Raw genomic sequence first — 196,993 nt, forward strand, 5'->3', positions numbered from 1 at the left:
GGGGGGGGCGCCTAGACATTTTTTTTGCTGTTGGGGCTGAACCGTGTGGGGGTTGTCCCCCGAGACGGGGCGTACGGGTGCGGCGTGATCAGCCGACCGGGAGGGTGCCGACGGGCAGGCCGCCGAGGAGGCCGGTGACCGGGCCGAGCGGGGTGTTGCCGAGGGCGCCGGTGGCGTTGTCGAGCGGGGCGTGCTTCAGCGCCTGGCCGGCGGCGGCCGGGACGGCCTTGGCGCCCTGGTCGACGGCGGCCTGGCCGCCGAGGAGCGACTCGGTGGCGCCCTGGGGGAGCTCGGTGAGGTCCGAACCCACCGGCGCGAGCGAGGTGACCGCGCCGAGCGCGTCGGGGGCGGCGGGCAGCGCCGGGGCGGCGGCGGCCGTGCCCGCGGCGGCGGCGGCGAAAGCGGCACCGAGGGCGGCGACACCGAGCGTCTTGGCGGCAGACTGCTTCATCAGAGAATCATCCTTGAGGATTTCGGGGAGGAAATTCGGGGAATGCAGAGCGGCTCTGCAACTTAGCCACCGGATGACACTCCCGCAAACACCGAAAGGCGACCGGTCAGCTGTTCCCCGGCCGCCCCGGCCCACTCCCGAAGCCCTAGCTCAGCCCGCCTTTCCGGCAGACTCGCTGGTCGTGGCGGTCTGCTGGAACAGCCATTCGGACTTCAGCTCGGCATATCCAGGCTTGATGACGTCATTGATCATGGCGAGACGTTCATCGAAAGGAATGAACGCTGATTTCATCGCATTGACGGTGAACCACGCCATGTCGTCGAGCGTGTAGTCGAATGCCTCGATCAGCAGCTCGAATTCCCGGCTCATGCTCGTGCCGCTCATCAACCGGTTGTCGGTATTCACGGTGGCGCGGAAGTGCAGCCGGCGGAGCAGGCCGATCGGGTGCTCGGCGATGGAGTCCGCCGCGCCCGTCTGGAGGTTGGAGGTCGGGCACATCTCCAGCGGGATGCGCTTGTCCCGTACGTACGCGGCGAGCCGGCCGAGCTTCACCGAGCCGTCGTCGGCGACCTCGATGTCGTCGATGATGCGGACGCCGTGGCCGAGGCGGTCGGCGCCGCACCACTGGAGGGCCTGCCAGATCGACGGCAGGCCGAAGGCCTCGCCGGCGTGGATCGTGAAGTGGTTGTTCTCCCGCTTGAGGTACTCGAAGGCGTCGAGGTGGCGGGTGGGCGGGTAACCGGCCTCGGCGCCCGCGATGTCGAAGCCGACGACGCCGGAGTCGCGGTAGCGGTTGGCCAGTTCGGCGATCTCCAGGGCGCGGGCGGCGTGCCGCATGGCGGTCAGCAGGGCGCCCACGCGGATGCGGTGGCCGCCCGCCCGCGCCTGCCGCTCGCCCTCGCGGAAGCCCTCGTTGACGGCCTCGACGACCTCCTCCAGGGTGAGCCCGGCCTCCAGATGCTGCTCGGGGGCGTAGCGCACCTCGGCGTAGACGACGCCGTCCTCGGCGAGGTCCACCGCGCACTCGGCGGCGACGCGGACGAGGGCCTCGCGGGTCTGCATGACGGCGCAGGTGTGCGCGAAGGTCTCCAGATACCGTTCCAGGGAGCCCGAGTCGGCGGCCTCGCGGAACCAGATGCCGAGCTTGTCGGGCTCGGTCTCGGGGAGGTTGTCGTAGCCCTGGGCCAGGGCTAGTTCGATGATCGTGCCGGGGCGCAGGCCGCCGTCGAGGTGGTCGTGGAGGAGCACCTTCGGGGCACGGCGGATCTGGTCCGCGGTGGGGAGGCTGTGGGTAGGGCTCGTCATTGCGGCACTCTAGCCCCTACGCGCGTAGAGCACCCCTCCTCAACTCGCTTGTCGATACGTAACAGTGACCGCGCGTACGGATGGCGTACACCTCGCCTTCTGAGACTGTTCTGCCATGGCGCACTCCGCACTCGTAGGGACCGCAGGAAGCCGGACACCCCGGCTCGGACGGCCCGTCGGCGCATCGCACCCCGGTACGGCGGTGGGCGGTGTCGTCCTGCTCCTCCCGGACGGGGAGGTCGCGTCCGCTCGGGGCGCCTCGGTCCGGGCGCACGCGGCGCTGCTGCCGCTGGGCCGACAGCTCGTCAGGGCGGGGCGCGGGGAGGGCCTGGTGGCGCACGTGGTGCGGTACCGGGGGCGCGGCTGGAACGGTACGGACGCGGCGTTGGCGGCGGACGCGTCGTGGGCGGTGGCGGAGGCGGTACGGCGGTACGGCGACGTCCCGGTCTGCCTGGCCGGCCACGGGATGGGCGCGCGGGCGGCGTTGCGGGCGGCGGGGCACCCGGCGGTCGACGCGGTGCTCGGGCTCGCGCCGTGGCTGCCGGAGGACGACGTGGCGGCGGAGCCGGAGCCGGTACGGCAGTTGGTGGGGCGCCGGATCCTGCTCGTACACGGCACCAACGACGCGCGCACGGACCCGGAGTTGTCGTACCGCCTTGCGGTACGGGCGAAGAAGGCGAACCGCGACACGTGCCGCTTCGAGGTCCACTCGGACGGGCACGCGCTGCGCCAGTACCACGAGGAGGTCCGTGCCCTGGCGACGGACTTCGTCCTCGGCACCCTCTTCGCCCGCCCGTACTCCCGCCCCCTCGCCGACGCCCTGGCGGCGCCGCCGCCGCTGGGCCTGCGCATGCCGCTGGCGGCGGGCTTCGGCGGGACGGGGCGCAGGTAGGGGGCGGAGTCCCGGACGGTCAGTCCGGGAGGAGGTGGCCGCGCTTGCTGAGAAGGAACTTCTTGAAGGCGGCCACCGGAGGGGTGTCCGGGTGGCCGTCGAGCCAGGCGACGCCGATCTCGCGGATCGCCCGGGGGGCCGTGACCGTGAGTTCCACGACGCCGGGGCGGGGGACCGCCGGGGGCGGGAGGAGGGCTACGCCCAGGCCCGCCGCGACCAGGCCGCGCAGGGTCTCCGCCTCCTCGCCCTCGAAGGCGACGCGCGGGGTGAAGCCGGCCTCGGCGCACAGGTCGTCCGTGATGCGGCGGAGCCCGTAGCCGGGTTCCAGGGTCACGAAGGTCTCGTCGGCCGCCTCCGCCAGGCGGACCCGCTTGCGGGAGGCGAGGCGGTGGTCGTCCGGGACGACCAGGCGCAGGCGCTGCTCGTCCAGGCGGCGGGCCACCAGGTCCGGGGCGTCCGGGACCGGGGACGTCAGGCACAGGTCGAGGTCACCGGCCCGGAGCCGCTCGATCATCGCCTCGCCGTAGTTCTGGACCAGCGTGAAGCGGATCCGGGGGTGGTCCGCCCGGAAGGCCCGGAGCAGGGCCGGGACCGTCTCCGAGCCCATCGTGTGCAGGAAGCCGAAGGCGACCCGGCCCGCCGACGGGTCCGCGTCCGCCCGTACGGAGTCGGCCGCCCGCTCCACCTCCGCGAGCGCCCGCTCGGCCGAGCCGAGGAACGTCCGGCCCGCCGGGGTCAGCGAGACCGTCCGGCCCCTGCGGGCGAAGAGGGCGACCCCCAGGTCCTGTTCGAGGCGGACCATCGCCCGGGAGAGGGTCGATTGGGGGACGCCCATCTCCGCCGCCGCGCGCGTCACGTGCTCGTGCCGCGCCACCGCCGCGAAGTACGCGAGCCGTGGCGCGAGCAGCAGCCCCATGTCTTCTTCGTAACTACTCGGTGACAGTCGACCCTGTGACCTGTACTCATGCACCATGGGAACGATTACAGCAGTTCCGTGCATTGGACGCATGAAACCGATCGTCCTACGTTCGTTGTATGCCTTCTGCCAGTACCGAGGCGGTCGCCACCAGCACGGCCGCCCTCGACACCCGTCTCGCCCCCGGAGCGCCCGGCCACCGCCGGATGAGCTTCGCGCTCTTCGCCGCAGGTCTCGCCGCCTTCGCGCTCCTCTACTCCACCCAGGCCCTCCTCCCCGCGATCTCCGCCGAGTTCGGCGCGAGCGCCTCCGCGGCCTCCTGGACGGTCTCCGCCGCGACCGGCGCCCTCGCCCTCCTGGTCCTCCCGATGAGCGCCCTGTCCGAGCGCTTCGGGCGCCGCCGGATGATGACCGTCTCGCTCGCCGTCGCGGTCGCCCTCGGGCTGCTCGTGCCCTTCGCCCCGAACCTGGAGTGGCTGGTCGCCCTGCGCGCCGTCCAGGGCGCGGCGCTCGCGGGCCTGCCGGCCTCCGCGATGGCGTTCCTCGCCGAGGAGGTGCGGCCGAAGGCACTGATCGCCGCGATCGGGCTCTTCGTCGCGGGCAACTCGATCGGCGGCATGAGCGGCCGCATCGTCACCGGCTGGGTGGCCCAGATGTGGGGCTGGCGCGCAGGGCTCCTCGCGGTCGGCCTGATGGCCGTGGCCTGCGCGGTCGTGTTCCGGGTGCTGATTCCCAAGGCCCGGCACTTCACCCCGGGTTCGCTCAACCCCAAGCTGCTCGCCGCTGCCGTCCGTACCCACCTCTCCGACCCGCTCCTCGTGCGGCTGTACGCGATCGGCGCGCTCTTCATGACCGTGTTCGGCGCGGTCTACACCGTGATCGGCTACCGGCTCGTCGAGGCCCCGTTCTCGCTCCCCCAGGGCGTGATCGGCTCGATCTTCCTGGTGTACCTCGTCGGTACGGTCTCCTCGGCCGCGGCCGGAAAGCTGGTCGGACGGCTCGGCCGGCGCGGGGCGCTCTACCTGGCCGTCGGCACGACCACGGCCGGGCTGCTGCTCTCGCTCGCCGACAGCCTCACCGCCGTCCTGGCGGGCCTGGTCCTGATCACGGCCGGCTTCTTCGCCGGGCACGCGGTCGCCTCCTCCTCGGTGAGCCGGACCGCGAAGACCGGCCGGGCGCAGGCCTCGGCGCTCTACCAGTCCGCGTACTACATCGGCAGCAGCGTCGGCGGCACGCTCGGCGCGATCGCCTTCCACTCCGGCGGCTGGGCCGGCACGGTCCTCCTGGGCCTGGTCGCGGTCCTCGGCGTCGTGTCGATCACCCTGTACGGCAGCCACAGCGCCCGGGTCACGGCCAGGGCCGAGGCGCGCGGCCCCCGCCTCCGTACGGCGCACTGAATACGCCCCGGATCCGTACAACCGGAACGCTCCCCCGATCGTCCTAAATCTTAGGACCCTAGGGGGAGTTGGTGATCATGAACGGAATACGGAAGCGCGCCGGGATCGTCCTCGGCATCACCTCGATGGTGGTGCCGCTGACGGTCGCCCTCGGCGCCGGGACGGCTCAGGCCGCGTCGTGCAACGTGACGACCGGGCCGTACCAGAAGCAGGTGGAGAAGTTCCTGGGCCGGACGGCGGACGGGAAGCAGTCGCTCGCCGACTGCAAGGCGATCCAGTCCTTCCAGCGCACGCACGGCATCACCCCGACCATGGGGTACGCCGGTCCGCTGACCTGGCGGACGATGGACACGATGATCCAGCAGAAGGCCGCAGGGAAGAACCCGAACAAGGCCGGGAAGTGTCCGACCAACAAGGGCCGGATCGCCTGCGTCGACCTGACGCGGCAGCTGACCTGGATCCAGGACGGCAAGAAGCTCAAGTACGGGCCGGTGCCGGTGCGTACGGGCAAGGACGGGACCGAGACCCGTACCGGCGCCAAGAAGATCTACTGGCGCAGCATCAACCACTGGTCGACGATCTACCACGTCTCCATGCCGTACTCGCAGTTCTTCGACGGCGGCCAGGCCTTCCACTCCACGACCAAGTCCATGTGGAACCCTCCGGGCTCGGGCGGCTGCGTCAACATGCGCCCGGCCGACGCCAAGGCGTACTGGGGCCTGCTCAAGAACGGCGACGACGTGTTCGTCTACGGGCGGAAGCCGGGAACCTGACCCCGGTTGTCAGTGGGCTGCGGTAGCTTCCCCTCATCGGCACAGCACCGGTGCCGGTGAGGGGCGAGTGGGGTGGACCTGCAATGAGTGACCTGGCGATCGAGGACCGCGATTCCCAGCTGGAGAAGTACCGCACGGAGCTGACCGGTTACTGCTACCGGATGCTCGGTTCGTCCTTCGAGGCCGAGGACGCCGTGCAGGACACGATGGTCCGCGCCTGGCGGTCCCTCGACTCCTTCGAGGGGCGCTCCAGCCTGCGCTCCTGGCTCTACCGCATCGCGACGAACGTGTGCCTGGACTCACTGAACGCGGGGAACAGGCGGGCCAGGCCGATGGACCTGACGGCCGCGACGCCGGTCGCCCAGGCCCAGTTGAACGCCCGGCCGGAGATCACCTGGCTGGAGCCCGTCCCGGACGGGCGGGTGCTGCCGTCGGTGGCCGACCCGGCGGAGACGGCGGTGTCCCGGGAGACCGTGCGGCTGGCGTTCGTCGCGGCCCTGCAGCACCTGCCGCCGAAGCAGCGGGCGGTGCTGATCCTGCGCGAGGTGCTCGCCTGGAAGGCGAGCGAGGTCGCCGAGCTGCTCGACACCACGGTCGCCTCGGTCAACAGCGCGCTCCAGCGGGCGCGCGCGACGATCGCCGAGAACGAACCGGCGGCCTCGGACACGGCGGACCCGCTGGACGAGGAGCAGAAGGAGCTCCTGGAGCGCTATGTCGCGGCCTTCGAGGGGTACGACATGAAGGCGCTGACCGCGCTCCTCCACGAGGACGCGACGATGTCCATGCCGCCGTACGACCTGTGGCTGCGCGGCCACGACGACATCGTGGGCTGGATGCTCGGCGTCGGCGACGTCTGCCGGGGCTCGAAGCTGGTCCCGACCGTGGCGAACGGCTCCCCCGCGTTCGCGCACTACCACCCGGACCCGGAGGGCGGATACAGCCCGTGGGCGCTGATCGTCCTGGAGCTGCGGGACGGCAAGGTCGGCGGGATGGACTTCTTCCTCGACACCAAGCGCTGGTTCCCGCTCTTCGACCTGCCGGAGCGCCTGGAGGGCTGACCTCAGAGGACGGTGTCGGCCAGTCCGACGAGGTCCAGGAGGAGACGCAGCTCGCTCCCGGTGCCCCGGAACCGCAGCCGGTGCCCGAGCCGCCCGGCGGTGAGCCGGAGCCGGGCGAGCGCGTCGACGGCGGCGAGGTCGGCGTGCACGAGCCCACCGACGTCACAGATGACGTCGGTGGGCGGGACCCCTTCGAGCAGGGCGCACACCCGCGCCACCTCCTCGGGGGTGGCGCGGGCCGCCAGGGTCAGTTCGAGCGGTTGACTGGTGTCCACACCAGTCAGACCCGTCCGACGCCCGGAACTCATCGGAGCGGGGAGCCGGTGGCTCAGGGGATCGGCTCAGGCGATGCGGTCCAGGACGATCGGGTTCGGGGTGAACGCCGTGCCCTCGGGGGCGATGTCCCAGGAGCCGGTCAGGGACTTGAGGGCGTAGTCGAACTTCTCCGGGGTGTCCGTGTGGAGGGTGAGCAGGGGCTGGCCCGCCGTGACCGTGTCACCCGGCTTGGCGTGCAGCTCGACGCCCGCGCCCGCCTGCACCGGGTCCTCCTTGCGGGCACGGCCCGCGCCGAGGCGCCAGGCGGCGATGCCGATGTCGTACGCGTCCAGGCGGGTCAGGACGCCCGAGGACGGGGCCGTGACGACGTGCTGCTCGCGGGCGACCGGGAGGGTCGCGTCCGGGTCGCCGCCCTGGGCCGCGATCATCCGGCGCCAGACGTCCATCGCCGAGCCGTCCGCGAGCGCCTTCGCCGGGTCCGCGTCCTTGATACCGGCCGCGTCGAGCATCTCGCGCGCGAGCGCGATCGTCAGCTCGACCACGTCCGCGGGGCCGCCGCCCGCGAGGACCTCGACGGACTCGCGGACCTCCAGGGCGTTGCCGGCGGTCAGACCGAGCGGGGTCGACATGTCGGTGAGCAGCGCCACCGTCTTCACGCCGCTGTCCGTGCCCAGGCCCACCATGGTCGAGGCCAGCTCGCGGGCGTCCTCGATGGTCTTCATGAACGCGCCCGAGCCGACCTTCACGTCCAGGACCAGCGAGCCCGTGCCCTCGGCGATCTTCTTCGACATGATCGAGCTCGCGATCAGCGGGATCGCCTCGACGGTGCCCGTGACGTCGCGCAGCGCGTAGAGCTTCTTGTCGGCCGGCGCCAGGCCGTCGCCCGCCGCGCAGATCACCGCGCCGGTGGTGTCCAGGACGTTCAGCATCTCCGCGTTGCTGAGCAGCGCGCGCCAGCCCGGGATCGACTCCAGCTTGTCCAGCGTGCCGCCGGTGTGGCCGAGGCCCCGGCCGGAGAGCTGCGGCACGGCCGCGCCGCAGGCGGCGACGAGCGGGGCGAGCGGCAGGGTGATCTTGTCGCCGACGCCGCCGGTGGAGTGCTTGTCCGAGGTGGGGCGGGAGAGCGAGGAGAAGTCCATGCGCTCGCCGCTCGCGATCATCGCGGCGGTCCAGCGGGCGATCTCCGCGCGGTTCATGCCGTTGAGCAGGATCGCCATCGCCAGGGCGGACATCTGCTCGTCGGCGACCACGCCGCGGGTGTAGGCGTCGATGACCCAGTCGATCTGCTCCGGGCTCAGCTCGCCCTTGTCCCGCTTGGTGCGGATGACGGAGATGACGTCCATGGTGGTGCCTCTTTCTACGCGCATAGAGGGGGAAGAGGAGAGAGCGGCCCTCCCATGGTGCCGGAAGGGCCGCTCCTAGGTACTACTTGGCCAGGTGGTCCGGGCCGAAGGCCTGCGGGAGCATCTCCGCCAGCGTGACGAAGCCCGCCGGGGTCTCCAGTACGAGGTCGGGGCCGCCGAACTCGTACAGCAGTTGCCTGCACCGTCCGCACGGCACCAGGGGCGCGCCCTCGCCGTCCACGCAGACGAAGTGGGTCAGCCGGCCGCCGCCGGTGGCCTGGAGCCGCGAGACGAGGCCGCACTCCGCGCACAGCCCGAGGCCGTACGAGGCGTTCTCCACGTTGCAGCCGGAGACCGTGCGGCCGTCGTCGACCCGGGCCGCCGCGCCGACCGGGTAGCCCGAGTACGGGGCGTAGGCGCGGGACATGGCGTCCCTCGCCTCCTCCCGCAGGGCCTCCCAGTCGGCTTCGGTGACGGGCGTGGTCACTTGCCCTCGCCCTTGCGGTACCGCATGCCGTCCGCCTTGGGCATCCGCAGGCGCTGCGCGGAGAGCGCGAGCACCAGCAGGGTGACGACGTACGGCGTGGCGCCGACGAACTCGACCGGGACGGTGTCGGTACCGAGGTACCAGATGAAGACGCCGACGCCGATGACGATCGCGATGGACGAGGTGATCCAGCGCTTCTTGTACGCCTTCCACGCGGCGATCGCCACGAGGACCGCGAACAGCAGCAGGAGCAGCGCGTGCACCGACTCGCCGCCGCTGCGCAGCTGGAGCGCGTCGGCGAAGCCGAACAGGCCCGCGCCCATGGCGAGGCCGCCCGGCCGCCAGTTGCCGAAGATCATCGCCGCGAGGCCGATGTAGCCGCGGCCACCGGTCTGGCCCTCGTTGTAGATGTGCGAGGTGACCAGCGACAGGAAGGCGCCGCCGAGACCGGCGAGACCGCCGGAGACGATCACCGCGATGTACTTGTACTTGTAGACGTTGACGCCCAGGGACTCGGCGGCGATCGGGTTCTCGCCGCAGGAGCGCAGGCGCAGACCGAACGAGGTCTTCCACAGCACGAAGAACGTGGCGATGACGAGAAGCACGGCGAGGATCGTGACCAGCGAGAGGTTGGTGACCAGACCGCCGAGGATGCCGGCGATGTCCGAGATCAGGAACCAGTGGTGCTTCTCGATGTCGGCCAGCCAGTCGGACAGGCCCGGGATCGTGATCGAGGTGATGTCCTCGGCCGGCGGGGACTGCTTGGGGCTGCCGCCCTTGGCCGCGGCTTCGCCGGAGTTGAACCAGAGCTTGGCGAAGTACGTGGTGATGCCGACCGCGAGGATGTTGATCGCGATGCCGGAGATGATGTGGTCGACACCGAAGGTGACGGTGGCGACCGCGTGCAGCAGACCGCCGAACATGCCGCCCAGGATGCCGGCGAGGATGCCGATCCAGGGGCTGGTCTGCCAGCCGGCCCAGGCACCGAAGAAGGTGCCGAGGATCATCATGCCTTCGAGGCCGATGTTGACCACGCCCGCGCGCTCGGACCACAGGCCGCCGAGACCGGCGAGGCCGATCGGCACGGCGAGGGAGAGCGCGGCGCTGATCTGGCCGGCCGAGGTGAGGTCCTGCGCGCCGGTGATGACCCGGACGGCGGAGAGGGCGATGAGCCCGCCCGCCACGATCAGCAGGATCCAGGGCAGGGAGAGGCGGGTGCGGCCGCCCTTGCCACCGGCCGCCTTGGGCGCGGCGGGCGGCGGGGTGGAAGTCGCCGTGGCGCTCACGCCGACACCTCCGTCGAGTTGTTGGAACGGGCCTGGGCCGCGAGCTTCTCGCCGACCTGACGCTGCTGGCGCTTCTGGCCGTAGCGGCGGACGACTTCGTAGGCGATGACGACGCAGAGAACGATGACGCCCTGCATGACGCCGACGATCTCCCTGTCGTAGTCCTCGAACTCCAGCTGCTGGCCGCCACGCTCCAGGAAGGCCCAGAGGATCGCGGCGAGCGCGATGCCGATCGGGTGGTTGCGGCCGAGCAGGGCGATGGCGATACCGGTGAAGCCGATGCCGACGGGGAAGTCGCCGCCGAACTCGTAACTGTCGTTGAGCAGCGTCGGCATACCGATCAGACCGGCCATCGCGCCGGAGATCAGCATGGAGGTGACGACCATCTTCTTGACGTTCACACCGCTGGCCGCGGCGGCCGTGTCGGACTGGCCGACCGTGCGCAGGTCGAAGCCGAACCGGGTGCGGGAGAGCGTGAACCAGTACCCGATGCCCGCGATGACCGCGACGACGACGAAGCCGTAGATCGGGGTCGGCGTGGTCGGGAACTCGAAGAAGTGCGAGGACTCCGGCAGCGGGGTGGTGGCGACCTTGGTGCCGGCCGCGTCCAGGTGGCCGAGGCGGCCGGGCTGGAGGAGGTAGGCGATGATCGAGGTCGCGATGAAGTTCAGCATGATCGTCGAGACGACCTCGCTGACACCCCGGGTGGTCTTCAGGACACCGGCGATGCCCGCCCACATGGCGCCGACGATCATCGCGGTGATGATGATCAGCGGGATCTGGACGATGCCCGGCAGGGTCAGCGCGCCACCGACGGCGGCGGCGAAGAAGGCGGCGAGACGGTACTGGCCGTCGACACCGATGTTGAACAGGTTCATGCGGAAGCCGATGGCCACCGCGATGCCCGCCAGGTAGTACGTCGTCGCCTTGTTGATGATGTAGACCTGACTGTCCGACTTGATGCCGTAGTCGAACATGATCCCGAAGGCGCTGAACGGCTCCTTGCCGGTGGCCGCGAGCACCAGGGCGGTGATCAGGAAGGCGGCGACGATCGCGAGCAGCGGTGCCGCGATGCCGAGGAGCACCCGCTCCTTGTCGAACTTCTTCATCGGGCCTCGTCCTCCGGGCCGTCGGTGCCCTCAGGGCTCTCATCGTGCTCAAGGTGACCGGCGGCGGCGCCGGTCATGGCCGAGCCGAGCTCCTCCGGGGTGATGGTCGCCGGATCGGCGTCGGCGACCAGACGCCCGCGGTACATGACGCGCAGGGTGTCGGAGAGGCCGATCAGCTCGTCCAGGTCGGCGGAGATCAGCAGCACCGCCAGGCCGTCGCGGCGCGCCTCGCGGATCTGGTCCCAGATCTGCGCCTGCGCGCCGACGTCCACGCCCCGGGTGGGGTGCGCGGCGATCAGCAGCTTGGGGTTGTGGCTCATCTCGCGGCCGACGATCAGCTTCTGCTGGTTGCCGCCGGAGAGGGAGGCCGCGGTGACGTCGATACCGGGGGTACGGACGTCGTACTCGCGCACGATCCGCTCGGTGTCCTTGCGGGCGGCCTTGAGGTCGAGGATGGGGCCCTTGGAGTTGGGCCTCTCGGTGACGTGGCCGAGGATGCGGTTCTCCCAGAGGGGGGCCTCCAGGAGCAGACCGTGCCGGTGGCGGTCCTCGGGGATGCAGCCGATGCCGTCCTCGCGCCGCTTGCGCGTGGGCGCGGAGGAGATGTCGGCGCCGTCCAGGGTCACGACGCCGCGGTCGGCGTTGCGCATGCCCATGATCGTGTCGACGAGCTCGGACTGACCGTTGCCCTCGACGCCGGCGATGCCGAGCACCTCACCCTTGTGGATGGTCAGGGTGATCCCGCCGAGGACCGCGCGGACCACGCCGTCGGGGTCGACGGCGCTCAGCGACAGGTCCTTGACCGTCAGCATGGGCACGTCGGTGACCGTCGACTCGCGGGTCTCCGGCGAGGGCAGCTCCGCGCCGACCATCAGCTCGGCGAGCTGCTTGGTCGTGGTGTGCTTCGGGTCGGTGGTGCCGACCGTCGTGCCGCGCCGGATGACGGTGATGTCGTCGGCGACCGAGAGGACCTCGCCCAGCTTGTGCGAGATGAAGATGACCGTCAGGCCCTCGGCCTTGAGCTCGCGCAGGTTGTCGAAGAGCGCGTCGACCTCCTGCGGGACGAGCACGGCGGTCGGCTCGTCGAGGATCAGGGTGCGGGCGCCGCGGTAGAGGACCTTGAGGATCTCCACGCGCTGGCGGTCGGCGACGCCGAGGTCCTCGACGAGGACGTCGGGGCGGACGCCGAGGCCGTACGCGTCGGAGAGCTCCTTGATCTTGGCGCGGGCCCTGTCACCGATGCCGTAGAGCTTCTCGGAGCCGAGGGCGACGTTCTCGAGGACGGTGAGGTTGTCCGCGAGCATGAAGTGCTGGTGCACCATGCCGACGCCGCGCGCGATGGCGTCGCCGGGGCTGTGGAACGTCACCTGCTCGCCGTCGACCGTGATGGTGCCCTCGTCCGGCTTCTGCATGCCGTACAGGATCTTCATCAGGGTCGACTTGCCCGCGCCGTTCTCGCCCACGAGGGCGTGCACGGTGCCGCGGCGCACGGTGATGTCGATGTCGTGGTTGGCCACGACTCCGGGGAAACGCTTGGTGATGCCGCGGAGTTCTACGGCGTTCGGACTGCTGGGGCTGGAGGCTTTGATGACGCACTCTCCTAGGCAGGGAGCGTGAGGAGGACGAGACGGGAACGCAGGCGCTGTCGGTGGCGAAAAATACCCTGTGGGCCGCGCGCTACGCGCGTAGCATCAGGAAAATCGTTCAACTGCCCACGGGGGTACGTGTGAAGGGGGCCCGGAGTGTCGGCCGAAGCCGCTCTCCGGGCCCCCCTCCGACGGATGTCAGAGGGTCGTGGCGACCTTGATCTGGCCGTCGACGATCTTCTTCTTCGCCTCGTCGATCTGGGCCTGGATGTCCGTGAGGTGGCCACCCGTGGTGGTCAGCGAGACACCGTCCTCGGCCAGCGAGTAGACGTGCGTGCCGGTGATCGGCTTGCCGTCCTGGACCGACTTGATGAGCTCGAAGACACCGGTGTCGACGTTCTTGACGACCGAGGTCAGGATCGAGCCGGCGTACTTCGACAGGGCCGGGTCCTTGGCCTGGTCCGAGTCGACGCCGATCGCCCAGGTGCCCGGCTTCGCGGCGACGGCCTCGATGGCGCCGGCGCCCGAGCCGCCCGCGGCGGCGTAGATGACGTCGATGCCCTTGTCGAGCATGCCCTTGGCGGCGGCCTTGCCCTTGTCGGGAGCGCCGAAGCCGGACATGTCCGTGCCGGTGGACAGGTACTGGATCTGGACCGAGGCGTCCGGCTTGGTGTCCTTGACGCCCTGCTGGAAGCCGGCGGCGAACTTCTTGATCAGCGGAATGTCGACGCCGCCGATGAAGCCGATCTTGCCGTCCTTGGACTTGAGCGCCGCCGCGACACCGGCGAGGTACGAGCCCTGCTCCTCGGTGAAGACGATCGAGTCGACGTTCTTCGCCTCGGAGACCGAGTCGACCAGGCCGAAGGTGGTCTTCGGGTACTTGGCCGCGACCTTGTCGATCGCGTCCTTGTAGGCGAAGCCGACACCGATGACCGGGTTGAAGCCGCCCTCGGCCAGGGAGGCCAGGCGCTGCTCGCGGTCGGCCGGGGTCTCACCGGTCTTGGCGGTGAGCTCCTTGGTCTCGACGCCGAGGTCGGCCTTGGCCTTGTCGAGCCCGCGCGCGGCGGAGTCGTTGAAGGAGTTGTCGCCACGGCCGCCGACGTCGTAGGCCATGCCGACCTTGATGGTGCCCGAGTCGGAGTTCGACTCGGTGGACGACTCACCGCAAGCGGTGGCGGTGAGAGCGAGGGCCGCAGTCGCGATGGACGCGGAAACGATCTTGGATACCCGGCGCAAGAGGAGGGTCCCTTCGAGACTGACCGAAAGCGCCTCTTCCGGCGCTGGTTTCGCGTGGATCGTAACGCGCGTAGATGTCAGTTAAAGACCCGTTCATGAGTCGTTATCGGATCGTCGCGAACCGGCCAGGAAGACCGTTAAGAAGGGCCACCTGGGGCGACCGACCCAGCACCGCCGGTTATACACGCCCTTGACGGGATTCGGACCCGGCCCGCGCACCGACGCGCGGGCCGTTGGGCCGAATGGATGAACGGCGTTTCGGCCGTCCGGGTCCGGCCCGGCAGGCCCGGACGTCAGCGCTTCGGAGCCGCGTCGATCAGGGCGGCGGCGGTGAAGAGCTCGACGCCGACCTCGATCGCCTCCTCGTCCACGTCGAAGTCGCCCGCGTGCAGATCCCGGCGTGTCGTGTCACCGGGGGTGCGGACGCCGAGGCGGGCCATGGCGCCCGGGACGTGCTCCAGGTACCAGGAGAAGTCCTCGCCGCCGAGGCTCTGCTCGGTGTCCTCGATCGCGTACAGGCCGCGCCGGGCGGTCATCGCGTTTCCGAGCAGCTCGGTGATGACCGGGTCGTTGACGACCGGGGGGACTCCGCGCACGTAGTTGATGGTCGACTTGGCGCGGTGCAGGGTGGCGATCTCGTCGATCGCCGCGTGCACCAGGTCCGGGGCCTCGCGCCAGCCGGGCAGGTCGAGGCAGCGGACGGTGCCGGACAGCTCGGCGTGCTGCGGGATGACGTTGCAGGCATGGCCGGCCGCGATCCGGCCCCAGGTGACCGCGAGTCCGGAGCGGGCGTCGACGCGGCGGGCGAGCAGCGCCGGCACGTCGATGGCGATCCGGGCGGCGGCGGTGACAAGGTCGGTGGTGAGGTGCGGGCGGGCCGTGTGGCCGCCGGGACCGTCGAGGGTGACTTCGAGACGGTCGCAGGCGGAGGTGATGGGGCCGGGGCGCAGCCCGATGCGGCCCGCGTCCACCTTCGGGTCGCAGTGCACGGCGATGATCCGGCCGACCCCGTCCAGGACCCCGGACTCGATGGCGTCGGCGGCGCCGCCGGGCAGCACTTCCTCGGCGGGCTGGAAGATCAGCCGTACGGCGTTGGGGAGCAGCCCCTGCCGGTCGAGCTCGGCGAGGACCAGACCGGCGCCCAGGACGGTGGTGGTGTGGACGTCGTGTCCACATGCGTGGGCCCGGTTGGGCACGGTGGAGCGGTACGCGACGGTCTTGACGTCCGGGATGGGCAGCGCGTCGATGTCGGCGCGGATCGCCAGCATGGGACGGGCCCGGTCCCAGGTGCCGATGTCACAGACGAGTCCCGTGCCCGTCGCGAGGACCTTCGGCGCCAGTCCGGCGGCCTCCAGGCGCGCCTTCAGCGCCGCGGTCGTACGGAACTCCTGGTTGCCGAGCTCGGGGTGCATGTGCAAGTCGCGACGGAAGGCGATCAGTTCGCCGCGCAGCGAGGGGGACAGCGTTCCGGGCAGAGCGACGGAGCCGGGCTCACGGGACTTCAACTGGTTCACCTTTTGAAGGGTAGGCCCCTTCGGAGACCAACTGCCCGTTGATCACGAAAAGTTCAGCCCGATAGGGTAAAAAATCTCGGTTCGGCAGGCTTGACCGCCATCCCTTCTGGGTAAGCTCACCCGAATTCGAGCCGTTGTGCGGGCTGGGCGGGCTGGGCGGCCTGTGTGGACTGGGCGGCCTGGCTCGACTGGGCGGTCAGCCGGTCCACCTCGTGCGCCGCCGTGCCCGTGACCCCGGCGAGGAAGCCCTGGGCCCGCGGGGAAGCGGTCTCCCGGAGCCACTCGGGCGCGATCTCGCAGACGGCGACCTTGACCCCGGTGCCGACCAGCGCGAGCGGCAGGGTGTGCACGACGGTCGAGGGGAAGCTGACGACGGTACGGCCGATCGGGCCGCGCCGGGCGATCAGCTCCAGCGGCAGGTCGGGCCGGACGATCTCCAGACCGGTCTCCACCGCGATCCGGTGCAGCTTCTCGGTGGACTCCCTGCGGTGCGCGAAGTAGCGGGTCGCGCCGTGGACGCGGGCCAGCTCGGCGACGGCGAGGGCGTACTGGTCGGCGTCGACCACGCCCGTCTCGACCAGCGAGGTACCGACCAGGTCGGCGCCCTTGGTGATGCGGGGCGGGCCGAAGCGGGACCGGGTCCAGGCGAAGGTGTTCCGGGTGACCGTGGTCCCGGGCGGCGCCTCGACCGGGAGCGAGGTGAAGATCTCGACCGTACGGCGCCCGTTGGGGGCGAGCTTGCGGCGCGCGGCCGCGGTGACCGGGGCGAGCACGAGTTCGCGCGGCCCCCGGCTGCCGCCGCGCCGGTGCCAGCGCACGAGGCGCTCGCCCCGGGCCAGTTGGGCGGCGTACTCCATGGTCGCGGTGCCGTCGTCGACGACGGTGAGGTGCTTGGGCGCGAAGAGCGTCAGGAGCAGCTGGACGTAACGGGAGAACGGGTCCCCGACGATGATCCGCTCCGCGGACCGCAGCAGGGGCGCGAGCTCCCGCAGGGTCCGCGTGAGCGAGCCGCGCCCGCCGCGGGCCTCCTGCCAGCGGACGGTGAACCCGTCGTCGCGGGCCAGCTGCGCCATCCGGCGCAGCTGGCCGCGCGACATCGGGTCGGTCGGCGAGAGCACGACGAGCGTGAACTCGGACGCGACTTCGTGGCCCTGGGGGCCGAAAGGGCCCTGCGGGCCCTGGGAGCTGGCGGGAGTGGAGCCCAGCGCGGTGGAGCCCGTGGGCACCTGGCCGTCGGCCGGGAGACCGGCCTGGTCGCCGACGCGGGCGGTGCGCGCGTCGGCGGCGGGGGCCGTCGGGCCCCCGGGCTGCTCGGCCGCGTGTATCGCGGCCCCTCGGCCGTCGGGGGCGGTCGTGCCCCCGACGGTGAGGGTCTGGGCGTGCGCCCACTCCAGGACGTTCAGGAGCTGGACAGGGCTCTCGACGAACGCCAGCCGGCCGGTCATGCGGCGACAGACCCCTGGACCCGGCGGAGCTTCTTCATCGGGCCGAGCTCCGACTCGTAGACCTTCTTGACGCCGTCACCGAGCGCGGTCTCGATCGTGCGGATGTCGCGGACCAGGCGCTGCAGGCCCTGCGGCTCGACGGACGCGGCCTGGTCGGAGCCCCACATGGCGCGGTCGAGGGTGATGTGACGCTCGACGAACGTGGCGCCGAGGGCGACGGCGGCCAGCGTGGTCTGCAGGCCCGTCTCGTGGCCGGAGTAGCCGATCGGGACGTTCGGGTACTCCTCCTTCAGCGTGTTGATCACGCGGAGGTTGAGCTCCTCGGCCTTCGCCGGGTACGTGGACGTCGCGTGGCAGAGCAGGATGTTGTCCGAGCCGAGGACCTCGACCGCGTGACGGATCTGCTTCGGCGTCGACATGCCGGTGGAGAGGATGACCGTGCGGCCGGTGTCGCGCAGGGCGCGCAGCAGCTCGTCGTCCGTGAGGGAGGCGGAGGCGACCTTGTGGGCCGGGACGTCGAACTTCTCCAGGAAGGCGACGGCCTCGGTGTCCCACGGGGAGGCGAACCAGTCGATGCCGCGCTTCTGGCAGTGCTCGTCGATGGCGCGGTACTCGTCCTCACCGAACTCCACGCGGTGGCGGTAGTCGATGTAGGTCATCCGGCCCCAGGGGGTGTCGCGCTCGATGTCCCACTGGTCGCGCGGGGTGCAGATCTCCGGCGTGCGCTTCTGGAACTTCACGGCGTCACAGCCGGCCTCGGCGGCCACGTCGATGAGCGCGAGCGCGTTCTCCAGGTCACCGTTGTGGTTGATGCCGATCTCACCGGTCACGTAGACGGGGTGGCCGGGGCCCGCGGTCTTGCTGCCGAAGGTGCGGAGGCGAGAGGTCATGGTTCTGGTGTTCCTTAGCGGTTGGGGGAGAGGAGCTCGGGCCCGAGGAGCCACGCCGCGATCTCGCGGACGGCGCCTGAGCCACCGGGGGTGAGGGTCACCGCACGGGCGGCAGCCCGTACGGAGTCGTGCGCGCTCGCCACCGCGACGGGCCAGCCGACGAGGTGGAAGCACGGGAGGTCGTTGACGTCGTTGCCGGCGTAGAGGACGCGCTGCGGGTCGATGCCCTGTTCCTCGCACCACTGCTTGAGGGCGAGGTCCTTGCGGTCGATGCCGTGCAGGACGGGGATCTGGAGCTTGCGGGCGCGGGCGGCGACCACCGCGTTCTGCTCGGTCGAGAGGATCAGGACCGGCACGCCGGCCCGGCGCAGGGCCGCGATGCCGAGGCCGTCGCCGCGGTGCGCGGAGACGAACTCGTGGCCCTCGGAGTCGAGGTGGACGCGGTCGTCGGTCTGCGTGCCGTCGAAGTCGAGGACCACGGCGTCGATGTCCTCGAAGCCGGGGACGACCGGGGTGTCGAGCAGCGGTGCGAGGGCGCGGGCGCGGGCCAGGTCGTGCGGGTCGTCGATCTCCAGGACCCGCAGGGGGTCGGTGACGACGATCTCCGTACGGCCGAAGAAGCGGTGGTTGTGGGTACGGAAGCCCTCGGCGGCCATCGCGTAGACGGCGCCGGTCTCCAGGTACTCGGGCTCGCGGTCCTGCCGGCGGGGGCGGAAGGCCTTGTCGTGGTTGACGCCTGTGCCGCCCTCGCGGGTCTCCCGCCACAGGAAGCCGTGGCTCGGGGCGGCCGTGAAGGCCGTGTCGGCGCCGCCCTCGGTGATCCGCTCGACGGTGCCGTTGACCTCCTCCGCCGTGATGAAGGGGCTCGTGCACTGGACGAGGAGGACCACGTCCACGCGGCGGCCGCTGGTCGCCTCGAAGGCGTCCATGGCGTGCAGGACGGCCGACTCGCTGGTCGCGGTGTCGCCCGCGATGGCCGCCGGGCGGTGGACCGCTTCGGCGCCGGCCGCGCGGGCCGCGGAGGCGATCGCCGCGTCGTCCGTGGAGACGACGACGTCGGTGACCAGGCGGGCGTCCAGGCAGGCCCGGACGGCGCGGGAGACCAGTGGGACGCCCGCGACCGGGGCGAGGTTCTTGGCGGGGACGCCCTTGGAACCGCCCCGCGCCGGGATGACGGCAAGCACGGTCGTGGTCATCAGAGTTCTCCAAGACGGCGGATGACGGGTGCCACGCGCTGGACGCCGTGGCGGTACGCGCCCCGCGCCGCCTCCCGGACGATCCGGCGCAGCCCGCTGTCGCGGGTCGGGGTCGCGGTCACGTCCAGGCGGTGGCGGGCGAGGATCCCGGGCAGGTAGCCGGGGGCCGTCTCCGCTGTGTAGTAGGGGTCGATCGGGGGGAGCGCGGGTCCGGCGAGCAGCTCGGCGACCCGCTCGCGGGCCGCGTCGAAGGCCTTCTCGTACGAACCGTCGGCGGCCACGCCCTGGCGGGAGAGCCACTCCTCGTCCGGCTTCGGGCGGATGTCCGCGTCGAGCCGGTCGAAGGAGGTCAGCAGCCCCGAGCCGATGAAGTGGTGGTTGCCGAGGACCTCGCGGACGCCCATGTCGCTGAGGATCGCCGTGGGGATCCGCCGGTGCAGCGCTTCGAGCGCGGCCGTGGAGGAGACCGTGACCATCAGGTCGGTGCGGTCCAGGACCTCGCCCATGTGCCCGTACACCAGGCGGAAGTTGGGCGGGACGTCCAGGTCGCGCACCAGCTTCTGGTACGGCAGTTCCTCCAGGTGGGTGGTGTGCTCGCCCGGCTTGGAGCGGAGCTTGAGCAGCACCTCACGGCCCGGGTGCTTTCGTGCGTGGTCGACGAGCCTGCGGAGCAGGTACGCGCGGTCGGCGCGGGTGACCGGCACGGACGGCTGGGCGGCGAAGACGAGGGTGTCCCGGCCGGCCTCGGGGGCGTAGGGCGCGCCGCCGAGGAACGGCAGCGCGGCCTCCACCACCGAGGAGGCGTCGGCGCCCACTCCTTCGTACACGGCGCGGAAACGCTCCGCGTCGTGGCGGGAGTTGGCGAGGACGACGTCGGCGCCGTGGCGCAGCAGGAGGCCGTCGGCGAGCTTCTCGTAGACGACTCCGACATAGCCGGTGACGATCACCGGGCGGCGTTCCAGGCCGAGGTCGGCGATCCCCTGGAGGACCGCGCGGACCGTGCCGCCGACGAGGGCGAGGACGACGAGGTCGTACGCTCCGTCCCGTACCTCACGAAGGAACTCCGCGCCCGTCACCTCGCGCGGGGGTGTGTCGGACACCCCGGTCTCGGCGAGCTGGCGTGCGGTGGGAGTGGCCCGACCTCGCAGGACGAATCCGGTGGGCTCGGAAGCCGCTATACGGCGCGCGGTGAGCGCGCCCCATTTCCACCGGGTGTCCGAGTCGGCGAGTACGGCAATGCGTACTCGTTCATGTGTACTTGCTGGCACGTCGAGGACGCTAGATAGGCAATTCGTTCGGTGGCCCAACTGAGCCACAACAAACGGTGAACAGAGCCTTCCCGCACGTTGAAAACGGACAGGATCGGGGGCGGTTAAGGCGCCCGCCTCTTCGTGTTCACCGAACATCCCTCTGTCGTCCAGAACGAAGGCCGGACCGGCGCCTAGCGTCGGCCGGGTGGTCAAGCTCTCCGTCGTCGTGCCGTTCTACAACGTGCAGACATACGCCCCCGACACCCTGACAAGCCTGCGCGCGAATGCCCGCGAGGACTTCGAATTCCTGCTCGTCGACGACTGCTCGACGGACGGAACGCCGGAGATCCTCGAGCGGGCCGCGCGCGAGATCCCGGGGGCCGTCCTGCTCCGACACGAGGAGAACCAGGGTCTCGCCACGGCGCGCAACACCGGTCTCGACGCCGCCAGGGGCGAGTACCTCGCCTTCCTCGACGGCGACGACTGGCTGGCCCCCGGCCACCTGACCCGCCTGGTGACGGCCATGGACGGGCTCGGCTGCGACTTCGTCCGCACCGACCACGTGGTGAACACGGGCCGCGTCCGGTCGGTGAAGCGCGCTCCGATCGGGCTGCGGAACGAGGTGCTGCGCCCCCGGGACGCGATCCTGCCGGCCCACCGGACGACCTCCGTCGACTACCCGTACGCCTGGGCGGGGATGTACCACCGGCGGCTGCTCGACCGCGGGCTGCTGCACTTCACCCCCGGTCTGCGGACGGCGGAGGACCGGCCGTGGATCTGGAAGCTGCACCGGGAGGCGGAGTCCTTCGCGGCGGTGAGCACGCTCGGGATCTTCTACCGTCGGGGCGTCTCCACTTCTCTCACGCAGATCGGCGATATCCGACAACTCGATTTCATCCGGGCTTTCGATCAGGTGATCGAAGAAACGGCGAACGACGTGGACGCGGAGCGGCTTCTCCCGAAAGCCGTCCGTACGTATTGCGCCCTCATTTCGCACCACGTCTCCTCCATTGAACGATTCGAACCGGCGGTGGCGAAGAAATTGCGCTCGATGAGTGCGGCGGCGCTGAAGCGCATGCCCCAGGACGTGCTCGGCGAGGCGCTGTCCTCGATGGACGAGGAGCGGGCGGGCGGGCTGCGCAAGCTGCGCCGGCGCCGCGCGGGCTCCCTCGCCCGGACCACGGGCTCGGGGGTCGCCGCGTGAGGACCACTCAGATCTTCTACGCCTCCACGCTGTACGGCGCGGCGACGCTGGCCGCCGCCCTGGACAGCGGCTGCTTCGGCCCGGCCGACCGGCGGCTGCTGCTCGTCGGCAACAACGCGGCGGTACCGGAGACCACGCCCGCCCTCGACGAGATGCCCGGCTTCGAGAAGCTGCGCGGGCGCTTCGACACCGTACTGTCCTGGAACGAGGCCATCGAGCCGCTGCACCCGGCGGGCTGGTCGCCGCGGAACGACGACGTACCGCTGCTCGAACGCCATCTGCGGAAGATCTGGGACCTCGGCGACGACCGGATCGAGATCGCCCTGGAGTCCGTGCAGGTGGCGCCCGCGCTGACGATCGCGCGGCTGTTCCCCGAGGCGGTCCTCGACGTGTACGCCGACGGCCTGATGAGCTACGGCCCCACCCGTAACAAGATCGACCCGCTGGTCGGCGAGCGGGTCCGGCGGCTGCTCCACCTCGACCTGGTGCCGGGGCTCGCGCCGCTGCTGCTCGGCGAGTTCGGGCCCGAGGCGGAGGTGGTGCCGGCGGAGGCGTTCACCAAGGTGGTGGCGGAGCTCGCGGGTTCGGCCGCTCCCTCGGATTCCGGTGAGGACGGCCCGGCGCTGCTGCTCGGCCAGTACCTGGCGGCGCTCTCGCTGCTCAGCCCGGCCGAGGAGGAGGAGCTGCACGTACGGATGGTCCGGGGCGCGATCGCGCGCGGGCACCGGCGGCTCGTCTTCAAGCCGCACCCCACGGCGCCGGACGCCTGGACCCGGCGGCTCGCCCAGGAGGCGGAGGCGCTCGGCGCCGAACTGACCGTCCTGGACCGGCCGGTGCTCGCCGAGGTGGTGTACCGGGAGCAGCGCCCCGCCCTGGTGGTGGGCTGCTTCTCGACGGCGCTGATGACGGCGCACGCCTTCTACGGGATCCCGGTGGCCCGGGTCGGCACCCGGATGCTCCTGGAACGGCTGACCCCGTACCAGAACAGCAACCGCGTCCCGGCGACCCTCGTCGACGCGCTCGTCCCGGACCTGGAGGCGGACGTCGCGCAGGCTGCGCAGGCCCCGGACGCGGACTGGGACGCGGAGGCCCTGGCGGGCCTGGTCGCGGCGGTCGGCTTCGCGATGCAGCCCAAGATCCGCCCGGACCTGCGCGACGCGGCGGTCCGCCACCTCTCGGGCCCCTTCGCCGAGCGGACCCGGCACTACTTCAAGCTCCGCCGCCTCACGGTCCTCGGCCTCCCCGGCGGCATCCCGGTCCCCCGCCACCCGAAGGTCCGCAGGCTGGCCCGGCGGGCCCTGAAGCTGAAGCGGGTGCTGGCGAGGTAGGAGGGCTCCCTTCCCCACCCAGCCCCTTCCCGTAACCGGGGCTCCGCCCCGGACCCCGCGCCTCAAGCGCCGGCGGGGCTGGATTTTGCCCTGGCGGGCGAAAATCAGCCCGTCCGGCGCTTGAGGACACGGCCGCAGGCCGTACGGGGCCTGAGGGCTTGCCCCCAGTTCGGGAAGGGGCGGGGTGGGGAAGGAGCCCCGCGCAGCGGAGGCAGCCTCACAACAGTGTCGGGATCAAGCGGTGCTGCTGAGCGAGAGCTTCGCGGCGAAGCCGAGGAAGAGGGCGCCCGCGGCGGTGGTCGCGCCGGCCGAGAGGCGCCTGCGGCGCCGGAACGCGGTGGCGAGCCTGGTGCCGCCGAATATGAGCATCGTGAGGTAGAGGAAGCTGCTGATCTGGAGCAGCGTGCCGAGGACGAGGAACGACAGCGCCGGGTAGGCGTACCCGGGGTCAACGAACTGCACGAAGAACGAGATCAGGAAGAGGATCGCCTTCGGGTTGAAGAGGCTGATGATCAGCGCCCTGCGGTACGGGTTCTCCCCCGCGTCGGCCGCGACCCCCGCGCCCTCCTCGTCGGCGGCGTCGTGCCGGGAGCGCCACATCGACCAGGCCGACCGGATCATCCCGTACGCCATCCACGCCAGATAGCCCGCGCCCGCGTACTTCACGATCATGAAGAGCAGGGGCGTGGTCTGGAGCAGCGAGGCCGCGCCGAGCGCGGCCAGCGTCATCAGCACCGCGTCGCCGGTGAAGACGCCCGCGGCGGCCTTGTACCCGGTCCGCGTGCCCTTGCGGGCGGCGACGGACAGCACGTACAGCGAGTTCGGCCCCGGCAGCAGGATGATGAGGACGAGGCCCACGAGATAGGTCGGAAGATCGGTGACACCCAGCATGTAGGCGAGTCTCGCACGGGGGTACGACAACTCGCTTCCCCGTTTCGTATCGCGGAAGATCGTTCGGAATGCGCAGCTCAGGAGGGCGCCGTTCAGACGGGCGCCGGTCAGAAGGGCGCAGTTCAGAAGAGGCGCCGTTCAGAACGTGTCGCTCGGGACGTACGTCCCCCAGACCTCCCGCAGCGCGTCACAGACCTCGCCGACCGTCGCCCGCGCCCTGAGCGCGTCCTTCATCGGGTACAGGACGTTCTCCGTGCCCCGCGCCGCCCGCTGGAGCCCGGCGAGGGCGGCGGCCACCGCCGCCCCGTCGCGCTCGGCGCGCAGCCGCGCCAACCGCTCCGCCTGCTGGGCCTCGATCGCCGGGTCGACGCGCAGCGGCTCGTACGGCTCCTCGACGTCGATCGTGTACCGGTTGACGCCGACGACGACCCGCTCGCCGCTGTCGGTCTGCTGCGCGATCCGGTAGGCGGAGCGCTCGATCTCGCCCTTCTGGAAGCCCCGTTCGATCGCCTCGACCGCGCCGCCAAGATCCTCGACCTTCCGCATCAGATCGAGCGTGGCGGCCTCGACCTCGTCCGTCAGGCTCTCCACCACGTACGAGCCGGCGAACGGGTCGACGGTGGCGGTCACGTCCGTCTCGTACGCGAGGACCTGCTGCGTCCGCAGCGCGAGGCGCGCGGACTTGTCCGTCGGCAGGGCGATGGCCTCGTCGAAGGAGTTGGTGTGCAGCGACTGCGTACCGCCGAGGACGGCGGCGAGGCCCTGGACGGCCACCCGGACGAGGTTGACCTCGGGCTGCTGCGCGGTGAGCTGCACCCCGGCGGTCTGGGTGTGGAAGCGGAGCATCAGCGACTTGGGGTTCTCCGCGCCGAACTCCTCCCGCATCACCCGCGCCCAGATCCGGCGGGCCGCCCGGAACTTGGCGACCTCCTCCAGGATCGTCGTCCGGGCCACGAAGAAGAACGAGAGCCGGGGCGCGAAGTCGTCCACGTCCATCCCGGCGGCGACGGCGGTACGGACGTACTCGATGCCGTCGGCGAGGGTGAACGCGATCTCCTGCGCGGGCGAGGCACCGGCCTCCGCCATGTGGTAGCCGGAGATCGAGATCGTGTTCCACTTCGGGATCTCCGCGCCGCAGTACTTGAAGATGTCCGCGATCAGCCGCAGCGAGGGCTTGGGCGGGAAGATGTACGTGCCGCGCGCGATGTACTCCTTGAGCACGTCGTTCTGGATCGTGCCCGTCAGCCGCTCGGCGGGGACGCCCTGTTCCTCACCGACGAGCTGGTAGAGGAGCAGGAGGAGGGCGGCGGGCGCGTTGATGGTCATCGACGTGGAGACCTCGCCCAGCGGGATCCCGTCGAACAGCACCCGCATGTCGTCGATCGAGTCGATGGCGACCCCGACCTTGCCGACCTCGCCGTGCGCGATCGGGGCGTCCGAGTCGTGCCCCATCTGGGTCGGCAGGTCGAAGGCGACGGAGAGGCCCGTCGTGCCGTTCGCGATCAGCTGCCGGTAGCGGGCGTTGGACTCGACGGCGGTGCCGAAACCCGCGTACTGCCGCATCGTCCAGGGCCGGCCGGTGTACATGGTCGGGTACACCCCGCGCGTGAACGGGTACGTGCCCGGCTCGCCCAGTCTCTCGGCGGGATCCCACCCGGCCAGGGCCTGCGGTCCGTAGACCGGCTCGATGGGCAGTCCCGACTCCGACTCGCGCACCATGCGTCGCGCCTCTCGTTGAGATCTCGCTTGTGTCACAGCATGGTCCGGGCTGCCGCCCGGTGCGCAACCAAGGGCGCGCGGGAAGCATCCAAGAGGTACACAAGCTGATTCCCGGGGGGCTACAGATGCGCCGTTCTTCCTTCATACGCAGAGCAGTCGTGGGCAGGGCACTCATGGCCACGGTGGCCGTCGCGATCGCCACGGGCTGTACGGCCCAGGCGGCCGGAGGCTCGGGGGGTTCGAGCGCCTCGCCGTCGACCGGCGGGAAGCCGTCGACCTCCGCTTCCGCCCCTGCCACGGAGGAGCCGTCGACGTCCCCCAGTGGTACGCCCACCACGGACGACAAGCCGTCCTCCGCCACGCCCAGCGCCTCCGCCACCACCCCGCAGCCGGTCGGCAAGGTCCTGATGAAGGACGGGGACGAGACGGAGAAGGTGCGCGAGCTGCAGGCGCGGCTGCGCCAGATCGGCTACTTCGACCGGGCGCCCACCGGCTTCTACGGCTCGATCACGGGCAAGGCCGTCATGGCCTTCCAGAAGAAGCGGGAGCTGCCGGAGACCGGCTCGGTGGACGAGGTCACCTGGCAGAAGCTGACGGCGATGACCCGTAAGCCGACGTCCGCCGAGCTGAAGCCGGCCACCAGCAACACCCTGGACACGCCGGACCCGCGCTGCATGACCGGCCGGGTGCTGTGCATCAGCAAGGAGACCCGCACGCTGGCGTGGATGATCGACGGCGAGGTCGTCTCGTCGATGGACGTCCGCTTCGGTTCGGAGAACACCCCGACCCGCGAGGGCATCTTCCAGGTCGACCGCAAGGTCCGTAACGACTGGTCGAAGCTGTACCACACGCCGATGCCGCTCTCGATGTACTTCAGCCGCGGCCAGGCCGTGCACTACTCGGCGGACTTCGCGGCCCGCGGCTACAACGGTGCCTCGCACGGCTGCGTCAACGTACGGGACCGGACGAAGCTCACCGCGCTCTTCGACCAGGTGAAGGTCGGCGACAAGGTCGTCGTGCACTGGTAGTCACCGGGCACGGGAGGTAAGGGGCGCGGGTGGGACCGGGGGAACGTGTCCCACCCGCGCCGGTGCGCGGAGCCGAAGGTACGGGGGGAACCCCGGCTCACGCGCGGCCGATGACCAGTCGGCTCACTCTGTACTGCGCCGACAGGCCGAAAAGTGTCACACCGTGTTCATCGAAGGGACTCCGAGCAGGTCCGCGAGACGGGTGGGGGCGGGGTCGGAGGCCCGGTTCTGGGCCAGAACCCGCCCGGGAGTCGCGGAGGGAGCGGAGGCGCGGTCCTTGGTACGGCTGTCGCCCCACCCGCCCCTGCCGTCACCGCTCTCGCCCTTGCCCGAGCCGTCGTCGCCGTCCGAGCGGTTGGGGTCGGCCAGGACCCGGTCGCAGAAGCGGCGCAGGGTCTCGCCGGTGCGGGCCGACTGCGCGAGCCGGCGCTTGGCGGTCTCGTCGATGCGGCCCGCGCGGAAGTCCTGGCAGGCCTTGGTGAGCTTGGCGCCGGTGGTCTCGCCGTCCTTGCCCGCCGGAGTGCTCTTCTCCGGTTCCGGGGTGCCGTCGCCCGTGCCGCCGGCCCCGCCCTTGCCGCCCGAACCGTCGGGCGCACCCGTGCCGTCGCCGGAGCCGGTCGTGCCCGAGGGCGTGGGGGTGAGCGGCGCCGAGGGGGACGCGCCGGGCGGGCTCTGGTCGCCGGTGCCGGGCACGGAGGGCGTGACCGTGTCGACGCGCGGCCCCGGCGACTCCGAGGAGTCCGGGGAGTGCGAGGAGACCGGTCCCGGGGTGTCCGCCGCCGAAACGGAGCCGGCCGGAGCCGGGCCGTCCGTGGTGAACGGCAGCATGCCGGAGCCCGAGGCGACGGCGACCCCGCCGACCGCCACGGCGGCGACGGCGGCCGCGAGTCCGTACCGCAGCGAGCGGCCCCAGCGCCGGGCGGCCCGCGCCTGGGTGATCCGTACCGCGTCGAGTTCGGCGACGGCCTGTGGGGCGGGCGGGGCGTGCGAGGCATGGGGGCCGGAACGCAGGGTCAGGCCCCGCTCGGCGGCGGCCGCGCGGAAGGCGGCGAGGGCGTCCGCCTCACCGGGGAGTTCGACGTCTACCGCGTGGGCCAGGGGCGCCGGGCGGACCTCCGCGAGGGCGCCGGCCAGCCGGTCCGCCTCGGTACGGGTGTGATCGTCGACGGCGTCGACCGGTTCGCCGCGCAGCAGGTTCTCCGCGGCTTCCTGGTCGAGCCACTGGTACCGCTCGTCGGCCATCACATGTCCTTCTGCGTCCGCGCGCGCGATTGCGTCACACCACCGGGGGCCTGGACCCCCGGCCTGCGACCGCGCTGCGGCGGTACTCCCCCGAGGGAAGCCGCGCCGCCGTCGCCCTCGTCGCCGAGGAGTTCGGCGAGCCGCTTCAGGCCGCGGTGGGCCGCGGTCCGTACCGCGCCGGGGCGCTTCCCGAGGGTGTCGGCGGCGCTCTTGGCGTCCAGGCCGACCACGACCCGGAGGACCACGGCCTCGGCCTGGTCCTGCGGAAGTTGGGCTATCAGGTGCATGGTGTCGCCGGTGGCGAGTGCTTCCAGTGCCTCGTCCGCGGTGTCGGACTCGGCGGGTTTGTCGGTGAGTTCGGTCTCGTCGCCACCGGTCGCGGGGCGTCGGCCGCGCATCCGGATGTGGTCGAGCGCCCGGTTGCGGGCGATCCTGGCGGCCCAGCCGCGGAACCGGTCGGCGTCGCCGCTGAAGCGGTCGAGGTCGCGGGCTATCTGGAGCCAGGACTCGGAGGCGACGTCCTCGGCGTCGGCGTCACCGACGAGCGAACGCAGATAGCCCAGCAGCCGGGGATGCACGGCGCGGTACACAGTACGGAAGGCGTCCTCGTTCCCGTCCTGCGCAGCGAGCACCGCGGCTGTCAGCTCCGCGTCCTCCCCCAGCACTCCCCACCCTTGTTCGTCATCACGGCTGGTCACCACCGCCGTACCGGTCGGCACCCAGCAGACGCTACGTGCTTCTCGGCCACAGCGTCCACGTACGTCCGCTCTTTGTGCAACTTGCAACCAACTTGGGACATGGGCAGGGGGTCGGCCGCGGTGTGACAGAAAACGCTTGTATGGCGCTGAAGGGAGTACGGGGCCGTGCTGCGGCTCCGCGGACGACGACCGGGGCCTCTCCTGTGGGGGGTGGCGGCCCCGGTCGTCCTCCTTTTCCGCGGGACTTCGCCCGCCTTCCGCCCGAATTCCGCCCAGTTCAGGGCCACTCCTCTCGCCGCGATCGCCCTTCCGTGCCCTCGCACACCCCGCCGACTGTCAACCGACGGTTGACACCTCGAGACTGTCAACCTAGGGTTGCACTCATGACGAACCCAGTCGGTATGACCATCCCCGTCCGGCTCGACGACCTCATCGAAGCGATCAAGAAGACCAACACCGACGCGCTCGACCAGCTGTCGAACGCGGTGATCGCGGCAGACCACCTCGGCGACGTGGCCGACCACCTGATCGGACACTTCGTCGACCAGGCCCGGCGCTCCGGCGCCTCCTGGACCGACATCGGCAAGAGCATGGGCGTCACCCGCCAGGCGGCCCAGAAGCGCTTCGTCCCCAAGGACCCCGACACGGAGAAGATGGACCCGAACGCCGGGTTCAGCCGCTTCACCCCCCGGGCCAGGAACGTCGTCGTGGCCTCCCAGAACGAGGCGACGGCCGCCCGGAACGCCGAGATCGCCCCCGGGCACGTGGCCCTCGGCCTGCTCGCCGAGCCCGAGGGGCTCGCGGTGCTCTGGCTGGCCTCGCAGGGCGTGACGCCCGAGGGGCTGCGCGAGGCGATCACTCCGACGCTGCCGCCCGCGGCCGACGAAGTGCCCGCGCTCGTCCCGTACGACGCGGCGGCGAAGAAGGTGCTCGAACTGACCTTCCGCGAGGCGCTCCGGCTCGGCCACAACTACGTCGGCACCGAGCACGTCCTGCTCGCGCTGCTCGAGTTCGAGGACGGCGAGGGGGTCCTGACGGGCCTCGGCCTCGACAAGGCGCGGGCGGAGGCGGACATCGCGGCGACCATCGAGCAGCTCGCGGTGAAGCCGGCGGAGTAGCGGGTAGGCGGAGGAGGCCGGGCGACCGGCCTCCTCCGTACGCGTACGTCTCAGGCCGTACGGGCCCGGCGGGAGACGACCGCGCGGAGCACCCGGCCGCCCTCCGTGGAGAGTTCGCGGGCCCGGCGCAGACCGGTCGGCCCGTGGGCGACGGACTCCAGGACCGACTGCTGCCTGCGCAGCTCGCCCGCGAGGAGCGGCCCCGCCCCGGTCGGGTCACCGGCGCGGCACCGCTCGATCAGCTCGTCCGTGACCTCGGCGGCCTCGTACCGGCCGTGCAGGGCGAGCGCGCTGACGGAACATCCGGCGGCCCAGACCCGCAGCGCGCCCTCGGCCCACTCGGCGGGCGCCGTTCCCAGCATCTCGCGTACGAGCCCGGCCGCCGGGCCCGCCGTACCGGTACCGTCCAGCTCGATCCGGGCCTTGGCGACCGCCTCGCCCCACGCCTCGCCGTCCCCCCGGGCCACCGCGGCCCAGACAGGTCGAAGCACGTCCTCGCCCTCGGGGGCGAGCAGCGGCAGACAGCGGTCCAGACAAGCGAGCCCGGCAGCCGCCAGACTCCGCTCGTCGGCCCGGTCGATCAGTTCCAGCAGGCTCATCGAGGCCTCCCGTCGCGGTCGCGGCACTGCCTCTTACTGCGCCACCTGGCGTGATTACGTCACTACGCGGCCGAAATCATGCCAGTGGCCTTGCTGTGCTGCATAGAGGTCAGGCGGCGGACGAAGAGGATCGCGAGGACGGCGGCGACGATGTCCAGGACGGCCGCCCCCATGAGGAAGCCGGACCCCGCCGCGAACTCCTCGACCGTGTCCGCGTCGTCGTACACCCAGGTCGCGAAGGTGCTCATGGCATCCGTCAGGATCCAGAACGTCCACCACCAGTTGAGCACGGCGAACGACTCCCCTTCGCCCTTGGCGTCGCCGTACGGGTCCCGGCGGCTGGCCCGCCAGGTGCCCGCCGCGACACTCCGCGGCCACCAGAGGTTGGCGATCGGGACGAACCAGGCGCCGATGGCCCAGCCGGGCCCGCCCCTGTGCACATCGGGCGCGAAGACCCCGGCGTTCTTGCGGACCCGGAAGAACCAGACGAGGAAGACGACGGTGAGCGCCAGCTGGATCAGCACCTGGAGCACCGCCACGACGTCGACGCCCATGTGCCCGAACCCCGCGGGATCCGGGTGGTCCTCCGGGCTGCCGGTCATCAGGAGCCGCACGTCGAGGGCCGAGACGAAGAGCGCGGCGTCGGCCACGGAGAGCGCCGCGAGCAGCGCCACCACGGCGTAGGACAGGCCGACGGGATTGCGGAGCATGGTCGAGCGAACCCCCCACGGGTGATCGGCGCCCCTCCCCGAGGCGCCGGCGCGGCCGCGCGGCCGTCGCGAACGGGACCGTACGCCAACGGAACCGCCCCGTCCATGGGGAAACCGCTGGTCAGCCGCCCGTCAGTCGCGCACCTTCACCGCGAGCGCCCGGAACTGGTCCCAACTCGCCGTCGGCGTCCGGGCGTCCCACAGCTTCTGCGCCGTCGCCGTCAGCGGCATCCGGATCCCGTCGGCGACCTGCGCCGGCGTCTGCGCCTGGGACAGGTCGCACCAGACCGCGAACCGGCCGCCCAGGATCTGGGGCCCGTACCGCGCCGGAACGGGCGTCGTGCCGCGCAGGACCAGCGGGGTCCACTGCTCGTAGATCCGGCGGCCCGTGGGGTACGTGAACTGGTTCGGCTCGCCGAGGACGTAGTAGAGGAACTCGTCGTTCAGGTTGACGACCTTCCGGCCCTCCTGGAGGTACTCGATCGGCGGCCGGGCCCCGATCTCCTTGCCGGTCCAGTACTCGACCTCGATGCGCTTGTCGGCGGTGACGACACCGCCCCGGAAGAACCCGTCGTTCCAGGCCTTCGCCACCTTGCCCGTACCGCGCACCACCGCCGCGCGGTCGTTCAGCCAGCCCTCCGCGAGGTCCTGGACACCGGCCTGCGGGCCGTACTTCTCGCGCGCCGCCGTGGCCAGCTGCGGGTAGGAGGCAGCAGGGTTGCGGACGGTCAGCGCCTGGTACTCGTCGGCGCCGACGTGGAACCAGCCGCCGGGGAAGAGGCCCGCGTACTCGCGCAGCAGCTCGTCGATGAGCTTCGCCGAGGCGGGCTTGGATATGTCGATGGCGCCCTGGCGCGGCACGCCCTGGACGTTGAGCAGCCGCAGGTCCGGGTAGGCGCGCAGGACCGCGCCGAGGTGTCCGGGCGAGTCGATCTCGGGCACGACCGTGATGTGCAGGGTCTGCGCGAGGGCGAGGATGCGGCGCACCTCGGCCTTGGTGAGGTGCTGGGCCGAGACGATCTCGGGGTGCGTGTCCGACTCGATGCGGAAGCCCTGGTCGTCGGAGAAGTGCAGGCCGAACTGGTTGAGCTTGAGGTCGGCCATCTCGCGCAGCCGGGCCTCGATCCATTCCGCCGTGAAGAACTTGCGGGCGATGTCGAGGTTGAGCCCGCGCTGCGGCTTGGCGGGCGCGTCGGTGACCGTGCCCTCGGGCATGGCGCCGGAGCCGTTCACCGACTGCTTGAGCGTGCGGGTCCCGTAGAAGACGCCCGCCTGGTCGGGGCCGGTGATCCGGACCCGGTCGTCGCGGGTGGTGAGCGTGTACGACTCGGGGGCGCCCGCGCCGCCGAGGGCCAGCTCGACGTCGCCCGCGCGGGCCGCCACGGCGCCCCGGTACGCGATCTTGAGCTCCCCCGCGAGCAGCCTGCCCTCGTCGGCGAGGCCCTCGCTGCCCGCCGCGACGACGACCCCGGCCTCGGGCGTGGGGCGCCAGCCCGGCCCGCGCGCCGCCTCGTGGGCGCGGACGGCGGGGACGGTGAGCGGGGCGGACGAGAGGGGGTACGTCCGGGTGGGCGTGGGGCTCGGCGGGGGCGTGCTCGCCGCCGCGCTGGTCACGGGGGACGGCGTACCGACGCCGGAGGTCGGTCCTGCCGGACCCTCGGACGTGCCGCTGGAGCAGGCCGTCACGGTGGCCAGTGCCACCACGGCCGCGAGGAGTGTGGGGCCCGCGTGGGCCCTTCGTATGGCGTAGCGCATCACTCGGAATCCTCCCTCAGGGGGCGGGGTGGGGCCATTCGAGGCACGTTCGAGGACCGTATGGATCCGGGGATGGATCCGGGGATGGGTCCGGAGCCGGGTCCGGAGCTGGGTCCGGAGCTGGGTCCGGAGCTGGGTCCGGAGCTGGGTCCGAAACGGGTGCGAAACGGGTCCCGAACGGGTCGGGAATGGATCCCGAACAGGTCCCGAATGGATCCGGAACGGGTCCGGAATGGGCCCGAAACCGGTGCCCGAACGTCACGCACACGTTCCGAAACTCTCCCTTCCGGGTGAAATTCGCGCATCCTTCGGACAGTTCTCCCTCCCCATCGATAACGTTGAGTCACACCCACCCCACCTTTCCCGGAGCCCACGCTGACCAGCGACACCCGCGCCCCTTCCCGGAACCGGAACCTGGGCTCCGCCGCGGCCCCTGCCACCACTCCCGCGATACCCGCACCCGCCACGCACGGCGATCACGATCCCCTCGCGCGCTTCAACGCCCTCCCGGCCGCCGCCGCCCAGGAGCTGCTGCTCACCTGCTGCCACAGCCACCGCTGGGCCGAACGGGTGACCGCGCACCGGCCGTACCCGACGCTCGACGCGCTGCTCGCCGCCGCCGACGAGGCCGGGTACGACCTGTCCGTCGCCGACCGCGACGGGGCGCTCGCCGCCGAGTCCTCGGCCACGCCCCACCCCGACGCCCCGCCCGCCGCCCACACCGCCCTGCGGGCCGCCCACGCCGCGTACGAGAGCCGCTTCGGGCACGCCTTCGTGATCAGCCTCGACGGCGTACGCCCCGGTGAGCGCCTCGACCAGGTCCTCGCGGGCATCCGCTCCCGGCTCGCCAACGAACCGGACGAGGAGCGCGTGGTCGCCGCCGACGAACTGCGCCGGCTGGCCCGCGGGCGGCTCGCCCACCACCTCGGCGCGGCCGCGAACCGAGCGCAGACGGCCGTACGGGCGTCCGGAATGCGGTGATACGGGGCCGAGGTGATAGCCCGTCCGTAGTCCTTCCGTGCCTCTTTGATCACACCTATCGACCCCGCGCGAGCGAACCGACAAGTCGTCGCTACGATGACCAGGGCCGGTGGACCGTACCCGGCCGGGTCAGACCGACACTGAAGCCGGCCGACCCTGATCCCCGCTCCCGGAGGGTTTTTCCGTGCCGGCTGGAACGCTGTACCGCGGCCGGGAAGGAATGTGGTCCTGGGTGGCTCATCGAGTCACCGGCGTCCTCATCTTCTTCTTCCTGTTCGTACACGTGCTGGACACCGCTCTCGTCCGCGTCTCCCCCGAGGCCTACGACGAAGTGGTCGCCACGTACAAGACGCCGATCGTCGCACTCCTCGAGTACGGCCTCGTCGCCGCAATCCTCTTCCACGCGCTGAACGGCCTCAGGGTCATCGCCGTGGACTTCTGGTCCAAGGGCCCGCGCTACCAGAAGCAGATGCTCTGGACCGTCGTGGGCATCTGGGTCGTGCTGATGGCGGGTTCGATCTACCCCGTCCTCGGCCACGCCGCACGTGAACTGTTCGGGAGCTGACGCCAGACATGTCTGCTGACACCACTTCCGCGATCGGTCCCGTCGAGGGCGGCGCCCACTACGACGTGGACAACCCGGCCCCGTACATCGAGGCCCCCCGCAAGCGCACCGGCAAGACGCCGCGGGCGACCCGAGGCAACTTCGAGATGGCCGCGTGGCTCTTCATGCGCCTCTCCGGCATCGTCCTCGTCGTCCTGGTCCTCGGCCACCTGCTGATCCAGCTCTTCCTCGACGGCGGCGTCTCCAAGATCGGCTTCGCCTTCGTGGCCGGCCGCTGGGCCTCGCCGTTCTGGCAGGTCTGGGACCTCCTGATGCTCTGGCTCGCCATGCTGCACGGCGCCAACGGCCTCCGCACGGTCATCAACGACTACGCGGAGCGGGCCAACACGCGCCTGTGGCTCAAGGGCCTGCTGTACACCGCCACGGTGTTCACCATCCTTCTGGGCACGCTGGTGATCTTCACCTTCGACCCGAACATCCGCTAGGCACGGGGCTGAGGTAATCCACGTCATGAAGATCCACAAGTACGACACCGTCATCGTCGGAGCCGGCGGCGCCGGCATGCGCGCCGCCATCGAGTCGACGAAGCGCAGCCGCACCGCAGTCCTGACGAAGCTCTACCCCACCCGCTCCCACACGGGCGCCGCGCAGGGCGGCATGGCCGCCGCGCTCGCCAACGTGGAGGAGGACAACTGGGAGTGGCACACCTTCGACACGGTCAAGGGCGGTGACTACCTGGTCGACCAGGACGCCGCCGAGATCCTGGCGAAGGAGGCCATCGACGCCGTCCTCGACCTGGAGAAGATGGGCCTGCCGTTCAACCGGACCCCGAACGGCACCATCGACCAGCGCCGCTTCGGCGGTCACTCCCGCAACCACGGCGAGGCCCCGGTCCGCCGGTCCTGCTACGCCGCGGACCGCACCGGCCACATGATCCTCCAGACGCTGTACCAGAACTGCGTCAAGGAGGGCGTGGAGTTCTTCAACGAGTTCTACGTCCTGGACCAGCTCCTCGTCGAGGTCGACGGGGTCAAGAAGTCCGCCGGCGTCGTCGCGTACGAGCTGGCCACCGGCGAGATCCACATCTTCCAGGCCAAGGCCGTGATCTACGCCTCCGGCGGCACGGGCAAGTTCTTCAAGGTGACCTCCAACGCGCACACGCTGACGGGTGACGGCCAGGCGGCCTGCTACCGGCGCGGCCTGCCGCTGGAGGACATGGAGTTCTTCCAGTTCCACCCGACGGGCATCTGGCGCATGGGCATCCTGCTGACGGAGGGCGCCCGCGGTGAGGGCGGCATCCTCCGCAACAAGGACGGCGAGCGCTTCATGGAGAAGTACGCGCCGGTCATGAAGGACCTCGCGTCCCGTGACGTCGTCTCGCGCTCCATCTACACGGAGATCCGCGAGGGCCGCGGCTGCGGTCCCGAGGGCGACCACGTCTACCTGGACCTGACGCACCTCCCGCCGGAGCAGCTCGACGCCAAGCTCCCGGACATCACCGAGTTCGCCCGTACGTACCTCGGCATCGAGCCGTACACGGACCCGATCCCGATCCAGCCCACCGCGCACTACGCCATGGGCGGCATCCCGACCAACGTCGAGGGTGAGGTCCTCGCGGACAACACCACCGTCGTCCCGGGCCTGTACGCGGCCGGCGAGGTCGCCTGCGTGTCGGTGCACGGCGCCAACCGCCTGGGCACCAACTCGCTGCTCGACATCAACGTCTTCGGCAAGCGCTCCGGCATCGCCGCCGCCGAGTACTCCGCCAAGCACGACTACGTCGAGCTGCCGGAGAACCCGGAGTCCCTCGTCGTCGCGCAGATCGAGAAGCTGCGCAACTCCACGGGCAGCGAGCGGGTGGCCGACATCCGCCGCGAGCTCCAGGAGACGATGGACGCCAACGTGATGGTGTTCCGTACGGAGCAGACCATCAAGACGGCCGTCGAGAAGATCGCCGAACTGCGCGAGCGCTACGAGAACGTGTCCGTCCAGGACAAGGGCAAGCGCTTCAACACGGACCTCCTCGAGGCGATCGAGCTGGGCAACCTGCTCGAACTGGCCGAGGTCATGGCCGTCTCGGCCCTGGCGCGCAAGGAGTCCCGCGGTGGTCACTACCGCGAGGACTACCCGAACCGCGACGACGTCAACTTCATGCGCCACACGATGGCGTACCGCGAGGTCGGCGAGGACGGCTCCGAGACCGTGCGTCTCGACTACAAGCCGGTCGTCCAGACCCGCTACCAGCCGATGGAGCGTAAGTACTGATGGCTACCCCCGTACTGGACAAGGTCGAGGCGGAGTCCGCCGCCTCCCCGTACATCACGGTCACGATGCGCGTCCGGCGCTTCAACCCCGAGGTGTCGGACGCGTCGGTCTGGGAGGACTTCCAGATCGAGATCGACCCGAAGGAGCGTGTGCTCGACGCCCTTCACAAGATCAAGTGGGACGTCGACGGCACGCTGACCTTCCGCCGCTCGTGCGCGCACGGCATCTGCGGCTCGGACGCGATGCGGATCAACGGCAAGAACAGGCTCGCCTGCAAGACGCTGATCAAGGACCTCAACCCCGAGAAGCCGATCACCGTGGAGGCCATCAAGGGCCTCACGGTGCTGAAGGACCTCGTGGTCGACATGGAGCCCTTCTTCCAGGCGTACCGGGACGTCATGCCGTTCCTGGTCACCAAGGGCAACGAGCCGACGCGTGAGCGTCTGCAGTCGGCCGAGGACCGCGAGCGCTTCGACGACACCACCAAGTGCATCCTGTGCGCCGCGTGCACGTCGTCCTGCCCGGTGTTCTGGAACGACGGGCAGTACTTCGGCCCGGCCGCGATCGTCAACGCGCACCGCTTCATCTTCGACTCGCGCGACGAGGCCGGCGAGCAGCGCCTGGAGATCCTGAACGACAAGGACGGCGTGTGGCGTTGCCGCACGACGTTCAACTGCACGGACGCGTGCCCGCGTGGCATCGAGGTCACGAAGGCCATTCAGGAAGTGAAGCGCGCGCTGATCACGCGTCGCTTCTGACACCTGGCCGCTTCTGACACCTGGTCGTCTCTGACACCTGGTCAGTGTGGCGAGCCCGCTTCTGTACGCTCAGGCGTGCAGGAGCGGGCTTTGTCGTTGGTGGCCGCAGGCAGCTGTCGCTGGAGAGAGCGGGGAGAGATGAGCGAGCCGAATCCTTACGCGGACGGTGAGTACAAGTGGGGGCCCGGGCAGCAGCCGGGGAGCCCGGGCTACGGCTATCCGCAGGCGGGGACGCCCGGTTACGGGTATCCGCAGGCGGGGACGCCGGGCGGCTACGAGCCGACCCTCGCGGGCGGCTTGCCGGTACCGCCGCAGTACCCGCCGGCGGGGATGGCCGGGGGCGCGCCGCTGCTGAGCCTGGGTGACATCACGGTCGTCGGGGACCAGATCATCACCCCGGCCGGTCAGATGCCGCTCAGGGGCGCGGTGTGGAACGTGATGGACATGTCGCGGACGGAGGAGAAGATCCCGACGGTCGCGATCGTGCTGGCCATCATCTTCTTCGTGCTGTGCCTGCTGGGTCTGCTGTTCCTGCTGATGAAGGAGAAGCAGACGACCGGCTTCATCCAGGTCACGGTGACGAGCGGCGGCCGCCACCACGCCACGATGATCCCGGCGAGGGGGCCGGAGACCATCCACTGGGTGATGGGGCAGCTGAACTACGCGCGGTCGCTGAGCATCTGAGGGTCCGAGGATGAGGGCCTGAGGGTTCCTTAGGGGGCTGGCTCAGCGGTACGTCGGGGTGGCTTCCGGGTTCGGCGAGGGGTGTCCCCGATGGCTCGCGCGGGCCGGCGGCGGGAGCCTTGATCCATGACGAACGCATGGACGGGCAAAGCGCGTTGGACGGCAACGGTCGCGGCGGGGGCCGCCTTGGTGAGCGTGGTGGCGCTCGGGGCGGCGAGCGCGCCGGCCGCGGCTGCGGCGCCGACGTGGAAACGGGCTGCCGCCCCGCTCGACGCCCAGGCGCACGGCTCGATCGACACCGCCGCGCTACGGGCCGCTCTCGCGGGGCTGCCCGAGCCGTCCGTGCGCGGGGCGATGGTCCGGATCAGCGGGCTGCAGAAGCCGCAGTGCGTCCGGCCCGGGACGCCGGTCGAAGTCGTGAGATCGGCGGTCTCCTGCGGGACGCCGACGACGCCAGGCACGACCGTGCAGTACAACGGGATCAACTACTTCCTCGCCGGCCTGGTCATCGAGAAGGCGACGGGCCGGTCGTACGGAGCGGAGCTGCGCGACCGGATCGTGCGGCCGCTCGGACTGCGCCACACCCGTCTGCCCGCCGACGACTGGGCGTGGGCCGAGGGCGGTCTCGTCTCCACCGCCGGCGATCTGACGCGCTTCATGAACGTGCTGATGCGCGGCGGCCTGCACCGCCCGGCCGAGCGGGCGTCGTTGTTCACGATGCCGCCGATACCGGACGCGCGCTTCAGCTACGGCGGCCTGATGCGCACCCCGGCGCCCGGTGGCGGTCCGGTGGTCTGGGGCAAGACGGGGACCAACCGGGGGTACACGAGCGGGGTGTTCGCCACCCCGGACCTGAGCCGCGTCGTCGTCTACTCCACGCTCACGACAGGACAGGACACCGCGCGGGAGACGGAACGGGTCATGGGGATCGTCGGGGCGGCGTTCAAGGAGTAGCGGGCCTCGGCCGTGCCAGTCTCGTCGCCCAGGGGGACGCGGGGGGAGGCGTTGTCGGTGGCGTCCCCTACCGTCGTACACATGGTGGGGACCACGAGCCTGGGGCTCAGGCTGAACGCGGCGTTGGAGTCGGACAAGCACGGGGAGGCCGGAGAGGACAAGGGCGGGGCGGTTCAGGCGCTGGTGGACGGGCTGGACCCGGTGGAGCGGCGGGAGTGCGCGCTGCTGATGCACCTGCGGGCGTGCCGGGGCCGGGATCCGCTCCTGGAGCGCGCGCTGGAGCGGCTGGCGGGGCAGGAGCTCGGCTGGTCGACGGCGGAGTCGGACCTGCTGCTCGGGCGGCTCGCGGGGCCGGAGGCCAAGGTCGCGCCGCACGAACTTCGAAACCAGTTCGGGTCGTTGGTGCCGATCGCGCTCGCGGCGGCCGAGGAGGTCGAGGAGTACGACCGGCCGCGCCTGCGGGCGCTGCGGCGGACGCTGGAGAGTCTGCGGGTCCATGCCGGTGAGGAGTTCGCGGGGCCACGGGACCGGATCGACGCCCTGCTGCGGCGCGAGACGCCCCTGGTCGAGGGCCGGCTGCCGCGCCATCTGCTCGACGGCCTGGACGCGTACGGTCCGGCGATGCGGGCCGCGCACGCCGAACTGCTGGCGGGGAGGGGCGTGGTCGCCTTCCTGGCGCACTGCGTGCTCCTGGACAAGGTCCGGGCGACCCGGACCTGGCGCAGGCGGGCCGCGGCGCTCCTGGCGGAGGCGGAGTCCGGTGCCGAGCTGGTGCGGCGGCTGCTGGAGGGGATCGCCGCACAGCACGAGCACACGGTGGCCGACCTCAACCCCTGGGGCGTGATCGTCCGGGGCATCGCGGGCGACACCAACACCTGCCTGGTACGGGGGCTGTTGTGGACCGCGCTCGACCTGGACGCGGCGTGGGCGGCTCCGGTGACCGGGACCGTCGCCCTGCACGCGGGGACCGGGCTCGGCGGGTCCGGTGGCGAGTGCCGCAGCCAACCGCTGGCCTCGACGGCCGTGGCGGTGCTCGGCGAGTTCGAGGGCGTACGGGCCGAGGAGGCCGTCCAGTGGCTCGGGCGGGTCCGGGGAATCGTTCGTAACCGGACGATACTGAAGGCGAGCACCAAGGCCCTGGAGACCGTCGCGGGGCGGGCCGGGCTTACGCCGTCGATGCTGCGCGAGCGTGGCGTCCCGGCGCACGGGCTCGACGCGCGCGGGGTGCGCGAGGAGGAGTTCGGGGAGTACACGGCGGTCCTCTCGGCGAGCGAGCCGGGCGTGGCCGCGCTGTCGTTCCGGGGCCCCCAGGGCCGGGTCCTGAAGTCCGCGCCGAAGCCGGTCCGGGAGGCGCACGGAGAGCGGCTGACGCCGCTGCGGGCCGGGTTCAAGGAGCTGCGGACCCTGTTGGCCGTGGAGCGGTCCCGCCTGGAGGAGCATCTGGCGGCGGGGACGACGTGGCCGACGGAGGACTGGGAGCGGTACTACATCGACCATCCGGTGACCGGGGCCGTCGCCCGGGCGCTGCTCTGGGAGGCCGACCCGGACGGCGACGGGCACTGGACGGCGGGGCTGCCCGAGCGGACCGGCGGCGGCTGGGCCCTGGCCGGTGCGGACGGCACCGCGCTCCCGGTCGCCCCGGGGGCCCGGCTGCGGTTGTGGCACCCGGTCCGGGCCGACGACGAGGAGATCGCCGAGTGGCGGGCCGAGTTCGCGGGGCGGGAGCAGGCCCAGCCGTTCAAGCAGGTCTTCCGCGAGGTGTATGTGCTCGCCCCGGCCGAGGTGGCCGCCGGAGCGCGCTCCGACCGCTTCGCCGGCCGGGTCCTGCACTACGACCGGGCCAGGGCGCTGATGGCCGAGCGCGGCTGGACCGGCGACCATCTGGGGTTCTTCAGCGAGGGCGACTCCGCCGAGATGGTGCGGGAGCTGCCGCGCCCGGGTGAACTGCCCTTCGGCGAGGGCGCGTTCTGGCGGGCGCGGCTCTTCGTCGAGCTGGTCGACCCACTGTCCCGGGAGACCGGGCTCGCCTCGCACTGCTCCACCGGCCCGGTCCGCTTCGAGCGGCGTAGGGCCACGGCGGGGGCGCGCGGCGCCTGGGAGGAGGCCGCGCTGACCGACGTACCGGCACTCGCGCTGTCGGAGGCGCTGCGGGACGTCGACCTGTTCGCGGGCGTGGCGTCCACAGGCGTGGACCCGGAGTAAGCACCACCCCAGGACCCCCACTTGAACATGTTCAAGTGGGGGTCTACAGTCATGCCCAGAAAGCATTTGAACGCGTTCAAGGGAGGGTGGGGCATGGACCTCACTGTTGTCGCGTACATCGTCTACCTGCTGATCAGCGTGGCTCTGACCATCTGGGTCGCCCGCACACTCAGCCGCAACGGAAGGATCTTCCTCTCCGACGTCCTGCACGGGAACGAGAAGCTCGCCGATGCCGTGAACCACCTCCTGGTGGTCGGCTTCTACCTCGTCAACTTCGGCTTCGTCGCCCTCTATCTCAGCCAGGACAAGGCCGTCCTCGACGCCCGGGCCCTCTTCGAGGCCCTGTCCGTCAAGCTCGGCGTGGTCCTCCTCGTCCTGGGCGTGATGCACCTGGGCAACGTCTACGTCCTCAACAAGATCCGCCGGCGGGGCGTCATGGAACGCGAACAGGTCCCGCCGGTACCCCCGCAGGGCTGGACAGGACCCGCCGCCAAGGGCCCCTGGGCACCGCCCGTCACCGAAGCGTGAGGGGGGACGCATGAGCCGGACCGGCACCCCCGTACACAGCCTCACCGTGCTCTACGACGCCGACTGCCCGCTCTGCGTCCATCTGCGGCACTGGCTCCTGCGGCAGCGTCAGCTCGTGCCGCTCGACTTCGTCCCGGCCGCCTCGCAGGAGGCCAGGCGCCGCTTCCCCGGCCTCGACCACGCGGCCACCCTCAGGGAGATCACCGTGATCGGGGACCGGGGACAGATCTACACCTCCACCTCCGCCTGGATCGTCTGCCTCTGGGCGCTGGCCGAGCACCGGCCCAAGGCCGCCTGGCTGGCCACCCCCGCCGGGCAGCCCTTCGCCCGGGTGACCGTCCTCGCCGCCGCCAAGTGGCGCGAGGCGATCAAGGCCGGCGGACCGGCCTGCGAGGACGGGCGCTGCGAAGCACCCGGCGCGCCCGGCTAGGCTCGGGGACTGTGAAGGACGTGAAGGAAGAGAAGCCCGCCGAGCCCGCGGAGCCCGTCGAGACCGCGGCGCCCGTCGAGCAAGCGGAGTCCGCCGAGCCCGCCGCGCAGCCCAAGGTCGCGAAGAGCGAGCAGACCCGCACGCTGATCCTCGAAACCGCCCTCCGGCTCTTCAAGGAGCGCGGCTACGACAAGACGACGATGCGGGCCATCGCCCAGGAGGCCGGGGTCTCCGTCGGCAACGCGTATTACTACTTCGCGTCCAAGGAACACCTCGTCCAGGGCTTCTACGACCGGATCGCCCAGGAACACCAGTCGGCCGTCGAAGCCATCCTGGACAGCGACGAGAAGGACCTCACGGCCCGCATCCGCGGGGTCCTCCTCGGCTGGCTCGACATCGCCGAGCCGTACCACGAGTTCGCGTCCCAGTTCTTCAAGAACGCCGCCGACCCGGACAGCCCGCTCAGCCCCTTCTCCCCCGAGTCGGAGGGCCCGCGCGAGGCCGCGATCGATGTCCACCGCCGGGTCATCGCCGGGGCGAACGTCAAGATCGACCCCGAACTGGCCGAGCCGCTCCCCCAGTTGCTCTGGCTCCAGCAGATGGGCCTGGTGCTGTTCTGGGTGTACGACCGCTCCGAGGGCTGCGCCAACAGCCGCCGGCTCGTCGAGCGCCTCGCGCCCGTCACCGCCCGCGCGATCCACCTCTCCCGCTTCCGGCTGCTGCGCCCGCTGGTGCGCGAGACCCACGACCTGCTCGCCGACTTCATGCCGACGGCGGCGGGCATGGCGGCCTCGGGCAAGCCGAAGCGCGCGAAGACCGCCAAGGAGTCCTGAGGAACGGCCGGGGACGGCCGAGGAACGACAGAGGCCCCGAGCCGTTGCACGGCTCGGGGCCCCTCCGGACGCAGGGCGGACCGGCGTCCGCCTTCCGTCAGATCCAGCTCAGCTCCCAGAGCCGCCAGACCCCGGTGCCGTCGGTGAGGTACTGCGAGCCGGCGACCTCCGTGGTCGCGAGCACGTAGTCCTTCTTCTGCCAGAGCGGGACCAGCGGCACGTCCTTCGCGACCTCCGTCTGGATGTCCTCGAAGTCGTTCGCGGCCGCCGCACGGTCGCTGTACTGCTGCGTCGCCGAGATCAGCGAGTCGATCTTGCTGCTGGAGAAGCCGTTGTGCATGGCGTTGCCCGCGCCCACCAGCGGGGCGGTGAAGCTGTCGGAGTCCGGGAAGTCGGGGAGCCAGCCGACCGGGTACGCGTCGTACTCGCCCTTCGCGTACGCCTTCTGGAAGTCCTGCCACTCCGCCTCGACCAGCTCCACCTTGAACAGGCCGGTCGACTCCAGCTGCCGCTGCAGCTCCTTCGCCTCGGCCGCGTACGTGGCGTCCTTGCGGTAGCCGAGCTTGAAGCTCACCGGCGTCTCGATGTCCGCGTCCTTGAGGAGGCTCTTGGCCTTCTTCTTGGACGGCTCGGGGTAGGCGTCGTAGAACGCGGTGTTGTGGCCGTTGAACCCCTGCGGGATGAGGGAGTACAGCGGCTCGACCGTGCCGTGGTACGCGCCGGTGACGATGGCCGGACGGTCGATGACGGCGGCGACGGCCTTCCGGACCTCCTTCTTGGCCATCGGCGAGCCGGGCTTCACGTTGAAGTAGAGATTGCGGACCTCGGCGGTCTGCGCCTCCGTGATCCGGGCGGAGTCCTTGCCGTTGCCCGCCTCGGAGAGGAACTCCGGCGGCATCTGGCGGTGCGCGATGTCGACCTGCTTGGTCTTCCAGGCGGTCGCGAGCTGCTCGGACTCCTTGTAGTACTTCACGACGACCGTGCTGCCGGCCTTGGCCGCGCCCCTGTACTTCGGGTTGGGCTCAAGGCGCGCGCTCTCGCCGGGCTTGAAGTCCTTCAGGACGTACGGCCCGGAACCGTCGGCCGTGACGCCCTCGCGGACCTTCTTGGCCGGGTACTGGCTGCTGTCGACGATGGAGCCGGCGCCCGTGGCGAGCTTGAACGGGAAGGTCGCGTCCCGGCTGTTCAGGTTGAAGGTGACCTTCTGCCCGTCGGCCACGACGTTCTTGAGCGTCGGGAAGAGCGGCGCGGGACCCGTGTCCGACTTGATGCCCAGGATCCGCTCGAAGGAGTGCTTGACGTCCTCGCCGGTCACCTTGCGACCGTTGGAGAACGTGAGGTCGTCCCGGAGCTCGCACTGGTACGTGGTGAGCTTCGCGCCGACGAACTTGCAGTTCTCGGCGGCGTCCGGGACCGGCGTGATGACGCCCGGCTTGAAGCTCAGCAGCGTCTGGTAGATGTTGCTGTACATCGCCCAGGAACCGGCGTCCCACGCACCGGCCGGATCGAGCGAGGTCACCTCGTCCGTGGTGCCGATGGTGATCGGATCGGTCCTGACGTCGTCCGAGGGGAGCAGCTGCCAGCCGCCCACTCCGGCGACCACCAGAACTCCACAAGTGATGAGGATCCGAAGACGGACCGTCGACCGCATCGCCGTGCTTCCTTTTTTCGAGCCCGCCCCTGCCGCGACGGCGCCGAGCCATGCCGCGATGGCGTCACCCAATCACACGGGCTTCACAAGTGGAAGAGGAAACCTTCACGATGCAGGTATATGTCCGGGATGAGAATCCGGAGGTCGAACGGTACGTATCACCCTCGGCGCGATGAGTGACACCTTCCGCTCACGCCTTCAGCACATTTCTTCCGCTCACGCCTGCCGGGAGGCGAGCTGGACGACGGTGATGTCGGAGGGCGCGCCGACCCGGACCGGCGGGCCCCAGGCGCCCGCGCCGCGCGAGACGTACAGCTGGGTGTCGCCGTACCGCTCGAGCCCGGCGACGGTCGGATTGGCCAGCTCGGCGAGGTAGTTGCCGGGCCAGAGCTGGCCGCCGTGGGTGTGTCCCGAGAGCTGGAGGTCGACGCCGTGGCGGACGGCGTCGTCGATCACGATCGGCTGGTGCGCGAGGAGCACGGCGGCCTTCGCGAGGTCGCGGTCGCCGAGCGCGGCGGCGAAGTCGGGGCCCTGGCCCTCGCTCTCGCCGGCGATGTCGTCGACCCCGGCGAGGTCGAAGCCGGCCGCGATCTCCAGGCGCTTGTTACGGAGCGGGCGCAGGCCGAGCTCGCGGACGTGGTCGACCCAGGCGTCGGCGCCGGAGAAGTACTCGTGGTTGCCGGTCACGAAGAACGAGCCGTGCCGGGCCCGGAGCCGCGCGAGGGGCTCGGCGGCGGAGCCGAGGTTCTCGACGGTGCCGTCAACGAGGTCGCCGACGACGGCGATCAGATCGGGCTGGGTGGAATTGATGGTCTCCACGATGCGCTGGGTGTGCGCGCGGCCGAGGATGGGCCCGATGTGGATGTCGGAGACGACGGCGATCCGGTACCCGTGCAGCGCGCGCGGGATCTTGGCCAGCGGCACGGTCACCCGCTTGACGCTGGGCCCTCGCAGCACGCCGTACGTCCCGTACCCGACGGTCCCCACGGCGGCGGCGGCCGCGGCCCCGCCGACGACCCGCGACACGAACAGCCGCCGGGACACGGCGGTGGCACCGGTGGCAACCGGCTCGGGAGCTTCCGGCACCTCCGGCACCTCCGGCGCCGGGGCGGGCGCGGAAGCGGGCACGGTCGCGGGCGCTTCTACGACGCTCGGGGCCTGCGCGGGAGCCGGGGCGGCGGCGGAGGCCCGACGCTCCAGAACACGCCGCAACACGGGCCGGACGGCCTCACCCACGACGAGGGCAAGGGTCAGGTACAGCAGCAGGGCCAGCCAGAGATACCCGGGCCAGGCCACGACCTGCTGGAGCCAGAACGGCGCACCCGCCCGCGAAGAGACCAGGGCCGCGACTGCCAGCGCGGGCAGCACGAACGCGGCCCCCGTCCCCAGCCGCCGAGCCACGCTCCCCCGGGCTGAGACATCGCGCACAAGGCGCCGCCACACGTACCAGTGAACCCCGCCCAGCAGACCGAGCACCACGACAGCCACCAGCAAGAACCCGAGCACGCGCCCCACCCCTATCCGCGCTCGCGCCGCAATACGCGCACGCCACGCAACCCGATCACACCGACCACCGTCCCCAGGACAAAGGACGTGATGGCGAGCACCAGATGAACCCAGAAGTAGGCCGTCGGATCGCCCGCGTCATCGAAGGCGAGACCGCTCCCGTCGTTCCATAGATTCTTGACGAAAGTGATCCAGATGAACCAGCTCCACACTCCGAAGGCGAGCAGGAACCAGGAGACCGGCCGGCTGAGCTTCATAGCCCCAGTATCACCACCCGCCGCACAGGCCCCGGCGCCGGGGCGGCCGGGGCAGGCGGGGGTGTGGGGGCGTGTGGAGCGGGTGCGTGTGCGTGTGGGTGGTCGGGGTCGGGTGAAGCGGCGGGCGGGGTTTGGTTCGCTGTGTGGTGCCTGTACGTTTTCGATCGTGTCTGCTTCGAAGAAGACCGCTCGCACGGTCCTTGCTGCCGCGCTGCTCCCCCTCCTCGCCGCCGCCCCCGCCCACGCGGACCCGGTGGACAACAAGGAGGACCAGCAGCCCAAGCCGCCCGCCCTCATGTCCTCCGTCGGCGGGTCGCTGCTCAGCAGGCCCGGGACGCAGGTGAACCTCGGGCCCGGGGCGCCGGTGCTGCCGAAGGAGCTGAGCGCGCGGTCGTGGATCGTCGCGGACGCCGAGAGCGGGCAGGTACTCGCCTCGCACAACTCCCACTGGCCGCTCGCCCCAGCCTCCACGCTGAAGATGCTCTTCGCGGACACGGTCCTGCCCAAGTTCCCGAGGACGGCGACCCACACCGTCACGGCGCAGGACCTGGCCGGGCTCGGCTCGGGGTCCAGCCTGGTCGGGATCAAGGAGAAGCAGACCTACACCGTCCACGACCTCTGGCTCGGCGTCTTCCTTCGTTCCGGCAACGACGCGGTGCGGGTGCTCTCCTCGATGAACCAGGGCATCCCGCAGACCGTGGCGGACATGAACGCCCGCGCCGACGAGCTCCAGGCCCTCGACACGCATGTCGTCTCGCCCGACGGTTACGACGCCCCGGGCCAGATCTCCTCCGCGTACGACCTCACGCTGATCGCCCGCAGCGGCATGCAGAAGGCGGACTTCCGGGAGTACGCCGCGACCGCCCGCGCCGCCTTCCCCGGCGAGCAGAAGCCGGGCAAGAAGCGCGAGACCTTCGAGATCCAGAACACCAACCGGCTGCTGACCGGAGACCTCGGCGTCCCGGCGTACCAGGGCATCGCCGGCGTCAAGAACGGCAACACGACGCACGCCGGCTCCACGTTCACCGGCGTTGCGGAGCGCAACGGCAAGGTCCTGCTCGTGACCGTGCTGAACCCGTCCTCCAAGGAGCAGCACGCCGTCTACAAGGAGACCGCCCGGCTCCTCGACTGGGGCTTCGCGGCGACCGGCAAGGTGAAGCCGGTGGGCGAGCTGGTCGCGCCGAAGTCGGCGCGGACGACCCCGGACGCCGACAGCGGCGGTTCGACGCCCGCGCCCGGCAAGAACGCGCCGGACACCGCCTCGAACGTCGCCTCGGGGAAGTCCGGGGGCGTCGGGACCGCCCTCGCCGTCATCGGCGGTGTGCTGGTGCTGCTCGCGGGGGCCGTGTTCCTCGTCAACCGTCGCTGGCCGCTGCGCCGCCCTCGGCCGGACGCTGCGGACGCCCCGGACGCTCCGGACTCTCCGAAGCCGGAGTCCGAGGGCGTGGAGCCGAGCGTGACCCCGTAGCCGTCCAGGAGGCGCAGAACAGCAGCAGCTTCGCGGAGAAGTTGATCCAGAGCAGCAGCGCGATCGGCACGCCGAACGCGCCGTACATCGACTTCCCCGCGACCTCCCGCATGTAGCCGCCGATCAGCAGCTTCAGCAGCTCGAAGCCGATCGCGCCGATCACCGCCGCCACCAACAGGCGGCGGCGCGGCGGCTGGACGCCCGGGAGCAGTGTCAGCAGGTACAGCAGGACGAGGAAGCCCGCGACGGCGGCAACGGCGACCGAAGCCACCTGGAGCAGGATCCCGGTGGCCCCTTCGCCGGAGATCCCCACCCGGTCGGCGCTCCAGCCGACCGCGGTGGAGCCGAGCCAGGACGCGGCGAGCGAGCAGAGCCCGACCGCGCCGAGCCCGAGCAGGACGAGCGCGTCCTTGCCCTTGCGTACGAAAGGGTTGCCCTCGTCCTTGTCGTCGAGCCCCCACACCGCGCGCAGACAGTCCCGCATCGAGCCGATCCACCCGATGCCGGTGAAGAGCAGCAGTGCGCCGGCGACGAGACCGATCGTCCCCGCGTTGTCCACGAGCCCGCCGATGTTGAGCTGGTCGGAGATGCCGGGGACCTGGTCGGAGATCTTGTCCTCGATCTTGTCGAGCTGCTCCTTGCTGAGCAGCGCGGCGCCGACCGCCGCGGCGACGGCGATCAGCGGGAACAGGGCGAGGAAGCTGATGAAGGTGATGGCGGCGGCGAGCCGGGTCCAGTGGGCGGCGTCGAGGGTCTCGTACGAATGCCAGGCGTGTGTCTTCATGAACCTGGTGACCCAGGGTCCGATGACGGGGAGCTTGGTCAGCCAGTCCATGTCGTACGCGTACCCCTTGTTCTCGTACCGATACCGCGTGCGGCCGGCGGCCTCACACGTCCGCGACCGCCATGCCGTACATGGCCGCCCAGACCAGGCCGATGAACGCGAGCGGGCGGTCGCGCAGGACGACGTCCTCGGGGGCTCCCGCGGCGCCACGGTCGGCGAAGACGGCGTAGCGCAGGACGGCGAGGATGAACGCGATCATGGAGAGCTGGCGCCAGGGCAGCAGTGAGCCGGTGGCGACGCCGCCGCTCTCCAGCGCCCACAGGCAGTAGCCGAGGACGGCGACGCCGGCCGCCAACTGCCAGACGAAGCGCAGGTATCCGGTCGTGTACTGGGTGAGCAACGCGCGCGTGGCGCCCCGCGCGGCCTCCAGCTGGACAGCCTCGGAGTAGCGCTTGGCGGCGACCATGAAGAGGGCGCCGAAGCCGGTGGTGATCAGGAACCAGCGGGAGAGCGGGATCGAGAGCGCGACCCCGCCGATCATCGCGCGCATGAGGAAGCCGGTGGTGACGACGGCGAGGTCGACGACGAGGACGTGCTTGAGGCGCAGGCAGTACGCGAACTGCATGACGAGGTACGCGATGAGGAGCGCGGCGGTCATGGGGTTGCACAGGACCGCGCTCGCGACGGCCGCCCCGAGGGCGAGGAGCGCGCCGGTGGCGTACGCGAGGGGTACGGGGACGAGGCCCGCGGCGACGGGTCGGCGGCACTTGACGGGGTGGGCGCGGTCGGCGGCGGCGTCGCGTGCGTCGTTGACGAGGTAGACGGCGGCGGCCGCGGCCGTGAACAGGGCGAAGACGAGGGCGAGTCGGGCGGCCGTGTGCCAGGAGACGAGCTGGCCCGCGGCGACGGGCGCGGCGAGGACGAGCACGTTCTTGACCCACTGCCGGGGCCGCGCGGTCCTGACGAGCCCGGCTGCCGTCGCGGCCGCCTGCCGGCCGGCGCGCCCGCGTCGTCGTTCCCGTACGGGGACGGGTGTGTCGAGGACGGCGGCGAGGCCGGTGGTCGCGCGGTCAGTCACGGCGGCCGCCGGGGAGGGAGGGGGCGGCCTTCACGGCGGCCTTCGCGATGGCCCTCACGGTGACCGGCGGCACGGGCACCACGCGCGCGTGGGGCGGGGTGCAGGCGGGTCCCGGCGCCCGGAGCCAGGCGCGGCCCAGGGTGGCCGTCACGGCGCCCAGGAGGGCGCCCGCCGCCACGTCCGTCGGGTAGTGGACGCCGACGACCAGCCGGGAGGCGCACATGGCGGCCGCCATGGGGGCGGCGAGGCGGCGGGCCGTCGGGTGGAGGGCGCCGAAGGCGACGGCGGCCGCGACGGCGGAGGTCGCGTGGGAGCTGGGGAAGGAGTGCCGGCCCGCCGTGCGGACCAGGGGCGCGTACTCCGCCGTGGTCGGCCGTGGCCGCCGTACCACCCGCTTGACGCCCATGCTGGCCAGATGCGCCCCGGCGATCAGGGCCGTGCCGCGCAGCCAGCCGGCGCGCCGTTCCGGGTCCACCGCGGCGCCGGTGAGCCCGGCGGCGAGCCAGAGGGCGCCGTGCTCGCCGCCGAAGGACAGCGCGCGGGCCGCCGTCGCCACCGGCGCGCGGTGCCCGCAGCCGCGCAGGACTGCCAGCAGCCGCCTCTCGGCCCCGGCCACGGTCGCGTATCGCATCGGCTCCGCCTCCCCGGATGCCGGGCGACTCCGCCGTCGACCCGGTCGAGCTGTGGTCGCTCTGGTGGTCGACCAGAGGTGACTCTGGCCCGGCGGTACGCCGACCGCACGGCAATCTTTCCTGACACTCCTTTAATCACCCATTTCGACGAACCGCCGGGCATACCCGGCATAACGCATAGACCGGGCGATACGGTCGCCTTCATGGCTGCCCACACCGACGACGAGCCCCTCACCGGCTGGGGCCGCACCGCCCCCACCCTCGCGCGCGTGCACCGCCCCCGCACCTACGAGGAGGCCTCCGAAGCCGTCCGCGCCTGCGGCGCCCGAGGCTCCATCGCGCGCGGTCTCGGCCGCGCCTACGGCGACGCCGCGCAGAACGCCGGCGGCTCCGTCCTCGACATGACCGGCCTCGACCGCATCCGCTCCGTCGACGCCCTCGCGGGCACCGTCGACTGCGAGGCGGGCGTCAGCCTGCACCGCCTGATGGAGGTCCTGCTCCCGCTCGGCTGGTTCGTCCCGGTCACCCCCGGGACCAGGTACGTCACCGTCGGCGGGGCGATCGGCGCCGACATCCACGGCAAGAACCACCACGTCTCCGGCTCCTTCGGCCGCCATGTGACCTCCCTCGAACTCCTCACCGCCGACGGGGAGATCCACACCGTCGTCCCCGGCACGGACCTCTTCGACGCCACCACCGGCGGCATGGGCCTGACCGGCGTCATCCTCGCCGCGACCCTCCGGCTGCTGCCCGTCGAGACCTCCCTCATGTCCGTCGACACCGAACGCGCCACGGACCTCGACGACCTGATGGCCCGGCTCACCGCCACCGACGACGACCGGTACCGCTACTCGGTCGCCTGGATCGATCTCCTCGCGCGCGGCGCCGCCACCGGCCGGGCCGTCCTCACGCGCGGCGACCACGCCCCGTACGACGCGATCCCGGTCCGGGACCGCCGCGCGCGCCGCGCGCCCCTCGCGTTCCGCCCGGGGCAGCTGCCCGCCGCGCCCGCGCTCGTCCCCGAGGGGCTGCTCGGCCGCACGACCGTGGGCCTGTTCAACGAGCTCTGGTACCGCAGGGCGCCCCGCCGCCGCACCGGCCAACTCCAGCGGATGTCCACGTTCTTCCACCCCCTGGACGGCGTCCCGCACTGGAACCGGATCTACGGGCGCGGCGGCTTCGTCCAGTACCAGTTCGTCGTCGGCCACGGACACGAGGAGACCCTGCGCCGGATCGTGAGGCGGATCGCGCGGCGCGGCTGTCCGTCGTTCCTCGCCGTCCTGAAGCGCTTCGGCGCCGGCGACCCGGGCTGGCTGTCGTTCCCGGTGCCCGGCTGGACGCTGGCGCTCGACATCCCGACGCGACTCTCCGGTCTCGGCGCGTTCCTCGACGAGCTGGACGAGGAGGTCGCGGACGCGGGCGGCCGGGTCTACCTCGCGAAGGACTCGCGGCTTCGGCCCGAGCTGCTCGACGCGATGTACCCGAGGCTCGCCGACTTCCGCGCGCTGCGCGCCGCGCTCGACCCGCGGTCCGTCTTCACGTCCGACCTGTCCCGTCGCCTCGCCCTGTGAACCGCCCTGTGAATCGCCTTGTGAATCGCCTTGTGAATCGCCTTGTGAATCGCGCTGTGAATCGCTCTCTCCGAGGAGTTTGATCGTCATGAAGGACGCCTTCGGCACCCCGCAGTCCCTGCTCCTGCTCGGCGGCACGTCCGAGATCGGGCTCGCCACGGCCCGCCGGCTGATCGCCCGCCGTACCCGTACGGTCTGGCTCGCCGGACGCCCGACCCCCGCCCTGACGGCCGCCGCCGAGTCGCTGCGCGCGCTGGGCGCGGAGGTGCGCACGGTGTCGTTCGACGCGCTCGACACCGAGTCGCACGCCGAGCGGCTGGGCAAGATCTTCACCGAGGGCGACATCGACATGGTGCTGCTCGCCTTCGGGATCCTCGGCGACCAGGCGCACGACGAGGCCGATCCGCTCGCCGCCGTCCGGGTCGCCCAGACCAACTACACGGGCGCGGTCTCGGCGGGCCTGATCTGCGCGGCGGCGCTCCAGGCGCAGGGGCACGGGTCCCTGGTGGTGCTGTCGTCGGTGGCCGGCGAGCGCGCCCGCCGCGCGAACTTCATCTACGGCTCGTCCAAGGCGGGCCTCGACGCGTTCGCCCAGGGGCTCGGGGACGCGCTGCACGGGACGGGGGTGCACGTGATGGTCGTACGCCCCGGATTCGTACGGTCGCGGATGACGGCGGGCCTGGAGGAGACGCCGCTGGCGACGACTCCGGAGGAGGTCGCCCTGGCCGTCGAGCTGGGGCTGCGGCGGCGCTCGGAGACGGTGTGGGTGCCGGGCGCGCTGCGGATGGTGATGGCGGCCCTGCGGCACGTGCCGAGGCCGCTGTTCCGCCGCCTGCCGGTCTGAGTGCCGGTCTGAGAGGGCGCGGGGGGTCAGCCCGCCGTCGGGGTGGGTTCGTCGACGGGCGCGCAGCCCTGGGCCGGGACCCCGGAGGCGTTGCGGGCGTCGCCGAACTCGAAGACGCGGAGCTTGCGCCACACGCCGTCCTCGCCCTGCTCGTACAGGGCGAAGGATGCGCAGGTCCAGGCGGCCTCGAAGTCGGCCAGCTCCGCGTACGCCCGGTCCATCGCCTCCTCGGCGATGCCGTGGGCGACGGTGACGTGCGGGTGGTACGGGAACTGCAGCTCGCGCACGAGCGGCCCGGACTCGTCGCGGACGCGTTCCTGGAGCCAGCCGCAGGAGGAGACGCCCTCGGCGAGCGTCACGTACACGACCGGGGAGAGCGGGCGAAACGTTCCGGTGCCGCTCAGCCGGACCGGGAAGGAGCGGACGCCCGCGGCGACCTCGGCGAGGTGCGCCTGGACCGCGGGGAGCCGCTCGGCGTCCACCTCGGTGGGCGGGACGAGCGTGACGTGCGTGGGGATGCCGTGCGCGGCGGGATCCCCGAAGCCGGCGCGCAGCTCCTGGAGCAGGCTGCCATAGGGCTCCGGGACCGCGATCGAAACGCCGAGCGTTACGGTCCCCACGTCGTTCTCCTCCGTTGTCGTGTCGATTCGGGACGGTGGTGGTGCAGCCGCCAGTGTGCGGCCTGCACCACCCCTTGTGCCAGGGTCCTTGGACTCAGTGCTTGGCGGGCAGGAAGCCCACCCGCTCGTACGTCTGCGCCAGGGTCTCGGCGGCGACCGCCCGCGCCTTCTCCGCGCCCTTGGCCAGGAGTGAGTCCAGCGTCTCCGGGTCGTCCAGGTATTCCTGCGTACGGGTCCGGAACGGCGTGACGAAGTCCACCATGACCTCGGCCAGGTCGGTCTTCAGGGCGCCGTACATCTTGCCCTCGTAGCTCTTCTCCAGGTCGGCGACGCTCGTCCCGGTGAGCGTGGACATGATCGAGAGCAGGTTGGAGACGCCGGCCTTGTTCTCCGGGTCGAAGCGGATCACCGTGTCGGTGTCGGTGACCGCGCTCTTGACCTTCTTCGCCGTCACCTTCGGCTCGTCGAGCAGGTTGATCAGACCCTTCGGCGTGGACGCCGACTTGCTCATCTTGATCGTCGGGTCCTGCAGGTCGTAGATCTTCCCGGTCTCCTTGAGGATGTACGGCGCCGGGATCGTGAACGTCTCGCCGAAGCGGCCGTTGAACCGCTCCGCGAGGTCGCGGGTCAGCTCGATGTGCTGGCGCTGGTCCTCGCCGACCGGGACCTGGTCTGCCTGGTAGAGCAGGATGTCGGCGACCTGGAGGATCGGGTACGTGAAGAGGCCGACGGTGGCCCGGTCGGCGCCCTGCTTGGACGACTTGTCCTTGAACTGGGTCATGCGGGAGGCCTCGCCGAAGCCGGTGAGGCAGTTCATGACCCAGCCGAGCTGCGCGTGCTCGGGCACGTGGCTCTGGACGAAGAGGGTGCAGCGCTCCGGGTCGAGACCGGCGGCGAGCAGCTGCGCGGCGGCGAGCCGGGTGTTCGCGCGGAGCTCGGCCGGGTCCTGCGGGACCGTGATCGCGTGCAGGTCCACCACCATGTAGAAGGCGTCGTGGGACTCCTGCAGCGCGACCCACTGACGGACGGCACCGAGGTAGTTGCCGAGGTGGAACGAGCCTGCGGTGGGCTGGATTCCGGAGAGCACGCGCGGAAGACGCTGCATGGCGAAGCCATTCCCCTGAGGGTGGTGGTGGGCGACGGGCGGGCGATCAGAGGCCATGCTCCACATTCTCTCAGGTGCGGGAGGCGATCCCGGACTTCCCTGGAGCTGGGAACCGATCGGGTTCGGCCGGTGTATTCAAGGTGTGAGGACGCTGGAGGGGGGCCGGGTCGTCGTAGACGAGGCAGAGGCCGCGGTGATCGCACGGGTACGCGCCGGGGAGGCGGAGGCGTACGCGTCGCTGGTCCGCGCGCACACGACGGTCGCGCTGCGGGCGGCGGTGGCGTACGGCGCGGGCGGGGAGGCCGAGGACGTGGTGCAGCAGGCCTTCTTCAAGGCGTACCAGTCGCTGGGGCGCTTCAAGGAGGGGGCCGCGTTCCGTCCCTGGCTGCTGCGGATCGTGGTCAATGAGACGAGGAACACAGTGCGCGCGGCGGGCCGGCAGCGGGCGGTCGCGGGGCGGGAGGCGGAGCTGCTCGCGGCCGAGCCGCTGATACCGGAAGGGGCGGACCCGGCGGTCGCGGCCGAGGAGCGGGAGAGACGCCGTCAGCTGCTCGGGGCCCTGGACGGCCTGAGCGAGGACCACCGCCAGGTGGTGATCCACCGCTATCTGCTGGAGCTGGACGAGACGGAGACCGCGGCCGCGCTCGGCTGGCCGCGCGGGACGGTGAAGTCCCGGCTGAGCCGGGCGCTGAAGAAGCTCGGACTGGTGCTGGAGGGAGGTGAGGAGCATGACGGACGAGAGGGATGAGAGGGCCGGGACGGACGAGAGGGCCGGTGGCGGGTCTGCGGGCAAGCGCGGGGCGGAGTCTCCGGAGGACCTGCCGGAGGAGCTGCGGGAGCTGGGGCGGCGGCTGAAGGTGCCGGACGTCGGCGGGGAGACCATGGCCGAGCGGGTGCTCGCTCAGCTCCTGGCGGAGCGGGTGGAGACACCGGTGCGGCGGCCCGGCCGCTTCGAGTCGCTGCGCGGATCCGTGCGCAGGCGCTGGAGGGCGCTGCTCGCGGCGGTCTCCGGGGTCCTGATGGTCCTGGTGCTCACGCCTCCGGTGCGGGCGGCGGTGGCGGAGTGGTTCGGCTTCGGCGGGGTCGAGGTCCGGTACGACCCGTGGGCGTACCCCCGCGCGGACCCGCCGGTGCCGGGCTGCCCCGACCCGGTGCCGTTGGAGGAGGCCGCGCGCCGGGCGGGGTTCGAGCCGCTGTTGCCGAGTGCGCTCCGTCCGCCCGACGCGGTCTCGGTGACCGGCTCGGCCGAGCGGGGGCGGGCGGTGATCAGCCTGTGCTGGCGCGGGGACGGCACGCACACGGTCCGGCTCGACCAGTTCCCGGCGCGGCTCGGCGTGGGCTTCGCCAAGGAGGTCCGGACCCAGCCCGAGTGGGTCGCCATGCCGGACGGCGGGGAGGGCTACTGGTTCGCGGAGCCGCATCTGCTGCGGTTCCCGATGACGGACGCGAGCGGGCAGGAGTGGACGCACTCCATACGCACGGCGGGCCCCACGCTCCTCTGGACGAGGAACGCGGGAGCCCTGACCCTGCGCCTCGAGGGCGAGCCGACCCTGAAGGAGTCCCGGCGCATCGCCGAGTCGGCGGGCTGAGCGCCCCCGCCTGGCGGGCGCCCGCGGCGGCCGCCAGGGCGTGCTGTCGGGGTGGGCTGTCGGTCAGACGGGGAGGCCTGGGGCCCGTCAGCCGTCGGGGCGGCCGTCGGTCAGACCGGGAGGCCCGGGGCCGGGAAGGCGGCCATCAGGTCGGCGACCTCGGCGCGGATCGTGCGGAGCGCGTCCTCGTCGCCCGAGCCGGCGGCGGTGACGCCCCGGTCGATCCAGTCGGCGACCTGGGCCATGTGCGTGGTGTCGAGGCCCCGGGAGGTGAGGGAGGGGGTGCCGATGCGGATGCCGGAGGGGTCGAAGGGCTTCCGGGGGTCGTAGGGGACGGTGTTGTAGTTGACGACGATCCCGGCGCGGTCGAGGGCCTTGGCGGCGACCTTGCCGGGGACTTCCTTGGGGGTGAGGTCCATCAGGATCAGGTGGTTGTCGGTGCCGCCGGAGACCAGGTCGAAGCCGCGGACGAGGAGCGCCTCGGCGAGGGCCTTGGCGTTGGCGACGACCGCGTGGGCGTAGTCGCGGAAGGAGGGCTGGGACGCCTCGCGCAGGGCGACGGCGATGGCGGCGGTGGTCTGGTTGTGCGGGCCGCCCTGGAGGCCGGGGAAGACGGCCTTGTCGAGGGCCTTGGCGTGCTCCTCGCGGGACATCAGCATGGCGCCGCGCGGGCCGCGCAGGGTCTTGTGGGTGGTCGTCGAGATGACGTCGGCGTACGGGACCGGGGAGGGGTGGGCGCCGCCCGCGATCAGGCCGGCGATGTGGGCGATGTCGGCGACGAGGACGGCCCCGGCCTCGCGGGCGATCTCGGCGAAGGCGGCGAAGTCGATCGTGCGGGGCAGCGCGGTGCCGCCGCAGAAGATCAGCTTCGGGCGCTCCTTGAGGGCGAGCTCGCGGACCTGGTCGAAGTCGACGAGCCCGTTGTCCTGGCGCACGCCGTACTGCACGCCGCGGAACCACTTGCCGGTGGCGGAGACGCCCCAGCCGTGCGTGAGGTGGCCGCCCATCGGCAGGGCCATGCCCATCACGGTGTCGCCCGGCTCGGCGAAGGCGAGGTAGACGGCGAGGTTGGCGGGGGACCCTGAGTAGGGCTGGACGTTGGCGTGGTCGACGCCGAAGACGGCCTTGGCGCGTTCGACGGCGAGGGTCTCGACCTGGTCGATGTTCTGCTGGCCCTCGTAGTACCGGCGGCCGGGGTAGCCCTCGCTGTACTTGTTCTGCAGGACCGTGCCGGAGGCCTCCAGGACGGCGGCGGAGGCGTAGTTCTCGCTGGGGATCAGGCGCAGGGTCTCGGCCTGCAGCCGCTCCTCGGCGCCGACGAGCGCGGCGAGTTCGGGGTCGGCGGCGGCGAGGGCGGGGTGCTGGACAGGGGCGGTGCTCACGGTGTCGCTCATGGCGTTCCTCCGGGCGTTGCGGCGGCGGGTCCCGGAGCGGTGCGGCTCGGCGCGGCACCACACGGGACGGGGTCCTTGTGGTGCCCAGGCGGGCGGCACCGCGTGTGGTCTGCCGCGCACGGCTCCCCCAGGGTCGATTCCCCGTACGCCAGTCGCCGTGCGTGTTTCCACATTAGCGGGCGCGCCGTCGCTCAAGGTTTCTTCGTCCGGTATCCGAGCGACGATAGGAAAGGGAGCCACACCCGCCCCTGGCCGCAGGACGAACGGAGATCCCGTGTCGAGTACGCAAGACGCGATCGCTTCCGCGGAGGCGCACAGCGCGCACAACTACCACCCCCTGCCCCTCGTCGTCGCCTCGGCCGACGGGGCCTGGATGACCGATATCGAGGGGCGCCGCTATCTCGACATGCTCGCCGGGTACTCGGCGCTCAACTTCGGCCACGGCCATCGCCGGCTGATCGACGCGGCGCGGGCGCAGCTGGAGCGGGTGACGCTCACGTCGAGGGCGTTCCACCACGACCGCTTCGCGGAGTTCTGCACACGGCTCGCGGAGCTGTGCGGCAAGGACATGGTCCTGCCGATGAACACGGGCGCGGAGGCGATCGAGACGGCGGTGAAGACCGCCCGGAAGTGGGGGTACGAGGTCAAGGGCGTGCCGGACGGGCACGCGAAGATCGTGGTCGCGGCGAACAACTTCCACGGCCGGACGACGACGATCGTCAGCTTCTCCACGGACCACGAGGCCCGCGACCACTACGGCCCGTACACGCCGGGCTTCGAGATCGTCCCGTACGGCGACCTGACGGCGATGGAGGCCGCGGTCACCGCGCACACGGTGGCGGTGTTGATCGAGCCGATCCAGGGCGAGGCGGGGGTTCTCGTCCCGCCACCCGGATATCTGCGCGGGGTGCGGGAGTTGACCCGTGAGCGGAACGTGCTGTTCATCGCGGACGAGATCCAGTCGGGCCTCGGCCGGACCGGGCGGACGTTCGCGTGCGAGCACGAGGGCGTGGTGCCGGACGTGTACGTGCTGGGCAAGGCGCTGGGCGGCGGGGTCGTCCCGGTCTCGGCGGTGGTCGCGGACCGGGACGTGCTGGGGGTGTTCCGGCCGGGTGAGCACGGGTCGACGTTCGGCGGGAACCCGCTGGCGTGCGCGGTGGGCCTGGAGGTGGTCGCGATGCTGCGGACCGGCGAGTACCAGCAGCGGGCGGCGGAGCTGGGCGAGCACCTGCACGCGGAGCTGGGGCTGCTCGTGGGCGGGGGCGCGGTGGAGGCGGTGCGGGGCCGCGGCCTGTGGGCCGGGGTGGACATCGCGCCGGCGCGGGGCACGGGCCGGGAGATCTCGGAGAAGCTGATGGAGCGGGGCGTGCTGGTGAAGGACACGCACGGCTCGACGATCCGGATCGCCCCACCGCTTGTGATCAGCAAGGAGGACCTGGACTGGGGCCTGGAGCAACTGCGAGCGGTACTGGCGGGCTGAGGCGGGGGCCGCCGGGGCCGGGGCCGGACGCCGGGGCCTTCGGCTTGGTCGGCCGGAGGGCCGGACATCAGCCGGACCGGACGGGTCTGTTCGGGCCGTTGGTCCGCGGCCTCCGGACCCGGCCGGTCCGTTTCACGGGGTGGTGGGCGGGGTAACTCGGGGCATTGACAACGCAGTTGGTCTAGGCCAATGATGCCGCCATGCCGAGACCCCGCCCCCGCCGCGCGCTGCGTGGCGCACTCGCCGTTCTCGTCCCGCTCGCGCTGCTGGGCGCGTTCGCGGGCCCCGCGCAGGCCGCCCCGACGGCGGCCTGGCCCGCGCCCGTCCCTGTCGTCTCCCATGTCGAGACCACCGACCCGGTCGTCTTCATCACCATCGACGACGGCTGGTTCCACGACCCCGCCGCCGCCAAGATCCTCATCGACCGCCGGGTGCCCGCCTCGCTGTTCCTGCTCCCTGGCGCCTACTCGTACGACTCCGGCTACTTCCACACACTCCTCGACCACGGCCGCTCCCGGGTCGAGAACCACACCGTCAGCCACCCGGACCTGACCGGGCTCGACGCGGCCGGCCAGAAGGCGGAGGTCTGCGGCGCGCGCGACCAGCACCTCGCCGAGTTCGGCGACGGCCCGCGCCTGCTCCGCCCGCCCTACGGCACGTACGACGAGACCACCCGCACCACCGCCCGCGCGTGCGGGGCGAAGGCCGTGGTGACCTGGACGTACGACCTGACGACCTGGGGCCAGTGGACCCCGCCGACCCCCACCCTCAAGGCCGGCGACATCATCCTGCTGCACTTCAACGAGACGCTGGAGCAGGATCTGACGCGCGCCCTGGCCGCCGCAGAGGCGGCCGGCCTGAAGCCCGCGCCGCTCAGGGAGTACATACCCGAGTAGCCGTCACCAGGACTCAGAGGATGACGTGCGGCAGGAAGCGGGCGTACTCGTCCGTTATCAGGCCCGCCGACTCCCGGATGCCGAGCCCCGCCGCCTCGTCCTCGACGACCCACGCGCCGAGCACCACCCGGTTGCCGTCGAAGTCGGGCAGCGGGGCCAACCCCTGGTAGCAGCAGGGCTCGTCGCGCATGACGGGCGCCGAACCGGGTTCGTGGACGGTGACGCCCGCGCCCTCGCGGCCGAGGAGGGGCTTGGCGACGTAGCCGCCGCGCGTGGCGAGTTCGCGCGGACCGTCGAGGTAGGCCGGCAGCAGGTTCGGGTGGTCCGGGTACAGCTCCCAGAGGATCGCGAGCAGCGCCTTGTTGGAGAGCAGCATCTTCCAGGCGGGCTCGATCCAGCAGGTCGTGCCCGTACCGCCGCCGTTGTCGAGGGTGTCCAGTACGTACGGCCCGAAGCGGTCGGTGGCCAGCCACTCCCACGGATAGAGCTTGAAGCAGCTGCGGATGAACCGCAGCCGGTCGTCCACGAACCGGCCCGAGAGCCGGTCCCAGCCGATCTGTTCGACCGACAGCGCCTCCGTGTCGAGCCCGGCCTGCTGGGCGGTCTCACGCAGATACGCGACCGTCATCAGGTCCTCGCCGAGCTCGTCCCCCTCGGAGTGGACGAAGTGCACCGGGCTGCCCGGCGGCAGCAGCGGGGCCTGGCGCTTCCAGGCGTCAACGAGCCGCTCGTGCAGGGAGTTCCACTGGTCGGCGCCGGGGAACCGATCCTCCATCCAGAACCACTGCGGGCTCGCGGCCTCGACCAGCGAGGTCGGCGTGTCGGCGTTGTACTCCAGCATCTTGGCCGGGCCCGTGCCGTCGTAACGGAGGTCGAACCGGCCGTAGAGCGAGGGCAGTTCGGCGCGGCGGCGCCAGGACTCGGCGACGAGCGAGGCGAGCCGGGGGTCGGTGAGCCCGAGGTCGGCGAACCGGTCCCGCTCGACGATGTGGGCGGCCGCCGCCAGGCACATCGCGTGCAGTTCCTCGACGACCTCCTCCAGTGCCTCGATCTCGGGCAGCGTGAAGGAGTAGTACGCGCTCTCGTCCCAGTACGGGCGCAGGGAGTCGTCGGGGTAGCGCGTCAGGGGGTAGACGAGCCCCTGCTCCTCCACCGTCTGCTGCCACCCCGGCCGGGGTTCGATCGTGTGCCGCCGCATGGTCCGTCCGCCGCTCAGCCGCCGCTGGAACCGGAGCAGCCGAAGCCTCCGGTGTCGACGGCCTTCTTGTCGAAGCTGCCGCCGCTGACCTTGTTGTCGCTGACGCTGCCGCCGTAGTAGTACGAGCCGCGGGCCGTGCCGCTGCTCCCACTGCCACTGCTGCCGCTGCCGTTGCCGCTCTCGCACTCGTAGCTCGGGAGCTTCTCGCTCGTCAGCGGGTCGACACACCGCTTGTCGGGCTCGGATCCGCAGGACGTGATCGTCGCCGCGAGCACCCCCATACCGCCGAGCACGACCGTGCTCGACCTCAGCCTGCGCATGAATCTGCCTCCCCATCCCGTGGTCGCGACCGCACAGTTTAGGCCGCTGTTCGAGCGGCCCCGCACTAGAGTCCTTTCGTGCTCTTTGGGATGATCTGCGCTCTGGCTTCCTCGGTCTGCTTCGGTACGGCGTCGGTTCTGCAGGCGCTCGGCGCCCGGGCGGCGACGCCCGGGACGGGCGCGGGCGTCGACGTCGCCCTGTTTCTGCGCGCGGTGCGGCAGTGGCGATATCTGGCCGGGCTCTCGCTGGACGGGATCGGCTTCGGCCTCCAGATCGTCGCCCTGCTCACCCTGCCCATCTACACCGTGGGCGCGGCGCTCGCGGCGAGCCTCGCGGTGACCGCGGTGGTCGCCTCGTGGCTCCTGAAGGTCCGGCTGAGCCGAGTGGAGTGGAGCGCGGTGGCCGTCGTCTGCGGGGGCCTCGCGATGCTGGCCGTCGCGTCGGGGACGGAGGGCGAAGGGACCGGTTCGGACGCGCTGCGGTGGGCGATGCTGGCGACGGCCTTCGGGGTCCTCGGGATCGGCATGCTGGCCGGGCGGCTGCCGGAGGGGCCGCGGGCGCTCGCGCTCGGCCTCGGGGCCGGGTTCGGCTTCGGGGTGGTGGAGGTGGCGGTCCGGCTCATCGACGGGATCGACCTGACCAACCCCGCGTTCTACGCGCTGCTGGTCGGCGGCGGCGCCGCCTTCCTGCTGCTGACGTCCGCGCTGCAGCGGGGCTCGGTGACGACGGCGACGGCGGGCGCGGTCCTCGGAGAGACGATCGGCCCGGCGGTGGTGGGGGTGGTGTGGCTGGGCGACCGGACGCGGGAGGGCCTGGCGTGGCTGGCGATCCTCGGCTTCACGATCGCGGTCGCGGGAGCGCTGGTCCTGGCGCGGTTCGGCGAGGCACCGGTGCCGGAGCCGGTGCCGGTGCCGGTGCCGGAGCCCGAGCCCGAGCCCGAGGATGCCGGGACGGAGGACCCGGCGCCCTGACGGCGCCTTACCGGCGCAGCCGGACCCGCACCGCGTGGTGCACGGGCTCGCCACGTCGCTGGGGCCCCGCGTGGCGTTCTTTCCACCCGCACCGCCGTCAGCTTCGTCCTCGTCACGTAGCCGGGGACCGGCACGTGACGCTCGCGCCCGGTCACGTAGCCGGGCAACCCGAACGTGACGCTCGCGCGCGTCACGTAGCCGGGCAACCCGAGCGTGACACTCGCGCGCGTCACGTAGCCGGGCAACCCGAACGTGACACTCGCGCGCGTCACGTAGCCGGGCAACCCGAACGTGACACTCGCGCGCGTCACGTAGCCGGGAACCCGAACGTGGCGCTCGCGCGCCTCACACCGCCGGCAGGACCCGGCACAGGGCGGCGAGGGCGCCCGTCCAGGCGCTGTCCGGGGGTGTGGCGTAGCCGACCACCAGGCCGTCCTGGGTCGGGGCGGTGTCCGGGTGGCGGAAGCGGTTGAGGCCGAGGACCGCGAGGCCCTGCCAGGCGGCGGAGCGCAGGGCCTCCGGCTCCTGGCCCGCCGGGAGTTCCAGGACCGCGTGGAGGCCGGCGGCGATGCCGCTCACCTGGGTCTGCGGCGAGTGCGCGGCCACGGCCGCCACCAGCTCGTCGCGGCGCCGCCGGTAGCGCAGCCTCATCGCCCGTACATGACGGTCGTACGCCCCCGATTCGAGGAACTCCGCGAACGTCAGCTGGTCCAGGGCGCTGCCCGTCCAGTCCATGGGGCCCTTCAGCGCGACCACGTCGTCCACGAGGCTCTCCGGCAGCACCATCCACCCCAACCGCAGCCCGGGCGCGAGGGACTTGCTGGAGGTGCCCAGGTAGACGACCCGCTCAGGGTCGAGGCCCTGGAGGGCGCCGACGGGCTGGCGGTCGTAGCGGAACTCCCCGTCGTAGTCGTCCTCCAGGACGAGCCCGCCCGAGGCCCGCGCCCAGTCGATCGCCGCGACCCGCCGGTCGGGGTGGAGGGCCCCGCCGAGCGGGAACTGGTGGGCGGCCGTCATCAGCACCGCGCCGACGCCCTTCATCCCGGCAAGGCCCTCGGTCCTCGTGCCGAGTTCGTCGTACGGCAGGGCGGGCAGCCGCAGTCCCGACCGGGTCAGCAGCCGCCAGTGCTCGTCGAGTCCGTACGACTCGACCGCCACCTCCCGGACCCGCCGCGCCCGCAGCACCTCCCCCATGAGCGAGAGCCCGTGCACGAACCCGGAGCAGATCACGATCCGTTCCGGCCGCGCATACACGCCCCGCGCCCGCGCGAGGTACTCGGCGAGCACCGTACGCAGCTCGATCCGGCCACGCGGATCGCCGTACCCGAAGGCCTCGTTGGGCGCCGCCGTCAGCGCCCGCCGGGAGGCCTTGAGCCACTCGGCGCGCGGGAAGGAGGCGAGGTCGGGCGCGCCCGGCTTGAGGTCGTACGTCGGCCTGGCGCGGGCCCTGCGGGCGGCCGCCGCCCCTTGCCGCCCGCCGCCCGGCCGGCCCGGCGCTCCCGGCCTGCCCTGCCCGCCCGGCCCGCCCGAACCGGTCCGCCGGCGCGGCACCGAGCGCCGCGCGACCCGCGTCCCCGAACCCTGCCGGGCGGTCAGCCAGCCCTCGGCGACCAGCTCGGCGTACGCGTCGGCGACCGTGTTGCGGGCGATCCCCAGGTCCGCGGCGAGCGTCCGGGAGGACGGCAGTCGTACGCCCGCCGACAGGCGCCCGCTGCGCACCGCCTCCCTCAGCGCGTCCATCAGCGCCGCGCGCAGCCCCGTACTCTGCCCCGCTCCCCGCAGGTCGAGGTGCAGGTCCGCTCCAAAAGTGGCCCACTCTTCTGCCATGGGAATGGACCATACTCCTGCGCCATCCAGCTCGTACGGTGAGAAGCATGACGACGACGACCACTGAATCCGTGAAGCCCGAGTACGCCCACGAGCACGCTCCCCGCCTCAACTTCGGCGAGCGCGTCCCCGAGTTCTACCGGGCCATGCTGCGGCTCGAACAGGCCGCGGCCAAGGACATCGACCCCACCCTCTTCCACCTGATCAAGATCAGGGCCTCGCAGGTCAACCACTGCGCGTTCTGCATCGACATGCACACCAAGGACGCCCTCGCCGAGGGCGAGTCCGTGGAGCGGATCGTCCAGCTCAACGCCTGGGCCGAGTCGCGGCACTTCTACACCGAACGCGAGCTCGCCGCGTTCGAGCTGACCGAGGCCGTCACCGTCCTCACCGACGGCTTCGTCCCGGACGAGGTGTACGCGCGGGCCGCCGCCCACTTCGACGAGACGGAGCTGGCGCGGGTCATCAGCGCCATCACCGTCATCAACGCCTGGAACCGCATCGCCGTGACCACGCGCATGACGCCGGGCCACTACACGCCGGGCCAGTTCAAGAAGTAAGCCGACGACCGAAAGCCGGCGACCGAAAAGCGCACCGCCCCCGGCCGAAGTGGCCGGGGGCGGTGCGTACGTTTCTCTCAGGTTCAGATGAGGCCGAGCTCGCGGACGGCGTCGCGCTCCTCCGCCAGCTCGCGCACGGAGGCGTCGATGCGGGCGCGGGAGAACTCGTTGATGTCCAGGCCCTGGACGATCTCGTACTTGCCGTCCTTGCAGGTGACGGGGAACGAGGAGATGAGGCCCTCGGCGACACCGTAGGAGCCGTCCGACGGGATGCCCATGGAGGCCCAGTCGCCCTCGGCGGTGCCGTTGACCCAGGTGTGGACGTGGTCGATGGCGGCGTTGGCGGCGGAGGCGGCCGAGGACGCGCCACGGGCCTCGATGATCGCGGCGCCGCGCTTGGCGACGGTCGGGATGAAGGTGTCGGCCAGCCACGCCTCGTCGCTGACGACCTCGGCGGCGTTCTTGCCGGCGATCTCCGCGTGGAAGATGTCCGGGTACTGGGTCGCCGAGTGATTGCCCCAGATGGTGAGGCGCTTGATGTCCTCGACCGACGCGCCGGTCTTCGCGGCCAGCTGCGACAGCGCGCGGTTGTGGTCCAGACGGGTCATCGCGGTGAAGCGCTCCGCCGGCACGTCCGGGGCGGCGGCCTGGGCGATCAGGGCGTTGGTGTTGGCCGGGTTGCCGACGACGAGGACCTTGATGTCGTCCGCGGCGTGGTCGTTGATGGCCTTGCCCTGCGGCTTGAAGATGCCGCCGTTGGCGGCGAGCAGGTCACCGCGCTCCATGCCCTTGGTGCGCGGGCGGGCGCCGACGAGCAGCGCCACGTTCGCACCCTCGAAGCCCTGGTTCGGGTCGTCGAAGATGTCGATGCCCTTGAGCAGCGGGAAGGCGCAGTCGTCGAGCTCCATGGCGGTGCCCTCGGCGGCCTTGACGCCCTGCGGGATCTCGAGGAGGCGCAGCTTGACCGGCACGTCCGCGCCGAGCAGGTGGCCGGAGGCGATGCGGAACAGCAGCGCGTAGCCGATCTGGCCGGCCGCGCCGGTCACGGTGACATTCACGGGAGTGCGGGTCATGGCGATCTCCGTAAGACAGCTGGCGGGTGGGGGTCCCTGCCCCGGGTGCTGGACAACTCTTCTTGATCGATCGGTGTCTCGACGTGAAGAGATATTCCAGCGGTCAGGCTATCCGACCCGGGACGGGTCGAACCCCCACCCCCTTGTGGTCCGGCTCACTGCCGCCCGACTGGGGTCAGCGGCCGTCGGTACACGTCCGGGTGCCGCTCACGAGCGTCGCGCACGCCCTCGCGTCCGCCGCGTCCGTCGTCGCGACCATCGGGGTGTACGCGTCCGGATCCGCGCCCACGGTCACGTCCTGGCTGCTCCCGGCGGCGGTGACGTGCAGGGTGTCACCGGGCGAGGCACCGGTGACGCGTGCCCAGGCGGCGCCGCAGGTCCTGCTGAACCGCACCTCGACCTGCCCGGCGAAGCCGACCGGCGCGCGGGAGACGGTGGTGGCGAACGTGCCTCCGCAGCCCATGACTTCCGGGTCCTGGCCCGTACATCCGGCGCCCGAGCATTTCACTCCGGCGGGGAGCGTCGTCGCGCTCGGCCCTGAACTGGGGGATCCGGGGGCGGTCGTGGGCGTCCGGTTCGCCGCACCGCCGCGGTCGTCGGCGGAGCCGGCCCCGCCGCCGAGGTCGGCGAGGAGGACGGCGGCGGTGACGACGAGCAGGGCGCCGAGGACGCCGGTGAGGAGCAGGAGTACGCGGAGGGCGGGGCGGGGGCGGGGCGGCGAGGGGGCCGGGGGCCGGGTCTCGGGCTGCTGCGCGGGGGCGGCGCTTCCGGGGCTTCCCGGGCGTCCGGAGCTTCCGGTACTGCGGGGGCTTCCCGTACTCCCCATGCTTCCCGTGCTGCCTGTCGCGCTGTGGCTGCTGCTGACGCTGGTCTCCGTCGAGGCGTTCCCGCTGGGAGCAGCGTCAGTGGTACCGGTGGTGTCCGTGGCCTCCCCGGGGCCCTGTCCGGCGCCCTTCCAGGCTCGCTCGGCCTGCTCCCACTCCGCCGTGAGCCGTACGGGATCGGTGCCGGTCACCTCGGCGAGGGCGAGGACGGCGGCCCTGGGGGCGAGGAGGCGGCCGTCGAGAAACCGCTCCCAGGCGGCCCGGCTGTAGCCGGTGCGGTCGGCGACGGCGGCGAGGCTCAGTCCGCTGCGGTCGACGAGGCGTCGTAATCGGCCCGCGAACTCGCGCACGCGCGGGTCGAGTTCGTCAGGCAGCGCCTGCCAACGAGGCATGTGCGGTTCCCCCCTCGCCTCCTCGCGACCCCCGGAGGGATCCTCCTGCTCAGGATGGCAGCTTCCTGGGGCGGGCGGGAGTGACGGAGTTCCGGAATGGTCACTTCCGTGCCACAGCGCACAGACGGACCTTGAACCATCGTTGGCACGTACATGACCCTGATGGAGGACGGCGCCCGTCCTCCCTCGGGGGAGGGGACGGGCGCCGTCCTCAAGGGCCTCGGACCTCATGGCCTCAGGTCCTCAGACCCCTCAGGGCCTAAGTGATCGTCAGATGGAGGATGTCCTCCAGGAACGGGATCTTCAGCCAGGGATCCGGCTGCACCATGAGCGCCAGCAGCACGATGAGCCCGCCCATGACGCCGTACGTGACCATGTCGGTGAACCTCGACCGCACGGCGAGCATGCCGACCGACGGCAGCGTGCGCCGCAGACAGGCACCGACGAGCAGCGCGACCCCGACGAGCATCGTGCCGACCCGGAACGACTGCGCGAAGAGGTCCGTCCCGACGATCAACAGGCCCAGCGCCGCGAGCCCGAGCACCGTCAGGAGCGGCCACTGGCGCGCGGGGGCCGAAGCGTCCCCTGCGGCGGCCCGCCCGCCCCCTTCGGGGCGCGCGGTGTCGGTCGTGAGCGACGGGGGCCGCCGCCTACGCCCGGGCGGGCCGGGGGCCGCGGCACCGGCCGCCGTACCGGAGTCCGTAGTCGAGTCCGCCTCGGCCGACGCCGCACCGGAGTCCCCCTCGGCCGACGCCGTACCGGAGTCCGAACCGGAGTCCGCTTCCGCCGACGCCGTACCTTCGACGCCCTCCACGTCCGCCGTAACCCCCTCGGCGCTCTCCGCGCCCTCCGCGTCCTCGGCGCCCGGTGTGTCGCCCCCCACGACCTTCGACGTCATCGTCAGAGCGCCTCGGCCGCGCGCTCGGCGGCCTCGACGACGTTGACGAGCAGCTGCGCGCGGGTCATCGGGCCGACGCCGCCGGGGTTCGGGGAGATCCAGCCCGCGACCTCGGTCACCCCCGGGTGCACGTCGCCGAGGATCTTGCCCTCGCCGTCGCGCGAGACGCCGACGTCCAGGACGGCCGCGCCCGGCTTCACGTCCTCCGGCTTGATCAGGTGCGGCACGCCGGCCGCCGCGACGATGATGTCCGCCCGCCGCAGGTGCGCGGACAGGTCGCGCGTACCGGTGTGGCACTGCGTCACGGTCGCGTTCTCCGAGCGCCGCGTGAGCAGCAGCGGCATCGGGCGGCCGATCGTGACGCCGCGCCCGACGACCACGACCTCCGCGCCGTTGATCTCCACTCCGTGGCCGCGCAGCAGCGTGATGATGCCGTTGGGGGTGCACGGGAGCGGCGCCGGCTCGTTCAGTACGAGGCGGCCCAGGTTCGTCGGGTGCAGACCGTCGGCGTCCTTGGCCGGGTCCATCAGCTCCAGGACGCGGTTCTCGTCGATCCCCTTGGGGAGCGGGAGCTGGACGATGTACCCGGTGCACGCGGGGTCCTCGTTGAGCTCCCGTACGACCGCCTCGATCTCCTCCTGCGTGGCGGTCGCGGGCAGCTCGCGCTGGATCGAGGCGATGCCGACCTGCGCGCAGTCGCGGTGCTTGCCCGCGACGTACTTCTGGCTGCCCGGGTCGTCTCCGACCAGGATCGTGCCGAGGCCGGGCGTGATGCCCCGCTCCTTCAGGGCCGCCACGCGGACGGCCAGTTCGGTCTTGATCGCGGCTGCGGTGGCCTTGCCATCGAGAATCTGGGCGCTCATGGGTCCATCCTCCCGGATGACCCCTCGCTAGTTCCAATTCGCCTGCACGCGGACCGCCCGGAGGCGGAGGGAACGGTTCTGGGAAGGTTGCACTCGCACAACGCCCCGACTACCGACTGGACAAAAAGTCGACGGTACGACGACGATGTCGGCGAAGTGCCGCGGGCAGTGCCGGGGGGCAAACCGCTCATATGCCGTGAAAGTTCCTCCGCGCGGGCCGCGTCGTCCCCGCACAGACCAACGGAGGAATCCCGCGATGAGCTTCGGCGAACCGAACAACCCCTACGGCCAGCAGCCGCAGCAGCCGCAGGGGCAGCAGCCGGGCTACGGCTACCCCCAGCAGCAGGGCCAGCAGCCGGGCTACGGCTACCCGCAGGCTCCCCCGATCCAGCAGCCGTACGGCGCCGGCGGTTACCCGGGCGTGGCCATGGAGATGCCGGGCGGCGTGAAGTCGGCCCGCGTGATCCTGTGGATCCTGAGCGGCCTCAACGTGATCGGCGCGCTCTTCGCCATCGCCGTCTCGTTCTCGATCGACAGCGAGCTCGAGAAGGCCGGCGCCTCGTCGGCCGACGCCGACGCGTTCGCGGACCTGGGTCAGGGCCTGCTGATCGGTGTCGGCATCTTCTCGATCATCGTCGGCGTCCTGGGCATGGTGCTGGCCGCCAAGTTCAAGTCGGGCGGCAGCGGCGTTCGCGTCTGCACCATCGTCTACGCCTCGTTCATGGTGCTGTTCAGCATCTTCTCGCTTCCCATGGGCGTCATCAGCCTCGTGCTCGGCATCCTGATCATCGTCTTCGTGGCGAAGGCGGACGGCGCGGCCTGGTTCAACCGCCAGAAGCAGCAGTACTGATCGCTACTGATCGCTACTGATCGCTGAACTGGCTCACGCCACACCGAAGGGGCCCGGTTCCGTTCGCGGAACCGGGCCCCTTCGGCATGCGCGCCCTCGATCTCGGCATGCGCGCCCTCGATCAGCTCCGCTTGAGCACCACGAACTGTCCCGCCTGCGCCGACACCTCGTACCGCGCCTCCGGATGCAGCTGGGACGCCAGCTGCACGGGGTCGGTGACCGGCTGGGACCAGCCCGAGGAGAGGTCGAGCGCGAGGTAGTCCGGGCTGACCCCCTTCGCCCCGCCGACCCAGTACACCTTGCGGTCGGCGGTGAGATGCGCCATGAGCGGCACGTTCGTCTCGACGCTCGCCCCCGTCGGCACCGCGTCGACCGCCCGCCGGGCCTCCAGCGTCCGGGCGTCCGTACGGTACGTCTCCGAGCGCAGCAGCTCCCGCAGCGGCAGGTCGAGGGCGAGCACGATCGCGGCGGCCGTGACGACGGGGACGACGACCCTTCCGTACGCCACGAGCCAGGCGCGCGGCGAGGTGCGGACGGCGCGGACCGCGTCGACCAGGGCGAGGAAGACGATCGGCATCAGGATGGCGCTGTAGTGCCAGATCATCCCCCAGTGGTTGGGGTCCTGGGAGAGGAAGCGCCAGCCGAGCGTCGGCAGCACGAGCAGCATCAGCGGGGAGCGCAGCGCCAGGAAGCCGGTGATTCCGACGAGGAAGAAGACCATCTCCCACTTCACGTCGGAGCCGAGCGAGGTGAGCAGCACCTGGGCGAAGGAGACGTCCGCGCCCTCGCCGGTCTTCTCGATCTTGGCCCAGTAGTCGTACTGGCCGACCCGGCTCGCCGCCGGGATCAGGACCAGGACCGTGAGGGCGAAGAACGCGGCGCCGAAGGCGGCCAGGGCCGCTCCGAGCCGCTTCTGCCCCTTGAGGAAGAGGACGGCGCCGACCATGGCGACGGTGAGCCCCATGTCCTCCTTGACCAGGACCAGGGGCACGGACCAGGCGGCGGCCGCCGTCCAGCGCCCGAGGAGCAGGGCACGGCAGGTCAGGGCGAGCAGCGGGACGGCGAAGGCGATCTCGTGGAAGTCGGACTTGACGGCTTCCTGGAGGCCCCAGGACAGGCCGTAGGCGACGGTGAGCCCGAGGCCGGCGGCGCGGCTGCCGAGCACCTGGTGGGCGGTGCGGCCGACGACGACGGCCGAGGCGGCGAAGAGCGCGGCCTGTGCGAAGAGCAGGGCGAGCGGGGAGGACCAGATCCAGTACAGGGGCGCGAGGAACGCCGTCACGGGACTGAAGTGGTCCCCGAGTATGAGGAAGCCGGGGCCCTTGATGTCGACGATCGGGGCGCGGAACTCGGCGTAGGCCCGGACGGACTGGTTGAAGATCCCGAGGTCCCAGGAGGGCGTACGGAAGTGCGCGTACTGGACCCAGGAGTAGAGGAAGTAGAGCGCGCAGAGCACGCCCGCCACCAGGGCGTACGGGAGCAGGGGCGCGGCGGCGAGGTCTCGCTCGACGCGCTCGGCCGGCCCGGCCGCCCTACCGGCGCGCTCGGCCTCCGGGGCGGCGGCCTGGGCCGGCACCCCGTTCTGTACTTCCAACATCGCGCCCCCACCTAGAGCCGCCGACAAAAGAGCAACCCATTAGACCAGAGCGGCGTCGGCAAGGCCGGGGCCCGCCGGTGAGACCGGCGGGCCCTGGGTGTCTCGTAGACCTGATGGCGTCAGTGCGTCATGGCGCCAGCGCGTCAGTGGAAGAAGTGGCGCGTGCCCGTGAGGTACATCGTCACGCCCGCCTTCTTCGCGGCCTCGATCACCTGCTCGTCGCGGACCGAGCCGCCCGGCTGCACGACCGCCTTGATGCCGGCCGACGTGAGGATCTCCAGGCCGTCCGGGAACGGGAAGAACGCGTCCGAGGCCGCGTACGCGCCGCGCACCCGCTCCTCACCGGCGCGCTCGACCGCGAGCTTCGCCGAGTCGACGCGGTTGACCTGGCCCATGCCGACGCCGACCGAGGCGCCGTCCTTCGCGAGCAGGATCGCGTTGGACTTCACGGCCCGGCAGGCCTTCCACGCGAAGGCGAGCTCGGCCAGCTCGTCGGCCGACAGGGCCTCGCCGGTCGCGAGCGTCCAGTTCGCCGGGTCGTCGCCCTCGGCCTGGAAGAGGTCGAGGTGCTGGACGACCGCGCCGCCGGAGATGGGCTTGATGTCGTCGATCATCGCGGCCGGGTAGCCGTCGACCTTCAGGACGCGGATGTTCTTCTTCCGCGCCAGGATCTCGACCGCGCCGTCCTCGAAGTCCGGGGCCGCGATGACCTCGGTGAAGATCTCCGCGACCTGCTCGGCCATCGCGACGGAGACCGGGCGGTTCACGGCGATGACGCCGCCGAACGCCGACAGCGGGTCGCAGGCGTGCGCCTTGCGGTGTGCCTCGGCGACGTCCGCGCCGAGCGCGATGCCGCACGGGTTGGCGTGCTTGATGATCGCGACACAGGGCGCGTCGTGGTCGAAGGCGGCGCGACGGGCCGCCTCGGTGTCCACGTAGTTGTTGAAGGACATCTCCTTGCCGTGCAGCTGCTCGGCGTTGGCGAGTCCGCCGGGCAGACCGTCGGTGTAGAGCGCGGCGCTCTGGTGCGGGTTCTCGCCGTAGCGCAGGGACGACTTGCGCTCCCAGGTCCTGCCGAGGAACTCCGGCAGCTCGGCGTCCTCGTCGGCCGCGTAGCTGTCGGTGAACCAGGAGGCGACCGCCACGTCGTACGCGGCCGTGTGCTGGAAGGCCTCGGCCGCCAGGCGCTTGCGGGCGGTCAGGTCGAAGCCGCCGCCCTGCGCGGCGGCGAGCACGTCGGCGTACCGCTCCGGGGAGGTGACCACGGCCACGGACGGGTGGTTCTTGGCGGCGGCGCGGACCATCGACGGGCCGCCGATGTCGATCTGCTCGACGCACTCGTCGGGGGTGGCGCCGGAGGCGACGGTCTGCTTGAACGGGTACAGGTTCACGACCACCAGGTCGAAGGGCTCGACGCCCAGCTCGGCGAGCTGGTTGCGGTGGTCCTCCAGACGCAGGTCGGCGAGGATTCCGGCGTGCACGCGCGGGTGCAGGGTCTTCACCCGGCCGTCGAGGCACTCGGGGAAGCCGGTGAGCTCCTCGACCTTGGTGACCGGGACGCCGGCCGCGGCGATCTTCGAGGCGGTGGAGCCGGTGGAGACGAGGGCGACACCCGCCTCGTGCAGGCCGCGGGCCAGCTCCTCAAGGCCGGTCTTGTCGTAGACGCTGACGAGTGCGCGGCGGATGGGGCGCTTCGTACCTTCGGCGGTCACGGGATTGTTACCTTTCGTCCCTCAATGCGGTAGCCGTGCCGGGCCAGACGCCCCACGACCTCGACGAGCAGCGAGCGCTCGACTTCCTTGATGCGCTCATGGAGAGCGGCTTCATCGTCCTCGTCCCGGACCTCGACCACGCCCTGGGCGATGATCGGGCCGGTGTCGACGCCGTCGTCGACGAAGTGGACGGTGCATCCGGTGACCTTCGCGCCGTACGCGAGTGCGTCCCGCACTCCATGGGCACCGGGAAAGCTGGGCAGCAGCGCCGGGTGGGTGTTGACGACCCGACCGCCGAAGCGGGCGAGGAACTCCTTGCCGACGATCTTCATGAAGCCGGCCGAGACGACGAGATCGGGCTCGTACGCGGCGGTGGCCTCGGCCAGGGCGCGGTCCCACTCCTCGCGGGTGTCGTGGTCCTTCACCCGGCACACGAAGGTGGGGAGCCCGGCGCGCTCGGCCCGCTCCAGACCGGCGATGCCGTCGCGGTCGGCGCCGACCGCGACGATCTGGGCGCCGTACCCCTCGGGCCCCTGGGGGTCGGCGGCGATCGCGTCGAGCAGGGCCTGGAGATTGGTGCCGGAGCCGGAGACCAGGACGACGAGGCGGGCGGCGGCCACAGGGTCACTCTTTCCGTGGTGTTTGTACGGTCGCACGAACGAATCGTGCCTCTGGATACGGGGAACCCTACGAAGGTCCCGACCGCCAGCAACGATACCGGCACACCGGAAGGCCCCCACGGGACGGGGGCGTGGCCGCGGGGTAGCGTCGGGTTCACGACAGTTGAGCCCGTAACTTGAGACGGCAGTTGAGACAGCAGTTGCGACGACAGAGGGAAGACGTTCAGCAGATGCCGGAACGCCAGTCCACGGACGACAACAACCCGTTCGCGCCGCCGCCCGAGGGGCAGCCGGACCAGCCGTGGCAGCCGCGGCGGCCGGAGGGCTCGGACGACGACGCGTCGTCAGGGCCGTCCGGACCCGCCGACGGCTCCGGCCGCTCCGGAGGCCGCTGGAGCAGCCGCCAGCCCGGCCGCTCCTCCGACGGCTTCGGCCGCCGCCCGGAGCGCCCCTCCGGCCCCGACGGGCAGGGCCAGGGTCCCGGGCCCCGGTGGGACCCGAAGGACCCGATGCAGCGGCGGGCGCGGTACTCGCTGCTCGCCGGCATGTGGGGCTTCTTCTTCGCCCTCTTCGAGATCCCGGAGCTGGCGCTGCTCCTGGGCGCCCTCGGTCTGTACTGGGCGATCAGCGCGCTGCGCGCCAAGCCGAAGGCCCAGACCCCGGCCCAGACCCCGGCGCAGGCGACAGCTTTCGAGCAGCCGAAGAGCCCGTCGGACGCCCAGCAGCCGCCCGTGCAGAAGGGAGCCCCGTCCGGCCTGGCCGCCCGTACGCAGCGCACGGCTGCGGTGAGCGGTCTGATCGCGGCGGCGCTGGCCCTGCTGATCGTCGCGGGAAGCTTCACGCTCCAGCTCGTCTACCGCGACTTCTACACCTGCGCCGACGACGCCCTGACCAAGTCGGGCCAGCTGGCCTGCAACGACCTGCTGCCCAAGCCGCTGCGGGACGTCATCGGCGTGCGGGAGTAGCGGAGCAGTACCGCCGGCTAGTCCTCGCCGTCCTTCGCCGGAGCATCGAAAGCCACCGGCGGAGGCGGAAGGGCCGGTTCCCAGGCCGCCGGGAGGAAGTCGTACGACTCGGATCCGGTGTCGTCGAACGTGTCGTCGTCCTCGTGCTCGCCCTCGGCCACGATGACGGGAATCGGTACGGGGACGGCTTGGACCGCCGGGACGGCCCGGACCGCCTGGACCGCCTGGACCGCCGACAGCGGCTCCGCCCGCCACTGCCCGTCCGCCCGCCACTGACCCGCCGCCCGATCCGGCGCCGGTTCCGTGCCGCGCAGGCCCCAGGCCCGTACGCCCAGCGCCACCGGCACCCCGACCGCCGCGCACCACAGCACCGCCGCCGCCCCGGTCTGCCACCACACCGGGCCGAACGCCGCGAGCCGGCCCGCGCCGAGGGGCCCTCCGGCGGCCCCCGCGAGGAGGGCCGTCGCCGCCCCGCACACCCAGGCGCCGATCAGGGCCGTCAGCGCCGCCTCCCGGGCCGTCCAGGCCCGCGCCGACCGGCCCACGCCCGCGCCGAGGACCACGGAGGCCACGAGCGGGACCGTCACGGCGGCCCAGTGGGCCCAGCCGCCCGGTCCCGCGCCCGGCAGCGCGGCCAGGAGCGGGAAGGGCGGGACGGCCGTCGCGCCGGTGAGCCCCAGCGGGGTCGCCGAGGCTCCCGTACCGAGCGCGAAGCCGGGTCCGAGGCCGTACGAGGCCCCCCACACCGCCGCGTTCGGCACCAGCGCGACGGCCAGGAGCAGCACCGACGCCCGCCCCGACCACTCCCCCGCGAGCCCGGCGAAGGACTCCTGCGCGGCGGCCGCGTGCCAGACCAGCGAGGTCCCGAACACCGCCGCCCCGCCGGCCGGCAGGACCACGAGCGCGGGCGCCACCGAGCGCAGGGCCACGGCCGCGTGTTCCTGGCGCGGGAGGGGCCGTCCGGCCGCCGTCCACGCGCCGAGGCCCGCGAAGGCGGCCACCGTCAAGGGCAGCCACAGGCCGGCGCTGAACAGGTCGGCGGGGAGCGAACCGCTCACCGAGTAGAGCACCACACCGGCCGCGACCAGCAGATACCCGGCGCACACGGCCGTCACGGCCGCCACTCCTGCCGCCCGCTCCTCCGCGTACGGCTCCAGGGTGCCCCGCGCGATCCGGTGCACGAGCCAGGCCGGCAGCGCCATGAGCAGCAGCGGGGTGATCCCGAGCGGCGCCGGCAGGCCCGAGACGGTGTCCGTGCGGATCAGGTCCACGCCGTGGGCGAGCAGCCACAGCCCGGCGGCCGTGTGCAGGGCCTCGCCCGGACCGCTGTCGGGGTACGGCGAGCTGATCCACGCCGCCGTCACCAGGACCGCGAGCGCCCCGAGCCCGAGCCCCGCCGCGACCCCGCCGCGCACGAACGCGGTCGCGAGGGCGGCGGACCGGCCGCCCTGGACCAGTGGTTCGGCCGACAGCGAGGGGGTGTGCTCGGTCAGGTGGGTCACGCGCCCATGCTCCCAACGACACGCGCTTTTCTCGCGTAACAGGCAAAACGCCGTTGTGTCGCTCAAGATACGTTTATGTACTTTTCCGCCCGGAACGCCCTTGCGGGAGGTCGTCGCCGATGAACCGGAGCATGCCCTCCCCCAAGGAGCGGCGCAGACTGCGCGAGGCCAGGGGATTGACCGAGGACCAGGTCGCGGAGGCCATGGGAGTCACGCGGGCCACGGTCCGGTCCTGGGAGACCGGCCGCACCACACCACGGGGGCGGAAGCAGGAGGCGTACGCGAAGCTGATCGGCGCGTACGAGGACCAGGGCGCCCCCGCCCCGACTCCCGCGCCCCCCGCCGAGCCGCCCACACCCTCCGAGCCGCCCACCCGGGTGGCCGAGCCCCCGAAGTACGTGGCCAAGCCCGTCACGGCCGCCACGGCCGGCGCGGCACCCACCGCGAACACCCGCCCGAGGGCCGCGGCCAAGCGCGCCGCGAAGCCGCCCAAGACCCCGGCGGCGGCCGCCCTCGGCCCGAGTGCCGGTCAGAAGGCCCCCCGCGCCGTCCGGGCGGGCTGGGCGGTAGCCCAGCAGCCCCTGGAGAAGCTGAAACCGGTCGAACCCATGCCCCCTGCGGAAACCCCTGCCCCCGCGGCCCCCACCGAGCCCCCGGCCCTCGTGGCCCCCGAAGCCCCCGTCGAGCCTTCGCTCACCCCGGAAGAGGCCTTCGACGCCCTCTACGCGCACGCCGCGCCCGGGCTCGTCCACCAGACGTACCTGCTCACCGGCCGCCGCCGGCTCTCCCGGGAGGCCGTGGAGCACGCCTTCCTGCACGCCTGGCAGCACTGGCCCGAGGTCGCGGTCGACCGGGACCCGGTGGGCTGGGTGCGGGCGGCGGCGTACGAGTACGCGCTCTCCCCCTGGCACCGGCTGCGCCGCGGCCACAAGCACCCGGACGCCCCGCCCACCGAGGCCGGGCGGCGGGACCTGCTCGCGGCGCTGCTCGAACTGCCGCCACCGTACCGCCGTACCGTCCTGCTCTACGACGGGCTCGGCCTCGACCTGCCCGACACGGCCGCCGAGACCGAGGCGAGCACCCCCGCCGCCGCCAACCGCCTGCTGCACGCCCGTACCGTCATCGGGGAGCGCGTGCCCGAGCTGGCCGACCCCGACGCGCTCCACCGGCGCCTCGGCGCGCTGGTCGAGGAGGCGCCGACGACGACGCTCGCGGAGGCCCGGAGCGTACGGACGGGCAGCGAGCGGCAGGCGCGGATGTGGACGCGCGCGGTGCTCGCCGTGACGGCGGCGCTCATCGGCGTCACGGCCTTCACGGCCGCGACCGCGCCGACGCGCTACCTGCCGGTCAACCACCCCGGCGAGACGGTGAACGGCGTTCCGGTGCGCGGTGGCTCGCAGAAGCTCACCCCGGAGGACGTGGAGCTGCGCGACAGCCTCCGCTCCCGGCCCCACCACGGCCCGGAGCGGCTCATCCCCGACACGCAGTAGCGCGGGCGTACGCGTACGCGAGTGGGCCCCGCCCCCGCCCGGTTTCCCGGGAGGGGCGGGGCCCACCTGTGCGGTTCAGACGCTGCTCGGCCGCTTCGGCCGCTCAGTTGCTCAGCCGCTCAGTCGCTGCTCAGCCGATTCAGCCCGCGAGGATGGCGCGCGCCAGCTTGGCGGTCTCGGTCGGCGTCTTGCCGACCTTGACGCCGGCGGCCTCGAGGGCCTCCTTCTTCGCCTGGGCGGTGCCGGAGGAGCCGGAGACGATGGCGCCGGCGTGGCCCATGGTCTTGCCCTCGGGCGCGGTGAAGCCCGCGACGTAGCCGACGACCGGCTTGGTGACGTTCTTCGCGATGAAGTCCGCCGCACGCTCCTCGGCGTCGCCGCCGATCTCGCCGATCATGACGATCAGGTCGGTGTCGGGGTCGGCCTCGAACGCCGCGAGGGCGTCGATGTGCGTGGTGCCGATGACCGGGTCGCCACCGATGCCGACGGCGGACGAGAAGCCGATGTCACGGAGCTCGTACATCATCTGGTACGTCAGCGTGCCGGACTTCGAGACCAGGCCGATGCGGCCCGGCTTCGTGATGTCGCCCGGGATGATGCCGGCGTTGGACTGGCCCGGGGTGATGAGACCGGGGCAGTTCGGGCCGATGATGCGGGTCTTGTTGCCCTTCGACTGCGCGTACGCCCAGAAGGCGGCGGAGTCGTGGACGGCGATGCCCTCGGTGATGACGACGGCCAGCGGGATCTCGGCGTCGATCGCCTCGACCACGGCGGCCTTGGCGAAGGCCGGCGGGACGAAGAGGACGGAGACGTTGGCGCCCGTCTTCTCCATCGCCTCGGCGACGGAGCCGAAGACCGGGACCTCGGTGCCGTCGAAGTCGACGGTCGTGCCGGCCTTGCGGGGGTTCACGCCACCGACGATGTTGGTGCCGTCGGCCAGCATGAGCTTGGTGTGCTTCATGCCCGTGGCACCGGTCATGCCCTGGACGATGACCTTGCTGTCCTTGGTGAGGAAGATAGCCATGGTGTGCTTGACCTCGTCCCTTACTTCGCAGCCGCGAGCTCGGCGGCCTTGTCGGCCGCGCCGTCCATGGTGTCCACGCGCTGCACGAGCGGGTGGTTCGCGTCCGACAGGATCTTGCGACCCAGCTCCGCGTTGTTGCCGTCGAGGCGCACGACCAGCGGCTTGGTGACCTCTTCGCCCTTGGAGGCGAGGAGCTCCAGGGCCTGGACGATGCCGTTGGCGACCTCGTCACAGGCGGTGATGCCACCGAAGACGTTGACGAACACGGACTTGACGTCCGGGTCGCCCAGGATGATCTCCAGGCCGTTCGCCATGACCTCGGCGGAGGCGCCGCCGCCGATGTCGAGGAAGTTGGCCGGCTTCACGCCGCCGTGGTTCTCACCGGCGTACGCGACGACGTCCAGGGTCGACATGACCAGGCCGGCGCCGTTGCCGATGATGCCGACCTCGCCGTCCAGCTTGACGTAGTTGAGGTTCTTGGCCTTGGCAGCAGCCTCGAGCGGGTTGGCTGCGGCCTTGTCCTCGAGCGCCTCGTGCTCGGGCTGACGGAAGTCGGCGTTCTCGTCGAGAGACACCTTGCCGTCCAGGGCCAGGATGCGGCCGTCCTTGGTCTTCACCAGCGGGTTCACCTCGACGAGGAGCGCGTCCTCGGCGACGAAGGTGTCCCACAGGGTCACCAGGGCCTCGGCGACACCCTCGGCCACGTCGGCCGGGAACTTCGCCAGGGCCACGATCTCGCGGGCCTTCTCGATGCTCACGCCGTCGACGGCGTTGACCGGGACCTTCGCGAGGGCCTCGGGGGTCTTCTCCGCGACCTCCTCGATGTCCATGCCGCCCTGCACCGACGCCATCGCGAGGAAGGTGCGGTTGGTGCGGTCGAGGAGGTACGAGACGTAGTACTCCGCCTCGATCTCCGGGGACAGCTCGGCGATCATCACCTTGTGGACCGTGTGGCCCTTGATGTCCATCCCGAGGATGTCCGTCGCGCGGGCGACGGCCTCGTCCGGGTCGGCCGCCAGCTTGACGCCGCCGGCCTTGCCGCGGCCGCCGACCTTCACCTGGGCCTTGACGACGGACTTGCCGCCGAGGCGCTCGGTCGCGGCGCGCGCGGCCTCAGGCGTGTCGATGACTTCACCGGCCAGCACCGGTACTCCGTGCTTGGCGAAGAGGTCCCTCGCCTGGTACTCGAACAGGTCCACGCGCGTCCGTCCCTTTTCTGATGATCGCGGTTCGTTTTCTGCGTGGGCGTGCCGCGAAGGGCAACGTGACTGCGCTGTCACAAGGGAGGCGTACACGGTGTCCGTGGACGCGGCATGTCCGTCCCGCAGGTTATCCCCGCAGGACGTTGGTCCCTAAATCGCAGGTCACACCGGAGCGGTGATACGGGTCACAGATCGTAGGGGTGCCGGGGCGGTCCGTGGACGGGCGGGGCGGTGACCTCGGCGCACTCGACACAGGTGGGAACTGGGCTCTGACTGCCTCACGACCCGCCCGGCCCTGGAGTGAGGGCCCGGACGGCCGTGCTGTGATATGGGCCTCAGTCCGCCCGGACGCGTCCGCCCGGGTGGTGCCGGGGCTACGGATTCCTCACCCACGGGGCTACGGATTCCGCAGCCCCTGGGCCGTGTCCGGCACGGGGAGCGGGCGCTTCTCGATCGCCGCCGCCATCACCTCGGGGAAGAGGTCGGGGGTGCAGGCGAAGGCCGGCGCGCCGAGCGCCGCGAGGGCGGCGGCGTGCTCGCGGTCGTAGGCGGGGGCGCCCTCGTCGGAGAGCGCGAGCAGGGCGACGAACTGCACCCCGGAGGCCTTCATCGCGGCGACCCGCTTCAGCATCTCGTCGCGTATGCCCCCTTCGTAGAGGTCGCTGATGAGGACGACGACGGTGTCGGCCGGGCGGGTGATCTTGGACTGGCAGTAGGCGAGGGCGCGGTTGATGTCGGTGCCGCCGCCGAGCTGGGTGCCGAAGAGGACGTCGACCGGGTCGTCGAGCTGGTCCGTCAGGTCGACGACGGCCGTGTCGAAGACGACGAGCCGGGTCGCGATCGCCCGCATGGAGGCGAGGACCGCGCCGAACACGGAGGCGTAGACGACGGAGGCGGCCATGGAGCCGGACTGGTCGATGCAGAGGACGACGTCCTTCTTGACCGACTGGGCGGCGCGGCCGTAGCCGATGAGGCGCTCGGGGACGACCGTGCGGTACTCGGGCAGGTAGTTCTTGAGGTTGGCGCGGATCGTCCGGTCCCAGTCGATTTCCCGGTGGCGTGGCCGGCTGATCCGGGCGGAGCGGTCGAGCGCGCCGGTGAGCGTGGCCCGGGTGCGGGTGGCGAGGCGCTTCTCCAGGTCGTCGACGACCTTGCGGACGACCGCGCGGGCCGTCTCCTTGGTCGTCTCGGGCATCACCTTGTTGAGGGAGAGGAGGGTGCCGACGAGATGGACGTCGGCCTCGACGGCCTCCAGCATCTCGGGCTCCAGGAGGAGGGTGGAGAGCCCGAGGCGGTCGATGGCGTCGCGCTGCATGACCTGGACGACGGAGCTGGGGAAGTACGTCCTGATGTCGCCGAGCCAGCGGGCGACGGAGGGCGCGGAGGCGCCGAGTCCCGCGGACCTGTCGCGCCCGGCGGTGCGCTTGTCGCCCCGCCCGTCGCTCCGTCCGTAGAGCGCGCTCAGGGCCCCGTCCATGGCGGCGTCCGTGCCGGTGAGGGCGCAGCCGGTGCCGTCGGCATCGCCGCCGCCGAGCACCATGCGCCAGCGGCGCAGCCGTTCGTCGTGCCCGGCTCCGGCCGCGGCCACGGCCGTACTGTCGGTCGTCGCGGTCATCGGTCCACCCCCACGAGGTCGGTCTGTCCCAGGATCAGGTCGAGCACGGGCAGGACTCCGTCGGCCCGCTCCTCGTCGAGCGTGGTGCCGAAGCCGGGTACGACGGCGTCCGTACGGTTCGCGGCGGAGGCGGACGGGCCGCGGGCGACCAGTTCGCCCAGGGTGCGGCGCACCCCTGGTTCGTACGCAGAGAACGTGCGGCGCAGCAGGGGCAGGACGTCGGTGAACGCGTCCGCCGTCACGCCGGTCAGCCAGGAGTCGACGAGGGCGAGCAGCCGTTCGTCGTGAACGAGGAGCATGCCTCCTCCGGAGGCGCCGCCGACGAAGCCCTCGATCCAGGCGGCGGCGTCGGCGGGCGGGGTGCCGGGCGAGAGGGCGAGGCCCATGAGCCGCGCGGCCTCCTCCTCGTCGAGCCCGCCCTCGTCCAGGAGGAGTCGGGCGGCCCGGCCCCGGATGGTGCCGGGCACGCTGTCGCGGGCGGCGAGCCCGCGCAGGACGCCGGTCCACCGGGCGGTGGTCCCTGCGCTGTCGGGGAGCAGGGGGAGCGCGCCGTGGACGGCGTCGAGGTGGCCGCGCATCTCTGCGGCGGCGTCGGTGTCGAGGCCGGTGCAGGCGGGCGGCAGGCCGACGCAGATCCGCTCGGCGAGCCCGGCCGCGACCTCACCGAGCGCGGCGGTGTCGGTGGCCCGGACGTCGCCGTAGCGCAGGGAGCGGGCCAGCGCGGGCAGGGCCTGGGCGAGGTGGGCCACGTCGGTGTCGAGCGCGGCGCGGTCGGCGAGGGCGGTCATGACGACGGGGAGGGCGGCGCCGAGTCCGGCGAGCAGGCACTGCTCGGCGAGCGCGGTGACGTCGGCGAGCGCGGTCGCCTCCTGGGCGCGGGCCTCGGCCTTGGCGACGGCGGCGGAGCCGACGGTGGTGCCCCAGACGCCGGCTTCGGCGACCCGGACGTGGAGTTCGGGCTGCCAGCGCAGCCGCCAGGTCTCACGGAAGGTGCCGGTGCTGCCGCGCCCGGCGACGGGCGTGCCCCACTCGACGGAGAGCAGCCGCAGGCGGTGCAGGAGCCGGCTGCGGGCGGCGTCGTTCTCCTTACGCAGGTCGAGTTCGAGCTCCCGCTCCTGCGCCTCCTGCTTGAGCCGCAGGCTCTTCTGGAGCCGGGCGAGGTCGTGCTGGAGGGGCACGGCGGGGGCGTCGTCGGGGACCTCGCCGAGGACGTCGCCGACGACGAGGCGGTCGCGCACGAGGTCGAGCGGGACGTCGGAGCCGTCGCACATCACGGCGCGGACGGCGTCGGTGGTCTCGCCGAGCCCGGCGAGGGGCCGGCCGCGCATCGCCGCGAGAGTCTCGGCGAGCCGGACGGCCTCGATGACGTGGGCGGAGGAGACGAAGGTGTCCTCGGCCCTGAGGAGGCCGGCGACCTTGGTCATCCAGCGCTCGATCGGGCGGTCGGGGGCGGCGAAGAGGTGTCCGTACCAGCCGGGGGCGTCGATACCGGCGCCGTAGCCGGAGCGGCGGGCGAGGCGGCGGTGGGTCCAGGGCACCCACGTCATCTCGGTCTTCACCTTGGGCAGGCCCTTGAGGAGGGCGCGGTCGGCGGTGGCGGTCGTGGCGAGGGTCAGCGCGGGCACGTGCCAGGCACCGCAGACGACGGCCACCTCGTCACCGAACTCCTTGCGTGCAGTACGGAGTTGGAGCCGCATGTACGCCTCGCGGACCAGGTCGCGGGCGTGGCCGCCGTGGCCGTGCGTCTCGCGCAGGGCGCTCATGGCGTCGGCGAGCGCCTCGAAGGGGGCGAGGGGGTCGGCGGCGCCGCGCAGCTCGACCGCGTCCTCCCACCAGCGCTCGGGGTCGTCGTACCCGGCGGCCCGGGCGAGCTCGGCGATCGGGTCGATGCGCAGGCCCTCGTCGGCCTCGGCCTCGTCCCCCTCGCCGTCGCCCCAGGTGGGGTCGGTGGCGGCGAGGGTGTGGGCGGCGGGCAGGTCGATGAACCGGACGGCGACGCCGTGGGCGAGGGCCCAGCGGATCGCCACCCACTCGGGCGAGAACTCGGCGAAGGGCCAGAACGCGGCGCGCCCGGGGTCGTCCACGGCGTGGCCGAGCAGCGCGACCGGCGGCCGCATCGCGTCGTCCCCGGCGAGCGCGAGGAGGGCGTCGGCCTCCGGTGGCCCCTCGATCAGCACGACCGCCGGCTGCCGCGCCTCAAGCGCCCCCCGCACGGCCCGCGCGGACCCGGGCCCGTGGTGCCGCACGCCGAGGAACAGCGGCCCGGAGGCCCGGCGGGCGGGCGCGGCGGCGCCGGCTGGCGCGGCAGCGGAAGGCGTCGCTCCGGCAGGCGCCACCGCCGTCGTGGGCGCGGGCGCGGGCGCGGGCGTGGTCATGGGGGCGGGCGTGGTCGTGGGTGCGCCGACCTCCTGAGGCGCCACCCCCGTATCGGCCCCTTGAGGTGTCGTCACCCTCACCGACGTGCCCGCCGCCTGAGGCGCCACCGCTGTCATGCGCTCACCTCGCGGCAAGCGCGGTAGAAGTCCTTCCAGCCGTCTCTTTCCCGGACGACCGTCTCCAGGTACTCCTGCCAGATGACGCGGTCCGCCGCCGGGTCGCGGACGACCGCGCCGAGGATGCCGGCGGCGACGTCGGCGGGGCGCAGGATGCCGTCGCCGAAGTGGGCGGAGAGCGCCAGGCCGCCGGTGACGACGGAGATCGCCTCGGCCGTGGAGAGCGTCCCCGAAGGGGACTTGAGCTTCGTGCGGCCGTCCGCGGTCACCCCGTCGCGCAGCTCGCGGAAGACGGTGACGACCCGTCGGATCTCCTCGACCCCCTCCGGCACGGCCGGGAGGTCGAGCGAGCGGCCGATCTGGTCGACGCGGCGCGCGACGATGTCGACCTCCGCCTCCGGGGTCGCGGGCAGCGGCAGCACGACCGTGTTGAAGCGGCGCCGCAGCGCGCTGGAGAGGTCGTTGACCCCCCGGTCGCGGTCGTTGGCGGTGGCGATCAGATTGAAGCCCCGTACCGCCTGGACCTCCTGCCCGAGCTCCGGGATCGGCAGGGTCTTCTCGGACAGGATCGTGATGAGCGTGTCCTGCACGTCGGCCGGGATGCGGGTGAGCTCCTCGACGCGGGCGGTCAGCCCCTCGGACATGGCGCGCATGACGGGGCTGGGCACGAGCGCGTCCCGGCTGGGGCCGTGGGCGAGCAGCTTGGCGTAGTTCCAGCCGTACCGGATCGCCTCCTCCGGTGTCCCGGCCGTGCCCTGCACGAGCAGGGTCGAGTCTCCGCTGACGGCGGCGGCGAGGTGCTCGGACACCCAGGTCTTGGCGGTGCCGGGGACGCCGAGCAGCAGCAGGGCCCGGTCGGTGGCGAGTGTGGTGACGGCGACCTCGACGATCCGGCGCGGCCCGACGTACTTCGGTGTGATCACCGTGCCGTCGGGGAGCGTCCCGCCGAGGAGGTAGGTGGCGACGGCCCACGGCGACAGCCGCCAACGGGCGGGCCGCGGCCGGTCGTCGGCGGCGGCGAGCGCCTTGAGCTCGTCCGCGAAGGCGTGTTCGGCGTGCGGCCGCAGGGCCTCGGAGCCGAGGTCCGGGCCGCTCGGCGCGGCCGGGGCGGGCAGCGTCGCGGCGCCCGTCCCCGCGTCGGTTCCGGTGTCGGTTCCGGCACCGGGGACGGTGCTCGCGATGGTTTCTGACACGGTCATGGATCCCCCTCCAGATCGTTCGACCTGATGTGGGATCCACCGTGCACCATGCCACTGACAGTCGGTCGTCACCGCAGGTCAGCGGCGAACTCCAGTGGCGCGTACGGGTGTCAGCCGGCGGTCTCCTGCCGGCCGACGATCTCCGGGTGTCAGCCGGCGATCGGGGAGACCGCGACGCAGCCGCCGGCCATCGCGTCCTGGCCCTTCGCCTCCTTGATGACCTTGCCGTCGTGGATGACCTTGCAGGTGAGGTCGGCCGGGTCGAGCGCCATCGGCATGACGGCCGGGGGCATGATCCCCTTCAGCGTCACCGTCTTCTTCCACGGCGTGGTCGGCTTCGTCTCCGTCTCCAGCTTCGGCTCCATGGCCGTACCGCTGCCGCCGTGGAACTGGATCGACTCGATGCCCTTGCCGGTGACTTCGTACGTGACCTCGTAGGTCTCGTTCACGGCCTTGTCGACCTGGTCGGCGGCCTTGTCCGCGGCCGCGGAGCAGGCGCCGAGGCCGAACGCCAGGCCGGTGACGGCGAGCGTCGCGACGGCGGTGCGGATGGTGCGCTTCATGGCGGGTCCCCCAGTGGAGTCGGTGATCGGACCCTCGGCAGACAATCGTAAAGAGCAGGCAAAGTCAAATACCCTCGCGCCACTGCCTCCCGGCCCGAAATGAGCCGTGCCAGGCCAGGAAACAGCAGGTCAGCTCCGTTGTCAGTGGCGCCCCCTACCGTCGAGGGCATGGACACACTGGGGGTGCGCTGGACGGCGGATCAGGTGCTGGCACTGGCTCCTGACGACGCCTCGCGCAAGGCGGGAAGCAAGCTCGGCACGGCCGGGCCGTGGTCCGGTACGGGCACCGGCGGCGAGGGGGCCGTCTGGGGGCTGTGCCGGGGCAGCGGCAGCAAGCCGTACCGCACGGTCGTCGACACCACGGGCCCGGCGTACTCATGCAGTTGCCCCAGCCGGAAGTTCCCGTGCAAGCACGCGCTGGGGCTCCTGCTGCTCTGGGCCGGGGACGCGGAGGCCTTCGCCGCCGGCGCCGAGGTCCCCGACTGGGCGGCTACCTGGCTGACCGGCCGACGCGAGCGTGCCGCTGCCCGCACGCGCGGTGCGGAGGGGACGGGACCGGCCGCCACCGCCGATCCCGAGGCCGCCCGGCGCAGGGCGGAGCGGCGCGCGGCCCGGATCACCTCGGGCGCCGAGGAGTTGGAACAGCGCCTGGCCGACCTGCTGCGCGGCGGCCTGGCCTCGGCGGAGCAGGCCGGGTACGCCCTGTGGGAGGAGACGGCGGCCCGGATGGTCGACGCCCAGGCGCCGGGGCTCGCCGGCCGGGTCAGGGAGTTGGGGGCGATACCGGGCTCGGGGCCCGGCTGGCCGGTCCGGCTCCTGGAGGAGTGCGCGCTGACCCATCTCCTCGACCGGGCCTGGCTCTCCGTCGACCGGCTCCCGGACCCGCTGGCGGCGACCGTACGGACCCGGGTGGGTCTGACGGCTCCCGCCGAGGGCCCCTCGGTGCGGGACCACTGGCTGGTTCTCGCCCAGTACGACACGGGGGACGGCAAGTTGACGACCCGCCGCATCTGGCTGCACGGCCGGACGACCGGGCGCACGGCGCTGCTCCTCTCCTTCGGGGCGGCCGGGCGGGCGCCCGAACTGGCCCTGCCGGTGGGTGTGGTCGTCGACGCCGCGCTCGTCCTCCACGCGGGTGCGGGGGCGCTCCGCGCGGAGCTTGGCGAGCAGTTCGGCGCCCCTGCCCCGCTCGAAGCCCCGCCCCGGGGCGGCACGGTCGGCGACGCGCTCACGGCCTACGGGCTCGCGCTGCGCGATGACCCCTGGCTGGACTCCTGGCCGGTGACGCTCACCGACGTCGTCCCCATACCTACGGAGCACGGCTGGCAGCTCGCCGACGCGGCGCCCGGTCCGGACACCCCGGACGCAGCCCCGGGCTCCGCCCCTGGGGAGGCGGTGCCGCTGAGCGGTGCCGCGCTCGGACGGCCCGGCCTGTGGCGGCTCGCCGCGCTCTCCGGGGGCGGCCCGGTGACCGTCTTCGGGGAGTGCGGGCACCGCGGATTCACCCCGCTCGCCGCCTGGTCGGCCGACGCCCCGGGCGAGACGGTCCCGCTCCACTGAACCTCGATCGGCACGACGGCCTGGAGGCCTCCATGGACGCCTGGGAAGAACTCGTCACTTCGGCGCTGCTCGGCACGGACCGTCGTGCGCCGACGCTCCCCGCGCGCGCCGCCACGCGCGCTGCACGCTCCGCGCTCTCCGACGCGGGCGCGGGCAACGCGCCCGTAGCCCTGCTCGACGCCGCCGCGCTGCACACCGTACGGAGAAGGGCGGGCCTGCGGCCCGGGCCCTCGGCCCCGGCGCCCGAGCCAGCTCCGCACGACCACCGCAGACCGCTGCCCGAGGCCGCCCGCCGTCGGCTCGGCCTGCTCCTCGCGGGCCGGGCCGCCCCCGCCCCGTCCGGCGGCCGGCGCGGGGCCGCGCCCGACCTCGCCGAGCTGCTCCCCCAGTGGCTCGCCGCCGCCAACGAACACGGCTACCGGGCACCGGCGTCCACGCTGCCCGCCCTCCTCGACGCCGCCCGCGCCCGGACGGACCTGCGCCCCCAGGCGCTCGCCCTCGCCGGGCCGCGCGGCCTGTGGCTGGCCGGGCTCAACCCGGACTGGAAGTTCGCCCTGCGCGGCGCGGCGAGCGGCGCCACGCTCCCCGACGCCGGGGACGGCGAGGCGGTCAAGACCCTGTGGGACGAGGGCCTGTTCGCCGAGCGGGTCGCGCTGATCACGGCCGTACGGACCGAGGACCCGGCGGCCGCGCTGGCTCTGCTCCGTTCGACCTGGGCGGCGGAGCGCGCCGAGGACCGGCTGATGTTCCTGGACTCGCTGCGGGCCGGACTCTCGGGCGCGGACGAGGAGTTCCTGGAGGAGGCTCTGTCCGACCGGAGCCGTAACGTCCGCTCGACCGCCGCCGAACTGCTCTCCGCCCTGCCCGGATCGGCGCTCGCCGACCGGATGGCGGACCGGGCGACGTCCTGTGTCTCCCTCGACCGTACGGAAGGGGGTGCGACGATCGTGGTCGAGGCGCCGCACGAGTGCGATGCCGGGATGCAGCGGGACGGCGTCGTCGCCACCCCGCCGACGGGCCGGGGCGAGCGGTCCTGGTGGCTGGGCAAGCTCGTCGACTCGGCGCCGCTGTCGTGCTGGCAGGCGCGGTTCGGTGGACGCTCGGCCGACGAGATCGTGGCGCTGCCGGTCGCGGACGACTGGGCGGGCGAGCTGCACGCGGCGTGGTGCCGTGCGGCGGTCCGCCAGCGGGACGGCGACTGGTCACGGGCGCTGCTCGGCTCCCCGGCGACCCCGCCGGCGACCGGCCCGGGCACGTCGTCCCTGGCCGAGCGGGCGCAGCTGCTGTCGACGCTCCCGGACGCGGAGCGGGCCCGCTGGGTCGCCTCGTTCATCGCGGCGCACGGCCTGTCGGAGGCCTTCCAGCTCCTCGGTGTCTGCACGGTGCCCTGGTCGGAGCCGCTGGGCGGGGCGGTGATCGACGCCCTCGACATCGCCCGCGACGCGGGCAGCTACCCCTGGAGCTTCAGCGGCGTGATGGGCCTCGCTGAGCGCTGCCTCTCCCCGGAGGCCGCCCCGCAACTGGAGTCCCTGACCGCACTCACCGCGGAACCGGAGGACGCGTCCCCGGGAGCCGGAGGCTACTGGTCGGAGGCGTTCCAGCGCCTGGTCTCCACGTTGCGCCTGAGGTCCCAGATGCAGACGGAGCTGACACCCCCGCCGGACTGACGGGCCCCAGCCACAAGCGTCGGGGCGGGCGCCATCGCGGCGGCGCCCGGCTCGACACATGTGGAGGCGGCCGGTCGAGAACGGTTACGCGGAGTTACGCCGCGACGCAGCGTTACGCGGCGACGCGGACGTTCTTGTTCACCCAGTCGACGATGGACGTGGTCGTCGCGCCCGGGGTGAAGATCTCCGCCACGCCCTTCTCCTTCAGCGGCGCGATGTCCGCCTCCGGGATGATGCCGCCGCCGAAGACCTTGATGTCCTCCGCGTCGCGCTCCTTCAGCAGCTCCAGGACCTTCACGAACAGCGTGTTGTGCGCGCCCGAGAGGATGGACAGGCCGATCGCGTCGGCGTCCTCCTGGATCGCCGTGTCCACGATCTGCTCGGGCGTCTGGTGCAGCCCCGTGTAGATGACCTCCATACCGGCGTCACGCAGCGCCCGCGCGATCACCTTGGCCCCGCGATCGTGGCCGTCGAGACCCGGCTTGGCCACCACCACGCGGATCGGACCGGTCACACCCATCTCTGCCTCCACATGCGACCCCCGCGCTTCATTGCCGGGGAGGTGAACGAACGTTATCGCCAGCATCCCGCACCCCGCTGTTTCGCGGAGGACTCCGAGGGGGAAATCACACGTGGGACATTGTTCGCTCTGCGCAGGACCCGCCCGGGCCCTCCTCCTGGGCCCACACCAGCCGCAACGGGTCATGCGCAAGGGAGCCGCTACGGGGTAGCCGTACGTCCGGGCCGCAGCCGCCGGTCCGGACGTACGGCTCACCGCACTGCCGTTCGGCCCCGCGTGCCGTTCGGGAGGCCGCCGATGGAGCTCACCAGGCTCACCAAGGTCACCACCGCGCTGAAGGCCAACGCCCTGGAGCTGGCGATCCTCACCGGCCACCTGCTCCTCTACCCCTCCGGGATGGTCGCCGAGCGCCCCGAGGCCGACCCCGCCGGCGAGGACGGCGCGGGCCCGAGGCCCGGTACGGGACGGCCCGTGGTCCTCCTCCACGGCTTCGCCGACAACCGCTCCGTCTTCGTCCTGCTCCGCCGCTCCCTCGTCCGCCACGGCCGCTACCCGGTCGAGTCGTTCAACTACTCTCCGCTCACCTGCGACCTGCGCGCCGCCGCCGAGCTCCTCGGCCGCCACGTCGAGGAGCTGTGCGCCCGGACCGGCCACCACGAGGTCGACATCGTCGGGCACAGCCTGGGCGGCCTCATCGCCCGTCATTACGTACAGCGCCAGGGCGGTGACGCGCGGGTGCGCACGCTCGTCATGCTCGGCACCCCGCACTCCGGCACCACGGCCGCCCCCTGGGCCGGCGCCCACCCCCTGGTGCGCCAGATGCGCCCCGGTTCGGACGTGCTCCGCGAGCTCGCCGAGCCCGCCCCGGGCTGCCGGACACGCTGCGTCAGCTTCTGGAGCGACCTGGACCAGGTGATGGTCCCGGTGGAGACGGCCCGGCTCGACCACCCCGATCTACGGGTGCACAACGTCCGGGTCAGCGGCATCGGCCATCTCGCCCTGCCGGTGCATCCGACCGTGGCGGCAGGGATCCGCGAAGCGCTCGACGCCGACGACGACACGCAAGCCACCGAGTCCGGAGCCGCCTCCGTGGCATGACGCCACTCCCTGACGACCCGCCAGAAGGTGTCTGTTCTTCGAACGTTCCTCGAACACAGGGCCAAGGCTCTCCCCCGAGGCCGCCGAAACACGGCCGATTGCCCGTTTCCTGTGGAACCAAAACCCTCGGAAGATTGTCGCCTGCGTATACCGCCGGGTACAGTCGCGCCACTGCTTTAACCCGGGACACCCTCGTCGGGCCCGCCCCGGACTGGCCCTGCCGCCGAGGCGAGAGAGAAGTTGGTGAACGACCAGCACCCCCACGCCGGGTACGTCGGAGACGACGCCCACAGCACCGGCAGCTTCGCCACCGACCCGCTCTTCGGCGCCCTCCCGGGCGGCTACGACGCCGGTCACAGCGGCCAGTACGACAGCACCCAGTGGACCGGCACCCAGCAGTGGGACACCACTGCCTACGCCACCACCACTCAGTACGACACCACCGGGCAGTACGACACCACCGCCGCCCAGTACGCCACCACCACCGCTCAGTACGACGCCGCGCAGTACGACACCACCGGCCAGTGGGACGCCTCCGCCTGGAACGAGGCCCAGCAGACCGGCCAGTACGAGACCGCACACTTCACCTCGTACGACACCACGGGCCAGTGGACGACCCCCTCCTTCGAGACGGGTACGTACGACGCCACCGCCTGGAACCAGGCCGAGCCCCACGTTCCGCAGCAGTACACCCCCGAGTACGAGTACGTCCCCGAGCAGCCGCAGGCCGAGCAGCCCGCCGCCGCGTACGAGGAGAACGCGTACGAAGAGGTCACCTACGAGGAGAGCACGTACGAGGAAGTCTCGTACGAGTCGACCACGTACGAAGAGACCGCGTACGAGGAGACCGCGTACGAAGCCGACTCCCCGTACGACTCCGGATACGACCAGGACTACGCGTACGAGGACCCCGCCGTCGAGACCCTCACGGAGTCTCCGGCCGTTCCCGCGTCGGCCGCCGCCTCAGCCGCCGGCCGCCCCGTGCGCCGTTCGTCCGGTGGCAGCCGAGGCCGTCGCCGTACGCCCGCCAAGCGCTCCGCGCTGCTGACCGTCGCCGTCCCGTCCGCCTGCGTCATGGGCGTCGCCGGGATCGCCGCCGCCTCGGTCGGCGGCCTGACGGACCCGGGTGCCGGCACGAAGGACGACACGAAGGCACTCGCCGCCGCCGACCCCGCCTCGGTGAAGCCGGTCGCCGCCAACAACAAGCTGGACACCCAGCTCGCCGCGCTGAGCGCCGACGCCCGCGACTTCGGCGACCGCGCCAGCCGCACCCAGGAGCGCATCGACCTGAAGGCGCGCCAGGAGGCGGAGAAGAAGAAGCGCGAGGAGGAGGCGGCCCGCAAGGAGGCGCTGCGCCCCAAGTTCGCGCTGCCGGTGAAACTGCACCAGCTCAGCGCCAGCTACGGCCAGGCGGGCGTCAACTGGATGTCCGTGCACACCGGCATCGACTTCCCGGTCCAGTACGGCACGAAGGTCATGGCCGCGACGGACGGCACGGTCCGCACCCAGTACAACGGCGCCTACGGCAACATGGCGATCGTGACCGCGCCGGACGGCACCGAGACCTGGTACTGCCACCTCAGCAGCACCAAGATCCGCTCGGGCAAGGTCCAGGCCGGCGACGTCATCGCGTACTCGGGCAACTCGGGCAACTCCACCGGTCCGCACCTCCACTTCGAGGTCCGTCCGGGCGGCGGCGCCGCGATCGACCCCGAGGCATGGCTGCGCAGCCACGGCCTCAACCCGACGGGCTGACGCGGGCCCCACGGCACGCACGTACGAGAGGGCCCCGGCCGAAAAGCCGGGGCCCTCTCACATGTCCGCCGTCCTACAGCTTCTCGACCGGCGCGTACCGCAGCAGCAGCCGCTTGGGCTTCTCGTCGCCGAAGTCGATCGTCGCCTGCGCGTCGGAGCCGGCGCCCGTGATCTGCATGACCGTGCCGAGGCCGAACTGGTCGTGCGTGACCCGGTCGCCGACCTGGAGGTTGATGACCGGCTTGTCGCTGGTCCGGCGGGTGGCGAAGCCCGAGGGGCCCGAGCGCGAGCGGGAGGAGGAGAGCGAGGAGGTGATCCCGGAGGTCGGCCCGGCGGGCTTGACCATGGGGCCGGTGCGCTTCCACTCCAGATACGTCGGCGGGATCTCCTCCAGGAAGCGCGACGCCGGGTTGTACGAGGGCTGGCCCCAGGCGCTGCGCATCGAGGAACGCGTCAGATACAGCCGCTCGCGGGCGCGCGTGATGCCCACGTACGCGAGGCGCCGCTCCTCCTCCAGCTCCTTGGCCTGGCCGAGGGCGCGCATGTGCGGGAAGACGCCGTCCTCCATGCCGGTCAGGAACACGACCGGGAACTCGAGGCCCTTGGCGGTGTGCAGGGTCATCAGCGTGATGACCCCCGACCCCTCCTCGTCCTCGTCGGGGATCTGGTCGGAATCGGCGACGAGCGCGACCTTCTCCAGGAACTCGGCCAGGGTGCCGGTCCCCTCCTCGCCGCGCTCCTGCTCGAACTCCAGGGCCACGGCGGCCAGTTCCTGAAGGTTCTCGATGCGGGTCTCGTCCTGCGGGTCGGTGGACGCCTGCAGCTCGGCGAGGTACCCGGTGCGCTCCAGTACGGCTTCGAGGACGACGGCCGGGCCCGCGCCGGAGTCGACGATCGTACGGAGCTCCTCCATGAGGGTGTTGAAGCGCTTGACCGCGTTCGCGGAGCGGGCCGCCATGCCGTACGCCTCGTCGACCCGCTTCAGGGCCTGCGGGAAGGTGATCTTCTCCCGGAGGGAGAGGGCGTCGATCATCGCCTCGGCGCGCTCGCCGATGCCGCGCTTGGGCACGTTCAGAATGCGGCGCAGCGGGACGTTGTCCTCGGGGTTGGCGAGGACGCGCAGGTAGGCGAGGACGTCGCGGACCTCCTTGCGCTCGTAGAAGCGCACGCCGCCGACGACCTTGTAGGGCAGGCCGACGCGGATGAAGATCTCTTCGAAGACACGGGACTGGGCGTTGGTCCGGTAGAAGACGGCGACGTCGCCGGCCTTCGCGTCGCCGGCGTCCGTGAGCCGGTCGATCTCGTCGGCGACGAACTGGGCCTCGTCGTGCTCGGTGTCGGCGACGTAGCCGGTGATCTGCGCGCCCGCGCCCGCGTTCGTCCACAGGTTCTTGGGGCGGCGGGACTCGTTGCGCTCGATGACGGCGTTGGCGGCGGAGAGGATCGTCTGCGTGGAGCGGTAGTTCTGCTCCAGCAGGATCGTCGTCGCGTTCGGGTAGTCCTCCTCGAACTGGAGGATGTTGCGGATCGTCGCGCCGCGGAAGGCGTAGATCGACTGGTCCGCGTCACCGACGACGCACAGCTCGGCCGGGTCCAGGTCGTCGTAGCCCGTGCCGACCAGTTCCCGTACGAGGGTGTACTGCGCGTGGTTGGTGTCCTGGTACTCGTCGACGAGGACGTGGCGGAAACGGCGGCGGTAGTGCTCGGCGACGTCCGGGAACGCCTGGAGCAGGTGGACCGTCGTCATGATGATGTCGTCGAAGTCCAGGGCGTTCGCCTCGCGCAGCCGCGCCTGGTACATCCGGTACGCCTCGGCGAGCGTCTTCTCGAAGCCGTCGACGGCCTGGTCGGCGAAGGTCTCCTCGTCGATCAGCTCGTTCTTGAGGTTCGAGACCTTGGCGTTGAAGGACTTCGGCGGGAACTTCTTCGGGTCGAGGTCCAGGTCGCGGCAGACCAGCGCCATCAGGCGCTTGGAGTCGGCGGCGTCGTAGATCGAGAACGAGGACGTGAAGCCGAGCCGCTTGCTCTCGCGGCGCAGGATGCGGACGCACGCGCTGTGGAAGGTCATGACCCACATGGCGTTGGCGCGCGGGCCGACGAGCTGCTCGACGCGCTCCTTCATCTCGCCTGCGGCCTTGTTGGTGAAGGTGATCGCCAGTATCTGGCCGGGGTGGACGTACCGGGTCCCCAGGAGGTGGGCGATGCGGTGGGTGAGCACCCGGGTCTTGCCGGAGCCGGCGCCCGCGACGATGAGCAGCGGGGAGCCGGTGTGGACGACGGCGGCGCGCTGCTCCCCGTTCAGCCCGTCCAGGAGCGCGGCGGCGTCCACGACGGGGCGGGCGGCTCCGTCGCGGTAGTAGGCGTCCCGGGTCGGCGGCGCGTCGAAGCGCCCCTCGAAGAGGTCGTGCGGGACCTCCTCCGCGGCCTGGGCGCCGTGGGGGTGGTGCACGTCGTCCTCGGGCGGGGGCGGGGGCTCCTCCGAGGAGTGGTTCTGGAGGCTCGCCAGGAAGCTGTCGTCAAAGAGGCTGCTCATCGCCTATCGAGTCTAGGCCGCCGCACTGACAGCCCGCTGCCACCTCCCGAAGTGACCCGAATCTTACGGAGGGTGACAGTCCGCTTCAGGTCACGAAAATGTATCGGGCATATCGAACATCGCCCTTCCCAGCCGACCCACGGGTTGGCTAGCGTGCTCGCCCAGGCAGCCCGTTCCTCTCCGGCGGCGAAACGCGCCGAGCGGGCAGCTCACGCCGAACCCGGCCCTGCCTCCAGGCAGTTGACGCCGGTCGTCACCATCGGCGGCCACGGAAGGAGATGCCGGTCTTGGCGTCCCATCGCAAGCCGCGCCCCACACGCCCGCATTCCCCCGCCGTCGGGGTCACGACGGCCGCACTCGCCGGGGTCACCCTGCTGACCACGCAGAGCGCCCAGGCCGTACCGACCGCGCCCCCGAAGCCCACGGTGGAGGAGGTCCAGAAGAAGGTCGACGACCTCTACCGGCAGGCCGGCACGGCGACGCAGCAGTACAACCGGGCCAAGGAGTCCACCGACGAGCAGCGCCGCAAGGTCGACCGGCTGCTCGACGACGTGGCGAAGCGCACGGAGGAGATCAACGAGTCCCGGCGGGCGCTCGGCTCGTACGCGGCGGCGCAGTACCGGGCGGGGGCCGTCGGCCCGACCGCCGCGCTGATCTTCGCGGACAGCCCGCAGTCGTACTTCGACCAGACCCACCTCATGGACCGGCTCTCCGAGCGCCAGCGCAGCGCGGTGTCGGACTACGAGGGCAAGCGCCTCGCCGCGGCGAAGCAGCGGGCGGAGGCGACGAAGGGCCTGGAGACGCTGACCGAGTCCCAGGCCACCCTGCGTACGACCAAGGAGACCGTCCAGCGGAAGCTGGGCGAGGCGCGGACGCTGCTGACCCGGCTGACGGCCGAGGAGAAGAAGCGGCTCGCGGAGCTGGAGCGCAAGCGGGAGGCCGAGGCGCGCCGCAAGGCGGAGGCGCGGGCCGAGGCGGAGGCCGCGGCCAGGGCCGAGGCGGCGGAGGCCGAGCGGCGCCGCCAGGAGGAGGCCCGGAAGCAGCAGCCGACCACGCCTCCGCCGACCGAAACCCCGGCCGGGTCGACGTACGCGGCGAAGGCGGAGAAGGCGCTGGCCTTCGCCCGGGCACAGATCGGCAAGCCGTACGTGTGGGGCGCGACGGGCCCGAGCTCGTACGACTGCTCGGGCCTGACGCAGGCCGCCTGGAAGGCCGCGGGCGTCGACCTGCCCCGTACCACCTGGGACCAGGTGGAGGTGGGGACCAGGGTCGCGACGGACGATCTCCTCCCGGGCGACCTCGTCTTCTTCTACGACGACATCAGCCACGTGGGCCTGTACATCGGCGGCGGGAAGATGATCCACGCGCCGAAGCCGGGCGCGAACGTGCGCGAGGAGTCGATCTACTACATGCCGATCTACGGCAGCGTGCGCCCGGCGTAGTCACGCGCGGGCCCGGTCACGCGCGGGCCCGGTCACGCGCGCGTGGGCCGGCCCTTGGTTCCGCCGAGGCCGGCCCGCGTGCCCGACTACAGCAGGTTGTAGATCTGGAAGCCCCAGCCGATCTTGACCGGCGCCTCGTACGGGGCCAGGGCGTCGCCCGTGCCCGAGTACCGGAACAGGTCGCCGTTCGGCTTGCGCGCGATCAGGTCCGACCTGCCGTCGGCGTCGAGGTCGCCCACGGACAGCAGCCGGTCGTAGATGTTCCAGCCGCCGCCGATCCTCGTACGCGGCTCGAAGGGGGCCTTCTGGTCGCCGGTGCCCTTGTAGAGCCACAGGCCGCCGGACTTGTCCTGGGCGACGATGTCGGCCTTGCCGTCACCGCTCAGGTCGCCCTGGCCGGCGAGCTGGGTGTACTGGCCCCAGCCCGCGCCGATGCGGAAGCGCGGGGTCAGCGAGCCGTCCGGGTACGCGAGGTACCCCCAGAGGACGCCGGCCTTGTCGAGACCGATGAGGTCGGCCTCCTGGGCGCCGCCGAGGGAGCCGGGGGACAGGACGGCGGTGTAGATGTTCCAGCTGGTGCCGACCTGCTTGCTGTGGTGCTCGAGGTCGTCGTCGATGTAGCTGTATTCCAGCTTGCCGCTCTTGTAGAGGTACCAGGTGCCGTCGCTCCACCCGTCCTTGTCGTTGTCGACGTTGATCGCGTCGGCGAAGCCGTCGAAGGTGACCCCCACGTCGTACCGGGCATCGAACCCACCCTGCCGGTTCGGGTAGTAGTGGAACAGCTCACCGTCCTGCTTCTGGACGGCCGTCATCGTGAACGTCGGCGTCTCCACCGGAGCGTCGGCGGTCGCGGCGGCGCGGGGAGCCTGGCTACGGCCGCCCTCCTGGGCCCGCTGCTCGGCCGTGGCGGCCGCGGCGGACGCCCGCTCGGCCGGGTCGCCGGAGGCGAAGGCGGTACCGGCCGTGGCCGCGAGCGCGGCAGCGACGGCGGTGGCGGCGAGTGCGCCCCGGAGCGCACGCGGACGTCGGTCGAAGATCATGAAGTCCCCCCTGGGATGGTCGTGATGTCGTACGGCTGGCGGCGGGCGGCGGGCAGGGATCGGCGATCAGGTCCAGAGCGTCGCGATGAAGATGTTCGCGACGGTCAGGCCACCGACGGCGGCGAAGAGCCCCTTGTCGACCGTCTCCTCGTCCCGCTTCACGTACACGAGCGCGAGGATGACGACGAGGACGGCCATCTTGATGCCGATCTTCACGTTGTTGACCGTCTGATCGTCCGCCTGGTTGAGGCCGACCAGCGCGATGCCGGTGACCAGCATCGTGAGCGCGCCGTGCAGCATGGCGGGGCTGAAGCGGGCCGTACCCGCGCCCATCGCCTTCATCTGCGTGAGGAATCCACCGAGCAGCGCGGCGATTCCGATGATGTGCAGGGCGACGAAGACATTGATGAGTACGTCCATGGGGCGGAGCCTAACCGGGGCATAGCACCCGCGTTCGGCCGGGTCCAGCTCCTCGGGCCGTTCGGTCAGGCCCGCGCAGGAATGCGGCGTCCTCCCGTCGCAGCGGCCGGACGGGAACGGTCCTCAAGCATCAACTGACGCCAATAGCTGTCAACTCCCCGCCCCCGGGTGAGGGCCAGGTTTAGCGTCCTCCCCCAGGTGGCCGGCTCCCCACCACGTCGGTCCTTCCGGCGGCAGTCGGTCGCCCCCGCCGAGAAAATCCGGCGGTGGGCCGTCTCCCCTGTGCGGCCCACCGCCGGACCCGGTGGGCATCGACCCCCACAGGGAGAGGATGTGACCCGCCCTCGTGGCAGCGCACCGGAAGCCCAAGCACTCCCCCCTCGGTGGCCAGGCGGCGCGGACCGCCGCCACGCTCGCCCTCGCCTCGGCGGCGACGGCGACCGTCTTCGAGGGCTCAGGGCACGCCGAGCCCAGGCTCACGCCCGCTCAGGTCAAGGCGAAGGTGGACCGGCTGTACCAGGAGGCCGAGGTGGCCACCGAGAAGTACAACGGCGCGAAGGAGAAGGCGGACGCGGCCCGGAACGCGCTCGACCGGCTGCGGGACGAGTCGGCCCGCAGGACCGAGCGGCTCAACACCGTGCGCAACGGGCTCGGTTCCATCGCCACCGCGCAGTACCGTTCCGGCGGCCTGGACCCCGCCGTACAGCTCGCGCTCACCTCCGACCCCGCGCAGTACCTGGCGCGCGCCGCGATCGCCGAGAAGGCCGGGGAGCGGCAGGCGGCGGCGATCACCTCGGTACGCCGTGAGCTCACCGGGATCAGGCAGCTGCGGTCCGAGGCGGACGATCGGCTGACCCAACTGCGCGGGCACGAGGCCGATCTGCGGACGCAGAAGGCGGCCGTGCAGACCAAGCTCGCGGAGGCGCGCGCGCTGCTGACCCGGCTGACAGCGGAGGAGCGGGCCCGTTACGAGGCGACGGTGACCGGCTCGGGCCGGAGCGACACCGGCTCCGTGAACCGGGCCGACCGGGATTCGGGCAGCCCACGCGGCCCGATCACGGCACCGAACGCCCGCGCCGCACAGGCGATCTCCTACGCCCGGAACCAGCTCGGCAAGCCGTACGTGTGGGGCGCCACGGGCCCGTCGGCCTACGACTGCTCGGGCCTGACCCAGGCCGCCTGGCGCGCGGCCGGCGTGGCACTGCCCCGGACGACATACACCCAGATCAACGCCGGCCAACGGGTCTCCCGCTCCGAACTCGCCCCGGGCGACCTGGTGTTCTTCTACTCCGGGATCAGCCACGTCGGCCTGTACATCGGCGGCGGCCAAATGATCCACGCCCCCCGCCCGGGCGCGCCGATTCGGGTCGCCCCGATCGACGAGATGCCCTTCGCCGGGGCGACGCGGGTGGGATGACGCGTCTGGGCCGAGACGGCTTGACCTTTGGACTTCCTGGTCGGGGAAGATGACGGGATGACGATGCGCGACCAGGCTGAGGCTGTGCTCACGGCGCGGTTGGACGAGCTGGGTATTGCCTGGACGAGCGAGCGGCACGCTCCCGTGTTCACCGCCGCTCTCCGAGCCTGCGGCCACGAACCCGAGGTCCGCGCCCTCGGCGCCCGAAGCAACTGAGGGCCCCGCGGCCCCTCAGACCAGGCGGCGGGCCGTTGCCCAGCGGGTCAGTTCGTGGCGGTTGGAGAGTTGGAGCTTTCGGAGGACCGCCGAGACGTGGGACTCGACCGTCTTCACCGAGATGTAGAGCTGCTTGGCGATCTCCTTGTACGCGTATCCACGGGCGATCAGCCGCAGTACCTCGCGCTCGCGCTGGGTCAGCCGGTCCAGGTCCTCGTCCACCGGTGGGGCGTCGGTGGAGGCGAAGGCATCCAGTACGAAGCCGGCCAGGCGGGGGGAGAACACCGCGTCGCCCTCCTGGACCCGGAAGATCGAGTCGACCAGATCGGTGCCCGTGATCGTCTTCGTCACGTAGCCTCGGGCGCCGCCCCGGATCACCCCGATCACGTCCTCCGCGGCGTCCGAGACCGACAGGGCCAGGAACCGGACCGGATCCTCGCTCGCCGTCATCAGGCTCGCGCAGCGGCGCAGCACCTCAACCCCGCCGCCGCCCGGCAGGTGCACATCGAGGAGGACGACCTCGGGGCGGGTCGCGGTGATCACCGTGACCGCCTGGTCGACATCGGCGGCCTCGCCGACCACCTCGACGCCGGTGACGTCGGTCCGGCCGATCTCCGCCTGCACGCCCGTACGGAACATCCGGTGGTCGTCGACGAGCACGACCCGCACCCGACGCTCCGTGCTCGGCTCCGCCGTCGTCCCGGTCCCGGTCTCGTCGCTCATCCGTCCGCCCTCTCCATCTCAAGCTCCACTTCGGTGCCCCCGCCCGGCACAGCCCGCAGCCGGGCCGAACCGCCGTTGCGCTGCATCCGGCCGATGATCGATTCTCGTACGCCCATCCGGTCCTCGGGCACCGCGTCGAGGTCGAATCCCGGTCCCCGGTCCCGCACGGAGACGAAGACCGTACGGCCCTCCACCTCCGCGTAGACCTGAACGGCCCCGCCCTCGCCACCGTACTTGGCGGCGTTGACCATCGCCTCGCGCGCGGCCTGCATCTGCGCGGTCAGTTTCTCGTCGAGCGGGCAGTCGCCCACGACCACCACCTCCAGGGGGACGCCGTGCTTGTCCTCCACCTCGGCGGCGGCCCGCTTGACCGCCTCCGCGAGGGTCTCGGGCTCCTCGCCCTCGTCCTTGCCGGTGCCCTCCGGCTTGTACAGCCAGTTCCGCAGCTCCCGCTCCTGAGCGCGGGCCAGCCGGCGCACCTCGCCGGGCTCGTCCGCGTTGCGCTGGATCAGCGTGAGCGTGTGCAGGACGGAGTCGTGGACATGGGCCGCGACTTCGGCGCGCTCCTGCGCGCGGATGCGCATGGTCCGCTCCTCTGAGAGGTCCTGCGACATCCGGACCAGCCACGGTCCTGCGAGCAGGGCTATGCCGGTGAGGACGGCTATCGCGGCGGTCAGCGCCGTGCCCAGCTGGGCCGCCGAGCCCCGGACCACCATGAAGACCGTCAGCCCCATGCCGACGAGGGCGACGCCCGCGAAGCCGCGGACGAGCTGGAGTGTGCGCCGGCGGCGGCCGGCCTCGGTCCAGCTGGCCCGGCGGGCGTTGTCCGCCTGCCGCCAGACGAGGACCACGCCGACGCCGATGAGGAGGGTGGGCCAGACATAGCGGTCGGTCCGGTTGCCCCAGTCGATGTTGCCCGCGAAGACCGCGGCGCCCACGGCCAGCGCGATCAGCGCGAAGATCTGGCCCTGGTCGGGCTTGCGCAGTCGGCGGCGGCCGTCCGGGGTGGTCTCGAAGACCGGGCGGGGCGCGCTGCGACCGCCGACGCCGAGCGGGACGACGATCCAGAACACCGCGTAGAGCAGCGCGCCGAGGCCGTCCGCGAGGAGGAGGCCCACGAACAGCACGCGGACCCAGACCACGGGCAGTCCGAGATGACCCGCGAGGCCGCGCGCGACACCGCCGAGCCACCGTCCGTCGGCGCTCCGGTAGAGCTTGCGCACGGGCGGTTCGTCGGTCTCCGGGACTCGGGCGGCTGCTGGCATGCACCGATCGTCACACGTCCGGCCCGGGCGGCACATCAGGGTCGGTCCCTGAGATCGCCCCTAGGAACCGGCCCCTAGGAGCCTCTCGGGGTGGACGGGCGCCGGAATATCAGGGTCGGGCCAGGGTCGATCCCGGTGCCGCGGCGGGACGGTGGCGGTCACCATGGACGCATGACGAGTTCCACGCCTTCCTCGCACGAGGCCCCGCCGCCGGCGGAGGCCCCACCGTTCGCGTCCTTGCGCCGCTCGCGGCAGCACCGGGTCGTGGCCGGTGTGTGCGGTGGTCTCGGCCGGCACTTCGACCTCGATCCGGTGATCTTCCGTATCGCGATCGGCGTGCTGTCCGTGACCGGCGGCCTCGGGCTGATCTTCTACGGCTTCGCGTGGCTGCTGATCCCGGCCGCGGGCGAGGAGGAGAACGAGGGCCGCAGACTGCTCTCCGGCCGCGTCGACGGGGCCGCGCTCGCGGCGGTGCTGATGGCCCTGGTGGGCTGTGGTGTCTTCCTGTCGATGCTGCGCAACGGCGGGACGCTCGCGTTCGCGATGCTGCTGTCGATAGCGGTGTGCGGCGCGGCGGTCTGGTCCCAGCGGCGCGCGCAGGCCTCCGCCGGCGACACCGAGGGCCGGAAGGACGCGGCGACGGCGGCCACCGTCGCGGACGCCCCGCCGGAGGCGAAGGCTCCGCCGCTGGTGGAGTTCCCGTCCTGGTGGAAGGACCCCATAGTCAAGGACGGCTCGACCGGCAGGATCGCCGTCGGCTATCTCTGGGGCCCGCACGGCGCGGACGCGGACGGCCGGCTCCCGAGCGGCGAGGTCCCGGTGCCCGGCAGCCAGTGGGGCTCGGACGGTTCGGCGGCCGCGCGGCGGCCGCAGGCCGCCACGGTCCGGCGTGGCCCGCGCTCCATCGGCGGCCTGGTCTTCCTCCTCGCGCTGCTCGCGGGCGGGCTCGGTACGGGCCTGTCGTGGGAGGCCCAGCCGTTCGGCACGAGCCTGCAGATCGGCCTGGTCGCCGCCCTCGCGGTGTTCGGCCTGGGGCTGGTGATCAGCAGCTTCCTCGGCCGGACCGGGTTCGGGACGATCTTCCTGACCGTGGTCACGGCGGGCCTGCTCGCGGTGGCGGCGGCGCTGCCCAAGGAGATCTCCACGGAGTGGGTCCGTACTACCTGGAAGCCGGCCTCGGTCGCCGCCGTCCAGCCCCGGTACGAACTGGGCACGGGCGTCGGCACGCTCGACCTGTCCCGCCTCGCCGTCCCCGCGGGCACCACGGTCGAGGCCGAGGCGGAGGTCGGCGCGGGCAAGCTGGAGGTGATCGTGCCGAAGAACGTCACGGTGAAGCTGCGGGCGCAGGTGGGCCTGGGCGATGTGCAGCTGCCGCAGCAGCGCGCCGAGGACATCGACATCGCACCCGACATCGACGAGAGCCGGACGCTGGCCCCGCCGGCGGGCACCACGCCCGGCGGGACGGTGGACCTCTCGCTGGAGATAGGTCTCGGACAGGTGGAGGTCACCCGTGCTGCTTCATGAGTTCCGACCGGGCCGGCTGGTCGCCGGCGGGACGGCCCTCGCCCTCGCCGTGATGTACGCGGGCGACGCCACGAACGCCTGGGCGATCCCCTGGTACGGAGTGATCCCGGTGCTCTGCGGAGGCCTGGGCGTGGCCGCCCTGGTGACCTGGGTCGCCTACCGGGTGCGCCATCGTTCGGCGCGCAGGGCGTCGAGCGAGAAGGAGGAGGCTCCGGCCAGCACGAGCGGGAGCCAGGACATGAGATAGGCGAGGTCGTTGCCGTAGTAGTACGGGTTGACCTGCCAGCTCACGGTCAGCCAGAGGCTCAGGGAGATCAGCGCACCGCCGAGCGCGGCGACCCGGGCGAACAGGCCCACCAGGGTGCCGATGCCGACGGCCAGTTCGCCGAAGGCGATGGCGTAGCCGAGGCCGACGGGGCTCTTGAGCGCCAGGTCGACCAGGGCCGGGATGGCCGAGGTGTCCCGGACGCCGCGCATCATCTCGCCGATCGACCCGCTCCCGGTGTCGGCCATGAAGGCGGAGTCGGTGAGCTTGTCGAGCCCGGCGTAGATGAAGGTGACGCCGAGGAAGACGCGCAGCGGCAGCAGCGCGTACCGCGAGCCGGCTTCCTTCCACGCGGCGAAGCGCCCGCTCGTGCCCGTCGTTCTCGCCCACGCCGGGCCCGCCGGTCCCGCGTTCCGCTGTGACATCGTCGGCCTGCCTCTCCACGCCACTGTGCGCTCCACGCCACTGTCCGCAGAACCGATTGTCCCCGGACCCCCGTCGTGTGGATACGTGGAGAACGCCGCGCGTGTTCAGTCGACGACGTCGATGGTGACCCGATTGGTCTCCACGCCCGAGGCCGTCACCACCCACACCTCCATCCGCCCCGGCTCCACGTCGACCGGGAGCGGGACGGTCAGGGCCGAGTCCGTGGGGTTGGCGAAGCCGCCCGGGACGGGGACCAGCGGAACATGGGCGTGGACGGAGCCGACGCGCACGACCAGTCGGGTCAACGCGTCCGGGCCGGAGGCCCCTGGCGGGACGAACCCGGTGCCCCGGATCTCGATGTCGTCGCCCGTGCGGATCGGCGCGTCCAGGTCACCGGCCTCGCGGGAGCGGACGACGGAGAGGACGACGGGCCGGCCGCCCTGGGTGCAGAGGGCGGCGAGGTAGCCGGCCGCCGCCACGGCGACGAGGAGCACGAGGGCCCAGGGGACCTCGGGCAGCCGGCCGGGATCGCGCGCGAGCCGGACGGCGGCGAGGACGAGGACGGCGCCGGAGGCCAGGACGTAGGCGACGTCGGTGAGGGCGGCACGGCCGTCGTCGTCGCACAGCAGGTCGGCGGCGCGGGGCCGGTCGGCCCGCACCTTCTGCAGCCGCTGCCCGACCACCCGGCCCCACACGATCCGCCGGGCCGCGACGGCGACGCCCGCCGTCAGCGCGAAGACGGTGAGCAGCCCGGCGCCGTGCCGCACCCCGAGGCCGGCCCGGTCGATGTCGCCGGTGACCAGGCGCAGGGCCAGGAAGAGCACGGTGTGGACGGCGAGGAGCAGCCAGCCGGCGGCGACCGCGCGGGAGGTGGAGAGCCGGTTGTCCTCCCCGATCAGCGGGGCGAGGACCCCGCCGCGCGCCCGGTGCGCGTGGGCGGCGAAGGTGAGCGGGACGGCGAGGGCGAGCGCGGCGACCAGGCCGGCCGTGCGCGGCCCGGTCCAGCCCGCGCCGATCGCGGTGAGCGCCTGGGCGAGCAGCAGGGCGACGACCCCGCCCCAGACGACGCCGAGCGTCGCGGACCTGACCCGCCGCAGCCAGGCCTCGTCCGCGCCGCGACCGCCCGCCGTGACCGCGCGCGCCGACTGGGCGAGCGCGTCGGAGACCCACTGCCGCGAGGCGCCCGGCGAATGCGCGACGGCGGCGGGCACGCCCTCGCCGACGGCGAGTTCGTCCCGCCGGGCGAGGAAGGCGGCGACCGCACGCCGGTGACCCGCGCGCCCGCTCTCCGCGCACCCCGCGTGGTCATGGCACTGTCTCGCCTCTTGCACCGCCACGGCGTTCACTTCCCGATCCGTCCGTCCGTACGCCCGTCGACCCTTCGTCAACTGACCCTTGAGTATGGGGAATTGTGCCGTACCGAAACGCCTCCCACGCGCTCCGAGCGCCCCTTGCGGGGGTGATTGAACCGTCATCACATTGACGTAAAGAAAGCTGACGACACCGTGTTACGACAGCAGTTCGGGCTCCGTGCGGCTGATCCCGCGCCACAGCGGCTGGTAGTTGATCCATGCGGCGAGATCGGCGCCGAGCTGGTCCCGGGTGGCGACCGCGTCCTTGTGCCCGATCGGCACCGGCTTGCCCGCCGCCCGCGCGGTCAGCTGCACCTGGGCGCACCGTTCCATGGCGATGAACCACCAGGCCGCCGCGTCGACCGAGGTCCCGACGGTCAGGAGCCCGTGGTTGCGCAGCACGATCCCCTTGTACGGGCCGAGGGCGACGGCGATGCGCCGCCCCTCCTCGCGGTCGACGGCGACGCCGGTGTACGCGTCGTAGAGCGCGTGGTCCTGGTAGAAGGCGCAGGCCTCCTGCGTGATCGGCTCGATCAGCTCGCCGAGCGCGGCCAGCGCCCGCCCATGGAGGGAGTGGCTGTGCGCGACGGCGACGACGTCCGGCCGCGCCCGGTGCACCTCGGCGTGGACGGCGAAGGCGGCCTGGTTGACGTGTTCGCTGCCCCGCACCACCTGCCCGTCCCCGTTGACCAGGACGAGGTCGCTCGCGGTCAGTTCGGCGAAGGGCGCGCCGAAGGGGTTCACCCAGAAGCAGTCGGCGTACTGGGGGTCCCGGGCGGTCACATGACCGGAGACGCCCTCCTCGTACCCGAACCGTCCGAAGAGCCGGAGCGCGCCCGCGAGTCTGCGCTTGCGGTACGTCCGCTCCTCCTCGACGGTCCCGTGGACGGGAGGCATCGTGACGTGGAGCCGATCGACAGGTACGGGTGTCGGTGTCTCGCTCATACGCGGGAAGGTAACGCCGGGCCCCGCAACTGACCAGAGAGATCACACGCCCAACAACGACGAAACCGCCGCCCCCGGATGGTGGAGGCGGCGGTTCACACGCATACGGGAGAGTCCGGAGCGACTACTCCCACTCGATGGTGCCCGGCGGCTTGCTCGTCACGTCGAGCACCACGCGGTTCACGTCGGCGACCTCGTTCGTGATCCGCGTCGAGATCTTCGCGAGCACGTCGTACGGCATCCGCGTCCAGTCCGCCGTCATCGCGTCCTCGGACGAGACGGGGCGAAGGACGATCGGGTGGCCGTACGTCCGGCCGTCGCCCTGGACGCCCACGGAGCGCACATCGGCGAGCAGGACCACCGGGCACTGCCAGATCTCGCGGTCGAGACCGGCGGCCGTCAGCTCCTCGCGGGCGATGGCGTCGGCCTCGCGCAGCAGGTCCAGACGGTCCTTGGTGACCTCGCCGACGATCCGGATACCGAGGCCGGGGCCCGGGAACGGCTGCCGCTGGACGATCTCGTCCGGCAGGCCGAGCTCCTGGCCGACCATGCGGACCTCGTCCTTGAACAGCTGGCGCAGCGGCTCGACGAGCTCGAACTCCAGGTCCTCGGGGAGGCCGCCCACGTTGTGGTGGGACTTGATGTTGGCGGTGCCGGTGCCGCCGCCGGACTCGACGATGTCCGGGTAGAGCGTGCCCTGGACGAGGAAGGCGACGTCCTCGCCGTGGCCCGCCGACTCGGCGACGATCTCGGCCTGCGCCTGCTCGAAGACGCGGATGAACTCGCGGCCGATGATCTTCCGCTTCTCCTCGGGGTCGGAGACCCCGGCGAGCGCGGTGAGGAACCGCTCCTGCGCGTCGACGACCTTGAGCTGGACGCCGGTCGCGGCGACGAAGTCCTTCTCGACCTGCTCGGTCTCGCCCTGGCGCATCAGACCGTGGTCGACGTACACGCAGGTCAGCTGCGAGCCGATGGCCTTCTGCACGAGCGCGGCCGCCACGGCGGAGTCGACGCCGCCGGACAGACCGCAGATGGCGCGCTTGGTGCCGACCTGCTCGCGGATGGCCGCGACCTGCTCGTCGATGACGTTGCCCGTGGTCCAGGACGGCTCGATGCCGGCGCCGCGGTAGAGGAAGTGCTCCAGGATCTGCTGGCCGTGCGTGGAGTGCAGCACCTCGGGGTGGTACTGGACGCCGTACAGCTTCTTCTCGTCGTTCTCGAAGGCGGCGACCGGCACGACGTCCGTGGACGCGGTGACGGCGAAGCCCTCGGGGGCGGCGGAGCAGGCGTCGCCGTGCGACATCCACACGGACTGCTCGGTCGGGGTGCCCTCGAAGAGGGTCGATCCGGCCTTGGAGACGTGCAGCGGGGTACGGCCGTACTCGCGGGCGCCCGTGTTGTCGACGGTGCCACCGAGGGTGGTCGCCATCAGCTGGAAGCCGTAGCACATGCCGAAGACGGGGACGCCGGCCTCGAAGAGCGCGCGGTCGAGGCGCGGGGCGTTCTCCGCGTAGACGGAGGACGGGCCGCCGGAGAGGATGATCGCCTTGGGCTTCTTGGCCAGCATCTCGGCCACCGGCATGGTGGACGGGACGATCTCGCTGTAGACCCGCGCCTCACGGACGCGACGGGCGATGAGCTGGGCGTACTGAGCGCCGAAGTCGACAACGAGGACTACGTCCGGGTTGGTGACGTCGGGCGCGGCAGCGGGAGTCGCTGATGACACTACGGCGGCCTTCCGGCGGTAGGGAGGGGGTCCGAGGGGTCCCCCGAACGGGGGGCTATTTGTCGATTCTACCGGCGCGGCGGTGCCACTTTTCGTCTCACCATCCGAACCCGGGTTGTCCCGGCTCCCGCGCGAGGGTCCATACTGTCCGCATGCGCAAGCTCCCGACCTTCGTCTTTACCTATGGCACCGGCCCGTCCGGCTGCCATGGTCGTGCTGCTTGAGCAACTGACAAGCGACTTCCCAGGCGCCCCGGGCCGACAAGGCCCGGGGCGTTCTGTCATTTCCGGGCCGTGTCGCTCCGGGGCACCCGACACCACCCCGAGGAGCCCCACCATGACCGCCACCATCACCCCCACCGAGAAGACCGGCGCCCGCACCGACGAGGCGGCCGCGCTCATCGGCGACGCGCGCGAGCGCATCGACGCGCTCGACGACCGGATCATCGGCCTGATCCAGGAACGGACGGCCGTCTCGGCCGTGATCCAGGAGTCCCGCATCGGCTCGGGCGGCCGCCGGGTGAACCTGGCCCGCGAGATGGAGGTGCTCGGCCACTACAGGGACGCGCTCGGCAAGCCGGGCACGGCGCTCGCGATGACGATGCTGGAGCTGTGCCGGGGCCGTATCTGAGCACGCAGGCAAGCGCGCACCCTACGGACCTGAGTTCGGGCCCGCTCTCACCCGTACGGCGCGTGACCGGCTCCCGCACCCCTTCGTTGGTCCCGTTGTCCGTGCCACCCAGGGGCGGGCCCGAAAAAACCACGCGTGGCTTCGCTGGGGCGTGTGACGTACCGCAAGTACGTCTTGGGACCTCGCCCCAGCGCGCGTGACCGGACGGCAGGGGACAGCAGCCCGGTCACCCGAAAGGGCGGTCGGCCCCGGGGACGCCCGGGGCCGGCCGCAACCGGTCCAGACGAACGCACCCCCACACCGCCCGTCCCCTCTCCCTCCCCACATGCCTCGCACGGCGCACCCCCCTGCGCCGCGCTCCCCTCGGCACCGCCGCTGCCCTGACACCGGTGCCGACCTCCAAGGGCCCCGCCGCGCGACCGGAATCGCGCCGCGGGGCCCTTGCGCATGCCCACGCGTCGCCCTCGCGCCCACGCGCCCGTATGCCCGCGGACCCACACGCCTGCATGCCCGCGCACAGCCCCGCATGGTCATGTGACAGGCGTCACACGACATTTCCTGTTCCGGCCTACAACCAATCCCCCTGGCCACAGGTCATGCATGCAGCACCACCCAGAAGCTGGAGAGGCGCTGCACTCGGAGGGGGGTGCAGCGCCTCTTCCGTCTTCATGACCTGTGGCTACGCCTTCTTCGGCGGCACAGCCGGAATCCCCAGGAACGGCAGTTTCAGCGCGCCGAACGCGTCCGCCGGGACCGCCGGGGCCTTCGGAGCGACGGCCGCGAGACGGACGTACGTCTCTCCCTGGCCCGGGCGCTGGTCCTCCTCGCCCTTGTTGGGCCAGAAGGACATCGCCCGCTCCGCCTGCGCCGTGATCGTCAGCGACGGATTGACGCCGAGGTTGGCGGAGACCGCCGCTCCGTCGACGACCGAGATGCCCGGGTGGCCGAAGAGCCGGTGGTACGGGTCGATGACACCGGACTCCGCGTCCGCGCCGATCGGGCAGCCGCCCAGGAAGTGCGCGGTGAGCGGGGTGCCCATCAGCTCGCCGATGTTGGAACCGGCGAAGCCGTTGATCTCCTCGGCGAGCAGGGACGCGGCCCTGGTCGCCTCGGGGATCTGGTTCGGGTTCGGCGCACCGTGCCCCTGCCGGGCCGTGAGCAGGCCCTTTCCGATGCCGCCCGGCTTGCGGTACGTCGTCAGGGAGTTGTCCAGGGACTGCATGACGAGCCCGATGATGGTCCGCTCCGACCAGCGGCGGTTGGAGAGGGAGCGGGCGGCGAGGGTGGGGTGCTTGACCAGTTCCAGGAGCCAGTTCCGTACCCGATGGGCCCCGTACGGCACCTGGAGGATCGTCATGCCGCCCATGGCGTTGGAGCCCTTGCCGTAGCGGACCGGCTCGATGTGGGTGTTCGCGTCCGGGTGGATGGACGAGGTGATCGCCACCCCGCGCGTGAAGTCGGCCTTCTCCGCGCCGTGCTTCCTGCGGTAGCGCCGGTCGGTGGTCTGGGAGCCGACCAGCGCCTCCGAGTTGGTACGGGTCAGCTCGCCGAGCCGGGCCGAGATCCGGGGCAGCAGCCCGGTGTCCTTCATCCGGTGCAGCAGGGTCTGCGTGCCGTACGTACCGGCCGCGACGACGACCCGCCGGGCCGTGAACGTACGCCCCTTCCCCTTCTTCCGGTTGTCGGTCGGCAGCGTCTTGACGGCGTAGCCGCCCCGCGAGTCCTCCGTCAGGGCGACGACGGAGGTCATGGGGTGGACGACGGCGCCGGCCTTCTCGGCGAGGTGAAGGTAGTTCTCGTTGAGGGTGTTCTTGGCGCCGTGCCGGCAGCCCGTCATGCACTCGCCGCACTCGGTGCAGGCCTTGCGCGAGGGCCCCGCGCCGCCGAAGTACGGGTCGGCGACCTCCTTGCCCGGTGCGGCCTCAGCGGCTCCCTCGGCGTCCTTGCCGTCACCGAAGAAGACCCCGACCGGCGCCATGTGGAAGGTGTCGCCGATGCCCATGGCCTGCGCGGTCGCCTTGAGGTGGACGTCCGAGGGGGTCATGGTCGGGTTGAGCCGGACGCCCAGCATCCGCTTGGCCTGGTCGTAGTACGGAGCCAGCTCCTCCTGCCAGTCCGTGATGTCCCGCCACTGCGGGTCCTCGAAGAACGGCGTGGGCGGTACGTAGAGGGTGTTGGCGTAGTTCAGCGAGCCGCCGCCCACGCCCGCGCCGGCCAGGACCATGACGTTGCCCAGCAGGTGGATGCGCTGGATGCCGTAGAGGCCGAGGGCCGGGGCCCAGAGGAAGTTCTTCAGGTCCCAGGAGTTCTTGGGCAGCTCGGCCCGGGTGAAGCGGCGCCCCGCCTCCAGGACGCCGACCCGGTAGCCCTTCTCGGTCAGGCGCAGGGCCGTGACCGAGCCGCCGAAGCCGGAGCCGACGACGATGACGTCGTAGTCGTACGCGTCGTCCGCCGAGTCCAGGTCGTCCTCTTCCTGCTCCCGATTTCGGGAAGGGGGTACCGCGGTCATGGCTCTCCTCGTACGAAAAGGTGCGGAATCGGGCGGTGTGCGTCAGCGCAGGCGCAGGGCCTTCATCGCCTTCAGGGACAGGCTCATGAAGGCGGCGTACTTCTCGTCGTCCATCCCGAAGGACGGCGCGAGCGGCAGCAGCCGCTGCTGGGCCACCGTCTGGGCCTCGGTGAACTTGAGGATGCCCTCCGAGCCGTGGCGGCGGCCGAGCCCGGAGTCCTTCATGCCGCCCATCGGCGCCTGGACGCTGCCGTACGCGGGCGCGTACCCCTCGTTGATGTTGACGGTGCCGGTGCGCAGCCGGGCGGCGACGGCGTGGCCGCGCCGGGAGTCCTTGGTCCAGACGGAGGAGTTGAGGCCGTACGGGGTGCCGTTGGCCAGCTCGACGACCTCGTCCTCGTCCTTGAAGCGGTAGATGGAGACGACCGGGCCGAAGGTCTCCTCGGTGCAGACGGCCATCGGGGCCTCGACGCCGTCGAGGATGGTCGGCTCGTAGAAGAGCGGGCCGATGTCGGGGCGTGCGACGCCGCCCGCGACGAGCTTGGCGCCCTTGGCGACGGCCTCCTCGACGTGCTTGGTGACCGTCTCCAGCTGCCGCTCGCCGACGAGGGAGCCCATGTCGGCGCCGTAGGAGAGGGAGTTGCCGAGGCGCATCGCCTTCGTACGGGCGGCGAAGCGGGCGACGAAGTCGTCGGCGACCGACTCGTGGACGTACAGCCGCTCGATGGAGATGCAGAGCTGGCCGGCGGAGGAGAAGCAGGCGCGGACGGCGCCGGCGGCGGCCTTCTCGATGTCGGCGTCCTTGAGGACGAGCATCGCGTTCTTGCCGCCGAGTTCGAGGGTCACGCCGACGAGCCGGGCGGCGGCGCCCTGGGCGACCTGGCGGCCGGTACGGGTGGAGCCGGTGAAGGAGACGTAGTCGGCGTGCTTGACGACCTCGGGGCCGACGACCGGGCCCTCGCCGAGAACGACCTGGAAGACCTCGGCGGGCAGCCCGGCCTCGATGAGCAGGTCACGGGCCCAGAGCGCGGTGAGCGCGGTCTCGGTGTCGGGCTTCATGACGACCGCGTTGCCGGCGACGAAGGCGGGCAGCGCGTCGCCGATGGACAGCTCCAGGGGGTAGTTCCAGGGCGCGATCTGGCCGACGACACCGCGCGGCTGGCGCAGCTCGGTGACCTTGGTGAGGGTCGGTACGACGCCGGTGTGGCGCTTGGGGCGCAGGTACGAGGGGGCCTTGCGGCCGTAGTGGCGGGCGGCGACCGCGACCGACTGGACCTCCTCGTGGGCGTGCAGCCGGGCCTTGCCGGTCTCCAGCTGGATGAGGTCGAGGACCTCGGCCTGGCGCTCCAGGATCAGGTCGTGGAAGCGGAGCAGCACGGCGGCGCGGGCCTTGACGGGGGTCGCGGCCCAGGCACCCTGGGCGGCGCGGGCGCGGGCGAAGGCCTCGGCGACGTCCTCGGGGGTGGACTCGGGCAGGTCGGCCAGCTTGTCCCCGGTGAAGGGGGTGTGGTTCGCGGTGCGGCCGGAACCGGCGACGCCGCGGGTGAGCTGGGCGACCACCTCCGGCGTGACCACGTCGGCGGCGGTGCGGGCACCGGCCGGCGAGGGCGCGAGGGGGTTCGTGCCGGCGGTGGTGGCCGGGGTGGTGAGTGCCTGCGAGTCCGTCATGAGGGCGAGGGTAGGCCGCGGAACGCCCTTTGGGTACCCGTCGGTAATGCGTTTTCACCGGGTGCGCACAATCGCGCCAGCGATCGCTGGCATATAAGCCCTGATCAGGGGCTTACGGTCGGCCGGGAGTGCGAATTCCGCGCGCTTCGCATCCCTGCGGTCCGTTCGTCAGTCCGCCTGCTCGCCCGGGGCCCGCCAGTGCCGGACGACGATGTCGAACTGCTCCCTGGTGGTCTCCCAGCTCGATTCCGGCGAGGCCATGAAGATGGCGTACTCGGTGCCGTCGTCCCCGAAGTACAGCTGGTCGATGGCGTGTCTCGGGCCCGGGAAGTTCTGCTTCTCGAGCCAGGTGAACTCCCACCGGGCGGAGCGGACCTGGTCGCGGTACGTGTTCTGGTTCAGCCAGACGCGCTTGTACTGGGCCCGCTTCTTCAGCGTCTTCTCCAGGTCAAGCACGTGCACGTACGGGTTCTCGAAGTCGGGCGTGGGGTCGATGCTGATCCGGATCCGGTGGCGGCCGTTGTCCGGCGTGTAGTCGACGTTGTCGCCGTCCTCCCGCCGCTTCCAGCCGTCGGGCACCACCAGGCTGAAGCCCTTGCGGTCCTCGACGCGGTGCCAGCCGACCGGAACGGTGTCCTGCTCCTTCGGCGTCGCGACGGGCTGCGTGCTCTGGCCGCTGCCCTGCGCGCCCTTGCCGCCCCCCGAGTAGTTCATTGCGGCGAAGACGGCTCCACCGGCGACAAGGCCTGCGAGGACGGCCGCCAGGACCGCCGTACGCCACCGGCCACGGCCCTTGGCCTCAGGACCGGGACGGTGGCCGGGACCGGCGAGCTGAGGCACGGTGGCGGGCCCGGGGGTGGCCGGGGACGCCGGGTCGTCCTGGGTGGCCGGGAGCGGGGTGGTGGCGGAGGTCAGCTCGTCGCGACCGACCCGCCGCGTCGGTACGTACGCCTGGGCCGCCTCCGGGGTACGGCCCTCCATGGCGTCCAGCAGCATCCGCTCGGCCTCGTCGGCGCCCGGCCGCTCCGCCGGGTCCTTGCGGAGCAGGGCCACGATGACGGAGGCCAGCGCGCCCGCCTTCGCCGGGTGCGGAGGCTCCTCGGTCACGACCGCCTGCATGGTGCTGATCGGCGAGGTCCGCCGGAACGGCGAGGTGCCCTCCACCGCCGTGTACAGCGTCGCGCCCAGCGACCAGAGGTCCGAGGCCGGGCCGGGATCGCCGCCCCGTACCCGTTCGGGCGCCAGATAGTCGATGGAGCCGACGAGTTCACCGGTCCGGGTGATCGTCGAGTCGCCCTCGATCGCCGCGATGCCGAAGTCGGTGAGCAGGACCCGCCCGTCGCGGGCGAGGAGCACGTTGCCGGGCTTGACGTCCCGGTGGAGCACCCCGGCGGCGTGCGCGGCGCGCAGGGCCCCGAGGACGTGCAGTCCGATGCGGGCCGCCTCGCGCGCCTCGATCGTGCCGGTCTCCTTCGCGGCGTCCGCGAGCGAGGGCCCGTCGACGTACTGCATGACGATCCACGGCCGGTCGTCGTGCTCGAGGACGTCGTGGACGGTGACGACGCCGGGGTGGGTGATCCGCGCGGCGGCGCGGGCCTCCTTCTGCGTACGGGCGTGCAGCACGAGGCGGTCGGCCTCGGCGACGAACCGACCCGCCGTCAACTCCTTGACCGCCACCACCCGGTGCAGGACCTCGTCGTGCGCCCGCCAGACCTTGCCCATGCCGCCGCGACCGATGGTCTCGCCCAGCCTGTACCGTCCGGCCAGCAGCAGCCCCGCGCCCGTGTCCGTGCCCTGAGAATGTTCCACAGTCCCCCGCCCGTTCCTTCGGATGACAGGTTACGGAGGGGGAGACGGGGGACGGAACCTCGGGGCTCGCAAAGGAACCGCACTGTGACCGGCGGGGAGCGGTACGACGGACCCGATGGCGGTCCGACCGCGCACCCGACGGCGGTCCGACGACTGTGCGGCGGGGAGCGGTTCAGCGGGTCGCGCGGTAGACCTTCACCGCCTGGTCGTAGATCTCGGAGACCTTGTCGCGCTCGCTCTCCGGGCCGATGACCTGCACGACGTGGTAGCGGCCGGCCTCGATCAGGGCGAGGTTGCGGACGAAGACCTCACGCCCCGTGGTGTCCTGCCAGGTGAACTGGCCCACCGCCATGACCTGCTGCCCCACCTCGATCCGGCGCAGACCGGAGGCGCTCGACCAGGAGGAGTCCCGCCACGGCTGGAGCTCGCGCTCCTTGGTGCGCTGGTACGCCATCGGGTCCGAGCCGTTGGCCTGCACGGTGTCCCGGCCGGGGACGACGATGAGGACGAAATCGCCCCCTGTGTAGCGGATTTGTCCGGCGTCGTTGATCGGGCTGCGCCGCCAGCCCTCGGCGACACCGACCTCGAAGCCCTCCGGGTCCTTGCGGAGGGTGTACCCGGCGGCGAGGCCGGCGGCGCCGGGGTTGGCGGTGGTGGGGTTGGCAGTGGTGGCCGGTGGTGTTGTCTTCGTAGTGCTCGGCTTCGCGCTGGGCGTGGAACTGGGCTTGGAGCTGGGCTTGGGTCCGCCCGTCGGCGTGACGGACTGCCCGGCGGGCAGTTGCCCGTCCGCGCCGTCCTTGCCGCCCTCGGGCAGGAACAGCACGGCGTACGCCATGACGCCGACGAGCAGGAGCAGGATCGCCAGGAGGAGCGTCAGGCCGAGGGAGCGCGGGGAACGGGGAGCCGCACCCGCGCCGCGCGGGGCCCGGGGCGGGCGCGGGGCGCGCGGGGCACGCTGCGGAAGCTCCTCGTGGAAGTGCTCCTGCGGGAACTCCTGCCGGAAGTCCTGCCGGGAGCCCTGCCGGAACTCCCGCCGTTGCTCTTCGCGCAGCTCCTCCCGCTGCACCTCTCGCTGCTCCTCCCGGGTGCCGACGTCCTGCCTGCCACCGCCCTTCCGGTGGCGGTGGCGGCCGCCCGCCGCGCCCCCTCGGCGCCTGCGGACCAGCTCGCCACGGCGCCGTACGATCGGCAGCTTCGTCTCGTCGACGGACGGCAGCGGTATGACGCCGACGCCCGCGTCCGGCTCCGGGGCGGAGCGGACGAGGGAGCGGAGCCAGCCGCTCAGCTCCTCGAAGTCAGGGCGCTCGGTGGGGTCCTGGCGGAGCAGCGACTCGACAACGGGCCGCAGCGGGCCGCACTCCTCGGCGTAGGCCGGGGGCTCGGCGCAGACCAGCTGGACGAGCTCGGCGGCGCTTTCCTCGGGGTACGGGGCGTGGCCCTGGACGGCACGGTAGAGCAGCGCGCCGAGCGCCCAGAGGTCGGTGGAGGGGCCGATGGGCGGGGCCAGGCGCCAGTTCTCGTGGACCGGTCCCGCCTGCTCGGGCGCCCAGCGCTCGGTGACCGCGCCGACGACGGCGATCCGTGCCTGGCGGGCCCGTTCGGCGGCGAGCCGGGTGGCGGGGCCCCGGTAGAGGGCCAGGGGCGCGTCACCCTGCGCTCCCGCCGCGCCGTCCCAGCCGCCGGAGGCCGGTGCGGGTACGGGGGCGGGCTCGGGGTCCGGGAGCTGCGCGGGGGTGTAGCCGGCCGGGAGGGCGGGCAGCGCGGGGCTGCCGCCCGCGGGGATGGGACCGGAGGCGTCGCGCGAGGCGTGCGGGCCGTCGCTCCAGGACCCGGCGAGCATCGCGCGCGTGGGACCGCTGTCTTCGCTCCCGTACCCCTTGCGGTACGGAGCCGGGTACTCGTCCTCGTCGACGTCGTCCTCGTCCTCGTCGTCCCCGGTCTGGGACCACCAGTGCGGCTCGGGCCCGAGGCCCTGGGCTGGTACGGGGGCGGGCGCGGGCGGCATCGGGGGGTACGGGGCCGGGGGTTCGGCGTCGGACGCGGACTCGGGGGCGGGCTCGGGGGTCGGGCGCTGCACCGGGACGACCCCGGTCTCGCCGATGTGCGCGGCGGCGCGGGCTCCCGCCCGGTACGCCGCGATGGCGCCCGCACGGGCGGCCCGGACGTCGACGGCCGGCGGGGCGGCGCCCGCGGGAAGCTCGGGCCGCGCGACGGGCGCACCGGCGCCCGCGTCCGGAACCTCGAACTCGGGGCCCTCTTCCGCCGACTCCTCCCCGGCGACGGGCCACTCCTGGCCCGGACCGCCGTCCTCGCCCTCCCCCTCGTCCTCGTCGGCGAACGGCACCGGTGCGTAGCCGCACAGGGCCTCCTCCGCCGCGCCCGCCGCGAGGCCGGTGAGGACCACGCGTCCGTCGTCGCAGACGAGGACGGTCCTGGGCGTGATGTTCCGGTGGGTCCAGCCGTGGGCGTGCAGCGCGCGCAGGGCGGTGAGGACGTCGGAGCCGATCTCGGCCGCGCGGTACGGGGTCAGCGGCCCCTCGGCGAGGAGCGCGGCGAGCGGCCTGGCCGCGACCAGTTCACTCACTATCCACAGCGAACCGGCCTCCGCGAACACGTCGAAGACCTGGTCCAGCCTGGGGTGGTCCGGGATCTGCGCGGCGGCCTGGGCCGCCTCGACCGCGCGGCGCACCGCCGGGTCGGTGGGCCGCCGGGTCGCCCGGCCGGAACTCGCCCGGTGCGGGGCGTACCCCCGGCCGTCCTCGTCGACCATTTCCGCGTCGATCACCTCGGGCAACGGCACCTGGTGGACCAGGACTTCCTGCCCGCTGTAGGTGTCGAAGGCGCGGGTCTCGACGAGTTCGTACGCGTCCTCGGGCGGTACGGGCAGGCGATAGCGGTCGGCGAGCACCCTTCCCGCGTAGTCGTCCACGACGCCTCCCCACCGAGCGCGCTGTCCCCCGGGTCGCACGGATCCCGCTCAGCTCATGAATCGCGCGGACCGCGCGAAACCGTCAATTCCGATCCGGGACCGCACAGTTGGCGATGGATTTCGGCTGCGTACGGTCCACGGCCTCTCACGATACGTGGCGCCGGTCAGTCCTTGGGGCTGAACGTGGCGAACGCCGTGTCCCGCAGGGTCTTGCACGCGGAGCCGTCCCACTCGTCCGCCTTGCAGGTGATCATGATCGAGTAGCCATGGGTGGCGTCGACCTTGAAGCCCCGGTTCAGTATCCGGACGCGCATGCCCTTCTCGGTGCGCTCGAACTCCCAGTCGGCGACCGTCGGGTACCCCTTGTACGAGACGGTCTTTATGCCGATGTGCTTGTAGCCGTTGCTGCTGGCGGAGACGGTGGCCACGGCCGCGCTCCACGCGGCGGCCGCGTCGTCCTTCGGGCTGCCGTTGTAGTCGACCTGGACGCGCGGGTACCCGCCGTCGGCGTTGAAGATCCCGCCCGAGTTCCGGCCCGCTATGCCGTTGAGCCGGAACGTGGACGGCATCGCCATGGAGAAGTGGAACCGGCTGTTCGTCACCATGGTGTAGCCGGCGGGCAGCTGCGTCCCGGGCGCGCCCGTACTGGGCTTCCCGGACGGCGTACCGGTCTGCCCGCCCGAACCCGAGCCCGAGCCCGATCCTGAGCCCGGGTCGGCCGACTGTTCGCCGCCCTGCTGACCGGGGTCGCTCGGGGTCTGGCCCTTGCCCTGGGTGGAGGAGTCGCCGTTGCCCGCGGTGGCGCCCGCGGTCGCCGTCTTGTCGGAGCCCTTGCCGCCGCCCTTGTTGTCCTTGGCGTCGTCACCGCCGCCGAGGGCGACGGCGAGGATGGTGCCGAGCAGGGCGAGGACCACGATCCCCGCGATGATGACGAGCGTGCGGCGCGGTACGACGTCGGTGAGCGAGGCCCGCGGCTGCGCCGGCCTGTTCGCCCCCTGGATCGGCTCCGGCTTGGGCCGCGGCTCGGAACGCGCCGTCGCGGCCGCGTTCCGTACGGACTTCAGCGCGCCGCGCATCCGCTCGGCGCCCGTGTCCGTGGCCTTCTCCCGCGCGGCGGACGGCGCCTGCCTCGGCGGCTCCGGGGGAACCGGCGGCAGCGGTACGACCCTGGTGGCCTCGACCGACGGCTCCGGCTCCACGACCGGCGCGGGCGCGTCGAGCACGGCGCGCAGCAGCACGCGCGCGCCGCCGTCGTCGAGCCGCTGGTCGGGGTCCTTGGCCAGCAGGCCGTAGATGACCTTCTCGAGCAGCGGCCCGGCGTTCTTCGGCGGGTCGACGGGCTCGGTCATCACGGCGGTCAGCGTCGCGATCGCGGAGCCCTTGTCGTACGGCGGGCTGCCCTCGACGCTCGCGTACAGCAGTCCGCCGAGCGACCACATGTCGGCGGCGGGGCCCGGCTTGTGGCCGCGGGCCCGCTCGGGCGAGATGTACGAGGGCGCGCCGACGAGCATGCCGGTGGAGGTGATCGAGGGGTCGCCCTCGACCTGCGCGATGCCGAAGTCGGTGAGGACGACCCGGCCGTCCTCGGCGATCAGGACGTTGGACGGCTTCACGTCACGGTGCAGGATGCCCTGGCGGTGCGCGGAGCGGAGCACGTCGAGGATGGCGAGGCCGACCTCGGCGGCGCGGTGCGGGGTGAGCGTGCCGTCCTCGCGGACGGCGTCGGCGAGGGACTTGCCCTCGATCAGCTCCATGACGATCCACGGCCGGTCGTCCTCGTCGACGACGTCGTAGACGGTCACGGCGCCGTTGTTACGGATCCGGGCGATGGCCTTGGCCTCGCGCAGGGTCCGGGTGATGAGGCGTCGCTTCTCGTCGTCGTCGATGCTGTTGGGGAAGCGGAGCTCCTTGACGGCCACGGTCCGGCCGAGGGTCTCGTCGACCGCGCGCCACACCGTGCCCATGCCGCCGCGCCCGAGCACCCCGTCGAGCCGATACCGCCCGGCGAGCAACCGCCCCTCGGCGGGCACTCCACCGCTCGCCCCCGCGCCGGACTTCCGGAGCGACGACGGCACGGCGTCGGCCGGTTCGGAGGCCTTGGCCTTCGCGGCCTGCGGCTCCGCACCCGGCGCGTCGGCCTTCGTCGCCACGGGCTTCCGCCCGGCTTCCGGCTTCTCCGGCTCGGGCGCCTTCTCGGCCTCAGGCGCCTTCTCCGGCTCAGGCGCCTTCTCCGCGCCCCCAGGCGCGGCCTCGGCCACGCCCTCGGTCGCGGCCGCCTCCGTGCCCGGACCCGTGCCCACGCCCGCGTCCGGACCCGCGCCCGTGTCCGTTCCGGACTTCACGTCCGGTTCCGCCTCACGTGCCGCGGGGACCACGCCCCGGTCGCCGTCGGTTCCGGCACCCGCGCCGGCGTCCCGCCGAGGGTCCCGCGCCGTGTCCCGCGACTGCTCCGCCTCCGACATGCGTCCCCTCTGCGATCCCTGATCTTCGCCCGCGTCCGCCGCTTGCCGCGCGATGCGGTAACCCGCCCTGGAAGAGAGCCCATTGTCTCTCACCCCGGGACCGTTCCCGCTCCCGGGTCCGCACTCCGAGAGGACGGCCCCGCGGGAAAGCGCTCCCACTCCGACACCCGACGCGGGCGCACCCCCTTCGGGTTCCACACCCGTACGGACAGGATGCCGCACCCCGCCCCCAACGTCCCCTCTCGGACGCGGAGTTCGTACCGGACCCGCCCGAACGGGTCAGATCGGCACGATGTCCGGGGCGCCGAGCCGGGCCGCGTCCGCCGTCAGGTCGTCCGGCTGCCGCTGCGACTCGCGCTCCGCCTCCACCCGCTTCTCGTAGTGCTCGACCTCCTTCTCGATCTGCCGCTCGTCCCAGCCGAGCACCGGCGCCATCAGCTCGGCGCACTCCCGCGCGCTGAGCGTCCCGCGGTCGAAGGTCTCGATCGAGATACGGGTGCGCCGGGTCAGGACGTCGTCCAGGTGGCGGGCGCCCTCGTGGGAGGCGGCGTAGACGATCTCGGCGCGCAGATAGTCCTCGGCCCCCGTCAGCGGCTCGGCGAGGCCCGGGTCGGCGGCGATGAGCTCCAGGATCTCCTCCGTCAGCGAACCGAACCTGTTGAGCAGATGCTCGACGCGCACGACATGGAGGCCGGTCCTGGCGGCGATCCTGGCCCGGGCGTTCCACAGCGCCTTGTACCCCTCGGCTCCCAGGAGCGGGATGTCCTCGGTGACGCAGGCGGCGACCCGCTGGTCGAGCGCGTGCACGGCCTCGTCCACGGCGTCCTTGGCCATCACCCGGTAGGTGGTGTACTTGCCGCCGGCCACGACGACCAGGCCGGGGACCGGGTGCGCGACGGTGTGTTCGCGCGAGAGCTTGCTCGTGGCGTCCGACTCGCCGGCCAGCAGGGGCCGCAGGCCCGCGTAGACGCCCTGGACGTCGTCCCGGGTGAGCGGCACCGCGAGGACGCTGTTCACATGCTCCAGGAGATAGTCGATGTCGGCGCTGGAGGCGGCCGGGTGGGCCTTGTCCAGGTCCCAGTCGGTGTCGGTGGTGCCCACGATCCAGTGCCGTCCCCACGGGATCACGAACAGCACGGACTTCTCGGTGCGCAGGATCAGTCCGCTGTTGGAGTGAATCCGGTCCTTGGGCACGACCAGGTGGATGCCCTTCGAGGCCCGGACGTGGAACTGCCCGCGCTCCCCGATGAGCGCCTGGGTGTCGTCCGTCCACACCCCGGTCGCGTTCACGAGCTGCTTCGCGCGGATCTCGTACTCGCCGCCCGCCTCCACGTCCTGGACCCGGGCACCCACCACTCGCTCGCCCTCGCGCAGGAAGCCGATGACCCGGGCACGGCTGGCGACCTTCGCGCCGTAGCTCGCGGCCGTACGGACGAGGGTGGCGACGAAGCGGGCGTCGTCCATCTGGGCGTCGTAGTACTGCAACGCGCCGACCAGGGCGTCCTTCTTCAGGCAGGGGGCCACCCGCAGGGCGTTGCGACGCGAGAGGTGGCGGTGCACCGGGAGGCCTCGGCCGTGGCCCGAGGAGAGGGACATCGCGTCGTACAGCGCGACGCCCGAGCCCGCGTAGAACCGCTCCCACCCCTTGTGCTGCAAGGGGTAGAGGAAGGGGACGGGCTTCACCAGGTGCGGGGCGAGCCGCTCCAGGAGCAGGCCGCGCTCCTTCAACGCCTCCCGCACCAGCGCGAAGTCCAGCATCTCCAGATAGCGCAGGCCGCCGTGGATCAGCTTGCTCGACCGGCTCGACGTGCCGGACGCCCAGTCCCGGGCCTCTACGAGACCCGTCGAGAGTCCTCTCGTGACCGAGTCGAGCGCCGTGCCCGCGCCGACCACTCCGGCTCCGATGACCAGCACGTCCAGTTCACGCTCGGCCATCGCCGCGAGCGCCTCGGCGCGCTCGGCCGGTCCCAGTGTCGCTGTCCTCACCGCTGCCTCCCGTCGTCCCCCGCGTGATCGGGCACCACAGTCTCGATTCTGGCCCGGCCCTCCGACTTCAGCCACCGCCTGTGGATAACACTCGGCGACCTTTGACCTCCCAATACGGCATATCGGTCATATTTACGCCTAGTCTGACATTGCGCTCGCCCCGTTCTGTCCACCGGGCTTGCGCGTCTCGTCCCCTCCGGCTACAGGGAAGGACGGCCCACCCCCCATGCCCGCTGACCTCGCCGTCATCGGCCTCGGCCACCTCGGACTCCCCCTCGCCCAGGCCGCGATCGCCGCCGGGATCAACACCATCGGCTACGACACCGATCCCCGGCCCGTCGCCGAACTCGCCGCCGGCCGCTCGCCCGTCGACGGCTCGCTCACCGCATCGGAGATCCGCCGGATGCTCTCGGGGGGCTTCCGGCCCACCACCGACCCGGCCGAACTCGGCCGGGTCCGTACCGCCGTCATCTGCGCCCCGACCCCGGTCGGCCCGGACCGGACCCTCGACCTGACCGCCGTGCTCGATGCCGCGCGCGCCCTCGCCGCCCGCCTGCGCCCCCACACGACGGTGCTGCTCGAATCACCGGTCCACCCCGGCACCACCGAAGGTGTGCTGCGGGGCGTCCTGGAGGAGGGCTCCGGGCTGCGCGCGGGCCGCGACTTCCACCTGGCGTACTCCCCCGGCCGCCTCGACCCCGGCAACCGCGCCCACGGCTTCGCGGGCACCCCCAAGGTCATCGGCGGCCTCACCCCCGCCTGCACCGAGTCCGCCGCCGCCTTCTACGGCCGGCTCACCGACAAGGTGGTACGCGCGCGTGGCCCGCGCGAGGCCGAGACGGTCAAGCTCCTGGAGACCAACTTCCGGCACGTCAACATCGCCCTGGTCAACGAGATGTCGGTGCTCTGCCACGAGCTCGGCGTCGACCTCTGGGACGTCATCCGCTGCGCCGAGACCAAGCCCTTCGGCTTCCAGGCCTTCCGCCCGGGCCCCGGTGTCGGCGGCCACGGCGTCCCCGTGGACACCATCGGCCCCCACCGCCCGCTCCGCATGGTCGAGCTGGCGAGCCAGGTCAACGACCGCATGCCGAGCTACGTCGTCCAGCGCTGCGCGACCCTCCTCAACGAGCACGGCAAGTCGGCCCGGAGCGCCCGGGTGCTTCTGCTGGGCGTCACGTACAAACCCGATCTCGCCGACCGCGAGAGCTCCCCCGCCGACGAGATCGCCCGCCGCCTCATGGACCTGGGCGCGGTGGTCAGCTACCACGACCCGCACGTCCCGGACTGGCGCGTCCGCGACCTCCCGGTCCCCCGCGCGGACTCCCTCTACGAGGCCGCCGCCCACGCCGACCTGACGGTGCTTCTGCAGCACCACCGCACGTACGACCTCCAGGGCCTGTCGGTCAAGGCCCAGCTCCTCCTCGACACCCGCGGCGCCACCCCGGCGGGCGCGGCCCACCGCCTCTGACGCCGCCCAGAAAACGAGAGGGGCCCCGCACCACCCGGTGCGGGGCCCCTCTGCGTACGTACGAGAACCGCGTCAGCGCTTGTGCTGCGAGTCCGCGACCGTGACCTCGACGCGCTGGAACTCCTTGAGCTCGCTGTAGCCCGTCGTCGCCATCGCGCGGCGCAGGGCGCCGAAGAAGTTCATCGAGCCGTCCGGGGAGTGCGACGGGCCCGTGAGGATCTCCTCGGTCGTCCCGACGATGCCCAGGTCGACCAGCTTGCCGCGCGGCACGTCCTCGTGGACGGCCTCCATGCCCCAGTGGTGACCCTTGCCCGGCGCGTCCGTCGCGCGGGCCAGCGGGGAGCCCATCATGACCGAGTCCGCGCCGCAGGCGATCGCCTTCGGCAGATCGCCCGACCAGCCCACACCGCCGTCGGCGATCACGTGGACGTACCGGCCGCCGGACTCGTCCATGTAGTCGCGGCGGGCCGCGGCCACGTCGGCGACCGCGGTCGCCATCGGGACCTGGATGCCGAGCACGTTGCGCGTGGTGTGCGCCGCGCCGCCGCCGAAGCCGACCAGGACACCCGCCGCGCCGGTGCGCATCAGGTGCAGGGCCGCGGTGTACGTGGCGCAGCCGCCGACGATGACCGGGACGTCGAGCTCGTAGATGAACTGCTTGAGGTTCAGCGGCTCGGCCGCGCCGGAGACGTGCTCGGCGGAGACCGTGGTGCCGCGGATGACGAAGATGTCCACGCCGGCGTCGACGACGGCCTTGGAGAACTGCGCGGTGCGCTGCGGGGAGAGCGCGGCGGCGGTGACGACGCCCGAGTCGCGCACCTCCTTGATGCGCTGCCCGATCAGCTCCTCCTTGATCGGAGCGGCGTAGATCTCCTGGAGACGGCGGGTCGCGGTGGCCTCGTCCATCTCGGCGATCTCGTCGAGCAGCGGCTGCGGGTCCTCGTGCCGAGTCCACAGGCCTTCGAGGTTCAGGACGCCCAGGCCGCCCAGCTCGCCGATCCGGATGGCGGTCTGCGGCGACACGACCGAGTCCATGGGGGCGGCCAGGAAGGGGAGCTCGAAGCGGTAGGCGTCGATCTGCCAGGCGATCGAGACCTCCTTCGGGTCCCGGGTGCGCCGGCTCGGTACGACGGCGATGTCGTCGAACGCGTACGCCCTGCGGCCGCGCTTGCCGCGCCCGATCTCGATCTCAGTCACGATGTGTGGCCTTTCCCTCTACGTCTGCGCCTACCAGTATCCCCGACACACGCGCGTGGGGCGGTTCCGGCCACATACCGGAACCGCCCCACGCGTCGCGCAGCGTTACTTCCTGCTGTAGTTCGGCGCCTCGACCGTCATCTGGATGTCGTGCGGGTGGCTCTCCTTGAGGCCCGCCGAGGTGATCCGCACGAAGCGGCCCTTGGACTCCATCTCGTCGATGGTGGCGGCGCCCACATAGCCCATCGTCTGGCGCAGACCGCCGACGAGCTGGTGCAGCACGTTGGCGAGCGGGCCGCGGTAGGGCACCTGGCCCTCGATGCCCTCGGGCACGAGCTTGTCGTCGGCGGCGACCTCGGCCTGGAAGTAGCGGTCCTTCGAGTACGAGCGGCCCTGGCCGCGCGACTGCATGGCGCCGAGCGAGCCCATGCCGCGGTACGACTTGAACTGCTTGCCGTTGATGAACTGGAGCTCGCCGGGCGACTCCTCGCAGCCCGCGAGCAGGCTGCCGAGCATCACCGTGCTGGCACCGGCGGCGAGCGCCTTGCCGATGTCGCCGGAGTACTGCAGGCCGCCGTCGCCGATGACCGGGACCCCGGCCGCGCGGGCCGCGAGCGCCGCCTCGTAGATCGCGGTGACCTGCGGGACGCCGATTCCGGCGACCACGCGCGTGGTGCAGATGGAGCCGGGTCCGACGCCGACCTTGACGCCGTCGACACCGGCGTCGATCAGGGCCTGGGCGCCGTCACGGGTCGCCACGTTGCCGCCGATCACGTCCACCTTCACGGTGGACTTGATCTTCGCCATCCAGCTCAGGGCGTTGCTGTTGTGGCCGTGGGAGGTGTCCACGACCAGGAAGTCCACACCGGCGGCGGCCAGCGCCTGGGCGCGGTCCAGCGCCTCCGGGCTCGCGCCCACCGCGGCGCCGACGATCAGCCGGCCCTCGACGTCCTTCGCCGCGTTCGGGTACTGCTCGGCCTTCACGAAGTCCTTGACCGTGATGAGGCCCTTGAGCACACCCGCGTCGTCGACGAGCGGAAGCTTCTCGATCTTGTGGCGGCGCAGCAGCTCCATGGCGTCCACACCGCTGATGCCGACCTTGCCGGTGACGAGCGGCATCGGCGTCATGACCTCGCGGACCTGACGGCCGCGCTCGGACTCGAACGCCATGTCGCGGTTGGTGACGATGCCGAGCAGCTTGCCCGCGCCGTCCGTGACCGGGACACCGCTGATCCGGAACTTGGCGCAGAGCGCGTCCGCCTCGGCGAGCGTGGCGTCCGGGTTCACGGTGATCGGGTCGGTCACCATGCCGGACTCGGAGCGCTTCACGAGGTCGACCTGGTTGACCTGGTCCTCGATGGACAGGTTGCGGTGCAGCACGCCGACGCCGCCCTGCCGCGCCATGGCGATGGCCATGCGGGACTCGGTGACCTTGTCCATCGCGGCGGAGAGCAGGGGGATGTTCACCCTGACGTTGCGCGAGATGCGGGACGAGGTGTCGACCGCGTTCGGCAGCACTTCCGACGCGCCCGGCAGCAGCAGCACATCGTCGTAGGTCAGCCCGAGTGTCGCGAATTTCTCGGGCACTCCGTCGACGTTGGCAGTCATGACACCTTCCCCAGATGGCCTTGATCGGTGCGGATGTCCATGCTAACGGGCCTCGACGGTGTCTCATTCCACGATCAAGATCAGAGAGCAGCTTTGGACGTTCGTACGTGTACGTGAGGGCCACCGGCCCTCGTCGACCCTTACTGCTCGGCCAGCGCCCGGAGCCGGCTGAGCGCGCGGTGCTGCGCGACCCGTACGGCCCCTGGGGACATCCCGAGCATCTGGCCGGTCTCCTCGGCCGTGAGGCCCACCGCCACCCGCAGCACCAGCAGCTCCCGCTGGTTCTCCGGAAGGTTGGCGAGGAGCTTCTTGGCCCATTCGGCATCGTCGCTGAGCAGCGCGCGTTCCTCGGGGCCCAGGGAGTCGTCGGGCCGCTCGGGCATCTCGTCGGACGGGACGGCCGTCGAGCCCGGGTGCCGCATCGCGGCGCGCTGGAGATCGGCGACCTTGTGTCCGGCGATGGCGAAGACGAAGGCCTCGAAGGGCCTGCCCGTGTCCTTGTAGCGCGGCAGCGCCATCAGGACGGCGACGCAGACCTCCTGCGCGAGGTCCTCGACGAAGTGGCGAGCATCACCGGGCAGCCGGCTCAGTCGCGTACGGCAATAGCGCAGGGCGAGGGGGTGCACGCGCGCCAGAAGGTCGTGCGTGGCCTGTGCGTCGCCCTCGACGGCACGGTGAACGAGTGCACCGATCACCGTGGTCTCGTCGTCGCGCATCGCTCCATGGTGCCTTGACGCCTCAGAATCCGTGGCACCGCGTCCATAGTTGTGCACCGAAGCGTTATGAGTAGGTGCGCCGGAACTCATCTCCTGCGCCCTCCCCTTCCGCTCGATCGACTCGTCCCCGAGGAACTCCACACCATCAAGGATGCGGCATCCCGCGCGGAAGTGACACAAGCCGTCGTTTCGGAGACCCGGGCGGCCGCCTTCGCGGAGCCCCGGACTGCCGCCCCGTCCGCGCTCGGCGGACGGGGACGCGGCCTGTCGTCGGCACGCGAGGTCCTAGCGGACCAGGCCCCAACGGAAGCCGAGGGCGACGGCGTGCGCCCGGTCCGAGGCGCCCAGCTTCTTGAACAGCCGGCGCGCGTGCGTCTTCACCGTGTCCTCGGAGAGGAAGAGCTCGCGCCCGATCTCCGCGTTGGACCGGCCGTGGCTCATGCCTTCGAGCACCTGGATCTCGCGTGCGGTGAGCGTCGGTGCCGCGCCCATCTCGGCCGACCGCAGCCGGCGCGGGGCGAGCCGCCAGGTCGGGTCGGCGAGCGCCTGGGTGACCGTGGCCCGCAGCTCGGCGCGCGAGGCGTCCTTGTGCAGGTACCCGCGGGCACCGGCGGCGACCGCGAGTGCGACGCCGTCCAGGTCCTCGGCGACGGTCAGCATGATGATGCGGGCGCCCGGGTCCGCGGAGAGCAGCCGGCGGACGGTCTCGACGCCGCCAAGACCGGGCATGCGTACGTCCATCAGAATCAGGTCCGAGCGGTCCGCGCCCCAGCGGCGGAGGACTTCCTCGCCGTTGGCCGCGGTGGTCACGCGCTCCACACCGGGCACGGTCGCGACCGCTCGGCGAAGAGCCTCTCGGGCAAGCGGGGAGTCGTCGCAGACGAGGACGGATGTCATGGCCGCCCTCCGCAGCTGTTGCACGTCACCTAAAGCCTCCAGGGCTGGTACGTATCGTCACCTGTGCGGTTGACGCCCTCGGACACCTGCCCGAGCACTTGTTCCTTCAACCGCCTCCGCACTCTCAACGACGGTCACTCGAAAGAGTTACGGGTCGGACGGCTGCCTTCGGCACTCTACGTGAGGGAGCGAACGCGGAGGAGAGCGCCGCAGGTCATCCGTCCTTCAGTGGAAGCTATGCCCCATTTAGCGGGATTTCTTCCCTTTTTGAGGTGTCTGTGGCTAGATTCGCAATGAGTCATATTTACATCTACTTAGACAGTAGTTGTACGGTCGGATCAAGCCCGCGGCAGCGGGTACGCGAGACCCACGGGGGGGTGAAGGGCCCCCGGCTCATCGGCCATCCACCCGCCCAACCAATCCGTTCGACACGGCTTCAAGGGGACAAGCGCAATGGCAGATTTCTCCCGCCTTCCCGGACCCAACGCCGATCTGTGGGACTGGCAACTCCTCGCGGCCTGCCGCGGAGTCGACAGCTCCCTGTTCTTCCACCCCGAGGGAGAGCGCGGCGCGGCACGGAGTGCGCGTGAGAACTCGGCGAAAGAGGTCTGCATGCGGTGCCCGGTACGCGCGGAGTGCGCGGCACACGCACTGGCCGTACGCGAGCCCTACGGCGTATGGGGCGGCCTCACCGAGGACGAACGCGAAGAGCTCATGGGACGAGCCCGCAATCGCCTGATCACGGCTTCGGCCACGACCTCGTCGCCACGGCCCGCGACGGCGTCGACAGCGGGTCCGGCAGGTCTGGGGCGAGCCTGAGCACGAGGACACGACAGTTCGAAGGAACGTTTCTGCTCGGGCGGTGACGGCCGGGTACGGCGCCGCGCCGCACGCGGCCCGGGGGCGTGCGGAGCGGCACCGGCCCGGCCGGCACACCACCGACCGGCCGTTGGACCCGCCGAAGAGGCGCTACGCGCGCGTGGCCGCCCGGCCCGCCGCGCGGGTGAGTTCGTCCAGGGTGGCGGCGACCGCCGGGACCTGGGCCAGGTCGGGCAGCGTGAGGGCGACGATCTCGCGCTCCACGGCCGGTTCGACGACCACGGTCCTGGCTCCCTTGGGGCGTACGGACTCGATGGCGAGCTCCGGCAGGACCGCGACGCCGAGGCCGGCGCCGACGAGCCCGACCACGGCCGGGTAGTCGTCGGTGGCGAAGTCGATGCGCGGGACGAACCCCGCCTCCTCGCACACGTCCACCAACTGGCGCCGGCAGCGCGGGCAGCCCGCGATCCAGGACTCGTCGGCCAGTTCGGCGATGGACACGGCCTCCGCGTCGGCGAGGCGGTGCCCTTCGGGGACCAGGCCCACGAGGCGGTCGGCGAGCAGCGGGCGGACGATCAGGTCGTCCCACTCCGCCTGCCCCGCTCCGTAACGGAAGGCCAGGGCCACGTCGCAGTCGCCCTCGCGGAGCATCTCGATCGAGCGCGGCGGCTCGGCCTCGACCAGCGAGACGCGCGTGCCCGGGTGGGCCGCGCGCAGGGCGGCGAGGGCGGTGGGGACCAGCGTGGAGCTGCCGCTGGGGAAGGAGACGAGCCGGACGCGGCCGGCGCGGAGTCCGGCGATCGCGGCGACCTCCTCCTCGGCGGCGGTGAGCCCCGCGAGGATGCCGGAGGCGTGCCGCACGAGGGCCTCGCCTGCCTGCGTGAGGCGCATCTCGCGGCCGGTCCTGATCAGCAGGGGCGTGCCGGCGGAGGTCTCGAGCGCCTTCATCTGCTGGCTCACCGCGGGCTGGGTGCAGCCCAGTTCGCGCGCGGCGGCGGAGAAGGAGCCGGTCGCGGCGACGGCGCGCAGGACGCGGAGATGGCGGGCCTCGATCATGGGTCAAGCATAAGCGAAGCTTGGGTCATCGGTCGAATATTCGCTCGACGCTTTGAGCGAGGTCGCCTATTGTTCCCTCATGAAGCTTCTGTCCCTGAACCTGGGCCGCCCGAAGACCGTCGCGTACACCGAGCACCCCGAGGGCGTCACCGGCATCGACAAGCGGCCGGTGCCGGGGCCCGTGCGGGTGACCGCGCCCGGGCCCAAGGGGATCGGCGCGAGCGGGGTCGCCGGGGACACCGTGTGCGACACCCGGCACCACGGCGGCAACGACCAGGCGGTCTACGCGTACGCGCGCGAGGACCTGGACACCTGGGAGAAGCTCCTGGACCGCACGATCCCGAGCGGCGCCTTCGGCGAGAACCTCACCACCGAGGGCGTCGACGTCTCCGGCGCGCTGATCGGCGAGCGGTGGCGGATCGGGCCCGACCTGCTCCTGGAGGTCTCCTCCAGCCGGATCCCGTGCCGGACCTTCCAGGGGCACCTGGACGAGAAGGGCTGGGTCAGGCGGTTCACCGGGGAGGCCGTGCCGGGCGCGTACCTGCGGGTCGTCGAGCCGGGCGAGATCAGGCAGGGCGACGCGATCGAGGTGGTGCACCGACCGGACCACGAGGTCACCGTGGCCTTCGAGTTCCGGGCCGTCACGACCGAGCGCCCGCTGCTGCCGCGCGTGCTCGCCGCCGGGGACGCGCTGCACCCGGACACCCTGCGCAAGGCGCGCGGCTACGTGGAGAAGTACGGCACAGGCTCCTGACCTCCGGGGCCGCCGCGCGGGGCACTAACGTTGCCCCGTATGACGACTGCACTGATTACGGGCGCGACGGCGGGGATCGGGGCCGCGTTCGCGCGGAAGCTGGCGGCGGACGGACACGATGTCGTGCTCGTCGCCCGCGATGTGACGCGACTGCGGGAGCAGGCGACCGAACTGCACGACCGGCACGGCATCGAGGCCGAGGTGCTCGCCGCGGACCTGGCCGAGGAGAAGGGGATCGCGGCCGTGGAGGCCCGGCTCTCCGACCCCAAGCAGCCGGTGGACCTGCTGGTGAACAACGCCGGGTTCGGCAACAAGGGCCGGTTCCTCGAAGTCTCCATGGCCGACGAGTTGAAGATGCTGACCGTGCACTGCGAGGCGGTGCTCCGGCTGACCTCGGCGGCGGCGGAGTCCATGCGCGCCCGCGGCCGGGGCGGGGTCGTCAACGTGGCGTCGGTGGCGGCCTTCGTGCCGCGCGGCACGTACGGGGCGTCGAAGGCCTGGGTCGTGCAGTTCACCCAGGGCGCGGCGCGGGACCTCGCGGGCAGCGGCGTACGGCTCATGGCGCTCTGCCCGGGCTTCGTACGGACCGAGTTCCACGAGCGGGCCGGGATGGGGACGGACAACATCCCGAGCTGGATGTGGCTCGACGCCGACAAGCTGGTGACCGAGGCGCTGAACGACCTGACGCGCGGCAAGACCCTGTCCATCCCCGACCCCCGCTACAAGGCGCTGATGGGCGTGGTGAAGCTGGCGCCGCGCGGACTGCTCGGCGGGGTCTCCTCCAAGGCGGGGCGCAAGTACGGGCCGAAGTGAGCACCGGCTCCGGCTGGTCGGGGAGGGCTGCGAGGACTTAGAGGGCTTCGACGTCGAGCAGGGAGTCGAGGTCGAGTGCGGTCGTGGTGCCGTTCCGCCAGGTCACGTGGAGTGTGCGGGCGGTGATCCGGACCGTCGCGAGGGTGGTGACGGAGGCCGGGTCCGGTTCGGCGGTGAGCGAGGCCAGGGCCACGAAGAGGGAGCCGGGTCCCGCGGTGGTGCCGTGCAGGGCCGCCGTGCGCGAGGCCGGGCCGCCCTGGAGCGTGCCGCCCGTGGCCAGTCGGACGGTGTCGGTCGCGGGCGGGTAGCCGTGGACGGCGTGGAGTTGGGCGGTCGGGCCGTCCGGTGTGGTGGCCCAGCCCGTCTGGCGTACGGGAGTTCCGGCGGGGGCGCCGAGAACGAGGTGGGCGCGCACCTCGGCGCGGCCGTGGGCCAGCGTCGCGGAGAGGACGCGGATCCCCGGGAGCGGGGTGTGCAGCGAGGCGGCCCAGTCGGGGCCGGTACTCAGGGGCGTCGCGGGGCCGCGCCGGGTGACCCTGCCGTCGACGACCAGGGCGAAGTGGTTGTCCGCTGCGTCGGGGGCGGCCGTCGGTCCCGTACGGGTGGAGTACGCGAAGCGGGCGTAGCCGGAGTCGTCCTCGGCGCCCGCCGCCTGGGTGCTGCTGCCGTGGTTGTGGAGGCGTACGAGGCCGTCGGCGGCCGTGGTCTGGAGGAGGAGCGCGGCAGGGGTCACGGCCCGTACGGTGTCGGCGCGTTCGGCGGGGAGGGGTTCCTCGGGGTCGGTCCAGGCCGGGTGGTCGGCGGGCAGCAGGAGGCCGAGGAAACCCTTGGCCGCCCAGTAGGGGGAGGCGGGTCCCGAGTAGTCCTGGACGACCGGCGGGTACGGGCCGTGCCAGCCGAGCGTGAGCAGCCCGCGCTCGTCGCACGCGCCCCGGTCGAGGAAGTACCGCACCGCGCCGGAGGCCAGGCGGCGGGTGGCGCCCGGGGTGAGCGGGGTGTGGCCGGTGAGCGCGCCGAGCCAGGGCGCGGCGGCCGCGGCGAAGCGGTAGATCAGGGAACGCCCGTACGGGAGCGGGGCGCCGGTCGCGTCGAAGAGGTGGACGTGGTCGGCGAGATGGGCGCGCAGCCGGGGGCCGTGGCGGGCGAGGAGGTCGCGGTCGCCGGCGAGGTGGGCGTGGAGGACGGGATAGAAGTGCAGGGCCCAGCCGTTGTAGTGGTCGAAGGCGCGGTTGTCGCCGTCGCTGTACCAGCCGTCGCCGCGGTACCACTGTTCGATCCGGTCGAGGGAGCGGTCGATCGTGCGGGCCGCGCGGTCGGTCTCGATGCCGGCGTCCTGGAGGAAGCCGGCGACGGTGAGGCCGAAGAGCCACCAGTTGTTGTCGACCGGGGAGGGGTCGAGGGCGGGGCGCAGCCAGTCGACGACGCGCTGCCGGGTGCGGTCGTCCAGGGTGTCCCAGAGCCAGGGGCGGGTCAGCCGCAGCCCTAGGGCAACGGAGGCGGACTCGACGACGGCCTGGCGCACGTCGGTGAGGAGCGGCCAGGAATCGGGCCCGTGGGCACCCGGCGGCTCGGCGGCCGATGCCTCGGTGCCGGCGGTGAGGCCTTCGGCGTAGCGGGGCAGGTGTCCGTGCGGGTCGGCGCCGCCCGCGCCCGCGACGCGTAGTGCGGCGAGCAGGAACGTACGGGCGTGGCCTTCGAGGCCGTCGGAGCGGACGCCGGACCAGCTGGGGCGGGGTCCTGGCAGGTCGATGCGGCCGTGGCGGGGTGAGGCGTACGGCCGGACGGCGAGGAGGAGCCGGTCGGCCGCGTCCTCCCAGTGGGCGCGGGTCCAGCCGGTGAACGGACTGAGCTCACGGTTCTCGGGCGGCGTGGCCACGATGCTGATGCTCCCTGTGTGCTCCCTGAGGCGGACGTCGTCGCCGGGAATCATGAACAGCCTTCGATCGAACGTCAATGAGATCGGAGCGAATGATCGAAACTCCTTGCGTTCGATCATTCTGGCGTAGGCTCCGGCGCGGGGTCCGGCGTCCCGCCGGACCGACCCACCGCGAGGGGATGCACCGTGCGCGAGAGTGCCGCCGAACGACACGCCCGACTCCTGGCCCTGGTGCGCGGGCGCGGCACCGCCCGCGTCGCCGAACTGGCCGACCTGCTCGGCGTCTCCGCCGTGACCGCCCGCCGTGACGTCGAGGCGCTGGCCGCCCAGGGGCTGCTCGACCGGGTGCACGGCCAGGTGTCCTGGCCCGGGCGGCGGGTCGAACCGGGCGGCGCGAGCGGTGCGGGCGGCGCGGCTGCGGCGCGGCGCTCCGGCGAGGGCCTGGTCCTCGGGCTGCTCGCGCCCTCCGCCACGTACTACTTCGCCGAGGTCATCCGGGGCGCGCACGAGGCGGCGGCGCGGGCCGGGGCCCGGCTGATCCTGCGGATCTCGGACTACCGCCCCGAGGAGGACCGCGCCCGCACCGAGGGCCTGCTGTCGGCCGGCGCCCAGGGGGTGCTCGTCGCGCCCGGCTGGCGGGGCCCCGAGGACCGGCCCGCGTACGGGACCTGGCTGGCCGAACTCCCCGTGCCCGCCGTGCTCCTGGAGCGCAGGGCCGAGCCCGGCAGCCCGCTCGACGCCCTGGACCGGGTGGTCTCCGACCACGGCCACGGCGTCCTGCTCGCCCTGCGCCACCTGCTCGGCCTCGGCCACGGCACCCCGCTGCTCGTCGCGCGCGGCGACAGCCCGACCGCGCTCGCGGTGCGCGCCGGGTACGCGGAGGCGCTGGCCACGCTGGACCTGACCGCGCCAGGACCGGTGGTCGACTCCGTACCGGTGGACCAGGACCCGGCGGGGTTCGAGCGCGCGGTAAGGGCGCTGTACGAGGCGGTGAGCGCGGGCCGGGTGAGCGCGGCCCTGGTCCACAACGACGTGGACGCGATCGAGATCGTGCGGCGCCTGGCGGAGCTCGGCGTGAAGGTGCCGGAGGACCTGGCCCTGATCGCGTACGACGACGAGGTCGCCGCCCTCGCCGACACCCCGCTCACGGCGGTCGCCCCGCCGAAGCGCCAAGTAGGGCGGCACGCCATGGAGTTGCTGGTGGAGCGGCTGACGGAGGACCGGGCGGAGGAGGCCGCCCGGCGCCACCTGAGCCTGCTGCCGCGGTTGCGCGTACGGTCTTCGTGCGGGGCACGGGGAGAAGGCGCCTGAGACGCCGCCCACCGGCCTAGGCCGTCGCGCTCATGCCGCCGGGGCCCCGGTCCTAAGATGGAAGGGTCCACCCGGTCCGGGAGGCACCATGACTTTCGTACAGATAATCGATTGCAGGACCAGTCGGTTCGACGACCTGAACCGGCTCATGGACAAGTGGGTCGAACAGACCAAGGGCAAGCGGACGGCCACGCACAGCGTCATCGGCAGGGACCGCTCGGACTCGTCCCACCTCGTGGAGATCGTCGAGTTCCCCTCCTACGAGGTCGCGATGACCAACTCGCAGCTCCCGGAGACGGATCGCATCTTCCGGGAGATGGTCGCGCTCTGTGACGAGATGCCGACGTTCACGGATCTCGACATCATCCGGGACGAGCAGCTGTACAAGTCCAACGCCCGCCGTCTCTTCGAGCTCATGACCGTCGAGGGCGAGCTGCCGCCGCTCGACGAGATCATGGCGGAGGGGTACCACGACCACGATCCGACCAACGAGCAGGACGTCATCGGCATGGACGCGGTCCGCCGCGAGATAGAGATGTGGCGGGCGGGCTTCGACGCCGCGTTCACCGTCAACGACCAGATCGCCGAGGGCGACCGGGTGTGCACCCGGTGGACCTTGATCGCCACGCACACCGGCGACTTCATGGGGCTCCAGCCCAGCGGCATGAAGGTCTCCATGACCGGCACGACCATTCACCAGTTCCGCGGGGACGGCAAGATCACGGAGGGTTGGTGGCAGTACGACCTGCTCGGGCTCATGGGGCAGCTCGGCGCGGTGGAAGGGTAGAACGGACACCAGAAACGCCGAGGTCCGGTGCCCCCCGAGAGGGGCACCGGACCTCAGTGATCAGCTACGAGCGAGCGATCGGCTGCGCGTCGGGTCAGTGCGAGTGACCGTGGCCGTGGCCCGCGTCCGCCGGCTCCTCTTCCTTCTTCTCCACCACGAGGGTCTCGGTGGTGAGGAGGAGGGAGGCGATCGAGGCGGCGTTCTCCAGCGCGGAGCGCGTCACCTTCACCGGGTCGATGACGCCGGCCTTGACCAGGTCGCCGTACTCGCCGGTCGCGGCGTTGAAGCCCTGGCCCTTGTCGAGCTCGGCGACCTTCGAGGTGATGACGTAGCCCTCGAGGCCGGCGTTCTCGGCGATCCAGCGCAGCGGCTCGACGGCGGCGCGGCGGACGACCGCGACACCCGTGGCCTCGTCGCCGGTCTTGCCGAGGTTGCCCTCGAGGACCTTGACGGCGTGGACCAGAGCGGAGCCACCACCGGAGACGATGCCCTCCTCGACCGCGGCGCGGGTCGCGGAGATGGCGTCCTCCAGACGGTGCTTCTTCTCCTTCAGCTCCACCTCGGTGGCGGCGCCGACCTTGATCACGCACACGCCGCCGGCCAGCTTCGCGAGGCGCTCCTGGAGCTTCTCGCGGTCCCAGTCGGAGTCGGTGGACTCGATCTCGGCCTTGATCTGGTTGACGCGGCCCGCGACGTCCTCGGAGCTGCCGCCACCGTCGACGATGACGGTGTCGTCCTTGGTGATCGTCACGCGGCGGGCGGTGCCCAGCACGTCCAGACCGGCCTGGTCGAGCTTGAGGCCGACCTCCTCGGCGATGACGGTGGCACCGGTGAGGGTGGCCATGTCGCCGAGCATCGCCTTGCGGCGGTCGCCGAAGCCCGGGGCCTTGACGGCCACGGCGTTGAAGGTGCCACGGATCTTGTTGACGACCAGGGTCGACAGGGCCTCGCCCTCGACGTCCTCGGCGATGATCAGCAGCGGCTTCGAGGAGCCGGCCTGGATGACCTTCTCCAGGAGCGGCAGCAGGTCCTGGATCGAGGAGATCTTGCCCTGGTTGATCAGGATGTACGGGTCGTCGAGGACGGCCTCCATACGCTCCTGGTCGGTCACCATGTACGGGGACAGGTAGCCCTTGTCGAAGGCCATGCCCTCGGTGAAGTCGAGCTCCAGGCCGAAGGTGTTGGACTCCTCGACGGTGATGACACCGTCCTTGCCGACCTTGTCCATCGCCTCGGCGATGAGCTCGCCGACCTGCTGGTCCTGCGCGGAGAGCGCGGCCACGGCGGCGATGTCGGACTTGTCCTCGATCGGACGGGCGGTCGCGAGCAGCTCGTCGGAGACGGCCTTGACCGCGGCGTCGATGCCCTTCTTCAGGGAGGCCGGGGAGGCGCCGGCGGCGACGTTGCGCAGACCCTCGCGGACGAGCGCCTGGGCGAGCACGGTGGCGGTGGTGGTGCCGTCACCCGCGATGTCGTTGGTCTTGGTCGCCACCTCCTTCACCAGCTGGGCACCGAGGTTCTCGTACGGGTCATCGAGCTCGACCTCGCGGGCGATCGTGACACCGTCGTTGGTGATGGTGGGGGCGCCGAACTTCTTGTCGATGACGACGTTGCGGCCCTTGGGGCCGATCGTCACCTTCACCGTGTCGGCAAGCTTGTTGACGCCGCGCTCAAGGGCGCGACGGGCGTCCTCGTCGAACTTCAGGATCTTCGCCATGGGAGCGATTCAGCCCTCTCGGATTTCGTGGTGAAACTGGTGAAACGAACTGCGCCCCGGACGCCCGGTGCGGGGTCAGGGGCGCAGCTCAAAGCATCCGCTTCAGGTACTTCGGTGAATTACTTCTCGATGATCGCGAGCACGTCGCGAGCCGAGAGGACGAGGAACTCCTCGCCGTTGTACTTCACCTCGGTGCCGCCGTACTTGCTGTACAGCACGACATCGCCGACCTGGACGTCGAGCGGAAGACGCTCGCCGTTCTCGAAGCGACCCGGGCCCACGGCGAGGACAGCACCCTCCTGGGGCTTCTCCTTCGCGGTGTCCGGGATGACCAGGCCAGAGGCCGTGGTCTGCTCGGCGTCGAGCGGCTGGACCACGATGCGGTCCTCGAGCGGCTTGATGGCAACCTTGGAGCTGGTGGTCGTCACGATCCGACCTCCCCCTTCGGAGATCTCACGGGGTTAACTGTCTGAGGTGGCGACCAGGTGGATCCGTCGTCGCGGGTGCCGGACCTGCCCGTCGCTGTGTTGGCACTCTCCAGTGGGGAGTGCCAGAGCCGAGACTATGACCGCGATTAGCACTCGGTCAAGCGGAGTGCCAATTCAGTGCCGCGTGGCGACCGTGCGGCGGCCGCGCGCGACCGCGTCGCAGCCGCGCGGCGGTTCGGTACCGCGCCGCGTTCGATTCGGTCTCGGTACGGGCAACGGCTCGGCGGACCCGGAGGTTCCGTACGAAGGTGCGGACATGACAACCTCCCGCCGTCAGGTCCGCACCGGCGCCGACATCGCCACCGGAGTGGCGTTCCTGGCCCTGCAGTGCGTGCTCGCGCTGGCCGCGGCCGTCTTCCTGGCCATGCGGAAGCTGGGGAGCGGCCGGCCCGGCCCGGCGTCTTCGGGCCCGCCGCCGATGGACTGGGTGCCCGTGATCGTCTTCGGCACGGTCACCGGCGCCGCCCTGCTCCTCGCCGTCGCGATGCTGCGCGGCGGCTGGGTCTGGACGGCCGGGGGTCAGTTCCTCGCCATGGGGCTGCTCGGCCTCGCCACGCTGCTCATCGCGGCGGAGGAGTGGACGTACGCGCATCCCGACCCGGCGCCCGCGTCCACACCCGTCTCCGCGCCGACGCCCACGCCCGTCTACGCACCCACGCCCGCCCCCACCTCCACGCCCGCCCCTACCGCCTCGGACCGCGGCTCATCGCTCCTCCCGCTGTCCGGCGCGCGGCCGGTCCTGCGCTGAGTCGGCGGAGCCGTCATCGAGGCGCGCGAGCCGGTGCAGCACGCGAGCCGCCGTCCCCGAGAACGTTCCGCCTCCGCCCCGCTCCCCCACGCGGGTGTCGAGCCGCTCCGCGGCCTTCCGGCTCAGGCGCTCGATCGGGTCCACGGAGGACGCGCACCCCGAGATGCCCAGGAGCGCGCCGGCCAGCGCGAGGACGAGCGCCGGCCGGCGCGCCCGGCTCACACGTAGTCCTCGAGCTTCGCGACCGCGTACCCCTTGGCCGTGATCGTCTTCATCACCCGGCGGATCATGTCCGGCATCGAGCCCTTCCAGTCCTTCTTGCCCCGGAAGTGCGTGAGCACGATGTCGCCGGGGTGCAGGTCCCGGTCCCACTCGCGCCACTCCATGCGGTCCGGGAACGCCTCCGAGGCCCACAGCGGGACCGCCTTCACGCCGCACGTCCTCGCCGCGCGCAGTGTGTCCTCGTTGTAGTTGCCGTACGGCGGCCGGAAGAGCGGGGGCCGCTTCCCGTACCGCTTCTCGATGACGTCCTGCATCCCGCAGATCTCCCGCTTCTGCGCGCTGTACGAAAGCCCGGGCAGGTAGCGGTGGTTGAGGGTGTGGTTGTGCAGGGAGACCCCGGCGTCCTGCATCTTCTCGAAGTAGCCGTAGTCGTCCTTGACGACGTAGTCGCTGAGGAAGGCGCTGTACGGGATGCTCAACTCGCTCATCATCCGCAGCAGCTCCGGGTCCTTCTCCGAGCCGTCGTCGATCGTCAGGAAGACGATCTTCTCCTTCGTCGGCACCGTGGTGAAGACCGGCGGCAGGCCCTCGCCGTCCGTCTCGAAGCCCTTGCGGGTGGTGATCTTCGGCTTCACGGCGGGCGGGGCGGGCGCTTCGAGCGGCGGCCGGTCCAGGCCCCACTTCTTGGCGGCCACGACCCGCGCGGCGCGGCGCTCGCGGACCTTCTCGACGTACGCGTCGAGCGCGGCGGCCGCGCCTTCCGCCTGCGGCTGACCGGCGGCGGGACGCGCGGGGCCCTTGCGGCCGTCTCCGGCGTTCGCCCCGTCGCCGGAGGGGCCCGCGCAGGCGGACCCGAGCGCGGCGACGACCAGTGCGGCGCCCACCGAGCGGCGGAGGCGCGCGGCCGCCCGCTTCGAGCGCATTTCCTCGGCTTGTCGTACTAGCTGCATGGCGCCGCATCCTGTCAGCGGATCGACCCGCACGGCCGTCGACACCGCCACCCGGCCCGCACCATCCCCCGGCTGGCCCACAATGGGACGGGTGACCGACCTCGCCGACTTCACCGCCCTGCGCGCCCCCGAGGGCCAGACGCTGCTCGCCGCCCTGCGCGACTACGACCCCGCCCAGGAGCTGGCCGTCGCCTCCCGGCTGCGCCGCGAGCACCCCGCCGAACTGGTCTCGGCCGCCCTCGGGCAGGCCCGGCTGCGGCAGCGCGCGGTGGCGAAGTTCGGCGCCGAGGACGCGTACCGGATGTACTTCACCCCGCACGGCGTCGAGCAGTCGACCCGGGCCACGGTCGGGACCTACCGCGCGGAGCGCCTGCGCGCGCTCGGGGTGCGCTCGGTGGCCGACCTGTGCGGCGGGATCGGCGGGGACGCCCTCGCGTTCGCCCGGGCCGGGATCTCGGTCCTGGCCGTCGACCGGGACCCGCTGACGGCGGAGGTCGCCCGTGCCAACGCCGAGGCGCTCGGGCTCGCCGGGCTGATCGAGGTGCGGTGCGCGGACGTGACCGAGATCGACACGAGCCCGTACGACGCGGTCTTCGTGGACCCGGCGCGGCGCGGTGGCAGGGGCAGGATCTTCGACCCGGAGGCGTACTCGCCGCCGCTCTCGTGGGCGGTCGAGGCCGCCCGCAAGGCCCCGCGCGCGGCGCTGAAGATCGCCCCGGGCATCCCGCACGAGGCGGTGCCGGAGGAGGCCGAGGCGGAGTGGATCTCGGACGGCGGGGACGTGAAGGAGGCCGTGCTCTGGTTCGGCACCTCCCCCGGCGCGCGCCGCGCGACCCTCCTGCCCGCCGGCGCGAGCCTGACCGGTCGCGGCCTGCCCGACCCGGCGGTCCGCCCGCTCGGGCGGTACCTCTACGAGCCGGACGGCGCGGTCATCCGCGCGCATCTGGTCGCCGAGGTCGCCGAGGAGCTGTCCGGCGGCCTGATCGACGAGACGATCGCGTACGTCACGGCGGACGCCCTGGCCCCGACCCCCTTCGCCACGGCGTACGAGATCACCGACGAACTCCCCTTCAACCTGAAGAAGTTGAAGGCCCTGCTGCGCGAGCGCGAGGTCGGCACGCTGACGGTGAAGAAGCGCGGTTCGGCGGTCGAGCCGGAGGAGATCCGCCGCCGGGTCAAGCCGAAGGGCCCGAACGCCGCCACGGTCTTCCTGACCCGGGTGGCGGGCGCCCCGACGATGCTGATCGGCGGACCGGCGAAAGCCTGAGCCCTAGGGGGTGTCTTGTGGATCAGGCCGGATCAGGGAGCGGCGTCTGGTGCGTGCGATCGCAAGGCGGAGGAGGGAGTCGACGCGGAGCGTCGGCGAGTGACGACAACGCGGCGAGCGAGCGTGCCAGGCGTCGCGAGCCCGGCATGATCCACAAGACGCCCCCTAGGCCACCAGCCGGACCGCCAGCCGGTAGTGGCTGATCGCCTTCGTCGCGCCGATCAGGCCGTTGATCCAGAGTCCGAGCGCCACCCCCATGAGGTAGGTGACCATCCCGTATCCGCCGCGTCCCGGGCCGACCAGCTCCGCGGGCGCGGCAAGGGAGACCCATAGGCCGACGGCGCAGAAGGCGAACGAGATCAGCAGCCAGACCGTGCTCAGCACGGGCTCGCGCAGCCGCGCGTCGGCCGCGCGGTCGCCGTCCAGGGCGGCCCACAGGACCAGCCGCTCCCGCGCCTGGCGGTCCCGGCGGACGCCCTGGGCGAGGAAGAAGACGGCGGGGACCACGGCACAGAGCCCGAAGGCCACGAAGAAGCAGGCGAAGAGGCCCGAGAACGGGTCGAGGGACTCGTCCAGCATGATGAATCCGGCGCCGCAGATCCCCCAGCCGAGCTGGAGGGTCGCCACCCACACCAGGAAGACCGACAGTCGAGTTCCGCCCAGCAGACGGCGGTTGAGCTCGGCCATCGCCCGCCCCCGGTCGGCCAGTCGGGCCTCGCGGTCGGGCCAGCTCTGTATCTCGGCGGGCGGAGGAGGGGGAGGCAGCGGAGCGCGTGGGGACATACCGCCGACCCTACCGAGCCTCCGACGCGCCCCGCCCGTCCGCCCGTTCGACCCGATCCGCAGCCCGCTTCGGATCCGCCCGTTCCGCCCGCCCGAGCAGGAGTTCCCGCTCCCGTTCGTTGCGGGTCAGGGCGGCCGCCCGCTCGAACTCGGCGCGGGCCTCGGCCGGTCGGCCGAGCCGGTGCAGCAGGTCCCCGCGGACGCTCGGCAGCAAGTGGTAGCCGGCCAGGGCGCCTTCGTCCGCCAGGGCGTCGACGAGGGCAAGGGCGGCCTCCGGGCCCTCGGCCATCGAGACGGCGACCGCGCGGTTCAACTCGACCACCGGGGACGGCGAGACGGCCGCGAGCCGCCCGTAGAGACCGGCGATCGTCCGCCAGTCCGTCTCCTCGTAGGTGGCCGCCTTCGCGTGGCAGGCGGCGATGGCGGCCTGGAGGGCGTACGGACCGTACGGACAGCACTCGGCCGCCCGCGCGAGGGCCTCGAAGCCGCGGAGGATGAGCCGCCGGTCCCAGCGGCTCCGGTTCTGGTCGGCGATCAGGACCGGCTTCCCGTCCGGCCCGGTCCTGGCCGCCGCGCGAGAGGCCTGGATCTCCAACAGGGCCTCCAGGCCGTGGACTTCGCCCTCCTTCGGCATGAGCCCCGCGAGCACCCGGGCGAGGCGCAGCGCGTCCTCGCAGAGCGCGGGGCGCAGCAGGTCGTCGCCCGCCGTCGCCGCGTACCCCTCGTTGAAGATGAGGTAGATGACGTCCAGGACCGAGCCGAGCCGGGCCGCCCGCTCCTCCCCGTACGGCACCTCGAACTCCACGCCCGCCTTCGCCAGCGTCCGCTTCGCCCGCACGATCCGCTGCGCGACCGTCGCCTCCGGTACGAGGAAGGCGCGGGCGATCTCGTCCGTGCGGAGGCCGCCGACGAGCCGCAGCGTCAGCGCGGTCCGCGCCTCGGCGGAGAGCACCGGGTGACAGGAGGTGAAGATCAGCCGCAGCAGGTCGTCGTCGATGTCACCGGGCCCGGACGGCTCCGGGTCGTACGAGGCCTCCGGCAGTTCCCGGCCGACCTCGGCCAGCTTGCGCGCGTACGTCTCACGGCGCCGTACGAGATCCACGGCGCGGTTCTTCGCGGCGGCCGTCAGCCACGCCCCGGGCCGGTCCGGCACTCCCGTGCGCGGCCACTGCTCCAGGGCGGCGACGAAGGCGTCCTGGGCGATCTCCTCGGCGATGCCGACGTCACGGACGATCCGCGCGACGGCGGCGATGATCCGCGGCGACTCCATCCGGAAGACGGTCTCGACGGCGCCGGGGGCGGGTGCGGTCATGGATCAACCATGACACCACCCGCCCCGGCCGCGTCACATCTCTTCGATCTCGCGCACCTCGCAGCCCACCTTCCACTGCGGCGGGTGGACCTCCAGGAACCGCTTCGCCCACTCGACGGCCTCGGCCAGGTCACGGCACTGGGTGATCGAGTAGCCGCCGATGACCTCCTTGGTCTCGGTGAAGGGGCCGTCGGTGTACGAGATGTTCCCGCCCTCCCAGACGACGCGCTTGCCTTCCTTGGTCGGCTTGAGCCCGGCCGTCTCCAGCATCACGCCGGCCTTGGTGATCTCCTCGAAGAGCGCGCCCATGCGCTCGTCGAAGCCGGCGTCGGCGTCCCCCAGCTCGAAGGCGCCCTCTTCGATACGGATCATCGTCAGGTAGCGGGGCATGGTCGTTCTCCTTGCGTGGCGGGCGGGGCCGTTCCCCGCCTTTCACTCATACGTCGAACGGGCTCGGCCCGCATCGACACGAGGAGGAGAAAACTTCTCGGACTTCTCGGACTGCTCAGACGTAGTCCTCCAGGCGGGCCACCGTGAAGCCCTGCTCCTGTATGTGGCGGAGCATGTTGGCCGTCATCCGGGTCATCGACGTGCCCTTGAGCTCGGCCGGGCCCCGGAAGTGGGCCAGGATGATGTCGCCGGGGTGCAGCTTCTCGTCGCCGCGCTGGTACTGCATGTTCTTGATCTGCATCGACTCGCGCCACAGCACGATCGCGTCCACGCCGCACGCGCCGGCCGCCGCGCGGGTGTCCTCGTTCCAGTTGCCGTAGGGCGGGCGGAAGAGCCGCGGGGTCGTCCGGTACTCCTTCTCCAGCTTCGTCTGCTGGCCGCATATCTCGTGCTGCTGCGCGGACCGGCCGAGGGTGCGGAGGTTGGGGTGGGTGAGGGTGTGGTTGGCGACGCCGTTGCCGAGGGCGGCGAGCGGCTTGAAGTAGCCGTAGTCGGCGCGTATCGCGGAGTCGGTGAGGAACATCGTTACCGGGACCTTGAGCTCCTCCATCATCTTCACGAACTCGGGGTCCTTCTCGGCCCCGTCGTCGATCGTGATGAAGACGACCTTGTCCTTGGTCGGTATGTCGCTGATGACGGGGACCGGCCCGCCGGGCTTCCGTGTCAGCGGCTTGGTCCTCGGCGGGGCGGGCGGCGCGGCGAAGGGCTTCAGGCCCCACTTCCGGTACGCGGCGGAGGCCACGGCGGCCTGGTCGGCGGCCTGATCGGGCGCCTGGCCGGGGGCCTGGCCGGGCGCCTTGCCGTCGGCGGGGGGCGTCGTGGGCGAGGACGGTCTCGTGGGAGCGTCCGCGGTGTCCGCGTCCGCCGTGCCGCCGCAGCCGGATATGAGCAGTGCGGCGGCGGTCAGCGCCGCCCAGGTCACGATCTTCTTGTCCACGCCGAGAGTCACGCCGTGGATGATGCGATAAACAGCCTGCGGGTTGCCTCAGGCTCAGTCCACGGCCTCGAAGCGCCAGCGGTGCACCGGCCGGGTGACCAGGTCCGCCGCCGGCTCCGGCAGCTCGGGCAGCTCGGCGTCCAGCGCCTCCGCGTCCCACCAGGTCAGGACGAGCACCCGGTCCTGCGGGGCACGGAAGGACTCGCGGCGCAGCGGCTCCTGGGCGAGCTCCCGCGACCGCGCCCACTCCATGAGCTCGGCGCCCCGGCCCTGGACGGCCCGCGCCTCCCACATCAGGGCGACCCTCATGAGTAGAGGTTCTCCTTGCTGATCTCGTGCACGTGGTCATGGTCGTGGGAGTGGCCGTGACCGTGGCCATGGGCGGCGCCCGGCACGTGCGGGTCCGTCACCGGAAGCGATGAGTCCGCCGACAGCTCCCAGTCGGAGGCCGGCCGGTTGCGGGCGACCATCTCCGCGCCCAGGGCCGCCACCATCGCGCCGTTGTCGGTGCACAGCCCCGGCCGGGGCACCCTGAGCCGGATGCCGGCCCGCTCGCACCGCTCCTGGGCCAGCGCCCGCAGCCGCGAGTTGGCCGCGACCCCGCCGCCGATCATCAGGTGGTCGACGCCCTCGTCCTTGCAGGCCCGTACGGCCTTACGGGTGAGCACGTCGACGACGGCCTCCTGGAAGGACGCCGCCACGTCCCGTACCGGCACCTCCTCGCCCGCCGCGCGCTTGGCCTCGATCCAGCGGGCGACCGCGGTCTTCAGGCCGGAGAAGGAGAAGTCGTACGCGGGGTCCTTGGAGCCGGACAGGCCGCGCGGGAAGTTGATCGCCTTCGGGTCGCCCTCCTTGGCGAGCCGGTCGATGACCGGGCCGCCGGGGAAGCCGAGGTCGAGGACGCGCGCGATCTTGTCGAAGGCCTCGCCGGCCGCGTCGTCGATGGTCGCGCCCATCGGCCGGACGTCGGCGGTGATGTCCGGGGCGAGCAGCAGCGAGGAGTGCCCGCCGGAGACGAGCAGGGCCATGGTGGGCTCGGGCAGCGGGCCGTGCTCCAGCTGGTCGACGCAGATGTGCGAGGCCAGGTGGTTCACGCCGTACAGCGGCTTGCCCAGCGCGTACGCGTACGCCTTCGCCGCCGAGACGCCGACGAGCAGCGCACCGGCCAGGCCGGGCCCGGCGGTGACGGCGATGCCGTCGAGGTCACGGGCCGAGACGCCGGCCTCCTTCAGGGCGCGCTCGATGGTCGGGACCATCGCCTCCAGGTGCGCGCGGGAGGCGATCTCGGGCACGACGCCGCCGTAGCGGGCGTGGGTGTCGACGCTGGAGGCGATGGCGTCGGCGAGCAGCGTCGTCCCCCGGACGATGCCGACCCCGGTCTCGTCGCAGGAGGTCTCGATGCCGAGTACGAGCGGTTCGTCAGCAGCCATCGGAATCAGTCTCAGTTCCAGTTTCGGTTTCGGGCGCGGTCTCGGTTTCGGTCTCTGTCTCGGTTGCCTGGACGGTCAGTCGCATCACGAGCGCGTCGACGTTGCCCGGCTGGTAGTAGCCGCGCCGGAAGCCGATCGGCTCGAAGCCGAAGCGCTCGTACAGCTTCTGGGCCCGGGTGTTGTCCACCCGTACCTCGAGCAGCACCTCGTCGCATTCGAACGCGGTGGCGTGCTGGAGGAGGTCGGTGAGGAGCCGGGCGCCGAGCCCGGTGCCCCACTGGCCGCGGGCGACGGCGATCGTCTGGACGTCGCCGAGGCCGCCGGCGGCGGCGAGCCCCGCGTACCCGACGAGCTCGCCCTCGGCCTCCGCGACCACATAGCGGCGGGTGGCGGCGGGCCCCCGGGCGTGGGCCAGCTCGGACCAGAACATCCCCTCGGACCAGGCGTCCTCGGGGAACAGCTCGTGTTCGAGGACGAGCACGGGCGCGATGTCCCACCAGCGCATCTCGCGCAGGACGGCGCCGCTCGTGGACGTCACGGCGGTCACTTGGGCGTGACCACCTTGTAGTTCTTCGGCACCTGGGCGTCGGGGCGGCGCAGGTACATCGGCAGCGGGTCGAGGAAGTCGCCGCCGGCCGCGAGCCGCTCCGCCGCCAGGGCGGCAAGCGCGCCCGCCGACTGATGCTCGGGGTCGCGGGCGTCCGGGAAGGCCTCGGGGTACAGACGGGCGCCCGCGCCGACGACGGGGAGCCCGGCGAGCTGCTCGGCGATCTCGGCGGGCCGGTCGACGGCCGCGTCGGTGACGCGCGTACGGGCGTTGTCGTACCGCGCCCAGTAGACCTCCTTGCGGCGCGCGTCCGTCGCGACGACGAACGGCTCCTCGATCCCGGAGGCGTACGCGAGCCCGTCCAGCGTGCACAGGCCGTGCACGGGCACGCCGAGGGCGGAGGAGAAGGTCGCGGCCGTGACGAGCCCGACGCGCAGTCCGGTGTACGGCCCCGGCCCCACGCCGACGACGACGCCGGTGACCGCGTCGAGCTTCAGCCCGGCCTCGGCGAGGACACGGTCGACGGCGGGCAGCAGCAGCTCCCCGTGGCGGCGGGCGTCGATCTGCCGCGACTCGGCGACGACGGAGTCGCCGTCGTGGAGGGCGACGGTGACGGCGGGTGTGGCGGTATCCATGGCGAGCAAGAGCACGCAAACAGCCTACGGCTCCCGGGCGGTCCGCACGGCGCCCCGTCCCGGTCGCGCGCGACTGCTACCGTCACGACCGATACGTACGTACGAAAGGGGCAGCAGGGTGGCACGGAGCAGCTCGGGATTCGTGGCCGGGCTCACGGCGGCGGCGATCGCCGCGGTCGCCTTCCTCGCCTACCAGGCGTCGGCGAACGCTCCGGCGGACGTCTCGGCCAAGCCGAAGGCCCCGAGCGCGGCGCCGTCGACGGCCCCGACCGGCGGCCCCAAGAAGCCCGTCAAGGACCCGCTCGCCGTGCCGGCGGAGTCCGGCACCGGCGCGCGCGTGGTGTACGCGCTCACCGACCGCCGGGTGTGGCTGGTGGACGCGAAGGGCCAGGCCACGTCCACCTTCTCGGTCATGCCGAGCACCGTCCACCCGGCCCCGGGGGCGTACAAGGTGACGTCCCGCTCGGGCTCGGTCACCGGCTCCGACGGGGTGCGGATCGAGCACGTGGTGCGGTTCACGACGGAGCAGGACGTCTCGATCGGCTTCAGCGCGGCGGTCGACGGCACGCTGCCGAAGCCGGACCCGACGCGGAAGACGGGCGGCATCCGGATGAAGCGCGCCGACGGCGACGCGATGTGGACCTTCGCGTCGATCGGCGCGAAGGTCGTGGTCGTCCCGTAGTACGGGGGTGTTCGGCGTTCGCGCTTAGCCCGTACGGGTTACGCGGCCTCGCGCTCGACCCCGAGGTTCCCGGGCTCGCGCGAGTGCTCGGCGGCGTCCGGTTCCGGCGTGGGCTCGGGGGTGCGCGGGGGTCTCGACACCGCTTCCGCCGCGGCACAGGACGCCAGCAGCTCGCTCATCGACGTGCCCCTCCGCGTCCGCGCTTCCGCGTGCTCGCGCTCCGGCGTCGCCATGCATGCCTCCCGTAGGTTAGGTTCACCTAACCAGCTCGTGCATCCATGTCACCACGGCGCGTGGGGCCGACGCAACATCTTGCCGACACCTTGTCGGAACCTACGTACGTTCAGCTCAGTACGAGCTCTTCCGTCGCCCACCGCGCGCCGATCCCGCGCAGCACCACGGTCCGCCGGTCGTCGTCCGTGTCGCCGACGACCCGGTGGATGAGCACGTGCAGCCGGTCGTCCGTGAGGTCCTCGACCTTGCCGTCGCCCCACTCCACGACGACCACCGACTCGGGCAGCGAGACGTCCAGGTCGAGGTCCTCCATCTCGTCGAGACCGCCGCCCAGGCGGTACGCGTCGACGTGGACCAGCGCGGGCCCGCCGACCAGGGACGGGTGGACGCGGGCGATGACGAAGGTCGGGGAGGTGACGGCGCCGCGCACGCCGAGGCCCTCGCCGAGGCCGCGGGTGAGCGTCGTCTTCCCGGCGCCGAGCTCGCCGGTGAGCATGACGAGGTCGCCGGGGCGGAGGAGCTTGGCCAGCCGACGGCCGAGCTCCTGCATCGCCTCGGGCGAGTCGATGTCGAGGTGGGCGGTGGAGTGCGGGGCGGTGGAGTGCGGGGTTTCCACGGCGTGCGGTTCTTCCATACGGCCCAACCTAGCTGCTGCCGGCCCCCGCGTTCGCCGCCGTCGCGGGCACCGCTCCGACCTTCGCGAGGAGGTCGGCGAGCCGGTCCGTCACGGCCTCCGGGTGCTCCAGCATCACCAGGTGCCCGGCGTCGGGCACGATGACCAGCTCGGCGTCCGGCAGCAGATCGGCGATGGCCTCCGTGTGCGAGCTGGGGGTGACGAGGTCCCGGTCACCGGCAAGGGCGAGGACGGGCAGGTCGCGGAAGGCCGTGAGCGCGGCCGCCTTGTCGTGCTCGGCGAAGGCCGGGTAGAACTCGGCCACCACGTCGATCGGGGTGGCCTCGATCATCCGCTCCGCGAAGCGGGCGACGGCCGGGTCCACCTCACGGGACGAGAACGAGTACTTCTTGATCAGCCCGGCGAACAGGTCGGCCGTGGCCCTGCGCCCCCGCTCGACCAGCTCCGCCTGCGAACCGAGGGCCTTCAGGACACCCGGCAGGACCCGCCGCACCGCGTTGACCCCGGCCATGGGCAGCCCGTAGTTCACCTCGCCCAGCTTCCCCGCGGACGTACCGACGAAGGCGACGCCGACGACCCGCTCGCGGATCAGCTCCGGGTAGCGGTCGGCGAGCGCCATGATCGTCATGCCGCCCATCGAGTGCCCGACCAGGACCAACGGCCCCTCGGGCGCGGCCGCGTCGATGACGGCCTTGAGGTCCCGGCCCAGCTGGTCGATGGAGACGGGCAGGCCGTCGGGCCCGGACTGGGCGCGGCCGCGCTCGGACCGTCCGTGGCTGCGCTGGTCCCAGTAGACGGTACGGACGAGGCCGCGCAGCGCCGCGCGCTGGAAGTGCCAGGAGTCCTGGCCGAGGCAGTAGCCGTGGCTGAAGACGACGGTGACGGGCGCGGGAGCCTTGCGGCCGAAGAGCCGCCGGCGGCGGGGCGCCGGGGCGTCCGACTCGACCTCATCGACCTCGTAGTACAGCGCGGTGCCGTCGTCTGCAGGCGCCTTGCCGGGGGTGCCGCGCAGGGAGCCGTAGGGCGCGGAGGCGTCGAGGGCGAGCCGGGCCTTCTGCCGCATGCCCCGCCCGACGGTGAGCCGCTCGATGGCCACGCCGGCCGCCGCGCCGGCGGCCAGGACGCCTATCGCGGCACCGGCGACCCCGGCACGCCGCCAGTTGTCGGTGCTGGACTCGCTCACTACCGCTCCCTGTTGGCTAGGTCCTTGCTCGTTCGCTTACCCGTTCACATAGACGCGCGGAACGCGGGCGCCGATGCGGGTGACGATCTCGTACGCGATGGTGTCGGCCGCCTGGGCCCAGTCCTCGGCGGTCGGCTCGCCCCGGTCGCCGGGGCCGAAGAGCAGCGCCTCGGCGCCGGGCTCGACGGCGTCGCCGCCGAGGTCGACGACGAACTGGTCCATGGCGACCCGCCCGGCCACCCGCCGGATCCGGTCGCCGACCAGGACGGGGCCGCGTCCGGAGGCGTGGCGCGGGATGCCGTCGGCGTACCCGAGCGGGATGAGCCCGAGGGTGGTCTCGCTCGGGGTGACGTAGTGGTGCCCGTAACTGACCCCGTGCCCGGCGGGCACTTCCTTGACGAGCGCGACGCTGCCGATGAGGGACATGACGGGCCGCAGCCCGAAGTCGGCAGGGGTGCCGACTTCGGGACTGGGCGAGACGCCATACATGGCGATGCCAGGCCGAACAAGATCGAAGTGGGTCTCGGGGAGGGTGAGGGTGGCCGGGGAGTTGGCGATGTGCCGGACCTCGGGCTCGACGCCGGCCTTCTCGGCGTAGTCGAGCATCGAGCGGAAGACGTCGAGCTGGGAGGCGATGGAGGGGTGGCCGGGCTCGTCGGCACAGGCGAAGTGCGACCAGAGTCCGGTGACGGTGACCAGCCCCTCCTTCTGGGCCTTGAGGGCCTCGCCGACCAGTTCGGGCCAGTCGGCGGGCTGGCAGCCATTGCGCCCGAGACCGGTGTCGGCCTTGAGCTGGATCCGGGCGGGCTTCCCGGTCTCGCGGGCCGCCTGGACGACCTCCCGCAGGGCCCACATCCCACTGACGGTCATGTCGAGACCGGCCTCGATGCCCTCGGCCCAGGGGTCGCCCGGGGTCCAGAGCCAGCACAGGATCCGAGCGTCGGTGACCCCGGCGGCCCGCAGCGCGAGCGCCTCGTGCGGGGTGGCGGTGCCGATCCAGGTGGCGCCCGCTTCGAGCGCGGCACGGGCGCAGCGAAGGGCGCCGTGGCCGTACGCGTCGGCCTTGACCACGGCCATCAGCTGGACGTGGGGCCCGACGCGGGCACGCAGCGTACGGACGTTCGCACGCAGCGCACCGAGGTCGATCTCGGCGCGGGCTCGTCGGGGCGGCGGTGTCTCAGTCATCGCGCCCAGTCTCTCAGGTGTCAGCTCCCGGGCCGCTTACCTCAGCTGTAGACCCGACCACATCCCCAACACAAAGCCGCAGCACCCAACCAGCCCGTCCCGAACGCACCCGCGGCGCGAGGCCGCGGCGCCCCGGCGGGGGCTCGGTGCTGTGCCCCCACCTGCGGGGCGAAACCGCCGCGCCCCGGCAGGGGGTTCGGGACTGTACCCACACACCCACCCCAGCGCGAAGCCGCCGGCGCCCCCTGCAGGGGTCAGGGGCCGTGACGCCCACCCCCACCGCGGCGCGAAGCTGCCGCGCCCGGAGGGACTCGGGGCCGCAGCCCCACCCCCGGCGCGAAGCCGCCGCACCTCCGCAGGGTTCGGGGCTGCGCCCCCACACCCACCCGCAGCGCGAAACCGCCGTGCCCCGGCCGGAGTCCGGGGCCGTGCGCACCCATCCCGGCACGAAGCCGCCGGCCCCCCGGCAGGAGTCCGTGGCCGTGCGCACCCATCCCCACCCGTGGCGCGAAGCTGCCCCGCCCCGCAGGGGTTCGGGACTGTGCCCACCGCACCCACCCCGGCGCGAAGCCGCCGGCCCCCTGCAGGGGTCAGGGGCCGTGCCCACACACACCCACGACGGCGCGAAGCCGCCGACGCTCCGGCAGGGGGCAGGGCCCTGCCCCCACCTCCACCCCGGCGCGAGGCCGCCGCGCCCCGCAGGGATCCGGGGCCACGCACCCACCCCGGCGCGAAGCCGCCGCACCCCCGCAGGGGTCCGGGGCCACGGCCCCGCCCCCCACCAGCCCCCGGCAGGGTTTCGGGAAGGGGTGGGGTGGGGGGTCCTACCCGGTCACCACGTCGCGCCACGCGCCCGGCAGGGCCTCCGCCACGTCGCCCGCCACGATCGGCGCGCCGGCCGACGTACCGGCTGTCGCACCGCCCGGCGCGCCGCCGCCCGACGCCCGGCGCGCCGCCAGGCCGTGGAGGTACGCGGCGGCCGAGGCCGCGTCCCGCGCCCCCAGGCCCGCCGCGAGCAGCGAGCCCGCGAGGCCGGACAGCACGTCCCCGCTCCCCGCCGTCGCCAGCCACGACGTGCCCGTCGGGTTCACCCGTACCGGACCCGACGCGTCCGCCACCAGCGTCGTCGAGCCCTTCAGCAGCACCGTCGCCCCGAAGCGCCCCGCCAACTCCCGTACCGCCGCGAGGCGCTCCGCCTCGACCGACTCCCGCGAGACACCCAGCAGCGCCGCCGCCTCGCCCGCGTGCGGGGTCAGCAGGGTCGGCGCCGTGCGCGCCCGTACCGCCGTCGCGTCGAGGCCCGCGAGCCCGTCCGCGTCCACCAGGACCGGTACGTCCGAGGCGAGGACCTCCGCGACCGCCGAACGCTCGTCACCGAGGCCGGGCCCGACCACCCACGCCTGGACCCGGCCCGCCTTCCCGGGCGGCCCGGCCTGCACCAGCGCCTCCGGGTGGCGCGCGATCACCGCGTCCCCGGCCGGCCCCACGTACCGCACCGCGCCCGCACCGCCCCGCAGCGCGCCGGTCACCGCGAGCACCGCCGCACCCGGGTAGCGCGCGGAGCCGGCCACGACGCCGACCACACCGCGCCGGTACTTGTCGCTCTCCGCGCCCGGCACGGGCAAGAGCCGTGCCACGTCCTCGTGTTGCAGCGCCTCGACGTCCGGCACGGACGGCAGGACCTCACCGAGCCCGATGTCCACGAGCCGCAGCGCCCCCGCGTACTCGCGCGCCGGGTCGATGAGCAGCCCCGGCTTGTACGTCCCGAAGGTCACCGTCGCGTCCGCCCGCAGCGCCTCCCCCGCGACCCGCCCCGTGTCGGCGTCCACACCGCTCGGCAGGTCGACGGCGACCACGACCGCGTCCGAGCCCCGCGCGGCCCTCGCGACCGGCACCGCGTCCGGACGCAGGCCCCCCTGCCCGCCGATCCCGGTGATCCCGTCGACGACGAGATCGGCCACGGCGAGCACCTCGAAGGGGTCCTCCGCCACCCGCCCCCCGGCGGCGAGCAGCGCGGCGAGCCCCCGCTCGTGGGCCCGCGCGCCGAGCAGGACGGCCGTCACGCCCGCCCCGCGCCGCGCGAGCCGAACACCCGCGTACAGGGCGTCGCCGCCGTTGTCCCCGCTGCCGACGAGCAGCACGACTCTCGCCCCGTACACATGGCCCCGTCCGAGCAGCGACAGGCACGCGGCGGCGAGCCCCGCCGCCGCCCGTTGCATGAGCGCGCCCTCGGGCAGCGCTGCCATCAACTCGGCCTCGGCGGCCCGTACGGTCTCCACGCGGTAAGCGGTACGCATGCCCGCAGTCTGCCGCACACCTCAAGCCCGTTGCCGGAAGCGAGGGTTGACGCCCCCTCACCGATCAACTTAGGTTTGCCTTACCTAACCAGGCATCACACCTCGCTCAGGGAAGGCCTCCTTCGTCATGCGTACCGCCCTTCGCACCGCCCTCACCCTCGCCTCGGCCGCCGCGCTCACCGTCGGCCTCGCCTCCACCGCCTCCGCCGCGACCGCCGGCCGGACCGTCACCGACGGCTCCCGCACCTACAACCTCTCCCTCACCGCGCCCGCGACAGCCCCCGCGGCCGGCGCCAACGTCACCGTCAGCGGCTCCGGTTACAACCCCGACCAGGGCGTCTACGTCGGCCTCTGCGCGATACCCGCGGGGGTGAACCCGGCAGACCCGGCCACCTGGAACAGCAAGCCCACGCCCTGCCTCGGCGGCCAGGACCAGTCCGGCACGACCGGGGCCTCGCACTGGGTGAACAGCGACTGGTACTGGCTCTCCCCCTCCAACTCCTCCCCGTACACGGAGTCCGCCGGCCTCGGCTCGTTCAACGTCCAGATCCACGTCAAGGCGAAGATCTCCGACACCGTCACCTGCGGCCAGTCCGGCGTGAACTGCGCGATCGTCACCCGCGCGGACCACTACGACAGCGCGGACCGGAAGTACGACGTCTACATCCCGGTGACCTTCCAGTGAGAAGGCCCCTGACCCTGGCCGCCGCCGTCGTCGTAGCCCTCACGGGCACGGCGGCGGCGGCGCCCGCCCCGTCGACCGGGACCGCGACCACGACCACGACCACAACCACGAACGCCCAATCGACCGCGCCCGCCCCCGCGACGCACGAGAACGTGCGCACGATCCGCCCGCCGCTCGGCGACGCCCTCGACGCCGAGGTCGACCCGGCCGCCGACCGCCTCTACGTGAGCAGCAGCGACGGCACGGCCCACCGCCTGAGCACGTACGACACGGCCACCGGCGCCCTCGTCGGCGAGCCCGTCGCCCTCCTGGCCCCGGCCACGGTGCTCGCCCTCGGCGGGTCCGGCCGGCTGTACCTGGGCCTGTCCACCCGTATCGCCGCGTACGACCCGACGAGCCGCACACTCACGGACGACGTCATCCCGGTCACGGGCAGCGTCTCGCTTCTCGCGGCGGACCCGGGGCAGGGGCGCCTCTACGTCGGCAACCAGGCGGCCAAGTCGGTAACGGTGTACGACACCGGCACGGCCCGGGCGGTCGCCGACCCCGTGGTCCTGCCCTTCCACCCCGCGGGCCTGGCCGTCGACACGGTCCACCACACGGGGTACGCGACGTACGTGGGCGGCTCGATGGAGAACGGCTCCGTCGTCTACAAGAACGTCCTCAACACCGTCGACGGGACCACCGGGCGCCTCACGGGCACGGTGAGCCTCGGCTCGACGGCGCTCGGCAGCATGGGCGTGGCGGTCGACCCGACGACACGCACGGGTTACGTCGCGAACCTGGCGGCCGGCACGGTCTCGGCCGTCGACCTGACGGCCCAGCAGGTGAAGGGCACGATCCCGGTCGAGGGCAACCCGAAGGCCCTCGCGTACGACCCGGGCACCAAGACCCTGTACGCGGCACGGACGGGCGCCTCCGCGGTGGCGGTCGTGGACCCGGAGCGGGCGACGGTGACGGAGACGATCACCACGGGCGAACGCCCGTCGGCCCTGACCCTCGACACGGAGTCCCACACGCTCTACACGGTGGCGGGAGGAGCGGTCACCCAGACCCAGCGCCGCACACCGACACCGGAACCAACGCCGACGCCGACGACCCCGACGGACCCCACGCCCACACCCACGGCCACAACCGAGCCGACCCCGACCCCCACTAAGCCCACGGCCCCCACCGAATCGACGACCTCCGTACCGTCCACAACAACACCACCCGCCACCGGCACCGTCGGCGGCGGTGACAGCCCCGGCGCCCAGGCCACCAACACCCTGGCCGCGACCGGCGGCGCCGTCCTCCCGACGGCCCTCGCCGCCACCGCTCTCGCCGTGCTCGGCGGAGCCACCGTCCTGCTCACCCGCCTCCGCACCCGACGGAACGCCGAGAGGCCCTAGGGCAGCCGGCCACGAACGCGCGCGCCCACTCCCTCCCCGGTCCGCGCGCGAACCCGGGGGCCCTGCCCCGCCGATACGACGGCCGGGCAGAGCCCCCGGACCCACCTACCTACCCACCCACCTACATCCCGTACATCCAGGGCGTCACCCCTCCGCGATCACCACCGCCGACGCGACGCCCGCGTCATGGCTGAGCGAGACGTGCCAGTGGCGGACGCCCAGCTCCGCCGCGCGGGCCGCCACCGTGCCCCGGACACGCAGGCGGGGCTGGCCGCTGGACTCGACGTAGACCTCCGCGTCCGTCCAGTGCAGGCCCGCCGGCGCGCCGAGGGCCTTGGCCACCGCCTCCTTCGCGGCGAAGCGGACCGCGAGGGACGCGGTTCCGCGCCGCTCGCCGCTCGGCAGCATCAGCTCGCGCTCGACGAAGAGTCGGCGCAACAGCCCCGGCGTCCGTTCGATCGACGCGGCGAAGCGGTCGATCTCCGCCACGTCGATCCCCACCCCGATGATCATTCGCTCACTCCACGGTCACAGATTTCGCCAGGTTCCGCGGCTGGTCCACCTCGTTGCCCCGCGCGGTCGCGAGTTCGCAGGCGAAGACCTGCAGCGGCACGGTGGAGACCAGCGGCTGAAGCAGCGTAGGCGTTGCCGGGATGCGGATCAGATGGTCGGCGTACGGGACGACGGCCTCGTCGCCCTCCTCCGCGATCACGATGGTCCGCGCTCCCCGCGCCCGGATCTCCTGGATGTTGGAGACGATCTTGCCGTGCAGGACGGACCGCCCGCGCGGCGACGGCACGACGATCACCACCGGCAGGTCCTGTTCGATGAGCGCGATCGGCCCGTGCTTCAGCTCGCCCGCCGCGAAGCCCTCGGCGTGCATGTACGCGAGTTCCTTCAGCTTCAGCGCGCCTTCGAGGGCCACGGGGTAGCCGACGTGGCGGCCGAGGAAGAGCACCGTGTTCTTGTGGGCGAGCGAGCGGGCGAGGGCCCGCACCGGCTCCATCGTCTCCAGGACGCGCTCGACCTCGTCGGCGATCCGGGCGAGTTCACGGATGACGGCGTGGATCTCGTCGCCCCACTTGGTCCCCCGCACCTGCCCGAGGTACAGCGCCAGCAGATAGCAGGCCACCAGCTGCGTCAGAAACGCCTTCGTCGACGCGACGGCGACCTCCGGCCCCGCGTGCGTGTAGAGAACGGCGTCGGACTCGCGCGGGATGGTCGACCCGTTCGTGTTGCAGACGGCCAGCACCTTGGCGCCCTGTTCGCGCGCGTGGCGCAGCGCCATCAGGGTGTCCATGGTCTCGCCGGACTGCGAGATCGCGATGACCAGGGTCCGCTGGCCGAGGATCGGGTCGCGGTAGCGGAACTCGCTGGCCAGCTCCACCTCGCAGGGGATCCTGGTCCAGTGCTCGATGGCGTACTTCGCGATCATCCCGGCGTGGAAGGCCGTGCCGCAGGCGATGATCACGATCTTGTCGGCCTCGCGCAGCACCGCGTCGGGGATGCGGACCTCGTCGAGCCGGAGCCTGCCCTCTCCGTCGATGCGGCCGAGCAGCGTGTCGGCGACGGCCTTCGGCTGCTCGGCGATCTCCTTGAGCATGAAGTAGTCGTAGCCGCCCTTCTCGGCGGCCGAGGCGTCCCAGTCCACGTGGTACGCCCGTACGTCGGCGGGGGTGCCGCCGAAGTCGGTGACCTCGACGCCCTCCCGGGACAGCTTCACGACCTGGTCCTGGCCCAGCTCGATCGCCGACCGGGTGTGCGCGATGAACGCGGCCACGTCCGAGGCGAGGAAGAACTCGCCCTCGCCGACGCCCACGACCAGGGGTGAGTTCCGCCGGGCCCCGACGACGACGTCCGGCTCGTCCGCGTGCACGGCGACCAGGGTGAACGCCCCGTCGAGCCGTCGGCACACCAGCCGCATCGCCTCCGCGAGGTCCCCGCAGGAGGAGAACTCCTCGGCGAGCAGATGGGCGACGACCTCGGTGTCCGTCTCGGACACGAGATCGTGCCCCCGCTCCTCCAGCTCCGCGCGCAGGGCGGCGAAGTTCTCGATGATCCCGTTGTGGACGACGGCCACGCGCCCCGCGTTGTCGAGATGCGGGTGCGCGTTGGTGTCGGTCGGCCCGCCGTGGGTGGCCCAGCGGGTGTGTCCGATGCCGGTGGAGCCGCTCGACAGCGGCCGGTCCACCAGCTCCTTCTCCAGGTTGACGAGCTTGCCCGCCTTCTTGGCCGAGGCGAGACCTCCGTCGGAGAGCACCGCGACACCGGCCGAGTCGTAGCCCCGGTACTCGAGCCGCTTGAGGCCCGCGATCACCACATCAAGCGCCGACTGCCCGCCGACGTACCCCACGATTCCGCACATGACGGCAGCCTACGACCGAAACCGGGCGGACGTCCGGACTCAGCCGAGCTTGGCCGCCTGCGCGTCGATGACGGGCTTCGGCAGCGCCTCGACCTTGCCCACGAGGCTGTACACGAAGAAGGACGCCAGCGTGTTGCCCTGACGGAAGGCCACGAGCTTGCTGGTCCACGGGGCCCCCTCCATCTCGGTGGTGACGGTGAAGGCGACCGCCTCCTCACCGGCGGACACGGTCTCCGGGACGATCTTGGTGACCTTCGTCTTCTCGCCGCCCATGGTGGCCGTGAAGCCGCCCGCGCATTCCGTGCCGGCCGTCTTCAGCGAGGCCAGCGCGGTCTGCGCGCCGGCGCCGTCGTGCGAACCGAGCGTGACGGCCGTGGCCGGGGCGCCGAGCGCGCCGAGGAGGTTGTCGGGCGAGCCCGTCGCGCCCTTCTCCGTCTTCGGCGTCTGCACGGCCACGCGTCGCACGCTCGCGGCCGCCCCCGACGCGATGGACGACATGGCCTCGGCGAGCGGCAGGCAGGCGGCCTTGTCCGTCGTGATGTCACCCGGCTTCGCCAGGTCGGCGGCCTTGGCCTTCTCGACCTGGTACCCCTTGAGGTCCGCCTGCTCGACGATCAGCTTCTCCAGCTCGGCCTCCGACAGCGCCTTCGCGTCGGGAGCGGCGGACGCGGACGCCGAGGCGGACGCCTTGGGCGCGTCCTTGCCCTTGTCGTCGGTCTTCTCGCCCCCGCCGCAAGCGGTGAGCAGCAGCGCCAGCGAGACGGCGCCGGCGGCGACGGTGGCGGTTCCCTTGTACGTACGCATGAGTGTGTGTCCTTCTGATACCTCCGCCGCCCTCCCGGGCGACGAATCCCCCCCGCGTGAAATCCACAGCCCACGCGGGCAACTGCACGATGATCACCCTAGGCCCGGGGTACGACAACCGGTTTACGCGTGCCGTCACGTGACCGAGCCCACGGCCCACAACCACCCCGCAACCCCGACAATGGCGGGGTGATCACTTCGCCGCCACGAAGCCAGCGCCGGCCTCCCGAGGCCACGCCCTATCTCGACCTCACCCGCGACGAGTGGAGTGCGCTGCGGGACAAGACGCCGCTGCCGCTCTCCGCCGATGAGGTCGAGCGGCTGCGGGGACTCGGTGATGTCATCGACCTGGACGAGGTCAGGGACATCTATCTACCGCTGTCCCGGCTGCTCAACCTGTACGTCCAGGCCACCAGCGGGCTGCGCGGCGCGCTCAACACCTTCCTCGGGGAGAAGGCGGAGCAGCGCGGGACGCCCTTCGTCATAGGGGTCGCCGGCTCCGTCGCCGTCGGCAAGTCGACCGTGGCCCGTCTCCTCCAGGCGCTCCTGGCCCGCTGGCCGGAGCACCCGCGCGTGGAGCTGGTCACCACCGACGGCTTCCTCTATCCGATGGAGGAGCTGAAGGCGCGCGGCCTGATGTCCCGCAAGGGTTTCCCCGAGTCGTACGACCGCCGGGCCCTGACCCGGTTCGTCGCCGACATCAAGGCCGGCAAGGACGAGGTCACCGCCCCGGTCTACTCCCACCTCATCTACGACATCGTGCCGGGCGAGCGGCTCGTGGTCCGCCGCCCCGACATCCTGATCGTGGAAGGGCTCAACGTCCTCCAGCCGGCGCTGCCCGGCAAGGACGGCCGCACGCGCGTGGGGCTCGCCGACTACTTCGACTTCTCGGTGTACGTGGACGCCCGGCCCGAGGACATCGAGGCCTGGTACCTCAACCGGTTCCGCCGGCTGCGCGAGACCGCGTTCCAGAACCCGTTCTCGTACTTCCAGAAGTACACGCAGGTCTCCGAGGAGGAGGCCCTGGACTACGCCCGCACGATGTGGCGGACCATCAACAAGGTCAACCTGCTGGAGAACGTGGCGCCGACGCGCGGCCGGGCGACCCTCGTCGTCCGCAAGGGCCCGGACCACAAGGTGCAGCGCCTGTCCCTGCGCAAACTGTGAATCCCGTTAAGGTGCGGCCATGTTGCATCTGCGGATCATCACCCCGTCCGTCCGCACGGACGCCGTCCTCGATCTGATCGACAGGACCGTGGGCACCACCCATCTGGCGGTGCTCAAGGGGGTCGCCCGCGAGCCCCAGGGCGACATCGTCCTGGTCGACGTGGCGCGCGAGGCGGGCAGTGAACTCCTGCAGGGGCTGCGGAAGTTGGACATCGACAAGGTCGGCGCGATCGCCGTCGACAACGTCGACCTGTCGATCTCCGACCGCGCCGAGAAGGCGGAGGAGGAGGCGCCGGGCGAGGCCGCGGACGCGGTGATCTGGGAGCAGCTCACGGGGACCGTGCAGGAGGAGTCCACCCTCACGATCACCTACGCGGCCCTGATGATCGTGGCGACGATGATCGCGGCCTGCGGTGTGGTCCTGGACAACGCGATCCTGATCGTGGGCGCCATGGCCGTCGGCCCCGAGTTCGGCCCGCTCGCCGGGATCAGTACGGGCCTGGTGCGGCGCGATCCGAGGGCCGCCTTCCGCTCGTCGGTCGCGCTGGTCGTCGGCTTCACCGCGGCGATCATCGCGACGACCCTGTTCAGCCTGGGGATGGACGCCATCGGCCAGTTCGAGATGAGCATGCTCGACGCGCCGCGCCCGAACACCGGCTTCATCTTCCAGCCCGACCCGTTCTCGTTCGTCGTGGCGCTCCTCGCCGGCGTGGCCGGCGTCGTCTCCCTGACCTCGTCGAAGGCGGGCGTGCTGGTCGGCGTGGCGATCTCGGTGACGACCGTCCCCGCGGCGGCGAACGCGGCCGTGGCCCTCAGCTACGGCGACTTCGCCCAGATGTGGGGCTCCGCCGAGCAGTTGCTGCTCAACCTGACCGGCATCATCATCGCCGGCGTGCTCACGCTCATCGCCTGGAAACTGCTGTGGCGCACCCAGCGGGCACGGATGACCCGCCCGCCGGGTGCGCCACGAAAGCACTGAGGCCCGAGAAGCCCAAGCTCGAAAGCGCTGGGGCTCTAGCCGAGCGCCGACTTCACCACGTCCGCCAGCCGGCCGGCCACGGCACGCGCCTGCTCGATGTCGGCGGCCTCGACCATGACCCGGACCAGCGGCTCGGTGCCCGAGGGGCGGAGCAGGACGCGGCCGGTGGAGCCCAGCTCGCGCTCGGCGTCACCGACGGCGGTCGCCAGCTCGGCCGAGGTCTTCACCCGGGTCCTGTCGACGTCGGGCACGTTGATGAGGACCTGCGGGAGCCGCTCCATCACGGCGGCCAGCTCCGCGAGGGACTTGCCGGTGGCCGCGACGCGCGCCGCCAGCATCAGACCGGTCAGGGTGCCGTCGCCGGTGGTGGCGTGGTCGAGCACGATGACGTGCCCGGACTGCTCGCCGCCGAGCGCGTAGCCGTGCTCCTTCATCGACTCCAGGACGTACCGGTCGCCGACCGCCGTCTGCACCAGCTGGAGCCCCTCGCGCTCCATGGCGAGCTTGAAGCCGAGGTTGGACATCACGGTCGCGACGACGGTGTCGCCGCGCAGCGTCCCGGCCTCGCGCATGGCGAGCGCCAGGACGGCGAGGATCTGGTCGCCGTCGATCTCCTCGCCGGACGCGTCCACGGCGAGGCAGCGGTCGGCGTCGCCGTCGTGCGCGATGCCGAGGTGGGCGCCGTGCTCGATGACGGCGGCCTTGAGCAGACCGAGGTGGGTGGAGCCGCAGCCGTCGTTGATGTTGAGGCCGTCGGGGTCGGCGCCGATCGTGACGACCTGGGCACCGGCCCGGGCGAACGCCTCGGGCGACACGCGCGCGGCCGCACCGTGCGCCTCGTCGAGGACGACCTTGAGCCCGTCGAGCCGGTTCGGCAGGACGGCCATGAGGTGGGCGACGTACTTGTCGAAGCCCTCGTCGTAGTCACGGACCCGGCCGACGCCGGCGCCGGTCGGCCGCTGCCACGGGGCGCCGGTGCGGTGCTCCTCGTAGACGGACTCGATCCGGTCCTCCAGCTCGTCGGCGAGCTTGTGGCCGCCGCGGGCGAAGAACTTGATGCCGTTGTCGGGCATCGCGTTGTGGCTGGCGGAGAGCATCACACCCAGGTCGGCGCCGAGCGCTCCGGTGAGGTACGCCACCGCCGGGGTGGGCAGGACGCCGACGCGCAGGACGTCGACTCCCGCGCTCGCGAGGCCCGCCACGACGGCGGCCTCCAGGAACTCTCCCGACGCACGGGGGTCACGCCCGACCACCGCGGTCGGCCGATGGCCCTCGAAGGTCCCCGCCTCGGCGAGCACGTGCGCCGCCGCGACCGACAGGCCGAGCGCGAGCTCAGCCGTCAGATCCGCGTTCGCCACACCGCGTACACCGTCCGTGCCGAAGAGTCGTCCCACAGCTGTCCTCCGAAACTGCTCCGAAAAAGTGCGAACCCCTGAGCGCCTGATGCCCGTTTTCGCGCCGAAGCTGTCCGAAAGGCCTCAGAGGGAGGAAAAGACGTACGCCCCGGCAGCACGGGCAGTGCCGCCGGGGCGTACGTGCAAAGCAGACCGAGCAGGCGATTAACGCTTGCTGTACTGCGGGGCCTTACGGGCCTTCTTGAGACCGGCCTTCTTGCGCTCGACCGCACGGTCGTCGCGGGAGAGGAAGCCGGCCTTCTTCAGCGCCGGGCGGTTGTTCTCGACATCCGCCTCGTTCAGCGCACGGGCCACGCCGAGGCGCAGGGCGCCGGCCTGACCCGAGACGCCGCCGCCCGAGATGCGGGCGATGACGTCGTAGCGGTTGTCGAGCTCGAGCACCTTGAAGGGCTCGTTGACTTCCTGCTGGTGCACCTTGTTGGGGAAGTAGTCCTCAAGGGTGCGACCGTTGATCTTCCACTTGCCGGTGCCCGGAACGATCCGGACGCGGGCGATGGCGTTCTTGCGACGGCCCAGGCCGGCGGCCGGCTGCGGGTCGCCGAAGCGGGAAGCCAGGGACTCGGTGGTGTACTCGCCCTCGACGGGAACCTCGGACTCGAAGGTGGTGACCTCCGCGTAGGTCTCCTCGCCCTCGACGCCCTCGACGGGGGTCTCAACAGTGGTCTCGGCCACGATTCTCCTCAGATTTCTTTCGTTCTTAGGGGGTGTGGCCGGAACTACTGCGCGACCTGGGTGATCTCGAACGGGACCGGCTGCTGGGCAGCGTGCGGGTGGTTCTCGCCCGCGTAGACCTTCAGCTTCGAGAGCATCTGACGGCCCAGGGTGTTCTTGGGGATCATGCCCTTGATGGCCTTCTCGACGGCCTTCTCGGGGTTCTTGTCCAGCAGCTCGTCGTAACGGACGGAGCGCAGACCACCCGGGAAGCCGGAGTGGCGGTAAGCCAGCTTCTGGGTCTTCTTGTTGCCGGACAGGTGGACCTTGTCAGCATTGATGATGATGACGAAGTCGCCCATGTCCATGTGGGGGGCGTACACGGGCTTGTGCTTGCCTCGGAGGAGGTTCGCAGCCGTGGTCGCCAGACGGCCCAGGACGATGTCCTGCGCGTCGATGATGTGCCACTGGCGAGTGACATCGCCGGGCTTGGGGCTGTACGTACGCACTTCGTAGCCTTCGCTTCTTCAGTGGATGGAGTCCAGACACACCTGAAGCGATCATGCAGCTGGGGCTGCACTGCCGGGACACCGCCCGTATGCGAGCCACTGGTAACTGCTCCAGGGAACCTGCGTAAGGGCCCTTCGTACGAGAACGACGAAGGGCATACGCATAACAAACCGCAACACTACCCGCGCCACCCCGGACGGGTCAAAACGCGCCCGCCCCTCCGGCCTCCCGCAGGTCCCTACCGCGCCCGCTCCACCCGCCGCTCGTCCCAGACCGGCTCGCTCGTCTCCCGCACGACCCCGTCCGAACCGAAGACCAGGAACCGGTCGAAACTCTTCGCGAACCACCGGTCGTGCGTGACGGCCATCACCGTGCCGTCGTACGAATCGAGCCCGTCCTGCAGCGCCTCCGCCGACTCCAGGTCCAGGTTGTCCGTCGGCTCGTCGAGGAGCAGCGCCGTCGTGCCGGAGAGCTCCAGGAGCAGGATCTGGAAACGGGCCTGCTGGCCGCCCGACAGCTTCTCGAAGGGCTGGTCCCCCTGCGCCTCCAGCTCGTACCGCCGCAGCACCGACATCGCCCCGCCCCGGTCCTTGGCGTGCTCCGACCAGAGGATGTCCACCAGGGAGCGCCCCTGCAGCTCCGGGTGCGCGTGGGTCTGCGCGAAGTGGCCCGCGACGACCCGGGCGCCCAGCTTCCAGTCGCCGGTGTGCGCCACCGACGGGTCCCCGGCGAGCAGCCGCAGGAAGTGCGACTTGCCCGAACCGTTCGAACCGAGGACGGCGACCCGCTCCCCGTAGTAGATCTCCAGCGAGAACGGCTTCATCAGACCCGTCAGCTCAAGGTTCTCGCAGGTCACGGCCCGTACCCCGGTCCGGCCGCCGCGCAGCCGCATCCGGATGTCCTGCTCGCGCGGCGGCTCGGGCGGCGGGCCGGCCTCCTCGAACTTCTTCAGCCGGGTCTGCGCCGCCGCGTACCGGGACGCCATCTCGTGCGAGACCGCCGCCGCCTGCCGCAGGTTGATCACCAGCTTCTTCAGCTGCGCGTGCTTCTCCTCCCAGCGCCGCTTCAGCTCCTCGAAGCGGGCGAACCGCTCGCGCCGCGCCTCGTGGAAGGTCTCGAAGCCACCGCCGTGCACCCAGACGTCCGACCCGGCCGGACCCGGCTCCACCGCGATGATCTTCTGCGCGGCCCGGGCCAGCAGCTCCCGGTCGTGCGAGATGAAGAGCACGGTCTTACGGGTCTCCCGCAGCCGCTCCTCCAGCCACCGCTTGCCGGGCACGTCGAGGTAGTTGTCCGGCTCGTCCAGGAGCAGCACCTCGTCCGTGCCGCGCAGCAGCGACTCCAGGACGAGACGCTTCTGCTCGCCGCCGCTGAGCGTGCGGACCTCACGGAACTGCGCCTTGTCGTACGGGACGCCCAGGGCGGCCATCGTGCACATGTCCCAGACGGTCTCGGCCTCGTACCCCTGGACCTCGGCCCAGTCGCTGAGCGCCTGCGCGTACGCCATCTGCGCGGCCTCGTCGTCGACGGTCATGATCAGGTGCTCGGCCGCGTCGACGGCCTTCGCGGCCTCCCGGATGCGCGGCTGGGCGACCGAGACCAGCAGGTCACGGACCGTACGGTCGTCCCGCACCGAGCCCACGAACTGCGGCATCACGCCGAGCCCGCCGCTCACGGTGACGGAGCCGCCGTGCGGCTGGAGCTCTCCGGAGATCATCCGGAGCAGCGTGGTCTTCCCGGCGCCGTTGGCCCCGACCAGGGCGACGACGGCGCCCTCCCCGACCCGGAAGGAGGCGTCCGCGAGCAGGACCCTCCCGTCGGGAAGGTAGTACTCCAGATGCGCGGCCTCGACGTGTCCCATGCAGGCCATTGTCACCGCCCGCATGGCTCGGCCCCAACCGGTTTAGGATGCGCGGCATGAGCTTTGGGGGACCGCAGTGGCCACAGGAGCCGCAGCAGCCGGGACAGCCGCAGTACGGCCGGCAGCCGGATCAGCAGCAGTACGGCCAGGGATACGGGCAGCAGGGACAGCAGTACGGGCAGCAGCCCAGCCCCTTCCCGGGCGCGACGGCCGACGGGACACCCGACTGGGGCGCCCTCGCGGACGCCTCCGCGGCGGGCCGGCGGCGTAAGCGCTGGCTCGTGATCGGCGGCGGCGCGCTCGCGGCCCTCGTCGTCGGCGCGATCGTCGCCACGGCGGTCGTGAAGAGCGGCAAGACCGACGACACGGCGAAGAACAGCACGGTCACCCCCACCGGCTCCGCCGCCCCCAGCGGCTCCCCCACGCCCGGCCCGACGTTCTCCTCCGTCGCCCCGCCGCCCCCGCCGAACCCCAAGGACTTCATCTCGGACGAGAAGAAGGACAAGGCCCCGCTCAGCGCCGAGGGGCTCTTCCCTGGCAAGAAGCTGACGATGAACGGCCGCGCCTACACCAAGGGCGCGACGTCCTCGACGACCGACTGCGCGAGCGTCGGGGAGGCCGGCCTCGGCGCGGTCCTGAAGAGGAACGGCTGCGACCGGGTGATCCGCGCCACGTACGTGAAGGACGGGGTCGCCCTCACGGTCGGCGTGGCCGTCTTCCCGAACGAGGCGGCGGCGCTGAAGGCGAAGAACCAGGCCACCGGCGGCATCGCCCCGCTGGCAGGCGCGGGCGTGAAGGACTTCTGCCGCGCGACGATCTGTCTGCGCCGGGCGAACTCGATCGGCCGGTACGCGTACTTCACCCAGGCCGGCTTCCTCGACGGCAAGAAGGTCACCAAGTCCGACCAGGCCGTCTTCCGGGCCAGCGACGACCTGGGCACCTTCGCCTTCAACCAGATCTACGCCCGCGGCAAGTCCCAGGCCGCCGCCGCGGCCGGCGCGCCTCGGTAGGTTCAGCGCTTCACCCAGATCCGGTAGTCACCCGCGCCCCGGGCGCCCTCGTACGGAATGCGTCCGAGCAGGCGGTAGTGGGCGTTGTCCCTGAGGGCCCCGGCGACGACCCGGTCCATCGGCGTGCGTCCGTCGAGCACGACCAGATCGAACCAGCCGTCGGCGAGGGCCTTGCGGTAGCCGTCCGCACCGCGGCGCACCGTTCCCCCGGGGTCCCGGTACCGGATGCCGTGGAGCGAGGTCCAGCGGGTCTGGTCGGTGCGGTCCCGCAGGTGGTACGCGACCACATCGCGCTGCGAGGCGAGGTAGCGGCCCATGGCCGGGGTGACGTGCTGCCTGAGCACGGCGTTGAGCCGGTTCGAATCGGGCGAGGAGGCGAACCGCTCGGCCGACTGGGAGATCCCCAGGCACAGCGCGACGACCCACAGGGCGCAGGCCAGCTGCGGCCGACGGAAATGGGCGCCGACGAGCCGGGTCAGCCCGACACCGGCCATGGGTGCGGCGAAGAGCAGGCCGAACCCCAGGTGCTCGTGGAGCGCGACGGAGCTCGCGAGGTGCGTCTGGAACATCGGGGCGAGCAGAGCCGTGCCGCACAGCAGCAGGCCGAGCAGCACACGCCGGGCCCGGCCGGGACCCGCGAGCCGACGGGTCCGCGGCGCTTCGTTCATCCGGCCGCGGACGGCGTACGCGACGGCACCGCCGCAGGCGGTCAGGAACAGCGGGCCACCCCACCACGCCGACCTCTCCAGCAGGTCCAGGGCCCCGTCGGTGCCGGGGCTCCGTGCCGTGAAGATGTCCCGTACGCCGTCAAGAGCGTCCGTGAAGCACAGCCCCGCCACCAGCGGCCCGGCGACACCCAGCGCGAGCAGCACGGCGCGTACGACGCTCGCCCCGCCGCGGTGCGGCCGCGCGACCAGCGCCGCGAGCAGCACGAGCGTCGGCAGGTACAGCACGGAGACGTAGGCGACGCCGACCGCCAGCGCGGCCACCGGTGCGGCGAGGAGCACCAGGGCGGGACGCTCCCGGGCTGTCCGTACGACGATCCAGGTCGCGAGGGCGAGCAGGAACATCGCCGCCGAGTCGTCCGTGGCGACGTGGCCGAGCACGACCGTGGACTGGGTCACCGCGAACAGGGCGGCCGCGGCGAGCGCCGCCCGCTCGTTGAACAGCCGCCGGGTCAGCGCGTACAGCAGCGTCGTGGCGCCGAGCATGAACAGCAGGCAGAGCAGCCGGGCGCCGGTCAGACCGAACCAGGTGTCGGCCAGGGCCGCCAGTACGGGGCTGAGGGCCGGGGCCCCCGAGAGGGGACTCCCCGCGAGGTCCGCCGGTACCGGAGTGCCGTGCAACAGGTGGGCGAGCAGCACATGGCCGGAGTTCAGATAGCGGGCCTCGTCCTGGAAGGCGGTGTTGTCCTGCCGGAGGGAGAGCGCCGCCTGAACGGCCAGGACACCGATCAGGACCGCCCGGGAGACCCAGGTACGCCGCCGGCTGCCCGCCGCGGTCCAGGCCGCTTCCGGAGTCCCGGGGACGTGGTGGGCGACCGTCTCCACGGCGGCCCCGTGGCCGGCGGGCCGCGGGGCGGGCTCGGTGATCACCCCTGGTCGTGGCTCTGTGGACGTCATCGGACCTTCCGCACATCGAAGCCGTAGATGTCGGCGGCGGCCAGCCGTCGGAACTCGGCGAGGGCCTCCGAGCCCTTCGCCAGCCGCCAGTCGGCGCGGGGCGCCTTGTGGTTGAACCAGACGAAACCGACGACGTCGCGGGCCGCCGAGACACCCTTGAACAGCTGACGCACATCGGCGGCCCTGCGACTCCCGGGCACGGCCGCGGTCTCCAGGACGATCAGCGGCTTGGGGCTGAACGTACGGATCTGCGCGATGGTCGGGCCGAAGAGCTCGTCGAACTCGTCCGGCGGGTCGACACGGGTGAAGTAGCCGACCAGACCGACCCAGTCGACGTACGCGTCTCCCGGGTAGTACGGCCGCAGGGCCACTTTCTTCATCGGGTTGATGACGTTCGGCGACCAGGTCCAGATCACGTTGGCCGCGCCGACGTCCGCGAAGACGTCGTGGATGCGCCGCCAGGCCCTGACGTACTCCTCGGGCGTGGCGTGCTCGGTCCCCCACTCCTCCCAGAAGCCGTTCATCTCGTCCGCGAAGGTGATCGCGACGGGCAGGTTCAGCGTGCGCACGGCCCTCGCGTACTCCGCGATGTACCCGTCCGAGGCGCCGTCGGCGATGTCCGCGAGGGAGGTGCGGAACGGCTCCCAGGACAGGACGGTCAGCGCGCCGGACTCCCAGGCCTTGCGCACCCCCGAGCTGTCGAACCCGTCACCCCAGGCCGCGTGGTACTCGATGAGGTTCGGGCGCTTGCCGACCATGACGGTGTAGTCGTCCACCGCCTTCATGGAGTGCGGGGCGCCCTTCATCGCGGCGCCGAAGTACTTCTTCGGCGGGTGGATCAGCGGCCGTACGTCGAAGGGGAGCTCGGGCGCGGCCTTCGACCCGGCGCTCCCCAGCTTCGGCGGTGCGGCGGCCCGCCGGTCGGGCGTGGAGCACGCGGTCAGGACGAGCGCCAGGGCGGCGGACAGCGCGACCGACGCGGGGACGCGACGGAGCATCGGTCGCATCAGTTCTCCCCTCCCGCCCGGGGCTGCACGAGAGCCCGGCCGACGATCAACGCGTAGAACAGTCCGGAGGAGAGCAGGAGGGCGAAGTCGTACGGGTCCATGGTGAGCATCCGCCAGACCGCGGCCACGACCCACAACAGGGCGGTTCCACCGCCCCACACCCACAGGCCGATCCAGAACCGCCTGGTCCCGTTCCGCTTGGCGCGGGAGGACCCGGTGGCCTGCCAGCCCATGCGGTTGCCGCGGAGGATGTCCCAGATCGCGAAGACGTGCGCCCAGCCGTACATCATGCGCACGGCCCAGGCCTCCAGCCGGTACGGGACCCGGTGCCACATCGGGAAGACGATCGTGGTGTAGACGACGCTGGGCAGCACCAGCCAGAGGTACTCGACCCGGAGCTGGTCGGGGAACGCCAGCAGCAGCACGAGCGGGATCACGGGTGCGACGAAGGTGAACAGCGCCGTGTGGAGGTAGTAGAAGAAGCCGGACAGGTAGCAGAGCCGGCTGGCGAACCGGAGCCTGGCCTGCCAGAACTTGGTGCTGCCCAGCAGGCTCATCGAGCCGGCGCACCAGCGGTACTGCTGGTTGAAGAAGGCACCGGCACTGTCCGGGCACACCCCCGCCGCCAGCGCGACCGGCACATAGCGCAGATCCCAGCCGAGGCACCGCAGGTCGAAGCCGGTGTGGACGTCCTCGGAGTGCTCGATCAGGGTGGTGCCGCCGTTCTCCTCCAGCGCCGCGCGCCGGTAGACGGCGCAGCTCCCGACGCAGATGGCGCCGTCGGAGCGCTGCCGGGAGACCTGGACGGCCCGGTAGAACAACTCCTGTACGGCGCCCGCGCCGCGTTCGATCCAGTTCTGGGCGTCAGTCACGCGGAAGAACTGCGGGGACTGGACGATGGCGGTCCGCTCGTCCGCCTCCATGTACGGGAGCAGTTCCTCCAGCAGATCGGCGCGCGGGGCGAAGTCGGCGTCGAGGATGAGGACGTACGCACCGTCCGACTGCCCGAAGCCGAAGTGGAGGTTCCCCGCCTTCTTGAACCATCCGCGCTCGGGGCGGGTGCCGTAGCGGAAGCCGAAGTCGGCCGCCATCGCCCGCAGCTCGGGGCAGCCCGAGTCGTCCAGGACGAACGGCTCGCAGACACCCGGATACCGGTCGGCCAGCCCCCGCACATGGGTCCAGGTGTTGCGCAGGACCTCGATGGGCTCGCCGCACACCGGCAGGAAGACATCGACCGAGGGGTAGGTGGCGGGACTCCACTCGCGCACCAGTCGGCGATGACGCTCGGCGTCGAAGTCGCCGGTGAAGGCGTTCACCCGCAGCGAGATCAGGTAGTAGACCACCGTGAACGTGAGCACGGGGGCGATCATCCACAGGAGGGGCGTGGAGGTCGCGAGTCTGAACTGACTCATCACCAGGCACGCCATGCTGATCAGCGAACCGGCCGTCAGGACCCAGAGGCGACGTCTCGCGTACGCGTCTCTCTCGTCGTCCGAGGGCGGCATCGGCAGCAGGCCGGTCGGCGCTGCCGCCGCCGTCGATCCGGGACCGCCCACGAGCGGTCCCGCTGGCGCTGCTGCTCTCATCTCAGAACTCCCGACCGGCCTCCTCGCACCGAACGGGGCGACGTGCCGGAAATCTAGGACGCTCTGTGACCAACCTCACCATGACGTGGCTGTGCGTAATCGGCATTTAACCCGAAATGCCGAAAAGCCGAAAAATCAGCAACAGCCACTTCCGGGCAGGGTCCGCTTGTTCCTGGCCTCCAGATTGCGGGCGGCCAGGAGCTCGTCGGCCGGGTAGCCGACCTCTTCGAGCGTCAGCCCGTGCGGCCGTACGACGTGCACGGCGGAGTCCCGCACACCCGCGGCGAGCACCTTCCCGGGCCAGTCCACCGGCCGGTGGCCGTCGCCGACGAAGAGCAGCGCGCCGACGAGCGAGCGGACCATGTTGTGGCAGAAGGCGTCGGCCTTCACCGTCGCTTCGAGGACCCCGCCGGGCCGCCGCTCCCACCGCAGCTCCTGGAGCGTACGGATGGTGGTGGCGCCCTCGCGCTTCTTGCAGTACGCGGCGAAGTCGTGCTCGCCGACGAGCCGCTCGGCGGCGGCGTTCATGGCGTCCATGTCGAGCGTCCAGTCGTGCCACAGGACGTGCCCGCGCAGCAGCGGGTCGACCCCGCCGGGGTTGTCGGTCACGCGGTAGACGTACCGCCGCCAGATCGCGGAGAACCGCGCGTTGAACCCGCTGGGAGCCTCGGTGAGCCGCCACACCCGCACATCGTGCGAGAGCCGCCCGGCGAGCCTGCGCAGCAGCTTGTCCTGGTGCTCGGCCCACAGCTCGACGGGCAGGTCGACGTGCGCGACCTGGCCGCGGGCGTGCACACCGGCGTCCGTACGGCCGGCGACGGTCAGCTCGTACGTCTCGGTGGAGCGCGTGACCGTCTTCAGGGCGTCCTCGATGTCACCCTGCACGGTCCGCCGCCCGTTGGCCTGCTTGGCCCAGCCGGAGAAGTCCTTGCCGTCGTAGGAAAGGTCAAGCCGTACCCGTACGAACCCGGGCTCCACGAAGTCACTCACGCGGTAAATCCTCTCAAGCCTCTCAAGACACGGGAACGGGCCCGCACCCCTGAGGGTGCGGGCCCGCCCACGAGATCGTCAGAACGCTTACGCGTCCTTCGACTCCTCGGCCGGCGCCTCAGCGGCGTCCTCGACCTTGGTGTCCTCGACCTTGGCGGCCTCGTCGGCCTCCTTGACGGCGCGCTTGGCAGCGGCCTCGGCCTCGGCGACGGTCGCCTTCTTGGCGATCTCGCCCTCGACCAGCTCGATCACAGCCATCGGGGCGTTGTCGCCACGACGGTTGCCGATCTTGGTGATACGGGTGTAGCCACCCGGGCGCTCGGAGTAGCGCGGGGCGATCTCGGTGAAGAGCGTGTGGACGATGCCCTTGTCCGTGATCGTCTGCAGCACCAGGCGACGGTTGTGGATGTCGCCCTTCTTCGCCTTGGTGATCAGGCGCTCGGCGACCGGACGCAGGCGGCGAGCCTTGGCCTCGGTCGTGGTGATGCGGCCGTGCTCGAAGAGGGACTTCGCCAGGTTGGCGAGCAGCAGACGCTCGTGAGCGGCACTGCCACCGAGGCGGGCACCCTTGGCGGGACGCGGCATGGTGTTTCTCCTTGTGATCTGCACCGGCCGTATGAGGTACCGGTGTCAGTGTCCGAGCGGGCGGTTACCCGTCGGAGACCCGCGCCCCGTGAGGGGCGCGGGGAACTGCGCGACCAGCCACAGCCGGTCCGCAGCAGATATCAGTACTGCTCGGTCTCGACGAAGCCCGCGTCCGCGTCGTCATCGGCGCCGAAGGCGTCGGCGGCGGCGGTCGGGTCGAATCCGGGCGGGCTGTCCTTGAGGGCCAGGCCCATGCCGGCCAGCTTCGCCTTGACCTCGTCGATCGACTTCGCACCGAAGTTGCGGATGTCGAGCAGGTCGGCCTCGGAGCGCGCCACGAGCTCACCCACGGAGTGGATGCCCTCACGCTTGAGGCAGTTGTACGAACGAACGGTGAGCTCGAGCTCCTCGATCGGCAGCGCCAGATCGGCGGCAAGGGCGGCGTCCGTGGGGGACGGGCCCATGTCGATGCCCTCGGCGTCGATGTTGAGCTCGCGCGCCAGACCGAACAGCTCGACCAGCGTCTTACCGGCGGACGCCATGGCGTCGCGCGGCCGCATGGCCTGCTTGGTCTCGACGTCGACGATCAGCTTGTCGAAGTCGGTGCGCTGCTCGACACGGGTCGCCTCGACCTTGTACGTGACCTTGAGCACCGGCGAGTAGATGGAGTCGACCGGGATACGGCCGATCTCCTGGCCCACCTGCTTGTTCTGCACGGCGGAGACGTAGCCGCGACCGCGCTCGACGGTCAGCTCCATCTCCAGCTTGCCCTTGCCGTTGAGCGTGGCGAGCACCAGGTCGGGGTTGTGCACCTCGACACCGGCCGGCGGGGCGATGTCAGCAGCGGTGACCAGGCCGGGACCCTGCTTGCGCAGGTACATCACGACCGGCTCGTCGTGCTCCGAGGAGACGACCAGCTGCTTGATGTTCAGGATGAGGTCGGTGACGTCCTCCTTGACGCCCGGCACGGTGGTGAACTCGTGCAGGACACCGTCGATCCGGATGGACGTGACTGCGGCGCCCGGGATCGAGGAGAGGAGGGTACGGCGGAGGCTGTTGCCGAGCGTGTAGCCGAAGCCCGGCTCCAGGGGCTCGATGACGAACCGCGAACGGAACTCGTCGACGACCTCTTCGGTCAGCGAGGGACGCTGAGCGATCAGCATGGTGTGAATCCTTCGGTTGTGGACGCCCACTATTTGACGTCCGACAGAGAGGTACTACCAAGGGTACGGGCGGCACCCCTCCGAAGAGGTGTACCGCCCAACCCTCAAAACAACCGTTGCCGGTCGTACATCAGACGCAGAGCGTCAGACGCGACGACGCTTCGGCGGACGGCAGCCGTTGTGCGGCGTGGGGGTGACGTCCTGGATCGAGCCGACCTCGAGGCCGGTGGCCTGGAGGGAGCGGATCGCGGTCTCACGGCCGGAGCCGGGACCCTTGACGAAGACGTCGACCTTGCGCATGCCGTGCTCCTGCGCGCGGCGAGCGGCCGACTCGGCGGCCATCTGCGCGGCGAACGGGGTGGACTTGCGCGAGCCCTTGAAGCCGACGTGGCCGGCGGAGGCCCAGGAGATCACGTTGCCCGAGGGGTCCGTGATCGAGACGATCGTGTTGTTGAACGTGCTCTTGATGTGCGCGTGGCCGTGAGCGACGTTCTTCTTTTCCTTGCGGCGCACCTTCTTGGCAGCGCCCTGACGACCCTTGGGGGGCATCTATTACTCCTACGGGAGGTGGTCGGTCCTACAGCGAAGACCGCTTGGTCGAGCGTCCGCTGAGGACTACTTCTTGCCCGGCTTCTTCTTACCGGCGATGGCGCGACGCGGGCCCTTGCGGGTACGGGCGTTCGTGCTGGTGCGCTGTCCGTGCACGGGCAGGCCACGACGGTGACGGATGCCCTGGTAGCACTGGATCTCGATCTTGCGGCGGATGTCGCCCTGGATCTCGCGGCGGAGGTCACCCTCGGTCTGGAGGTTGGCGTCCACGTACTCGCGGATCTTGACCAGGTCCTCTTCGGCCAGGTCACGAACGCGGGTGTTCGGGTTCACGCCGGTCGAGGCGAGGATCTCCTTGGACCGGGTACGCCCGATACCGAAGACGTAGGTGAGTGCGATCTCCACACGCTTTTCGCGCGGGATGTCAACACCGGAAACGCGTGCCATTCAATGGCTCCTGTGTGTTCGGGGGTCTTCCGCAGTGCCGCTCCCCATTCGCCGTATGAGGTACGAATCGGGTCTCCGGCCCCCGCCGGAGGTGCCGCCGACCCTTGCGGGCTGGGCGGGCTCTGCGTATGTACGAATTGCTTGCGTCGCGCGAAGAACTGCGGGGTGCAGGTCGGTCGGCGTGCGTCAGCCCTGGCGCTGCTTGTGGCGCAGGTTGTCGCAGATGACCATGACCCGACCGTGACGGCGGATCACCTTGCACTTGTCGCAGATCTTCTTGACGCTCGGCTTGACCTTCATGGGATGTGAGGTTCTCCGGGTCAGTGCCACCACCCGCGGCAGAGCCGGGGTGCGGGCAAGATCTACTTGTACCGGTAGACGATGCGGCCGCGCGTCAGGTCGTACGGAGAGAGCTCCACGACGACCCGGTCGTCCGGAAGGATCCGGATGTAGTGCATCCGCATCTTGCCGGAGATGTGCGCGAGGACTTTGTGACCGTTCTGGAGCTCCACCTTGAACATGGCGTTCGGCAGAGACTCGATCACGGTGCCCTCGATCTCGATGGCACCTTGCTTCTTGGCCACTCTTCGCCCTTCGAATCGGCTACCTTGATCGACTCCCGATCCGTGTGCGGACACACGGGTACACGAGAGCCGACGCATCAGTCTACGTCAGGCCCCTGGAAAAGACGAATCCGGAGAGTTTGCCCACCCGGAAAGATCCTTACGCAAGGAGCCACGCCGCACTACGAAGCCCTTACGCCAGCGGATCCGGCGCCGCCACGACGCCCAGCTCGGCAAGCTTCGCCTTGCCTCCGACCCATTCCTCGACGCAGCCCTCGCGGGCTCGGCGCCCTGGGGGCGCCTCACAGGCTTCGGGCAGCTGCGCCGGCCTCCGACCGGCGGAGCCGGGGCGAGGGGCAGAGCGACCCGCGCGCTCGCCTACGCCAGCGGGTCCGGCGCCGCCACGACGCCCAGCTCGGCAAGCTTCGCCTTGCCGCCGTCCGGGGCGGTCAGGACCAGCGGGCCGTCCTCCGTCAGGGCGATCGAGTGCTCCCAGTGGGAGGACCAGGTGCCGTCCGTGGAGACGACCGTCCAGTCGTCCGCAAGGACCTCCGTGTGCGGGGTGCCGAGCGCGACCATCGGCTCGATCGCCAGGCAGAAGCCGGGGACCAGCTTCGGGCCCTTGCCGCGCTTGCGGGTGACGTAGTTCAGCAGGTGCGGGTCCATGTGCATCTCGGTGCCGATGCCGTGGCCGCCGTAGTCCTCGACGATGCCGTACTTGCCGCCGCCGGGCTTCGGCTGGCGGCGGATGTACGTCTCGATCGCCCGCGAGATGTCCACCAGGCGGTTGCCGGCCTTCATCGCGGCGATACCGGCCCACATCGACTCCTCGGTCACCCGGGAGAGCTCGACCAGCTCCGGGGCGTGACCGGTGCCGACGAAGGCCGTGTACGCGGCGTCGCCGTGCCAGCCGTCGATGATCGCGCCGGCGTCGATGGAGATGATGTCGCCGTCCTTGAGGACGGTCTTCTCGTCCGGGATGCCGTGTACGACGACCTCGTTCACCGAGGTGCAGATCGTGGCGGGGAAGCCGCCGTACCCGAGGAAGTTCGACTTCGCGCCGTGGTCCGCGATGACCTTGCGGGCGACCTCGTCGAGGTCCTTCGTCGTCGCTCCCGGCACGGCCGCCTCGCGTGTGGCCGCGTGGATGGCTGCGACGACCAGCCCCGCCTCGCGCATCTTCGCGATCTGCTCAGGGGTCTTGATCTGCACCATCGTGACGGGGGCCTTTCCTTGCGAGTACACGGACAGAACAACGATACGGCCGCGGCGCCCCCCAGGGGCACCGCGGCCGTGTCGTACGAACCAGGGCTACTTCTTGAGCGCGGCCATCGCCTTCGCGGTGACCTCGTCCACCTTGCCGAGCGCCGAGATCGTCACGACCAGGTTCTGCGCCCGGTAGTAGTCGATGATCGGCTCGGTCTGCGTGTGGTAGACCTCCAGGCGCCGGCGGACGGTCTCCTCGGAGTCGTCGTCGCGCTGGAAGAGCTCGCCGCCGCAGACGTCACAGACGCCCTCGGTCTTCGGAGCGTTGTACGTCAGGTGGAACACGTGCGCGCTGTCGTTGCGGCAGATGCGGCGACCCGCGATCCGCTTCACGACCTCGTCCTCGGGGACCTCCAGGTCCAGGACCGCGTCCAGCTGCATGTCCTCGGCCTTCAGGACCACGTCCAGCGCCTCGGCCTGAGCCACGTTGCGCGGGAAGCCGTCGAGCAGGAAGCCGTTGACGGCGTCGGCCTGCTCCATGCGGTCCTTGGCCATCCCGATGGTCACCTCGTCGGGCACGAGGTCGCCGGCGTCCATGTACGCCTTTGCCTTCATGCCCAGCTCCGTGCCCTGCGAGATGTTGGCACGGAACAGGTCACCGGTGGAGATGTGCGGAATTTCCAGGTTCTTGGCAAGGAACGCGGCCTGCGTACCCTTCCCGGCCCCGGGCGGTCCGACGAGGACGATTCGCATCAGCGGAGGAACCCTTCGTAATTGCGCTGCTGGAGCTGGCTCTCGATCTGCTTCACGGTCTCCAGCCCCACACCCACGATGATGAGGATGCTCGTCCCACCGAAGGGGAAGTTGGCATTGGCACCGCCGAAGCCCGCCAACGCCATCGTCGGCACAAGAGCGATCAGACCCAGATACAGCGAGCCCGGCCAAGTGATCCTGTTGAGCACGTAGCTCAGGTACTCGGCAGTAGGTCGACCAGCCCGGATACCCGGGATGAAGCCACCATACTTCTTCATGTTGTCCGCGACTTCCTCGGGGTTGAACGAGATCGCCACGTAGAAGAAGGCGAAGAACACGATCAGGAGGAAGTACGTAGCGATGTAGTAGGGGTGGTCACCCTTGACGAAGTGGGCTTCGATCCAGGTCTTCCACCCTGCGGACGAGCTCGAGAACTGAGCGATCAAGGCCGGGATGTAGAGCAGCGACGAGGCGAAGATGACAGGAATCACACCTGCCTGGTTCACCTTGAGCGGGATGTAAGTGGACGTACCGCCGTAGGACCTGCGGCCGATCATCCGCTTCGCGTACTGCACCGGGATGCGACGCTGGGCCTGCTCGACGAAGACGACGAGGCCGACCATCGCGAATCCGACGAGGATCACGGTGCCGAACTCGATCCAGCCGTCGGCCAGGTCACCCTCGACCTTGATCTTCCACAGCGCGCCGGGGAAGCCGGCGGCGATCGAGATGAACATCAGGATCGACATGCCGTTGCCGATGCCGCGGTCGGTGATGACCTCACCCATCCACATGACCACCGCGGTACCGGCGGTCATCGTGATGACCATCGTGGTGATGGTGAAGATCGACGGGTTCGGAACGACCTGGTTGGCGACCGTGCAGCCGCTGAACAGCGCACCGCTCTTCGCCGTGGCGACGAGGCCGGTCCCCTGGAGGACGGCGAGCGCGATCGTCAGATAACGCGTGTACTGCGTGATCTTGGCCGTGCCCGACTGTCCCTCCTTCTTGAGGGCCTCGAGGCGGGGGATCACCACGGTCAGCAGCTGCAGGATGATGCTCGCCGTGATGTACGGCATGATGCCGAGCGCGAAGATCGTGATCTGCAGCAGCGCCCCGCCACTGAACATGTTCACCAGACCGAACAGGGAGTTGTTGCCCTGGCTCGCCTGGTCCACACACTGCTGGACGGCCTGGTAACTGACACCGGGTACGGGGATGTGCGCCCCGAGCCGGTACAGCACGATGATGCCGAGCGTGAAGAGAATCTTCTTGCGCAGGTCGGGCGTCTTGAACGCCCGGGCGAACGCGGTGAGCACGGTGCCTCCTGCGACCCCCGCGTTACGCGCGTGAGGGTGACGGTTTGAAGTGTGAGCAATTACAGAACACGGCAGCCGCACGCAACAAGCGCAGACTGCCGGGGAAGCTAACAGCCGCTACCATACCCGCCCCTACAGCCAGCGGGAAACGTCTCTCAGGCACGTCAACCCGGTATCGGCCACCGTTCGAGCGGATCGTGCCCCCAGGGCCGGTTACGGGAGTCCTGTACGACCGTTGACATGCCCTCAGGGGCCAGGGCGGCACGGAGGGTCGCAAGAAGCCCGGCCGGCTCCCCCGAGGGGGAACCGGCCGGGCTCAGTGCTGTCAGGCCGAGACTCAGACGAGCTCGGTGACGGTGCCACCAGCGGCGGCGATCTTCTCCTTGGCGGAGCCGGAGACGGCGTCAACCGAAACCTGCAGCGCCACGGTGATCTCGCCGGTGCCGAGCACCTTGACGAGCTGGTTCTTGCGAACCGCACCCTTGGCGACCAGATCGGCCACCGTGACCTCGCCACCCTGCGGGTAGAGCGCGGCCAGCTTGTCCAGGTTCACGACCTGGAACTCGGTGCGGAACGGGTTCTTGAAGCCCTTGAGCTTCGGCAGACGCATGTGGAGGGGCATCTGCCCACCCTCGAAGCGCTGCGGAACCTGGTAACGGGCCTTGGTGCCCTTGGTACCACGACCGGCCGTCTTACCCTTCGACGCCTCACCACGACCCACACGGGTCTTGGCGGTCTTGGCGCCCGGGGCGGGACGGAGGTTGTGGACCTTCAGCGGGTTGTTCTCCGCCATGTCAGTCGACCTCCTCAACCGTCACGAGGTGGCGGACGGTGTGCACCATTCCGCGGAACTCGGGGCGGTCCTCCTTGACGACCACGTCGTTCAGGCGCTTGAGCCCGAGCGAACGCAGGGTGTCGCGGTGGTTCTGCTTGCTGCCGATGTACGACTTCGTCTGCGTGATCTTGAGGCGAGCCATTACGCACCCGCTCCCGCACGTGCACGAAGCAGAGCCGCGGGGGCGACGTCCTCGAGGGGCAGACCACGGCGAGCCGCGATCTCCTCGGGACGCTGCAGGCCCTTGAGGGCCGCCACGGTCGCGTGCACGATGTTGATCGCGTTCGAAGAGCCGAGCGACTTCGACAGGATGTCGTGAACGCCGGCGCACTCCAGAACGGCGCGCACCGGGCCACCGGCGATAACACCGGTACCGGGGGAAGCCGGCTTCAGCAGCACGACGCCCGCGGCACGCTCACCCGTGATCGGGTGCGGGATGGTGCCCTGGATGCGGGGAACCTTGAAGAAGTTCTTCTTGGCTTCCTCGACACCCTTGGCGATGGCCGCGGGAACTTCCTTGGCCTTGCCGTAACCGACACCTACGGTGCCGTCACCATCGCCCACCACGACCAGCGCGGTGAAGCTGAAGCGACGACCACCCTTGACAACCTTGGCGACGCGGTTGATCGCGACAACGCGCTCAACGTACGCGGTCTTCTCGGCGGCAGGGCCACCGTCGCGGCCCTTCCGGTCCCGCCGCTCGCCGCCACCGGCACCGCTTCCGCGGCGCTGGGGTCCAGCCATTGGATTACCTCTCTCTGTTACGTCCGTTAGTCCCGGAACCGGGGCTTAGAACTTCAGCCCGGCTTCGCGGGCGGCGTCAGCCAGAGCGGCAATGCGCCCGGCGTACCTGTTGCCACCACGGTCGAACACGACAGTCTCGACACCAGCGGCCTTGGCGCGCTCGGCGACAAGAGCGCCGACCTGCTTGGCCTGCGTCGACTTGTCACCCTCGCCACCGCGGATCGACGCGTCCAGGTTCGACGCGGACGCAAGGGTGTGACCCTTGAGGTCGTCGATGACCTGAGCGGTGATGCCCCGGTTGGAACGCGTCACGACGAGGCGCGGACGCTCCGCCGTACCCGACACGTTCTTGCGGATGCGGATGTGGCGGCGAGCCTTGGCCGCACGCTTGTAAGCGTCGCCCTTGGCGATCTTCACACCGTATGCCATGGCTTACTTACCAGCCTTTCCGACCTTGCGGCGGATGACCTCGCCGGCGTACTTGACGCCCTTGGCCTTGTACGGGTCGGGCTTCCGCAGCTTGCGGATGTTCGCCGCGACCTCGCCGACCTTCTGCTTGTCGATGCCCTCGACCGAGAACTTGGTCGGGGACTCGACCTTGAACGAGATGCCCTCGGGCGCCTCGACCAGGATCGGGTGGCTGTAGCCGAGCTGGAACTCCAGGCTGGAGCCCTTCGCGGCAACGCGGTAACCGACACCGCTGATCTCGAGCGCCTTCACGTAACCCTGGGTCACACCGGTGATCATGTTGGCCACCAGCGTGCGGGACAGGCCGTGGAGGGCCTTGTTCTGACGCTCGTCGTTCGGGCGGGTGACGTTGAGAACGCCGTCCTCACCCTTAACGATGTCGATCGGCGCGGCAACGGTGTGGCTCAGGGTGCCCTTGGAACCCTTCACCGTGACCGCGCGGCCCTCGATGGTGACGTCCACGCCGGCGGGAACCTGGATAGGCAGCTTGCCAATACGCGACATTAGCTATTCCTCCGTTCCCGACTACCAGACGTAGGCGAGGACTTCCCCACCTACGCCCTTCTTGCCTGCCTGCTGGCCGGTCAGGAGACCGTGGGACGTGGAGATGATCGCCACGCCCAGGCCACCGAGAACCTTCGGCAGGTTGGTGGACTTCGCGTAAACCCGGAGGCCCGGCTTCGAGATCCGCTTGATGCCCGCGATGGAGCGCTCACGGTTCGGACCGAACTTGAGCTCGAGGACGAGGTTCTTGCCGACTTCGGCGTCCTCGACCTTCCAGCCCGTGATGAAGCCCTCCTGCTGGAGGATTTCCGCGATGTGAGACTTGATCTTGCTGTGCGGCATCGTCACGGTGTCGTGGTATGCCGAGTTCGCGTTACGCAGACGAGTCAGCATGTCCGCGATCGGATCAGTCATGGTCATGAATTGGCCTTCGGCCTCTCTCGCCGGGGTTTCCTGTATGCGCCATCCCTCTCCCCACACAGGGGCGGGACGGGTGCGGCGCGGGGACCTACGGCGTAGTAAGTCGTACGGGCGGCAGACGCCCAACCCTCCTAGCCTAAGCCATGGAAGGGTGGGCCTCTGCCAACCCATTGCTTACCGAGAGACTCCGGTTATCCCAGAAGTACGGGGATTACCAGGAGCTCTTGGTCACGCCCGGCAGCTCGCCACGGTGAGCCATCTCACGAAGGCACACGCGGCACAGGCCGAACTTGCGGTACACGGAGTGGGGACGGCCACAGCGCTGGCAGCGCGTGTAGCCGCGCACGCCGAACTTAGGCTTGCGGGCAGCCTTCGCGATGAGGGACTTCTTCGCCATCTCGCTTACGCCTCCTTGAAGGGGAAGCCGAGGTGACGGAGAAGGGCGCGGCCCTCAGCGTCGTTGGTCGCCGTGGTGACCACGGTGATGTCCATACCCCGGACACGGTCGATCTTGTCCTGGTCGATCTCGTGGAACATGACCTGCTCCGTGAGACCGAAGGTGTAGTTGCCACGCCCGTCGAACTGCTTGGGGGACAGACCACGGAAGTCGCGGATGCGCGGAAGCGCGAGCGACAGGGTGCGGTCCAGGAACTCCCACATGCGGTCGCCACGGAGGGTGACGTGCGCACCGATCGGCTGGCCCTCACGCAGCTTGAACTGCGCGATGGACTTGCGAGCCTTGGTGACGGCCGGCTTCTGACCGGTGATCGTGGTGAGGTCGCGGATGGCGCCCTCGATCAGCTTGGAGTCGCGGGCGGCGTCGCCCACACCCATGTTGACCACGACCTTGACGAGACCGGGGATCTGCATGACGTTCTCGTACGAGAACTCCTCACGCAGCTTGCCCGCGATCTCCTCGCGGTACTTCGTCTTGAGACGCGGAGTGGTGGTGGTAGCCATCAGATGTCCTCACCCGTCCGCTTGGCAACGCGGATCTTGTTGCCCTCGTCGTCGAAGCGGTAACCGACGCGCGTGACGACCTTCTTGCCGTCCTTCTCAACGACCAGCTGGACGTTGGAGACGTGGACAGGCGCCTCGGTCGTGACGATGCCACCGGCCTGCGACGGGCCGGCCTTGGTGTGCTTCTTGACCCGGTTGACACCCTCGACCAGGACGCGGTTCTCGCGGGGGAAGGCCGTGATGACCTTGCCCTGCTTGCCCTTGTCCTTACCGGTGATGACCTGAACCAGGTCGCCCTTCTTGATCTTCATGCTTACAGCACCTCCGGCGCGAGCGAGATGATCTTCATGAACTTCTTCTCGCGCAGCTCACGGCCGACCGGGCCGAAGATACGGGTGCCGCGAGGGTCGCCGTCGTTCTTGAGAATGACAGCGGCGTTCTCGTCGAAGCGGATGTACGAGCCGTCCTGGCGGCGGCGCTCCTTGACGGTGCGAACGATGACAGCCTTGACGACGTCACCCTTCTTCACGTTGCCGCCGGGGATCGCGTCCTTGACGGTGGCGACGATGACGTCACCGATGCCCGCGTAGCGGCGACCGGAGCCACCGAGAACACGGATGCAAAGGATCTCCTTGGCACCAGTGTTGTCGGCGACACGCAGTCGCGACTCCTGCTGGATCACGTCTATCTCCTGATTGTCTGCCGGTTCCCGGCAGGGGCACCGAAGTGCCCCTGCCGAGCCTGGCGGAACGAACTCGAAGGGTTACCCCTTCAAGTGCTTACTTGGCCTTCTCGAGGATCTCGATGACGCGCCAGTGCTTCGTGGCGGACAGCTTCCGGGTCTCCATCAGGAGGACGCGGTCGCCGATGCCGGCAGCGTTGGTCTCGTCGTGAGCCTTGAGCTTGTTCGTACGGCGGATGACCTTGCCGTACAGCGCGTGCTTGACGCGGTCCTCGACAGCGACGACGACGGTCTTGTCCATCTTGTCGCTGACGACCAGGCCCTCGCGGACCTTGCGAGCGTTGCGCTCGGTCTTCTGCTCAGTCACATTGCTCTCGCTCATCAGGCGTTCTCCACCGTCTCGATGCCCAGCTCGCGCTCACGCATCAGGGTGTAGATCCGGGCGATGTCCTTACGGACGGACTTGAGCCGACCGTGGTTCTCGAGCTGGCCCGTCGCCGCCTGGAAGCGGAGGTTGAACAGCTCTTCCTTGGCCTCGCGGAGCTTGTTGAGAAGCTCTTCGTTGCCCAGCTCGCGCAGCTCGGACGCCTTGGTACCGGCGGTCATCACAGCTCACCTGCTTCGCGCTTAACGATCTTGCACTTCATCGGCAGCTTGTGGGCCGCACGGGTCAGGGCCTCGCGCGCGATCTTCTCGTTCGGGTAGGACAGCTCGAACATCACCCGACCGGGCTTGACGTTCGCGATCCACCACTCCGGCGAACCCTTACCGGAACCCATGCGGGTCTCGGCAGGCTTCTTGGTCAGCGGGCGGTCCGGGTAGATGTTGATCCAGACCTTGCCGCCACGCTTGATGTGGCGGGTCATCGCGATACGAGCCGCCTCGATCTGGCGGTTCGTCACGTACGCCGGCGTGAGGGCCTGAATGCCGTACTCGCCGAACGCAACCTGCGTGCCACCCTTGCTCATACCCGAGCGCTTGGGGTGGTGCTGCTTGCGGTGCTTGACCCTACGGGGGATCAGCATTTCGGTCAGGCCTCCGTTCCGGTGCTCTCAGCCGGAGCGGCAGCGGCGGCGGGAGCGTCGGCCTTGGGGGCCTCGGCAGCCGGCGCGGACTGCTGCTGCGGCTTGCGGCCGCGGCCGCCACGCTCGCCACCACGGCCACCACGGCCGGCGGGACGGTCGCCAGCGCCACCCGCACCACGGGCCGGGCGGTTACCCGCACGGGCCGCAGCGTTCTCGGCGCGGACCTCGGCGATGTTCTTGACGTCGCCCTTGTAGATCCAGACCTTCACGCCGATGCGGCCGAAGGTCGTCTTGGCCTCGAAGAAGCCGTAGTCGACGTTCGCACGGAGGGTGTGCAGGGGCACGCGGCCCTCGCGGTAGAACTCCGAGCGGGACATCTCGGCGCCGCCGAGGCGACCGCCGCACTGGATCTTGATGCCCTTGGCGCCGGCCTTCATCGTGCCCTGCATGCTCTTACGCATGGCGCGACGGAAGGAGACGCGGGAGGAGAGCTGCTCGGCAACGGCCTGAGCAACCAGCTGAGCGTCCATCTCGGGGTTCTTGACCTCGAGGATGTTCAGCTGGACCTGCTTGCCCGTGAGCTTCTCGAGGTCACCGCGGATGCGGTCGGCCTCGGCGCCACGGCGGCCGATGACGATGCCGGGACGCGCGGTGTGGATGTCCACCCGCACGCGGTCACGGGTGCGCTCGATCTCAACCTTCGAGATGCCGGCGCGCTCCATGCCGGACGTCATCATCCGACGGATGGCGACGTCTTCCTTGACGTAGTCCTTGTACAGCTTGTCGGCGTACCAACGGGACTTGAAGTCCGTGGTGATGCCGAGCCGGAACCCATGCGGGTTAACCTTCTGGCCCATTACCGGGTTCCTTCCTTGCTGCTGACGACCACGGTGATGTGGCTGGTCCGCTTACGGATCCGGTAGGCACGGCCCTGAGCACGCGGACGGAACCGCTTCAGGGTCGGGCCCTCATCCACGAACGCCTCGCTGATGAACAGCGAAGAGGCGTCACTGTGGTCGTAGTTGTGCGCGGCGTTGGCAATGGCGCTGTCAAGCACCTTGCCGACCGGCACGCTCGCGGCCTGCGGGGCGAAACGCAGGACCGCCTGAGCCTCCGTGGCATCCATGCCACGGATAAGGTCCACCACTCGGCGGGCCTTCATGGGCGTAACGCGGATGTACCGCGCCTGGGCCCTGGCTTCCATGGTTGTCCTTCCAGTGTCTGTCATGGTCATTCCACCCCGCTACTAGCGGCGCTTCGACTTCCGGTCGTCCTTGACGTGACCCCGGAAGGTGCGCGTCGGCGAGAACTCGCCGAGCTTGTGGCCGACCATCGACTCGGTGACAAACACCGGAATGTGGGTCTTGCCGTTGTGCACCGCGATCGTGTGGCCGAGGAAGGCCGGGATGATCATCGAGCGACGGGACCAGGTCTTGATGACGTTCTTGGTACCAGCTTCGTTCTGAGCGTCCACCTTCTTTACGAGGTGGCCGTCAACGAAGGGTCCCTTCTTGAGACTGCGCGGCATCTAAACCCGCTCCTAGCGCTTCTTGTTCGTCTTGCGGCGGCGGACGATGTACTTGTCGCTGGCCTTGTTACGGTCGCGAGTACGCATTTCCTTCTTGCCCCACGGGGACACGGGGTGTCGACCACCGCTGGTCTTACCCTCACCACCACCGTGCGGGTGGTCGACCGGGTTCATCGCGACACCACGGACGGTCGGGCGAACGCCCTTCCACCGCATACGGCCGGCCTTGCCCCAGTTGATGTTCGACTGCTCGGCGTTGCCGACCTCACCGACGGTCGCGCGGCAGCGCGCGTCGACCAGGCGGATCTCACCGGAAGGCATACGAAGGTGGGCCATCGTGCCCTCCTTCGCGAGCAGCTGCACCGAAGCACCCGCGGAACGGGCGAACTTGGCGCCACCACCGGGACGGAGCTCGATCGCGTGGATCGTGGTACCGACCGGGATGTTGCGGAGCGCGAGGTTGTTGCCCGGCTTGATGTCGGCGCCAGGGCCGTTCTCAATCCGGTCACCCTGCTGCAGACCGCGCGGCGCGATGATGTAGCGCTTCTCGCCGTCGGCGTAGTGCAGCAGCGCGATGCGCGCGGTGCGGTTGGGGTCGTACTCGATGTGCGCGACCTTGGCCGGCACGCCGTCCTTGTCGTGACGACGGAAGTCGATCACGCGGTAGGCGCGCTTGTGTCCGCCACCCTGGTGGCGAACGGTGATCCGACCGGCGTTGTTACGGCCGCCCTTGCTGTGCAGCGGGCGAACCAGCGACTTCTCCGGCGTGGACCGCGTGATCTCGACGAAGTCGGCTACGGAGGAGCCACGACGGCCCGGCGTAGTCGGCTTGTACTTGCGGATTCCCATTTCTCAGTCCTCGTCCGATTCCGGACGACTCGACCGCCGTCAGGCGGTCGGGCCGCCGAAGATGTCGATACGGTTGCCCTCGGCAAGGGTCACGATGGCGCGCTTGGTGTCCTTGCGCTTACCGAAACCGGCCTTGGTGCGCTTGCGCTTGCCCTGGCGGTTGATCGTGTTGACCCCGGTGACCTTGACCGAGAAGACCGCCTCGACGGCCTGCTTGATCTGAGTCTTGTTGGCGCCGGGCGCAACGATGAACGTGTACTTGTTCTCGTCGAGCAGCGCGTAGCTCTTCTCGGAAACAACCGGCTTGACGAGGATGTCACGCGGGTCCGTGAAGGTCTTGCTGGTGATCGTGGCCTCGGACATCAGGCCTCGCTCCCTTCGTTGTCAGCGGCCTTGGGGCCAGACACGAAGGACTCGAGGGCGGCCTGGGTGAAGACCACGTCGTCGGATCGCATCACGTCGTACGTGTTCAGCTGGCCCGGCTCCAGGATGTGCACCTGGGGCAGGTTGCGGGCGGACAGCCACGCGGCCTCGTCGGCGCGGTCGACGACCAGGAGCAGGTTCTTGCGCTCCGAGATCTTGCCGAACAGCGTCTTGGCGGCCTTGGTGGAGATGCCGCTCTCGACCACGCCGGAGACGACGTGGATGCGGGAGTGGTTCGCCCGGTCGGAGAGGGCACCGCGGAGGGCGGCGACCTTCATCTTCTTGGGGGTCCGCTGCGAGTAGTCACGCGGCACGGGACCGTGCACGACGCCACCACCGGCGAACTGCGGGGCGCGGGTCGAACCCTGACGGGCGCGGCCGGTGCCCTTCTGGCGGTACGGCTTCTTGCCACCACCACGGACCTCGCCACGACGCTTGACCTTGTGCGTGCCCTGACGGGCGGCGGCCAGCTGCGCGACGACGACCTGGTGGATCAGCGGGATGCTGATCTTGGCCTCGAAGATCTCGGCCGGGAGCTCGACGGTCCCGGTCTTGTCGCCGGAGGGCGACAGAATGTCAATGGTGCTCATATCCTCAGGCCCCCTTGGCCGCGGTGCGGACCAGGACGAGGCCGCCGTTCGGACCAGGAACCGCACCCTTGATCAGGAGCAGGCCCTTCTCCGCGTCAACGGCGTGAACGGTCAGGTTCTGGGTGGTCACGCGCTCGTTACCCATCCGGCCGGCCATGCGCATGCCCTTGAAAACACGGCCGGGGGTGGCGCAGCCACCGATCGAACCGGGCTTACGGTGCACGCGGTGGGCACCGTGGGAGGCCTTGCCACCACGGAAGTTGTGGCGCTTCATGACACCGGCGAAGCCCTTGCCCTTGCTCTTACCGGTGACGTCGACCTTCACACCGGCCTCGAAGAGCTCGGCGGTGATTTCCTGGCCGAGCGTGTACTCGGAGGCGTCAGCGGTGCGGAGCTCCACAAGGTGACGGCGCGGGGTGACGTCGGCCTTGGCGAAGTGGCCCTTGAGGGGCTTGTTCACCTTGCGCGGGTCGATCTCGCCGAAGGCGATCTGGACCGACTCGTAGCCGTCGATGTCGTTCGTACGCACCTGGGTCACGACATTGGGGCCGGCCTTGACGACGGTCACCGGGACAACCCGGTTGTTCTCGTCCCAGACCTGCGTCATGCCGAGCTTCTCGCCCAGGATGCCCTTGATGTTCTTAGCCATCTCGCGCGTCACCTCAGAGCTTGATCTCGATGTCGACGCCCGCCGGGAGGTCGAGGCGCATGAGCGAGTCAACCGTCTTCGGCGTGGGGTCGAGGATGTCGATGAGGCGCTTGTGCGTGCGCATCTCGAAGTGCTCGCGCGAGTCCTTGTACTTGTGCGGCGACTTGATGACGCAGTACACGTTCTTCTCAGTGGGCAGCGGCACCGGGCCCGCGACCGACGCACCAGTACGCGTCACCGTCTCGACGATCTTCTTCGCCGAGGAATCGATGACCTCGTGGTCGTAGGCCTTGAGCCGGATGCGGATCTTCTGTCCCGCCATGGCTACTCAGTAGTCCTTTGTCTTGGTTAACGCTCTGGTACTCGGGGGTTCTCTTGACTCCGCCTCCGACCCACGCGGTCGGGCGTGTCGCACTCCCTCTACGCAGAAATCCCTAGGGATCTCCCAACCAAGGGGGTGCGGTTCCCAGAACCGCGAAGCCGGGGGGCAGAACACCACCCGAGCGCCTGGCCGGTACCCCGCTGACACTTCCCGGAAGATTCCCGTACGTCCGACCCGAGGGGTCGACGAGTACTGTGGGACTCGCTTCCGGTCCTCCCGACGGGAGGCGCGCAGCATCGGCACTCAACCGAGCAACCCCAGCAGTCTGCCATACGGGATGCGGGCCTGGCCAATCGAGCCGGAGAGAATACCCCGCACGTGACGCAAGTCAAACGCCGACCCTCCGGGGTGGGGGCCCTTCGGGGCGGACGGGTGGGGGCGGGCGCGCTGGGGGCCGGGTGCGCCGGTCGGGTCGGTGTCGGCACGGTACGAGTGCGCAGGTCGGGCGCGGTCCGCGGCGGGGGCGTTCGGGTCGGTCGCGGCCCTGCGGTCAGCCGGGTTCGGTCGTACGCCGGGCGGGCACCGCCCAGGACGCGAGACCGAGCAGCAGCACCAGCACGCACGGAACCCCCAGCACCACCGCCGGGCGCACGCCCTCATGCAGCAGCCAGCCACCCAGCAGGCCCCCCACGAACATCGCGCCGATCGAGGCGAACCGCCGCCCCTCATGCCGGGCCCCCGAACCGATGCGCGGGTCGGCGACGTGCGGCAGGCCGCCGAGGAAGGCGGTCAGGGCACGGGTGGACAGCGTCGTGGGCACGTCCGGGACCCGTACCCGCAGCGTGGTGATGTTACGTACCCCCATGGCGGCGGCGACCAGGGCGACCACCACGAAATGGTGCCCGCCCACGGGCCCCGCGGGCGGCCCGTCGACCCCGGTACGCCACGCGACGAGCGCCCCACCCCCCAGGAGCACCCCCTCGGCGAGCAACGCGGGAGCGAACCACCGACGCTCACGCGCGTCCACGCTCGACTCGAGCAGCGACCCGAGCACCGCGCCGACCACGAACCCGGCGCAGGAGACCCCGGCGGCGGCCGGCGAGAGCCCGGCGGCGCCGGTGAGCGCGAACGCGAGCAGAAGCAGGTTCCCGGTCTGCATCGCGGTGAAGACCGGCCCGAGCGCGAGAAAGCTGACGGCCTCGATCATCCCGGTCGTCATCGTGAGCACGACCATGATCGAGGTGAGCGCACCCCCGGCCCTGGGCTTCATACCCGGACCCTAGGACGCGGGTGATCGCCCCGCCCGGAGGCCGGGCGGGATCAGCGCTGACTGGCGTACGCGACGAAGCCCGCCCAGGCGCGGGGGGCGAAGGCGAGAAGGGGGCCTTCGGTGACCTTGGAGTCACGGACGTGGATGGTGGCGGGGGTGGTGGCGACCTCGATGCAGTCTTCACCGTTCGAGCTGCTGCTGTAGCTGCTCTTGAACCACTCCAGCTCGGGTGCGTGGATCATGTCTCTCCCAGCAGTTGTTCGATGAAGGCCCGCGACTCCACCGGGGTGAGAGCCTGAGCCCGGATGATGCCATAGCGGAGCTCCAAGATCCGGAGCCTTTTCGGGTCGGACACCGGGCGCCCATTGAAGTCGCCATCGGAGCGCCCCACGGCTGTGCCGTCCCCGAATTTCAGCACCTCGATCAGCCCGGCCGTGCCGGGGTGGTCAGCGCGCGCGGTCGGCATCACCTGGATGTCGACGTTGGGCAACTCCCCCACCTCCAGCAGACGTTCGAGCTGAGCCCGCAGCACCATTCTCCCTCCGATGGGACGTCGCAGCGTCGCCTCTTCCTGGACGAAGCTGAGCTCGGGCCCCGGAGACCGCTCGAACACCGACTGCCGATCGACCCGTGCGGCCACCAGCCGCTCCAGCTCCTCCAATTCATACGCCGGGCGCCACGTGCGCAGCAGCGCCCAGGCGAACTCCTTCGTCTGGAGGAGACCGTGAATGTTGATGGTGCTGTAGAGGCCGAACTCGACCGCTCGCGCCTCCAGCTTCTTCAGATCCCGCACCTTCTTCGGGTACCGGACCTCCACCACGTCCGTCTTCATGGCCGAGATGAGCCCGCCGGCCCCCACGACCTCGTCCACCCTGTCCAGGAACTCGGGGCGCGGGATGCGTGCCCCGCGCTCGATCTTGCGGATCATGTCCTCGCCGTACCCGACGAGCTCTCCGAAATCGACCGCGCGGAGGCCTGCCGCCTCTCGCCACAGCCTGATCTGGCGGCCCACAGCCGCCACGACCGCCGCTCCGGACTCGTCGTCCGGGTCGACCTCCCAGCCCGGCTCGTCCGTCCCCTTGTCGTCCACCATGTCCACGCTCATGCGCGCCCACCTCCTCAGCCGCCCCTACCCGGAGGGCCACCCCGGACAGCCGGGACAGGACCGGACAGTCTCGGGACAGTCACCGTACGTAAGGGCCAGTTCGCTGGGCAGCGTACGCACACCCGGCCACGCTGAGTGACATGAATCCGGAACGAACCCAACTCTTGGCGCCTGTACGCCAGTTCGACATCCAGCTCTCCGCGACGCCTCGTGGCGCCCGCCTCGCCCGGCTCCTGGCCGTCGAGCAGCTGCGCACCTGGGGCCTTGAGGCGGCCTCGGAGGCAACGGCGCACGTCGTAGCCGAGCTGGCCGCGAACGCCGTGACCCACGGCCGCGTCCCCGGCAGAGACTTCCGCCTGGCGCTCCGCGCCACGGAGGCCGCCCTCCGTATCGAGGTGACGGACACCCGGGGTGACCGCCTTCCGTACGCGGGATCGGGGCACGGACTGGTGCTCGTCCAGGCGCTGGCGGATCGGTGGGGCGTCACCTCGGGGCCGGTTCCGCGGAAGACGGTCTGGGCGGAGATCGGGACCGCGTCGCGGGCGGCCGCGAGGCGGTGACGCACGACGCTTATAAGGGATAAAGAAACAAGAGCAGAAATACCCCTCCCAACCCCTCCAGCCTCCCCCGAGGCCCGAGGGGCCGCTCGCTGCGGCCCGCCGTCACTCGCACGGGTGATCTGCGCCAACTGGGCTGGATTTGGGGCCGGTTGCCTGGCATATGCTCTCGCCACACAACCCCAGACAGACGTCGGCCCCCGGCCGGGACTAGCGATCCCGATCGAGGGCCTGACCAACACGGAAGTAGTAGCTTCCCGATGGCTTACTCGCAGCCTAGCGCGCCCCCGCGCGCCTCCGGGCTCATTCACGTCAACGTCCGGCACACGACCCGCTACACGGTCGTCGGCAACCACCTCGCCCAGCACCGCAAGCTCTCGCTGCTCGCCATCGGGCTGGCCGTCCACCTCCAGTCGCTGCCCGCCGGATCCTCGGTCGGGATCAAGGCCCTGGCCGCCTGGTTCCCCGAGAGCGAGCTACGGATCGCCGGCGCCATGCATGAGCTGGAGGACCACGGCTACCTGGAGCGCTTCAACGAACGCCTGCCCAACGGCCGCCTGGCGCCCCGCACGATCTCGTACAACCGACCAGGGGCTGAAGCGGCGCCCGAGCGGACGACACCCCGGGACACCGTGCCGCCCCCGGCTACCGAGCCTCCCCCGCGCACCGGGCCTTCTCCGGGCACCAGGCCTTCTCCGGGTACCGAGCCTCCTCCGCCGCCGGAGTCTCCGGCCCGGCCAGAGCATCGCTCGGAACCCGTACCCCGCCCCGTAACCCCGGCTCCGCCACCCACTCCGCCCGCGCCGCTCGCTCAAGCGCACCGACCCGCCGCTGACGTCCTCGCCGGCCTGCGCCTCCATGAGCCCCGGCTTCTACTCGCCGAACGGGACATCCACCGCCTGGCTCCCGCCGTAGCCACCTGGCTGGAACGCGGCGCCCACCCCAAGGCCATCGTCCGCACGCTCGCCGCGAACCTCCCCGACAACCTGGCCCATCCCGCCGGCCTCCTGGCCCACCGCCTCACCGCCCTGCTCCCACCCCCGCTACCGGCAGCGGCCCAGGCCCCCGAGCCCCTCCAGAACTGCGACACCTGCGACCGCGCCTACAGAGCCCCGGAACCAGGCCACTGCCGCGAGTGCCGACCGACCTTCGAAGCACGGGCCGCCTGAGCAGTTCGAGGCCCTGGCCCCGGTGAGCTTCTGGTGGGGCCGCCCTCTCTCCGAGAGTCGCACCTTCCACCGCCGCGTCAAGGGCGCTCCCTGCGGTCGCGTCGCTCCGCGATGGCCTACGGCCACCCTTGACCCGGCGCCTCCAGGCGCGAAAACACTCTCGGAGGGCGGCCCGGGGGCGTGGCCACGGGGGAGGCCGGGGATCGCTGCCGTGGCGGGTGCCGCCTGCGGCCCGGTGGGTGGGGGGCCGGGCATCGCTCCGGTAGCGGGAGTAGCTGCCACCCGGTGGGTGGGGGCTCGGTTCGCAGCGGGGGTGGGGCGTCGGTGCGGGTCGGTGGTGGGTGCGCGGCAGTGGAATGGGGCGGTGACGGCACCGGCTCAGCGACTGACGCCGGGCGGGCGGCCGGGCTTCAGGCCCGGCTGGTCAGTCCGAGTGGATGCGGCGTAGCCCCTGCCCGATCGGCCGGAAAGCCGCCAGCCGCCAGGACATAGGCCAGCGAGCCAGGAGTAGAGGAAGGGAGCGCGCCTTCATCGGGTGCACGTTTCCCCCCGAAGTCGCTACCGACGCCCGGTATGCACCGCTTTAGCCATGGCTCGGGTGCGGATACTCGGAGTTCGCTGCACTTAGGGCGCGCCGGGCGGGCGCAGGCCGCCCCACCGCCCGCCCGGCTGCCGCCGCCAGGTACCTAGGACCCACCGGGAGTGACCGGCGGGGCATGAAGCCCGACCGAACGGCAACCGCCAGACGCTGAGCCCCTGCCGTCACCGCCCCACGCCACCACCGCGCACCCCCGAGCCGACCAGCACCAACTCACCCGCCCCCGCCGCGAACCGAGCCCCCACCCACCGGACGGCAGCCGCCCCGCGACCGAAGCGATACCCGGCCCCTCATCCACCGGGAGCAAGGAACTCGCCCCACCCGGCCCATCCCCGAGCGCTCACCCACCGGGCCGCAGGCCGCCCCCGCACCGCAGCGATCCCCGGCCCCCACCCCACCGGGCACAAGGGACCCGCCCCGCCCGGCCAATCCCCGAGCCCCCACCCACCGGCCCGCAGGCCGCCCCCACGACCGGAGCGATACCCGGACCCCCCACCCACCGGCCGCCACCCCGCCCCGCCACCGCAGCGATCCCCGGCCTCCCCGGTGGCCACGCCCCCCGGCCGCCCCCCGAGTAAAAGCAGGCGACCGGAGGTGGTGGGTCAAGGGTGGAGCGAAGCGCAATCGGCGAAGCCGACGCGACGAAGGAGCGCCCTTGACGCACCACCGGAGGTCGCCACACTCAGAACGAGGGCGGCCGAACCAGAAACCCGCCAGACCCCCCGACCACGACCGCCTCAGAGACCCGAAGCCCCCGAGGCCCCGGAACACGACCCGCCCAGAGACCCGCCGCCCACGAACGCCCCGGAACCCGACCCGCACCGAGACCCGCAGCCCGCCAGGGCCTCCGCCCCATGAGCCCGGCGAGTGAGTCCCGTCCTCGCGGGCAGTCGCCTCGCGTGCGTACCAGCGACGAGATCTATCACCGGGTTCTGTGGGACGACCGGTTCGATCCCGAGCGGTTCGTGATGGGGATCCATGAGCGGGGGACGGACGAGCCTAAGCGCGTCGCGCTCGCCGACTTCGTGCCCGGTGGGCATGTGCCCTGGCATCGGGTCGTGTTGTTCGAGGTCGACGGGCTTGTCGTCTGGGATCGGGGCACCGGGGTCGACCGGCTCGATGCCGTGTTGCCGGACCGGGTCGAGGGGCCCTTGCCGCCCGGGGAGGTGCTCGTCGTGCCGCCGAGCGGGCGGACCGCCGTCGCGTGGATTCCGCCCCGCCCGCTGTGGCCCGCCATCCAGCACGTCCGCCGCGCGCACGACCGCCAGGTCCACCGCTGGCCGCCGCACGTGAACGTGCTCTTCGGCTTCGTACCGGAGGCCGACTTCGAGCGGGCTGTCCCGCTCGTCGCGGCGGCGGTGCGGGAGGTGCCGCCGTTCCGGGCCCGGCTGGAGGGCGTGCACTGGTTCGGGCACCGTGAGGACGCCACCGTATGGCTCGACCCGTGCGCGGACGGCGACGCGCCGTGGGCCCGGCTGCGGGAGGGCCTGGAGGCGCGGTTCCCGCTGTGCGGGGACCAGGCCAGGGGCTTCACCCCGCACCTCTCCCTCGGCCGCAGCCGCGACCCGCACACCCTCGCCACCACCGCCGAGGCCCTCCTCGGCAGCGCGACCGCCCGGGTCAAGGACGTCGTGCTGCTGTCGCGGAGGGAGGACGGTCCTATGCGGGTTCGGGTGACCGTCGCGCTCGGGAGCGGAGAGGTGGCCACGGCCCCCCAACTCAGCTTCGCGTGAGCCTTCCGCACTCCTTCGGGAGGTCCGTCAGGTCCTTGCTGCGGTCGTACGGGTCCGTGGCCGGGCCCGACGGGTCCGTGCCCGGTGACGCCGTGTGGTCCTCGGTGAACATCGGGTGGAAGAACCCGTCCTTCGGCCGGTCGCACTCGTCGTTGCCGACGCTCGAGTTCATCCGGCTCACCGACAGCTTGCCCTTGGTCGCCCGGTACACGTCCGGGTCGGGCAGCGCGAAGGTGATCTGGCGGCGCGCGACCGTCCGCGCGACCTCGTCGGCGCCCGGCCGCACCTTCACCACCGGGTAGACGAAGGTGTAGTCCGTGTGGATCAGGACGTAGTTCGCGTACGCGCCCTTGCCGTTCTCCAGCGTCATCCGCCCCCGGGTCTTGACCACGGACCCCACGAGCTTCGCCTCCGCCGGGCTGAACCGGCTGAACAGATGGGTGGGGTCGTTCTTCTCCGTGGCTCTGGTCAGGCCCTTCTCCATGCCGGAGCGGACATCGGGCTGGTGCGGGTCGAGCAGCGCCAACGCCGCCGTCGGCCTGCCTCCGTTGACGACGGCCGGGTCGAGGTTGGCGGCGACGAGGAAGTCCTTCGTCGTCTTCAGCGCGGCCGCGACCTCGTTCTTCGACATCCAGCCGACGGCCGTGGCCTGCGGCGTCTCGATCCCGGCGGCCCCGTCCGTCCACCGCAGCGCCGGCGAGCCCCGGAACGGCTCGCTCAGCGTCGGGCCTTCCGCGAACGCCTCCTCGGACGGCGCCGCCGTGGGGCGGGCGCTCTCGGCCGCAAGCGGAGTGGTCTCCCCCGGGCCCCCGAGCCCCTCGGGCAGGTGGTCGGTGACTAGCTGCGGGCGGAAGGCGACGAGCAGGACGGCTGCGGCCGCTGCGAAGCCCACGGCCCCCTTCACCTTGCGCTTCCGCCCGCCGCCGCCGCGTCCGTTCGTCTCCTGCCAGGCCGGGCCGGTGCGCCAGCCCTCGGGCTCCCGTGCGGGCGCCGAACGAGAAGCCCCACCCGTACCGACCCCGACCCCGTCCCTCTTCGCCGCCTCGACGAACGCCGCCCACTCCTCGTCGGAGACCGACGGATCCTTCTCGCTCACGCTGCTCCCCCACCCCTGATCACGCCTTCGCAGCGGAGAGTGTCACGGCACCCGTCACTCGATGCGCGCGGGGCAGGGACTGTTGATCTTCCTGTGACCTGGCCGTTCACCCCACCTCCCCCACCCCCACCCCTCCCTCACCCCCCGGTCACATGAGCGAATTTCCGGGCAACCTCCCTGTTCGAAAACCCGTCTAGCCAGTCGCGGCAGCGGGCCTGGAGCAGGCCTCCCGCGGATTCCAGGGCACGTGCGCGTGGTACGGGGGGAAAGCAACAGTGGACGGTTTCGGGCTGCTCAAGAAGGGTCTCCTCCGTCGCCGCGGGATTCTCGCGGCAGGCGCCGCCCTCGGTGCCACCGCCTTCGGTTCGACGGTTCTCTCCGGGTGTTCCGTGCCCGAGGCGCCCCGCCGCGCGCAGCCCGTCGCCGACCCCGCGCCCGGGGTACCGATCGTCAGTACCCGCCGCGAGCAGGTCATGCAGTTCGCCGCGCACCCGGACGACGACCTGTACTTCATGAACCCGGACACCCAGCGCATGCTCGACGCCGGTGTCCCGCTGGTCTCCGTCTACGTCACGGCCGGCGAGCACACCGGTGTGAACCGGATCAAGGGCATGCCGCCGGCCAAGCCCGACCGGGCCGCCTACTCGTCCTCGCGCCACCAGGGTCTGCGCCAGGCGTACGCGACGCTCCTCGGGCTCGACAAGTTCACCCCCTGGGAGAAGGGCGTCACCACGCTCCGCGGCGGGCGCCGCGCCGAGATCAACACGCTCATGAACGGCGGCCGCCGGGTCGAGCTGATCTTCCTCAACCTGCCCGAGCACGCCCCCCGGCGCTACATGGCCCTGGTCAACCTCTGGAAGGACCGCGCGCTCGAACTGCGTACGCACCTCTCCGCGGACTCCCCCGTCGACCGCCCCGACACGTACGACCACGACCAGCTGATCGATGTCCTCGTCGGCCTCCTCGACCGCTACCGGCCGACCGTCGTCCACACCCTCGACCCCGACCCGGACATCCAGATCAGCACCGCGGCCGCCCGCAAGCGCGACGCCGAGCAGCCCGGCTACTCCGACCACGGCGTGCACACCGCCGTCGCCGAATTCTCCTGGGCCGCGCTCATACGCTGGGTCGCCGAGGCCCAGAAGGGGCCGGGGCAGATACCCGCGTTCGTGGCGACGGCCTTCCGCGGGTACTACAACCGGCACTGGCCCAAGAACCTCCCCCCACAGGTCCTCAAGGAGAAGGCCGGCCACCTCTTCAACTACGGCGGCAATCCCGAGTGGCAGTGCGGCAACCCCTCCGGCTGCGGTGACTACGGCATCGGCGGCGGCAGTCCCCTCAGGCAGGGCAAGGGCTGGGTACGGGCCACCCACTACCGCTGGCCCGGCGCGGGCCCGGCCGTCGTCGTCCGGCCCGACGGGCGGCTCGACGCCTACGGGGTGCTCGGGCTTCGCGCCGTCCGCTGGCGGGAGACGGAGCGCGGCACCGGCCTGTGGGGCGAGCCGACGGACCTGGGCGGCGGTCCGCTCGCGCCCGCGCTCGGCTCGGCGACGCTGCCCGACGGCCGGGTCCTGCTCTTCGGGGTGCGGTTCGCCTCGCTCACGGGGCGCGGCGGGCCGAACAAGCGGGAGGTCGTCCTGCTCGAACAGCGCTCCCCCGACGGCCCGTTCCTCGCCTGGCGCGGTCTGGGCAACCCGGAGCGCAAGGACGACCGGGGCCGCCGCATAGGCGTACCGGTCGCGGTGACCGGCCCCGACGGACGGGTCCACCTCTTCATACGTAACGCGGAGAAGGGCGTGTCGACGCGCGTACGGTCCACCGACGGCACCTGGTCCCCGTGGCGCGTGCTGCCCGGAGCCGAGGAGATCCAGGACGGTCTGGACGCCGTGGTCGACGCCGACGGACGCGTCCACGTCCTCGCCGCGGGCCGGAAGTCCGTCCAGCACTGGATCGACTCCGTCCCGGCCGCCCCGCTCCCCCTCTCGGGCGACCCGGTCGCCGCCGTACCGGGCCGGGGCCGTACCGGGCTCGACGTGTACTACCGCAAGCCCGCCGCCAAGGAGCTGCTGTCGCAGCGTCGCGGGAACGCGTCCTTCGACGGGTACGGCCCCGTGGCCGCGGCGGCCGACGGAGCCGGAACGGTTCTCCTCGGCCGGGACCTGCGCGGGCGGATCCAACTACGCCGGGGCGGCCGGCTCTGGACCCGTAACCAGGGAGCGGTGGCCGTGCAGAGCTCGGCCCTGCGGCTGCTCCCGGGCGGCCCGGTCGCCGTCGGCCTGGGCGCGGACGCCCACCCGTGGGTGTGGCGGCCGACGAACCGGTCCGGGGCGACCTCGCACTCGTAGGTCGTGTAACCAGGTCGTGTAACCAGGTCGTGTAACCAGGTCGTGTAACCAGGTCGTGTAACCAACTG

189 protein-coding genes, 2 pseudogenes and 1 riboswitch are annotated in these 196,993 nt (G+C 71.5%); of the genes and pseudogenes, 59 read left to right on the plus strand and 132 right to left on the minus strand.

All coding sequences use genetic code 11. The annotated features are described in order from the left end of the window. Positions 1-88: 88 nt before the first annotated feature. Both ACFWRO_RS15135 and ACFWRO_RS15140 read right to left on the minus strand, forming a co-directional pair. Complete coding sequence (locus tag ACFWRO_RS15135) at positions 89-451, minus strand: hypothetical protein (RefSeq protein ID WP_384509721.1); 363 nt, start codon at positions 449-451, stop codon at positions 89-91. A 150-nt stretch (positions 452-601) separates the two neighbouring features. After that, positions 602-1,756, minus strand: a complete 1,155-nt coding sequence (locus ACFWRO_RS15140; protein WP_384509724.1) for an adenosine deaminase — start codon at positions 1,754-1,756, stop codon at positions 602-604. Between the two features lie 115 nt (positions 1,757-1,871). Between ACFWRO_RS15140 and ACFWRO_RS15145 the strand changes: the two genes are divergently transcribed. Next, complete coding sequence (locus tag ACFWRO_RS15145; protein WP_384509727.1) at positions 1,872-2,648, plus strand: alpha/beta hydrolase; 777 nt, start codon at positions 1,872-1,874, stop codon at positions 2,646-2,648. A 19-nt stretch (positions 2,649-2,667) separates the two neighbouring features. Here ACFWRO_RS15145 and ACFWRO_RS15150 read toward each other — a convergent pair whose 3' ends face one another. Beyond that, complete coding sequence (locus ACFWRO_RS15150; protein WP_384509730.1) at positions 2,668-3,621, minus strand: LysR family transcriptional regulator; 954 nt, start codon at positions 3,619-3,621, stop codon at positions 2,668-2,670. 62 nt (positions 3,622-3,683) lie between these two features. Between ACFWRO_RS15150 and ACFWRO_RS15155 the strand changes: the two genes are divergently transcribed. From ACFWRO_RS15155 to ACFWRO_RS15165, 3 genes are all read left to right on the plus strand, one after another. Continuing rightward, positions 3,684-4,961, plus strand: coding sequence for an MFS transporter (locus tag ACFWRO_RS15155; RefSeq protein ID WP_384509732.1), 1,278 nt, complete (start codon positions 3,684-3,686; stop codon positions 4,959-4,961). A 125-nt stretch (positions 4,962-5,086) separates the two neighbouring features. Next, positions 5,087-5,734, plus strand: a complete 648-nt coding sequence (locus tag ACFWRO_RS15160; RefSeq protein ID WP_384510110.1) for a L,D-transpeptidase family protein — start codon at positions 5,087-5,089, stop codon at positions 5,732-5,734. Between the two features lie 83 nt (positions 5,735-5,817). Next, positions 5,818-6,792, plus strand: coding sequence for a sigma-70 family RNA polymerase sigma factor (locus ACFWRO_RS15165; RefSeq protein ID WP_384509734.1), 975 nt, complete (start codon positions 5,818-5,820; stop codon positions 6,790-6,792). 2 nt (positions 6,793-6,794) lie between these two features. Here the strand turns inward: ACFWRO_RS15165 and ACFWRO_RS15170 are convergent, their stop codons facing one another. The 12 genes from ACFWRO_RS15170 to ACFWRO_RS15225 form a co-directional block, all read right to left on the minus strand. Then, a complete protein-coding gene (locus ACFWRO_RS15170) occupies positions 6,795-7,067 on the minus strand; it encodes an STAS domain-containing protein (protein WP_384509737.1) in 273 nt (90 codons plus the stop codon). Between the two features lie 66 nt (positions 7,068-7,133). Then, a complete protein-coding gene (locus ACFWRO_RS15175) occupies positions 7,134-8,411 on the minus strand; it encodes a thymidine phosphorylase (protein WP_384509739.1) in 1,278 nt (425 codons plus the stop codon). An 82-nt stretch (positions 8,412-8,493) separates the two neighbouring features. Further along, positions 8,494-8,898 carry a cytidine deaminase gene (locus tag ACFWRO_RS15180; RefSeq protein ID WP_384509742.1) on the minus strand — a complete coding sequence of 135 codons (405 nt, stop codon included), beginning with the start codon at positions 8,896-8,898 and terminating at the stop codon, positions 8,494-8,496. Further along, positions 8,895-10,184 carry an ABC transporter permease gene (locus ACFWRO_RS15185; RefSeq protein WP_384509745.1) on the minus strand — a complete coding sequence of 430 codons (1,290 nt, stop codon included), beginning with the start codon at positions 10,182-10,184 and terminating at the stop codon, positions 8,895-8,897. Before ACFWRO_RS15185 ends, ACFWRO_RS15180 begins: the two co-directional genes overlap by 4 nt. Next, positions 10,181-11,293, minus strand: coding sequence for an ABC transporter permease (locus ACFWRO_RS15190; RefSeq protein WP_384509748.1), 1,113 nt, complete (start codon positions 11,291-11,293; stop codon positions 10,181-10,183). The genes ACFWRO_RS15185 and ACFWRO_RS15190 overlap by 4 nt, the downstream gene beginning before the upstream one ends. Further along, a complete protein-coding gene (locus ACFWRO_RS15195) occupies positions 11,290-12,882 on the minus strand; it encodes an ABC transporter ATP-binding protein (protein WP_384510113.1) in 1,593 nt (530 codons plus the stop codon). The genes ACFWRO_RS15190 and ACFWRO_RS15195 overlap by 4 nt, the downstream gene beginning before the upstream one ends. Before the next feature lie 195 nt (positions 12,883-13,077). Beyond that, positions 13,078-14,115 (minus strand): BMP family protein, encoded by a 1,038-nt coding sequence (locus tag ACFWRO_RS15200; RefSeq protein WP_384509751.1) that lies wholly within the window; start codon positions 14,113-14,115, stop codon positions 13,078-13,080. 293 nt (positions 14,116-14,408) lie between these two features. Beyond that, entirely contained in the window at positions 14,409-15,629 is a 1,221-nt protein-coding gene (locus tag ACFWRO_RS15205) for an amidohydrolase (protein WP_384509753.1), read from the minus strand. A gap of 116 nt (positions 15,630-15,745) precedes the next feature. After that, positions 15,746-17,074, minus strand: a complete 1,329-nt coding sequence (locus ACFWRO_RS15210; protein WP_384509755.1) for a hypothetical protein — start codon at positions 17,072-17,074, stop codon at positions 15,746-15,748. Continuing rightward, positions 17,071-17,964 (minus strand): N-acetylneuraminate synthase family protein, encoded by an 894-nt coding sequence (locus ACFWRO_RS15215; RefSeq protein WP_384509757.1) that lies wholly within the window; start codon positions 17,962-17,964, stop codon positions 17,071-17,073. Before ACFWRO_RS15215 ends, ACFWRO_RS15210 begins: the two co-directional genes overlap by 4 nt. Positions 17,965-17,978: 14 nt before the next feature. Then, positions 17,979-19,160 carry a cytidylyltransferase domain-containing protein gene (locus ACFWRO_RS15220; protein ID WP_384509759.1) on the minus strand — a complete coding sequence of 394 codons (1,182 nt, stop codon included), beginning with the start codon at positions 19,158-19,160 and terminating at the stop codon, positions 17,979-17,981. After that, on the minus strand, positions 19,160-20,467 hold the full coding sequence (locus ACFWRO_RS15225; RefSeq protein ID WP_384509762.1) for a DUF6716 putative glycosyltransferase: 1,308 nt from the start codon (positions 20,465-20,467) through the stop codon (positions 19,160-19,162). Before ACFWRO_RS15225 ends, ACFWRO_RS15220 begins: the two co-directional genes overlap by 1 nt. A 148-nt stretch (positions 20,468-20,615) precedes the next feature. Between ACFWRO_RS15225 and ACFWRO_RS15230 the strand changes: the two genes are divergently transcribed. Together ACFWRO_RS15230 and ACFWRO_RS15235 are read left to right on the plus strand one after the other, a co-directional pair. Next, positions 20,616-21,614, plus strand: a complete 999-nt coding sequence (locus tag ACFWRO_RS15230; RefSeq protein WP_384509764.1) for a glycosyltransferase family 2 protein — start codon at positions 20,616-20,618, stop codon at positions 21,612-21,614. Further along, entirely contained in the window at positions 21,611-22,942 is a 1,332-nt protein-coding gene (locus ACFWRO_RS15235) for an alpha-2,8-polysialyltransferase family protein (protein ID WP_384509766.1), read from the plus strand. The genes ACFWRO_RS15230 and ACFWRO_RS15235 overlap by 4 nt, the downstream gene beginning before the upstream one ends. A gap of 234 nt (positions 22,943-23,176) precedes the next feature. Here the strand turns inward: ACFWRO_RS15235 and leuE are convergent, their stop codons facing one another. Both leuE and ACFWRO_RS15245 read right to left on the minus strand, forming a co-directional pair. Continuing rightward, on the minus strand, positions 23,177-23,833 hold the full coding sequence (gene leuE / locus ACFWRO_RS15240; RefSeq protein WP_384509769.1) for a leucine efflux protein LeuE: 657 nt from the start codon (positions 23,831-23,833) through the stop codon (positions 23,177-23,179). A 138-nt stretch (positions 23,834-23,971) separates the two neighbouring features. Next, positions 23,972-25,552: a methylmalonyl-CoA mutase gene (locus ACFWRO_RS15245; RefSeq protein WP_384509772.1), complete on the minus strand. Its 1,581-nt coding sequence runs from the start codon at positions 25,550-25,552 to the stop codon at positions 23,972-23,974. Between the two features lie 158 nt (positions 25,553-25,710). Here ACFWRO_RS15245 and ACFWRO_RS15250 point away from each other — a divergent pair, with 158 nt between their 5' ends. Beyond that, a complete protein-coding gene (locus tag ACFWRO_RS15250; protein WP_384509775.1) occupies positions 25,711-26,580 on the plus strand; it encodes a L,D-transpeptidase family protein in 870 nt (289 codons plus the stop codon). 156 nt (positions 26,581-26,736) lie between these two features. Here ACFWRO_RS15250 and ACFWRO_RS15255 read toward each other — a convergent pair whose 3' ends face one another. Together ACFWRO_RS15255 and ACFWRO_RS15260 are read right to left on the minus strand one after the other, a co-directional pair. Continuing rightward, positions 26,737-27,822 carry a hypothetical protein gene (locus tag ACFWRO_RS15255; RefSeq protein ID WP_384509778.1) on the minus strand — a complete coding sequence of 362 codons (1,086 nt, stop codon included), beginning with the start codon at positions 27,820-27,822 and terminating at the stop codon, positions 26,737-26,739. Continuing rightward, positions 27,822-28,487, minus strand: a complete 666-nt coding sequence (locus tag ACFWRO_RS15260; protein WP_384510116.1) for an RNA polymerase sigma factor — start codon at positions 28,485-28,487, stop codon at positions 27,822-27,824. The genes ACFWRO_RS15255 and ACFWRO_RS15260 overlap by 1 nt, the downstream gene beginning before the upstream one ends. A gap of 416 nt (positions 28,488-28,903) precedes the next feature. Here ACFWRO_RS15260 and ACFWRO_RS15265 point away from each other — a divergent pair, with 416 nt between their 5' ends. Beyond that, a complete protein-coding gene (locus ACFWRO_RS15265; RefSeq protein WP_384509780.1) occupies positions 28,904-29,638 on the plus strand; it encodes a Clp protease N-terminal domain-containing protein in 735 nt (244 codons plus the stop codon). Positions 29,639-29,688: 50 nt separating this feature from the next. On the opposite strand, the gene ACFWRO_RS15270 is transcribed toward ACFWRO_RS15265, so the two are convergent. The 3 genes from ACFWRO_RS15270 to ACFWRO_RS15280 form a co-directional block, all read right to left on the minus strand. After that, on the minus strand, positions 29,689-30,237 hold the full coding sequence (locus ACFWRO_RS15270; RefSeq protein WP_384509783.1) for a hypothetical protein: 549 nt from the start codon (positions 30,235-30,237) through the stop codon (positions 29,689-29,691). 62 nt (positions 30,238-30,299) lie between these two features. Continuing rightward, positions 30,300-30,947 (minus strand): DUF4328 domain-containing protein, encoded by a 648-nt coding sequence (locus ACFWRO_RS15275; RefSeq protein WP_384509786.1) that lies wholly within the window; start codon positions 30,945-30,947, stop codon positions 30,300-30,302. A gap of 132 nt (positions 30,948-31,079) precedes the next feature. Further along, positions 31,080-32,702: a glycoside hydrolase family 20 protein gene (locus tag ACFWRO_RS15280; protein WP_384509789.1), complete on the minus strand. Its 1,623-nt coding sequence runs from the start codon at positions 32,700-32,702 to the stop codon at positions 31,080-31,082. Between the two features lie 450 nt (positions 32,703-33,152). On the opposite strand from ACFWRO_RS15280, the gene ACFWRO_RS15285 reads away from it, so the two are divergent. From ACFWRO_RS15285 to ACFWRO_RS15335, 11 genes are all read left to right on the plus strand, one after another. After that, complete coding sequence (locus tag ACFWRO_RS15285; protein ID WP_384510119.1) at positions 33,153-33,683, plus strand: 2-oxo-4-hydroxy-4-carboxy-5-ureidoimidazoline decarboxylase; 531 nt, start codon at positions 33,153-33,155, stop codon at positions 33,681-33,683. Between the two features lie 184 nt (positions 33,684-33,867). Beyond that, positions 33,868-34,248 (plus strand): succinate dehydrogenase, cytochrome b556 subunit, encoded by a 381-nt coding sequence (sdhC, locus tag ACFWRO_RS15290; RefSeq protein ID WP_189948009.1) that lies wholly within the window; start codon positions 33,868-33,870, stop codon positions 34,246-34,248. Positions 34,249-34,256: 8 nt separating this feature from the next. Then, positions 34,257-34,733, plus strand: a complete 477-nt coding sequence (locus ACFWRO_RS15295) for a succinate dehydrogenase hydrophobic membrane anchor subunit (RefSeq protein ID WP_384509792.1) — start codon at positions 34,257-34,259, stop codon at positions 34,731-34,733. 25 nt (positions 34,734-34,758) lie between these two features. Continuing rightward, positions 34,759-36,513, plus strand: a complete 1,755-nt coding sequence (gene sdhA / locus ACFWRO_RS15300; protein WP_384509794.1) for a succinate dehydrogenase flavoprotein subunit — start codon at positions 34,759-34,761, stop codon at positions 36,511-36,513. After that, positions 36,513-37,271: a succinate dehydrogenase iron-sulfur subunit gene (locus tag ACFWRO_RS15305; protein ID WP_384509797.1), complete on the plus strand. Its 759-nt coding sequence runs from the start codon at positions 36,513-36,515 to the stop codon at positions 37,269-37,271. The genes sdhA and ACFWRO_RS15305 overlap by 1 nt, the downstream gene beginning before the upstream one ends. Positions 37,272-37,409: 138 nt before the next feature. Then, on the plus strand, positions 37,410-37,955 hold the full coding sequence (locus ACFWRO_RS15310) for a hypothetical protein (protein WP_384509800.1): 546 nt from the start codon (positions 37,410-37,412) through the stop codon (positions 37,953-37,955). Positions 37,956-38,081: 126 nt separating this feature from the next. Continuing rightward, positions 38,082-38,909, plus strand: coding sequence for a serine hydrolase domain-containing protein (locus tag ACFWRO_RS15315; RefSeq protein WP_384509802.1), 828 nt, complete (start codon positions 38,082-38,084; stop codon positions 38,907-38,909). A gap of 81 nt (positions 38,910-38,990) precedes the next feature. Further along, entirely contained in the window at positions 38,991-41,111 is a 2,121-nt protein-coding gene (locus tag ACFWRO_RS15320; protein WP_384509805.1) for a DUF4132 domain-containing protein, read from the plus strand. A 93-nt stretch (positions 41,112-41,204) separates the two neighbouring features. Then, entirely contained in the window at positions 41,205-41,639 is a 435-nt protein-coding gene (locus tag ACFWRO_RS15325; RefSeq protein ID WP_384509808.1) for a hypothetical protein, read from the plus strand. 10 nt (positions 41,640-41,649) lie between these two features. Beyond that, positions 41,650-42,069 carry a thiol-disulfide oxidoreductase DCC family protein gene (locus ACFWRO_RS15330; protein WP_384509811.1) on the plus strand — a complete coding sequence of 140 codons (420 nt, stop codon included), beginning with the start codon at positions 41,650-41,652 and terminating at the stop codon, positions 42,067-42,069. 11 nt (positions 42,070-42,080) lie between these two features. After that, complete coding sequence (locus tag ACFWRO_RS15335; protein ID WP_384509813.1) at positions 42,081-42,902, plus strand: TetR/AcrR family transcriptional regulator; 822 nt, start codon at positions 42,081-42,083, stop codon at positions 42,900-42,902. 97 nt (positions 42,903-42,999) lie between these two features. Here the strand turns inward: ACFWRO_RS15335 and ACFWRO_RS15340 are convergent, their stop codons facing one another. From ACFWRO_RS15340 to ACFWRO_RS15350, 3 genes are all read right to left on the minus strand, one after another. Further along, a complete protein-coding gene (locus ACFWRO_RS15340) occupies positions 43,000-44,553 on the minus strand; it encodes an ABC transporter substrate-binding protein (protein WP_384510121.1) in 1,554 nt (517 codons plus the stop codon). Between the two features lie 216 nt (positions 44,554-44,769). Next, on the minus strand, positions 44,770-46,059 hold the full coding sequence (locus ACFWRO_RS15345) for a metallophosphoesterase (RefSeq protein WP_384509816.1): 1,290 nt from the start codon (positions 46,057-46,059) through the stop codon (positions 44,770-44,772). 11 nt (positions 46,060-46,070) lie between these two features. Further along, a complete protein-coding gene (locus ACFWRO_RS15350) occupies positions 46,071-46,316 on the minus strand; it encodes an SCO4848 family membrane protein (protein WP_384509819.1) in 246 nt (81 codons plus the stop codon). A 166-nt stretch (positions 46,317-46,482) separates the two neighbouring features. Here ACFWRO_RS15350 and ACFWRO_RS15355 point away from each other — a divergent pair, with 166 nt between their 5' ends. Continuing rightward, positions 46,483-47,784 carry a D-alanyl-D-alanine carboxypeptidase family protein gene (locus ACFWRO_RS15355; RefSeq protein ID WP_384509822.1) on the plus strand — a complete coding sequence of 434 codons (1,302 nt, stop codon included), beginning with the start codon at positions 46,483-46,485 and terminating at the stop codon, positions 47,782-47,784. On the opposite strand, the gene ACFWRO_RS15360 is transcribed toward ACFWRO_RS15355, so the two are convergent. The 3 genes and pseudogenes from ACFWRO_RS15360 to ACFWRO_RS15370 form a co-directional block, all read right to left on the minus strand. Beyond that, positions 47,672-48,619, minus strand: coding sequence for a YihY/virulence factor BrkB family protein (locus ACFWRO_RS15360; protein WP_384509825.1), 948 nt, complete (start codon positions 48,617-48,619; stop codon positions 47,672-47,674). The genes ACFWRO_RS15355 and ACFWRO_RS15360 overlap by 113 nt on opposite strands. Before the next feature lie 52 nt (positions 48,620-48,671). Further along, complete coding sequence (locus tag ACFWRO_RS15365; protein WP_384509827.1) at positions 48,672-49,646, minus strand: decaprenyl-phosphate phosphoribosyltransferase; 975 nt, start codon at positions 49,644-49,646, stop codon at positions 48,672-48,674. 118 nt (positions 49,647-49,764) lie between these two features. Further along, positions 49,765-50,277, minus strand: a pseudogene (locus tag ACFWRO_RS15370) (phosphatase PAP2 family protein); the annotation flags it as partial. A gap of 204 nt (positions 50,278-50,481) precedes the next feature. On the opposite strand from ACFWRO_RS15370, the pseudogene ACFWRO_RS15375 reads away from it, so the two are divergent. The 3 genes and pseudogenes from ACFWRO_RS15375 to ACFWRO_RS15385 all read left to right on the plus strand — a co-directional run. Beyond that, positions 50,482-50,928 (plus strand): annotated as a pseudogene (locus ACFWRO_RS15375) (FAD-dependent oxidoreductase); the annotation flags it as partial. A gap of 675 nt (positions 50,929-51,603) precedes the next feature. Then, on the plus strand, positions 51,604-51,849 hold the full coding sequence (locus tag ACFWRO_RS15380) for a D-arabinono-1,4-lactone oxidase (RefSeq protein ID WP_384510124.1): 246 nt from the start codon (positions 51,604-51,606) through the stop codon (positions 51,847-51,849). Between the two features lie 88 nt (positions 51,850-51,937). Beyond that, on the plus strand, positions 51,938-52,693 hold the full coding sequence (locus tag ACFWRO_RS15385; protein WP_384509829.1) for a decaprenylphospho-beta-D-erythro-pentofuranosid-2-ulose 2-reductase: 756 nt from the start codon (positions 51,938-51,940) through the stop codon (positions 52,691-52,693). A 26-nt stretch (positions 52,694-52,719) separates the two neighbouring features. Here ACFWRO_RS15385 and ACFWRO_RS15390 read toward each other — a convergent pair whose 3' ends face one another. Further along, positions 52,720-53,313 carry a 2'-5' RNA ligase family protein gene (locus ACFWRO_RS15390; RefSeq protein WP_384509831.1) on the minus strand — a complete coding sequence of 198 codons (594 nt, stop codon included), beginning with the start codon at positions 53,311-53,313 and terminating at the stop codon, positions 52,720-52,722. A gap of 94 nt (positions 53,314-53,407) precedes the next feature. Further along, complete coding sequence (gene trpS, locus ACFWRO_RS15395) at positions 53,408-54,418, minus strand: tryptophan--tRNA ligase (protein WP_384510126.1); 1,011 nt, start codon at positions 54,416-54,418, stop codon at positions 53,408-53,410. Between the two features lie 142 nt (positions 54,419-54,560). On the opposite strand from trpS, the gene ACFWRO_RS15400 reads away from it, so the two are divergent. Together ACFWRO_RS15400 and ACFWRO_RS15405 are read left to right on the plus strand one after the other, a co-directional pair. Next, entirely contained in the window at positions 54,561-55,166 is a 606-nt protein-coding gene (locus ACFWRO_RS15400) for an RNA polymerase sigma factor (RefSeq protein ID WP_384509833.1), read from the plus strand. Next, entirely contained in the window at positions 55,147-56,007 is an 861-nt protein-coding gene (locus ACFWRO_RS15405) for a hypothetical protein (RefSeq protein ID WP_384509835.1), read from the plus strand. The genes ACFWRO_RS15400 and ACFWRO_RS15405 overlap by 20 nt, the downstream gene beginning before the upstream one ends. Before the next feature lie 110 nt (positions 56,008-56,117). Here ACFWRO_RS15405 and glyA read toward each other — a convergent pair whose 3' ends face one another. Then, complete coding sequence (glyA, locus tag ACFWRO_RS15410) at positions 56,118-57,401, minus strand: serine hydroxymethyltransferase (RefSeq protein ID WP_384509838.1); 1,284 nt, start codon at positions 57,399-57,401, stop codon at positions 56,118-56,120. A 75-nt stretch (positions 57,402-57,476) separates the two neighbouring features. Beyond that, a riboswitch (ZMP/ZTP riboswitch) is annotated at positions 57,477-57,567 on the minus strand. A gap of 108 nt (positions 57,568-57,675) precedes the next feature. Between glyA and rocD the strand changes: the two genes are divergently transcribed. Next, entirely contained in the window at positions 57,676-58,881 is a 1,206-nt protein-coding gene (gene rocD, locus ACFWRO_RS15415) for an ornithine--oxo-acid transaminase (RefSeq protein WP_384509840.1), read from the plus strand. A 200-nt stretch (positions 58,882-59,081) separates the two neighbouring features. Further along, a complete protein-coding gene (locus ACFWRO_RS15420; protein WP_384509842.1) occupies positions 59,082-59,777 on the plus strand; it encodes a polysaccharide deacetylase family protein in 696 nt (231 codons plus the stop codon). Positions 59,778-59,790: 13 nt separating this feature from the next. On the opposite strand, the gene ACFWRO_RS15425 is transcribed toward ACFWRO_RS15420, so the two are convergent. Together ACFWRO_RS15425 and ACFWRO_RS15430 are read right to left on the minus strand one after the other, a co-directional pair. After that, entirely contained in the window at positions 59,791-60,975 is a 1,185-nt protein-coding gene (locus ACFWRO_RS15425; RefSeq protein WP_384509844.1) for a glutathionylspermidine synthase family protein, read from the minus strand. A 14-nt stretch (positions 60,976-60,989) separates the two neighbouring features. Then, positions 60,990-61,295 carry a hypothetical protein gene (locus ACFWRO_RS15430; protein ID WP_384509846.1) on the minus strand — a complete coding sequence of 102 codons (306 nt, stop codon included), beginning with the start codon at positions 61,293-61,295 and terminating at the stop codon, positions 60,990-60,992. Between the two features lie 90 nt (positions 61,296-61,385). Between ACFWRO_RS15430 and ACFWRO_RS15435 the strand changes: the two genes are divergently transcribed. Beyond that, positions 61,386-62,267, plus strand: coding sequence for a hypothetical protein (locus tag ACFWRO_RS15435; protein ID WP_384510129.1), 882 nt, complete (start codon positions 61,386-61,388; stop codon positions 62,265-62,267). Positions 62,268-62,612: 345 nt separating this feature from the next. Here ACFWRO_RS15435 and ACFWRO_RS15440 read toward each other — a convergent pair whose 3' ends face one another. Next, a complete protein-coding gene (locus ACFWRO_RS15440; RefSeq protein ID WP_384509848.1) occupies positions 62,613-64,094 on the minus strand; it encodes a PLP-dependent aminotransferase family protein in 1,482 nt (493 codons plus the stop codon). A 47-nt stretch (positions 64,095-64,141) separates the two neighbouring features. Here ACFWRO_RS15440 and ACFWRO_RS15445 point away from each other — a divergent pair, with 47 nt between their 5' ends. Beyond that, entirely contained in the window at positions 64,142-64,654 is a 513-nt protein-coding gene (locus ACFWRO_RS15445) for a carboxymuconolactone decarboxylase family protein (RefSeq protein WP_384509851.1), read from the plus strand. A gap of 83 nt (positions 64,655-64,737) precedes the next feature. Here ACFWRO_RS15445 and ACFWRO_RS15450 read toward each other — a convergent pair whose 3' ends face one another. The 4 genes from ACFWRO_RS15450 to ACFWRO_RS15465 form a co-directional block, all read right to left on the minus strand. Then, positions 64,738-65,727 (minus strand): malate dehydrogenase, encoded by a 990-nt coding sequence (locus ACFWRO_RS15450; protein WP_384509853.1) that lies wholly within the window; start codon positions 65,725-65,727, stop codon positions 64,738-64,740. A 175-nt stretch (positions 65,728-65,902) separates the two neighbouring features. Next, the gene (locus ACFWRO_RS15455) at positions 65,903-66,943 is read right to left on the minus strand and encodes a DUF2690 domain-containing protein (RefSeq protein ID WP_384509855.1); all 1,041 of its coding nucleotides are present in this window, start codon (positions 66,941-66,943) and stop codon (positions 65,903-65,905) included. A gap of 259 nt (positions 66,944-67,202) precedes the next feature. Further along, positions 67,203-67,841 (minus strand): DUF3017 domain-containing protein, encoded by a 639-nt coding sequence (locus ACFWRO_RS15460; protein WP_384509858.1) that lies wholly within the window; start codon positions 67,839-67,841, stop codon positions 67,203-67,205. A gap of 2 nt (positions 67,842-67,843) precedes the next feature. Then, a complete protein-coding gene (locus ACFWRO_RS15465; protein WP_384509861.1) occupies positions 67,844-68,704 on the minus strand; it encodes a bifunctional methylenetetrahydrofolate dehydrogenase/methenyltetrahydrofolate cyclohydrolase in 861 nt (286 codons plus the stop codon). Positions 68,705-68,960: 256 nt separating this feature from the next. Between ACFWRO_RS15465 and ACFWRO_RS15470 the strand changes: the two genes are divergently transcribed. After that, complete coding sequence (locus ACFWRO_RS15470; protein WP_384509863.1) at positions 68,961-69,554, plus strand: hypothetical protein; 594 nt, start codon at positions 68,961-68,963, stop codon at positions 69,552-69,554. A 121-nt stretch (positions 69,555-69,675) separates the two neighbouring features. Here the strand turns inward: ACFWRO_RS15470 and ACFWRO_RS15475 are convergent, their stop codons facing one another. The 3 genes from ACFWRO_RS15475 to purN all read right to left on the minus strand — a co-directional run bounded on the left by ACFWRO_RS15475 (position 69,676) and on the right by purN (position 73,483). Next, positions 69,676-71,151: a DUF2079 domain-containing protein gene (locus ACFWRO_RS15475; RefSeq protein ID WP_384509866.1), complete on the minus strand. Its 1,476-nt coding sequence runs from the start codon at positions 71,149-71,151 to the stop codon at positions 69,676-69,678. Between the two features lie 143 nt (positions 71,152-71,294). Next, positions 71,295-72,863 (minus strand): bifunctional phosphoribosylaminoimidazolecarboxamide formyltransferase/IMP cyclohydrolase, encoded by a 1,569-nt coding sequence (gene purH, locus ACFWRO_RS15480; protein ID WP_384509869.1) that lies wholly within the window; start codon positions 72,861-72,863, stop codon positions 71,295-71,297. Further along, positions 72,860-73,483, minus strand: a complete 624-nt coding sequence (gene purN / locus ACFWRO_RS15485; protein ID WP_384509872.1) for a phosphoribosylglycinamide formyltransferase — start codon at positions 73,481-73,483, stop codon at positions 72,860-72,862. Before purN ends, purH begins: the two co-directional genes overlap by 4 nt. 230 nt (positions 73,484-73,713) lie before the next feature. Between purN and ACFWRO_RS15490 the strand changes: the two genes are divergently transcribed. Next, positions 73,714-74,448: a hypothetical protein gene (locus ACFWRO_RS15490; protein WP_384509874.1), complete on the plus strand. Its 735-nt coding sequence runs from the start codon at positions 73,714-73,716 to the stop codon at positions 74,446-74,448. A gap of 17 nt (positions 74,449-74,465) precedes the next feature. On the opposite strand, the gene ACFWRO_RS15495 is transcribed toward ACFWRO_RS15490, so the two are convergent. Then, positions 74,466-75,950, minus strand: a complete 1,485-nt coding sequence (locus tag ACFWRO_RS15495) for a DUF6350 family protein (RefSeq protein ID WP_384509876.1) — start codon at positions 75,948-75,950, stop codon at positions 74,466-74,468. 131 nt (positions 75,951-76,081) lie between these two features. Between ACFWRO_RS15495 and ACFWRO_RS15500 the strand changes: the two genes are divergently transcribed. Next, complete coding sequence (locus tag ACFWRO_RS15500) at positions 76,082-77,440, plus strand: sigma factor-like helix-turn-helix DNA-binding protein (protein WP_384509879.1); 1,359 nt, start codon at positions 76,082-76,084, stop codon at positions 77,438-77,440. 139 nt (positions 77,441-77,579) lie between these two features. On the opposite strand, the gene sucD is transcribed toward ACFWRO_RS15500, so the two are convergent. From sucD to ACFWRO_RS15530, 6 genes are all read right to left on the minus strand, one after another. Continuing rightward, a complete protein-coding gene (sucD, locus tag ACFWRO_RS15505; protein ID WP_384509882.1) occupies positions 77,580-78,464 on the minus strand; it encodes a succinate--CoA ligase subunit alpha in 885 nt (294 codons plus the stop codon). A gap of 20 nt (positions 78,465-78,484) precedes the next feature. Continuing rightward, positions 78,485-79,663 (minus strand): ADP-forming succinate--CoA ligase subunit beta, encoded by a 1,179-nt coding sequence (gene sucC / locus ACFWRO_RS15510; protein ID WP_384509885.1) that lies wholly within the window; start codon positions 79,661-79,663, stop codon positions 78,485-78,487. Positions 79,664-80,063: 400 nt separating this feature from the next. Next, positions 80,064-81,281 (minus strand): VWA domain-containing protein, encoded by a 1,218-nt coding sequence (locus ACFWRO_RS15515; protein ID WP_384509887.1) that lies wholly within the window; start codon positions 81,279-81,281, stop codon positions 80,064-80,066. Next, entirely contained in the window at positions 81,278-83,656 is a 2,379-nt protein-coding gene (locus ACFWRO_RS15520) for a DUF5682 family protein (protein WP_384509889.1), read from the minus strand. The genes ACFWRO_RS15515 and ACFWRO_RS15520 overlap by 4 nt, the downstream gene beginning before the upstream one ends. Before the next feature lie 113 nt (positions 83,657-83,769). Beyond that, positions 83,770-84,972 (minus strand): AAA family ATPase, encoded by a 1,203-nt coding sequence (locus ACFWRO_RS15525; protein WP_384509892.1) that lies wholly within the window; start codon positions 84,970-84,972, stop codon positions 83,770-83,772. A 149-nt stretch (positions 84,973-85,121) separates the two neighbouring features. Beyond that, the gene (locus tag ACFWRO_RS15530; RefSeq protein ID WP_384509894.1) at positions 85,122-85,535 is read right to left on the minus strand and encodes a hypothetical protein; all 414 of its coding nucleotides are present in this window, start codon (positions 85,533-85,535) and stop codon (positions 85,122-85,124) included. 168 nt (positions 85,536-85,703) lie between these two features. On the opposite strand from ACFWRO_RS15530, the gene ACFWRO_RS15535 reads away from it, so the two are divergent. Both ACFWRO_RS15535 and ACFWRO_RS15540 read left to right on the plus strand, forming a co-directional pair. Continuing rightward, positions 85,704-87,095, plus strand: coding sequence for an SWIM zinc finger family protein (locus tag ACFWRO_RS15535; RefSeq protein WP_384509897.1), 1,392 nt, complete (start codon positions 85,704-85,706; stop codon positions 87,093-87,095). A gap of 32 nt (positions 87,096-87,127) precedes the next feature. Then, positions 87,128-88,762: a DUF5691 domain-containing protein gene (locus ACFWRO_RS15540; protein ID WP_384509900.1), complete on the plus strand. Its 1,635-nt coding sequence runs from the start codon at positions 87,128-87,130 to the stop codon at positions 88,760-88,762. A gap of 112 nt (positions 88,763-88,874) precedes the next feature. On the opposite strand, the gene ACFWRO_RS15545 is transcribed toward ACFWRO_RS15540, so the two are convergent. Continuing rightward, complete coding sequence (locus tag ACFWRO_RS15545; RefSeq protein ID WP_362013769.1) at positions 88,875-89,282, minus strand: cobalamin B12-binding domain-containing protein; 408 nt, start codon at positions 89,280-89,282, stop codon at positions 88,875-88,877. A 297-nt stretch (positions 89,283-89,579) separates the two neighbouring features. Between ACFWRO_RS15545 and ACFWRO_RS15550 the strand changes: the two genes are divergently transcribed. Together ACFWRO_RS15550 and ACFWRO_RS15555 are read left to right on the plus strand one after the other, a co-directional pair. Beyond that, a complete protein-coding gene (locus ACFWRO_RS15550) occupies positions 89,580-90,380 on the plus strand; it encodes an esterase/lipase family protein (protein ID WP_384509902.1) in 801 nt (266 codons plus the stop codon). A gap of 243 nt (positions 90,381-90,623) precedes the next feature. Beyond that, complete coding sequence (locus ACFWRO_RS15555) at positions 90,624-92,135, plus strand: M23 family metallopeptidase (RefSeq protein WP_384509905.1); 1,512 nt, start codon at positions 90,624-90,626, stop codon at positions 92,133-92,135. 73 nt (positions 92,136-92,208) lie between these two features. Here the strand turns inward: ACFWRO_RS15555 and pcrA are convergent, their stop codons facing one another. Continuing rightward, positions 92,209-94,668 carry a DNA helicase PcrA gene (gene pcrA / locus ACFWRO_RS15560; protein WP_384509908.1) on the minus strand — a complete coding sequence of 820 codons (2,460 nt, stop codon included), beginning with the start codon at positions 94,666-94,668 and terminating at the stop codon, positions 92,209-92,211. A gap of 278 nt (positions 94,669-94,946) precedes the next feature. Here pcrA and ACFWRO_RS15565 point away from each other — a divergent pair, with 278 nt between their 5' ends. Beyond that, positions 94,947-96,110, plus strand: coding sequence for an NlpC/P60 family protein (locus ACFWRO_RS15565; protein ID WP_384509911.1), 1,164 nt, complete (start codon positions 94,947-94,949; stop codon positions 96,108-96,110). Positions 96,111-96,196: 86 nt separating this feature from the next. Here the strand turns inward: ACFWRO_RS15565 and ACFWRO_RS15570 are convergent, their stop codons facing one another. Both ACFWRO_RS15570 and ACFWRO_RS15575 read right to left on the minus strand, forming a co-directional pair. Then, entirely contained in the window at positions 96,197-97,150 is a 954-nt protein-coding gene (locus ACFWRO_RS15570) for an FG-GAP repeat domain-containing protein (protein ID WP_384509913.1), read from the minus strand. 66 nt (positions 97,151-97,216) lie between these two features. Further along, complete coding sequence (locus tag ACFWRO_RS15575; RefSeq protein WP_384509916.1) at positions 97,217-97,570, minus strand: hypothetical protein; 354 nt, start codon at positions 97,568-97,570, stop codon at positions 97,217-97,219. A gap of 346 nt (positions 97,571-97,916) precedes the next feature. On the opposite strand from ACFWRO_RS15575, the gene ACFWRO_RS15580 reads away from it, so the two are divergent. Then, positions 97,917-98,987 carry an NlpC/P60 family protein gene (locus ACFWRO_RS15580; RefSeq protein WP_384509918.1) on the plus strand — a complete coding sequence of 357 codons (1,071 nt, stop codon included), beginning with the start codon at positions 97,917-97,919 and terminating at the stop codon, positions 98,985-98,987. A 57-nt stretch (positions 98,988-99,044) separates the two neighbouring features. Then, positions 99,045-99,203 carry a hypothetical protein gene (locus ACFWRO_RS15585; RefSeq protein WP_384509920.1) on the plus strand — a complete coding sequence of 53 codons (159 nt, stop codon included), beginning with the start codon at positions 99,045-99,047 and terminating at the stop codon, positions 99,201-99,203. Between the two features lie 15 nt (positions 99,204-99,218). On the opposite strand, the gene ACFWRO_RS15590 is transcribed toward ACFWRO_RS15585, so the two are convergent. Together ACFWRO_RS15590 and ACFWRO_RS15595 are read right to left on the minus strand one after the other, a co-directional pair. Further along, positions 99,219-99,926 (minus strand): LuxR C-terminal-related transcriptional regulator, encoded by a 708-nt coding sequence (locus ACFWRO_RS15590; protein WP_384509922.1) that lies wholly within the window; start codon positions 99,924-99,926, stop codon positions 99,219-99,221. Then, complete coding sequence (locus tag ACFWRO_RS15595) at positions 99,923-101,191, minus strand: PspC domain-containing protein (protein WP_384509925.1); 1,269 nt, start codon at positions 101,189-101,191, stop codon at positions 99,923-99,925. Before ACFWRO_RS15595 ends, ACFWRO_RS15590 begins: the two co-directional genes overlap by 4 nt. Positions 101,192-101,362: 171 nt before the next feature. Here ACFWRO_RS15595 and ACFWRO_RS15600 point away from each other — a divergent pair, with 171 nt between their 5' ends. Next, entirely contained in the window at positions 101,363-102,715 is a 1,353-nt protein-coding gene (locus ACFWRO_RS15600; protein WP_384509928.1) for a PspC domain-containing protein, read from the plus strand. Positions 102,716-102,871: 156 nt separating this feature from the next. Here the strand turns inward: ACFWRO_RS15600 and ACFWRO_RS15605 are convergent, their stop codons facing one another. The 4 genes from ACFWRO_RS15605 to guaA form a co-directional block, all read right to left on the minus strand. Continuing rightward, on the minus strand, positions 102,872-103,405 hold the full coding sequence (locus ACFWRO_RS15605) for a DoxX family protein (protein WP_384509931.1): 534 nt from the start codon (positions 103,403-103,405) through the stop codon (positions 102,872-102,874). Positions 103,406-103,510: 105 nt separating this feature from the next. Then, entirely contained in the window at positions 103,511-104,743 is a 1,233-nt protein-coding gene (locus ACFWRO_RS15610) for a hypothetical protein (protein WP_384509934.1), read from the minus strand. Between the two features lie 171 nt (positions 104,744-104,914). Next, on the minus strand, positions 104,915-105,703 hold the full coding sequence (locus ACFWRO_RS15615; protein WP_384509937.1) for a class II aldolase/adducin family protein: 789 nt from the start codon (positions 105,701-105,703) through the stop codon (positions 104,915-104,917). 124 nt (positions 105,704-105,827) lie between these two features. Next, complete coding sequence (gene guaA, locus ACFWRO_RS15620; RefSeq protein WP_384509940.1) at positions 105,828-107,429, minus strand: glutamine-hydrolyzing GMP synthase; 1,602 nt, start codon at positions 107,427-107,429, stop codon at positions 105,828-105,830. A gap of 336 nt (positions 107,430-107,765) precedes the next feature. Here guaA and ACFWRO_RS15625 point away from each other — a divergent pair, with 336 nt between their 5' ends. Next, complete coding sequence (locus ACFWRO_RS15625; RefSeq protein ID WP_384509943.1) at positions 107,766-108,059, plus strand: chorismate mutase; 294 nt, start codon at positions 107,766-107,768, stop codon at positions 108,057-108,059. Positions 108,060-108,738: 679 nt separating this feature from the next. Here ACFWRO_RS15625 and ACFWRO_RS15630 read toward each other — a convergent pair. From ACFWRO_RS15630 to ACFWRO_RS15655, 6 genes are all read right to left on the minus strand, one after another. After that, complete coding sequence (locus ACFWRO_RS15630) at positions 108,739-110,568, minus strand: GMC oxidoreductase (protein ID WP_384509946.1); 1,830 nt, start codon at positions 110,566-110,568, stop codon at positions 108,739-108,741. A 42-nt stretch (positions 110,569-110,610) separates the two neighbouring features. Further along, a complete protein-coding gene (locus ACFWRO_RS15635) occupies positions 110,611-112,236 on the minus strand; it encodes a succinic semialdehyde dehydrogenase (protein WP_384509948.1) in 1,626 nt (541 codons plus the stop codon). 168 nt (positions 112,237-112,404) lie between these two features. Continuing rightward, positions 112,405-114,045 (minus strand): protein kinase, encoded by a 1,641-nt coding sequence (locus ACFWRO_RS15640; protein WP_384509951.1) that lies wholly within the window; start codon positions 114,043-114,045, stop codon positions 112,405-112,407. A 172-nt stretch (positions 114,046-114,217) separates the two neighbouring features. Next, positions 114,218-116,974 carry a serine/threonine protein kinase gene (locus ACFWRO_RS15645; protein ID WP_384509952.1) on the minus strand — a complete coding sequence of 919 codons (2,757 nt, stop codon included), beginning with the start codon at positions 116,972-116,974 and terminating at the stop codon, positions 114,218-114,220. A 164-nt stretch (positions 116,975-117,138) separates the two neighbouring features. Then, on the minus strand, positions 117,139-119,436 hold the full coding sequence (locus ACFWRO_RS15650; protein WP_384509955.1) for a protein kinase: 2,298 nt from the start codon (positions 119,434-119,436) through the stop codon (positions 117,139-117,141). A 279-nt stretch (positions 119,437-119,715) separates the two neighbouring features. Further along, the gene (locus ACFWRO_RS15655) at positions 119,716-121,422 is read right to left on the minus strand and encodes an FAD-dependent oxidoreductase (protein ID WP_384509958.1); all 1,707 of its coding nucleotides are present in this window, start codon (positions 121,420-121,422) and stop codon (positions 119,716-119,718) included. A gap of 226 nt (positions 121,423-121,648) precedes the next feature. Here ACFWRO_RS15655 and ACFWRO_RS15660 point away from each other — a divergent pair, with 226 nt between their 5' ends. Beyond that, positions 121,649-122,890 (plus strand): nucleotide sugar dehydrogenase, encoded by a 1,242-nt coding sequence (locus ACFWRO_RS15660; protein WP_384509960.1) that lies wholly within the window; start codon positions 121,649-121,651, stop codon positions 122,888-122,890. 72 nt (positions 122,891-122,962) lie between these two features. Here the strand turns inward: ACFWRO_RS15660 and ACFWRO_RS15665 are convergent, their stop codons facing one another. From ACFWRO_RS15665 to ACFWRO_RS15680, 4 genes are all read right to left on the minus strand, one after another. Further along, positions 122,963-124,087, minus strand: a complete 1,125-nt coding sequence (locus ACFWRO_RS15665) for a GuaB3 family IMP dehydrogenase-related protein (RefSeq protein ID WP_384509962.1) — start codon at positions 124,085-124,087, stop codon at positions 122,963-122,965. Between the two features lie 105 nt (positions 124,088-124,192). Next, positions 124,193-125,695 (minus strand): IMP dehydrogenase, encoded by a 1,503-nt coding sequence (gene guaB, locus ACFWRO_RS15670; RefSeq protein ID WP_384509965.1) that lies wholly within the window; start codon positions 125,693-125,695, stop codon positions 124,193-124,195. A 140-nt stretch (positions 125,696-125,835) separates the two neighbouring features. Continuing rightward, the gene (locus ACFWRO_RS15675; protein ID WP_384509968.1) at positions 125,836-126,411 is read right to left on the minus strand and encodes a sigma-70 family RNA polymerase sigma factor; all 576 of its coding nucleotides are present in this window, start codon (positions 126,409-126,411) and stop codon (positions 125,836-125,838) included. A gap of 285 nt (positions 126,412-126,696) precedes the next feature. Beyond that, the gene (locus tag ACFWRO_RS15680) at positions 126,697-127,308 is read right to left on the minus strand and encodes a response regulator transcription factor (protein WP_003948568.1); all 612 of its coding nucleotides are present in this window, start codon (positions 127,306-127,308) and stop codon (positions 126,697-126,699) included. Between the two features lie 453 nt (positions 127,309-127,761). Here ACFWRO_RS15680 and ACFWRO_RS15685 point away from each other — a divergent pair, with 453 nt between their 5' ends. After that, a complete protein-coding gene (locus ACFWRO_RS15685) occupies positions 127,762-128,127 on the plus strand; it encodes a WhiB family transcriptional regulator (RefSeq protein ID WP_362013720.1) in 366 nt (121 codons plus the stop codon). A gap of 150 nt (positions 128,128-128,277) precedes the next feature. Here the strand turns inward: ACFWRO_RS15685 and ACFWRO_RS15690 are convergent, their stop codons facing one another. Continuing rightward, on the minus strand, positions 128,278-129,183 hold the full coding sequence (locus ACFWRO_RS15690; RefSeq protein WP_384509971.1) for a LysR family transcriptional regulator: 906 nt from the start codon (positions 129,181-129,183) through the stop codon (positions 128,278-128,280). A 79-nt stretch (positions 129,184-129,262) separates the two neighbouring features. On the opposite strand from ACFWRO_RS15690, the gene ACFWRO_RS15695 reads away from it, so the two are divergent. Next, the gene (locus tag ACFWRO_RS15695; protein WP_384509974.1) at positions 129,263-129,937 is read left to right on the plus strand and encodes an MOSC domain-containing protein; all 675 of its coding nucleotides are present in this window, start codon (positions 129,263-129,265) and stop codon (positions 129,935-129,937) included. 39 nt (positions 129,938-129,976) lie between these two features. Further along, positions 129,977-130,750 carry an SDR family NAD(P)-dependent oxidoreductase gene (locus tag ACFWRO_RS15700; RefSeq protein WP_384509981.1) on the plus strand — a complete coding sequence of 258 codons (774 nt, stop codon included), beginning with the start codon at positions 129,977-129,979 and terminating at the stop codon, positions 130,748-130,750. Positions 130,751-130,787: 37 nt separating this feature from the next. Here ACFWRO_RS15700 and ACFWRO_RS15705 read toward each other — a convergent pair whose 3' ends face one another. Beyond that, positions 130,788-132,626 carry a DUF2264 domain-containing protein gene (locus ACFWRO_RS15705; RefSeq protein ID WP_384509984.1) on the minus strand — a complete coding sequence of 613 codons (1,839 nt, stop codon included), beginning with the start codon at positions 132,624-132,626 and terminating at the stop codon, positions 130,788-130,790. Between the two features lie 186 nt (positions 132,627-132,812). Between ACFWRO_RS15705 and ACFWRO_RS15710 the strand changes: the two genes are divergently transcribed. Further along, positions 132,813-133,937, plus strand: a complete 1,125-nt coding sequence (locus ACFWRO_RS15710) for a substrate-binding domain-containing protein (RefSeq protein ID WP_384509987.1) — start codon at positions 132,813-132,815, stop codon at positions 133,935-133,937. An 88-nt stretch (positions 133,938-134,025) separates the two neighbouring features. Then, entirely contained in the window at positions 134,026-134,724 is a 699-nt protein-coding gene (locus ACFWRO_RS15715; RefSeq protein WP_384509990.1) for an ester cyclase, read from the plus strand. Between the two features lie 94 nt (positions 134,725-134,818). Here the strand turns inward: ACFWRO_RS15715 and groL are convergent, their stop codons facing one another. Together groL and groES are read right to left on the minus strand one after the other, a co-directional pair. Beyond that, complete coding sequence (gene groL, locus ACFWRO_RS15720) at positions 134,819-136,441, minus strand: chaperonin GroEL (RefSeq protein WP_384509993.1); 1,623 nt, start codon at positions 136,439-136,441, stop codon at positions 134,819-134,821. A 119-nt stretch (positions 136,442-136,560) separates the two neighbouring features. After that, positions 136,561-136,869 carry a co-chaperone GroES gene (gene groES / locus ACFWRO_RS15725; protein ID WP_024756677.1) on the minus strand — a complete coding sequence of 103 codons (309 nt, stop codon included), beginning with the start codon at positions 136,867-136,869 and terminating at the stop codon, positions 136,561-136,563. 316 nt (positions 136,870-137,185) lie between these two features. Here groES and ACFWRO_RS15730 point away from each other — a divergent pair, with 316 nt between their 5' ends. Further along, entirely contained in the window at positions 137,186-137,677 is a 492-nt protein-coding gene (locus ACFWRO_RS15730; RefSeq protein WP_384509995.1) for a DUF6234 family protein, read from the plus strand. Here ACFWRO_RS15730 and ACFWRO_RS15735 read toward each other — a convergent pair. Both ACFWRO_RS15735 and ACFWRO_RS15740 read right to left on the minus strand, forming a co-directional pair. Then, on the minus strand, positions 137,633-137,899 hold the full coding sequence (locus ACFWRO_RS15735) for a hypothetical protein (protein ID WP_384509998.1): 267 nt from the start codon (positions 137,897-137,899) through the stop codon (positions 137,633-137,635). The genes ACFWRO_RS15730 and ACFWRO_RS15735 overlap by 45 nt on opposite strands. Further along, complete coding sequence (locus tag ACFWRO_RS15740; protein WP_384510132.1) at positions 137,896-138,822, minus strand: polysaccharide deacetylase family protein; 927 nt, start codon at positions 138,820-138,822, stop codon at positions 137,896-137,898. The genes ACFWRO_RS15735 and ACFWRO_RS15740 overlap by 4 nt, the downstream gene beginning before the upstream one ends. Positions 138,823-138,931: 109 nt before the next feature. On the opposite strand from ACFWRO_RS15740, the gene ACFWRO_RS15745 reads away from it, so the two are divergent. Next, positions 138,932-140,116, plus strand: a complete 1,185-nt coding sequence (locus ACFWRO_RS15745) for an SAM-dependent methyltransferase (protein ID WP_384510135.1) — start codon at positions 138,932-138,934, stop codon at positions 140,114-140,116. Positions 140,117-140,281: 165 nt separating this feature from the next. On the opposite strand, the gene ACFWRO_RS15750 is transcribed toward ACFWRO_RS15745, so the two are convergent. From ACFWRO_RS15750 to tsaB, 8 genes are all read right to left on the minus strand, one after another. Further along, the gene (locus tag ACFWRO_RS15750; RefSeq protein WP_384510001.1) at positions 140,282-140,899 is read right to left on the minus strand and encodes a hypothetical protein; all 618 of its coding nucleotides are present in this window, start codon (positions 140,897-140,899) and stop codon (positions 140,282-140,284) included. Positions 140,900-140,909: 10 nt separating this feature from the next. After that, entirely contained in the window at positions 140,910-142,211 is a 1,302-nt protein-coding gene (locus ACFWRO_RS15755) for an RNA polymerase sigma factor (RefSeq protein ID WP_384510004.1), read from the minus strand. A gap of 33 nt (positions 142,212-142,244) precedes the next feature. Then, the gene (locus ACFWRO_RS15760) at positions 142,245-142,601 is read right to left on the minus strand and encodes a YciI family protein (protein WP_384510007.1); all 357 of its coding nucleotides are present in this window, start codon (positions 142,599-142,601) and stop codon (positions 142,245-142,247) included. 115 nt (positions 142,602-142,716) lie between these two features. Continuing rightward, the gene (locus ACFWRO_RS15765) at positions 142,717-143,610 is read right to left on the minus strand and encodes a polysaccharide deacetylase family protein (protein WP_384510010.1); all 894 of its coding nucleotides are present in this window, start codon (positions 143,608-143,610) and stop codon (positions 142,717-142,719) included. A 42-nt stretch (positions 143,611-143,652) separates the two neighbouring features. Further along, a complete protein-coding gene (locus tag ACFWRO_RS15770; protein WP_384510013.1) occupies positions 143,653-143,907 on the minus strand; it encodes a hypothetical protein in 255 nt (84 codons plus the stop codon). Beyond that, entirely contained in the window at positions 143,904-145,028 is a 1,125-nt protein-coding gene (gene tsaD, locus ACFWRO_RS15775; RefSeq protein ID WP_384510016.1) for a tRNA (adenosine(37)-N6)-threonylcarbamoyltransferase complex transferase subunit TsaD, read from the minus strand. Before tsaD ends, ACFWRO_RS15770 begins: the two co-directional genes overlap by 4 nt. Further along, positions 145,018-145,533 carry a ribosomal protein S18-alanine N-acetyltransferase gene (gene rimI, locus ACFWRO_RS15780; RefSeq protein ID WP_384510138.1) on the minus strand — a complete coding sequence of 172 codons (516 nt, stop codon included), beginning with the start codon at positions 145,531-145,533 and terminating at the stop codon, positions 145,018-145,020. Before rimI ends, tsaD begins: the two co-directional genes overlap by 11 nt. 38 nt (positions 145,534-145,571) lie before the next feature. Further along, positions 145,572-146,225 (minus strand): tRNA (adenosine(37)-N6)-threonylcarbamoyltransferase complex dimerization subunit type 1 TsaB, encoded by a 654-nt coding sequence (tsaB, locus tag ACFWRO_RS15785; RefSeq protein ID WP_384510018.1) that lies wholly within the window; start codon positions 146,223-146,225, stop codon positions 145,572-145,574. A 103-nt stretch (positions 146,226-146,328) separates the two neighbouring features. On the opposite strand from tsaB, the gene ACFWRO_RS15790 reads away from it, so the two are divergent. Beyond that, a complete protein-coding gene (locus tag ACFWRO_RS15790) occupies positions 146,329-146,892 on the plus strand; it encodes a hypothetical protein (RefSeq protein ID WP_384510020.1) in 564 nt (187 codons plus the stop codon). Positions 146,893-146,930: 38 nt separating this feature from the next. On the opposite strand, the gene ACFWRO_RS15795 is transcribed toward ACFWRO_RS15790, so the two are convergent. The 5 genes from ACFWRO_RS15795 to ACFWRO_RS15815 all read right to left on the minus strand — a co-directional run bounded on the left by ACFWRO_RS15795 (position 146,931) and on the right by ACFWRO_RS15815 (position 152,425). Beyond that, positions 146,931-147,071 (minus strand): hypothetical protein, encoded by a 141-nt coding sequence (locus ACFWRO_RS15795; protein WP_384510022.1) that lies wholly within the window; start codon positions 147,069-147,071, stop codon positions 146,931-146,933. Between the two features lie 164 nt (positions 147,072-147,235). After that, on the minus strand, positions 147,236-147,760 hold the full coding sequence (gene tsaE / locus ACFWRO_RS15800; RefSeq protein WP_384510024.1) for a tRNA (adenosine(37)-N6)-threonylcarbamoyltransferase complex ATPase subunit type 1 TsaE: 525 nt from the start codon (positions 147,758-147,760) through the stop codon (positions 147,236-147,238). Between the two features lie 10 nt (positions 147,761-147,770). Continuing rightward, a complete protein-coding gene (locus ACFWRO_RS15805) occupies positions 147,771-148,943 on the minus strand; it encodes an alpha/beta fold hydrolase (protein ID WP_384510027.1) in 1,173 nt (390 codons plus the stop codon). Positions 148,944-148,979: 36 nt separating this feature from the next. Then, positions 148,980-150,128, minus strand: a complete 1,149-nt coding sequence (alr, locus tag ACFWRO_RS15810) for an alanine racemase (RefSeq protein ID WP_384510030.1) — start codon at positions 150,126-150,128, stop codon at positions 148,980-148,982. Positions 150,129-150,952: 824 nt separating this feature from the next. Continuing rightward, positions 150,953-152,425, minus strand: coding sequence for an NAD(P)H-hydrate dehydratase (locus tag ACFWRO_RS15815; RefSeq protein WP_384510033.1), 1,473 nt, complete (start codon positions 152,423-152,425; stop codon positions 150,953-150,955). A 127-nt stretch (positions 152,426-152,552) separates the two neighbouring features. Here ACFWRO_RS15815 and ACFWRO_RS15820 point away from each other — a divergent pair, with 127 nt between their 5' ends. Beyond that, on the plus strand, positions 152,553-153,110 hold the full coding sequence (locus tag ACFWRO_RS15820) for a hypothetical protein (protein ID WP_384510036.1): 558 nt from the start codon (positions 152,553-152,555) through the stop codon (positions 153,108-153,110). Then, positions 153,107-154,501 carry a YncE family protein gene (locus ACFWRO_RS15825; RefSeq protein WP_384510039.1) on the plus strand — a complete coding sequence of 465 codons (1,395 nt, stop codon included), beginning with the start codon at positions 153,107-153,109 and terminating at the stop codon, positions 154,499-154,501. The genes ACFWRO_RS15820 and ACFWRO_RS15825 overlap by 4 nt, the downstream gene beginning before the upstream one ends. Before the next feature lie 144 nt (positions 154,502-154,645). Here the strand turns inward: ACFWRO_RS15825 and ACFWRO_RS15830 are convergent, their stop codons facing one another. From ACFWRO_RS15830 to ACFWRO_RS15840, 3 genes are read right to left on the minus strand one after another with little or no spacing between them, the layout of a single operon-like run. Continuing rightward, a complete protein-coding gene (locus ACFWRO_RS15830) occupies positions 154,646-155,014 on the minus strand; it encodes a holo-ACP synthase (protein ID WP_362013670.1) in 369 nt (122 codons plus the stop codon). A gap of 4 nt (positions 155,015-155,018) precedes the next feature. Beyond that, on the minus strand, positions 155,019-156,866 hold the full coding sequence (glmS, locus tag ACFWRO_RS15835; RefSeq protein ID WP_384510042.1) for a glutamine--fructose-6-phosphate transaminase (isomerizing): 1,848 nt from the start codon (positions 156,864-156,866) through the stop codon (positions 155,019-155,021). Between the two features lie 39 nt (positions 156,867-156,905). Further along, positions 156,906-157,670 carry a hypothetical protein gene (locus tag ACFWRO_RS15840; RefSeq protein ID WP_384510044.1) on the minus strand — a complete coding sequence of 255 codons (765 nt, stop codon included), beginning with the start codon at positions 157,668-157,670 and terminating at the stop codon, positions 156,906-156,908. 189 nt (positions 157,671-157,859) lie between these two features. Here ACFWRO_RS15840 and coaA point away from each other — a divergent pair, with 189 nt between their 5' ends. Together coaA and ACFWRO_RS15850 are read left to right on the plus strand one after the other, a co-directional pair. Then, positions 157,860-158,837: a type I pantothenate kinase gene (gene coaA, locus ACFWRO_RS15845; RefSeq protein ID WP_384510047.1), complete on the plus strand. Its 978-nt coding sequence runs from the start codon at positions 157,860-157,862 to the stop codon at positions 158,835-158,837. Between the two features lie 19 nt (positions 158,838-158,856). Beyond that, on the plus strand, positions 158,857-159,816 hold the full coding sequence (locus tag ACFWRO_RS15850) for a DUF389 domain-containing protein (RefSeq protein WP_384510049.1): 960 nt from the start codon (positions 158,857-158,859) through the stop codon (positions 159,814-159,816). Positions 159,817-159,851: 35 nt separating this feature from the next. Here the strand turns inward: ACFWRO_RS15850 and glmM are convergent, their stop codons facing one another. The 4 genes from glmM to ACFWRO_RS15870 form a co-directional block, all read right to left on the minus strand. Then, positions 159,852-161,210 (minus strand): phosphoglucosamine mutase, encoded by a 1,359-nt coding sequence (gene glmM, locus ACFWRO_RS15855; RefSeq protein WP_384510051.1) that lies wholly within the window; start codon positions 161,208-161,210, stop codon positions 159,852-159,854. Between the two features lie 165 nt (positions 161,211-161,375). Continuing rightward, positions 161,376-161,903, minus strand: a complete 528-nt coding sequence (gene rpsI, locus ACFWRO_RS15860) for a 30S ribosomal protein S9 (RefSeq protein WP_158989449.1) — start codon at positions 161,901-161,903, stop codon at positions 161,376-161,378. A 44-nt stretch (positions 161,904-161,947) separates the two neighbouring features. Next, the gene (gene rplM, locus ACFWRO_RS15865) at positions 161,948-162,391 is read right to left on the minus strand and encodes a 50S ribosomal protein L13 (protein ID WP_055641831.1); all 444 of its coding nucleotides are present in this window, start codon (positions 162,389-162,391) and stop codon (positions 161,948-161,950) included. Between the two features lie 239 nt (positions 162,392-162,630). Then, a complete protein-coding gene (locus ACFWRO_RS15870; protein WP_384510054.1) occupies positions 162,631-164,253 on the minus strand; it encodes an ABC-F family ATP-binding cassette domain-containing protein in 1,623 nt (540 codons plus the stop codon). A 56-nt stretch (positions 164,254-164,309) separates the two neighbouring features. Here ACFWRO_RS15870 and ACFWRO_RS15875 point away from each other — a divergent pair, with 56 nt between their 5' ends. Continuing rightward, entirely contained in the window at positions 164,310-165,263 is a 954-nt protein-coding gene (locus ACFWRO_RS15875; protein WP_384510057.1) for a hypothetical protein, read from the plus strand. Positions 165,264-165,265: 2 nt separating this feature from the next. On the opposite strand, the gene ACFWRO_RS15880 is transcribed toward ACFWRO_RS15875, so the two are convergent. The 37 genes from ACFWRO_RS15880 to ACFWRO_RS16060 all read right to left on the minus strand — a co-directional run bounded on the left by ACFWRO_RS15880 (position 165,266) and on the right by ACFWRO_RS16060 (position 189,427). Continuing rightward, the gene (locus ACFWRO_RS15880) at positions 165,266-166,885 is read right to left on the minus strand and encodes an ArnT family glycosyltransferase (RefSeq protein WP_384510060.1); all 1,620 of its coding nucleotides are present in this window, start codon (positions 166,883-166,885) and stop codon (positions 165,266-165,268) included. Further along, the gene (locus ACFWRO_RS15885) at positions 166,882-167,892 is read right to left on the minus strand and encodes a glycoside hydrolase family 26 protein (RefSeq protein WP_384510062.1); all 1,011 of its coding nucleotides are present in this window, start codon (positions 167,890-167,892) and stop codon (positions 166,882-166,884) included. The genes ACFWRO_RS15880 and ACFWRO_RS15885 overlap by 4 nt, the downstream gene beginning before the upstream one ends. Next, complete coding sequence (locus ACFWRO_RS15890; RefSeq protein WP_384510141.1) at positions 167,892-169,319, minus strand: glycosyltransferase family 2 protein; 1,428 nt, start codon at positions 169,317-169,319, stop codon at positions 167,892-167,894. Before ACFWRO_RS15890 ends, ACFWRO_RS15885 begins: the two co-directional genes overlap by 1 nt. Before the next feature lie 294 nt (positions 169,320-169,613). Further along, positions 169,614-170,468 carry a tRNA pseudouridine(38-40) synthase TruA gene (gene truA, locus ACFWRO_RS15895; RefSeq protein ID WP_384510065.1) on the minus strand — a complete coding sequence of 285 codons (855 nt, stop codon included), beginning with the start codon at positions 170,466-170,468 and terminating at the stop codon, positions 169,614-169,616. A gap of 87 nt (positions 170,469-170,555) precedes the next feature. Further along, positions 170,556-171,053 carry a 50S ribosomal protein L17 gene (gene rplQ / locus ACFWRO_RS15900; RefSeq protein WP_362013653.1) on the minus strand — a complete coding sequence of 166 codons (498 nt, stop codon included), beginning with the start codon at positions 171,051-171,053 and terminating at the stop codon, positions 170,556-170,558. A gap of 140 nt (positions 171,054-171,193) precedes the next feature. Then, positions 171,194-172,216, minus strand: a complete 1,023-nt coding sequence (locus ACFWRO_RS15905; RefSeq protein ID WP_003966937.1) for a DNA-directed RNA polymerase subunit alpha — start codon at positions 172,214-172,216, stop codon at positions 171,194-171,196. 144 nt (positions 172,217-172,360) lie between these two features. Further along, positions 172,361-172,765, minus strand: a complete 405-nt coding sequence (rpsK, locus tag ACFWRO_RS15910; RefSeq protein WP_003956432.1) for a 30S ribosomal protein S11 — start codon at positions 172,763-172,765, stop codon at positions 172,361-172,363. 66 nt (positions 172,766-172,831) lie between these two features. Beyond that, a complete protein-coding gene (rpsM, locus tag ACFWRO_RS15915; RefSeq protein WP_005313488.1) occupies positions 172,832-173,212 on the minus strand; it encodes a 30S ribosomal protein S13 in 381 nt (126 codons plus the stop codon). 186 nt (positions 173,213-173,398) lie between these two features. Then, positions 173,399-173,512 (minus strand): 50S ribosomal protein L36, encoded by a 114-nt coding sequence (gene rpmJ / locus ACFWRO_RS15920; protein ID WP_003956441.1) that lies wholly within the window; start codon positions 173,510-173,512, stop codon positions 173,399-173,401. 62 nt (positions 173,513-173,574) lie between these two features. After that, entirely contained in the window at positions 173,575-173,796 is a 222-nt protein-coding gene (gene infA / locus ACFWRO_RS15925; protein WP_003956442.1) for a translation initiation factor IF-1, read from the minus strand. Positions 173,797-174,153: 357 nt separating this feature from the next. Beyond that, the gene (gene map, locus ACFWRO_RS15930; protein WP_384510144.1) at positions 174,154-174,990 is read right to left on the minus strand and encodes a type I methionyl aminopeptidase; all 837 of its coding nucleotides are present in this window, start codon (positions 174,988-174,990) and stop codon (positions 174,154-174,156) included. A 96-nt stretch (positions 174,991-175,086) separates the two neighbouring features. After that, positions 175,087-175,734, minus strand: a complete 648-nt coding sequence (locus ACFWRO_RS15935) for an adenylate kinase (protein WP_384510069.1) — start codon at positions 175,732-175,734, stop codon at positions 175,087-175,089. Further along, positions 175,734-177,053 (minus strand): preprotein translocase subunit SecY, encoded by a 1,320-nt coding sequence (secY, locus tag ACFWRO_RS15940; protein WP_384510071.1) that lies wholly within the window; start codon positions 177,051-177,053, stop codon positions 175,734-175,736. The genes ACFWRO_RS15935 and secY overlap by 1 nt, the downstream gene beginning before the upstream one ends. 337 nt (positions 177,054-177,390) lie before the next feature. Beyond that, positions 177,391-177,846 carry a 50S ribosomal protein L15 gene (rplO, locus tag ACFWRO_RS15945; protein WP_362013650.1) on the minus strand — a complete coding sequence of 152 codons (456 nt, stop codon included), beginning with the start codon at positions 177,844-177,846 and terminating at the stop codon, positions 177,391-177,393. A gap of 1 nt (position 177,847) precedes the next feature. After that, on the minus strand, positions 177,848-178,030 hold the full coding sequence (gene rpmD / locus ACFWRO_RS15950; RefSeq protein ID WP_005313525.1) for a 50S ribosomal protein L30: 183 nt from the start codon (positions 178,028-178,030) through the stop codon (positions 177,848-177,850). After that, a complete protein-coding gene (rpsE, locus tag ACFWRO_RS15955; RefSeq protein WP_053682615.1) occupies positions 178,030-178,632 on the minus strand; it encodes a 30S ribosomal protein S5 in 603 nt (200 codons plus the stop codon). Before rpsE ends, rpmD begins: the two co-directional genes overlap by 1 nt. 45 nt (positions 178,633-178,677) lie before the next feature. Continuing rightward, positions 178,678-179,061 (minus strand): 50S ribosomal protein L18, encoded by a 384-nt coding sequence (rplR, locus tag ACFWRO_RS15960; RefSeq protein WP_361761314.1) that lies wholly within the window; start codon positions 179,059-179,061, stop codon positions 178,678-178,680. Positions 179,062-179,064: 3 nt separating this feature from the next. Beyond that, a complete protein-coding gene (gene rplF / locus ACFWRO_RS15965; RefSeq protein ID WP_384510075.1) occupies positions 179,065-179,604 on the minus strand; it encodes a 50S ribosomal protein L6 in 540 nt (179 codons plus the stop codon). 21 nt (positions 179,605-179,625) lie between these two features. Further along, complete coding sequence (gene rpsH, locus ACFWRO_RS15970) at positions 179,626-180,024, minus strand: 30S ribosomal protein S8 (RefSeq protein ID WP_030209003.1); 399 nt, start codon at positions 180,022-180,024, stop codon at positions 179,626-179,628. 211 nt (positions 180,025-180,235) lie between these two features. After that, positions 180,236-180,421, minus strand: coding sequence for a type Z 30S ribosomal protein S14 (locus tag ACFWRO_RS15975; RefSeq protein ID WP_024491590.1), 186 nt, complete (start codon positions 180,419-180,421; stop codon positions 180,236-180,238). Between the two features lie 5 nt (positions 180,422-180,426). Continuing rightward, positions 180,427-180,984 (minus strand): 50S ribosomal protein L5, encoded by a 558-nt coding sequence (rplE, locus tag ACFWRO_RS15980; RefSeq protein WP_260229393.1) that lies wholly within the window; start codon positions 180,982-180,984, stop codon positions 180,427-180,429. Further along, entirely contained in the window at positions 180,984-181,295 is a 312-nt protein-coding gene (rplX, locus tag ACFWRO_RS15985; protein WP_015035583.1) for a 50S ribosomal protein L24, read from the minus strand. The genes rplE and rplX overlap by 1 nt, the downstream gene beginning before the upstream one ends. Before the next feature lie 2 nt (positions 181,296-181,297). Next, complete coding sequence (gene rplN, locus ACFWRO_RS15990) at positions 181,298-181,666, minus strand: 50S ribosomal protein L14 (RefSeq protein WP_003956455.1); 369 nt, start codon at positions 181,664-181,666, stop codon at positions 181,298-181,300. A gap of 97 nt (positions 181,667-181,763) precedes the next feature. After that, positions 181,764-182,048 carry a 30S ribosomal protein S17 gene (gene rpsQ / locus ACFWRO_RS15995; protein WP_384510079.1) on the minus strand — a complete coding sequence of 95 codons (285 nt, stop codon included), beginning with the start codon at positions 182,046-182,048 and terminating at the stop codon, positions 181,764-181,766. Beyond that, on the minus strand, positions 182,048-182,272 hold the full coding sequence (rpmC, locus tag ACFWRO_RS16000; protein ID WP_147980754.1) for a 50S ribosomal protein L29: 225 nt from the start codon (positions 182,270-182,272) through the stop codon (positions 182,048-182,050). Before rpmC ends, rpsQ begins: the two co-directional genes overlap by 1 nt. Then, the gene (rplP, locus tag ACFWRO_RS16005) at positions 182,272-182,691 is read right to left on the minus strand and encodes a 50S ribosomal protein L16 (protein WP_015035580.1); all 420 of its coding nucleotides are present in this window, start codon (positions 182,689-182,691) and stop codon (positions 182,272-182,274) included. Before rplP ends, rpmC begins: the two co-directional genes overlap by 1 nt. A gap of 5 nt (positions 182,692-182,696) precedes the next feature. Further along, complete coding sequence (rpsC, locus tag ACFWRO_RS16010; RefSeq protein ID WP_030214015.1) at positions 182,697-183,548, minus strand: 30S ribosomal protein S3; 852 nt, start codon at positions 183,546-183,548, stop codon at positions 182,697-182,699. Beyond that, on the minus strand, positions 183,548-183,895 hold the full coding sequence (rplV, locus tag ACFWRO_RS16015) for a 50S ribosomal protein L22 (protein WP_135332555.1): 348 nt from the start codon (positions 183,893-183,895) through the stop codon (positions 183,548-183,550). The genes rpsC and rplV overlap by 1 nt, the downstream gene beginning before the upstream one ends. Before the next feature lie 42 nt (positions 183,896-183,937). After that, positions 183,938-184,219 (minus strand): 30S ribosomal protein S19, encoded by a 282-nt coding sequence (gene rpsS, locus ACFWRO_RS16020; protein WP_383550549.1) that lies wholly within the window; start codon positions 184,217-184,219, stop codon positions 183,938-183,940. A 12-nt stretch (positions 184,220-184,231) separates the two neighbouring features. Further along, entirely contained in the window at positions 184,232-185,068 is an 837-nt protein-coding gene (gene rplB / locus ACFWRO_RS16025; RefSeq protein WP_384510083.1) for a 50S ribosomal protein L2, read from the minus strand. A 39-nt stretch (positions 185,069-185,107) separates the two neighbouring features. Then, positions 185,108-185,431, minus strand: a complete 324-nt coding sequence (gene rplW / locus ACFWRO_RS16030) for a 50S ribosomal protein L23 (protein ID WP_260229396.1) — start codon at positions 185,429-185,431, stop codon at positions 185,108-185,110. Beyond that, entirely contained in the window at positions 185,431-186,081 is a 651-nt protein-coding gene (rplD, locus tag ACFWRO_RS16035; protein WP_384510086.1) for a 50S ribosomal protein L4, read from the minus strand. The genes rplW and rplD overlap by 1 nt, the downstream gene beginning before the upstream one ends. A 4-nt stretch (positions 186,082-186,085) precedes the next feature. Then, positions 186,086-186,730, minus strand: coding sequence for a 50S ribosomal protein L3 (gene rplC / locus ACFWRO_RS16040; protein ID WP_260229398.1), 645 nt, complete (start codon positions 186,728-186,730; stop codon positions 186,086-186,088). Positions 186,731-186,743: 13 nt separating this feature from the next. Continuing rightward, a complete protein-coding gene (gene rpsJ, locus ACFWRO_RS16045; RefSeq protein ID WP_003948644.1) occupies positions 186,744-187,052 on the minus strand; it encodes a 30S ribosomal protein S10 in 309 nt (102 codons plus the stop codon). A 550-nt stretch (positions 187,053-187,602) separates the two neighbouring features. After that, on the minus strand, positions 187,603-188,322 hold the full coding sequence (locus ACFWRO_RS16050) for a YoaK family protein (protein WP_384510088.1): 720 nt from the start codon (positions 188,320-188,322) through the stop codon (positions 187,603-187,605). Between the two features lie 50 nt (positions 188,323-188,372). Beyond that, a complete protein-coding gene (locus ACFWRO_RS16055) occupies positions 188,373-188,564 on the minus strand; it encodes a DUF397 domain-containing protein (protein WP_384510090.1) in 192 nt (63 codons plus the stop codon). Further along, the gene (locus ACFWRO_RS16060) at positions 188,561-189,427 is read right to left on the minus strand and encodes a helix-turn-helix domain-containing protein (RefSeq protein ID WP_384510092.1); all 867 of its coding nucleotides are present in this window, start codon (positions 189,425-189,427) and stop codon (positions 188,561-188,563) included. The genes ACFWRO_RS16055 and ACFWRO_RS16060 overlap by 4 nt, the downstream gene beginning before the upstream one ends. Positions 189,428-189,567: 140 nt before the next feature. Between ACFWRO_RS16060 and ACFWRO_RS16065 the strand changes: the two genes are divergently transcribed. The 3 genes from ACFWRO_RS16065 (at position 189,568) to ACFWRO_RS16075 (ending at position 193,484) form a co-directional block, all read left to right on the plus strand. Next, positions 189,568-189,987: an ATP-binding protein gene (locus tag ACFWRO_RS16065; protein WP_384510094.1), complete on the plus strand. Its 420-nt coding sequence runs from the start codon at positions 189,568-189,570 to the stop codon at positions 189,985-189,987. A 257-nt stretch (positions 189,988-190,244) separates the two neighbouring features. After that, complete coding sequence (locus tag ACFWRO_RS16070; protein ID WP_384510097.1) at positions 190,245-191,153, plus strand: helix-turn-helix domain-containing protein; 909 nt, start codon at positions 190,245-190,247, stop codon at positions 191,151-191,153. Between the two features lie 1,497 nt (positions 191,154-192,650). Next, positions 192,651-193,484 carry an RNA repair domain-containing protein gene (locus ACFWRO_RS16075; RefSeq protein ID WP_384510100.1) on the plus strand — a complete coding sequence of 278 codons (834 nt, stop codon included), beginning with the start codon at positions 192,651-192,653 and terminating at the stop codon, positions 193,482-193,484. Here the strand turns inward: ACFWRO_RS16075 and ACFWRO_RS16080 are convergent. Further along, positions 193,471-194,580 (minus strand): hypothetical protein, encoded by a 1,110-nt coding sequence (locus tag ACFWRO_RS16080; protein ID WP_384510103.1) that lies wholly within the window; start codon positions 194,578-194,580, stop codon positions 193,471-193,473. The genes ACFWRO_RS16075 and ACFWRO_RS16080 overlap by 14 nt on opposite strands. Before the next feature lie 275 nt (positions 194,581-194,855). Here ACFWRO_RS16080 and ACFWRO_RS16085 point away from each other — a divergent pair, with 275 nt between their 5' ends. Beyond that, on the plus strand, positions 194,856-196,925 hold the full coding sequence (locus ACFWRO_RS16085; RefSeq protein ID WP_384510106.1) for a PIG-L family deacetylase: 2,070 nt from the start codon (positions 194,856-194,858) through the stop codon (positions 196,923-196,925). Positions 196,926-196,993: the final 68 nt, after the last annotated feature.

This window comes from Streptomyces sp. NPDC058579, assembly GCF_042718575.1.
Classification (GTDB): domain Bacteria; phylum Actinomycetota; class Actinomycetes; order Streptomycetales; family Streptomycetaceae; genus Streptomyces.

Excerpts from the sequence above, each read along its gene's own strand:
- ACFWRO_RS15420 (WP_384509842.1), top strand. The coding sequence starts at position 59,082 with ATGCCGAGACCCCGCCCCCGCCGCGCGCTGCGTGGCGCACTCGCCGTT.
- ACFWRO_RS15880 (WP_384510060.1), bottom strand. The coding sequence starts at position 166,885 with ATGACGTCCACAGAGCCACGACCAGGGGTGATCACCGAGCCCGCCCCG.
- ACFWRO_RS15565 (WP_384509911.1), top strand. The coding sequence starts at position 94,947 with ATGCCGGTCTTGGCGTCCCATCGCAAGCCGCGCCCCACACGCCCGCAT.
- ACFWRO_RS15155 (WP_384509732.1), top strand. The coding sequence starts at position 3,684 with ATGCCTTCTGCCAGTACCGAGGCGGTCGCCACCAGCACGGCCGCCCTC.
- ACFWRO_RS15600 (WP_384509928.1), top strand. The coding sequence starts at position 101,363 with ATGACGAGTTCCACGCCTTCCTCGCACGAGGCCCCGCCGCCGGCGGAG.
- ACFWRO_RS15460 (WP_384509858.1), bottom strand. The coding sequence starts at position 67,841 with ATGACGTCGAAGGTCGTGGGGGGCGACACACCGGGCGCCGAGGACGCG.
- ACFWRO_RS15220 (WP_384509759.1), bottom strand. The coding sequence starts at position 19,160 with ATGACCACGACCGTGCTTGCCGTCATCCCGGCGCGGGGCGGTTCCAAG.
- ACFWRO_RS15305 (WP_384509797.1), top strand. The coding sequence starts at position 36,513 with ATGGCTACCCCCGTACTGGACAAGGTCGAGGCGGAGTCCGCCGCCTCC.
- ACFWRO_RS15890 (WP_384510141.1), bottom strand. The coding sequence starts at position 169,319 with ATGGCGTGCCTGGTGATGAGTCAGTTCAGACTCGCGACCTCCACGCCC.
- ACFWRO_RS16065 (WP_384510094.1), top strand. The coding sequence starts at position 189,568 with ATGAATCCGGAACGAACCCAACTCTTGGCGCCTGTACGCCAGTTCGAC.
- rplD (WP_384510086.1), bottom strand. The coding sequence starts at position 186,081 with ATGAGCACCATTGACATTCTGTCGCCCTCCGGCGACAAGACCGGGACC.
- ACFWRO_RS15850 (WP_384510049.1), top strand. The coding sequence starts at position 158,857 with ATGTTGCATCTGCGGATCATCACCCCGTCCGTCCGCACGGACGCCGTC.
- rpsM (WP_005313488.1), bottom strand. The coding sequence starts at position 173,212 with ATGGCACGCGTTTCCGGTGTTGACATCCCGCGCGAAAAGCGTGTGGAG.
- ACFWRO_RS15830 (WP_362013670.1), bottom strand. The coding sequence starts at position 155,014 with ATGATCATCGGGGTGGGGATCGACGTGGCGGAGATCGACCGCTTCGCC.
- trpS (WP_384510126.1), bottom strand. The coding sequence starts at position 54,418 with ATGCAGCGTCTTCCGCGCGTGCTCTCCGGAATCCAGCCCACCGCAGGC.
- rpsJ (WP_003948644.1), bottom strand. The coding sequence starts at position 187,052 with ATGGCGGGACAGAAGATCCGCATCCGGCTCAAGGCCTACGACCACGAG.
- ACFWRO_RS15535 (WP_384509897.1), top strand. The coding sequence starts at position 85,704 with ATGGACACACTGGGGGTGCGCTGGACGGCGGATCAGGTGCTGGCACTG.
- rplC (WP_260229398.1), bottom strand. The coding sequence starts at position 186,730 with ATGGCTAAGAACATCAAGGGCATCCTGGGCGAGAAGCTCGGCATGACG.
- ACFWRO_RS15515 (WP_384509887.1), bottom strand. The coding sequence starts at position 81,281 with ATGACCGCGACGACCGACAGTACGGCCGTGGCCGCGGCCGGAGCCGGG.
- ACFWRO_RS15755 (WP_384510004.1), bottom strand. The coding sequence starts at position 142,211 with ATGACCGCACCCGCCCCCGGCGCCGTCGAGACCGTCTTCCGGATGGAG.
- ACFWRO_RS15695 (WP_384509974.1), top strand. The coding sequence starts at position 129,263 with ATGAAGCTTCTGTCCCTGAACCTGGGCCGCCCGAAGACCGTCGCGTAC.
- ACFWRO_RS15750 (WP_384510001.1), bottom strand. The coding sequence starts at position 140,899 with ATGTCCCCACGCGCTCCGCTGCCTCCCCCTCCTCCGCCCGCCGAGATA.
- ACFWRO_RS15450 (WP_384509853.1), bottom strand. The coding sequence starts at position 65,727 with ATGACCCGCACTCCCGTGAATGTCACCGTGACCGGCGCGGCCGGCCAG.
- rpsH (WP_030209003.1), bottom strand. The coding sequence starts at position 180,024 with ATGACCATGACTGATCCGATCGCGGACATGCTGACTCGTCTGCGTAAC.
- ACFWRO_RS15675 (WP_384509968.1), bottom strand. The coding sequence starts at position 126,411 with ATGCGCGACGACGAGACCACGGTGATCGGTGCACTCGTTCACCGTGCC.
- ACFWRO_RS16060 (WP_384510092.1), bottom strand. The coding sequence starts at position 189,427 with ATGAGCGTGGACATGGTGGACGACAAGGGGACGGACGAGCCGGGCTGG.
- ACFWRO_RS15680 (WP_003948568.1), bottom strand. The coding sequence starts at position 127,308 with ATGACATCCGTCCTCGTCTGCGACGACTCCCCGCTTGCCCGAGAGGCT.
- ACFWRO_RS15625 (WP_384509943.1), top strand. The coding sequence starts at position 107,766 with ATGACCGCCACCATCACCCCCACCGAGAAGACCGGCGCCCGCACCGAC.
- ACFWRO_RS15590 (WP_384509922.1), bottom strand. The coding sequence starts at position 99,926 with ATGAGCGACGAGACCGGGACCGGGACGACGGCGGAGCCGAGCACGGAG.
- ACFWRO_RS15630 (WP_384509946.1), bottom strand. The coding sequence starts at position 110,568 with ATGACCGCGGTACCCCCTTCCCGAAATCGGGAGCAGGAAGAGGACGAC.
- rimI (WP_384510138.1), bottom strand. The coding sequence starts at position 145,533 with ATGCGCTGGTGGGACATCGCGCCCGTGCTCGTCCTCGAACACGAGCTG.
- rplO (WP_362013650.1), bottom strand. The coding sequence starts at position 177,846 with ATGGCGGAGAACAACCCGCTGAAGGTCCACAACCTCCGTCCCGCCCCG.
- ACFWRO_RS16050 (WP_384510088.1), bottom strand. The coding sequence starts at position 188,322 with ATGAAGCCCAGGGCCGGGGGTGCGCTCACCTCGATCATGGTCGTGCTC.
- ACFWRO_RS15385 (WP_384509829.1), top strand. The coding sequence starts at position 51,938 with ATGAAGGACGCCTTCGGCACCCCGCAGTCCCTGCTCCTGCTCGGCGGC.
- groL (WP_384509993.1), bottom strand. The coding sequence starts at position 136,441 with ATGGCGAAGATCCTGAAGTTCGACGAGGACGCCCGTCGCGCCCTTGAG.
- ACFWRO_RS15685 (WP_362013720.1), top strand. The coding sequence starts at position 127,762 with ATGGCAGATTTCTCCCGCCTTCCCGGACCCAACGCCGATCTGTGGGAC.
- ACFWRO_RS15135 (WP_384509721.1), bottom strand. The coding sequence starts at position 451 with ATGAAGCAGTCTGCCGCCAAGACGCTCGGTGTCGCCGCCCTCGGTGCC.
- sdhA (WP_384509794.1), top strand. The coding sequence starts at position 34,759 with ATGAAGATCCACAAGTACGACACCGTCATCGTCGGAGCCGGCGGCGCC.
- ACFWRO_RS15160 (WP_384510110.1), top strand. The coding sequence starts at position 5,087 with ATGGTGGTGCCGCTGACGGTCGCCCTCGGCGCCGGGACGGCTCAGGCC.
- ACFWRO_RS15875 (WP_384510057.1), top strand. The coding sequence starts at position 164,310 with ATGAGCTTTGGGGGACCGCAGTGGCCACAGGAGCCGCAGCAGCCGGGA.
- ACFWRO_RS15635 (WP_384509948.1), bottom strand. The coding sequence starts at position 112,236 with ATGACGGACTCGCAGGCACTCACCACCCCGGCCACCACCGCCGGCACG.
- ACFWRO_RS15905 (WP_003966937.1), bottom strand. The coding sequence starts at position 172,216 with ATGCTGATCGCTCAGCGTCCCTCGCTGACCGAAGAGGTCGTCGACGAG.
- ACFWRO_RS15330 (WP_384509811.1), top strand. The coding sequence starts at position 41,650 with ATGAGCCGGACCGGCACCCCCGTACACAGCCTCACCGTGCTCTACGAC.
- ACFWRO_RS15885 (WP_384510062.1), bottom strand. The coding sequence starts at position 167,892 with ATGCGACCGATGCTCCGTCGCGTCCCCGCGTCGGTCGCGCTGTCCGCC.
- ACFWRO_RS15525 (WP_384509892.1), bottom strand. The coding sequence starts at position 84,972 with ATGACCGTGTCAGAAACCATCGCGAGCACCGTCCCCGGTGCCGGAACC.
- ACFWRO_RS15470 (WP_384509863.1), top strand. The coding sequence starts at position 68,961 with ATGAGCTTCGGCGAACCGAACAACCCCTACGGCCAGCAGCCGCAGCAG.
- ACFWRO_RS15190 (WP_384509748.1), bottom strand. The coding sequence starts at position 11,293 with ATGAAGAAGTTCGACAAGGAGCGGGTGCTCCTCGGCATCGCGGCACCG.
- ACFWRO_RS15445 (WP_384509851.1), top strand. The coding sequence starts at position 64,142 with ATGACGACGACGACCACTGAATCCGTGAAGCCCGAGTACGCCCACGAG.
- ACFWRO_RS15465 (WP_384509861.1), bottom strand. The coding sequence starts at position 68,704 with ATGAGCGCCCAGATTCTCGATGGCAAGGCCACCGCAGCCGCGATCAAG.
- ACFWRO_RS15840 (WP_384510044.1), bottom strand. The coding sequence starts at position 157,670 with ATGCGTACGTACAAGGGAACCGCCACCGTCGCCGCCGGCGCCGTCTCG.
- rpsK (WP_003956432.1), bottom strand. The coding sequence starts at position 172,765 with ATGCCCCCCAAGGGTCGTCAGGGCGCTGCCAAGAAGGTGCGCCGCAAG.
- ACFWRO_RS15745 (WP_384510135.1), top strand. The coding sequence starts at position 138,932 with ATGGGACGGGTGACCGACCTCGCCGACTTCACCGCCCTGCGCGCCCCC.
- ACFWRO_RS15820 (WP_384510036.1), top strand. The coding sequence starts at position 152,553 with ATGCGTACCGCCCTTCGCACCGCCCTCACCCTCGCCTCGGCCGCCGCG.
- ACFWRO_RS15585 (WP_384509920.1), top strand. The coding sequence starts at position 99,045 with ATGACGATGCGCGACCAGGCTGAGGCTGTGCTCACGGCGCGGTTGGAC.
- ACFWRO_RS15350 (WP_384509819.1), bottom strand. The coding sequence starts at position 46,316 with ATGAAGCTCAGCCGGCCGGTCTCCTGGTTCCTGCTCGCCTTCGGAGTG.
- rpmC (WP_147980754.1), bottom strand. The coding sequence starts at position 182,272 with ATGACCGCCGGTACCAAGGCGTCCGAGCTGCGCGAGCTGGGCAACGAA.
- ACFWRO_RS15795 (WP_384510022.1), bottom strand. The coding sequence starts at position 147,071 with ATGAGCGAGCTGCTGGCGTCCTGTGCCGCGGCGGAAGCGGTGTCGAGA.
- ACFWRO_RS15570 (WP_384509913.1), bottom strand. The coding sequence starts at position 97,150 with ATGATCTTCGACCGACGTCCGCGTGCGCTCCGGGGCGCACTCGCCGCC.
- rpsC (WP_030214015.1), bottom strand. The coding sequence starts at position 183,548 with ATGGGCCAGAAGGTTAACCCGCATGGGTTCCGGCTCGGCATCACCACG.
- ACFWRO_RS15490 (WP_384509874.1), top strand. The coding sequence starts at position 73,714 with ATGCCGGAACGCCAGTCCACGGACGACAACAACCCGTTCGCGCCGCCG.
- ACFWRO_RS15175 (WP_384509739.1), bottom strand. The coding sequence starts at position 8,411 with ATGGACGTCATCTCCGTCATCCGCACCAAGCGGGACAAGGGCGAGCTG.
- ACFWRO_RS15700 (WP_384509981.1), top strand. The coding sequence starts at position 129,977 with ATGACGACTGCACTGATTACGGGCGCGACGGCGGGGATCGGGGCCGCG.
- map (WP_384510144.1), bottom strand. The coding sequence starts at position 174,990 with ATGGTGCAGATCAAGACCCCTGAGCAGATCGCGAAGATGCGCGAGGCG.
- ACFWRO_RS15500 (WP_384509879.1), top strand. The coding sequence starts at position 76,082 with ATGCCCTCCCCCAAGGAGCGGCGCAGACTGCGCGAGGCCAGGGGATTG.
- ACFWRO_RS15140 (WP_384509724.1), bottom strand. The coding sequence starts at position 1,756 with ATGACGAGCCCTACCCACAGCCTCCCCACCGCGGACCAGATCCGCCGT.
- ACFWRO_RS15715 (WP_384509990.1), top strand. The coding sequence starts at position 134,026 with ATGACTTTCGTACAGATAATCGATTGCAGGACCAGTCGGTTCGACGAC.
- ACFWRO_RS15425 (WP_384509844.1), bottom strand. The coding sequence starts at position 60,975 with ATGCGGCGGCACACGATCGAACCCCGGCCGGGGTGGCAGCAGACGGTG.
- ACFWRO_RS15815 (WP_384510033.1), bottom strand. The coding sequence starts at position 152,425 with ATGCGTACCGCTTACCGCGTGGAGACCGTACGGGCCGCCGAGGCCGAG.
- ACFWRO_RS15145 (WP_384509727.1), top strand. The coding sequence starts at position 1,872 with ATGGCGCACTCCGCACTCGTAGGGACCGCAGGAAGCCGGACACCCCGG.
- glyA (WP_384509838.1), bottom strand. The coding sequence starts at position 57,401 with ATGAGCGACACCGTGAGCACCGCCCCTGTCCAGCACCCCGCCCTCGCC.
- ACFWRO_RS15760 (WP_384510007.1), bottom strand. The coding sequence starts at position 142,601 with ATGCCCCGCTACCTGACGATGATCCGTATCGAAGAGGGCGCCTTCGAG.
- ACFWRO_RS15440 (WP_384509848.1), bottom strand. The coding sequence starts at position 64,094 with ATGGCAGAAGAGTGGGCCACTTTTGGAGCGGACCTGCACCTCGACCTG.
- ACFWRO_RS16070 (WP_384510097.1), top strand. The coding sequence starts at position 190,245 with ATGGCTTACTCGCAGCCTAGCGCGCCCCCGCGCGCCTCCGGGCTCATT.
- ACFWRO_RS15730 (WP_384509995.1), top strand. The coding sequence starts at position 137,186 with ATGACAACCTCCCGCCGTCAGGTCCGCACCGGCGCCGACATCGCCACC.
- ACFWRO_RS15520 (WP_384509889.1), bottom strand. The coding sequence starts at position 83,656 with ATGACCACGCCCGCGCCCGCGCCCGCGCCCACGACGGCGGTGGCGCCT.
- ACFWRO_RS15595 (WP_384509925.1), bottom strand. The coding sequence starts at position 101,191 with ATGCCAGCAGCCGCCCGAGTCCCGGAGACCGACGAACCGCCCGTGCGC.
- rpmJ (WP_003956441.1), bottom strand. The coding sequence starts at position 173,512 with ATGAAGGTCAAGCCGAGCGTCAAGAAGATCTGCGACAAGTGCAAGGTG.
- ACFWRO_RS15215 (WP_384509757.1), bottom strand. The coding sequence starts at position 17,964 with ATGACCTCTCGCCTCCGCACCTTCGGCAGCAAGACCGCGGGCCCCGGC.
- ACFWRO_RS15315 (WP_384509802.1), top strand. The coding sequence starts at position 38,082 with ATGACGAACGCATGGACGGGCAAAGCGCGTTGGACGGCAACGGTCGCG.
- ACFWRO_RS15605 (WP_384509931.1), bottom strand. The coding sequence starts at position 103,405 with ATGTCACAGCGGAACGCGGGACCGGCGGGCCCGGCGTGGGCGAGAACG.
- ACFWRO_RS15325 (WP_384509808.1), top strand. The coding sequence starts at position 41,205 with ATGGACCTCACTGTTGTCGCGTACATCGTCTACCTGCTGATCAGCGTG.
- ACFWRO_RS15540 (WP_384509900.1), top strand. The coding sequence starts at position 87,128 with ATGGACGCCTGGGAAGAACTCGTCACTTCGGCGCTGCTCGGCACGGAC.
- ACFWRO_RS15575 (WP_384509916.1), bottom strand. The coding sequence starts at position 97,570 with ATGGACGTACTCATCAATGTCTTCGTCGCCCTGCACATCATCGGAATC.
- rplX (WP_015035583.1), bottom strand. The coding sequence starts at position 181,295 with ATGAAGATCAAGAAGGGCGACCTGGTTCAGGTCATCACCGGTAAGGAC.
- ACFWRO_RS15435 (WP_384510129.1), top strand. The coding sequence starts at position 61,386 with ATGATCTGCGCTCTGGCTTCCTCGGTCTGCTTCGGTACGGCGTCGGTT.
- leuE (WP_384509769.1), bottom strand. The coding sequence starts at position 23,833 with ATGCTGGGTGTCACCGATCTTCCGACCTATCTCGTGGGCCTCGTCCTC.
- ACFWRO_RS15615 (WP_384509937.1), bottom strand. The coding sequence starts at position 105,703 with ATGAGCGAGACACCGACACCCGTACCTGTCGATCGGCTCCACGTCACG.
- ACFWRO_RS15275 (WP_384509786.1), bottom strand. The coding sequence starts at position 30,947 with ATGCTCCGCAATCCCGTCGGCCTGTCCTACGCCGTGGTGGCGCTGCTC.
- rplV (WP_135332555.1), bottom strand. The coding sequence starts at position 183,895 with ATGGAAGCCAGGGCCCAGGCGCGGTACATCCGCGTTACGCCCATGAAG.
- guaB (WP_384509965.1), bottom strand. The coding sequence starts at position 125,695 with ATGACTGCCAACGTCGACGGAGTGCCCGAGAAATTCGCGACACTCGGG.
- ACFWRO_RS15405 (WP_384509835.1), top strand. The coding sequence starts at position 55,147 with ATGACGGACGAGAGGGATGAGAGGGCCGGGACGGACGAGAGGGCCGGT.
- rpsS (WP_383550549.1), bottom strand. The coding sequence starts at position 184,219 with ATGCCGCGCAGTCTCAAGAAGGGACCCTTCGTTGACGGCCACCTCGTA.
- ACFWRO_RS15975 (WP_024491590.1), bottom strand. The coding sequence starts at position 180,421 with ATGGCGAAGAAGTCCCTCATCGCGAAGGCTGCCCGCAAGCCTAAGTTC.
- ACFWRO_RS15455 (WP_384509855.1), bottom strand. The coding sequence starts at position 66,943 with ATGCCTCGTTGGCAGGCGCTGCCTGACGAACTCGACCCGCGCGTGCGC.
- ACFWRO_RS15255 (WP_384509778.1), bottom strand. The coding sequence starts at position 27,822 with ATGGCCGACGAGCGGTACCAGTGGCTCGACCAGGAAGCCGCGGAGAAC.
- ACFWRO_RS15265 (WP_384509780.1), top strand. The coding sequence starts at position 28,904 with ATGACGAACCCAGTCGGTATGACCATCCCCGTCCGGCTCGACGACCTC.
- glmS (WP_384510042.1), bottom strand. The coding sequence starts at position 156,866 with ATGTGCGGAATCGTGGGGTACGTCGGCGGGCAGTCGGCGCTTGATGTG.
- rplP (WP_015035580.1), bottom strand. The coding sequence starts at position 182,691 with ATGCTGATCCCCCGTAGGGTCAAGCACCGCAAGCAGCACCACCCCAAG.
- rplE (WP_260229393.1), bottom strand. The coding sequence starts at position 180,984 with ATGGCTACCACCACCACTCCGCGTCTCAAGACGAAGTACCGCGAGGAG.
- ACFWRO_RS15210 (WP_384509755.1), bottom strand. The coding sequence starts at position 17,074 with ATGACCGGCCGGCTGGCGTTCGTCGAGAGCCCTGTCCAGCTCCTGAAC.
- rplR (WP_361761314.1), bottom strand. The coding sequence starts at position 179,061 with ATGGCATACGGTGTGAAGATCGCCAAGGGCGACGCTTACAAGCGTGCG.
- ACFWRO_RS15150 (WP_384509730.1), bottom strand. The coding sequence starts at position 3,621 with ATGGTGCATGAGTACAGGTCACAGGGTCGACTGTCACCGAGTAGTTAC.
- ACFWRO_RS15245 (WP_384509772.1), bottom strand. The coding sequence starts at position 25,552 with ATGGTGCGCGAGTCGGAGTCGGGACTGCCCATCGAGCCGGTCTACGGA.
- rpsQ (WP_384510079.1), bottom strand. The coding sequence starts at position 182,048 with ATGAGCGAGAGCAATGTGACTGAGCAGAAGACCGAGCGCAACGCTCGC.
- rplF (WP_384510075.1), bottom strand. The coding sequence starts at position 179,604 with ATGTCGCGTATTGGCAAGCTGCCTATCCAGGTTCCCGCCGGCGTGGAC.
- ACFWRO_RS15770 (WP_384510013.1), bottom strand. The coding sequence starts at position 143,907 with ATGAGGGTCGCCCTGATGTGGGAGGCGCGGGCCGTCCAGGGCCGGGGC.
- rplW (WP_260229396.1), bottom strand. The coding sequence starts at position 185,431 with ATGTCCGAGGCCACGATCACCAGCAAGACCTTCACGGACCCGCGTGAC.
- ACFWRO_RS15475 (WP_384509866.1), bottom strand. The coding sequence starts at position 71,151 with ATGTTGGAAGTACAGAACGGGGTGCCGGCCCAGGCCGCCGCCCCGGAG.
- rpsE (WP_053682615.1), bottom strand. The coding sequence starts at position 178,632 with ATGGCTGGACCCCAGCGCCGCGGAAGCGGTGCCGGTGGCGGCGAGCGG.
- ACFWRO_RS15430 (WP_384509846.1), bottom strand. The coding sequence starts at position 61,295 with ATGCGCAGGCTGAGGTCGAGCACGGTCGTGCTCGGCGGTATGGGGGTG.
- ACFWRO_RS15360 (WP_384509825.1), bottom strand. The coding sequence starts at position 48,619 with ATGGACTGGCTGACCAAGCTCCCCGTCATCGGACCCTGGGTCACCAGG.
- ACFWRO_RS15550 (WP_384509902.1), top strand. The coding sequence starts at position 89,580 with ATGGAGCTCACCAGGCTCACCAAGGTCACCACCGCGCTGAAGGCCAAC.
- ACFWRO_RS15340 (WP_384510121.1), bottom strand. The coding sequence starts at position 44,553 with ATGCGGTCGACGGTCCGTCTTCGGATCCTCATCACTTGTGGAGTTCTG.
- ACFWRO_RS15310 (WP_384509800.1), top strand. The coding sequence starts at position 37,410 with ATGAGCGAGCCGAATCCTTACGCGGACGGTGAGTACAAGTGGGGGCCC.
- ACFWRO_RS15935 (WP_384510069.1), bottom strand. The coding sequence starts at position 175,734 with ATGCGAATCGTCCTCGTCGGACCGCCCGGGGCCGGGAAGGGTACGCAG.
- pcrA (WP_384509908.1), bottom strand. The coding sequence starts at position 94,668 with ATGAGCAGCCTCTTTGACGACAGCTTCCTGGCGAGCCTCCAGAACCAC.
- rpmD (WP_005313525.1), bottom strand. The coding sequence starts at position 178,030 with ATGGCTCGCCTCAAGATCACGCAGACGAAGTCGTACATCGGCAGCAAG.
- alr (WP_384510030.1), bottom strand. The coding sequence starts at position 150,128 with ATGACTGAGACACCGCCGCCCCGACGAGCCCGCGCCGAGATCGACCTC.
- rplB (WP_384510083.1), bottom strand. The coding sequence starts at position 185,068 with ATGGGAATCCGCAAGTACAAGCCGACTACGCCGGGCCGTCGTGGCTCC.
- ACFWRO_RS15530 (WP_384509894.1), bottom strand. The coding sequence starts at position 85,535 with ATGAAGCGCACCATCCGCACCGCCGTCGCGACGCTCGCCGTCACCGGC.
- ACFWRO_RS15870 (WP_384510054.1), bottom strand. The coding sequence starts at position 164,253 with ATGGGACACGTCGAGGCCGCGCATCTGGAGTACTACCTTCCCGACGGG.
- ACFWRO_RS15295 (WP_384509792.1), top strand. The coding sequence starts at position 34,257 with ATGTCTGCTGACACCACTTCCGCGATCGGTCCCGTCGAGGGCGGCGCC.
- ACFWRO_RS15660 (WP_384509960.1), top strand. The coding sequence starts at position 121,649 with ATGCCCGCTGACCTCGCCGTCATCGGCCTCGGCCACCTCGGACTCCCC.
- tsaD (WP_384510016.1), bottom strand. The coding sequence starts at position 145,028 with ATGGCTGCTGACGAACCGCTCGTACTCGGCATCGAGACCTCCTGCGAC.
- ACFWRO_RS15650 (WP_384509955.1), bottom strand. The coding sequence starts at position 119,436 with ATGTCGGAGGCGGAGCAGTCGCGGGACACGGCGCGGGACCCTCGGCGG.
- ACFWRO_RS15545 (WP_362013769.1), bottom strand. The coding sequence starts at position 89,282 with ATGGGTGTGACCGGTCCGATCCGCGTGGTGGTGGCCAAGCCGGGTCTC.
- ACFWRO_RS15320 (WP_384509805.1), top strand. The coding sequence starts at position 38,991 with ATGGTGGGGACCACGAGCCTGGGGCTCAGGCTGAACGCGGCGTTGGAG.
- ACFWRO_RS15270 (WP_384509783.1), bottom strand. The coding sequence starts at position 30,237 with ATGAGCCTGCTGGAACTGATCGACCGGGCCGACGAGCGGAGTCTGGCG.
- tsaE (WP_384510024.1), bottom strand. The coding sequence starts at position 147,760 with ATGGAAGAACCGCACGCCGTGGAAACCCCGCACTCCACCGCCCCGCAC.
- ACFWRO_RS16055 (WP_384510090.1), bottom strand. The coding sequence starts at position 188,564 with ATGATCCACGCACCCGAGCTGGAGTGGTTCAAGAGCAGCTACAGCAGC.
- ACFWRO_RS15165 (WP_384509734.1), top strand. The coding sequence starts at position 5,818 with ATGAGTGACCTGGCGATCGAGGACCGCGATTCCCAGCTGGAGAAGTAC.
- ACFWRO_RS15280 (WP_384509789.1), bottom strand. The coding sequence starts at position 32,702 with ATGCGCTACGCCATACGAAGGGCCCACGCGGGCCCCACACTCCTCGCG.
- ACFWRO_RS15740 (WP_384510132.1), bottom strand. The coding sequence starts at position 138,822 with ATGCGCTCGAAGCGGGCGGCCGCGCGCCTCCGCCGCTCGGTGGGCGCC.
- rplQ (WP_362013653.1), bottom strand. The coding sequence starts at position 171,053 with ATGCCGCGTCCCGCCAAGGGTGCCCGCCTCGGTGGCAGTGCCGCTCAC.
- sucD (WP_384509882.1), bottom strand. The coding sequence starts at position 78,464 with ATGGCTATCTTCCTCACCAAGGACAGCAAGGTCATCGTCCAGGGCATG.
- ACFWRO_RS15690 (WP_384509971.1), bottom strand. The coding sequence starts at position 129,183 with ATGATCGAGGCCCGCCATCTCCGCGTCCTGCGCGCCGTCGCCGCGACC.